Origin of the sequence: Mycobacterium sp., from assembly GCF_965230835.1 — a bacterium.
Lineage (GTDB): Bacteria > Actinomycetota > Actinomycetes > Mycobacteriales > Mycobacteriaceae > Mycobacterium.
Genome location: NZ_CBDDLW010000002.1, coordinates 1,844,943 through 2,075,628 on the forward strand (window position 1 = coordinate 1,844,943; position 230,686 = coordinate 2,075,628).

Below are 230,686 nucleotides of genomic sequence, written 5' to 3' on the forward strand. Positions count from 1 at the left end.
CACGCCTCCCAAAGCACGTTCACCAGGCAACGCCCGAAAACAAGGTGCCGCGACTTATCCCCGTCATGGTTGTGGTTAATGAACCGAGCAATGGGATGCAGTCGTGCATCCCGGGACTGGACCCACTTGTACTGGCCAACGATCTCTTCGAATATCATCGCCTTGGCGAAGAAGAGAAAATCCTCGACGTCACGCGGTTGACAATCGCGATCTTCGGCGAGTCGCCGAGTCCGGTACACTTGTGCGTAACGAGTACAGAACTCACCAAAGTAGATACTGTGCTTGTTCTCCTCATCGAGGAAGTGGTGCAAGTAGCCAGCTACATCCATAAGGTCCTGGCGGTAAAGGCGGGCCGCCAATCCCTGCATGAGCGACTTTTCACTGTGGATGTTGACGCTGTAAAAATTCGCCGCCTCGTGAAAAGCGAGTAGTCGACGAGTAGGTTCGGCCAAATCATCCCAAACCGACGTGCCGTAGAGACTCAGGTACTCCGGTGTGCTGAACCAATCCCGCTCCGGATAAACAGCTTCGGGCCACCCTACCGCCGTGTACGGATTACGGTAGGAGTTCCGCGAGAGCCGGCTAAGTCGAGCCGAGACCCCACCCATGGCAATGAGGCCGTCGCGCAACCGTCGATGAGCGAAATCTGTGGAGCTGCCTGTCATCTGAAATCCCGGATGGCTCCGAGGCAGCAGCGGTACCTGACGGCCTGCAGATCCGCCGCACTCGAAAACAGCCAGTCCTTCGCCGCCAAATCGCGGACGCCGCACTTTCGCTCACCGAGAACATGGGCAAATGAATCGCCGCATGACTGCACCACCACGCTAATCCCCTTCTGCGAAATTCCGCCCAGTCGATTCCACCGAGACTTTCGCTGACCTTGACCGCGCTGATCATTCGGGCAGCCGAGCACCTGTGCCCACGGCTGCGCTTACCTTGTGACGCAACAAGCTACGGCGGAGTCAACTGGCCATCAACTCGACAACATGCCTCACTTAAATTGCCCGCGAAACGTTCTCGGTGCCTCAAAAAATCGGCCCGCGAAATGGCTACAGTCGCCGTGCATGGACAGTGAGTTGTCGACGTCAAGCGGAATTACCCCACTGACACAGCGGTCATTACCCGCTGGCGGGTGAACGGCTGATGCGCAACATGCTCAAGACTGGACTAGCCCTACACGCCGCAACTGCAGCGGGAAGATATCCCGCCCACCTAGAACCGGTTCAGACTGACTATTGCGCCTTGCCGCACACAGCCGCGCAACCAGACGGTTTCACACGACCGGGCGCAGTCCAGAATCTGCTGAGTATGCAGCAAACCAATGTTCTAGCTTCATCGAACGATAGTGTGTCGCGGCGCCGGCGCTGGCTACGCGGTCTTGGTGGTGTATCTCGGCTGCCTTCACAACGGCCTTGAGACACATCCTCAACCACCTAGTGACTCCTACTGGCTTCCTAACGATAGGACGCCCGATACCACTTCTAGTAGGCGGCTAGCGTTGCACCACAAGCAATCTTGAGTGGCGCGCACCACTTTCTCACTGTCCGCGTCTGGAAAGGCAGGGCCGAGCCGATGACGCGAATGGTTTACAGCCGTAAGAGCAAAGCGGACACATTTACCTCCGATGATGGTAAGCACTGCACCGAAATATTCCGATGATTTGCGTGACGCCGCTCAGGTTGGGATTGATCCACCACGCCGCCGCGGAATAGCGCGCCGGCGGTGAAATGCCGGTCGGGTCCGTCCGGATCGCGGATGAGCAATCGAACACAGAGCTAGCCGTTGATACTCCACTATGACAGTTGCCCCGGCCAGACCTTGGCTGCGGATGGCCACAGGCGGTCGGAACATCGCCGATGACGGGCGTTAGTTGAGATCGAGATCCGAAAATCAATGTCGTCCGGTTGAGCCCCTACCCAGATACCGGCGATCGCACCGACAAAGCACAGGGAGGCCCGCATGGCGTATGTGTCGTTCGGCAACTGCGTATCTAAAGCCGATGACACGAACCCAGGTGGCGACAGCGGGGCTGTCGTAGCCATCTCCGAAAGGCTGATGGTGATGAGTCGCACGACGGTCTTAGGCATCAAGTCAGATCGCGGTTGTCGTCACAGGTGTGGGATTTGTCCTTGGCCACCAACGCATTCCGAACGAGCTAAAGCTCGCGCTAGAGACTGCCGCTTGAGGTGCATGCAGCTCGCAAACGCCCGCACACAGAGCACACTCCGCGGCCGCACACAGCGGCCACCGACGAAACAGTCGGCCGAAGAGGCCAAATCGCCACCCTCAGCACACACTCGAACATTCGAGTACAGTATATGCTTTGCAAACACAAGTTGTCACTTGGCCTAGTCAAAAGCCATGACGGGCCTCGCTTGAAAGTACCTGCGAAACACGCTGAGCGCTTTAGCACGAATAGGCCTCAAAAATAGCGAGTCTCGCCATGGATGGAGAGTGGGTTGTCGATGTCGTCTCGAGTCGAAATCGCCGCGAACTTCGCTCAGGCGTACGCGCAGGCGTCCAAGAAGGACAAGGGCCGGATCCTCGATCAAGTCGTCACAATCACTGGATGGTCACGTGACAATGCCCGGCGCCGGCTCGGGGCCGCTGCTCGGCGGCCCCCGGGATGTGAGGGCCAGGCCGATAAGCCTGCACGCGAGCACCGGACAAGGAAGTATTCCCACGACGCGCTAGAAGTGCTGCAGAAGGTACAAGCGGTCTCGGGGGGCTATGCGGCAAGTACTTGGCGGCCTCAATGCGCACCCAGCTCGATGGACTCGAACGACACGGTGAGCTGGCTTTTGGGCACGACCATTACAGCTCGCAGGTGCGCGAGGAGTTACTGTCAATGTCGGCAGCAACAATTGACCGATATCTGGGACAAGTCAAGGCGAAGGACCGACTCGGTGGGATGCTAGCGCCGAAACCGCCTCCGCTGCTGCGTAATTCAATCGCTGTTCGTAATTCCACTGACGAGGCGGCGTACGAACCCGGCTTCTTCGAGGGCGAGACCTTTCCGCACTGCGGGCCGACGCTCAAAGGCGAGTTCGCACACACACTGAATCTGACCGACCTACATACCGGCTGGGTGTTCGCGCACACAATCCGCAACAATGCCCACGTCCACACCCTTGCGGGCCTGCGCGCCGCGGTGACTGAAATACCCTACGAAATAACGGGCATGGACTTCGACAACGACAGTGGATTCCTCGAAGAAAAGGCGACTATCGGCTGGACCGGGGATCATGGGCTCTACTTCACCGAATTGCGGCCTTACAAGGAGAACGCCCAGATCACAATCGAGTCGAAGAACAACCATTTGGTCCGCAAGTACGCCTTCTACTACCGCTATGACACTGAGGTCGAACGGCAAGTGCTCAACCGGCTGTGGAAGCTCGTCAACGATCGGCTGAACTATCTGACTCCTACCCAAAAGCCAATCGGCTATACCGCCACGCGTGACGGACGCCGCCGTCGGCTGTACGACAAACCTCAAACGCCGATGGAGCGGCTGCTGGCAGCCAAGGTTATTTCACCTGCTCAAGCGGTAGAGCTGATCACTTACCGCAACAATCTCAATCCCGCAGCGATACGCCGACAGATCGTTGATCTGCAACTGCGGCTCCTTGCACTTGCCAAGGACAAGACCGACCACCTCTGCCTCGACTCGATGCCCGAAGCCCTTCCTGACGTCCACAGCGGTATCCGCGTCGAGGCCGGCCGAGCCCACCACAAATTTTGTCGGCACCGCGGCGTGCGGCACGGATGCAATGTAGCGGACACTGACGTTTCATCGGTTCGAACTTCTGCAACCTAGCTCGTGGACGGGGCACCAAACCCCCAGCGACTTTGCCCGAAGCTTTGTGAATCACGTGCGCTGAACAGTGAGTGCAACGCGCCGCAACGCCGCGATGAGCAACATTGAGCGATGATGATGTAATACCGAGAAGCATCGAAAGTCTCGCGATGGTTCCCGGTTGCGGCTAAGGCCGGCGGCATATCTCGCGAATGGACGGTCGGATCGCGGGGAAAAGTAGCGTCGACAAGGACAGTGCTAGGGGTGGTTGTGGTGGTCGAATGCCGAAGGCAGCCGGTTTTGACGTACCCAGGCGTGGTGTAGCTTGCCTATCTCGGTCGTGGGTTCAGCGACACCGTCCATGTCGTCAGCGATCGACCGACCAGGCAGAGTCGCCTGCAGACCAACACACACGGCGGTGACGGCGAACTGAGCCCGACCTACAAACGCAAAATGCTCAGGTATCGTCATCCGATTGAGGGGATTGCGGTCAGACGGATCGAAAAACCGTCGAATCAACCTGGCCATATTGTCGGGGGTGTAGGTGACCGGCTGCGATGCGCCAATAATCTCCGCGAAGATATCGGCCCACCAATCCTGGAGCTCGTCAGCTGTGATAGCAGCATCAGCGTCGAAAAAGCCGACCTGAGACATCAAGTCGCGGGCATCCACACGCCGGTCATCCAAGAGGGCGCGGACCATCTCGACCCATCGCCGACGCTGCAACTCCGGAACAACCTTGACACACCCATAGTCGAGAAATCCCACCGTGCCATCAGCGTGGAAACAATAGTTGCCCGGATGCGGATCAGCATGCAACAGATTAGCGTGGCGTAGCCCACTGTAGAAGAAGCGCCGAACGACTTCAGCCCACACATTTTTCAAATCCTGATCCGCACGTCGCGCTTGAGCCCACCCCATCCCATCCAGATAGGTCATCGTCAAAACCCGATCCCCAGACAACTCCGGAACCACATCAGGAATACGAAAAAACGGATGACCCCGATAAAGCTCACTAAACGCCGTAATCATCGCCGCCTCACGGCGATAATCGACCTCCTCACGAATCCCCGCCGCCACCTCACGCGCCAACGCACGGATATCAATCTCAATATTAGAAGCCGCCGTGACAAACCGAACAAACGTCGCGATCAACTCGGTATTAGCCAAATCATCACGAATCGCCCGACCTACCCCGGGATACTGAATCTTGACCGCAACCTCACGACCATCACGCAACCTGGCACGATGCACCTGACCAATCGACGCCGCCGCCACCGGCTCACTCGCAAAATCAGCGAAACACCCAACAGCACCACCCAACTCAGCATCCAAAATCTCACCCACCAACCCCGCACCCATCGGCGGAGCCTCAACCTGCAACCGCGACAACGCTTTCTGATACGGCAAAAACCCACCACTGCCCACCGCGCCAGCATCAATCATCGACACCAACTGACCAGCCTTCATCAACGCACCACGAGAACGACCCAACACCTCCACATAACGATCAGCAGTACGCTGATGAAAACGCGCCGCCGAAGCGCCACCACCAGCCCGATCACACAACACATCAACCAGCCGACCCCCAGCCACCCGAGCGGTCAACCCCACCAACGGCAACATCCGCCGAATCCGCCCACACGGAACTGGCACATCCTGATACGGCATGGAAAGCTCCCCCGGAGCTATCAAAACAAGTAAAGTGGGCGGTTCTAAAACATAAGCGATCATTTTGGAGAGGTCAATGCCGGCAACCGCGCCGACCCGAGAACGCCTCGTCAACGAAGCAATGCGCCTATTCAGCGCCAAAGGATTCGACGCCACCAGCGTCTCCCAAATCGAAGCCGCCGCCGGACTAGCACCCGGATCAGGGGCACTGTATCACCACTTCAAATCCAAAGAAGCCCTGCTCGACGCCGGCATCGACCGCCAACTCGACCGCCGCCAAGCCATGCACCACATCCGCGACATGTTCGCCGGACTCTGCAACCTCGACGCCGAACTCACCGTCCTCGGCCGCTACCTACTCGCCGTCGTCGACCACGAAAACGAACTCCTACAAATCGCCGTACGCACCACAGCCGGACGATCACCACGACTCGACACCGCCTACGCAGCCCTCGTCGACGGACTCAACGCCGAACTAACCGACTGGATCAACGCCTGGGCACCCAACCTCACCCAACAACAATGCACCGTCCTAGCCGCACTCGGCATCAACAGCATCCTCGGCGCCCGCCTCGCAGCAAGCCTCTTCCACCAACCCAACACCCACATCCCAGACACCGAATACCTCACCGAATGGACCGCAATCCTCACCGCCCGCATCCAAGCCCTCTCAGAACCCGACGCACACCCCAGCAGCCCTTGCTAGGCGAGCAGGTCGTCGCGCAATTGCATACCCGGATCTAAGGTCTGGCTTCCCAGTTCGGGGTGGTTGAAAATGATCTGCGGACAAGCAGTTCCGATCGCCATCGGACTTCAATCGCGCCATCGACCATCATGAAGCAATACGGCGATCAGCAAGCATGGCCCAGGCCAACGCCACCGGATGCGCCGCGTGATAAACGGAATCTTGCTTCCGCGCGGCAGTAGCCGACGCAATCTTGCACCCAAGTAGCAACGCAACCGCACGCAACGAGCGTGGCCCCGTGGTCGACGGAGCGCTCACGAGCCGCCTTGGTCGTTTAGCGGTGGGTTTTGTGGTGGTGTCCCGTGCGGGATTCCCAGGATGTTCGGGTTCGGGGAAGCACCTTTGAACAGGTTTTGCAGGATAGCCACAACATCGGGTGCCACCTGCGGCTTACCCGCAGCCAAGATCGCCGGCGGCCCAGCCGAGCCAACACCAGACTGGTCATCAACCGACGGCGCCGGCCCCGACACCCCAGCTGACCCAGCCGGCGAAACATCCGACGAAAGACCATTAAGACTCGGAATAAACAACGGCTGCTCAGCAGCAGCCGCCACACCAGAGGAATCAGACGCACTCGCTGTCAACCGACGCTCACCAGACCCCGACGAGTCCACCGACGACGAACCAGCCACCGACTTATTACTAAAAGCCAACGTCGTCGACACCAGAAAACTCACCACCGCCCCGATCAACACCACCGACAACACATGCGCCGAAGTCACCGCCCGCCGACGCCGATCCGACCCCACCACCGAATCGGCCACCTCCACCGTCGACAACCCATCCAACATCGCCAACCGAGCCGTACGCGGAACAAACAACAACGGCAACGACGACCCATCACCACACACCGACTCAGCACCCAAGCTCCCAACACCGCCCTGCTGACTCAGCTCACCAACACAGCCCCCCGACACCGAACCCGCCGCAGCAATCACCGCACCACGCGCCAGCGCCAATCCCGCCTGCTCAACCGCACACACCGACACCCCAGAAACCTCACCAAGACACCCAACAACCTCGTCGAAATCACCAACCGCCCCCGCCACAAACACCACATCAGGCTGATCCGACAAATGCGCCAACATCGACACCACCAAACTCCGCAGCGCCTCACCCGACCCGAAGCAACCGCGATACACCTGGCTCTCGACATCTGACACCGACCCACCAGCACCAACAACAGTGGCCACCGCCGAATCCGACTCCACCACAAACACCGCCGTCGTAGCCACCCCACCAGACTCAGCAACCCGACACGCAACAGCCTCAGCCGCATCCAACATCGGCACCGCCACCACCGTGTCGATCCCCAAACAGCTCAACGACTCCACAACCAACGACGCCTCAGTACCCACATCCTCAGTCCAGGTAATCGCCACCCTGGCCAACACATGACCACGCGCCGCAGCCACCGCCTGAGTACCCAAAACAACAGAAACCACATGCTCAGAAATACTCGGCGCCGACACCCCCCCCTCCCCCCCAGCCCGACTCACCTCAAACTCATCACACTCCACCAACCCACCACACCCATCCGACCCCTCCACCAGCAGAAACCGGACCCACGTCGACGACATCGCCAAACCCAATGCGAAACCCAAAACGACTCCGTCCACCTTCTACGTTCGGAGACTGCGGCCCGGCCCCGCCAGAAACGCGTCAGCAGCCGTGGCAACGCACACGTATCTGACATTCCTTGCGGAAGCTGGCGCATAGCCGGTGTTCAGCGCCCCAAGAATGGCGAGCATGGCGATCGTTGCCGTCTTGGATACCTCGTTGCCCAACTCCAGCCAGCACGCAAGCCCCGTTGGCTTACAAGCCGAACGGCGCGCGAATGGCCTGCTCCGGGCCTGCCAGAACGGATGGAGACTAGTCGGTGGCGCCTCTTGTCCAATCGCTGCGACATCCAGATGCGAAGCAGAATCTGGCTGCCACCGAAAATGCCCGCCAAACAGAGAATTCCCACCCACCGCCTTGACAACGTGCACAGGAATATGAGTATGGCGACGCCTGGCGGATGCATGGCATGGACGCAACGCATCCACGCGCCCGCGCCCACCTGACGGCGAGCGAGCGGCCAAACGTGGCCGTTGAGCAAGGGCAGCTGCGATGTCTTCATATCGCACCGGACGCTGAGAGGGCTTGGATGCGGGTGATGAGGATCGCGGTCCATTCGGTCAGGTATTCGGTATCGGAGATACGGGTGTTGGGCTGGTGAAAGCGGCTGGCCGCCAGGCGAGCGCCGAGGATGCTGTTGATGCCGAGTGCGGCCAGCACGGTGCACTGTTGTTGGGTCAGATCGGGCGCCCAGGAGTTGATCCAGTCCGCCAGTTCGGCGTTGAGCCCATCGACGAGGGCTGCGTAGGCAGTATCGAGCAGTGGTGAGCGCTCCGCCGTGGCGCGAACGGCAACGTGTAGCAGTTCAGTCTCGTGATCGACGACGTCGAGCAAATGGCGACCAAGGGCTAGCAATTCGGCCCTTGAACCGGGGTCGACGTGTTCCGGCATTGATCCCTCGCAGTGTTTCCTTATTTCAGATAAGTATTCACTTTACAGTCGGGGCGGAGACGACGCCGGAAGACCCCTGGGGATCTGCCCCTCGGCAAACCATCCCATCGCGGGACGCATTGCTGTTGCCGTCCAGGCCAGCGTGTCACGGAAGCAAAGCGATCGAAACGATGGTCGACGCGGCGGCGCATTGCTTCCTCTTCTGAGCCGTCGCCGTGGGCTAGCCAAGCAGATCAGAGTGAGCGAGTGGTTAACTGACGGTGCCAGCGCGGACTTGGCGCAAAGATCGGCGACCCGCCGCCTCCCCCCGGTCAGGCGGACGAGGCAGCAGTAAGTCAGGAGCGCACATGACCGACGACCGGCTCGCGACGTCCGCACCGGCCCCCGACTCACCAACACCGATGAGTCGCGTAGCACTGGCGAGTTTTGCCGGAACCGCGATCGAGTACTACGACTTCTTCATTTACGGCACCGCTGCCGCGCTTGTCTTCCCCGAGGTGTTCTTCCCCGATCTAGGGCCCACCGTCGCAACAGTCGCCTCACTCGCCTCTTTCGCCGTCGCCTTTCTGTCCCGCCCGCTGGGCGCCGCACTGTTCGGTCACTTCGGTGACCAGATCGGCCGGAAGAAGACCCTTGTTGTCATTTTGGTCATCATGGGGTTGTCAACCGTCGCTGTCGGGCTGGTTCCTTCAACCGCGTCAATCGGGCTAGCCGCGCCCCTCATCTTGGTCACTTTGCGACTGTTGCAGGGATTCGCGGTGGGCGGCGAATGGGCCGGCGCAGCGCTATTGAGCGCCGAATACGCTCCCCACGGCAAGCGTGGAACGTATGGAATGTTCACCCAGCTCGGCGTCGGCACCGGCCTCGTACTGGCCAACGGTACTTTCTTTTTGGTCAACTCCACCATCGGCGAACAGAGCCAGAAGTTTATGACCTGGGGCTGGCGGCTGCCGTTTCTGCTCAGCGCCGCGTTGGTCGGCGTAGCCCTATACGTGCGACTCAACATCGACGAAACGCCAGTATTCGTCGCCGAGAACACACGCAACACCACTCCGAAGGCCCCGCTGCGCGAGCTATTCGGTAGTCAGCTCCGCCAAGTCACCCTGGCAGCCGGAGTCATGCTCGCTCCCTTCACATTCGGCTTCATGGGCGGGACCTACCTGATGGGCTACGCCAATACTGAGATCGGGCATCCGCACGGCCTCGTGCTCGGGGTCGGCATACTCGGCGGGCTGGCAGTAATCGCATTCACCGCCTTATCGGCCAGCCTGTGCGACACCCTGGGACGTCGGCGCATCATCTTGTTCGGATTCACGCTGGCTCTGCCATGGGCTTTCGCCGTTGTTCCGCTACTCGATACGGGTTCCCCAGTCCTGTTCGCAGTCGATATCGCGGTGACCTATGCGATCCTCGGCGTCTCCTTCGGTCCGCTGGCCGCATTTATCCCGGAAATCTTCGCCACCCGCTACCGGTATACCGGCGCGGGACTGGCACTCAACCTTGGCGGGATCGTCGGTGGTGCCGTCCCACCTGTGATCTCCGGCGCTCTGCTGGCCATGTTTGGCAGCTGGGCGATCGGGCTCATGATGGCGACAACGGCAGCGGTCAGCATTGTCTGTACGTACTTCCTACCCGAAACCATCACCTCGACACTCCACCTAGACCAATGGTCCGCACCAACAAGCTGACCGCTCGGCTCAACCTGGTCGGCGTCACCCCAGCCGATTCTGACCGCCCCGTTTCAAGCAGCCGGTGCCGCCCTGAACGTCAGTTCCCGCCTCGACCAGGCCGGCTTCACCGACACCCGGCGGGTCCTGGTCAGGTTTGCCCTGTTGACGAACGTTGGTGCCCCGATCCCTCGATTCCGCCCCACGAAGGTGACGCTGGCGGCGGTCCTGGCATCACCATCGGAGCCGACGATTCCGCCCACGAAGGTGACGCCGGCGGCGGTCCTGGCACCACCATCGGAGCGGACGAAACCGCCGCCGGCGGATCGATCAGCACACCCTTACCCGCCAGCGGAGGAGGCGGGCCAGCGGCCGCCACCGGAACAGGCAGGGGAACCCCCACGATCGGTGCCCCTGCCGGCAAAGGCGGGATAGGCACGACCGGCGGAGCTGCTGGCGGAGGGCCCCCGACCGGGGCCCCAGCTCCCCCTACGGGCGGACCGGGAATCGGCGGAGGGCCGCCCATAGGCAGCGGTGCCGCCGCCACGTCCGGGCTGAACATCAAAGCGACCCAACACAGCCCGGCGCCGGCCGCCAGTGCTATGTCGAGTCGACCAAACGCCTTCACAGACAAGCTCTCCTTTGTTCATCGTCAGGCACTCCCGCGAATCGCCCTCGGGAACCGTATTGCCGTGCCGACACCGCGAACAGACACACGGCTGAATTGACAGCAGAAGCACCGTCGATTGACAGCGGAACCACCGTGGAACGTAAGCGCGACGTGACCGCTCGTTCTCCACGGGGTGACCTACCAGCTGGTCTGGTGTTCTAGGTAACACCCTGATCCATTGCGGCACAGACAGCGGCGGCGCGAACGGTCGAAACCGCCGACCGTTGCGCCGCCGCTGAACTGCCCGATCTCAGTGCGGGATGCTCATCCGAAGGATGTCATTGATGATCTGCTTGATGCCCTGCGCGGGTTTCGACCACAGCGCAATTGGCAGGCCTGAAGCTGAACCGCACTTAGGCCATGCCTCCAGCCCCTGCTCACGGAGGACCCGGTTGGCCACCGTGATTTGTTGCTCCCGCGAGTTGGCTGCCGGGTTGCCGACGCCACCGAATGCCGCCCACGTCGCGGGCTTGAATTGCAGCCCACCGTACAAACCGTTGCCGGTGTTCGCTGCCCAGTTGCCACCGGATTCACACTGGGCGACCGCGTCCCAATTTGGGCCCGGGGCGGCATAAGCAACGCCGGTAGACAAGGACATCGAGGCCGCGACGAGGCCCGCCACTATAACTGGCTTGATCGAGTTCGCGATGTTGGTCACCACGGTATTTCGCAGGGAGTATCCGAAACGTTACAGACGAGCCCTCCCCACAACGACAACCTGGATATACCAGCCCGAAGATTCCTCTTCCGGCGGCGAAGAACAACCTCGGCGCAGGTTGTCGGGAATTGGCGTGATCTGCAAAAACACTTGTCGTAGGTCAGTCGTATGTTCATGGACAAGCATCCCGACGTCGACCAGGACTACGCGGTCGACCATGATCCAGGAACTGAGGAACAGCCATGAGCTGGTCGATCAAGGACATACCCGACCTGCATGACAAGGTGGCCATAGTCACCGGAGCGAATGGCGGGCTAGGACTCGCATCCGCCAAGGCACTCGCCGGCCACGGCGCCCACGTCGTGATGGCGGCACGCAATCAGGCCAAGGCAGCAGATGCGCGTGCCGAGATCCTCGCCGCCCACCCGGACGCATCCTTAGAGGTCACAGAACTCGACCTCGGCCGGCTCTCCTCGGTTAAAGCTGCCGCCAACCAAATCGCCGCCAAACACGACCAGATCGACATCCTCATGTGCAACGCCGGCGTGATGGCAATGCCAAAAGGCACCACCGAAGACGGCTTCGACACCCAGATGGGCATCAACGTCCTCGGCCACTGGGCCCTCATCTCCCACCTGCTACCCGTCCTGCTCGCCACCCCCGGTACCCGGGTGGTAACACTGTCGAGCACCGCACAACACACCGGCCGTGCTATCGACCCCACCGACCCGCACATGCACAAGAACTTCGACGCGTGGCGAATGTACGGGCAAACTAAGCTGGCCATGCGCCACCTCGCCGTCGGACTCCAAGCACAATTCGACCGCGCCCGTCTCGACGCGAAAGCACTGTCCGCCCAGCCGGGGCTCACAAACTCCGATCTACAGACAACGACAGCCGCCCACGGCGGCGCCGGCCCACTTGGCGCTTTCTTCGCGTGGCAGGTCAAGACCATGGGAATGTCGACCGATCGCGGCGCACTTAGCCAGCTGCGAGCGGCCGTCGATCCCAAAGCTCCCGGTGGCGGGTTCTACGGCCCGTTGTTCGCAACCAACGGTCCGCCGGTTCGCAAGCCATTGATCCGGCCCGGCAGCGATGCAGCTATCAAGGCATTGTGGCAAGTCGCCGAAACTGAGACCGGCATGCGGATCGACGTCAGCGCCGCCCTCGGCAAGCCATGAACATGCCACTCACGGGTTGTGGTTGGCAGTGTCAATTCCTCGGCGCCCGGCAGTGTTCCCCATCCCCGCAAGCGGGGCGGCTGCCCTATTGAATGCCAACCCGGTCCCAGGTCGGTAGAGCCGCCTACACCGGCGCGTCTGGGCCCTTTACCCTCAAGTGTTCACGCAGCGTATCGCCGGTGTACTCGGCGCGGAACGCACCACGTTCCTGCAAGATCGGCACCACGCGGTCAACGAATTGATCAAGGCCGTGCGGGGCCAGGTGCGGCACGATGATGAACCCGTCGCAAGCATCGGCCTGAACGTAGCGGTCGATCTCCTCAGCGATGTGGGCGGCGGTGCCAACGAATTGCTGCCGGGCCCTGAGTGCGATAACCAGCTCGCGGATCGACAAGTCCTCGGCCTGAGAAAGTTCCCGATAGCGGCGGGCCAACACCAACCGATCAGCGTGCCGGACACGTCCCTGAGTGCTGCTGGTGTCGGGAATCGGGTCAACATCGGGCAACCGGCCGTCCGGATCGTATCCCGACAGGTCGCGACCCCATACCCGCTCCAGCGTCGCGATCGCAGCCGCACCACTGACCTGCTGATGGCGGATCTGCCGTGCCTGATCTGCCGCATCGTCGTCGGTATCTCCGATAACGAACGTCGTCGCTGGAAAAACCTTGAGTTGGCCTGCATCTCGACCACAAGAGCGCGCCTGGCCGTGGACGTCGGCATAATAGCGCTGACAGTCCCGCAGGGACGCGTGCAAGGTGAACAACGCATTGGCATGCTGGGCGCCGAATGCCCGGCCCTCGGCGGAGTCACCCGCCTGCAACAGCACCGGATATCCTTGAGGCCCCGCTGGAAGCGTCGAGACGCCACGCACGTCGAAGTGCGAACCGGAGTATTCGATGCTGCGGATCCGCTCCGGATCGACGTAAACGCCGCTGCGAATATCAGCCAGCACTGCGTCGGGTGCCCAGCTGTTCCAGAATTGGCGGGCTGCGGTAAGGAACTCCTCGGCCCGCAAATATCGGTCGGTGTGGTCCAGGAAACCGCCCCGCGGCAAGTTGGCACCGGTCAACGTGTCCGAAGGCGTGACCATGTTCCATCCTGCACGGCCGCCAGACAGATGATCGAGAGACGCAAATTGCCTCGCCGCCTCGAACGGTTCGCTGATCGCGGTGTTGACGGCCCCAATCAGCCCGATGCGATCGGTGACCGCCGCAAGGGCCGCAAGCGCCGTGAAACTATCCAGCGGACCCCGCACGCCTAGGTCATAGATCTGGCCACGGTGCTCGGGCGAAGGCACACCTTCTGTCAGGAAGATAAAGTCGAGCAATCCGCGTTCAGCAGCGCGGGCTAGGCACACGAACGAGTCGAAGTCGATCTGGCGGCCAGCAGTCGGGTCAGTCCACACCGTGGTGTTGTTGACCCCTGAAAAATGAGCCGCCAGATGGATCGGTTTGCGGTGCTTTCCTTCCCGCACTTGGCCAAATCTCATAGGCCCAAACCCCACCGCTGCGCAAGGAGTTCGTGTGAGCGCAGCCGATCAGAGTGCCGGTGGGTAATCGATGTAACGACAAGTTCGTCCGCATCGGTCGCGTCTCATCGCTGGTGTAAATGGTCACGGGCGTAGGTTCCGTCGCAACCGACGAAAGCTATGAAGGAGGGGCTACGCCCGTGACCAAGCGAGTATCGCCGATTGAGCGTGTGCGTGTTGAGATGGATCAGTTGTTCGCCGCGACCGAGCGGCCGTTGACCGAGATTTTGGAGGAGGTCGGGCGGTTATCGGTGCGTCTGGTGTTTCAGGTCGCCGTGGAGGCCGAGGTAGAAGCAGTGTTGGGCCGAGCCCGTCACCAGCGTCGGGTTCAGGACGGCCCGGGCGGGTACCGCAATGGGTATCAACCGCCGGCGACGGTGAAGACCACGATGGGCTCGGTCGAATTATGCCGCCCGAAACTACGCGACACCGACGAGCGGTTCTGTTCGCGGCTATTCGGTGCCGGGGTGACGCGCACCCACGCTCTGGAGGCGTTGGTGATTTCGGGATGGGTGCGCGGTTTGTCGGATCGCGACATCGAGGCCGCGTTGGCCGAGGTGCTGGGCTCGCAGGCGGCGTTGTCGCGCTCGACGGTGAGCCGGATTTGTGCGGCCATCAAAGACGAGTTCGCTGCGTGGTCGTCTCGACGCCTTGATGAGCTGGTGTTGGACTACCTGTTCTTGGATGCCTCGAACTTTCGGATGCATCCCAACGCCCCGGCCGAGCCGGTGCTGGCCGCCTGGGGCATCTGCACCGACGGCAAGCCCCTGTTTATTGGGCTGGCCCCAGCCGCAGCGGAGTCGGCTGATGCGTGGGCCGACTTCTTGGCTGACCTGAGGAACCGGGGACTACGCCCGCCGCTACTGGGCATCTCCGACGGGGCGCCGGGCCTGATCGCCGCATGGGAGACCACGTTTCCGGCAAGCCTGCGTCAGCGGTGTCTGATCCATCGCTGCCGTAACGTCATCGCCAAGACACCTGTCGCGGTCCAGGACGAGATCAAAGCCGCGTTCTGGTCGATCTTCGATGACATTGACCAGCCACCCGGCCAGCAGGCCGTGGATGAAGCCACCCGCCGCGCCGAGGAGTTCACCACCACATACCGCGGGCTCTACCCAGCCGCGGTCGCTTGCCTGGCCAACGACTTCGCCTCGCTGAGCGTGCATTTGCGCTTCCCCCGCCAACACTGGACACGCATCCGCCATTCCAACCTCATCGAACGCACCTTCGGAGAATCCCGTCGCCGGGTCAAGGTCATCGGCCGCCTACCCGGCGAAACCAGCTGTCTGTCGCTGGTATGGGCCGTCCTCGACCGCGCCAGCCGCGGCTGGCGCGGAGTCACCCAAACATCAGCGACCAGCCGCCACCTCCAAGAACTACGCCACCAACTGCTCGAGCCACCCCGCCCACTGCATCCCCCCACCACAACAACCACGACCGACACCACCGCCGCGTAACATGACCACCAGGAACATGCGCCCAGCGTTTTTACACCAGTCCTAAGACGCCACCCCCGCATCAGTAGCCCGTTGTAGGGCCTGCAGTCGATCCGCGACTTCGTCCGGGTCGCCCACGAATTGCGTTGCCAGTCGGTCAATTACCACAGCCAACTGCTCATCAGTAAGCGGAGCGCAGTCATCAGGGTCGGGATAACACATTGCTCCGCCACCCGCACGAATGGAATACACCCAATGGCCATAGCTGGATGCAAGGCGCCGGGCGGTGGCGGTGTCATCACCAACGACGACGTCGGCCGAAGCGATAACGTAGGGCCGCTGCAGTATTGATGACGGGACGAATGACTCACGGTAGGCGTCGATGGCGTCGAGGGCAGTGGCCGGGGTGATGTGATAGCTGGCAACGAACGGCAGACCCATCTGACCTGCCAGCCGCGCGCTGGGTCCGTTGCTGCTGCCGAAGATCCACGGTGTCAGGTTGGCGCCTTCTCCCGGCACCGCATGCACATCGAAACCGTTTACCTGATAGCTGCCGGCCAGCATGGCCACGATGTCACCGACCTGCTCGGCGAAATCGGGGGGAACCGCCTCGGGCTGATGCAGGATCGAATACGTCGCCGTCAACCGGTCACGGTCGAGCAATGCCCGGCCAGCCGGGGGCGGCGGGATCACCACACCGTCGACCTCACGCCATTCGCGCAGAGGTTGCGATTTTCTGGTCGCTCTAGTGCGATCTCTGGGCTTCGCCGCCCGTCGCTGGGCTGATCGCCCCAGGCCAAGGTCTATTCGCCCAGGATGAAGGGCATCCAGCATACCGAAACTCTCGACCACCGCGGCCGCAGTGGTGTATCCGAGCTGAACGGCACCCGACCCCACCCGAATCCGGTTGGTGCCAGCGGCGATCTGCCCAATCAGCACCGCTGGTGACGCACTGGCGACACCGACGAAATGATGTTCAGCGATCCAGAACCGACGATAGCCCCACTGCTCGGCGCACTGGGCCAGCTCAATGGTGTTTCGCAAGGCCGTCGCAGCATCGCTACCTGAGCTGATCGGCGACAGGTCCAGGATCGACAGCGGCACAGTCATTGTCGGACCTCAGTGTCGCGGTTGACTGCCACCGGAAGGCCGAGCCGCTCGCGCAGTGTTTCGGCATCTTGGTACCCGCTACGGAACCGCCCCGCACGCTGTAGCAGCGGCACTACCTCGTCGACGATAAGCCGAAGATCGGTGAAATTTGCAGCCGGCCGCAGCCGCGCACCATCTATGCCAAGGAGCTGCCACTCCAATAGCATGTCCACCAACTCAGCTGGGGTACCTGCGAAGACGACTGCATCGGACCTGAAGTCGCCGTCGCCACCGAACGAAACCACGACGTCGGCGAGGACTTTCAGCTGCGCACCACCTGCCGCTCGAACCTCATCGAGGATACTGCGCAGTGCGGCGGCGTCGGTGGGCGTAACGAACACAAGGTCGGCGCACGCGGCGGCGAATTCATAGATTGGCGCACCGTGCGCCAGCGCGGCCACCACGGGCTGTCCCTGCGGCACAAGGGGTTTGAGAGACGGCCCCTGGACCGAGAAGGACTTTCCGGCAAAGTCGATGTGGTGCGGTTTGTCCCGGTCGGCGTGGTGACCGTCAGCCACGTCGCGGGTCACCGCGTCATCCTCTGGGGTTTCCCACAGCCGACGCACCACCTCGACGTGCTCCACGGCCTCCTCGATCAGTTCGTCGGACTTCAACGAACCGTTCCGGCGCCCGAACAGAGCCGCCTCATGCGCGGTCGCACTAATCCGGGCTTGCCAGCCAGCGCGCCCGTGCGAAATATAGTCAAGGGTGGCAATGGACTTCGAAACATGGAATGGCTCGGCGTGGGTAACCGTGGCCACGGGAATCAGCCCGATGTGACGCGTCGCCGGGGCAATCCGGGCAGCGACCAGGACTGCGTCGGCCCGACCCGCCAGGCGCCGGGGATCGATCCGCTCGCGGCGACCCGGTTGGGGCATCAAAGTATCGTCGATGCTGAGAAAGTCGAGCATCCCGCGCTCCGCGGTGCGCGCAAGGTCACTCCAGTAGCGACCGCTGAGCACCGACCCGATGTCGGGGCTGGACCCCAGCGTGGCCCGCCATGCTTGCGGGTTCCAGCCATAGCCGTCGAGCGCTACCCCCAGATGCAACTGTTTGGTCATGCCGATCCTCGGGCGCAAGTGCGATCTTGTCTGGCTTTATGCCGATCGTTTGACGTGTCCGGCGCGCGGGAAGCGCGCGCGTCGCAGCCGATCTCGCCGCTGTGAACAACACACGTTGCCGCGACATACCCGGAGAAGTGCGCTACATCACGAGCAGTGAGGCGTCGGCTTCTCGTAAGCCCTGCGGCGCGGCGCAACCCGGCAACGTCCCGGTCGACCATGTCCCAGTAGTGAGCCGACGGAGCCAGGGCAACATAGGGGCATTGGCCTAGGTATGTCAGTCCGACCAAACCACCGAACTTCGCCGGAACTGAAACACCGGTGGCTAGCCCCTGCGAACGCCTCGTAGCAGCGTCTTTCCGTACCATCTCGCCGCGCCTGTCAGCCGCCCGAGCGGCCCCGCGCTACCCGCGTCACAACCAACCGCCAACCCAGCAACAGCACTGCAGTGGCCGCTGAAGCCACCACCACGAAACTCGCTGCCACGCCAGCCGAACTGACTTTGCGCAACAACATGCCAATCCCCACAGTGCACAGCCACACAATAGTGCCGGTGGGAACCACCGCGGTAGGACGCCGCCAGCCGCGCGATACGAACCATCCAATGAGTGTCCCGGCAAGAAAAGGCCCTGCCGTCGCCGTGACTCCGCTGATCGTGAGCCCTTCATCGTGGCTGCGGCGGCCAATAGCACAGAACACCAGCACACCGATGACGTCTGTAGCCAGCCAGCCCAACCACGCCAATCCGCGCCGCGCCTGCATCCAGCGAGACTACCGGCCCCGGGTTCGCCGGCTCACCGCCACGTACCAGGATCGCGTCATTAGTGGCGTAACGGCACCGGCCAGGCGCGACTGAAAGCTGTCGTCATCCGGCTAACCGCGGCCGGAGGCCGGCGTTAGCGCCGCTAGCACCGTCTCGATGACAGACCTGCTGGCCAGCACCGAGGTGGACTTCCGCGGAGGCGTCAAGCCATATTCTATGTGTCGACGTTTTTGGTCAAACTGGCCGACGAGAAGAAACTCGGCCTCGATAACAAATTGCCTAAGTGGCGGGCTGAATTTGCTCGCACCGAGTGCATCAACCCAGGGCAGCTCACGCAAACGACGCCAGATTATCGCGACCATACCCCATCCACAGCTGCGGTATTTTTTCCATACGGCACGACCAGGCGAATCGTACATGTCAATCCGCAGAGGTTTGTTGATTTATGACAGCTCCTGGACCTCCCGGAAGAGTTGAACCGGAGGCCGATCGCAACGTCGAGGTCGGTTCCGAATTTCCGCCACTCCTGCCCTTGGACGCGCCCGCTACCGGTGAAATTACAGCCGAGCAATACAAAAAAGAAATAAATGACATCATTGAAGTCACTGAACTGGGCGTTATTGATAAACAGCACGAGGTACAGCGCGGCGGCAGAAGGTTTTAAGCGGGTCGGGGATGGCTACGTTGAGCAGGAGCGGAAGTGGCAGACGTTAGCCGACGCACTTGAGCAACGGATCACGCAGGACGATACGACCGGTGAACAGTTACGAGCTCAGGCCAACGCAGCCGCTCAAAATGTGCGAGAACACGCGCAGCAATTAGAAGAAGCCCTAACGACGGAATCTAATCTGTCGGCTCGTGGTCGATCCTTTCAGTTGTTTAGTACGAATTTCACGACTCCGCCGCCACCGCCCATCGGATCAACACCAACTAGTCCGAGTTTGGTGGTCTATGACCATTCCGGTATTCGCGCCGCGGTTGCTGCCATGCGGCAGATCACCGCCAAAGCACGAGCGAATCTAGTGGAGATTTCTCAGGCCAAGCAGCGGTTGCTGGCCGGAGCCTACGGAGCCTCGGCTGCCGCTACGGAGGAGAGATTAGATCAGCTAGAGGGAGGCACGAGGCGATTGATCATTGCTGCTGAAGCAACGCTGCGTAACCTCGGAGACACCGACCACGCGGTGGAGCAACTCGACCGAAGGTTTGCCAACGAGTTTTCCCATAGCCAGACCCACCGAGACTGACCTGGACTTTCCTAAGCCGTGCGCAGACGCTGGTGTCTTCGCGCAAAAGGCGACCGCCGGCTCCGGCGATGCCGCCACCCACACTGCGTAGCAGGTAGTTGAGTAGCCCCTTGCTGCGTTGACTCGCGTTCAGCTCAGGGCCTGGTCGATATCGGCGATCAGATCGTCGGTGCCTTCCAGCCCAACCGAGATGCGGACCACACCATCACCGAGTCCGATCGCGGCGCGGCCCTCCGGCCCCATCGCCCGGTGAGTCGTGGTCGCCGGGTGGGTGACCAGTGACTTGGCGTCACCGAGGTTGTTGGATATGTCGATCAGCCGCAATTTGTCGAGTACCTCGAACGCCCGTTTTTTTGCCGCGGTTTCCGGCGAATCCAGCGCGAACGTGACCACCGTTCCGCCGCCGGACATCTGGCGCCTTGCCAAGTCGGATTGCGGGTGCGACGCCAGGTACGGGTAACGCACCCAACTCACCGCTGAATGACGTTCGAGAAACTCCGCAATCTGGTGCGCTGAGGAATTGCTGTGCTCAACCCGGATCGATAGTGTCTCAAGCCCTTTCAGCAGCACCCAGGCATTGAAGGCACTCATCGCCGGCCCGGTGTGCCGCATCAGTTTCTGAACCGGCCCCCCGATGTACTCCTGATCGCCGAGGATAGCCTCGCCCAGCACACGACCCTGGCCGTCGATGTGTTTGGTGCCCGAGTACACCACGACATCAACTCCGAGTCGAAACCCCTGTTGCAAAAGCGGGGTGGCAAAGACGTTATCCAGCACCACTTTGGCACCAGCCGCATGGGCCAGCTCGGTCACCGCAGCGATATCGACCAGCGACTGCATAGGGTTAGACGGAGTCTCGAAAAACACCGCAGTGGTAGGCACCGACAAGGCCTGCTCCCATTGCGTGAGGTCATCACCGTCGACGAACACGGTCTCCACGCCCCAACGCGGCAAGATCTCACCGCACACAACGAAACACGATCCGAACAAGCTACGCGCGGCGACCAACCGGTCGCCGGCGCCCAACAGTGCCCCTAGCGAGGTGAAGACTGCGGCCATACCGCTGGACGTCGCGAAAGCTGCTGGTGCTCCCTCAATCAGACGCAGCCGTTCCTCGAACATAGCCACGGTAGGGTTTCCGTAACGGGAATAGACAAAGTGGTCCAGTTCTCCCGTGAACGACTGCTCGGCAACCGCCGCCGACTCATAGACATAGCCGGACGTCATATACATCGCTTCGGCGGTCTCTTCGAATCCGGATCGCAACATGCCGCCGCGGACACCGATAGTGGCCGGACCGACACCGTCGGGCAGCTCCTTCGGCGTGCGGACTGAGGGTTTGCCGGTCACAGCTGCGTCATATCTGTTTCCACGGCAAGCCCACCGCCCGCCAGCCAGTTTCGCCGCGCTGACCATCAGCACCGACGTGCCCCTCGAAGCCGTCCAACACGTTGTAGGCCGCGGCGAAGCCCGCACCAGTGGCAGCCTGGGCTGCGCTGACCGAGCGGTTGCCCGAACGACACAGGAAAACCACCGGCCGCTCTTCCGAACCAGCGGTGGGTGTGACCCTGTCTTTCAGTTCGGACACGAAGTTCTGGTTGTGCTGCCCGTCAGACGTGTTCCACTCGATGTACACCACCTCGCGACCCAAGCTCGACAAGTCTGGAACACCGACCAAGCGCCATTCGGCATCGGTGCGTACGTCGACGAGCACGCTCTGGGGGTTGTCGCTGAGCAGCTTCCATGCCTCAAGCGGCGTGATGTCTCCTGCGTAACTCACCCGCGTGAGTCTTGCATATTCAGCCGATTGGAAACTTCCCGGGCGCGGTCACGCGCAACTTGGACGTCGGGTGCGGTAGCGAGAACGACCCCAAGCCTGCGCGGCGCGCCGGCTGACTCGGATCGCGCAGCCTGACCGAACACCTGAATATCGCTCTCCGGCACACCAAACGCATCGCTCAGCACACCGGCATCCAGAGCAGCCACCCGGCCCGTGTCGCACCGACCGATCACCCGGGCCGCAGCCGGCGAAATCAGCATCGTGTCTACCGGTACGCCCAGAATGACCCGAGCCTGCAGTTCGAAAACCGAAAGCCGCTGGCTACGCAACGTAACCCAGGCGCTCTCCGCTGGGAATGCGTCAACATTGACGAAATACACCTCATCGCCATTGAGCATCAGTTCGACACTGAAAACGCCACGACCGCCTAGCGCCCTGACAATCCGTGCAGCGATCGACCTGGTGGCATCCAGCGCGGCCGCGCTCATCTTCTGCGGCTGCCAGGATTCCAGCTCACCGGACTCCTCATCAAGACATCCGATAGGTGCGCAGAATTCCATTGCGGGCCCCGAGGTGGCCTCGCCACACACGACGAGCACGGTGAAATGAGACTCAACCTCGACCATCGTTTCGGCCAACACCCTGGGCTGCGCTCCCGGTGCATCATGCCCGTCCGCCCCCGCCACCGCATCGCGCCAAGCACGCTCGACGTCATCAGGCCCGGTGACCACCGAGTGCCCATGACCAGCGTTTCCTGCCACTGGCCGAACCAGCAACGGGAATCCGGCATGAGCCGCCACCGCCTCAAGCTCAGCAAGCGATCCAGCAAACCAGAATGGAGCGGTGGGCAGACCGAGCTCGTCGGCGGCCAGCCGGCGTAGGCCCTCCCGGTCCGCGGTCAGCCGGACGCTGCGGGCGCTGGGCACCAATTTGGCCCAACCGGCCTCGGAATCGTCGCCAAGGTCCGCGAGGGAGTCCAGCACATCACACGAGACCGCATCGGTTGCGGTCACGACGAAATCCGGTTGCATCCGTTTGATCAACGGCGCCAACGCGGCCGCGTCGGTCAACGAAGCCACCAGCGCCTGGTCGGCCACCCGGTGCGCAGGTGCATCGGGGTAGCTGTCAACGACGATTACCATCGCGCCTAACCGGTGCAGAGCGATCGCTAGCTCTCGGCTGAATTCACCCGATCCCAGCAACATCACCCGCGGGCCGACTCCAGATTCGGCGCGGGCAGGCTCGCCCGCTAGCGGCTGCATTACCAGTGTTGTCGTCATGTCCTCGGCAGGAGCGGCTGGCTGCCCATGCCTATGGGTGGGCTCGTGCTGTCCTTCGGTCACGCCATCAGTCACCGGCTCACCCTCTCGCTCGGTAGTTGTCCTGTAGCCGGACGCAATCATGCATGCCGCTCAAGGATAGGTGCGCACGGCGATGACGGCGTACAGGCTGATGGCCGACCTGACTCCATCACCAGGGCTATATGTGAAAATCCCGAGCGTCGGCTCATAATTTGCCTATTCGTATAACTCTGCCGACATCTCCCTGTGTACCTTTGCCAGGAGGAGGTGCCGGCAAATGGGTAAGGAGAAATGATCGAGCCATATGATTTTGGTGAACGTTTCGCCATCCCGACACGGCCCTAGCACCCGATTCGGGATGCGCCCTAGCCGCACCATACGCCCGCGCTCGTGCTGTGCTTGGGCGCGGTGTGCAGCGAGCGCACCGGCAATCCACGTGAGCAACAGCGTAGCCCCCTCTACGGACCGGACGGCTTCCTCAAGGAGAGGTCCATGCCTTTCGTGACCACACAGCCAGAGCTGACGGGCACCGCTGCCGTTTCGGGGGGAGCCTAGCCATGGATTTCGGGGCACTACCGCCGGAAATCAATTCCGCCAGAATCTATTCTGGTCCCGGCTCCCAGCCGCTGGTCGCAGCGGCGCGCGCCTGGCAGCGGCTGGCCGCCGAACTCCATTCGACGGCCACTTCCTACACCTCGGTAATTTCCGGGCTCGCCGGCCGGGAGTGGCTGGGGCCCTCGTCGGTGTCGATGACAACCGCGGTCGCCCCCTACGTAGCGTGGATGCAAGCTACCGCTGCTCAGGCCGAGCAGGCCGCCGCCCAGGCCCTTGCCGCAGCCAGCGCCTATGAGTCGGCGTACTCGATGACCGTGCCCCCGACCGCGATTGCGGCCAACCGCAGCACGACGACGACGCTGATCCAAACCAACATTTTCGGGCAGAACACGCCGGCGATCGCAAGCGCCGAAGCCGATTACGGAGAAATGTGGGCTCAGGACATCGTTGCCATGGAGAGCTATGCCGGCACGTCAGCAGCCGCGTCGGAGCTGACGCCGTTCACCGCACCACCGACGACGACAAGTGGATCAACACAAGCGGCCGAAGCCATCGAGGCGCCGACTGCCGCGGCAACAGGTGCAAGCGTTATGCCAACCCTGCAATCCGTCCTACCCGCGCTCTTCAACGCCATACCAAATCCCTTCGAGGATCTTGACATTCTGGTTGCCATTGGCCTCGTCGTAGCCAGCGGCAGCCTGGCCGTCTCCCTGGGGCAGTTGGGTGAAGACGTCCGCAACGACCAGGTCGAAGAACGCGAGCTCGACGAACAACGCCAGCTCGAAGAGAAGCTTGAGGAGTCTCGAGAAGCCGAACAGGCCGTTGCGGCGCCTCGGCTCGCGTCGACGCCGGGGAGTAGCGCAGCGGTCTCTGCGTTTACCGGTCGAGCGACGTCCGTCGGCGCGCTCTCCGCGCCACAAAGCTGGGCACTTCCGCCTGCGGTACGCCAGGTCGCCGCGCTGTTCCCCAGCACCACCCCGCCGATAATCGTGCAGGACAGCTCAAGCACCCCGTACACCGGCATGGCGGGGGCAGCTATGGCCGGAACCGCGATGGCCGGTGTTGCGGCCCGGGGCAGCTCGCCGGCCGCTCCCCCAACGGCTGCGCCGGCCGCGGGCGGTGGGGGTGGCGCGGCTGCCACCCGGCCCGCCGCCAACACACCCGAGCTCCCCGCGGCGGCAGCTGGCGCAAACATCCAGGGCTTGCCGCCCGGGTTGCCCCCGGGTGTGGTGGCCAACCTTGCGGCGACTCTGGCGGCGATCCCCGGCGCCACCATCATCGTGGTACCGCCGTCACCCGACGCCAGCCAGTAGGGCCGAGGGGGCTGCCTACGGCTGGCCTGGCAGCAACCGCACCATCAGGCCGTTGGCTTCGGCCAGCAGTGCCTCCTCGGCGTCGACCAATTCCGCGGACACGTACGCTTTGCGACCTTCAGTCGCGGTGACGCGGCCGCGCGCTACCAGCGGCACATCGATCGGCGTGACTTTGCGGTAATCGACGTGCAGAAAAGCGGTGCGACTGATCGGGCGTCCAGCGGCGTGCGAAATCGTACCGAACATGTGGTCAAACAGCAGCGGCAGAACACCGCCGTGCACCGCCGAGTTACCGCCTACATAAAACCTGCTGAAATGTCCGGTCATTGCGATGCCGTCTGGACCGTACTGCGTCAGTTTCCAGGGCGGCAGTAACAAACTGCCCATTCCGGGCAAATTCGGCGTCCGCCCTGCCGGCGCCACCCCCTCTCCGGCCGCGAACGGGTCCAACAGTTCGAGCAACGCCGCAGCGCGATCCGCCGCGTCGTCCCACACCTCATCGTCTGGGTCGGCGGACACGGCCAGATCCTGCAACCGGCGCATTACGGCCACGAACCGGCCGAAACCCGGGCCGGGGCTAGCCGGCCCGTATTCCGGAAAACCGCCGTGATGCTCGTACTCGGGATCGACTTCTGCCGGGTTCGGGGCAGCGTCGGTCACGAGCGGGCCGCCAGCACATCCCGGCGCACGATGGTCTGATCCCGCCCCGGACCGACGCCGATGCACGAGACCGGCGCTCCGGCAAGCTCTTCCAGCCGGGACACGTAGTCACGCGCTTTGGCTGGCAAGTCGTCGAAATCTCGAGCCGCGGAGATATCTTCCCACCAGCCTGGCAATTCTTCGTACACCGGCTCCGCACGGCAAAGATCGCTCTGCGTCATGGGCATGTCGCGAGTACGCACTCCGTCAATTTGATATCCGACGCAGACCGGCACAGTTTCCAAGCTGGAGAGCACATCGAGTTTCGTCAAGAAGTAGTCGGTGATGCCGTTCACACGAGTCGCGTAACGCGCGATGACGGCGTCAAACCAGCCACAGCGACGCCGCCGTCCGGTGGTCACACCGACCTCGCCGCCGGTCTTGGCCAGGTACTCACCGTGCTCATCCAACAGCTCGGTGGGAAACGGGCCAGAACCCACTCGAGTGGTGTAGGCCTTAAGGATCCCAAGCACCGTGCCGATCCGGGTGGGCCCGATGCCGGAACCGACGGCTGCGCCGCCGGCCGTCGGATTCGACGATGTCACATACGGGTAGGTGCCATGGTCGACATCGAGCAAGGTGCCCTGGGAACCTTCTAGGAGCACTGTTTCGCCATCCTCGAGCGCGGCATTGAGCAGCAGCCGAGTGTCAGCAATGCGGTGCCGAAAACCCTGGGCCAACTCCAGCAGCGAGTCGACGACCTGCGCCGGATCCAGCGCTTTTCGGTTGTAGATCTTGACCAGCACCTGGTTCTTGAACTCGCACGCCGCCTCGACCTTGTGGCCCAGTTCAACTGGGTCTAGGACGTCGGCAACCCGGATTCCCATGCGGGCGATTTTGTCCTGGTAGCAAGGCCCGATTCCACGACCAGTGGTACCGATCTTCTTGCTACCCATATAACGCTCAGTAACCTTGTCGATGGCGACGTGGTATGGCATCAGCAGGTGGGCGTCCGCAGAGATCAGCAGCCCGGAGGTGTCGACACCACGGTCTTGAAGACCTTGCAACTCGCTGAGCAGGACTCCGGGATCCACCACCACGCCGTTGCCGATGACGTTGGTGACGCCAGGCGTCAGCACGCCGGACGGGATGAGATGCAACGCGAAATTCTCCCCGCTGGGCAGCACGACGGTATGCCCGGCGTTGTTGCCACCCTGGTAGCGCACAACCCACTGCACGCGCCCACCGAGTAAATCGGTGGCTTTACCTTTGCCCTCGTCGCCCCACTGGGCGCCGATCAGGACGACTGCCGGCATGAGTTGCTCCCACCTGGTTTCGCGGGTCGTGCCCACTTATTGTGGTCCAGCCGGTGACCTACCCTACTAAGCAACCTGCGAGGAGCCTCGGAAAGGCCATGAAACAGTCCTGGAAACCGACGTGACTGCGGCCGAGGACTCCCCCGACGTGGCGGTTTTGCTATTCGCCGATCAGCCTGTTCCAGGCCCACTAGCCGGCTTTCTCACAGGCCTTGCCGGCTTGCCCACCCACCGAATCCAGAGCCGGACCGATGTGGCTGCCATTGACTCAGCCGTCGCGTCATACCGACGGGTGGTGGTGGTGGGAGCTGACGCCGACCTGGCCGCAGTGTTGACTCGGCTCCTACGCGCGGACCGGCTCGATGTCGAAGTGGGGTACGCACCGCGCCGGCGCACAGCCGCTACCCGGGCATACAACCTACCCTCCGGATACTGGGCGGCTCGGCGTGCACGGCGCGGGTCCGCTCGTCGGGTGACGCTGCTCCGTGACGAGACGGCGACCGCCCTCGTGGGCCGGGCAATGTGGCTTCCAGCCGACAAGCCCAGCAAGGAACAACAGATCCACGGCGAGGCAATTGTCGACGACAGCGTGCTATTCGACGGCGATGTCGCCGAAGTGCGCATCGAGCCAACGCTGGCCCCACCGGGCCTGCGAGCACGGGTGAAAATTGCGAGCAGGTGGCGCCGGTGGATAAGCGGCCGCGCGGCCCAGCTGGGGACCACCGGCGCTGCGGTGATGCGCGACGGTGTCGCGGCACCCCGCCCGGTGCGCCGATCGACTTTCTACCGCCACGTCGAGGGCTGGCTGCTAGTCCGGTAGCTTTCGGGCGGTGAGGTTCGGGTGAAAAGCAGATGAGAGACGTAGGCGTGCACGAGTCGGTGCGCCCTAGCCCCATCTTTCTGGGGCTGGTTGGATTGACGTTTGCCGGAGGGGCGCTGGCCTGGCTGGCCGGAGCCAACGTGCGGCCGCTGGCCTACGCCGGTGTGTTCATCTTCGTGATCGCTGGCTGGTTGGTGTCGCTGTGCCTGCACGAGTTCGGGCATGCGTTCACTGCGTGGCGCTTCGGCGACCACGATGTCGCGGTGCGCGGCTATCTGACACTAGATCCGCGGCGCTACAGCCACCCCATGCTTTCGCTCGGCCTGCCAATGTTGTTCATAGTGCTCGGCGGAATAGGCCTGCCGGGTGGCGCGGTGTATGTGCGGACCTGGTTCATGAGCACCACACGGCGCACCCTGGTCAGTTTGGCGGGACCGGCGACCAACTTGCTGCTAGCCGTGCTGCTTCTGACGACAACTCGGTTGTTCTTCGACACTTCCCACCTGGTGTTATGGGCCGGGATAGCTTTTCTGGGATTTCTTCAGCTCACCGCCGTAGTGCTGAATCTGCTACCAATCCCGGGCTTAGACGGCTATGACGCGCTGGAGCCACACTTGAGTGCCGAGACCCAGCGCGCGTTGGCACCGGCCAAGCAGTTCGGCTTGATCTTTCTGCTATTCCTTTTCCTGGCTCCGGCCCTGAATCAATGGTTTTTCGGAATGGTGTACTGGCTGTTCAACCTGTCCGGCGTGTCGCACTGGCTAGCCGCAGCGGGCAGCACGCTGACCCGTTTCTGGAGTGCCCGAGTCTGACGTACAGCCAGCATCAATAGATCGCCAGGGACCTCCTACAGCCCGAGTTCCGCGCGCGCGGCGGGGTCACAATCGTCGAGCAGATCCAAGCAGCGGCCAAGCTCGTCGGTCTCGCCGATAGCGTCAGCTGCTCGAGCCAGCGCGGCAACGCAACGCAGGAAGCCCCGATTAGGCTCGTGCGCATACGGCACCGGGCCGAAACCCTTCCAGCCGTTGCGTCGCAGCTGATCCAATCCACGGTGATAACCGGTGCGCGCATACGCGTAGGCGGTGATGGCCTTGTCGTCGGCGAGCGCTTCTTCGGCAAGTGCCGCCCAAGCCACCGAAGCCGACGGGTATGCGGCAGCGACGATGCCTGGGTTTTTGTTGGCGCGCAGTTCGGCTTCGGCTTCGCTGTCACCAGGCAGCTGGATCGGATCAGGTCCCAGAAGATCACCCATCAGCGTCATGAGTTCTATTCTGCCTAATCGGACCGGTCGCCTGTAAGCCCTAATCTTGGCGATAAAACCAACGGCACGCAGGGTCGCTAAGCTTCAGCTACTCAGTCGATCGCGGGAGGACTCAAGCACCCATGCCTAATGCATCCGAGCCCGAACGCGGCGAAACGGAGCCCACCGACGAGACAGCCGGCGAGCAGAGCGCAAATCCTGACGATGACGGTGATGAAGATACTGCGGGCAACCCCGCGATACCTAGCGACGCCGCCACCCAGGCGATTGCGATCACCCAACCCGGGCCCGATAGCGATCCCGAAGCCGCAAATCCGGAAGGGCAGCACGAACGCCGTTTCACAGCACCCGGCTTCGACGCACGAGAAACCCAGATCATCGCCGCCACACCGGCCGCTGCCACCGAAGCCTTTCCGACCCAGCCGGCCCTGGCCAGCCCACCGCCTTCAGCCGACATGCCCCCGAGAATCGCTTTTCCACAGGCGATTCCATCTCGCACCGGGGCGAAGCCGCAGACCTTTTCGCACCGCAACTGGGGCTGGGCGCTAGCGGTAGTTGTGATCGTGCTAGCCCTGGCTGCGATCGCGATCGTGGGCACCATGCTGCTTACTCGCAGCAAACCTCCCAGAGTCTCACAAGAAGACCAGGTGCGGCACACAATCCAGCACTTCGACATCGCGATCCAGACCGGCAATCTGACCGCGCTGCGCAGCATCACCTGCGGGACCACTCGCGACGGCTACGTCGAATACGACGAACGCGCGTGGGCAGAAACCTATCGTCAGGTATCTGCAGCGAGACAATATCCGGTGATTGCCAGCATCGACCAGATCGTCGTCAACGGCCGACATGCCGAGGCCAACATCACCACGTTTATGGCCTATGACCCGCAGGTTCGTTCGACACGCAGCCTCGACCTTCAATTCCGCGACGATCAGTGGAAAATCTGTCAATCACCAAGTAACTAGCCGAAATTCGCCGACATTTGGCCTAATCGTCATAACGACTACCGCTCCGCATCACCAGCCCGTCACGATGACACACTAAATACGCTCTGCGACGCAAAATAGATCGACTGGGGCCGGTATGCAGCCAGACCCGGCCTGTGGCAATGTATTGGCGAACTGCCTGTTTCCGCGCAGATATCGGCCCATCGGCTGTTATTTCACCATCGGTTGTCAGGTCCCGTTTGTCTTAGGAGAGGCAGGTGACCCTCACGTGAGCATTCGAAACCCAACCGTCGACCACTCGACAATCGATATCCGGCAGGTCATCGGCATCGGGACGCCAAAAGCCGTCGAGTTGTGGCTCGACGTGGTGGCCGACCCGCAAGACCGCACCCACGAAGTCGCCGGATTATCCAAGCAGGAATTGGAAAAACTCGGACATTTGCTTGACAACACCAGCGGTGTCGAGCTGCTCGAGTCCGTGGACAACAACCTGGCCGCACGGTTACTTCAGGCGATGGCTCCGGCCCTGGCAGCGCCTCTCATTGATGCCCTTGACTCTGACCACGCCGCTGACGTTCTGCGCGAGTTCAAAGAACAGAAGCGCGAAGCACTGCTGACGTTGCTGCCACTGCAACGGGCGATGATTCTGCGCGGACTGTTGAGTTGGCCCGAGGATTCCGCCGCAGCACACATGGTGCCCGAAACCCTGACCGTGCGCCCGGACATGACAGTCTTCGACGCCGTCGCCAGCGTGCGCGGATTCGCGTCGGAACTGCGTAGCGATTCACGAACCACCGCCTACGTCTACGTGACCGACTGTGATTCCCACTTGCTGGGAGTGGTGGCATTTCGCGCCCTGGTGCTGGCCGACCCCAGCCAGCAGGTGTCGGAGTTAACCAATGACGACCTGATCGCCATCTCCCCCCTGACCGACAAAGAGTTGGCCGCCCAGACACTTATGCGGCACAACTTGATGGCCGTTCCCGTCGTCGACGGCGACAACCGTCTGCTGGGCATCCTCGCGGAGGACGAAGCCGTCGGGATTACTCAGGAAGAAGCAACCGAGGACGCCGAACGCCAGGGCGGTTCAGCACCGCTGGAGATGCCCTACCTGCGGGCATCGCCGTGGCTGCTGTGGCGTAAGCGCGTCGTTTGGCTACTTGTACTTTTTGCCGCCGAGGCTTACACCGGAACCGTTTTGCGGGCGTTCGCGCAGGAAATGGAGGCGGTGATAGCGCTTGCCTTCTTCATCCCGCTCCTGATCGGCACTGGCGGCAATACCGGCACCCAGATCGCCACGACGCTCGTCCGTGCGATGGCCACCAGCCAAGTGCGTTTTCGAGATGTGCCTGCCGTGCTGGCAAAGGAGATGTCGACAGGTGCCCTGGTCGGCCTCACAATGGCAGCCGCTGCGGTCGTCCGCGCCTGGACGTTGAATGTGGGCCTACCGGTCACACTGACCGTCGCGGTGACAGTAGCCGCAATCGTGATGTGGTCATCAATGGTCGCCGCGATCCTTCCGCCACTGCTCGAGAAGTTGCGCGTGGACCCCGCGATCGTTTCAGGGCCGATGATCGCCACCATCGTCGACGGAACGGGTCTGATCATCTACTTCATGGTCGCGCACCTGATGCTGGCGCAACTTCAGGGCCTATAACGCTCAGCCGGCCGACGTTGAACCGCCGCCCTCGCTCGCCGGCCAACCAGCTCCGCTCAGCCGGCCGACGTTGAACCGCCGCCTTCGCTCGCCGGCCAACCAGCTCCGCTCAGCCGGCCGACGTTGAACCGCCGCCTTCGCTCGCCGGCCAACCAGCTCCGCTCAGCCGGCCGACGTTGAACCGCCGCCTTCGCTCGCCGGCCAACCAGCTCCGCTCAGCCGGCCGAAACCGACTTTCCGGCGCAGTGCAGGTCGTTGCACGCCTCTATCACCCGGGCGGTCATCCCCGCTTCCGCCTTCTTGAGATAACTACGCGGGTCGTACACCTTCTTGGTGCCCACGTCACCATCCACCTTGAGCACCCCGTCGTAGTTAGTGAACATGTGGCCGGCTACCGGGCGGGTGAACGCGTACTGCGTGTCTGTGTCGACGTTCATCTTCACCACGCCGTAACGCAGCGATTCTTCGATCTCCGATTTCAAGGAACCCGATCCGCCGTGGAACACAAAGTCGAACGGCTTCGCGTCAGCGGGCAGGCCGACCTTGGCCGCCGCAACTTTCTGACCCTCAGCCAGGATGTCGGGGCGCAGCTTGACATTGCCTGGCTTGTAGACACCGTGTACGTTGCCGAAGGTCGCGGCCAGCAGGTACTTGCCGTGCTCGCCGACACCCAGCGCGTCGACGGTCTTCTCGAAATCCGCAGGGCTGGTGTAGAGCTTCTCGTTGATCTCCGCCTCCACGCCGTCCTCTTCGCCCCCCACCACGCCGATCTCAATCTCAAGGATGATCTTGGCCGCCGCCGCCACCTTGAGCAGCTCCTGGGCGATATTGAGGTTCTCGTCGATCGGCACCGCCGAGCCATCCCACATGTGCGACTGGAACAAAGGATTGCCGCCCGTGCCCACCTTCTCCGCTGAAATCGCGAGCAACGGTCGCACATACGTGTCGAGCTTGTCCTTGGGGCAGTGGTCGGTATGCAGCGCGACGTTGATCGGATAATGGGCCGCAACGCTATGGGTAAATTCAGCCAGCGCCACCGCACCGGCCACCATGTTCTTGACCCCTAAGCCGGAGGCGAACTCTGCGCCGCCGGTAGAGAACTGGATAATGCCGTCGCTGCCCGCGTCGGCGAAACCTTTGATCGCAGCGTTGACCGTCTCCGAAGAGGTGCAGTTGATGGCCGGAAAAGCATACGCGTTCTCTTTGGCGCGCCCCAGCATCTCGGCATAGACCTCAGGTGTTGCTATGGGCATCGAACGTCCTCCTTTAGGGGCTGGGTTCACTAAGTATCGCAACACCACAATCACGCTCGGCAGCCAGTCTGGACGTCGTCTTTGCCCCTAGTTCTTTCCTAGCCCGTATCCGACGCCGGTATGTTGGGTCATCGTGAACACCGCCGTACTGGCTTTGCCGGACATCCTCGACCCGATGTACTGGTTGGGTTCCAACGGCGTTTTCGGGTCCGCGGTGCTGCCCGGCATCCTGATTATCGTCTTCATCGAGACCGGCCTGCTGTTTCCACTGTTACCAGGCGAGTCTCTGTTGTTCACCGGCGGTCTGCTAGCCGCTAGCCCAAACCCGCCGGTCACCATTGGAGTCCTGGCCCCGTGTGTCGCAGTGGTGGCTGTCCTCGGCGATCAAACCGCGTACTTCATCGGGCGCCGAATCGGGCCCGCCCTGTTCAAAAAGGAAGATTCCCGGTTCTTCAAGAAGCACTACGTGACCGAATCGCACGCGTTTTTTGAAAAGTACGGGCCGGTGACAATCATCTTGGCCCGCTTCGCTCCGATCCTACGAACCTTCGTTCCGGTAATCGCCGGCGTCTCCTACATGCGGTATCCGGTATTTCTGGGATTCGACATCGTCGGCGGTGTCAGCTGGGGCGCGGGTGTGACGGTGTTGGGCTACTTCCTGGGCAGTGTTTCGTTCGTACACCAGAACCTGCAACTGATCATCCTGGGTATCTTGTTTGTGTCGCTGCTGCCGGCCATGATCTCGGCAGCGCGGGTCTATCGGGTGCGGCGCCGAGCGGCTAAAAGTGATTCAGATCCGATCGTCCTACCCGAGTGACGCTATAGGCGGCCTCCATAAGCATCCAGCCCGACAGTTGCACCGAAAGATCGCGCTCAGCAATTTCGGATCCGGTTACCGCACCCTCAACGGTCTGCGCCACCTGGCCTCCCTTGGTAGGCAACTCCGCGTCGCGGTCCCAGAAGGGCCCGAAAACCGGCAACCCGTCGACTGCTTGCCGGTAGTCCCAGGCAGACTTCGCCGAGGACAGCACCACAGAACGGGCAGTGTCGCGGGCCGCGACGTCTGCGGGCGTGTCACCGGGCAGGGTGGTGGCGACCAGAGCGAGATATCGGGCGGTGATGCCCGAGAACAGGCCGCCGTCCCCGCCGCCGGCGCCCCGCAGCACGCCAGACGGCGCCATGTGCTCATTCACCGCCGCGACCAGACGATGGACCCGTCTCGCGTGTTTGGCCCTCTCCGTTGGGCCGGTGCGCGCCGCGAGTTCCGTTTCCAGACCGAGCACCACACCTTGGCAGTAGGTGTACTGCGCCCGGACCAGCGTACCCGCCTTGATGCCGTCGAACACCAAATGCGTCTCCGGGTCGATCAGCGTTTCGTCGATCCAGTCGGCCATCTGCTCGGCGCGCGGCAGCCAGCCGCCATAGCGGGCCAGAAAGATCGCCGCCGGACCATTCGCCGGAGCGTTGAAGAACTGATCCTGCTTTCGCCACGGTATGCCGCCGCCGTCCTCAGGCACCCACGCCTTAACGAACTGGTCGGCGAGCTTTGGAAGCGCACGCCGGCGCCGGACTCTGGCCACTCTGGCCGCGCGTTCGAGGGCGAGCGCCAACCACGCCATGTCGTCGTAGTAGCTGTTGACCCAAGATAGGTTGTTGCGCAACCGGTGCGAGCGGACTTGCCGGTCGATCTTGATGCGTCTTTCTGGCTGCGGATCCCGCAGTTGGGCGTCTACCAGGCAGTCGAGCAAATGCGCCTGCCACCAGTAGTGCCAGGTTCCAAACAACCGGTCCCGCCGCTCCGACGGCCAGGCCACCACGCCAAGTTGAGTTCCCGGCAACGCCCAGAGTCGGCTGAGGTGCCGCTGCGCGACGGCGATTTCGGAGGTCCCCGCCCGATTCGCCCATACTTGATCCATAGGCCTACATCCTGCTTTACCTCTGCGCCCACTGCCGAAACTCAGGAGATTTCCACGCACGAATGTCTAAATCCTTGTCCGCGAACGCATGCTCTGCCTGCCCACCCATTTTTGCAGCTAACGTGTTTCGGCGGCGCTATCGCCCGGCTATTGGGAACGCGTCTCGGTGCGGTACACGGCAAATCTGGGTGCACCCGCCCAGAGCATCGTGCGACTGATCGCTGAGCCCCGCTAACACGCACACCGCCCTGTCCCGCACACCTAGAAATCTGGGAGTGGTCTGCCTTTTGTTGCAGTCGGCGGGTGAAATCCCCACCTATGAGGCAGTAATGGCCTAGTGCACGTGCGCTATCAGCGTCGGCTGCTGCAATGAGCCGAGTTGCCCGAGGCGGTCGAACTGGTTGCTCGGCAGGTTTAACCATGTCACGCGGATTGACGCGGCCACAACGGTCGGCCCAACGGTCAACGGTGCTATTCGGCTGGCTTTCAAAGATTGCACCACTGTGGCACTGCCAGAAGACTCCGAAAACTGCAGGCGCACAATCAAGCTGTGGCCGGTCTACTTAGCAGAAAGTGGCCCCGACGAACGTGATCTTTCCGGCGAGTCCGCCCTAGCCGACATCCACTCGCGGCGAAGACGGTTGGACTAGCATAGGCGGACCGTTTGCCCTCGTCAGCGGTTTCTTGAACGCCCCGGATCTGCGCGCTGACACCACGAGTGCACCCCAATGAGTCCGCCACACCGCCTGCCCCAGCTACAGCTCAGATCTGGAGACCTCCGGCCACACTGAGAGTGGCCTCGCTACCCGTTCGACGAATTGTGGAGACCAATCGCCGAAAAGGATCACCTGACGCGAGAGACGAAATGTACTGAAACGCTGATTTCCTTGCCCCACTTGCCAATACGCGTTTCGGTGTATTCGCAGCGAGTCTCCCTTGGTCTGCAACGAACGGGTGATAGTGATGTATCCGCCACGTTCATAGCGATACAGATGGGTGGGGCTTGGATGATCGTTGATTCCGTTTCCGTAAGGTGCATACCAGATTTGGGTGCCAGTTCCCCTGGACCCCGACAAGCGGTGCGGTATCTGCAACAAGCGCGGGATGCCATCGCGCGCCTGCCATCCAAACCCTGCCTTGGGGCAACAGCGGCTTCCGAGGACGCCAAATGACCGCGGCGACAGGACATAGCAAGGTCCGTTTCGATGTTCCCACCGCCGCGAACGACCACCGCGCTTTCGTTGACGAAACGCGTTACATAGTTGCTAGCCAACAGTTTCCACCATGGCTGATGACAGAGCCGATCGAGTTTCCACCCCACCATTCGACCTACGGCTGGGCCTGCCGTGTCAAAGGCTGCGAAGCATTGTTGTCGCCGGTCTACACACAACTTCTTTGTTGTGAGCACTCCAAGCAGTACCTCAAAATCGCAGATTTGATCACGATCGACAAGTTCATTCGCGATGCCGAACCGACGGACGCCCAGCGCTTTGGTTGGGCACTGGTGCGCAAACCTCAATGCCGGATCGTGGGATGTTCTGCGGAAACTCGAGTACACGGATACTGCAAAGCGCACTATTCCTTGTGGAATCAAGACCGGAGCAAAGGCGTGTTTGAAAGCGATTGGAAGCGATCGCAGCGACCGCTACCGCATGTTGAGCGCTGCTCGATTCTCGGCTGCGTCCACGACGGCGACCATATCGCGGACATCGAGACGCACCGATACCGCTATTGCGAAGGCCACCGTGAAGCGTGGCGGACATGGCTGAAAACGGTCGGTGCCAAGCCAGACCGGGGCGCTTGGAAATGCTGGCTCAGCAATCCGGCAACCACCGCCTCCGTGACGCCGCCTGCCGTCCGTGGGCAACTGTCCCTGGTGAAGCTTCCCGTTCAACTGCAGCGCGAGATTCGATACGGGCTGCACCGACACGCGAACACCGCCCGACGGGCTCGCTGGCGCCCGACGGCTCTACAGGAAGTGATCGACGCGATGGCACGCGCTGGCGTTGATTCGCTTGCGTCGCCGCGCGTCGCGGAACTCGAAACCGCCAGCCCTGCAGGGTCTATGGAACGGCGGATTCTGCATAACCTTCCGATCGCTGCTGGGCTTGATGCTATCGCCCAAGACCGCAGAACAGCTAGACCAGTACTCGCAAGGCGACACAAACCGCCGCCACCTATGGGACCTGTCCGCGACCTCGCTGCGTCGCCTCGGACGGAACCCGAGCGAACTCCTCGCCGCACCGACTAACTGCCGGCTTTGACCGAAGTCGAGACAACCAGAGACGACCACATCTCGTATCAGCTGATCGGGCCGCTTTCAATCAGCCGCAATACCTGGTCTGGACGGCTACCGGGCCAAAAAGAATGCATAGCCCATGTCGCCCCAGCTGCCTGGAACGCGCCGAGGTCGGTATCGCGGCGAGCTACGACTGCAACATCGAACCCCTCAACGTCACCACGGATCTTTGCGACCGTCTCGAAAATGTGCTCGATGTCTTCGGGGTCGGCATTGAGCGGAAAGAGCCCGTCATACTTCGCGGCTCGGGCAACCGGTGGTCCACTGGGTCGCACACTGCCGAACCAGATCGGTATCCGAGGCTGCTGGACAGGGCCCAACGTCAGGCGTACGCCGTCTGCGACGACATCATCGGTGCTATTCACCGTGACGCCCGACCACAAATCAACCAACACTCTCGTCCCGATATCGAGCACGCGGCCACGCTGGCGGGCATCGGTGATCTCGCCGAACGCAGACAGTTCACGCCCTGCGTCGGTGCCAATACCAAGTCCTAGGGTCAGTCGACCATCGCTGAGGTGATCGAGCGTGACTGTTTCGCGCGCCAATTTGATGACTCTGCGGCGCGGAAGCGGAGTGACCATGGCGCCCAACCTGATACGACTGGTCACCGTGGCTGCTGCTGCCAAGGTAACCCAAGGGTCAGCGATGGCCCATTCGCCGGGCACCGGACTCAACACGTGGTCCCAGATATACAGCCCATCCCATCCGTGGCTTTCAGTCGCCAACGCGATATCAACCAGGGCACGCGGATCAGCAAGATCGCCAAACGGCGGCAGATAAATAGCGTGGCGCACAAAACCAAGGGTAACTGGCTCCGAAAGGTTCGAATCCGCGATTGTTGCGAGCCGCGAGCTAGGCCGAAGACCTGCGCCGCACGGCTGGCTGGGATCACGAACAACCCATCGCAGGAAGGCTGCTGAGCCATCGGCGCCGCCGACCCCTCCGGTCTGAGACAACTGACCGGTGGCTCGCTGCTGCCGCAACCGCTGGTGCAGTTGTCTTCTATCCGATCAGCCCCCCCCCCGGAAACGACAAGCCGGTTCATGAGTCGCTCCAATAACCGGCGCCCAGGCTAGGCGCTTGCTGGTTCCTGAGGATGCCAGTCAGTGCCATCCTGATTCAGGAACCGCTCCGCGATGCCACCGTCTCGGGTCAGGGTGACAGTTGCGAATCCGTTCATCGCCCGCCCGCGATGTTCTGCGACGTCATCGGGGTACGGGGTACAGGCGAATCCGGCAATGGGTTTGCCGGGTCCGGTATGTGACGCGAGCTCGATTGGCGGTGCCATCGGCAAGCTACCGTGGCCGACACAACGAGCGCGGACATCGGGACCACCGGCTGCGGCGGTCGAGTAGACGATGCCGTTGTGGGCATGTCCCCAGTACCAGACATCGGGCGCTCTGCCGAGCGCGTCATCGGCGATCACGTCGTCCCAAATGTTCGTAGTCGCGGTGCCATCGTGCGTATAGGCATTGTTGTGAGTCAGGAGAAAGATCTTCTGGCCCGTGCGCTCGGCCTGCTCTCGGATGGTCTCCCGCAGGAAAGTCTTCTGCGCAGTGTCGTTGATGGCGCCGGCAAGTTGCAGCGGGCTCATGTCGTGGTATGCGGTGTCCAGTCCCACGATCAGCCACTCACCGAAGTCGACGGAAAAGTAGCTCGTACCCTGTTGTGCAGCGAAAGTTGCGTGGCGCATCGCTTGGTCGAAGTAGCCGATCCCCCACCCGTACATGTCGTGATTTGAGTTGATGTTGAAGGATCCGCGCCGACCGGGCTTCCAAGTCAACAAGAAATTGTCATAGAACGGTCGGCTGCCGATCGGGTACACGTCGCCGAGATGGATGGTGTAATCGATCGGCAGCGCGTCGATCTGCTGCATGATGGCCTCAGCCGGGCACAGTTGACCGGGCCCGTCTGCGAACGACCCGCTACCCCAGTCACCGACGATAGCCAAGGACAACATGTCGGTGTCGGCGATCTCGATGCGGGCCGGGTTGGTCGCGAAGGGAGCCTTGATCGACGGGTCAAGGCAGAGCGCAATGTAGTACGGAACAACAAGCGTCCAGGCCGGATCATTGAGCGACCACGGATGATTGCTCAACAGGTTGCCGTTGGCGAGTGGGAGGCCTTCAGCGATGTGAGGCTGCCACTCGGCAAGCAAATCGTTGGTTAGCAGCGAATCCGGCATACCGAGCTCTTTGAAGCAGGCGACCCAGCGGTCCGGGAACAGAGCATGCACCTGCGACAAGATCAGGGCGCCATCGAGGCCGTGGCGAGGCTCAAACGGCGGTCCAGCCGACATCATCCGCACAATTTCTTGTTCGAGTAGGAGCAGAATCTGCCAGGCGAACTGCAGCACCGGCGGCGGCTCGGAATGACGCTTGCCAAACCAGGAATCATCTGAGGTCAGCCACTCCAAGTCGCGCAAAAAGAAGCTGAGCGCCTCCTTGGTAAAGCCATGTGGTTGTTGCAATACCTGACCAAACCTGATCGAGTCCATATCCACGGTGAGCCAGGCTATCGGCTGCTCATAAGTTGCGTCGGTGGCTCGATCACCCACACGCCATCGACGCCGCACAACCCGCCGCTCGTGACATCTGCTCCTGGATCATTCTGAGGCGTGCACCTTCAGCGCACAGAGAATAGCTGCGCCTCATGCCGGTACTGCTATGCCTCGCAAAACGTTGTCGATGCGGGTGGGGTCAATGTCGCCGGATTGATCGAGTCCGGCTAGCTGGCGCCATGAATGGATTGCGTGGCGGGTCAGATCTAGCACACGGGCGACTGGGGCATCTCCTGTTGCCAGGCCGTGGGTCCGCACGGCGCTGCCGGCTAGAGCTTCCAGAGCCGCCGGGTCGGCAGGATCAATGGGCGCCGTCGACTGGCATGCGGTCTGAATGGCGTAGTGCCCAACAGGGGTTGTGGCCCAGTTCATCGCGAGGTCGACGGCACGAGCATTCCGATCTGCAGCAGCCCAAACCGCCCGTGGGGCGTTGTCGCCCGCGGCGGCTTTGCGGTGTAGCTCGGCGATGTCTTGAATCGCTTTGATCGTGGTGAGTTTGGCGTAGCGAATAATTCCCCAGGTCGGGCTGGCCAGCAGTTCAGCCACCCACGCATGGATCACGCTATGGGTGACATCCGCGGTTCCGACCGTCTGCCAACCAAGTTCGAGTGCCAGCAAGCTGGGCTCTGGCGCTAGGTAACCGTCAGGGCCGGCCAGCAGGTCGTTGCAGGACTGAACCAATACAGCTAGCGGGCGCGCCGAGCACGCCGGGAAGTCGGTGATCTGAGCGTCGCCGTTGATGTAGGAAATGACGTTCATGGCGCATCCTTTGCCCGACCCTCGTTGGTGGGAGCCTTTGGCCAGTCTCAGTGGATTAGTGATGCGGTCCAGATCCATGTCGGTCCCCTTTCCTCTGATCGCACTGCATGTATCACGGTGAGCACCGGGGGTGGTGTTCAATGCGTCGGACCGTCGTCCTAACGGCCCTCGCCAATCGATACCGCCGGGTCGACGACTGTTGTGCGAGACTCCTCCACTGTCGTATCGACAAACGATAATTTCCAATAGGATTTTTGATGTGATCGATTCAGATTCTGATTGGTTTGAGGTGCTTGCGCCGCAACTCCGTATCGCGGTGGCGGTCTTGGAGGAACAACACATCACGCGGGCGGCCCACCGGCTGGGAGTTCCGCAGCCCACCGTGACCTCGGTCATGCGCCGTATCGGCGCGTCGATCGGCGCGCCGCTGGTGCAGCGATCGGGCCGCAGGGTGGTGCGGACCGCGGCTGGACGTGCGTTTCTACCCGCCGCCCAGAATGCGTTGCGCAGCTTAGCCGTTGCCCGCCAAGAAGTCGGCGACGTCGTCGACCCCGACCATGGTCGCGTGGCGCTCGGCTTTGTTCACAGCCGCGGGCTGCGTGATGTTCCCATGCTCATCGACGCGTTCTTGGCCGCACACCCCGACATCACGTTCGAACTCCACGAAGGCCCGACGGATGAACTCATCGACCACATGCACAACTGCGCCATTGATGTGGCAATCGTGGCACCCGTTCCAGCCGACCCGCGACTGGAATCGGTCACCCTCGGCGACGAGCGCCTGTACTTGGTTGTCGACATCAGACACCGGCTCGCCGGGCGCCACAGCGTCACGCTACGCGAGGCCGCCGGCGAGTCATTCATCGCGTTGACAGCACCGCACGGCCTACGACACGTGTTCGACCGCCTATGCGACCACGCAGGTTTTCGGCCGACTCTGGCATTCCAGGGACAAGAGATCGCCACCTTGCGTGGCCTCATCCGCGCCGGCCTCGGAGTTGGGCTGCTACCCCGCAGCCTTCATCCCGAGCCCGGAATCGCCGAGATCCCCATCAGCAGCCCGGACGCCCATCGCGAGGTGGGAGCAGTATGGATCAAAGACCGACAGGTACCCCCAGCGACGAAAAGCTTCATCACATTCCTCAAAGACTCAGGCGCACGCGTGCTCGCCGATTCCCATTGATTGTCAACGCTTCACTTCTCGATGGCCTGCCAGAAATGTGTCGGGTGTGCACTGGCCGGCCTTTGACGCCGACGAAGTCATCGAAGGTCCTCAAACCCGCGCGTGATGAACATCTCACCCTGCTAGAGCGAACCCGTACGTCACGGCATGCCGTGGCCGCTCAAGCCACGCTCAACTAAGCTAGCGTCGTTGACGGCAATGGAAGACGTTCCGTAGCAAGCCGATCAACCCCCTGACCACCATGGAGGACATCACCAGCGCGTGAGCAACTAGCACAACCAGCACCGGTGATGCACCGCATAAGCCGCCCGACCCCCCGCGTCGATCAAACAGCGGCAACCCCAGCATGTTTCTGTAGCCGATACCTTGGAGGACACGGCGTTGAGCCTAGGTAAAGTCGCGTTGGTAACTGGCGCATCAGCCGGTATTGGCGCAGCAACCGCATTGCGTTTGGCATCCGACGGATTCACCGTATACGGGGTCGCACGGCGCGCTGACCTCTTGAACGACTTAGCCGGTGTACGTCCGATCCAGGCCGACATCACCAATGATGCACAACGTCGGGATTGCGTGAATCGTGTCCTCGACGAGACCGGCCGCATTGATGTCCTCGTCAACAATGCAGGTTCCGGACTGTACGGCGCCCTAGAAGACATTCCCCTTGAGACGGCGCAAAAGCTGTTTGAAGTCAATCTCTTTGCACACGCCCGGCTAATTCAGCTATTTCTGCCGACGTTTCGAGAGCAAGGCAAGGGCACAATCATGAACGTATCGTCGATTGCCGGCAGGATTTATGCGCCGTTTGGATGTTGGTACCATGCATCGAAATTCGCACTCGAAGGCCTCAGCGACAGCCTACGAATCGAACTAAAACCGTACGGCGTGCGAGTTGTTCTCATCGAACCCGGCGCCATCGATACCGACGGACTACGAGGCGCCGGCGAGTCCTTGCGATCCAACTCAGGATCTACCTACTACTCCACCAGGGCCAACGCAGCAGCACGCTCAATGGGGGAACTAGAAAGCGTTCCCGCCACAGCTGTTGCAAACAAAATCGCTCTGATTGCCAACCGCCGCCGGATTCGGACCCGCTACATCATCGGTAAGGGCGCAAAAGCCGCGGTACTGATGTACCGGATCTTCCCGGACTGGTTGCTCGATCGCCTCATAGAAGTACGCCTTCGCCAGCATATGGAACCTGTTCCAGCTTGCGTCGACGGCGTAGGCATCTAACCGCACCGCATGCAGCCGCTGCCGCACCGCCCAATCGTGCTGAGCACGTTTAGCCCAACGCCATCGAACTGACGCGGGCGCCCCGAACTGCCACACCACCGTGGGCAAGTCGCGATCGCTCCCCGATGCGCCTACGGCAACACGATCACTGATACACGCACAGACGCGCACGCGGTATCCTTTGATGCAACTGTTGTCGGCTTGAACCCGACAACTCGCTGCATCTCCCCCGGATAGGAATTAGGTACTTGTGACATCTCCCGACCTCCCTCCAAACGGCGACAATTCCCCTCCGTCCGGCGCCGCGAGCAGGTGGTCCTAATCGTTTAGTAGGGATTGGTTACCGGTCCGGGTGTTGGTGACCGGGGCCTGTTTCTTGCGGGATCTGCCGTCAGGTGACGTCTGGTGTTCCCGTCGTTCGACGACTTGAGAAAGAGCGGCGCGTCTGGCGGCAGGTCTTGTCGGGTTGGTGGTGAGATTCCGTTGCCCGAGCCCGTCGCAGGGGTGACTTCCTGATGGTTGTTCTCGAGCCTTGAGCTCTTCGACAGAACGAAGTCCTGCGATGTGCTGGAGTCACGGACGGCTAGTGAGATGACGGACCTTGGAGTCCCGCGATTAGGGCGCCGCGTGAGTCCACCGGTAACGGCGCAACCATCCACCGACGAAAAAGTGAGGACGTCTTGGGCTTGTTTTGTGGAATCGACTGGGCTACTGAGCATCACGATGTTGCTGTGGTTGATGACGACGGGAGGGTGGTAGCCCGTGCACGGCTGGGCAATGATGCGGCCGGGTTCGCGCAGCTGTTGACGTTGCTGGCTGAGGCCGGTGACAGTGCCGCTGATCCGATACCAGTGGGGATGGAAACTGATCGTGGCCTGTGGGTGGCGGCGCTGCGAGAAACTGGCCGGGTGATTTATCCGATCAACCCGTTGGCGGCTTCGCGGTATCGGGCACGGTATGCGGTGTCGGGGGCCAAATCCGATGGTGCCGACGCGGTGCTGCTGGCCAATATTGTGCGCACCGACCCCGGCGCGCACCGCCCATTGCCCGCCGACACCGAGTTGGCCCAGGCGATCCGGGTGCTGGCCCGCGCTCAGCAAGACGCGGTATGGGCACGTCAACACATCGGCAACCAGATTCGCGATGTGCTCAAAGATTTCTACCCGGCGGCCATCACCGCGTTCGCCGACCTGCCCGAGGGCGGGCTGGCTCGTCGAGATGCGCGCACCATCTTGGCTGCTGCACCAACCCCCACCCAGGCGACCAAGCTGACCCCGGCCCGACTGCGCCGACTGCTGGCCAAGGCCGGCCGCCGCCGCCATCTCGACCGTGACATCGAACGGTTGCGGGAGGTGTTCACCGACACCTACCTGCACCAACCACCGGTCGTGGAGAACGCGATGGGTATCCAATTGGCAGGGCTGCTGGGTCAGTTCGAGGCTGCCTGCACCACTGCTGCTGATCTCGCCGAGGCGGCAACCGCCCATTTTGAGCAGCACCCGGACTCCACGATCATCACCAGCTTCCCCGGACTGGGGAACCTGGCCGGTGCCCGGGTACTCGCCGAGATCGGTGATGACCGCGCCCGCTTCACCGACGCCCGCGGACTGAAAGCATTCGCCGGAGCCGCGCCGATTGGCTGGTCCCCGATATCGGGTCCACCTGGAATTAGAGCCAGGTTGTTGTTGATCTGGATTTTAGTTGATGTCGCAGGCTATGGGGTGATGGGTGTGGCTGCATTGGGCAGCGTATTCGGCCGGAGTGCGATAACCCAGCGATGAGTGGCGGTGGCGGTGGTTGTGCTCGTGTTTGAAATCGCTGATCACCACCTTGGCTTCGAGCAGGTCAGTCCAGTAGTTGCGGTTCAGACACTCCTTTCGTAAGCGGCTGTTAAAGGATTCAATGTAGGGGTTTTTCCAGGGCTGACCTGGGGGGATATAGGTCAGCCCGACTTTTCCGTCGCAAAACTGCTGCAACGCTTGAGAAATCAGCTCCGGCCCGTTGTCCATGCGCAGCACCGTGGGCGGACCCCCGGCAGTGGTGAACACTCGCTCGAGCTCGTCGACCAGCGCCTCGGCGGTGATGGAGCGTGCGGTCATGTCCAGCAGCGACTCGCGAGTGTGCTCATCGAGCATCGAGGCGATCTTGACCGACCTGCCGTCGATAGTGGAGTCAAACTGAAAATCCAGCGCCCACACCACCTTGGGGGCATCGGCGATGATCGGCGGCACTGAGGGCACACCACCACGTTTGCGTGGGGAGCGGACGGCGACTTGCAGTCCCTCTTGGCGCCACAGCCGGTGGATCTTCTTCTTGTTGACCTGGTGATGCTCGTCGTAGCGCAACGCCGACCACGCACGGCGAAACCCGTGACAGGGGTGTTTGCGGGCGTAGGAACGCAGCCAGGCCCGCAGATCGGCATCCGGGTCCGCCGGGGTCTGGTCGATACGGACACGTCGGTAGGTTGAGCGGGCCAGCCCAACCGCTTGGCACGCCAACCGTTCTGAGATGCCCTTGACTTCTGTGAGCATGTCCACGGCGCGGCGTTTGGCGGCTGGGCTCAAAATTTTCCCTTGGCCACCTCACGTAGGGCGTCTTTGACGAGCTCGGCCTCGGCCAACAGCCGTTTGAGCCGCCCGTTTTGCTCGCGCAGTTCCTTGAGCTCGCGGGCCGCATCGAGATCCATTCCCCCGTAGGCTCGGCGCCAGTTGTACAGGGTGGCCGCCGATACCCCCAGCTCGGCAGCGATCTGCTCACCGGAGCTGCCGCCGGCGGCCAGCTCATCAGCTCGGCGCAGCTTGCGCACAATGTCTTCGGCGGCATACCTCTTACGACCAGCCATTTCCTTGTCCCTTCCAGCCCACGTTTAGGGCCACGAGACTCTAAAACAAGCTGGACTCATTCACGGGGAACACGCCACGATCACCCGCGCCAGCGGCAAGAAAACCCTCGTGTTGCACCGCCATATCAAGAACCGGCGCCTGGCCGCCGTGGGTCCCATCTGGGCTTTGGCATCGCTGCGCGCCTCGCCGGGCGCCCGTCGCCACTACGACACCCGCCGCGCCGCAGGAGACTGGAACCACCAAGCCCAACGACATCTGTTCAACAAATTCCTCGGCCAACTCCACCACTGCCTGCAAACCGGCCAGCACTACACCGAACATCTAGCCTTTCCACCTCCTCCCTCGCTCGTGGCTTGACTTTTAACTTCGTGAGATGTCTTTCTGCGTCGTCTCATTCGCTCAAATCCCGCCCCTCCCGCCACAGTTCCTACCCATCCGTCGTCGCCCGATGAATCCGACATCTACGAAAAGACTCCGGGTAGCCTCCTCGGCGACATACCCGATTCCCAAATCCCCCGGGCTTATGAGCCAGCTCCACCTCTTCCACCACCCAACCCCCCTAAAAGGAGCAGCCTTAATCCGGCACTCGTAACCCTGGACGATGAAGACCGAGAGGGTCCATACATCGCCAAAGACGATCCATGGCTGCAGGATGACCCCAACGCGCATGTATATGACGAGATTTCAACCAAGTTTGGCATCAGTCGCGCTTACGAAAGAACGCCATACGAACACCAATACGATGAAATTCCACCGCGCTCTACTTTCGCAACTCCGGCTAAATCTCCCGATCCCCCGCAATCATCCAAATCGTTAAAGTCGATTGAACCCCCGCAATCGCCGGACTCCCCAAATTCCCCCAGACCTTTTCAGAACGGCCTTCCCGGCGAAGAAGACCCCTACATGGAATTATTACAAGATTCCAGTTCAGGCACCTCCGACCAAGCCCCCAAACTAGACAGCGCTGCCGCGATCGATCCCGAAGGCGAAAATAAGGGGGCACGAAAGTTTACAAATAAGGATTCCGCCATCTCGCTCGGCAGCAACACTGACAGCTATTCGGGCGCGGCGAGTCCACAATCCGACACGTCACGGTCTACTGACGCTACTTTTGCCGCGAATACGATGGCCACATCCCCCTCTGGGGACGCCGTCATGGTGTACGACTATGACGATCTCGCACAGCGGGCGGCCAGTTTGCGACACGTTCTTTCAAAGTCCGAATCAACCTTGACTCAGATCCACAGCTCGCAGACATCTCTTGCAACCAGTTCTCAGGGAAACACCGCAGAAACCGCTCAAGAAGTGTTAACCGGGCTCACGAGCGCTAACCGCAGTATCATCGCCACCACCAGTAGGCTCATAGATGCCCTCGACCTAGCTGTCAGTCAAATGAGATCTACCGAACAGCAATGGGCGCGGCAGTTCAACGTATAAGAAGCCAGGGCCCCCTGAAAAATCGCAGCCGAGCCAACGGCGCAGCCTCAATTCGCTGAGAAATGCGGGCCAGCGTCCCCACTGTATGCGAGTACCGCCACAAGGAGTCGGACGAGGAGTGCGTAACGCGCGCTAGGCCGTGACAAGCCGCGTCCATTAAGCAATGGTCTGGCAACAACAGCGCGCCGACCTGGCGGACGCCTTAGCCTTCGACGCCAATGACGGTCTGGTCACCGCGACCAATAGCTCGCCCAAAGATTATTCACCAGCTAACACACGGGTGAACCCGGATCTGCCGCCCAGCACGAAAACATGTGACTATGAAGAGGACCTGAGAGGAATGCCATGCCCCAGGAAGCCTTCATCTTCGAGGCCATTCGCACGCCCCGCGGCAAGCACCGGAACGGTTCGCTGCACGAGGTCAAGCCGCTGAGCCTGATCGTCGGATTGCTCGACGAGACCCGCCGACGGTTTCCCGACCTCGATGAGAACTTGATCAGCGACGTCATCCTGGGTGTGGTGTCGCCAGTGGATGAGCAAGGCGGCAATATCGCCCGCGCCGCTGTGCTGGTGGCGGGTTTTCCTAACACCACCGGCGGCGTGCAACTCAACCGGTACTGCGCGTCAGGTTTGGAGGCCGTTAACACCGCTGCGCAGAAGATTCGATCTGGATGGGACGACCTGGTGCTAGCCGGCGGTGTCGAATCGATGTCTCGCGTACCGATGGGTTCTGGCGCCGGAGCCTGGTCGCACGACCCTGCAACCAATTACGACACCTCTTTCGTGCCCCAGGGCATCGGCGCCGATCTGATTGCCACCATGGAAGGCTTCTCTCGCGACGACGTCGATGCCTACGCCCTTCGCAGCCAGCGGCGCGCCGCCGCCGCTTGGTCTGGCGGCTACTTCGCCAAGTCAATCGTGCCAGTCCGAGACCCGAACGGCTTGGTGATCCTCGACCACGACGAACACATGCGACCCGACACCACAATGGCTGGATTGGCCAAGCTGAAGCCGGCGTTCGCCACGATCGGTGAGACAGGTGGCTACGATGAGGTCGCTTTGCAGAAGTACCACTGGGTCGAGAAGATCAACCACGTGCACACCGGCGGCAACAGCTCCGGCATTGTCGACGGGGCCGCGTTGGTTCTTGTTGGCAATGAAGCTGCCGGCAGGTCGCAGGGCCTGACACCGCGGGCGCGCATAGTCGCTACCGCTACCAGTGGGTCAGAACCAACGATCATGCTCACCGGCCCGGCACCGGCAACCCGCAAGGTACTCGACCGCGCCGGCCTGACCGTGGCCGACATCGACCTTTTCGAGCTGAACGAGGCGTTCGCGTCGGTGGTGCTGAAGTTCCAGCGGCAACTACGGATTCCTGACGAGAAGCTCAACGTCAACGGCGGCGCGATCGCGATGGGCCACCCGCTGGGCGCCACTGGCGCCATGATCACCGGAACGATGGTCGACGAACTGGAGCGGCGAAACGCCCGCCGGGCGCTCATCACGCTCTGTGTGGGCGGTGGCATGGGCGTGGCCACAATCATCGAGCGCGTCTGACCACAACCGCGCCAGCGGTGGCGCTCGCACTCACGACCGACCGACCGACCGACCGACCGACCAGCATCACCTCGATAGCCGGCCCGCTGGAACACCGCCGCACTGCAATCTCGCCAACTGCGCCAACACAAGCCCTTGCAAACCCAAACGCGATGTCCGCTCGATGCCCAATACGATTGCAGCCAACCCGGTCTGGCGTCAGCAATCGCGCACCCCTAGCGTGCTGGTGGCGGTCACCCGCCAACGCACCTACCAGGCACGCACCACGTCACCATGCTGCGTGATCCATGTGTGCATCGCGATCCCGGCGGCAACACCGGCATTGATGCTGCGGGTCGAGCCGAACTGCGCGATCGACACGGTAATCGCCGCACCCGCGCGGGCCTCCTCGGTGATACCAGGGCCCTCCTGACCGAACACCAGCAGACAATCCAACGGCAGCGTCGTCTGCTCCAGCCTGGCGGCCCCAGGGATGTTGTCCACCGCGACCACCGTCAAACCTGCTCCGACCGCGAAATCCAGCAGCGCGGCAGTGCTGTCATGATGACACAACCGCTGGTAGCGATCAGTGACCATGGCGCCGCGACGGTTCCACCGCCGACGACCGACGATGTGCACGGTGTCGACCGCGAAAGCGTTGGCGGTGCGCACCACCGAGCCGATGTTCGCATCATGGCCGAAGTTTTCGATCGCTACATGCAGCCGCTGACGGCGTGTATCGATGTCGGCGATAATCGCTTCGCGGGTCCAGTACCGGTAGGCGTCGACGACATTGCGCGTATCACCGTCCCGCAACAAGACTGGGTCATATCGGGGATCGCCAGGGAGCTCACCAAGCCAGGGCCCGACGCCACCGGCCGGTAGACCCCACTCGGTCGGACCGGGCTCAGCCTGATCACACTGCGGGTGATTCGCGCCCACGGAGTCAGGCAATCCAGGCTGCGTCATCGGGCAGTCCACACAGCGGCATGCGTGCCAACAAGCGCAACCGTTGCGTACAACAACGCCTGAGTGATATCACCCTGCGTGCACAACGATGCTTTCACGTGGACTGCGTCCAGCGACGCGTCAGGCAAAATCAGCACCGCCGATCCGTACGTCGCACATGCTGGACTCAGTCCCTTGCCAGGCAGAGTCGGCGCGGCCAACAGCATCATCGGGCCACCCCGCGCGGCAGAATCATCACGGTACCGCGCCGAGAGGGCATCGGCTTCCAGCCCCAACAGCATGAAGCCGTTGCCGGTGAACACTGTCGGATCACCGAGCTGCGCCTTAGTCAACGGGGTACCGTCGGCGCGCCAGGCCGACACGCTCGTGGTCCTGACCACCAGACCGGTGTCGTTGGCGTTCGTCGGCAACATTCCCACCGGAAATGCGGCCGCGTAAGCCGCCGCCGTATCCGGAATACGATCGCGCGGGGAGTAGACGTATACGCCGCGCACCGCGCTGCGGTCGGTCAAGGGGCCCAGACAGACCGTTCCGGTCAGCCGTTTGGGGGGCGCAGACAGCGGCGCATTGACATGCGGCCTGTCAGCAAGCGCGTCATCGCAGCTGCCCAGTCCGGCAGCCTCGATCGGGTGCGCCAGCGCACCATAGAGCCCATAGCGAATGTCCTCCGGTTTGGCATGCGGCGCAGGCGGGTCGGTCTGAGACGCCAAACTTGCCGAAACGTCGACCAGCACATAGTCACCGTCCCAGCGCAGATTGGACACACCCATATTCCAACCCAGCACTGCCAGCGACTCGCCCATTCTGGCGCCTTGAGCCCCGTAGGAACGATCGACATGGCTTGAACTCGAACAGCCCACCAGATACGCGGCGGAGGCTAGACAGACGAGCAACGCCATGAAAGTGCGCATCGTGATCCCGCCCAGCACCTAACGCAGCCCTAGCTCGTCAAGGCCCAACACGCTGCGGTACGGCACTCCCGCAGCTTCGATTGCCTCGGCTGCCCCGGTGGCTCGGTCCACAACGGTCGCCACACCGATCACCTGGCCACCCGCGTCTTGGACCGCGCTCACCGCTGTCAGCGCCGATGCGCCAGTCGTGCTGGTGTCCTCAACCACGAGCACCCGCTCACCGGAGACTTCCGAACCCTCGATCAGTCGTTGCATGCCATGGGTCTTCACCGACTTGCGAACCACGAACGCATCGATCGGACGACCCGGCGAGTGCATGATGGCAGTTGCCACCGGATCGGCACCCAGGGTGAGTCCACCGACGACCGAATAGTCCCAATCGTGGGTAAGTTCGCGCATCAGTCGGCCGATCAACGCCGATGCTCGGTGGTGGAGAGTGGCACGGCGCAGGTCAACGTAGTAGTCGGCCTCCTTGCCAGACGACAACGTGACGCGGCCGTACACCACGGACAACCGCCGCACCAGATCTGCTAGCTCGCCGCGCTCACGTTCGATCTGCTCAGGTCCGGCCACGGCCACCGCCAAATCGTCTCGTGGCCGCCCGCATCAGCCTTCTCGGCATCACCCGGCCGGCGCCAACCAGATACGTGTATTGCATACCGGGGACACTAATCACCTTGCCGCGCGCGATATCGGCGAGGCTTCCACGAACCACATCGTCAACCTCGAGCCACAAGAACGACGGCAGGCCGGCCATGTCGATACCTGCCCTACTGTGGAACTCAGTACGCACAAAGCCTGGACACACCGCGTGCACACCGACGCCGGTGCCGGTCAGCCCGTTGGCCAGGCCCTCGGTGAACGAGACCACCCATGACTTCGATGCCGAGTACGTCGAACCTCGCCCGGGCAACAAACCGGCCACACTGGCAACATTGATAACGGTGCCGGTGCCCGCGTCCAGCATGGCCGGCAGCGCTGCTCGGGTCAGCTGCATGACAGCCGTCACGTTGACGTCAAGTTGCTTCTGCAGCAACGCGGGATCAGCCGTCCAGAATTCTCCGGACGTTCCAAAACCGGCGTTGTTCACCAGAACTCGCACCCCCGCGGCCAGCCGGCTGGCGACCTCGTCGCGGGCCGCCGCATCGGCCAGGTCGGCGGGCAGAATTTCGACGTTGACCACCCCAGCCGCCAACTCGCCGGCTAACTGGTTCAGCCGGTCAAGGTCGCGTGCGACCAGAATCAGGTCGTAGCCATCACGCGCGAGGTGTCGCGCGTAGCCGGCTCCTATCCCCGAGGTGGGCCCCGTAATCAGGGCGACAGGACGCGGCATGAGCGACAGTGTAGTAACCGAGAACTATCTGCCGCGTCGCTCCCGGAGCGCTATCAGCGCTGGTAGTTGGTGGCCTGCCGACCGTTGCGCTCCGCCGCCAGCGGGCGCCGAGAACCTGCGGAACGTCCGTCATCACGGCGAAGAGGCTCAGCAGGGCCCCGGCGTGCTGCCTCCGGCAGCGCGGTGGCGGGGTCCGGCTGGACTCGTCGGGGCGGTAATTCCGCACGACCAGCCGGCGCCAGCGGACGACCCTGCGCCGCGCTGCGCAAGCTTGGTTGCGCGCCAACTTCCTGAGGCAGCGGCGGAAGCACCCGCAACAGGTCGTTGAATTGGCGCACCGTACGCAGGCCCTCATCCCACTGAGCGCGAGTGCTGGAAATCGGCATGCTCACCAACGTCCAGTTCTGCTCGTTCCACATGATCTCGGCGCAGTCCGGTGCGGTGTGCGCGAAGGTGACCATGCGCCGGTCGCAGGCGCGCCTGGCTGCATCCAGATTCGTGGAGTACACCATCCGCGGTCCGATCGCGCCCAGCAACCAAATATCGCTCTCCCGCGGCTCTTTGAGCCCTTTGAGCCGCAGGTCAACCGCAACGTTAGTACCGACCTTTCGGTGCAGCGCGATGACCGTTGCGACTTCTTCGAGGTCAAAGATGTACACCGCCTCGCCGCGTATCTGGCCCAGTACGACGTTGTAGGCTGGGACATCGCCAACCGTCGACATCACACCGCGCTTCCAGCGATCAAGTATCTGCGTTGATTCACGCTCGTAGTCGAATCCGTGTGACCGCGCCCAGGACTTTCGGCGTCGACTGCGCCCGCGACGCTTATCGATGTCTATGTACAGAAAAACCACCGCACTGACGAAACACAGCGCGGATAGCGTGAACCAAAGCGGGACCATCCCGAATAGCCTATCTGCTGTTCTCCAGAATGGAGGATGCGACCAGGTCACAACCGAATTAAGGATTGCTGGGCCCCGGGTAGCCCACTCCGCTAGCACTCACCTCTATTGCCTCTATTGCCGGCACCGGCCGGGTATTGGCCTGGTATTGCCTCCTGATGCACCTCGGCAATGCCGGAAGCGAAAACAGCCCCTGCCTGATCCAAGCGCCGACGATCGCGGCGACGGGACCGTGGCCGACCTTAGCCGGCCACGGTCACTTCTGGCTGAACAGCACCGAGCGCTGCCGCAAATAGCTGACAGCCGCGCCAGCACCGCAGCCACCGCCCCACTCAGCCCAGTATCAACGAGTCACCGTCTGGACTCACATTCACAGGCACCGTGTCGCCGTCGTGCACCTCACCAGAAAGCAGCATCTTGGCCAACTGATCGCCGATCGCCTGCTGCACCAGCCGACGCAACGGCCTCGCACCGTACACCGGGTCGAACCCACGCTGCGCCAGCCAGCGTTTCGCTGGAAGCGACACCTCCAACTGCAGACGCCGCTGCTCAAGTCGCTTACCCAGTTGCGCGAGCTGGATGTCGACGATCTGCACCAGTTCCTCAGGGTTAAGACCGTCAAAGACCAGCACGTCATCAAGCCGGTTGATGAACTCCGGCTTAAAAGCAGCACGGACCGCGGCCATCACTTGCTCCTCGGTACCGCCCGAGCCCAGATTCGAAGTCAGAATGAGAATGGTGTTGCGGAAGTCAACGGTGCGCCCCTGACCGTCGGTGAGCCTGCCCTCATCGAGCACCTGCAGCAGCACGTCAAACACATCCGGGTGGGCCTTTTCCACCTCGTCGAACAACACAACCGTGTAAGGACGTCGGCGCACCGCTTCGGTCAGTTGGCCGCCCTGGTCGTAACCGATGTAGCCCGGAGGGGCGCCTACCAGCCGGGCAACCGAGTGCTTTTCACCGTATTCGCTCATGTCGATGCGCACCATGGCCCGTTCGTCGTCGAAGAGAAAGTCGGCCAGCGCTTTGGCCAGTTCAGTCTTCCCTACACCGGTGGGCCCAAGGAACAAGAACGATCCGGTCGGGCGGTTAGGGTCGGCAACACCGGCCCGGGAACGCCGCACCGCATCGGATACGGCCTGGACAGCTTTCTTTTGCCCGACGACACGCTTGCCCAGCTCGTCTTCCATCCGCAACAGCTTGGCGGTCTCGCCTTCCAACAGCCGACCAGCCGGGATCCCCGTCCATGCCGATACCACGTCGGCAATGTCGTCAGGACCTACCTCCTCCTTGAGCATGACGTCTTCCTGCGCCTGGGCGGTGGGCACCGCCGCGTCGAGCTGCTTCTCAACCTCGGGGATGCGCCCGTAGCGAAGTTCAGCAGCTTTGGCCAGGTCCCCGTCGCGTTCAGCCCGCTCGGACTCCCCACGCAACGTCTCAAGCTGTTCTTTGAGTTCGCGGACAACGTCGATTGCGTTCTTCTCGTTCTGCCACTTCGACGTAAGGCTGGCGAGTTGCTCCTTCTTGTCAGCCAGCTCAGCGCGCAACTTGTCCAGCCGTTCCTTGGACGCGTCGTCTTCTTCCTTCGCAAGCGCCATCTCTTCGATCTCCAGCCGGCGCACCAGGCGTTCAACTTCGTCGATCTCCACCGGCCGCGAATCGATTTCCATCCGCAGTCGGCTCGCCGCCTCGTCGACCAGGTCGATGGCCTTGTCAGGCAGGAACCGGGCAGTGATGTAGCGGTCACTCAGTGAGGCCGCAGCCACCAACGCGGAATCAGTGATGCGCACGCCGTGGTGCACCTCGTAGCGGTCTTTGAGTCCACGGAGGATACCGACTGTGTCCTCCACCGACGGCTCGCCGACGAACACCTGCTGGAAGCGCCGCTCCAGGGCGGCGTCCTTTTCTATGTACTTGCGGTACTCATCAAGCGTGGTGGCGCCCACCAAGCGCAGCTCGCCGCGGGCAAGCATCGGCTTGATCATGTTGCCGGCGTCCATCGCCGACTCGCCGGTCGCACCGGCCCCGACGATGGTGTGCAGTTCATCAATGAATGTGATGATCTGTCCGGCCGAGTTCTTGATGTCGTCGAGCACGGCCTTGAGCCGTTCCTCGAACTCGCCGCGGTACTTGGCGCCGGCCACCATAGACCCGAGGTCCAAGGCGACCACGGTCTTGTCACGCAGGCTTTCGGGCACATCACCAGCGACGATTCGCTGGGCCAGACCTTCCACGATCGCGGTCTTGCCCACGCCCGGCTCGCCGATCAACACCGGGTTGTTCTTGGTCCGCCGCGAGAGCACTTGCACAACACGGCGAATCTCGTTGTCGCGCCCGATAACCGGGTCAAGTTTGCCCTCGCGGGACCGAGCGGTTAAGTCCGTGGAGTACTTCTCCAGCGCTTGGTAGGTGGCCTCGGGATCGGGGCTGGTAACCCGTGCGCTGCCGCGCACCTTGACGAACGCGTCCCGCAGCGCCTGCGGTGAGGCACCGTGGCCGGTCAACAACTTGGCGACGTCGGAGTCGCCCGTGGCCAACCCCACCATCAAATGCTCGGTGGAGACATATTCGTCGTCCATCTCGGTGGCTAGCTGCTGGGCGGTGGTGATAGCGGTCAGCGACTCACGAGACAGCTGCGGCTGTGAGCCGGCGCCGCTGGCCTGAGGCAGCCGGTCCAACAGGCGCTGCGTTTCGGCTCGGATGGCGGCAGGCTCGACTCCGACCGCCTCCAACAGCGGTGCTGCGATCCCATCGTTCTGCGTCAGCAGCGCCAAAAGCAGATGAGCGGGCCTGATCTCGGGATTGCCCGCAGCGGCAGCTGCCTGCAAAGCCGACGTCAGGGCCGCCTGCGTCTTAGTCGTCGGGTTGAAAGAGTCCACGACACCTCCGTTCGGTACATCTGGAAATGCTTGTCGCCATGTTCAACGTCGTCAATGTTGAGTCTGTTCCACTCAATTTTAGAGAACCGGCTCACACGACGACCGAACGGGGGCATCGCCTGAATCGCGCAGCCCCGGCACCCCAACCAACATTGCCGAACAGTCGCCGAGGCGATGCTCATCGCCTGGGCCGACTTTCGGCAGCGAGCTTAGAATCGGGGCCCGTGGGCCTCGACGACCAGGACGCGCTGCGTGTGCTACGCGATGCGTTCAAGCAGGAGAACCCAGGCTCCAACAACAAAGCCAACAAAACCGATGAGCTCGTCCGGCGGTTCTACAACCGGTGGTTCCTTCTCGACCCTCCAGTACGCGATCTCTTTCCACCCGAAATGGACGGCCAACGGGCCGCATTCGCCCAAGCGATGCACTGGGTTTACCAGGAACTCGTAAACCAGCGCGCCGAGCCACCGGTAGCCCTGCTCGCTCAACTCGGTCGAGACCACCGAAAATACGGGGTGCTGCCAGCCCACTACGAGACGTTGCGGCGAGCACTGTTTGCGACGCTGCAAAGCCACCTGGGTGACCGCTGGACCGACGCCGTCGCCGATGCCGCCAGCCAGTCGCTCAACCTGGTCACCGGAGTGATGAGCGGCGCGGCAGACGCAGACGAGGGACCGGCATGGTGGGACGGCACCGTCGTGGAGCACATGCGAGTGTCGCGCGATCTTGCTGTCGTTCGACTGATCCTGGACTGCCCCCTGGACTACCACCCCGGCCAGTACGTCAATGTTCTTGTTCCGCAATGCCCCCGCCGTTGGCGGTACCTTAGCCCCGCGATCCCTGCCGATCCGGAAGGCAGAATCGAGTTTCACGTCCGCGTGGTTCCCGGTGGCCTCGTCAGCACCGCCATCGTCTGCGAGACGCGACCCGGTGACCGGTGGCGATTGTCCAGTCCGCACGGCGCCCTACAAGTCGACCGCAACGGCAGTGACGTGTTGATGGTTGCCGGTAGCACCGGCCTAGCACCGCTTCGGTCACTCATCATGGACCTCAGCCGCTTCGGGGAGAATCCTCGGGTGCATTTGTTCTTCGGTGCGCGCTATCGCTGCGAGCTCTACGACCTGCGCACCCTGTGGCAAGTTGCCGCACACAATCCGTGGCTGTCGGTTTCGCCGGTGTCGGAGTACAACCGCGATCCGTCCTGGGGCGCCGACTATCCCGACCTATCGGCGCCGCGCGGTTTGCACGTCCACCAGACCGGCCAACTGCCCGAGGTCGTCACCAAGTACGGCGGCTGGGGCGACCGGCAGATACTGATCTGCGGTGGACCCGCCATGGTCCGCGCGACCAGCACCGCATTGATTGTCAAAGGCGCTCCACCGGAACACATTCAGCACGATCCCCTGTCCCGCTAGCCGGTCAGATTTGCTCAACGCCGATACACACGACACTCCCCCACTGCCAGGTGCACCGTTCGCCGGCCCGGGAATATCTGCCGATCCGAACTATGCTTGCCGTCGTGCATGTCGCAACGCTGCGCGACCCGCCGTGGTCAGTAATCGCACAGTTTGTCCCCGAGGCCGGAATGATTGGCACCTCGCTAACCGACTCGGGAGTGCAACTTCTGGGCCAACGGCACGGCCTCGATTCCTACATCACGGCAGGCAAGACAATGGGCATCCCCATTCTGCACCCCTGGGCAAATCGGCTGAGCGGGAACACCTACACCGCCGAGAACACCACTGTCGCACTGACGCCCGGCAAAAACGGCGTTCGCTGCGACCCCAACGGGCTGCCTATTCATGGCGTCCTGAGCGCGTATCCGGGTTGGCGGGTGAAGGCTGAGTCGGTCAACGAACTCAGCGCCGAACTGGATTTTGCCGCCGACCCATGTTTGCTTGCCAGCTTCCCGTATCCGCATGTGCTCACTATCGCCGTGCGACTAACCGAACGGACGCTGACGGTGCGCACCACGGTGACCGCCACCAGCGCCACCGCGGTGCCGCTCTGTTTCGGCTTCCACCCGTACCTGCGGCTGCCGGACGTCGCGCGCAGCGAATGGATTATCGAAACACCCCGGCTGCGCCAACTCACCCTGGACGAGCTAGGACTGCCTACCGGCGAGGCAACACAGCGACCCGCAGCATCAACGCTATTGGGCACCAAGCTTTTTGACGACGGCTACGATCATGTGGAAGACGGAGCGGTATTTGCGGTCTCCGGCGGCCGCCGGCGCTTGGAGGTTCATTTCGAGCACGGTTATCCAGCCGCGCAGATCTACGCGCCGCACGGCGAAGATGTGGTGTGCTTCGAGCCGATGACCGCGCCCACCGACGCGCTGCGCCGTGGCGGTTACCGATGTGCGCGCCTGGGCGAACCGGCATCAGCCCAGTTCTCGATCCGGGTCTAGGGACGCTCTTACTCCAATACAGCCGCCTACCGGTACACCGGCACCACGCTGGGGCCGCGATCACTACCGGTACGTTGTCGGAAATTTTGACCAATCACGACGATCCCCACATCGAACACCGCAATAGTCATTAGGCTGTCGCATTAACACCTAGGTCGGGACGTGATCGCAGTGGCTCCCATCTCGTTCTCGGCCTGTTCCAGTTAGGAACACCGAATGAACTTTGCTGCGCTGCCTCCAGAGATCAATTCGGCACGAATGTATGTCGGGGCGGGCATCGAGCCTATGCTGACGGCGGCGCAAGCCTGGGACGAACTCGCCGCCGAGCTGGGAGCGGCCGCAGCTTCATTTGGATCGGTCACCGCAGAACTGGCCGGTTCGGATTGGCAGGGCCCGGCGGCCGCGGCGATGACCAGATCCGCGGCACCCTATCTGACGTGGCTAAGTTCGACGGCGACCCAAGCCGAGCAGGCGGCCGCTCAGGCCCGAGTCGCTGCTGCTGCGTTTGAGGCGGCTCTGGTGGCGACAGTGAATCCAGGAGTCGTGGCCGCGAACCGCAATCAATTCGTTTCGCTTGTGCTCTCAAACCTATTGGGTCAGAACGCGCAAGCGATCGCGGCGACCGAAGCCGCCTACGAGCAGATGTGGGCCCAGGATGTGGCCGCGATGCTCGGCTATCACACCGGGGCTTCGACAGCCGCTGCAGCGTTGACCCCCTTTGCCCCGCTGCTGCAGAGTCTTGCCGGCATGAGCAGCCGGGCAGCCGGCGCGGTAACTGCGGCGGGTGCAGCGGTGGCCAGCTTGACCGGCCCAGCCTCAGCCAGCGCCGTGAACGCGGTCAATGCCGTCGGTGCCGCGGCCGCCAGTCTGGGCAGCCCGGCCGCAGCTCTGGCGGCCACGCCGGCGGCCGCTGTCGGAGCATTCCGCAACATTGGCATCGCAAACCTTGGCCTGGGCAATATCGGCAGCGGAAACACCGGAGATTTCAACGTCGGCTCCGGAAACATCGGCAGTGGAAACATCGGCAGTGGAAACATCGGCAACGGAAACTTCGGCTTTGGAAACGCTGCCGGGATCACCGCAGGGCTAAACAACATTGGTTTCGGCAACACCGGCAACAACAACATCGGAATCGGAAACACTGGCGACAACAACATCGGTTTCGGCAACACCGGCAACGGGAACCAAGGTATAGGGCTCACCGGCACCGGACTATCCGGTTTCGGCGGCTTCAACTCGGGCACCGGCAACATCGGCTTGTTCAACTCCGGCACCGGAAACGTCGGTATCGGAAACTCAGGCACCGGAAACTGGGGCATCGGCAACTCCGGCAACAGCTACAACACCGGTATCGGTAACTCCGGCGAAGCCAACACCGGCTTCTTCAACTCAGGTATAGCCAACACGGGAATCGCCAACTCGGGCAACTACAACACCGGCAGTTACAACGCGGGCAGCAGTAACACGGGCGGCTTCAACACGGGCCAGTACAACACCGGCTACTTCAACACCGGCAACTACAACACCGGCTTTGCAAATTCCGGCAACGTCAACACCGGTGCTTTCATCGGCGGCAACTTCAGCAACGGCATCTTATGGAGGGGTGATTTCCAGGGCGGGGGTCCGGGATACTTCAACTCGACCACCATCCCGTCTTCGGGTTTCTTCAACAGCGGCGAAGGTGGTGCATCCGGCTTCTTCAACTCCGGAGCCAACAACTCGGGCTTCTTCAACACTTCCGCAGGGGCCATCGGCAACTCCGGCCTGGGCAACAGTGGAGTACTTCAATCGGGGTTCATCAACTCGGGCAACACCATATCGGGCGTCTTGAACGCTAGCCTGGTCGCGATCGGAGTCCCGGCCCTTATCTCAGGCTTCGTCAACACCGGCAGCAATATGTCAGGCTTCTTCGGCGGCCCGCCCTTGAGCATCAACCTCGGCATCGCAAACGTCGGCGAGGCAAACACCGGAATCGCAAATATCGGCAGCTTGAACTTCCTCGCTAACGGAAACATAGGCGACCGGAACATCTTCAGCAGCGGCAACCACGGCGACTTCAACATCTTCAGCAGCGGGAACATCGGCAACGGAAACTTCCTCGGCGGCGGAAATATTGGCAACCAGAACCTTGGAAGCGCGAACATCGGCGACCTGAACATCGGCAACGCCAATATCGGCACATTTAACATTGGCTCCGGGAATTTCGGCATATTCAACTCCGGCATCGGAAACCTCGGCGACTACAACATCGGCTTCGGCAACGCAGGCAGCTACAACCTTGGCTTTGCCAACACCGGGGAATACAACCAGGGTTTTGCGAATACCGGGAACAACAACATTGGTATTGGGCTCGACGGCAACAACCAGATCGGTATCGGCGCCCTCAACTCAGGCATCGCAAACACGGGCCTCTTCAACTCGGGAACCGGAAATATCGGCCTATTCAACTCGGGGACCGGCAACGTCGGCATCGGGAACTCGGGCACCGACAACATCGGCTTGTTCAACTCTGGCACCGGCAACGTCGGCATCGAGAACCCGGGCACCGGCAACACCGGCATCGGCAACGCGGGCACCGGGAACACGGGCCTCTACAACGCCGGCACCATCAACACCGGCTTCTCCAACGCCGGCAATTACAACACCGGCAGCTACAACGCGGGTGACACCAACACCGGAAGCTACAACGCGGGTGACACCAACACCGGAAGCTACAACGCGGGCAACACCAACACCGGCTACTTCAACCCGGGCGACGTCAACACCGGAGCATTCAACACAGGCAGCTTCAACAACGGCTTCTTCGTGGCAGGCGATAACCAGGGCCAAATCGCCATCGACCTGTCGATCACCACTCCAAATATTCCGATCGATCTGTCGATGGATATACCGGTAAACGAGGTAATGACCCTCGGCGGCAACGTGATTCAGATGACCGAAGCCGGAGAGGTTTACCCAAAGACCTTTTTCCTGGACGGCTTGTTCTTCCTTGGCCCCATCACTATGGGCGAATCCACGATCACCGTTCCAACAGTGACGCTATCCATCGGCGGGCCATCGGTCACCGTACCCATCAGTGCTGTCGGCGAACTCGAGAGCCGTACAATCACATTCCTCAAGATTGATGCTGCCCCTGGCTTTGGCAATTCGACCACAAATCCCTCGTCTGGTTTCTTCAACGCCGGCACTGGTGGTTCATCTGGCTTTCAAAACTTCGGCAGCATCAGTTCCGGCATCTGGAACAGCGGGACGGCGGGCCTAGCGGGCGTAGGGAACTCCGGCTTCCAGAACTTCGGATCCCTGCAGTCGGGCTGGGCGAACCTCGGAAACACCATCTCGGGCGTCTACAACACCAGTACAGCAGGCCTGGCGTCAGCGGCCAACATCTCAGGCTGGGCGAACCTTGGCATCGACCTTTCCGGGGTGTTGCGGGACGCGAACGGGACGATCTTCAATGCGGGCCTGGCCAACTTCGGCCAACTGAACCTGGGCAGCGGCAACACCGGCGACTTCAACCTGGGCAGTGGCAACACCGGCAACTCCAACGTCGGCTTGGGAAACGTCGGCGACGTGAATTTCGGCAGCGGCAACATCGGCAGCGGCAACTTTGGGTTTGGAAACGCCGGTCCCGGGTTGACACCGGCGCTCGCCAATGTGGGCATCGGAAACACCGGCAGCGCCAACTTCGGCTTCGGTAACACCGGTAACGGCAACCTCGGCTTCGGCAACACCGGCGACGGGAACATCGGTATCGGGCTCACCGGCAACAACCAGGTGGGGTTCGGCGCCCTGAACTCGGGCACCGGCAATATCGGCTTGTTCAACTCTGGCACAGGCAACGTCGGCATCGGCAACTCGGGCACCGGCAATTGGGGCATCGGTAACAGCGGCAGCTTCAACACCGGCATCGGCAACACCGGAGGCACCAACACGGGCCTGTTCAACACCGGCAGTTTCAACACCGGCATCGCCAACGCCGGCACCTACAACACCGGCTGGTTCAACCAAGGCAGCACAAACACCGGCATCGCCAATCAAGGCAACTACAACACCGGCTTCTACAACACCGGGAGCTACAGCACAGGCTTTGCCAACGCCGGAGATATTGCCACCGGCGCTTTCATCACCGGCGATAGCGCCAACGGCTTCTTCTGGCGCGGCGACGAGCAGGGACAGTTCAGCGCCGGATACGCCATCCATGTTCCGGAAATTCCCGCCTACATTGACGTCGATATTCCGATCAATATCCCCATCACAGCCTCCATGACCACGATGGTCTTCAGCGGCATGAGCATGCAAGACATCGAATTCGGTACCACCATTGGCATTTTCGGCATCCCCCTGTTCAACGGCGAGATCAACTCCACCACAATCCCGTCAATAACGGTGAACGGTCCGGCGATATCATTCAATGTCGGCGACCCGACAGGCACTACTGCGGTACAGATACCTGCCACGGCCAGCGTGGGTCCGGTGGATATCACGTTCATCAACATCCCCGCGGCCACCGGCTTCTTCAATGCCACTGCCAGCCCCTCTTCGGGTTTCTTCAACAGCGGCACCGGAACGGTATCGGGCTTTGGAAACATCGGCGCCAATATTTCCGGCTTCCAGAACGTGGCGGCCTCGGGAACCTCGGGGTTCTACAACTTTGGATCGCTGCAATCGGGCCTGGCCAACCTCGGCAACACGATCTCGGGCGCACTCAACACCGGGTTCGGATCGCCGGCCAACGTTTCGGGGGCCTTCAACACCGGCAACGACCTGGCTGGCTTCTTCACCGACAACGTCACCGGTATGACGACCTTCAACGTGGGCCTAGCCAACGTCGGCCAATTCAACACAGGCTTCGGAAATTCAGGCGACTACAATATCGGCTTCGGAAACCTCGGCAATGGGAACATCGGCTTTGCCAACACCGGCAGCTTCAATGTGTTCGCAGGTAACCTGGGCATCTTCAATTTCGGTTCGGGAAACCTGGGCGACTACAACATTGGCTCGGCAAACTTGGGCAACTACAACTTCGGAATCGGGAACGCCGGAGATTTCAACCAAGGCTTGGCTAACGCCGGAAATTACAACATCGGCTTCGCCAACACCGGAAACAACAACATCGGCATCGGGCTCAACGGCGACGGTCAGGTCGGTATTGGCGCGCTGAACTCCGGCACCGGCAATACCGGACTATTCAACTCAGGCGCCAACAACATCGGCTTGTTCAACTCTGGAACCGGCAACATCGGCTTGTTCAACTCCGGAACCGGCAACTTCGGCATAGGAAATACCGGCAATACCAACACGGGAATTTTCAACTCCGGCGAAGTCAACACCGGTTTATTCAACTCCGGCCTGGTCAATACCGGTATAGGCAACGCGGGCAACTATAATTCCGGCAACTTCAACACCGGCCACGTTAACACCGGTGATGTCAATCCTGGCTCATACAACACCGGCTACCTAAATACCGGCGACTACAACACCGGATTCGCCAACTCAGGAAACACCAACACCGGCGCGTTCATCTCGGGTAACTTCAACAACGGCATCTTATGGCGAGGCGATTACCAGGGCTTGTTCGGCGCCAGCTACACCTATGTTGTTCCCGACACCGCTATCCCGGTGAACCTCAATGTGCCGATTAACCTATACGTCCCGATCACCGGCTCACTTGGCACCCTGACCATTCTCAGCTTCACTTTCCCCGCTGTCAGCGTCGACTTGAATTTCTTCGGCGTTATTCCCAGCAGGATCGTCGACGTCAGTTCAATCACTTTCCCGAACATGTCGATCGTTCTTCCCGATATCAGCCTCGATATCGGTGATGCCGGCATGCAACCGTTTATCGATATCGTTGGCACCGGCGGACTCCTCCCGATCTCCATCCCGATCATCGACATCCCGGCGGCTCCGGGCTTCGGGAATTCGACAGTCACCCCTTCGTCGGGGTTCTTTAACAGCGGCAGCGGCGCCGGGTCGGGTTTCGGAAACACCGGCGGCAACACGTCGGGCTTTTTCAATCTCGCCTCGGGCACCTCCGGCATCTCGGGCTACAAGAACTTCGGAGAGCTGATCTCGGGCATATCCAACATGGGCAACACCGTCTCGGGGTTCTTCAACATCAGCACGGCGGGCCTAGCCGCACCCGGCGATATCTCTGGCTTTGCGAACATCGGCGCCGGCATCGCAGGTATCGCCAACAACAACCCAGTACTCAACTTGGGGTTTGCCAACCTCGGCGGCTCAAACATCGGCAGCGGAAACACCGGCTTCGGCAACATCGGCTCTGGCAACATGGGCGATGTCAACTTCGGCTCCGGCAACATCGGCAACTTCAATGCGTTCTCCGGGAACCGGGGCATATTCAACTTCGGCCCGGCAAACCTGGGCAACTACAACATCGGCCTGGGCAACTTGGGCAACTACAACGCGGGCCTGGCGAACGTAGGCAACTACAACCTGGGCTTCGCCAACGACGGCAACAACAACATCGGCTTCGCCAACACCGGCAACAACAACATCGGCATCGGACTCACCGGCGACGGCCAGTCCGGGTTCGGCGCCTTGAACTCAGGCACCGGCAACGTCGGCCTATTCAACTCCGGCACGAACAACGTCGGCCTCTTTAACTCCGGTACCGGAAACATCGGCATCGGAAACGCCGGCGTCGCCAACATCGGCATGGGCAACCCCGGAGTCGCCAACATTGGCTTCGCGAACGCTGGCACCGGAAACTGGGGCCTGTTCAACACCGGCACCGGCAACACCGGTATCGCCAACGCGGGCGCCTACAACACCGGTGCCTACAACACCGGCGACACCAACACCGGAATCGCCAACCCGGGCGACTACAACACCGGCAGCTACAACATCGGCCATACCAATACCGGCGACTTCAATGCGGGCGAGTACAACACTGGCTGGTTCAACACTGGCGACTACAACACCGGTTTAGGCAACTCCGGTGATGTCAACACCGGGGCCTTCATTTCGGGAAACTACAGCAACGGATTCTTCTGGACAGCCGACTATCAGGGCCAATCAGGCGCCTACGCCGACATCGGAATTCCCGAGTTCCCGGCGCTGAACTTCGCGATCGACGTCCCCATCAACATCCCGATCTACGTCGACCTCGGCAGCCTATTGCTCAATGGCATGACCATCCCGACGATTACCATCGACGCCCTGCTGATCACCAATTTCAAAATCGGACCGATCGTTATCCCATCCATGAGCGGCACCCTGCCGATCATCGATGTCAACATCGGCAACCCGGACGGTTCCACGTCGATACCGATCACGATCTCGAGTGGCGTCGGCCCGATCAGAATCGTGCTCATTGACATCCCGTCTGGCCCCGGGATCGGAAACACGACCAGCAGCCCGTCGTCGGGCTTCTTCAACTCAGGCACCGGTACCTCATCGGGCATCGCGAACTTTGGCCCCAACAATTCGGGCTTCTGGAACAGCACGTTCGCGACCGTCGGAAATTCTGGCTTCCAGAACTTCGGCACGCTGCAGTCGGGCTTTGCGAACCTAGGTAACACCGTCTCGGGCTTCTACAACACCAGCACGGCAGGCTTTGCGACAGCTGGCAACATCTCAGGCTGGGCGAACGTCGGCACCGATCTGGCCGGCGTGTTCCGCGGCGCCGACGGGACAATCTTCAACGCGGGTCTCGCCGACCTCGGCCGACTGAACATCGGCTTCGGAAACATCGGCGACTTCAACCTCGGTAGCGGCAACATCGGCAGTGCGAACATCGGCTTCGGAAACACCGGCGACCTGAACTTCGGCAGCGGAAACATCGGCAGTGGAAACTTCGGGTTCGGAAACGCAGGTCCCGCAATGACCGCCGCCCTAGGCAACGTCGGCTTCGGGAACACCGGCAACACCAATATTGGCTTTGGCAACACCGGTAACGGAAACATTGGTTTCGGCAACACCGGCGACGGGAACATCGGGTTTGGGCTGACCGGCAACAATCAGGTGGGTTTCGCTCCGCTGAACTCCGGCATCGCGAATATCGGCCTATTCAACCTAGGAGACAACAACTTTGGCCTGGCGAACGCCGGTAACTTCAACCAAGGGATTGCCAACGCCGGCAACAACAATATCGGCTTGTTCAATACCGGCAACAACAACATCGGCATCGGACTCACCGGTGACGGCCAGGCCGGTTTCGGCTCACTGAGTTCAGGCGCCGGCAACACCGGCTTGTTCAACGCAGGCACCGCCAACGTCGGCTTTTTCAACTCGGGTACCGGCAATATCGGCGTGTTCAACTCTGGCACCGGAAATTTCGGCATCGGGAACATGGCCACCGGTGGAGTCGGTATTGGGCTCAGCGGCGACAACCAGTTCGGGATCGGCGGCCTCAACTCCGGCAGCTTCAACATCGGTTTGTTCAACTCAGGAACCGGCAACGTGGGTTTCGGGAACTCCGGCACCGGAAACTGGGGCATCGGCAACACCGGCACCGGCAACACCGGCATCGGGAACACCGGCAGCTACAACACCGGCCTGTTCAACAACGGAACCTTCAACACCGGCATCGCGAACCCGGGCGACTACAACACCGGCTGGTTCAACATCGGCAACTTCAATACCGGCGTCGCCAATCCGGGCGACTACAACACCGGCGCCTACAACATCGGGGACTACAACACCGGCCTGGCGAACACCGGCGACTTTAACACCGGCGCGTTTGTCACCGGCAATATGGCCAACGGCTTCTTCTGGCGCGCGGATGCGCAAGGCCAGCTCTCGGCGGGTTATGCCATCACCGTTGACGAAATCTCCGCTTTCCTGAATGTTGACATCCCCATCAATATTCCAATCACGGCGTCTATCACCGACATTGAAATGCCGGCCGTCACAATTCCCGCAGTCCCCGCCACAGGGACCGTCGACCTCGCCATCATCAGCGGAACGGTCATCGCCCCGATCGGTCCAATTACGATTCACGGCGGCGACAGCTCAGCCCCGACCAGCACACCCATCACGATCAGCTTTGGCACTCAGCCCGCCATCGACATCAACATTGGCAATCCTGACGGCTCGACCGTCATCGAGATCTTCGGCAACGCCGGAGTCGGTCCCGTCACCATCCCGATCATCGACCTTCCCGCGGCCCCAGGCTTTTTCAACACCACCACCGGCCCATCATCGGGGCTGCTCAACTGGGGCACGGGCAGCGCATCGGGATTCCAAAACTTGGGCACCAATTCGGGCTTCTACAACGTCAACACCGGGCTCCTGGGAAATTCAGGCTTCCAAAACTGGGGCGAGCTGCAGTCCGGCCTGGCAAATCTGGGCCACACCATCTCAGGTCTCACCAACACTGGCACCGCATCACCGGCCAATATCTCGGGCTTCCAAAACATCGGCACCGATTTGTCCGGGTTCTTCCAGAATGGCGCGACTGCGACGACCTTCAACTTCGGCCTCGCGAACACCGGCTTCTGGAACCTGGGTAGCGCGAACATCGGCGCCTACAACATCGGCAGCGGCAACATTGGCGGCTCAAACTTCGGCTTCGGGAACATCGGCAGCATCAACTTCGGCAGCGGCAACTTCGGCAGCGGCAACTTCGGCAGCGGCAATATCGGCAGCGGCAACATCGGTTTCGGGAATTCAGGTCCTGGATTGACCGCAGCCATCCAGAACATCGGGTTGGGTAACACCGGTAGCTTCAACATCGGTTTCGGCAACACGGGTGACAACAACATCGGCTTCGCCAACACCGGCGACGGAAACATCGGCATCGGACTTACCGGCGACACGATGACCGGATTCGGCGGCTTCAATTCAGGAACCGGCAACGTCGGCCTGTTCAACTCGGGCACCGGCAACGTCGGTTTCTTCAACTCAGGAACCGGCAACTGGGGCATCGGCAACACCGGCGAGTACAACACCGGCATTGGCAATACCGGCAGCACCAACACAGGCTTCTTCAACAGCGGGCTGGTCAACACCGGAATCGGCAACGCCGGTAACTACAACACCGGCTTCTACAATGCTGGTGACACCAATTCGGGCAGTTTCAACCCAGGCGACTACAACACCGGCAGCTTCAACACGGGCGACTACAACACCGGCTGGTTCAACACGGGCGCTTCCAACACCGGCATCGGGAACGCCGGCAATGTCAACACCGGCGCGTTCAATACCGGTAACTACAACAACGGCTTCCTGTGGCGAGGCGACTACCAGGGCCTCTACGGATTCACCTACTCGACGACCATTCCCGAATTCCCCTGGTTCTACGACGTGACTTCCGACATCGAAATACCTATTTCAGGAACTATCAACGAGATCACCCAGGACGCATTCACGATTGCCGAGTTTGATATACCCATTAGCTTGAGGGTCACAATCTGCATCATCTACATCCCGTTTGTCGGGTGCGTGCTCAGCGGCTCTGTGACGATCCCGATCACCACCGAGCATCTCGGCCCCTTCACTATCGATTCCAATGTGGTCAACCCGGAGACACCGATCGACCTGGTTGTGTCACAACCCATCAACTTCCCCGGCGGCGGTACCCTGGGCCCCTTCGACTTTGGCTTCACCGTGCAGCAGAGCCCAGGATTCTTCAATTCGACCTCCGCTCCCTCGTCGGGCTTCTTAAATTCCGGCTCCGGTGGCGCATCGGGTTTCCTCAACAACGCAGCCGGGGCTGTCTCGGGTATCGGAAACGTCTTCGCCGAAACGTCCGGCCTCTTCAACTCTGGCGGCGTAGGGAATTCAGGCTTGCAAAACGACGGCACATTGCTATCGGGCTGGGCGAACCTGGGCAACACTATCTCGGGCTTCTACAACAGCACCATGCTGAACCTCATGACAGCAGCCCTGATTTCCGGCGGCGGGAACTTCGGCAACCAACTGTCCGGCTTCTTCAACCAGGGCACCGGACCGTAACGGCGCTTCCAGCCGCCACCGACGACTAGGTGCGCGTATTCAGCGCTGCTTGCGCGGCTGCCACAAGACCAGCGCCGTACTCTTAGGCACCAGGGCCACCTCGCGGCGCTGGTTGGCGCGTAGCGCAATCAGCTCTTCGGCCATTTCCTGCACCCGATCCTGCAGCGCTTCAACCTGATTGGTTAACTCAATAATGCGTTTGATGCCGGCGAGGTTGACACCCTCGTCCTGTGAAAGGCGTTGAACCTGCCGTAGCAGGTCGACGTCGTGCTGCGAATAGCGGCGCCCGCCACCGGAAGTGCGTCGTGGGCTGACCAACCCGAGCCGGTCGTAGGTACGCAACGTTTGCGCGTGCATTCCCGACAACTCGGCAGCCACCGAGATCAAAAACGTACGGGACTCGCTTCTCCTAGAGTTCTTCGCCATCAGCGATTACCTACCCAACCAGCCCGCGGGTTGAAACCACTGGACCGCTCGGCTGCAGCGTAGACCTCCAGCGCCTCCTGGGCGGCACCTTCCAGATTCGGTGGGACAGCCACCTTCACAGTAACGAGCAAATCGCCGCTGCCCCCGCTGCGCTTGGGCACACCGCGCCCACGCACCCGAAGAATACGGCCGTCAGCGGTACCCTTAGGCACCCGGACGCCAACAGTGCCATCTAGCGTCGGCACCGAAAGCGTTGATCCTAAAGCCAATTCGGTGAAGCTGACCGGAACGGTTACGGTAAGGTCGTCACCGTCGCGACCAAAAGTCTTGTCCGGCCGCACATGCACTGTCACATACAGATCACCCGACGGCGCTCCGCGCAACCCGGCCTCGCCCTGTCCCGCCAGTCGGATCCGCTGCCCGTCTTCGACACCGGGCGGAATCCGCACATTGATAGTCCGGGTGCGAGTGGTGACCCCAGTGCCAGTGCACTGGTCACAGGGATTCTCGATGACAGAGCCACTACCCCGACAGTCGGTGCATGGCTCGGAGAAGCCGAATGCTCCTTGGTTGCGGTTAATTACGCCCGAGCCGTTGCAACTGGCGCACACTTTCGGGCTGGTCCCAGGCCGCGCACCACTGCCGTGACAGTTGGTACACGGTGCTGGGCTCGTCAACCGTAGCGGCATCGCCACGCCCTTGGCAGCCTCCAAGAAATCCAGCTCGGTCTCGGTCTCCAGGTCGTTGCCGCGTCGCGGCCTGCTGGGGCGGGCGCTGCCACCACGACCGAACAGACCGCCGAACAAGTCACCGATGTTGGTACCGCCAGATTTGCTGGCAGCGTCGAACAAATCGTTGAGGTTGAATTCAGCACCATCGGACCCATAGCCAGCTCCACTGAAGCCACCGAAGCCACCGCTGTCGAACCGCCGACCCCCCAAACCACCGCCAGCAAACAGCCGGCGGGTCTCGTCATACTCTTTGCGCCGGCCCGGGTCCCGCAGCACGTTGTACGCCTCGGAGACCGCCTTGAATCGTTCCTCGGCAGCCGGGTTTACGTCCGGATGCAGTTCCCGAGCCAACTTGTGGTGGGCTTTTCTGATTTCTTCGTCGCTGGCATCGGAGGAGACGCCTAGCTCCTTGTAGAAGTCTTTTTCGACCCATTCACGCTGGGCCATGTCGCGTCACCCCCTCGCACCTTCCCTGTTGATTCTGTGCCTATTCACACGAAGTGTGATCGTTATCGTCGATCTCGGTATTGTCAGTTTCAGCGCCGCTTTCAACTGTGCCGGCATCGTCAACGGAGTCCGTATCCGTGCTGTCGCCGGCGACGGTGTCAACGACACCCACCAGGGCGTGCCTCAAGACATGCTCGTCAAGCTGATAGCCCTGCCGCATAACGTTGCCGATCACCGGCCGAGAGCCCTCTCCGCCGTCACCCTCATGCTGCACAGCTTCATGCAACACCGGGTCGAAATCCTCGCCCTCAGCGCCAAACGCCTTCAGACCGAGCCCGGTCAACGCGCTTATCAACGTGTCAGCAACCGACTTCAGGGGGCCCGACTCCAAATCGCCATGCTTGCGTGCCCGATCGAGATCGTCCAGCACGCCAAGCAATTGGCTAACGACGCCGGCCTTGGCGCGGTCCGCCGCAGCCTGCTGGTCACGCAACGCTCGCTTTCGGTAGTTAGCGAAGTCGGCCTGCACCCGTTGCAGATCTGCGGTCAGTTCAGCCACGTTGCCCGCGGTCGGCGACACATCCTGAGCCGTCGCCCCTTCTGGGGTAGCTTCGGGAGGGGCATGCCGCACTTCGCCCGTCTCCGGATCGATCCGCCGTTTGTCGGTAACGGTAACCTGTTCGTGCGGATTGCTTTCGGTCACTTGGACCCCTGGTCGTCGTCGACCACCTCCGCGTCCACAACATCATCGGCACCAGGTTGGGGGCGCCCAGTCGGATCGCCGCCGGGTTGCGCAGCGCCCGCTTCCCCAGCTCCGGCCTGAGCTGCTTCATAGATCGCCTGCCCCAACGCCTGCGACTCCTGCCCCAGCTTCTCCATCGCAGTCTTGATCGCGGAGATGTCAGTGCCTTCCAGCGCCGTCTTTGCCTCAGCCACAGCGGCGTCAACCTTGTTCAGCGTGTCCTCCGGGACTGTCGAACCGCCGGTCTCAGAAGCATTGCTTCTCTGCTCGGCGATGAATTTCTCCGTCTGGTAGACCAGCGTTTCGGCCTGGTTACGTACATCGGCCTCCTCGCGACGCTTGTGGTCCTCGGCCGCATGCGCTTCAGCATCCTTGATCATCCGGTCGATCTCTTCCTGGGACAGGCCCGAGCCCTCCTGAATCCGGATGGTGTTCTCCTTACCGGTGCCTTTGTCCTTGGCGGTGACGTGCACGATGCCGTTGGCGTCGATGTCGAACGTAACCTCGATCTGCGGAACGCCCCGGGGCGCCGGAGGGATACCGGTCAGCTCGAAGGATCCGAGCAACTTGTTGTGCCCGGCGATCTCCCGCTCTCCCTGGAAAACCTGAATCTGCACCGACGGCTGATTGTCATCGGCGGTAGTGAAGGTCTCGGACCGTTTGGTCGGGATGGTGGTGTTGCGCTCGATGAGCTTCGTCATGACGCCCCCCTTAGTCTCGATCCCCAGGCTCAACGGCGTAACGTCAAGCAGCAGAACGTCTTTCACCTCACCCTTGAGGACACCAGCCTGCAGCGCCGCGCCAACGGCGACAACTTCGTCTGGGTTGACACCCTTGTTGGGCTCCTTGCCACCGGTGAGTTCCTTGACCAGCTCGGTCACCGCCGCATCCGGGTGGAACCACCCACCAAAACAACATGATCGATATCAGAAACCGAAATGCTGGCGTCCTTGATCACCTGCTGGAAGGGCTCTCGAGTCCGGTCGAGCAGATCCTGGGTGATCTTCTGGAACTCGGCGCGGGTTAGCTGCTCGTCAAGGAACAGCGGGTTCTTGTCCGCGTCGACAGTGATGTACGGCAGGTTGATCGAAGTGCTCTGACTCGAACTCAGTTCGATCTTGGCCTTTTCCGCGGCCTCACGAAGCCGCTGCATCGCCATTTTGTCCTTGGTCAAGTCGATGCCGCTGGATGCCTTGAACTTGTCGACCAACCAGTTGACGACGCGCTGGTCCCAATCGTCTCCACCGAGATGGTTGTCACCGGACGTGGCACGAACCTCGACAACACCCTCGCCGATCTCCAGCAAGGAGACGTCGAAGGTGCCGCCGCCCAAGTCGAAGACCAGGATCGTCTGTTCTTTCTCCCCTTTGTCCAGGCCGTAGGCCAGTGCCGCAGCGGTCGGCTCATTGACGATGCGCAAGACGTTGAGGCCGGCGATCTGACCGGCTTCCTTGGTGGCCTGACGCTGCGCGTCGTTGAAGTACGCGGGCGTGGTGATTACCGCATCGGTGATGTCCTCACCCAGATATGCCTCAGCGTCACGTTTCAGCTTCATCAGCACCCGGGCGCTAATCTCCTGGGCGGTGTAGTTCTTGCCGTCGATATCGATGGTCCAGTCGGTACCCATGTGCCGTTTGACCGAACGCACCGTGCGATCGACGTTGGTCACCGCCTGGTTCTTGGCGGGTTGGCCGACCAACACCTCGCCGTTACGTGCGAACGCGACGACCGACGGTGTGGTCCTGGAGCCCTCGGAGTTAGCGACGACCACAGGCTCGCCGCCTTCCAAAATCGAGACAACGGAGTTGGTGGTCCCGAGGTCGATCCCGACCGCACGAGCCATGGTGAATCCTCCTGAGTATGTAGAGCTTGTTCATTCCGCTATGCTGAGCGAACCGCGCTCAAGCCTGCCGCAGGTCCCGGTGGACTGTCAACTCAGCATTGAGTGTGGCTCGCTCAACTTAGTGAACATTCCAACGGTCTAGGATTACCGTTTGTTCCCAGTCGTCTAACAACCGCATGGCTGCGAGTCGTGCGCTAGCCTGATGTCCAGTCCGTTCCTCGGATGTGCCCGCGTCGTGGCGTTCCAGGAAGCCATGACCGCAGGAGTTTCATGCCACCGCCTGAAAACGCCGCCGCGCGACTCACCCGCGAGGACACGGGCTATCACAAAGCCCTGACGAACCGGCAAATCCAGATGATCGCCCTCGGCGGCGCCATTGGGACCGGCCTTTTCCTCGGCGCAGGTGGGCGACTCGCATCGGCGGGCCCGGCACTCTGTGTAGTCTTCGCGATCTGCGGCGTCTTCGTTTTCCTGATCCTGCGCGCGCTCGGCGAACTCGTGCTGCACCGCCCGTCCTCCGGGTCGTTCGTCTCCTACGCCCGCGAATTTTTCGGCGAGAAGATGGCTTTCGTGGCCGGCTGGATGTACTTCCTGAACTGGGCGATGACCACGATCGTGGATACCACCGCGATTGCGCACTATTGCCACTACTGGAATCTCTTCCAGATCATCCCTCAATGGACTCTGGCCTTGATCGCGCTGGACGACGGTGGCGTCTTAGGACTGGTGTAAAAACGCTGGGCGCATGTTCCTGGTGGTCATGTTACGCGGCGGTGGTGTCGGTCGTGGTTGTTGTGGTGGGGGGATGCAGTGGGCGGGGTGGCTCGAGCAGTTGGTGGCGTAGTTCTTGGAGGTGGCGGCTGGTCGCTGATGTTTGGGTGACTCCGCGCCAGCCGCGGCTGGCGCGGTCGAGGACGGCCCATACCAGCGACAGACAGCTGGTTTCGCCGGGTAGGCGGCCGATGACCTTGACCCGGCGACGGGATTCTCCGAAGGTGCGTTCGATGAGGTTGGAATGGCGGATGCGTGTCCAGTGTTGGCGGGGGAAGCGCAAATGCACGCTCAGCGAGGCGAAGTCGTTGGCCAGGCAAGCGACCGCGGCTGGGTAGAGCCCGCGGTATGTGGTGGTGAACTCCTCGGCGCGGCGGGTGGCTTCATCCACGGCCTGCTGGCCGGGTGGCTGGTCAATGTCATCGAAGATCGACCAGAACGCGGCTTTGATCTCGTCCTGGACCGCGACAGGTGTCTTGGCGATGACGTTACGGCAGCGATGGATCAGACACCGCTGACGCAGGCTTGCCGGAAACGTGGTCTCCCATGCGGCGATCAGGCCCGGCGCCCCGTCGGAGATGCCCAGTAGCGGCGGGCGTAGTCCCCGGTTCCTCAGGTCAGCCAAGAAGTCGGCCCACGCATCAGCCGACTCCGCTGCGGCTGGGGCCAGCCCAATAAACAGGGGCTTGCCGTCGGTGCAGATGCCCCAGGCGGCCAGCACCGGCTCGGCCGGGGCGTTGGGATGCATCCGAAAGTTCGAGGCATCCAAGAACAGGTAGTCCAACACCAGCTCATCAAGGCGTCGAGACGACCACGCAGCGAACTCGTCTTTGATGGCCGCACAAATCCGGCTCACCGTCGAGCGCGACAACGCCGCCTGCGAGCCCAGCACCTCGGCCAACGCGGCCTCGATGTCGCGATCCGACAAACCGCGCACCCATCCCGAAATCACCAACGCCTCCAGAGCGTGGGTGCGCGTCACCCCGGCACCGAATAGCCGCGAACAGAACCGCTCGTCGGTGTCGCGTAGTTTCGGGCGGCATAATTCGACCGAGCCCATCGTGGTCTTCACCGTCGCCGGCGGTTGATACCCATTGCGGTACCCGCCCGGGCCGTCCTGAACCCGACGCTGGTGACGGGCTCGGCCCAACACTGCTTCTACCTCGGCCTCCACGGCGACCTGAAACACCAGACGCACCGATAACCGCCCGACCTCCTCCAAAATCTCGGTCAACGGCCGCTCGGTCGCGGCGAACAACTGATCCATCTCAACACGCACACGCTCAATCGGCGATACTCGCTTGGTCACGGGCGTAGCCCCTCCTTCATAGCTTTCGTCGGTTGCGACGGAACCTACGCCCGTGACCATTTACACCAGCGATGAGACGCGACCCTGACGACCGTGCTGTTGACGAACCTCATCTCGGTCAAACTGTTCGGCAAGCTGGAGTTCTGGGCGTCGTTGATCAAGGTATTGGCCCTGGTGGCGTTCCTGATCGTCGGTACGGTCTTTCTGGCCGGGCGTTTCCCAATCGATGGCCATACCACCGGGATTTCTTTATGGCGTAGCCATGGGGGTCTACTGCCGACTGGCCTGCTGCCTGTGGTGCTAGTCACCTCGGGAGTGGTGTTTGCCTACGCCGCAATCGAACTGGTGGGCATCGCAGCCGGGGAAACAGCAGAACCTGAGCGGATCATGCCGCGCGCGATCAACTCGGTGGTATTCCGCATCGCCGTCTTTTATATCGGGTCAACGGTCCTACTGGCGCTGTTACTGCCCTATACCGCCTACCGAGAACATGAGAGCCCGTTCGTGACGTTCTTTTCCAAAGTCGGTTTCGGTGGGGCGGGCAGCGTCATGAACCTTGTGGTGCTCACCGCGGCGTTATCGAGCCTGAATGCTGGACTGTACTCGACGGGCCGGATACTTCGGTCGATGGCGATCAATGGCAGCGGCCCCAAGTTCACCGCGCCAATGTCGAAGAACGGTGTTCCGTACGGTGGAATACTGCTCACCGCCACAATCGGCCTGTTCGGCATCGTGCTCAACGCCATCAAACCCAGCCAGGCCTTCGAAATCGTGCTCCACATCGCGGCCACAGGCGTCATCGTGGCCTGGGGCACAATCGTCGCCTGCCACCTGCGGTTCCGGCGACTGGCGCAAACCGGGACCATCGAGCGGCCAAAGTTTCGGATGCCGCTATCCCCCTACAGCGGCTACGCCACACTAGCTTTCCTAGCAGGTGTGCTGTTGATGATGCTGTTCGACGAAGACTACGGTCTCTGGATGTTCGGCGCAGTGCTGATCGGCGTCCCAGCCCTCATTGGTGGCTGGTACCTGGTTCGCGATCGCGTCGCCGCCGCCCAGGACGTCATTGAGACGTCGTCACCGAGCTGATAGTCTGGGCGCCGCCACCACCCGACTGGTGTTACAGCGAGCGCAGGCGACGAATCCTGTCACCGAGCGCGCGCTGAGACACCTGCGCGTTCGGTGCCATCCACTCGAAGGCGTGCGGGCATCCTTGGTACAGGTGCAACTCGGTCGGTATTCCGGCGTCGACAAGACGACCAGCGAAAGCGATACTCTCGTCACGAAAAATGTCGATGTCGCCGACGTCGATGTATGTATCAGGAAGATTCGCCAGGTCCGCCGCCCTGGCCGGCGCAGCGTACGGTGAGGTTTCGCCCGTCCCGGCCTGTCCACCCAGCAGCGCCTGCCAGCCGGTGACGTTGTCGTCGTAGGTCCAAGTCGCAAACGGCAGCAATTTCGCATCGGGCGTCGCTGTCCGATCATCAAGCATGGGGTAGATCAATAGCTGCTGGGCAACCCGTGGACCACCGCGGTCCCGGGCAAGCAGACTCACGCCCGCGGCAAGTCCCCCGCCAGCACTGTCGCCCATCACCGCCAGTCGTTCTGAATCAACCCCCAACGAAGTCCCGTGCGAAGCCAGCCACACCAGTGCCGCGTAGCAGTCTTCTACGGGGACCGGGTGGGGAAACTCGGGGGCTACGCGGTAGTCGACAACCAGCATCGGCACTCCAGATGCGGCGACGTAACCGCGCACAGCCGCATCGTATAACCCGCCAAGCTCATCCATGCCAAAGATCATCCCGCCACCGTGCGCGTATAGGACCGCGCTGCCCGGGCCGGTGACGTCGGCGCGGTGATACCAACTCAGCGAAATTGTTGCGCCATCGTCAGCGATCGTCGAATATCGGTCCACCTCCACTCCCTCGACGGCCGGTAGCGCCGCCACCAACTGACCAGACAGCTGTCGACTGCGGGCGCGGCGCGTCATGACATCGCCGACAGTCGGCCGGTCCCCCTCGGCCACCAACAGTGCTAGCGCTGCTTGCACCTGCGGGTCGAAACGGAAAGCCATAGCGTCCTCTCGCGATCAGCGATTCAGTGGCCGGTTCAGAAAAACTGCACAGAATTCGCACATCGCCGCTACGTTTCGTCGCTCTCGAAATCGGCAACCAACGAATCGATAGTGACCTCCGAGACAACGTTCATGTCGCCGTCGTAGATCTCGTACAACAATGCGTCCGGCGCGTCCGGGCGTGCGCCGAAAAAGACCACTCCGCCGCTTTCTCCACCACGCTCGAGATGAGGCTTCGGGTCGTTGCCCGTTAGCGCATAGTCACCGGCGCGGCGGAAACGATGCCCAGAAATCGAACCATCTTTCTCCACGTCCCACAGATGTTGCTCGCCCTCCAGCACAATGATGCTGGTGGCGGCGGCATGGCGGTGGATCGGACAATGTCCGCCGTCGCCTTGCCACCGGACGATCATATCCAGGGTTGCCGCCTCGCGGTCATAGCCGAGGATCGTGTAGTCGTGGTGAACCTTGTGTTTCGACCCTGGCCTTCCGGTCACCTCCCGCCACTTGTAGCGCGACGGGTCGAATGTGCTGTTGATCATCGTGTGACCTCCGATCACCGAGTGAATCTTGAAGGCGTACTCGGCTGACCTGCCGGATACGTAAGTAGCTGCGCCGCTCGGCAACGACGGGGGACTCCACAAGCGGGCAAATTCACCATCAGCGCGCGCGTCAGCGTCGACAACGACTCGGCTAGCGGCTTTAGCACGGTTACCCCCGCTCGCGCGCTCAGCGCGCGGGATCTCTTGTTCACCGCCGTACGCGGAACCGCCACGACCGAATACTGAACCAACACCCAAGATTCCGCAAGACCGGGCCCGAAAATGGCGCCACAATATGTCCCACCGGCGGCCTGGCGCTGATGTGGTCAACCAGGCGGTCTCAACTTCTGCCATCTCGCTGATTCTGGCAGCCAAAGCAACGTGAGAGGATCGCAAATTACCTTAACAAGTGAGACGGCACGTAAAACCCTGCCGCGCATTTCGCGAGTAAGCTGGCCGCAGTTGCAATTTCGCGAATCCCCACCAAACTGCGCATACCAGGCGCGTCACTACGGTCACTGACCCCACGTCGTGCGTAGGCTGAGCTCTGTTATGTCTCTGCAAAGAGTGATCCCAGCAATCGCCGGCGGACTGCTGGCGGTCACTGTGCTGGCCAGCGGATGCAGCAATACGATCGACGGCAGGCCGACTTCCTCGTCAGGTTCAGGACCAACCGAACCCTCCTTTCCAAGTCCGAGATCGAAGACCTCACCGCCGACCGCCATCGCGCCGACACCCGCAAATCCGACCACACCGGCCGGCACCATCCCGCTCGAGCCGGACCACAACGGTTACGTCTTCATCGAAACCAAATCCGGCAAGACACGCTGCCAGATCAATAAAAACAGCGTCGGCTGCGAGGCACCCTTCACCAATTCCCCGATGCAGGACGGCGAACATGCCAACGGGGTTAGCATCACTGCTGGCGGCTCGGTGCAATGGGTCCTGGGCAACCTCGGCGCCATCCCTACCGTGACGATCGACTACAAGACCTACGATGCTCAAGGCTGGATCATCGCCGCCACCACGGACGGAACCCGCTTTACCAACAATCGCACCGGCCACGGCATGTACGTCAGCATCGACAAAGTCAACACATTCTGAGCACCCGGCCGGTAGCTACGTACCATCAAAGCCGTGGCACGCACCGGCCCACCGGACGACTGCAAATCCCAGCCGCCCCACGACGCCAGCCTCGGCAAAGAAGGATTTCCGCCGGCAGGTCCGATCCGTCCGTCTTCACCTCCTATTCCGTCCATCGCACCCAGTCAGCCCGTTTCACCAATTTCGCCCGTTGCGCCCTACAGTTTTGACCCCCTCGATCCTGATCACCTACTCGCCGAGTCCACTCCGTGGTACAAAAAACCCGCCTGGCTGATCAGCTGGACCCTCGTTGTATTAGGCCTAACCGCGCTGATCGTCTACGGCATCATCGAGCTGGCGGGTGACACCCAAGACGCCAACCAAACTCCGAGCCCCGAGACACCGATTCCCACCACAACCACAACAGTGCCGCCGACCAGCACCACGCCACCGCCTACCAGCACAACCACTACGGCATCACCACCCACCGCCAGCTCCAAAGTCGAGCCGCCTCCCCCGCAACCGCCGCAACACCGGCCACGGCTGCCGCATGTGCCGGGCCTCCCGCCGCTGCCGACAGTAATTACCATTCCGCGAGTGCCAACGGTGATTACACTGCCGCCCCACTTTCCATAAGACGCCACCGGCGCTATGTCTATGCCCACCGCGACGCCGCTGATTGTCGGGTTCCGAGAAAACATAGGACTCGCTAGCCGCCAGCGGCGCTAGGGTAGACACCGGCCAACCGCGAGCGAAATAAGGACACAGGGTTGTGATATGAGCGAGGCGCTCGGGTTGTCGATCGGGGTCGCCAACCTGGTTGCAGCCCGGGTGAGGGCAGCTCCCGTAGCTCGCAGCTCCGTTTTGACACTGTTCGACCAAAGGGCCGCCGAAGTCAGTGTGCCAGAAGAGAACCCCAACTTGACCGAGCCTGGCATAGTGTTGCGGGGGTTTGTCGATCGGGTCGGGAATCAGACCCCGCTGGTCTCGGCAGATGGGACAAAGTACCTCGGCAACGATCTGACCGCCCGAGCGCTCGACGCGCTCGCACGCACCGTGGGCTCCGGAGCGCCGGTGACCATCGCGGTGCCCGCGTATTGGTCGCAAGGCCAGGTTGCCGCACTGCGCAACGCACTAGCCAGCCATCCGCATATGACATCCAACGGCGCCCCTCCAGCGTTGGTCTCCGACACAACAGCCGCGGTCGCGACCCTGTCCAGCAATCCGAGGTTCCCGACGGACGGCGTCGTGGTCCTTGTTGACCTCGGAGACAGCGGCACCAGCATCACGTTGACCGACGCCAGCTCGAACTATCAGCCAATTCACCCCACCGTCCGTAGCCGCCAATTTTCCGGTGCAGCTATTGATCAGCTCATTCTCAAGCACGTTCTCTCCGCGGCTCCCCGCGTCGACGCCGCCAACCTTTCGGACACCGCGACCGGAATGGGGCCGATGACTCACCTCGTGGGTGGTTGTCGTCGCGCCAAAGAACAACTTTCTGCGGCGACGATCACCACCATCCCGACGGCAGTGACCAGGTCGCCGAGCTCCGACCTGGATCTTCGGCTGTCGCGCAGCGAATTCGACCAACTCATCACGGGACCGCTGGAACAGTTCATCGCCGAAATCGAAGAAGCATTACAGCGCAACAAGATTCAACAAAACCACCTGGCTGCTGTGGCAACCGTCGGCGGCGGCGCCAGTATCCCGTTGATCACCGCACGGTTGTCGGAACGCTTGCGGGTGCCTATCTTCACTACCGCGCAACCCATGCTCAGCGCCGCTATCGGCGCGGCGGTGCTCGGCCAGGAGGGTTGGGCAGCGGCGGCCGCGACAGGTGCGGGACAAGCCGTTGACGAACCGACAAATATCGTCGGTGCCGCCGTTCCTCCGACCGAAGTGTCTCCGTCTGCATGGGCGAATCAGGCTGCCAACGCAGCCGCTGGCGAATCCGGCTCCGAAAACGTCAAGTCGGCAACGTACCGCGCCCTGGCCTGGTCTCAAGAAACCGGAGGCGATGAACCGGTCCCCTACACCGGCGTCGATGGCACGGGCGACTACGGCCGCGACGCGACAACCAAAGGCTACGAGGCGGATGTCGACCCGCGTTACGACACGACCAACGAAGATCAGTCTCCCGAAAAGCCCGAACCGGTTCCGTGGTACAAGCCCTGGGCGGCGGCCGTCGGCCTGGTCGCCGCCGGCACAGGCGTGCTTATAGCCGTGGTCTTGGGCTTGAAGCTGGGTTCCAACGACAACGCCCCCACCGATACCACTTCGTCAACCCAATCGACACCCTCACCAACATCGGAAATCGCTACCGTGACCGAGCCGAGTAACAGTCAAACCCCAACGGTGCTCCCGCCGCCACCCATCACTTCCACCGCACAGCCGCCAGTCACTACGACAACCACCCAACTCCCCACCACGCCGTCGAGCACAACCACCACGACGGCGTCCCCTCCGACATCGACGACGACCCAGCCGACCACGAGCATGCCCACAACGTCCTCGCAGGTTACGACAACACCGCCGACGTCCAGTCCTACCGCGCCCACGACAACGACGGCACCTGTGACGCCCACCACCGCGGCGCCGGGGGCCTGACGGGCTTAGAATCGTGGCGATGCGGACACGGACAGTGCGCACCCGAAGCACAGCAAGCCAATAGCGCGCGAGCTGCGGACTTGACCGACCTCGACCCGGCCGCCCGACAACACCAGTCCGCATCGCCCACACCCGATGTCAATTCGGGGACGCCGCGCAACAGCCCAGGTAGCTCGAACGTATTGTGCTCGAAAGGGCGACCAACCTTGGACTGTTGAATCGGATCGGCTACCGGACATTCCGCGACAACTTAGGACAACCTCTCTCGCGGTTAAAACCGCGCAGATGTCACTATGAGCAGGTCAAGCGGGCGCCAAGGACACATCGCTCGCAACCGACAAGGGTACGGCGTAGCAACGCCGAAGCGACTATGCATTGGAGAGACCTGCCGTGACCACGCAGACGCTCATCAGACTGATACTGGGCCTGGGCATGACCGCGGTGGTGGGAGCATTAGCGCTGCGGCGCGTCCTATGGCTATACCGATTGACGATGTCCGGCCAGCCGGCAAGCGGGCGCACCAACGACATCGGAACCCGGATTTGGACTCAGGTTACCGAGGTATTCGGCCAGCGCCGGCTACTGAGGTGGTCGTTGCCCGGTGTGGCGCATTTCTTCACCATGTGGGGCTTCTTCATTCTGCTCACGGTCTACATTGAGGCCTACGGGGTGTTGTTTCAGCCCAACTTCCATCTGCCAATCATCGGTCGCTGGAATGCGCTGGGCGCCTTGCAGGACTTCTTCGCACTGGCTGTCCTGACCGGCATCGTCACGTTTGCCATCATCCGGCTGCGTAGTGAGCCCAAAGAGCACGGCCGCCAATCCCGCTTCTATGGTTCACACAATGGCGGGGCGTGGATGGTCCTGTTTATGATCTTCAACGTCATTTGGACGTATGCCGTATTCCGCGGTGCGTCGGTGAACGCACTTGGCGATGAATTCCCCTACCGCGGTGGCGCATTCTTCTCCCACGCTATGGGCTCACTACTGCAACCATTGGGCCAAAGCGCCAACGAGATCATCGAGACCGTCGCGCTGGTACTGCATATCGGCGTCATGCTCGCCTTTCTCGTGATCGTATTGCACTCCAAGCACCTGCATATCTTCCTGGCGCCCATCAATGTGACGTTCAAACGGCTGCCCGACGGGTTGGGCCCGCTGCTGCCGATGGAGTCTGGCGGCAGGCCGATCGACTTCGAGAATCCCAGCGACGACGCCATTTTCGGCCGCGGCAAGATCGAAGATTTCACCTGGAAGGGCAATCTCGACTTCGCCACCTGCACCGAGTGCGGACGCTGCCAATCGCAGTGCCCGGCTTGGAATACCGGAAAGCCCCTTTCCCCCAAGCTGGTCATCATGGACCTGCGTGACCACTGGATGGCCAAGGCGCCATACATCCTCGGTGAGAAAAGCCCGGAGCCGCTGGAGGGCCTTGATCTCGAGACCGTTGAGCACGAGGGTCACCACGTCCCAGAGTCGGGATTCGGTCGGGTACCCGGGCACGGACCCGAGCAGGCAGCTCGCCCCCTGGTTGGCACAGCCGAACAGGGCGGTGTGATCGATCCCGACGTGCTGTGGTCGTGCGTCGCTTGCGGCGCATGCGTGGAGCAATGCCCGGTCGATATTGAACACATTGATCACATCGTCGATATGCGGCGCTACCAGGTGATGATGGAGTCGGAGTTCCCGTCCGAGCTGTCGGTGCTGTTCAAAAACCTGGAGAACAAGGGCAACCCGTGGGGGCAGAACGCAGCGGATAGGACCAGCTGGATCGACGAGGTTGATTTCGACGTCCCGGTCTACGGCGCAGACGTCGACAGCTTCGACGGCTACGAGTATCTGTTCTGGGTCGGTTGCGCGGGCGCCTACGACGACAAGGCGAAGAAGACCACCAAAGCCGTCGCTGAGCTTCTCGCCGTCGCGGGAGTGAAGTACCTGGTGCTAGGCACCGGTGAAACCTGCAACGGCGACTCGGCGCGCCGGTCAGGCAACGAGTTCCTGTTCCAGCAGCTAGCCCAGCAAGCTATAGAGACACTGGACGGATTGTTCGAAGGCGTCGAGAGCGTCGACCGAAAGATCGTCGTCTCCTGCCCGCACTGCTTCAACACCATCGGGAAGGAATACCGACAGCTAGGCGCCAACTACACGGTGTTGCACCACACCCAGCTGCTCAATCGGCTCGTCAGAGACAAGAAGCTGGTTCCCGTTACCTCTGTGTCGCGAGAAATCACCTACCACGACCCGTGTTACCTGGGGCGCCACAACAAGGTGTACGAGGCGCCGCGTGAGTTGATCGGTGCAGCCGGCGCCAAGCTCACCGAGATGCCACGCCACGCCGAGCGTAGCTTCTGCTGCGGCGCGGGCGGCGCCCGTATGTGGATGGAAGAACACATTGGCAAGCGGATAAACCATGAGCGGGTCGATGAGGCACTAGCCACCGACGCTTCGGCAATCGCCACTGGCTGCCCGTTCTGCCGAGTGATGGTCACCGACGGTGTCAACGACCGGCAGGAGGAGGCCGGTCGCAGCGGCGTTGAAGTGCTTGACGTCGCACAGGTACTACTCGGGTCACTCGACCGCGATACGACGAAGCTGCCAGCGAAGGGTACGGCCGCGAAAGACGCCGCAGCGCGAGCCGCCAAGACCGCCCCCAAGGCTGCGGCACCGAGCGCCGAGGCGCCGGCTGCCGCACCGTCCGAATCGGCCCCGAAGCCGGCAGCCGACACACCCGCCGCACCCGCCGCGCCGGTGAAGGGCCTGGGTATCGCTGGTGGCGCCAAGCGACCCGGCGCCAAGAAAGCCGCACCCCAAGCCGCGAAGGCCACCGCACCCGAAGCACCCGCCGCACCCGCCGCGCCGGTGAAGGGCCTGGGTATCGCTGGTGGCGCCAAGCGACCCGGCGCCAAGAAAGCCGCACCCCAAGCCGCGAAGGCCACCGCACCCGAAGCACCCGCCGCACCCGCCGCACCAGCTAAAGGCCTGGGCATCGCCGCCGGCGCCAAACGACCCGGCGCCAAGAAGGGACCAGCACAATCCGAGGCCAAGACGGCTACGACTGCCTCACCAACGCCTGCCGATGCTGAAACCCAACCAAAGCCGGAGCCGCAGCCAGCTGACCAAGCCGACCGCGACCAGGCTGCCCCCGCGGCACCAGTAAAAGGGTTGGGCATCACGCGCGGAGCTCGCCCACCCGGCAAACGCTAAGCAAGTTTTGCCACCTGTCAGCAAATTTCATTGGACAGCGATGGCACCATTGGTGACGTGACTACTCACCAGCTGCCCTGGCACACCTCGGGTCATCAGCGTCAGCGCCGGTTCGCACAGTCGTCCAAACTTCAGGACGTCTTGTACGAAATCCGTGGCCCAATACACCAGCACGCCGCACGCTTGGAAGCTGAGGGGCACCGCATCCTCAAGCTCAACATCGGCAATCCGGCGCCTTTCGGCTTCGAAGCTCCCGACGTGATCATGCGCGACATCATTCAGGCGCTGCCCGACGCCCAGGGATACTCCGACTCGCAGGGCATCCTGTCGGCCCGGCGTGCAGTGGTCACCCGCTACGAACTCGTCGACGGATTCCCACGCTTCGACGTCGGCGACGTCTATCTTGGCAACGGTGTCTCGGAGTTGATCACGATGACACTACAAGCCCTGCTCGACAACGGCGACCAGGTGCTGATCCCGGCGCCCGACTACCCCCTGTGGACTGCGTCGACCTCCCTCGCCGGTGGTACTCCCGTGCACTATCTATGCGATGAGACCCAAAACTGGCAGCCCGATATCGCCGACCTGGAATCCAAGATCACCGAGCGCACCAAGGCACTAGTCGTGATCAACCCGAACAACCCAACCGGCTCGGTCTACGGCCGCGAAATCCTTACCCAAATGGTCGATCTGGCACGGAAGCATCAGCTGCTGCTGCTCGCCGACGAGATCTACGACAAAATCCTCTACGACGACGCGCAGCACATAAACGTAGCCTGCCTCGCGCCCGATCTGCTATGCCTGACATTCAACGGCCTATCGAAGGCCTACCGAGTCGCCGGGTACCGCGCCGGCTGGCTGGCAATCACCGGTCCCAAGGATCACGCTGAAAGCTTCATCGAAGGGATCAGCTTGCTGGCGAATATGCGGTTGTGCCCGAATGTTCCGGCGCAGCACGCAATCCAGGTCGCCCTCGGCGGCCACCAGAGCATCGAAGATCTGGTGCTTCCCGGCGGCCGACTGCTTGAGCAGCGCGACGTCGCCTGGACCAAACTCAACGAAATACCCGGGGTGTCGTGCGTCAAACCGGAGGGTGCGCTCTACGCGTTTCCGCGGATGGACCCCGAGGTCTACGACATAGCCGACGACGAGCAGCTCGTCCTCGACCTACTGCTGTCCGAGAAGATTTTGGTCACCCAGGGCACCGGTTTCAATTGGCCGGCGCCGGATCACCTGCGACTCGTCACGCTGCCTTGGTCCCGTGATCTGGCAGCTGCAATCGAGCGACTGGGCAATTTCCTGGCCAGCTACCAGCAGTAAGCTGGCCACAAAACCAGCCGAAATCAGCTGCGCTCCAACATCTCCAACAAGTAGGCGCCGTATCCCGACTTGGACAGCGAGCGGGCGCGCCGGGCCAGCTGCTCGCCGTCAATCCAGCCCATCCGCCACGCTACTTCCTCGGGAATGCTGACTTTCAAACCCTGGCGGCGTTCCAGCGTGCGGACGAAGTCTGCGGCATCCAGCAATGAATCGAACGTTCCCGTGTCCAGCCAGGCTGTTCCACGGGCCAGCACCTCGACCACCAACCGGCCCTGATCCAAGTAGACCTGATTCACCTCAGTGATCTCGTATTCGCCGCGTGCCGATTTACGCAATCCCTTAGCGATCTCGATCACGTCGTTGTCATAGAAATACAGTCCCGGCACCGCGTAGTTTGACTTTGGGGTAGCCGGCTTTTCCTCAAGCGACAGCGCCACACCATCAGCGCCGAACTCGACAACACCGTACGCCGTGGGATTCGCAACCCAGTAGGCGAAAACCGCACCACCACTAATGGATTGGAAGCGCCCCAAACTGGTCCCCAGCCCAGGGCCGTAGAAGATGTTGTCCCCCAAGACCAACGCTACCGAATCGTTCCCGATATGGTTGGCCCCGATGACGAATGCCTGTGCCAGACCATCAGGCTGGTCCTGAGTTGCGTAGCTGATATTCACGCCCAAATGAGATCCGTCGCCCATCAGTCGATGAAAGGCCGGGGCGTCGTGTGGCGTGGTGATCAACTGAATGTCGCGGATGCCGGCCATCATCAGCGTTGTTAGCGGGTAGTAGATCATCGGCTTGTCGTAGACCGGCAGCAGTTGCTTGCTAATGCCCATAGTGATGGGGTACAGCCGAGTGCCCGAGCCGCCGGCCAAGATGATCCCGCGCATGAGTGGCTCCTAACGCCTCAGTCGGCTTCAATCGACCCGGTCGGCCTCGGCCAGATCAGTAGCCGCCAACGCCGACGCCAAATCCTTGTGCCAAAACACCGAGGTGACGTGATCATGGACTACCCGAAATGCTGCCGCGGCGCTTGCGACGGCGCCGGGAGCATCCTGGCCACTGATCTTCTGCTCAACCACCACGACGCCTTCGTGCACGTACATGCGGCCGAGCTCCGCAGTCGTCGCGATCTCGGCTGCCCACTTGCGCAGCGCCTGATGCCCTTGTGCGGCGCCGTGCGCATCACCGATGTCGATGTCGTCGCTGGACAAGGCCACCAAGGTCTCGACGTCGGACGCACTGAGGGCATCGTGCCAAGCCAAAACGGTGGCGATCTCCGATGTGGTCATGGTTTGCAAGTTACCCCGTATGCACCCATCCTGGTCGCAGGATTAGAGAGGCGTCCGTTTTAGCCACGTTTGCCATACCGTCTCGTCGCCGAACATCTCGATCCCGGTGTCGACGATCGGGACTCGCCGTACTATCGCCAGCAGCAGCTCGGTGGCTCCGCCGCGTAGCGCCACGGTGGCCTTGCCGTGTTGGTGTGACCAGGTAATCCGACCACCTGAGGTGCCGATCATCCATTCGCCGGCCACGCCCAACCCGGAGTCGGTGGCGTGCAGATGCATCATCGTGCCGTCCTCGAGTGGCAATGCTGTGCCCTGGGCCCCCGCCTCGATCGCGACACGCTCCAGCCATTCGCTGATTGCATCAGCCGCCACGCCAGGGTCGAGCGCGAAGTCACACCCAAGCGCGATTGCGGCATCTGCTCGATGCATCGCCACCTCGTGCAACCGGCGTCGGATCCACCAGTTCGCCGGTCGCGGCCCGAGGAAAGTCCAAACCGGCGTTTCCGGTCCAGTCAGCTCAACAGCATCGAGGACAAGCTGTGCGCCGCCGCACAACCAGGAGACAGCGCCGTCACGATCAGCCGGCGGCTTGCCGCCTTCGACACTGCGGGGATCGAGGAAGTGATCTAAGCGATCGCGGACGATTTGCGCCGCCCAGCGATCCCCACGCCCGACATGGCGAATCAGTTGGCCGAAGCTCCAGCCCGGGCAAGTCGGCACCGGATTGGACTCCTCAACGCTGCGCATCAACTCAGAAAAAGCGCGGTTCTGCTCGAGAAATAGCGCCGCATAGTCCACGCCGTCAGGCTACCCGGCGCTGCGATGGTCGCTGACGCCTGTTTGAAGACGGGTTGCCGCGTGTCGGGCCCCGGCATGTGGCGGCACGAAGCCGCTGAAATCGCCGCCGAACTTTGCCTACGGTCGGCTTTGCCGCTGATTCGCAAACGTCAGCGTCATACCCAGCGGCTGCGCACCGGTGGTGCTTCGGGCGCGGCCCAGGCCTTTGCGTAGCGGCTGCCGGATGCTTTTTGCAGGTCGCGGCTACGGTAGACCAAGTCTGGGCGCACCAAGTATCCAACCGGCGCGCTGAACATGTGGACCAACCTCGTGTAGGGCCATACCCCAAGCAACACAACAATGATCAACGCATGCAACTGAAACGTCCACGGCGCCTCAGACATCAGCTGCACTTCCGGGCGCAGCGTAAACAGGCTGCGAAACCACGGCGATACAGTGTCGCGATAGTTGTATCGGACGAAAACGTTGGACAGGGTGTTGAGCATCCCAGTGGCTAGCGCGCCCACCAGCAGTAGATACATGAGCTTGTCGCTACGAGTCGTCGCCTTGCGCACCGCCGGCACGGTGATACGCCGGTACAACAAGATTCCGAGACCGGCTACGACTGCGAACCCGGTAAGGGAGCCCATCGATACCGCCATGAAGTGGTAGGCGGGTTCGGATATTCCAACTGCCGCCGTCCACGATTCCGGAATGAGCAGACCGAGCACGTGACCACCGAATACGCCGAGCAGGCCGAAATGAAACAGCGGGCTGCCCAGCCGCAGCAATCGGCTCTCATAAATCTGGGACGACCGCGTGGTCCAGCCGAACTGATCCGCCCGGTAGCGCCAGACATGGCCCAGGACAAACGATGTCAGAGCAACATACGGCGCGATCATCCACAGTAGGAATGTCATCGGCGCCCCTCAGCCATAAGCGGGTCCACGGCAAATGGCTCCAGCCCTACGTCTTCCTCCGGCGGCCCCTGGGCGGCCAGCTCAGCAATCCGACGGCGATCGGCAGTACTGATCGACGGCAATGTCGTGAGCACGGCGGCCACGACGTTGGCGTAGATCGAATCGGAGTCCAGCAGCGATAGCCGCAACAGTTCCAGGACCGGCACATGCTCAACCAGCAAGCGCTCACCCTGTAATTGGTCGATGGTCGCCGCGAATTCGAGCACCAGCGGCAGGTAATCCGGCAATTCGCGATCACCCAGCGCCATCCCGGCATGACGGTAGGCGTGCTTGAACCGCAGCAACGCCATGCCGCGCTTGCGGGTGTCGCCGTAGGCGTAGTACGTCAGGTGCAGACTGGCCCGGCGGCGCATATCGAACGTTTCGACGTACCGCGCGGCGAGCTCCAGCGGATCTCCGTCGCAGAAATCACCCATAACGGCGATCAGCGGCGCACCCACCGCTTCGGGCAGCTCCTTCGCCGCAGTGGTGAGTTGATCGGCCATCGCAAGGGTCTCAGCGCCGGGATAGTCCAGCAGCAAGGCGGCAAGGCGCCACACCAACCGTCGGTCACGCTCAGACAGCGCGACAGCGTCGCCGGCACGTCTGCGACCAAGCGTCAGCATCTTGATACTCATTGCGCACTCACTTTGAGGGCACCAGCCCATCGGGGTTCTTGCCGTCCCAGTTGAGCAGGTTGACCCGGACCGACCCATTTTCGCCAGCAACACCGTTGGTGTTGGTGAGATGGAATTTGTTGGCCACAGCGTCGAACGCCGTCATTCCCGGCCCGCCATCGCCATCTAAGCTGCATCCGGTGGCCAATGCGTCAAGGCGGTGCGCGTCGGAACCGGCACCGTTGGGTATCACGTAGCGGTCGGCGTACTTGGCAATCGCCAACAACCGGTACATCGATTCAATCTCTTCGCCGGTCAGCCGAACCGATGTCGGGATTGTTTCGTCGAAGTCCTCACCCAAGTTCGCGGCGCGCATATACGAGCGCATAGCCGCAAGCCGTTGCAACGCAAGGCGAACGGGCCCGACTTCACCGGCGGTGAACAGCTCTGCCAGGTACTCGATCGGGACTCGGAGCGCGTCGATAGCACCGAACAAGTTATTGGTGTTCTCACCGTCGTGACCGGTCTTGGCGAGAACATCGACCACCGGGGACAGCGGCGGGATGTACCAAACCATCGGCATTGTGCGGTATTCCGGGTGCAGCGGAAGCGCCAGCTGATAGTCGACGATGAGTCGGTACACCGGCGAGTTCTGCGCCGCGTCGATCCATTCACTCGATATCCCCGCGCGCTCTGCCTCCGCGACCACTCGGGGGTCGTGCGGGTTCAGAAACACTCCGAGTTGCGCCGGGTACAAATCCGCTTCGTTGGGCACCGAAGCTGCCGCCGCAACAGCGTCAGCGTCGTACAACAGCACCCCGATGTAGCGCAGCCGGCCAACGCACGTCTCCGAACACACCGTCGGGATACCCACTTCGACCCGCGGATAGCAGAACGTGCACTTCTCGGCTTTGCCGGTCTTGTGGTTGAAGTAAATCTTCTTGTAGGGGCAACCTGTAACGCACTGCCGCCAGCCACGACACCGGTCCTGATCGACCAGCACAATGCCGTCTTCGCTGCGTTTGTAGATCGCGCCGGACGGGCACGACGCTGCGCATGCCGGGTTGAGGCAATGTTCACAGATACGCGGCAGATAGAACATGAACGTTTGCTCGAATTCGAGCTTCACATCCTCAGAAACCTTAGCCAGCAGCGGATCACGACCGACCTGTTCTGGCCCACCACCCAGGTCATCATCCCAGTTCGCGCCCCAAGTCACCTTGGTGTCTTCGCCGGTAATCAATGACTTGGGACGAGCCACCGGCGTGGTGTCCATAGCCGGCGCAGCCAGCAGGCTCTCATAGTCGTAGGTCCACGGGTCGTAGTAATCCGAAACCGTGGGCAAGTCCGGATTGGCGAAGATATTGAGAAGTCTGCGCAGCTTCGACCCGGACTTGAGCGTCAACTTTCCGCGCTTGTTAAGCGTCCAACCGCCGCGCCATTTCTCCTGATCTTCATATCGGCGGGGATACCCTTGTCCAGGGCGGGTTTCCACATTGTTGAACCAGGCGTACTCCATGCCGCCACGATTCGTCCAGGCCTGCTTGCAGGTGACGCTGCAAGTATGGCACCCAATGCATTTGTCTAGGTTCATCACCATCGCGAGCTGAGCCATGACCTTCATAATCAGTACTCCACCTCTTGCGAACGTCGCCTGATCGTGGTGACCTCGTCACGCTGATTTCCGGTGGGCCCGTGGTAGTTCAGCGCGAAGGACTGCTGAGCATAGCCCCCGATCAGATGCGAAGGCTTGATCATGATCCGGGTCAGCGCATTGTGGATACCACCACGTTTCCCGGTCTTCTCGGTGCGCGGCACGTCCACCGCCTTATCTTGGGCGTGGTACATGAAGACCAGACCTTCAGGCATCCGGTGGCTGACGATCGCTCGCGCGTTGACCACACCGTTGCGATTCGTGCATTCGATCCAGTCGTTATCCTTAACGCCAATCTTTGCCGCATCCACGTCTGACATCCAAATTGACTGCCCCCCACGGGAAAGCGTGAGCATGTACAGATTGTCTTGATATGCCGAATGAATGGACCACTTGGAGTGCGGGGTCAAATATCGCACCGTGACCCCTGCGTTGTTGTCTCCGACGGCCGGCTCGTCGAACAACGCTGTCATGTCCAGCGGTGGACGGAAGATCGGCAACTGTTCCCCCAGCTCGCTCATCCAGTCGTGATCGAGGTACAGGTGCTGCCGCCCCGTCAGCGTATGCCACGGCTTGAGTCGTTCCGTGTTGATCGTGAAAGGCGCGTATCGACGCCCCCCGGTCTCCGACCCGGACCATTCTGGCGAGGTGTTCACCGCCACCGGCCGGGACTGCGTATCAGCGAAACTGATCCGCCGTCCTTCGTTCTCCTTGGCAAGGTCGGCGAGCTCAATCCCGGTGCGCCGCTGCAACGCCTCAAAACCCTCGACGGCAAGTCGGCCGTTCGTGGTGCCCGACAACGCAAGGATGGCCTCGGCGGCATGAATGTCCTTGGCTAGCGACGGGCGCCCGACTGCCAGACCACTCACCACCGCGCCGTTGACCCCGCGCAGATATTCGACCTCCGCGTCAGGATGGGTCGTCACACCTTTGGTCGTGAGGCCGACACTCTCCACCATCGGCCCAAGCGCTGCCATCTTTTCGGCGACCGCCGGATAGTCGCGCTCCGCGACAACAATCCGTGGCATCGTCTTTCCGGGAATGGGCTCGCAGTCGCCCGCTTTCCAGTCCAGCACCCGTCCGCCGGGCTGTGCGGTTGCGTCAGCACTGTCGTGCTGCAGCGGCACCGCGATGATGTCTCGACGCTTGCCGAGGTGTTTTTCGGCGAGCCAAGAGAATCCGCGTGCAATCCGGTGGAACGCCTCGAAGTCGGTCTTGGTCTCCCATGGAGGCGAGATAGCCGGCGAGAAGGCGTGTACGAACGGGTGCATGTCAGTACTGGACAGATCATGCTTTTCGTACCAGGTAGCGGCCGGCAGCACAATGTCGGAAAACAGCGTGGTGCTGGTATTCCGGAAGTCCAGCGACAACAGTAGGTCCAGTTTTCCAACCGGCGCCTCGTCACGCCAACGCACCTCCTGCGGGCGTACGGCATCCTCGTCGCGCGCGGCGACGTTGGAGTCGGTGCCTAGCAGGTGCTTGAGGAAGTATTCGTTGCCCTTCGCTGACGAGCCGAGCAGATTCGACCGCCACACCGTCAAGCAGCGCGGAAAATTCTCCGGCGCGTCTGGGTCCTCACAAGCGAACCCAAGATGCCCGGACTTCAATCCGTCCACGACGTGCGCCGAAGCATCCTTGCCGAGCCGCTCGGCCTCATCGGCCAGATCCAACGGATTGCGATTGAACGTTGGGTAACTCGGCATCCAGCCAAGCCGACTGGCCAACGCGATGTCGTCGGCCACCGTTCGGCCCGCAAACCGGCCCTGGGCCAACGGCGACGCCATGACGTCCGAGCTGAACCGGTCATAGCGCCACTGGTCGGTCGCCAGATACCAGAACACGGTGCCTTGCATCTGCCGCGGCGGCCGCTGCCAGTCCAGACCGAAAGCCAGCGTCGACCAGCCTGTGATCGGCCGACACTTCTCCTGGCCGACATAGTGCGCCCAGCCACCCCCGTTCACGCCCTGACACCCAGTCAGCATGAGCAGGGTGAGGAACGAGCGATAGATCTGATCGGAATGGAACCAGTGGTTGGTACCGGCCCCCATCAAAATCATCGACCGACCGCCCGATCGCTCTGCATTATCGGCAAATTCACGTGCGACTCGTGCGGCCGCGGCTGCCGGAACGCCAGTGATCGGCTCCTGCCAAGACGGCGTATACGGCTGTGTCGCGTCGTCATAGCCCGCAGGCCAATCGCCGGGAAGCCCTTCGCGGTACACACCGTATTGCGCAAGCAATAAGTCGAACACCGTCGTGACCCGCTGTCCAGCAACAATTTTGGTTGGCACGCCACGTGTCAGCACCCCGGGACTATCGCTGTCGAACCGGGGCAGCTTCACCGCAGTCACATCACAGTCGGTGCCATACAGCGTGAGCAGCGGGTCCGTGCCCTCCAGGTCTAGATTCCACTTGCCCTCACCGGATGCTGTGAACCGGTGCCCGAGAGACCCGTTGGGCACCACGGCGTTGCCGTCCGAATCGAGGAGCACCGTCTTCGACGAGCTGCCTTCACCGGTGTCGCCAAGATCGGCTGCGGTGATGAATTTTCCGGGCAGCCAGTCACCGTCCCGCTCCACCAGTGTCACCAGAAAAGGCAGGTCGGTAAACCGTTTCACATAGTCTGAGAAGTAGGGCGTGGCCCGCTCGACGAAGAACTCCCTGAGAATGACATGCCCCATGCACATCGCCAGCGCGCCGTCGGTTCCTGGCCGCGCGGGCAGCCATTCGTCAGCGAACTTGGTGTTGTCAGCGTAGTCGGGTGAGACCACGACCACTTTCTGGCCCCGATAGCGCGCCTCAGTCATGTAGTGGGCATCGGGCGTCCGAGTTACCGGCACATTGGAGCCCCACATGATCAAATACCCGGCATCGAACCAGTCGGCGGACTCTGGCACGTCGGTCTGGTCGCCGAACACCTGCGGCGAGGCCACCGGGAGATCGGCATACCAGTCGTAAAACGACAGCATTGACCCGCCGAGCAGAGAAATGAATCGGGCGCCAACAGCATGACTGACCATCGACATCGCTGGTATCGGTGAGAAACCGGCGACCCGATCAGGTCCGTAGCGCATAATTGTGTACACGTGCGCCGCGGCGGCGATCTCAGCAGCCTCCCACCACTCGGCGCGAACAAAACCGCCCTTTCCGCGTGCGGCCTTGTAGCGACGGGACTTCACCGGGTCATCAACGATGTCGGCCCAGGCCAGCACCGGATCGTTGAGTCGCTCTTTGGCGGCGCGGTAGTACTCCAGGAGAACTCCACGAATGTACGGATAACGCACCCGCGCGGGCGAATACGTGTACCACGAGAAGGAAGCACCGCGGGGGCAGCCGCGGGGTTCATACTCCGGTTTGTCGGCGCCGACGGACGGGTAGTCGGTCTGCTGGGACTCCCAGGTGATGACCCCGTCTTTGACGTAGATTTTCCACGAACATGATCCGGTGCAGTTAACGCCGTGCGTCGAGCGGACCACCTTGTCGTGCGCCCAGCGGTCCCGGTAGAAGCCGTCTGCCGACCGGCCACCGATCTTGTGCAGCGCATGGTGATCCGGGGAGAACTCGCCGCGATGAAAATATTTGCTCAATCCAAGGAGGGCGTCGGCAGCGCTTGGGCGATTCTGGTTCAGATCGACCATGGCGGCTCCTCTTGAATAATGGCCATCTCGCGGTAGTTCACCGAAGGGTAAGGGAGTTTTTTGGCTGATCAAAAAATACGCACGAGCCCCCACCGGCGGTTGTGCGCTCGCTTTAACACCATAGTCACATTGGCTGCGCATTCCGCCCGCTGTACGGCATCCATCGCCCCGAAACGCGCTGCTCGCAGGCGCCATTGGCCAGGCGTCGCGACCACGTACCGAACCAGCGTCACAGCCTCGAATTCAGCTTTTTTCTTGCCGTTAACACATGTTTGGCGCGTCGACACAAGCCCGCACTCACGGGCTCGGGAGTGCGGCCGCGCGTTGTTCAACAAGTAACCAACGAACCCGCGCTCAGCTATCGCCGCATGGTGTTGTCGACGATTTGCTAGGGCCGTCGCACGCCGAGCCGGAATACTTGCCACCCGGCCCGCTGCCAGCGCGCGACATCAAGACAGTTGCGCCCGTCGACAATGACGCGGGCCCGCACTCGGTCCGCTAAGCCGTCGGGATCGAGGTCGATGAACTCCTGCCACTCGGTAAGGACCAACACCGCGTCCGCACGCTCGCTGGCCTCGGCTACCGACACCGCGTAGTTCAGGGTTGGGAAAAGCCGATTGGCGTTGTCCAGGGCTTTCGGGTCATAGACGTTTACCGTGGCACCATTGAGCTGCAACTGGCCGGCGACATTCAGCGCAGGGGAATCGCGCACATCGTCGGATTCTGGCTTGAACGCCGCACCGAGCACGGCAATGTTGGCGCCCAATAACGAACCACCGCAAGCCGCGGTGGCCAATTCGACCATCTTGGTGCGTCGGCGCATGTTGATACTGTCCACTTCACGCAGGAACGTCAGAGCTTGATTGGCTCCTAGCTCCCCGGCCCGGGCCATGAAGGCGCGGATGTCTTTCGGCAGACAGCCACCGCCGAAACCCAAGCCTGCATTCAGACATTGACGTCCGATGCGTGGGTCGAATCCAAGCGCGTCGGCCAACAGGCTGACGTCGGCGCCAGCCGCCTCACACACCTCAGAGATTGCGTTTATGAACGAAATCTTGGTCGCCAGAAAGGCGTTCGCCGACACCTTGACCAACTCGGCAGTCTGCAAATCCGTAACCAGGAACGGCACGCCTTTGTCCACCAACGGACCGTAAAGTTCGCGAGTTGCCTGCTCGGCCCGCACTGATCCCTCTTGCACCCCAAGAACAATCCGATCTGGATTCAACGTGTCGTGCACGGCGAATCCCTCACGCAAGAACTCCGGATTCCACGCGATTTCGACGTCGACCCCCGGGGGGGCCAGCGCGGCGGCCCGCTGTCCCAGCTCGGCTGCGGTGCCCACCGGGACCGTGGACTTTCCAACGAGGACAGCCGCCCTTGTGAGCCTCGGCACCAGCGTGTCGATGACAGCATGGACATGGCGCAAATCGGCCCCGTACTCACCCTTCTTTTGCGGCGTGCCCACCCCCAGGAAATGCACGTCAGCGAATTCGGCCGCCATGTCGTAGTCAGTAGTGAAGCGCAGTCGTCCTGCGGCAAGGTTGGCAGTCAACAACTTTCGTAGGCCGGGCTCGTAGAAGGGAATGTCGCCACCGGCGAGCTTGGCGACCTTGCCCGGATCGATGTCGACCCCGATCACTTCGTGTCCCAACTCCGCCATTCCTACGGCGTGGGTGGCTCCCAGGTAACCAGTGCCGAAGACCGTACAACGCATAACACCGTGTGTAGGCTGCCGCGATGAGCGAACTGCATCGAAACACTGAGCAGCAAGCAAACGGCAAGTGACAGCTAACCGGCGAAAACCGTGCAACCACCGGCTGTATCGCACCATCGCCGGCCGCTGCCACCCCTGGCTGGGACGACGCCCCAGCCAACCGACAACAGCGCGAACCCAGCAGCAGCGAAGGACCTAGCGAACCCGCGCGCCTATACTACGTGGACCTCATGAAGTTCCGGTACGAACGCGACGGCGTCGGGCCTCGCTGACCCTGGTATTTCGACCCCACTCCCGAACTCCCGTATGGGTACTGCGACGGGCTGCTCAGTCGCAGGATGCACAGCTGACCTATTTTCATCCCCGGCCACAGCGCGATCGGCAGATTGGCGACATTGGACAGCTCCAGGGTTATGTGGCCGCTAAAACCGGGATCGATGAAACCTGCGGTGGAGTGGGTGAGCAATCCCAGCCGACCCAGAGATGACTTACCTTCCAGCCGTCCCGCAAGGTCGTCAGGCAGACTGAAGAGCTCCAGCGTCGAGCCGAGCGCAAACTCGCCTGGGTGCAACACAAACGGGTCCCCGGCTGCTGGCTCGACCAGGCTGGTTAGTTCATCCTGCTGCTGCGCGGGATCGATGTGCGTGTATCGGGTGTTGTTGAACACCCGGAACAAACCATCAAGACGGACGTCGACACTGGACGGTTGGACCAGGGAGTCGTCGAATGGATCGATGCCCACCCGCCCGGCAGCGATTTCGGCCCTGAGGTCGCGATCGGAGAGCAGCACCCATCGAGCGTATCTGCCGCAGACTGTCGGGCCGTCGGGGCAGCCGCCTTGATAGCCGCGAACGGCATCGGGTTTGTGTCACCGGCTGCGCGACCCGGGTAACTGCCCACTTAGCGCAGGTAGACTTCTCTGCCGGTGGGGTATCCGCCTCCGGTGGTTGTGACGTGGACGTGGTCGTAGTGACCGGCCCCCGATTGCCGAGCACTCGTCGGCGTGTAGTAGGTGCCACGCCAAATTGCATCTTGCATCCCGAATCGAGCCGCGTTCTTCAACACGAATGCGACAACCGCGTCTCCCAGCGCGATGCCGTGCGCAGTACCAGGGTTGGGAATCATCACATCGAGAGCCAAACCGTTGGGATGCCATCTCAGCGGATCGGCCCGAACACCGCCTATCTCGTGAATCTCCGGGAACCTTGCGCTGATGCTGCGAGCGGCCAAGATGGTTCGGACCTGCAATCCCCGCTCTGGTGCGACCCCGGCCGGCAGAAATCGAGATCGAGCGGCTACACGCCACCGCGACGCGGCGGCGAACCGGGCTGCCGAACTCCTAGCCGCGGCGTTCATGGACATGTCCGGGCGGAACGCGATCGGTGATGTCGCCACGAGCTCCACGCAGCAGGGGTCCATGTCACCAATAACGGAATCGGAATCGTCGCGGCCACTGAATGGTTGGATATCGCCACCTGCGGTGAACAATACGGCTGTGGCAGCGACGATGATGACCAGGAGAGGCGACCCTTTTCGACGCTTCCTGGTTAATGTATGCGCACCCACGGCAGGCATATTACGACATGATAACGAAATAATAAATGTGGAGTTCATAATTCGTGGTCATGTAGGTCGAAGTGAATGGATAAACGAGGTTAGGCATCACCCACGGCGACACTTGACCAGGCATACATCGATACCGGGTTCCATGCCGAGGAAACCCAGAGGACCGGCAAGTACGCGGCTTCGCCGCTGGTGAGAGGATGATCAGACGCTGCCGACACAGGGAGGGACACTGGGTTGCCCGTAAATGTCACGCAGTGGCTCGAACAGCGCCAGATCATGATCTATCTCGCCGGGCTGGCCGCCGGCGCAGCGGCAGGACTGGCCTGGCCCGCAGCCGGACCGACCTGGGCCGCCACCATCTACCCCGTGCTGGGCACGTTGCTCTACGCGGCTTTCCTGCAGGTGCCCTTCACCCGACTGACAGCTGTCGCCGGGGATACGAGATTCCTCGCAGCGGTGCTGTTGCTGAACTTCGCCGTTGTCCCCCTGGCGGTGGCAGCACTCACCGCTATGGTGTCGCTGCCACAAGCGGTTTTGCTGGGAGTGCTGCTGACCCTGCTTACCCCTTGCGTCGACTACGTCATTGTGTTCTGCGGCCTGGCCGGCGGCGATCAACAACGCCTGCTTGCCACCGCACCAGTGCTGATGCTGGCCCAGATGCTGGCACTACCCCTGCTGCTGTGGCTGTTCGTCGGATCCGAATTGGCGGATGTCGTGGAAGTGGGCCCGTTCGTGGAGGCATTCCTCGTCCTGATCGTGCTGCCGCTGGCGCTGGCGTGGGCTACCGAATCACTTGCTTCCCGCCGCCGCACCGGCCAGAAGATCGCCGCGGTGATGAACAGCGCGATGGTGCCCCTGATGACCGCCACCCTGTTTGTCGTGGTGGCCAGCGAATTCCCCAAGGTCCGCGAACAAACCGACCAGGTCGTGTGCGTCGTTCCGCTCTATGCGGCATTCCTACTCGTCATGGCGCTGCTGGGCCTCGCCACCGCCAAGCTATTCCGGCTGGACGCAGGCCGCGCCCGGGCGCTCATTTTCAGCGGCGCCACCCGAAACTCTCTGGTTGTGCTGCCTCTTGCGCTGGCTTTGCCCCAAACGTATGACATCACACCGGTTATCGTGGTCACCCAGACCCTCGTCGAGCTCGTCGGCATGGTCGCCTATGTGCACATCGTCCCCCGACTAACCCCCGGATAGCCGGCCGAAGCTCACGCAAAACAGCACAAATATGCGTCCGGCCTCAGCACCGGGGCCATTCGAAGAACCTGCCCACACATTCGTGGCAACCCGGTGACGAACCCAGTTCCGACGACCGTATCTCGGCACGGATGCTAGCCTTTCCGGGCAACCGCGCCGATGTAGTTCAATGGCAGAACATCAGCTTCCCAAGCTGAATACGCGGGTTCGATTCCCGTCATCGGCTCCACATCCGGCAGGGCGAAAATACTGTTCGAAGCATTCGAAAATCGGCCTCAACATCACGTGAGTGTCACAGCCAGTGCCAATCGGGAATATCGTCTTGACCTCGGCCACGGGGGTCGCCCATGCCGAAGGTCTCCCCGCTGGCGCGTTTAGGTGTGGCATCAGGCCCGCCATCGAGACCCGCCTGCGCGCCGTTCGGCGATATCCACCGCTGCAGGACGCTCACATAGTCATAGTCGGTGCCCCCGCCGACACAGGCTCTGCTGTGACTTTCTAATCTATCCAGAGGGCCAATTATGACCGCGCCCCGGTGAGCAAACCCGTAGCAAGCAATGCGGACTGTCCCAGCTCCGATCGTCGCCCTGCGGTTAGCGACGGAGGCATCGTGGATGTAGTAAGCGGCGGCGCTGCGCCTGTTCTCGTAGCGTTGAAGTCCAACCTGATGGCTGCAAAGCCCACCAAATGATGACTCATCCGACGCGGGTATGGGTCGGCGCGATCGGCGTAACCTCGGTCGTGGCAGTGGTCGCCGCATTACTAATCTTGTGGCGTTACAAGACACCCACAGGTCGCGTCTCATCGCTGGTGTAAATGGTCACGGGCGTAGGTTCCGTCGCAACCGACGAAAGCTATGAAGGAGGGGCTACGCCCGTGACCAAGCGAGTATCGCCGATTGAGCGTGTGCGTGTTGAGATGGATCAGTTGTTCGCCGCGACCGAGCGGCCGTTGACCGAGATTTTGGAGGAGGTCGGGCGGTTATCGGTGCGTCTGGTGTTTCAGGTCGCCGTGGAGGCCGAGGTAGAAGCAGTGTTGGGCCGAGCCCGTCACCAGCGTCGGGTTCAGGACGGCCCGGGCGGGTACCGCAATGGGTATCAACCGCCGGCGACGGTGAAGACCACGATGGGCTCGGTCGAATTATGCCGCCCGAAACTACGCGACACCGACGAGCGGTTCTGTTCGCGGCTATTCGGTGCCGGGGTGACGCGCACCCACGCTCTGGAGGCGTTGGTGATTTCGGGATGGGTGCGCGGTTTGTCGGATCGCGACATCGAGGCCGCGTTGGCCGAGGTGCTGGGCTCGCAGGCGGCGTTGTCGCGCTCGACGGTGAGCCGGATTTGTGCGGCCATCAAAGACGAGTTCGCTGCGTGGTCGTCTCGACGCCTTGATGAGCTGGTGTTGGACTACCTGTTCTTGGATGCCTCGAACTTTCGGATGCATCCCAACGCCCCGGCCGAGCCGGTGCTGGCCGCCTGGGGCATCTGCACCGACGGCAAGCCCCTGTTTATTGGGCTGGCCCCAGCCGCAGCGGAGTCGGCTGATGCGTGGGCCGACTTCTTGGCTGACCTGAGGAACCGGGGACTACGCCCGCCGCTACTGGGCATCTCCGACGGGGCGCCGGGCCTGATCGCCGCATGGGAGACCACGTTTCCGGCAAGCCTGCGTCAGCGGTGTCTGATCCATCGCTGCCGTAACGTCATCGCCAAGACACCTGTCGCGGTCCAGGACGAGATCAAAGCCGCGTTCTGGTCGATCTTCGATGACATTGACCAGCCACCCGGCCAGCAGGCCGTGGATGAAGCCACCCGCCGCGCCGAGGAGTTCACCACCACATACCGCGGGCTCTACCCAGCCGCGGTCGCTTGCCTGGCCAACGACTTCGCCTCGCTGAGCGTGCATTTGCGCTTCCCCCGCCAACACTGGACACGCATCCGCCATTCCAACCTCATCGAACGCACCTTCGGAGAATCCCGTCGCCGGGTCAAGGTCATCGGCCGCCTACCCGGCGAAACCAGCTGTCTGTCGCTGGTATGGGCCGTCCTCGACCGCGCCAGCCGCGGCTGGCGCGGAGTCACCCAAACATCAGCGACCAGCCGCCACCTCCAAGAACTACGCCACCAACTGCTCGAGCCACCCCGCCCACTGCATCCCCCCACCACAACAACCACGACCGACACCACCGCCGCGTAACATGACCACCAGGAACATGCGCCCAGCGTTTTTACACCAGTCCTAAGACGCCACCTCGTCGGCCGTCGCGTTGCAGGTACATGCGAGCCGGGACACGAGCAATCAGGTGATAGAACTGCGACCGCGGAACTTCACGCCCCAGCCACCGCAACAAACGCAGCATGTCGGCAGCCGACTTCGGTTCGTCGTCAACTCGATCCAACGCCGCCGCTGTAAATCCTCGGACAATGCTCATGCTCTTGCGACATGAGCACCTCGCCGCGCGCGATATACGGACCCACACCGCAAGCCCTACCCGCACGCGCACCGTCGACAACCACTTCGGGCACGGACCCACGTACGCAGATCCGCCGGAGGTCGATCGCCCGGTCCGCGCCAATGTGCAGGCAACGCTGCTCCCGCAGCGGTGGCCCCGCGCGCTCCCCCTGTCCGCCGACGCGCTGCGACATGCGCCCACCGTGGCCCCTCCGTACGCCGACTCCCCCCAGGCGATCGATGAGCCAAGGGAGATCGAGAAGTTGACGCCTGATCACTCTCGCCCGCGACCAGCACACCACCAACTCATATCCCTACGCCCCGCAGTTCGCGCACGCCTTACGCGCGTTCACGCGATGGCCTCGCGATACTGGCGCGGGGGCGCTCGTCGAGTTGTCAAGTGGAGCGATGCCGCACAATCGTGCGTTGGGCAACTCCGGTGCCAATTCGCGCTGGCCCCCGACACATTAGAAACCATACTGCGGCCCCTGTTGTTGGAACCGGACTTCCATGCGGAGTGGGAGCGGCAAGTTATTCCGGTTGATCCGGTGACGGAGGCCAACGTTGCCTGACTGATGTCCACAACGCAGTGTTGTCGTTGCATGCCCATCGATTGACCACCGGGGAGACCAGAGCCGGATTCGCCGACATCTATAGGGTTTGGAGTATCTAAAGGGGCGAGGGCCAACCGGATCACCGAGCGAGTCATAGGGAGATACACGGTCGGCGCACCCGGCCGCTGGACAGCATCTACGCCGCAGTGTTCATCGACGGTTTGGACGTCAAAATCCGCGACGGCTATGCCGGCCCCGCCGGGCGCATGGTCCTAACGGGGTGGATGTAGCTGGCCATCCTGACGCGCTGGGCACGTAAGCCAGGGAAGGCCACGGAGGATCAGCCAAATACCGATGTGGCGTGCGCGCGGCCATCTCCCGCTGAGCAAACCGCTTGAAACACTTGCGCTTTGGCCACCCAACCACTGGACCTAACCGAGACCGGACAAACGCGGCGGACGATCCGTTGAAAACCAGCACCTAAACGCCTTCACGATCACTTTCGTCGACCACTACCGAGAAGCCGAACCCAACCAATCAAAGAACCCGCTCACACCGGCAATCTGACGGATCACCGGGGAAAAATGCTGGACCTCTACCGAAGCTAGGGAGCACCTTTTACACCGAACCCCTGATAGACCCACAGAGTGCGGACACAAGCTGTATTTTCAACTGTATTTAACGACGGTTATCAATCTTCATCGCCGGCGATTGCCGGGACACGCCAACACTAAGCCGGCGTGCGCGGCCATGCAATTTTTACACACCGTCGCAACTCAACGAATAATCCGATCCGAAATCAACAGTAGTGATATAGGCAATTTGTCCGAAGCATTTATCTTTCGAGCGATTTCTTGCAGGCCATTTCCCGTAAATATCCATAAGAATTCGACGGATTCATAAACGCGGAAATACGCGCAAACCCCCCCCCGGAGCTATATTGAATTCACCAATCTTTCCGTCATTTGCCGTTCCGTAACCGCGAGGCCTTCTGATCCGTTACAGATATTGTCAATCGCAATTTCAAGTACATCTGAAAGGCGCCGACTTCGCGTGATGACGCCTTGCAAACGTTGCGAGAAGGCTGTGTTGGTTTCCCCAGACCCGTCTTCTTGGATCGCGCCTTGGAGGGCTTCAGCCTCCCGCTGACTATCGCGCAGGCTGCCGCTCACGCGGCGCATCTGCTGGGCCGCCTGCACAACCTCGTCAGGGTCGTTGACTATCACCCCCGACCCACCAGCACCTAGATCCCCGCTTGCAGCCGAATGTTCACAATGGACTTCTGCAAAAACTTCTATAGTTTTTGGCTGCGGCGGCACAGACGCGACTGTTGCTAGTTCTTGCTCAAGGTCGAGCACTGTTACGTTCGAGCGAGATTCCTCTTCAACTTCAACAGACAAAGACTCCTCTTCAAGCGGGTTAATTTCTTCGAGCCTGCCCGCTTGGTCACCCGAGCCCAAATCGCGCAGCCGCCGACGGCGCACTCCAGGACGGGACGATCCGGGTCGTTGTTCATCCGGTTTCAAGGTAGGCGATCCGGGTCGTTGTCCATCCGGTTTCGACGCAGATGCAGACTTGCGCTTGTTCGCCCTGGCGCCTAAATAAGATTCGATCCCTTTCCCCAATCCCGAACCAACACCGTAGCCAGCCAGGTCTCCTATCCTCTGAAAATGCTCACTGCCAGTTAAATAGCCAGTTCCCATTTCACCCAATATTTCACCCATATGGCCAAAGGTTCCCAAAACACCACGATATTGTCCCGTCAAGGCGATTGCGGCAATTCCAGCTGCCGTGCCTCCAATCATGGCACCCAACGACTCGCCGGTTTGCGCACCAGATTGCCCGTCGGCTTGATTTCCGATTTCGTAACCGATCAAACCGCCAGCCACGGTTCCCGCGGAGAAACTTACGCCACCCAACAATTCTTTTAAAGCTGAACTTTTAGCGCCCACAATAGAACCTGGCATCTCTTTCTATTCGACGTTGGCTTCGTCAAGCGTGAAGAGCTTCTTCCCCGCGCCTAAACAGAAAATGAATTCTCGATCGAATAGATCAGAAATATGCATGAAATGACCCCTGCTCGATGTGATGCAGTCCCGTTCCGGCCATCCCCTATCAGACATGCCACGCAGATACCTGAGCAGAACTTCACACACGCCACACCATCGAGACCGCTAGCGACCGAAGCCGGCGCCGAGCTCGTCCAGATTGCCGAAGCTTTTGCGAAGACAACAGGTCTGCATGACCGCGACGCCTCCATCGGCTACCACGATTTCGCGGTTCTGAATGAGCCAGGTTCACGCTTGCATCTGCCCCGACTCAGTGCGGCAACTTGGCGTGTCCTCAGCCGTGGCCCTGGCCTCAGCCCTGAACCGCATTGCGCGGGCTGTCCGTCGACCACGATCGAGATCACGATGCACACGACCAGCTATTGGGAAGTCCGCCAAGGGATGTCCGAAGCAACCCATTGCACTCGTGCGCCTCACACCGACGCGGAGAGGCTTCGTGACCTGGTGCAGGAACCCACGGGGGGTGTGGTAGACCCGTTTCGTCACGTGTGGCGAATCGCCCGAACCTGGCACCTGGCACAAGTAACTGTGATCCCCTGATCCGCTCGGCATGCGGGGCGTCCGGCAATAGGCAACACCGCCCTCAAGGACTGCCTTGCGTCTCTTGCACTTGTCAGGCGGTACGCCTCTGCAGCCAATCGTCGAGCGCGTCCGCCATGACCGTCGTCGTAGATGCCGCCCTGCTCTACAGAACATTCTTGGGCATTACCGAAGCCCCCCCCCCGAGATCTCACTGTCGAATCCGGGAACGCTAAGCGCAACGGGCACAACCAATTTCGCCGTTCCGAGCGCGCCGCGGTTCCAGCCACATTGGCGACATCCTCAGTGACGCCATGACCGTCGTCATCGACGCCAGGGACCAGCAGCATATCTCGCGTCTCTACCGCGACGTCCGGACTGGCCAATACATGCTGCCGTTCTCGCCCGCAGCGGGCTTCGAATACCTGGACAAATCCGCCGTCGGGACCCGCCTTCCCCGATGCATCACCAGGACATGACATGCCCCACACAAGACAGCCCGAGATCTCCGGGGACCTCGGTAAAGCCGAAGTTGATCGAGTCCGCCCGTCAGATCTTCGATGCCTACGAAGAACTCCCCCGTGCAGACGGTCGCGTTACAAATTCAGCAGCAGCTCTCGCGACATGCCGGCCTGCATAAGCGCCGCCGCGCTTGTCATGCGCGATGACGACATGATCCCAACACAGCCGATGACACCTGTCTACCAGCGGCTTCCCCGCGTAACAGCCGACCGCAGGAACGCCCCGCCGTGACGCCACCAACGCCGTCATTGCGACAACCCGAGTAGAGACCACAGAGCCCCCGGCGCGCCAAAAATCTCAGTACGCGACTCAGTTTTCGCATTGCGCTACGCACGAGCGGGCTTCAGACCGGGATAAGACCAGCTAGCCGCGTTGATGAGAGGAGATCTCAATGCATGATGAAAATCTATCCGGCGGCCAGATTCTCACGGAGCAGCGTAGCAACATTAGGGGGAAAATCTTGGCGACGCACTATTCCATTCGTATCACAGAAGGATTACAGTCTCCTCTATTGAAACGGCATCTAGTGTTTAACATTTAACTAGTCAGAGGCCGGGCGGGGCTTGACCTCGCGCGTTATACACGTTTGATTCTGAGAATTTCTCAGAAAAGGCGGGACGGGGTTTTGGCCCCATTACATGAGGTTAATGCCTCGCCGCATGTAATGCATGAGCAAAATCTCAAAGGAAGGATTTCTGCGTGCGCAAAATAGCATCTAAATTTCGGTTACTTCAACTTAGACGTTCTGCTTTATTGATGATTCTAGGACAAACCGCCGTTGCGGTCGCGGTTGCCCCTATGGCCCATGCCGACAGCAGAATAACCGCCAGTCAGATCTGCTCTGAAATGCATCCAAGATGGATTCCCATGAAGGCCGCTTTCCGTGACGAAGGTGTCTGCACGGTCTCCGGAACTCTTATCGCCGGATCAAAGATTCTTCAGACAGACCATCCAATTAACCAATGGATGCAGATCAGATACCCGGGTTCATACCAGGCCAATCCCCAGGACCCGCTGTCAGATTGGATCATTCCCCAGAGCACTTCTACCATCAACAAGTTCCCGAGCACAAACACCCCCACTATCACCACCGACACACTCCCCGATGACAATTTTTAGAGATCGCAGGCCCAAAACAAGACCAGCCTTATTCACAAGCCAATCGCATTGATCTGGGGAAGGTGATTCCAGAGTGAAAGACCCTGTCATATCTATCATCAGCGCAACCGCATTAGCCCCGTGCCTTTTCTTCGCGTTGCCGATGGCCAAGGCCAACGCACACGGCTATGTCTCGTCGCCGCCAAGTCGTCAGGCCCAGTGCGCACAACGCATCGTCGACTGCGGCGCCATCAAGTACGAACCGCAGAGTGTGGAGGGCCGTCAGGGCCAGCGCAACTGCAACGGCGGCCTGCCACAGTTCGCCGATCTCAACGACGACAGTAAGCCGTGGCGAGTAACGCCAGTTGGCAATAACGTTTCGTTCACCTGGACTAATACCGCACTGCACAGGACTGCTAATTGGGAATACTACATAGGCAATACGCGGGTTGCTGTCGTCAACGGCAATAACCAAATCCCCAGTTCGACACTCACTCATCAGGTGAATCTGAGCGGATTCAGTGGTCGACAGAAACTCCTGGCCATTTGGAATATCGGCGATACCCCCAATGCGTTCTACTCATGCGTTGACCTGCAGATTGGCGGGGGCACCCCTCCGACCACCACAACAAACCCACCACCCACCACAACAAACCCACCACCCACCACAACAAACCCACCACCCACTACAACAAATCCACCGCCCACCACAACAAATCCACCGCCCACCACAACAAACCCACCGCCCACCACACCCGGCGGGGTAAGGCCGTGGGCTCTCGGCGCAACCTATGCGATCGGCGACCGGGTCACCTACAAAGGCAGGACGTACGAATGCCGGCAGGCCCACACAGTCCACGCTCCGAACTGGACCCCACCCAATACACCCGCACTCTGGAAATTGGTCCGGTCCTGACCGCAGCGAATTGACCTAGCCGCGGCGGGGATGTCATGGGCAAAGCCACATCAATATAGATAGTCGTCGGTGTTGCGACAGGCACCACCGCGAGGGTGCGAAATTGCGTCCGCATTTACAAAAACACCCCAAAGGAGAAAAGATGAAAATGTCAACAATTCGGCGCGCCGTCGGCCCAGCCGCGTTCACATCGCTAACAGCGACCGGGCTGATGCTACTCAGTAATTCGGTTGCCGCCGCTGAGACAACGAGCTACAACAATGCGTGCGTGGCCGGCAGTGTGATCGGCGCCATATACAAACCCGTATCGGCATCGGTCATCGTCACCGGTCCAGCGAGCGTCACCCCGGGACAACAGTTCACCTACCGCATCCAACCCGGACCCGCGAGCTACCCCGACACCGATTCTGGCGCAACCACCGTTCAGGTTTCCCGGCTGAAGTTCGACTTCGAAATCCCCGCTAACACAACCTTTGACGAGGCCACCGTTGTCGCCGGCACCGGAGCGGGACTTTCGGGCGTCGCACCAAACGTCTTGCGGATCAACACCGCCGGCAACGTCGATCCTCAAGGCACCATTCTGCGCCTGTCGGGCAACAATGAAGTGATCGCCAACAGCCCCACATCGTCAAAGAACTCCGACGGTGGAATCGTCGTACCGAAAACCAAAAATGGTGATAACGGCGCCACGACCTTCCAGCTCCCCGCCGTCGATGTCAAGGTGACAGCAGGCGATAGCGGCGTGATCGAGCCACACGTCCGTGTCGCCGGCGACGCCGCCCTGACCGACAACGCCCAGAACTACTACACCTCTTTGGCCAGCGCCAAGTTCTTCGGAATCAAACAATGGGCACCAACGCAGTGCGTCCCGAAGGACGGCACCAGCAAGCCGGCCAATAACGCCCCGCTCAACGCCGGCGGCGGCCCGCTGGCCAGCATCCAGATCAGCGGCTCAACCGCCTGATCGAACCTATCGCTGCGGGGCCCACACGCCATTCCGAGCTGGTGGGTCGCTCGTGGGCCGGGTATTTTGCGCAATCTCGCGCTACCCGGCCCACGACGGCGGCGATAGGGCCGAAATTCGTTGGCTGCTAGGCAACTATCGGACAACAGTGGTAGCGACGTCGCAACGTGGCCGCGCCGCCGATTGGAACTCCAACAACCGTCAGACAAGACCACTTCTTACTCACACAAGTAATTCGGCCAGCAGACGCTAACCAGATCGACCAAGGCCAGCTGGCCAAAACCGATCACCTCCAAGATTCTCCACACCTCACAAATCTTCAAAGGAACTCAAAAATGTCCAGCTGCTACCACTACAAGACCAGGAGCGCCCACAAGATCAGGGGCTCGTCGGCTTGCTTTGCGTCCCAAGGCGCTACCGGCAGCCGCCGACCCTGGCGCCCCTCGGCTTCCGAAACCAAACCCACCACCGAGCCTGCGCGCCGTCGCGATCGGGGTAAGCAACCTCCGCACCGACCATGACGCATTCCGCCACCCATGCTTTCGCCTCAACTCAGGCATACACCGATGTCGGCCGCGAGCATCTGTGGCTATTTGGTGCCGGCGACATAGGGCAACAACCCGTCGATACCCGGCGCGCCGAGGTCACAGCAATGGCTGCTGTGCTCAACACATGGTGGCGGAAAGCCTTTGACTCGCACTTCACTTTGCTTTCCGGTGAACGGCACCAGGATTTAGATTGGTCTTACCACTTGACGTCTGTCCGGAAGATTGACATTCTCAAGCTATGGCCCTGCAACCGGTGAACCGCAGATCAGTACCCGAAGATGTTTTTGACCAGATCCTCTCCGAGGTAATCAGCGGGGACATGCAACCCGGCCAGACACTGCCAAGCGAGCGCCGGCTTGCCGAGGTGCTCGGGGTGTCACGTCCGGCGGTGCGCGAAGCACTCAAGCGGGTTTCGGCCGCCGGTCTTGTCGAAGTTCGCCAGGGTGACGCCACCACCGTGCGCGACTTCCGCCGGCACGCCGGGCTCGATCTGCTCCCTCACCTGCTGCTGCAGGCCGGAGAACTCGACATCGATGTGGCGCGAAGCATCCTCGAAGCACGTCTACACAATGGACCAAAGGTCGCCGAACTGGCTGCGCAGCGACGCGGGCCAGACTTGCCCGCGTTGCTCAGCAAAGCGGTGCAGCTGCTGGAATCCGAACAAGACCCGGTCAAGCGGCAGCTTCACGCGCTGACCTTCTGGGACCATGTCGTCGACGGTGCGGATTCGATCGCATTCCGGCTGATGTACAACACCCTTCGCGCCACCTATGACCCCGCGATCCCCGCACTCGCGGCCGTCATGGCCGCGGAAGTCGGTCGCCCGGAGGCGTACCGAAAGGTCGCGGACGCGATCTCGGCCGGCGACACCCACGGCGCAAAACGGGCCGCGTTGGACCTACTCGAACCCGCGACTGCGGCGCTAAACGCCGCACTCGATTCCTTGGAGGATGCCCAATGAACGGCCCGACGACTCGTACCACGCGAAAGGCCTTTGACCTGTCGGATGCATGGCGTGACTTCTGGAAGTACCCTTCGCCATGGCTGATCGCCGTCACATTCGTCGGCTCAGTAGCCGCGCGAGTCGCGGAGGGCGACTGGCAATACACCGACGCGCTGGTGCCTGTGGCGATGATTGCCGTTTTCCCGTTTTTTGAATGGATGATCCACGTTTTCATCCTGCACTGGCGCCCACGGCACCTCGGGCGGCTAACCATCGACTCGCTCCTGGCTCGAAAGCACCGCGAACACCACATCGCTCCCCGCAGCGTGCCGCAAATATTCATTCCGTGGCAGGCGCTGTTATGGGTGCTGGCGGGAGCCATAGCGGTTGCACTGGTCGGGTTCCCACGGCTCGGTCTCGGTCTCACCTTCCTCGTATTCCTCACCTTCCTCGGCTTGGTCTACGAGTGGAGTCACTACCTCATCCACACCGACTACAAGCCAAAAACCCGCGCTTACCGGGCGATCTACCGCAACCACCGGCTGCACCATTTCAAAAACGAGCACTACTGGTTCACCGTCACCAGCTCCGGAACGGCCGACCGAGCGCTGTGCACGTATCCCGACCCTGCGACCGTGCCTACTTCACCAACCGCGAAACACCTTCACACCGCCCAAGTGTGAACAGCCGACCGACAAAGATCGGGCCGAATTAGATCTGTAGCCGCGACAGCACCGGTTCGCGGGTATCGGAGGGCTGGCTAATGGCAGCTTCGATACCCGCGGTCACCCCGGCGACCGCGGTGTCGACCGACATGCTCGGGGCACCAAGGTTGTGCTCCAACGCCGCCACACTTGGCAGGCATGGCAGATGAATCCAGCCGGCGCGGATGGGCAGGCCTTTCTGGGCGAGGTGGTGCAGTACCCCATACATGAGGTGATTGCACACGAACGTGCCCGCAGCATCCGAGACATCAGCCGGCACACCGGCTTTGCGCATCGCCAGCACCATCGTGTGAACCGGAACCGTTGCGTGGTAGGCAACCGGTCCAACCGGATCCGTTGGCTCACCGACCAATACCTTGCCCGCGGTGTCAGCGAGACCGTAGCGTCCGCAATCGTTAATGTTCTGCGCTATCCGCTCAACGGTAAGCATGCTGCGACCCGGGTATTCCCCCAGCATGATCACCAAATCCGGACAAACCTCGGCAATCGCCTGTCGCGCCGCGGCAATTGACTCGAAGTACGCTCCTGGGACGATTCGTGACACCACCGTTGCGCCGGCTATCGTCGAGCCATCCAACGCCTCAGCAGTGAGCTGCGCCGGGTTGGTGGGTGTCACGCCGTATGGACCGAACCCAGTAACCAGCACGTCAGACATGTCGATCCTCCCAATCTGTGCGCTCGTTCTTTCATCACATCGCGACAGGCCCGCACCACGTTCCGAATTCAGCCGGCCGGAGCTGTATCGGTACTCACCTTCTGGGCCTCAGCCGTGAGCTCGACCAGATTGGTGCCAATCGGCCCGTGAGTTTTCAGCATGTTGGCCATCCACACGGTGCCACTGGCAAGGAAGCGAGCCGTGCGGTTGGTGTACAGGTGTCCCCGACCGGCTTCGATGTAACTGGGCCCTGGTCCAGCATCGCCGACCCAGTAGCAGTCAGCGTTAGGCGGGACGGTACAACCGTAGTGCGTGAAGTTATATAGCGTGTTGGCGCAACAGTTGTGTGCACCATCCTCGTTTCCTGTCACGATCACCCCGACGACCTTGCCGTAGAGCGGGTATTGCCCGGTCTCGGGATCCAGGTCGCGATAGGAACCGTCAAGTCGTTCGCACATCACTTGGCACGGCGAGCTCCGCACCCCCATCCATATCGGCATTGAGGGGACGAGAATGTCAGCATCTTTTATCTTCGAGTAGATCGCCGGCCATTCGTCGCCATCGCCCATGTCGGACTCGATTCCGTATGCGATGTTGTAGTCAACCAGGCGGACCGTCTCGCATTCCACACCCATCGGCTTCATGAGGCCAGCAACTACGTCGATGAGAGCCTGTGTGTTGGAGACAGCGGGTGATTTCTTCAACGTGCAGTTAAGAAAAAGCGCTTTGAGGGACAATCGTTTTTCTCCGCTCAGTTTTTGTACCAAAACCAATCTGGCGCCGGCCGCATCTTTGAAGCATTGCCGCTGGATGCCCGGATTCGAGCGTAGTGTGCGGGCGCGCGTTAGTTAGGCGAAACGATTCGGTTCGCGCGGTCGCTTTCTCATGTCAGCCAACCTTGGCGTCCGCGCCGGTCGACAAGCCGCGCGCAACCGAATGACCACCGTGCCCGCACTGGGTCCGGTACCCGCGAAGCGGGCCACACCGACTCTGGGACGTTCACCCGACAGCGGATTGCACTGCGGCGAAGCCGATCACCCGGGACCCTGCCCAAGTGATGCCAGGCGCATCAGTTCGCGACACCTGTCAATCGATCCGGCCTGGGCGTGGCACGGAGTGCGACAACCACGAGAGCCGACATCAACATTACGGCGCCAACTACCCACATGCCTGCCCTGTCGGCTCCTGTGGCTTGTTCGAGCGCGCCGGTGACGTAGGGAGCGACGAAGCCGCCGAGGTTACCGATCGAGTTGATCAACGCGATAGCTCCCGCTGCCGCGGTGCCGGTGAGGAAGCGTGACGGCAACGCCCAGAAGCTGGGGATCGCACTGAACACAGATACCGCGGTAACTACCACCGGTACCATCACCAGCGCCGGACTGCTGAAGTACAGCGCGGCAGGAATAGCCAACCCGCCAATGAACGTCGGGATCGCCACGTGCCAAACATGCTCACCCGTACGGTCAGCGTGACGCGACCAGAAGTACATCCCCACCGCCGCACAGCTGTAGGGGATCGCGGTGATCAGTCCTACCTGCACGATCGACAGCTCAACCCGGAAAGTCTTGTTGAATCCGGAAATGATCGACGGCAGGAAGAACGTTAGCGCGTAAAGGCCGTAGACGAGCCCAAAGTACACGAGCGCCAGCGCCCAAATCCGTGAGCTGGACAACGCCCGGCGCAGCGGGAAATGGGCACCACCGCGGACCTGGCGCTCCTCTGCTGCCAACACATCGACGAGCCACTGCCGTTGCTCGGGCTGCAGCCATCTAGCCTCGCCTGGCGTATCGCTCAGATAGAACCAGCAGATCACACCGAGCAGCACTGCGGGAGCCCCGACACAGATCATCATGAACTGCCAGCCCGCTAGCCCGCCCACTCCGTCACCAATGTGAATCAACCACGCTGACACGGGCGTGCCGGCCGCTGCCGCGACAGGGCTGGCCATCATAAGCAGCGCGATGACGCGGGCCTGATAGGCACGCGGCAACCAACGGCCGAGGTAGAAGATGACCCCTGGGAACAGGCCTGCCTCGGCCACACCGAGAAGAAACCGCAGTACCAACAACGTCGCCGCGTTCGTCGCAAAACCAACGGCTACGGCCACAATGCCCCACGAAACCGCGATGCGTGCCAGCCAGCGGCGAGCGCCATAGCGGTCCAGAGCAAGATTGGACGGAATCTCGACCAGCACGTAACCAATGAAGAAGATGCCCGACGCCAAACCGAACATCGTCGAGGACAGCTGCAAATGCTCGCTGATGCCGTTCTTGGCGATGCCCAGGTTGGTGCGGTCCAAGTAATTGACAAAATACAACGCCATCAGCAACGGAATGATCCGGGCAATGACCCTGCCGATAGTGCCCTTCTCAAGCGATCGGTCAACGGTGTCCGCCACAGGCAGCGTTCCTGCTGACAGGTAGCGCCGCATCAGGTCCACCCTGCCGCATGAAAAGCTGCGCCGCGATCGGACGTCAACACCCGCCACGTCGCGGCTTTTGACCAGCAGAGCCCGAGTACTTTAGAGCACGTCATCTGAGCGGGACGATCTGATCGAAGCCGGAGGTGCACATCAGCCTCGTGACGACGGCGGCCTCATTGGCCGCCTTCCCTGTTCTCGCCGGGATTATCGGCGGCGCGTTCATCGTCATACGTACGCCATCACCGGCGCTTGTCAGCGGCGTGCAACATTTCGCCGCAGGCGTCGTTATGGCTGCCGTGGCGGGCGAGGTGCTGCCGGAGCTGAGCGGCAGGGGGCCGCTTTGGTTGATTGTCGTCGGATTCTGCGCGGGCGTCGCTCTGCTCGTCGGTCTGCGGCGGCTTGAACACGCTGAAAGTCGCCACCCCGGTGCGATGCCCATCGGGTTCCTCACTGTCGTCGCGATTGACCTCTTCATCGACGGACTGCTTGTCGCGACTGGCGCCGCCATCGCAACCCGCACCGCGGTAATCATCACTATCGCACTCACCGTCGAGGTGTTTTTCCTGGGTCTGGCGGTGGCCCTGGCTACGGTGAGCTCCGGTGTTGGCAAACTCCGGGCCGCGTTGACCACCGGTGCCATAAGCCTGGTCACCGCAGCGGGAGCGGTACTGGGCGCAATTGTCCTCGCTGGGGCGGGAAATACCACTCTCGTTCTGGTACTCGCGTTCGCGGCGGCGGCGCTCCTTTGGCTCGTCGTCGAAGAACTTCTCGTCGAAGCACACGAGATCCCGGAACAACCTTGGATGGCCGTGATGTTCTTTGTGGGCTTTCTGCTGTTGTACTGCTTGCAAGCACTCGAGTAGCCGCACAGCCCAAACAACTTTCGCGACTCGTCTGGGCCGCCTGCCCCACCCCTAGCAGGGCCGGTTGCGGCGGGCGCAGATGTGCGCGTGCCACGTCTGCCCTAGAAGACGCGCACCCAATCGACGAGCATCTCCTGCGGGTAGGAACCGGACGCCGGATCGCCGCCGCCGGAACCACCGACCGCAAGATTTAGGACCGGAAACACCGTGTAGCCAGGACTGTTGAACGGCCACTCGCGAATCGGTGCATTCAAGTCCTCGATACCGGTCGCAGGAACGTTGAAGTAGGGCTGCATGCCGTCCTCGTAGTCAAGCCAGAAGTACATGCCGTCCGGATTCCACGTGACCCGCCAACGGTGCCAGGCGTTGTCCACGCCAATGGGATGAGTCTCGAATGCTGTGCCGTCCGGATTCGCATGGACGGTCGTCCCCGACGGCCAACTGCCGTTGCCATACCACTCGATCAAGTCGATTTCACCACTGCGACCGGGATCATCGTTAGACAACCACCATGCGGGCCACATACCCGGTGCGAGGCAGTTGAACTTAATCCGCGCCTCCCAGGTGGTCCCGACGCCACCCCGCCATAGCCCATGGACCAAGCCGCCGAAGTAGTTGCCGCCCTCCCGGGTAGCCCGCAGAACCAGGTTGGAGTTGCCGTCAACAAACACATTCTTGCGACTGTCGCGGTATTCCCCGAAGAACTGAGGTCGATCGAAACCCACTGGGTTCTTGATTGGCGTCCGGTGCGAAGAAACCTGCCACTTAGACGGGTCGGGGGCCGAGCCGGCCGAACCGTCGAACTCGTCGCTGAACAGGAACCCCCCGGTTGCCGCCACTGGCGCGACGGGCGCCGGTGGCGGGTCCGCCGGCGCGGCTGGCGCGGAGGGGCTGGCGATAGCTTTCGGGGCGGGAATCGCGGCCGCCAATGCGCCGAATCCCGCCATCATCATCATTCGGCGACGATCCATCTGAGGCATAAGCAAGGGACGATAGCAGCCCAAGCATCGCCACGTTGCATTCAACGCCAAAGCGGCCAAAGGTCGCCCGGCTTCGGGCCACAACCGGACGTCGATACCCTCGATTCCACGCGCGTTCCCGATTACCCACCCAAAACCCGCCGAAGTTCGGCGTTATAGGCGGTGCACGCCGGGGTCGCTGATCTTGACCAGCGTCTTGCCGATGTTTACCCCGGTGAACAGCCCGTTGAGGGCCTCGACGCACGAATCGAGGCCCTCGAACACCGTCTGGCGGTGCACCAGCCGCCCCTCGGCCTCCCATCGACGGAGGGCCGCAAAGGCCTCGTCGAAGCGGCCCCATTGGTCCAGCGAGTTGAATCCCTGCATCAACGCGGTTTTTGCCAGCAGGTTCACATAGTTGGCCGGCCCCGGGTGCTCGCCAGTCAGGTAGCTGGAGATGACACCGCAAAGCACTACTCGTGCCCTCGCGGCCAGCCGACCCAGTACCGCGTCCAGAATTGGTCCACCGACATTGTCGAAGTACACGTCAACCCGGCGAGGGCAGTGCTCTTTGAGTGCCGCCGGCAAGTCGGCCGTCTTGTAGTCGATACACGAGTCGAAACCGAATTCCTCGACCACTGCACGGCACTTCGCCGGCCCGCCCGCTATACCTACCACCCGGGCTCCAGCGATCTTGGCGATCTGCCCAGCTATCGATCCGGTGGCGCCTGCCGCCGCCGAGACCACCACGGTTTCCCCGGGTTGCGGCCGGCCGATGTCAGTCATCCCGAAGTAGGCGGTGGCACCTGTCGGGCCGTACACCGACATTATCGCCAGCTGATCGTCCTCACCCGGGATCGGCGTGCTGAACACGTCGTCCCGGATGATCACGTACTCCTGGAATCCGGTCAGGGTGGTGATCACGTCTCCGACGGCGTACGCGTTACAGCGCGACGCGACCACGCGGCCGATCCCGGCCGCCCGGATGACCTCACCCAGTTGCACTGGCGGAAGGTAGCCGGGTTGGTCGTCTAGCCAGGTCCGGGCGGCGGCATCAATGCCGACGTAAGTGGTGCGGACTAGTGCCTCACCCTCGGCCGGCTCCGGCGCCGGGCAGCTGACCAGTTCAGTGTCGCCCGGAGCAAGGAGTCCGGTTGGACGGCGACGCAACACAATCTGGCGGTTCGACACGGCAGTCACGATCCTGAAACTACCCAATCAATTGCCCCACCCGGCCCGATCCTGGTGTGGGAGCATCTGTGCATGAGCCCAGAGGACGACCCAGAAGCCCGGATCCGGGAGCTGGAGCGCCCACTTGCCGAGACGGCGCGCGCATCCGAACTGGACGTGACACAGCGCTCCGGCGCTCACCCCTACTCGACGTTCCAACCCAGCCAGGTGCCGCCACCGTCTTTCGGCTACGACACGTCATTTCCCGGGGCATCTTCAGGAAAATCCTCGGGCAACCGCGGGTGGCTGATCGTGGCCATGCTGTTCACCGTAGGCACACTCGCCATCGTCGGGGGGATCGCAGCCTTCGCTGCCAATAGACTTTCAAACAGCGGCGTTGTTGTCGTGTCACCCAGCCCCCGTACTTCCCCGGTGGCCGAACCGCCCCAAGTTGGTCAACGCAACCTTGCCCCCACCGAGATTCAAAAGCCCGGGGCCGAATCGATGCCGCCTAACCAGACGCCAGGCAACAACCTCAGCGTCGTCGGGATCAACGAGAATAGGACAATCGCCTGCACCGGCGGCACCGTCACCGTCAGCGGGGTGTCAACACGGTCGTGATCACCGGCCACTGCGCCAGCCTCATCGTGTCCGGTTTTGAGAACACGGTCACCGTCCATGCCGCCGATGCCATTGAAGCCTCAGGCCTCAACAACAACGTCACGTATCAATCGGGGTCGCCCAAAATCACTAAATCCGGAGTTTCGAACAGCGTCGAGCCAAGCTGAGCGCGATTGGCCGCAGCCACCCGGACGCTATGTGGTCTCCTCTGCCGGGTCATCCAGGACGCTGACCGCGATGCCATACGGCAGAAAACGAACCTTGCGCTTCGGGTCAATATTATTTCTGTTCGCGCGCAGGGCCTCGAGTTCAGTCGCATACACCTCTTCGACGTGAGCACTGCCACCACCGTCCACCGTGTAGATGGCCCACACCCCGTCGCCTGCCTCGCCGGCGGTCTCCGGATCAGGTCGCGTCCGCCGAGCCAGATCTTCGAGAATCGCCGACCACCCTGGTCGGCCTTCAGGACCGGCGAGGAAACCGCTGACCCGTTCGAACGCGTCTCGGAGCCCTTCGCTTCCCTCCCTGATCCGTCGATCAAATTCATCGGGATCAAAGCCGAACCCACCGTAGTCGCCCACAGTTACCTCCTCGCAGCCCATACCGATACTGCCCAGTGTGCGCGCAGCTACGAAGATCCGCCACGTGCGGTAGCCGGGAAGCGGCTATCATCGCTGGCGCCTACGTCGAGGTAGACGAGGCAAAAGGCGCCGAGGTTCACCTCGCCCGCGCCGCCGACGCCAAATGAGCCGCATTGATATTTTTTTGCCGTGTTGCGGGCGCAGCAAATCCATCAGGATCACTCGACCTCGTTGGACTTTTTGCCAGTTCAGCCTTTAGTCACGCGCGCACCACGACGCCGATGAATTCTGGCCAAACGCGGGTGGGACGGTTGCGCACTCCGCCAATCACCCAGGGCCAGGCCTGCTGAACGGGTTTTGCGAGTCCGAGCCACCCTGATGGTGCGGGGCTTGCTGCGCAGGGGCAGGCGGCTCAGGAGCCTCCTGCTGCGGAACCGGAACCGGAATCGGAATCGGAAGAAACGGGACGTGCAACCATTCGGTTTTGATCCGCACCGTCGTCGTGGGAGCCGTTGTGGTCGGCGGGTTGGTTGCGACCGGTGGGTTGGTTGTCGTCGGTGGCGGCTCAGGTGTCGTTGTCGTTGTTATGGGAGGCGTTGTCGTCGCGGACCACGGGCGTGGCGTCGTGGTAGCCACAGGCGGCGCCTTGGTCGTGGGCGCCACCGGTGCAGGAGGAGGCGGCGCAACACTGGTTGGGGCCGGTGCTGCGCTGGGAGCCGGCACGTCGCTGGGAGCCGGCACGTCGGCGGTGGGCGGCGGGATCGGACTAGGCGCCATAGAACTCGGCGCCGTTGGGCTCGGCGGCGGCACCGGCAAGGGCGCGAGGCTGGGCACCGCAGGCAGCTGACGCCGTTCGACGGCCGTAAGCGTGAACACCACACCACCGATTGCGGTAACTGCCACTAGCGCACACACTCCGATAAGCAGCTGGGATACCCGGAATCGGCGCCACGGAGGTTCTTGAGGCGCCTCGATCGCGTTCAGCTGCATCGACCAACTGGGGCCGTCTTCGTTGTAGGAGTCACCGTCGAACCGCACGGGCACATCGCCGGGGAACTCGGTCTGCGACCAAGCCAACTCGCGTTCTGTCAATGCATCCGGGTCGACCACCATCACGTCGCTGGCTGGCATTTCGAGGACGTCGGTGCTGGCGTGCGCAATCGCTGCGACGGCCAGGGTTGTCCGAGTCCGATAGCTGACTTCCTTGCCACGGGCGGCCAGCAGGAGAGCACCCGCCGCTGCCGCGTACGCAGGCTGTGAGACAGTCCGAACCGGTAGCTGGGTGTGGAACGAAAGACTTTGAGTGACAAGCGGAATACTGGCACCGCCGCCGACCGCGACTATCGCCGAAAGATCGGCCCAGCAAGCATTGTTGCGCGCCAGCATGTCATCAAAAGCACGGATGAAGCCGTTTAGCCGATCCTGTATCAAGTCTTCCACGTCTTGTTGTGTCACCTGGATACGGCAGCTACGACCGCGAAGCTGGCCGACTAATTCCGTTGTGGTGTCGGTGGACAAGCGCTCCTTGGCCGCTCGACATTGGTCCCGGAGCGGTCCGAGCTCACCGGAAGCGGCAGCGTCGTCCGGGTCGATGTCGCTGTAGCCGAGTTCTTCGAGGGCGCAGAGCAACAACGCGTGGTCGATCTGATCACCGGAGAAACCCTCGTAGCGCAGTGTGGGGCTGACCGACTCGAAATCCGACTTGGTGTCCACCAGCGTGACCGACGTGCCAGAACCGCCAAAATCGATTAGCCCCACCACGCCGCCGGCGGGCAGACACAGCTCGGAATTCACCGCAGTCAATGCCGCGATTGCGTCTGGAACCAACCGCGGCGCCATTCCGCTGCGTACGAAGCCGACATGAGTCCGCAGCCCACTGCGGAGTGCTTGCAACGTTTTTAGTTTCCAGTGCGCTGGTACGGCGATCACGATCTCCGACAAGCTCGCATCGGCACCTGCGGTACCCACCATCGCGTCCAACGCCTCGACGAGCAGTAGATCCGGATCGTGCGCTGACCCGTCCGTAGAAGCCAAGGTCACCGAGTCACCGATGCACTCCACGAAACCACTCATCAGAACGCCAGAATCAGTAACGCCCGGATTCTCGTCACGTGCACCGATTTTCGGAGCGCAATGCGGATATAGCGTCAACACGGCCCGACGCGAAATCGGCGAAAGCCCGTGATGCGCCGCGACCAGATTCGTGGTCCCGATCGACAACCCCAGCGGGTCGTACATAGAACAAATACCTTCATTGATAGGGTCAATGGCCAGCGCTAACCATAGCCGCGCACGACACCCACAATTTGTTCTCAACTTCATTGGTATACGGTCGATATGGTGTCGTCACCGAAGCGGTATGACCTCCGCCTTGACAAATTCCGCCGACTTAAACCGCGGTGAGCGGCAACGAACGCCTCGACTCACACTGGAATGTCGACCCGCCACTGACCTTGGTCACCAAAACTTCTGGCAACTCAGCCGCGGCAGTCTCGGTGCGGACCAGTTCAGCGGTCCAGTTGTCGTTCGTCCCGCTCACCCGAACGCTGACATATGGGTCTACAGCGGTGACGATCGCCTGGAGCGGCTGCACCGATTCGGGCGTGCAGAGCGAAATCCAGGAACCATCATCGTGGGCTGGCGAACGACGCACCATCACGCGGTCCCCGGCCGTTACCGCTGCGACATAGCCGGCGGGATTGAGCAGCGGGTGCAACTCGAGCGTCCTTAACACACCGTCAATTCCGCCGGGGAGCCCCAGCGCGCGGTGAATTCGCTCAGCACCAAGCCCGGCTATTCCAATCAGCTGGCGTGTACCCACCGAGACAGCCAGTTCGGGATCAGCAGTTGCTCGTTCGGCCACCGCGATGGTGAACGACAGGTTCAGCAAGTGCATCTGCAAACACACTTCGTCGGCAATCCGCACCAGCGCAGAGTGCGAGAATGCTCCGAAGTCAAGGTCGGCTAGCACTGCCCCCGAATAGTCGAACCGCCCTTCTTCGGACTGGTCGATCTCGTCCAGTTCCCAAGTAGCAGCCTTCTTTTCACGAACTAGGCACAACGCGGGAATACCCTCCACTTCAGGGTAGGACTCGTCGATGGTCACGGCCCAGGCACAGTGTGGATGCCTATCGGACGGAACCCGGGGCGGCCGGTGGATGGGCCGCACCTGTGCACGCGGGTTGGTCGCAATCGCTGTGGCGTCGAATGTCGGATCTTCGATGGTGTGGCACATACCGATGACGTAGTCCTCGCCCATCGGCTCCACATCGAGCAGAGCGCCGCAATGATCGAGATAGAACTCGCCGTGCCAACGATCGTGAAGGATGTAACGAAAATCCATAAACTGCGGCGGAGCACCGATATCGAGCTGTAGACCCTTGAAAATGGTCGGTACGTCGATACCCTCGAAGTTCAGCGCACGCTGCATACGCTTGGCGTAAATCGGGCTAGCCCCCGCCCATTCTTCAATAGCAATCTGTAGCATCGCCTCGCGGCCGAATTCCTGGATGCACCACGCCATGCCCGAACGATCGATCATCTGCCCGATCAGGAGCAGCTCCGGCACCAGAATTGCCAGCTCGCGGCGAGACAAGGCCGCGTAACGACTGCGGTACGGAGTCGTCGTCATAGTCCAAAAGTAGTCATGCGCGCCGCATATAGCAGCATGTGCTGCAATGGCCAGATGAGTCTTGGTGATGATAGACACGTTGCCCCCCACGACCCGACAGCTGATGCCGAAGCGATCAAGCAGGTCAAATACCGGTACCTACGAGCTCTGGACACCAAGCATTGGGACGATTTCGCAAACACACTCACCGAAGATGTCCGCGGCGACTATGGGTCATCCGTCGGTGAGGAGCTGCACTTCACCAACCGCTCGGACTTGGTCGGCTACATGCGCTCTGCGCTTGGCCCGGCCATAATTACTGAGCACCGGGTCGCCCACCCAGAAATCACGGTAAGCGGCGACACAGCAACGGGTACCTGGTATCTGCAAGACCGGGTAATCGTCGCCGAGGCCAATTTCATGCTGATCGGAGCGGCCTTCTACCGCGACCAATACCGGCGTACCCCGGATGGTTGGCGGATCAGCGCCACCGGCTACGACCGCACATACGAGGCGACGATGTCGGTAGCAAACATCGACTTCAAGGTGAAAACCGGCCGCGCTATAACCGATCCTAAAGCTGAATGAGAGACCCGGTTACTTCGCGATCGCGATCACCGCACCTGGCCTCAGCCAACGGATAATCTGCACCAGCGTGGCATCGTCGATTGCGACGCAGCCCGCCGTGGGGCCGCCGTCGGTGGTGTGAAAGAAAAACGCGGAGCCACCACCGGGGATCTTGGCTTTGTTGACACCCATCACGACCGAGTGTTTGTACTGCGGGATTTGCAGATTCTCACTCGCGGACGTATTGAACGGGCACTGCGACTTCTCGCACACCTGCATGGAGTTGAAGGTGGGGCTCTTGTCATCACCGCTCCACCAGTGGTTGGCCCCGACTCGGGTGTAAGGCAACCCGCCGCCAGGATTCGCCGCGGTCCCAAAGGCGGAGTCCAAGGTGTAGACGCCCATCGGGGTGGCCGGATACCCGCTCTTGGCCTTGGGCGCCATACCGGCTGAACCGATATGCGTGGGGATACCAGCTTTGAGCGGCTGCCAGCCTGCGGCAGTGCGCTGGTAGATATCCATCTTGGCGTTCGAGCCACCGGTTCCCACCACCGAGACCACCTGCACAGCATTGCCAACCGACTTCGCGAACCACGGTTTGACCACAGCCAAGCTCGTTGGGGCGAGCGCTATCGCTGCGCAACCTGTACATACCGCAGCACACACCACGGCTACCAATCGGCGCATCGTTTCATCGTCGAATCGACCCAGCCTCAGGGTCAAGTAAATGTTGTGACGCAGTTAGGTCTCTGCGGCGTGACAATGCGAGCACCCAAACGCAGTGGGCCTTCAGCGCATGGCACCCAGATCTGGTTCGGGTTGCTTGGGCGGCTCCATCAAAGCCTGAGCGCCGCGTTGGCCAGCGGAAAATATCAGTGGCGGCCGAAACACCCACAGGGATGCGAGGTAGTACACGTATCCGAGCGCCCAGCCAGCAATGACGTCGGACGGGTGATGAACGTTCAACGCAACCCTGGCCACACCCACTGTGACGATACTCAGCACACTCGCCGCAATCACGACAAGGCGCGTCTGTCAACGGCAAGTGAAAACTGATCAGGTTTCGGCAATCGAAAATTGACCAGCTTGGTTTCATTGGTCCTCGGCTGTGGTGGTGTGGCCGAGGTCTCGGTCTTTGATGCGGTAGCTGTCTCCTTTGAGGGCGATGACTTCGGCGTGATGGACGAGTCGGTCGATCATGGCGGCGGCGACTACGTCGTCGCCGAACACTTCGCCCCACCGCCCGAAGGGCTTATTCGAGGTGACGATGAGACTGGCCCGTTCGTAACGCGACGACACGAGTTGGAAGAACAGATTGGCGGCTTCGGGTTCAAACGGGATGTAGCCGACTTCATCGACAACCAGCAGGGGGTAGCGGGCCAGCCGCGCCAATTCGGCTTGCAGGGTGCTGTTGTGATGGGCGCGAGCAAGACGATCAACCCATTGCGAAGCGGTCGCGAACGCAACGCGGTGACCTGCTTGACAAGCGCGCATCGCAATCCCGATCGCCAGGTGGGTCTTGCCGGTCCCTGGTGGGCCGAGGAACACCACGTTGTCTTTAGCGGTGACGAAGTCCAGGGTGCCCAGATGGGCGATGATGTCGCGTTTGAGACCGCGGGCATGATCGAAGTCGAACTCTTCCAACGATTTACGTGATGGGAAGCGGGCAGCGCGGATGCGCCCTTCGCCGCCGTGAGATTCCCGAGCCGACACCTCACGCTGCAGACACGCCGCGAGGAATTCTTCATAGCTCCACGCTTCGGTTCGGGCGCGCTCAGCGAGACGTTCGATGGCCTCACGCAGCGTCGGGGCTTTCAACACCCGGGTCAGATACGCCAGCTCGGCGGTGACATCACGGCTGCTGGTCGCGGTCTTGGCAGCCATCACGCCACCGGCCCGTCAAGGCCCAACAAGGCGTCGTAATCAGCGAGACGGCGTTGTTCGACCTCCACGTGATGCGGTGGACCAACAACCTCGAGCCGTTTGCGCCGCAGCAGTTTCGCGGCCTGGACATGTTCGGGATCGCTGATCGTTTGATGTTTGGCCCAGATCCGGTCGTGGTCGGCGACCAGCGTGCCGTCACACCAGACCCGCACCCGGTTTAGATCTGCGATGATCTCGATACGGCGGCCGATCGCGGCCGGATGCACCGAGTAATCGTTGCTGTCGAGGCGCACGTAATGATCGCGAGGCAACCGCGTTGAGCGTCGCCATCCGATGCTGGGCCCAACCGGCGGCAATGCCAGCATCGCTGCGGTATCGGCGGCGATGCGATCTGCTGGCCGGCATCCCAGCACCCGATGCTGGCGGTGGTTGGCCCCCACCAGCCAGGCCTGCAACTGGATGTTGAAATCGGCTGGGGAGCCAAACACCCGCCCCGGCAAAAACGCCCGCTCCAAATAGTCATGGAACCGTTCAACCAGACCCTTGGCCTCAGGATCAGCGGGTTTACAGATCCCTACCGTGGTGGCCAAGGTCCCGCGGAAAGCCTGACATGCCGGGGTCAACTCTGGTCGGCGTGCCCGCCACCGCCCGACCGCGCCCTCACCATCCCACACCAACACCCGTGGAACCGCACCCAACGTCGAAAGATGCTGCCACCAACCGGCATACAAGTCTTCGGCAGCGCGTGTCGGAATCAACAGCGCCGAAGCCCACCGTGAATACCCACACACCATGGTCAACACCGGTAACGTCGCCGCCCTACGAACCTGGCCATACCCCACCGGCACCACAACATCGGGAAACCAGAAGTCACACTGCCCGACCTCACCGGCCACATACGTCGTCCGTGACACCGGATCCGGCGCCAAATACAGTGGCCGTAACTCACGCACCCGCCCACTCAGTGTGCGGATCGAATACGACCAACCGATCCGCTCAGCAATCACCGTCGCCGGCATCCGCGGATAGGCCGCCAACAACTCCCGAATCCGCGGCTCGGCCTCATCAGCAACAGAACCCCTCACCGCACGCCGATACTTCGGCGGCCCATCAGAAGCCAACGCCGACTTCACCGTATTCCGCGAAATACCCATCACCCGCGCAATCTCGGCAATCGGCAACTGCTCCGACCGGCGCAACCGGCGAATCTCAGCCCAATCCTCCACGTTCAACACCTGCCTCCTCCTTGACACATAGCCAAGGCACTCTAGGAAGCTGGTCAATTTTCAATTGCCGCCCACTGGTCAGTATTCAGTTGCCGCCGACAGCGTCGACCGGCTGGCCACCATGGGCAGCAAGAAGGTCAGCAGCGCGAACGCACAGGTCACCGCCTCCAGCGCATGTCCGGACGGGAAAGAGGTGGATGGTGCGGCGACCAGCGCGGTGGCCGGCCGCGGGCGGTCAGCCAGACCCTTGGCCACCATCGTCACCAGTCCGATGAGCGGGCCGCACACTAGCAACAGCAGCGCCATCCGCACCTTGCGTTGCACAAGTGCGATCACCGCCACCAGCAAACACAACGGCCGCAATACGAACGGGCCCAGGACAAAGCACACGACACTCCAGAACCACACCCAGGCCGGGTGCTTGATGCCTATGTCATGCGCCGCGTTGAGCAACGACCAGTCAAAGCTGCTCAACCAACGCCAATGCTCGGCCTCGCCCACCCACAAGACGGCATAGCTCCCGATAGCGACTAGCGCGACGAGGATGGCAACGACGGTGCGGGTGCGGATCATGCCTCAACCAATTCCCGTGTTGGGGCAACGACGACCCCGCGGTCGCATACTGGGTTCATGGCCGTGATTGTTCGCAGGTTGTTCGGCATCGGCAAGCTGCCCACCGACCTGCGAACCCAGGTGGAGGCAGAAGGAATCATCTACCTGGTCGAATACGTCCCGGTCACCAGGCGGTTTACCGGTGCGATTCCGGGCCTGCGGGCATCGCACAGTATCGCCAGCTACGGCGGCTCGCTGGCGTTCACCGCACAGCGGGTGCTGGCGACACTGTCGGTGGTGCCCAAGCTGGCCGGCCGCGAAGTCGATGTGCGTTGGCAGGAGGCGACTGCGGGTGCCGCGACCGTCGAGATCTCGTCAACCGGTCTGCGCCTCGAAGTCGACACCGCCGACGTTGACCCGAAGTTCAGCGGCCACCTCGGATTGCACTACAAGGCCGCCATCCCCGGCGACATCCTCGCCCGCTTGCCACGGCGATCGCTGGCCTTCGACGTCCCGCCCGAATACGTCTACCGCGCGGTCGGCGTGACCTACAGCCCTTAATCTAAGTCGACCGCAGCCACCTCTGGACAATTGGTCGAGTATGTCGATAGCCCCCCTCGGAAGGCTGCGTAATTCTGGCGAAGCTGGGGTTCCGGCGGGGCTCCGCACAGCTACCGCTGATGGACATCATTCACGCTAGCCGCAATTTTCTACCATTGCTCTGTGAAGGATCACGCGTTTAGCCCGCAGGAGCGCCAGGCTGTGTATCGCGTGATCTCCGAACGGCGTGACATGCGCCGGTTCACCCCCGGCGGTGTGGTACCCGAGAGCGTGTTGGCGCGCCTGTTGCAAGCAGCGCATGCCGCGCCCAGTGTCGGTCTGATGCAGCCGTGGCGATTCATCCGGATCACCGACGAGCAGCTCCGGCGACGTATCCATGCACTCGTCGACGAGGAGCGCGGGCTCACCGCCCGCGGTCTGGGGCAGCGGGCCGAAGAATTTCTAGCGCTGAAGGTCGAAGGCATACGCGATTGCGCCGAGCTGATGGTGGTGGCACTGCGCGACGACCGCGACGGACACATCTTCGGCCGCCGCACGTTACCGCAAATGGATCTGGCCTCGGTGTCGTGTGCAATTCAGAACCTGTGGCTGGCGGCCAGGTCCGAGGGGCTGGGTATGGGCTGGGTGTCGTTGTTCGATCCACGGCGTTTGGCGGCCTTGCTGACAATGCCCGCCGGTGCCGAGCCGGTGGCCATCCTTTGTCTGGGACCGGTGCCGGAATTTCCGGATCAGCCGGCGCTGGAATTAGACGGCTGGGCATTTGCACGGCCACTGGCGGAGTTTGTCTCGGAGAACCAATGGGATCCACCAACGCCAGATCGGACCGATTTTTCCGACTAGTCCGCTCACGGCGCCCGCTCGGCTGTCGGCTCGGGTATCGTCGCCGCTCGCCGGACGTAATTGGCGAAGTTGGAGAGGTGACGGAAATGGCGGGCGCAGGTGCGGCAGGCGACTCCGAACTCAACAACCAAAAAGACAATGTGCTCATCGTGCACTGGCACGACCTGGGCCGGCATCTAGGCGCTTACGGTCACCAGGATGTTTCCAGTCCGCGACTGGATCAACTCGCCGCCGAGGGCATCCTTTTGACCAGAGCCCATGCCACCGCGCCCCTGTGCTCGCCGTCGCGCGGATCACTATTTACCGGCCGCTACCCGCAGAGCAACGGGCTGGTGGGTCTGGCCCACCACGGCTGGGAATACCGTGCCGGAGTACGGACCCTTCCGCAGTTGTTGGCCGAATCGGGCTGGCATTCGTCTCTTTTCGGCATGCAACACGAGACCTCCTCCCCCAAACGGCTGGGTTTTGATGAGTTCGACGTGTCGAACTCATACTGCGAGTACGTCGTAGCGAGGGTCGAGGATTGGCTTCGGGCCGCAGCCACGACTGCATCTCGAAAACCGTTTTTGTTGACGGCGGGGTTCTTCGAGACGCATCGCCCGTACCCGCGCGAACGCTACGAGCCATCCGATAGCGCAACCGTCGATCCTCCCGACTACCTGCCCGACACCCCCGAGGTACGCCAAGACCTCGCCGAGTTCTATGGGTCTATCGCCACCGCCGACGCGGCCGTCGGCCAGATGTTGGACACACTGGCGGACACGGGATTGGATGAAGACACCTGGGTGGTGTTCCTCACCGATCACGGCGCGGCATTTCCCCGCGCGAAATCCACCCTCTACGAGGCCGGAACCGGCATTGCCATGATTATCCGCCCACCCACCCGGCAGGCGACGGAGGCCCGCGTCTACGAGGAACTATTCAGTGGTGTCGACCTAGTCCCGACCCTGCTTGAGCTGTTAGGGCTCGAGGTCCCCGCTGACATCGAGGGTGTGTCGCACGCGCAAACTCTGCTCACACCGAGCGCGCACCCTGAACCGGTGCGCGACCACGTGTGCACGATGAAGACCTATCACGATTCGTTCGACCCAATTCGGGCTATCCGGACTAAGGAATACAGCTACATCGAGAACTACGCGCCTCGACCACTGTTGGACCTGCCGTGGGACATTGAGGAAAGCCCGTCCGGGTTGGCCGTCGCACCGTTGGTCCAGGATCCTCGCCCCGATCGGGAGCTCTACGATCTGTGCGCCGACCCCACTGAAACCAACAATTTGTTGGCCGGTGACAACCCTGCAGCGGCGGATGCGATCGCAGCTGATCTTGCTGTCCGACTTCATGATTGGCGCCAGCGAACCAACGACGTCATACCTTCTGAGTTCGCCGGTTCCCGCATCGCGCAGCGATACACGGACACGTATCTGAAGATCCATCGCACGGCGCCTACCAGCCGGTCGGGGATCGCTGTCGACCGCGGGATCGAGGAGCAAATCTCACCCGCCGACCCATAGCCTTACTGACCTGCCGCTAAGCTCATCCGGTGCCTCGCCCCGCGACAGCGTATCTAGTACTCGCGACGCAACGAAGCGGCAGCACCCTTCTGGTCGAATCGCTGCGGGCAACCGGATGCGCGGGCGAACCACAAGAGTTCTTCCAGTACCTGCCCACCACCGGCATGGCGCCCCAGCCGCGGGAATGGTTCGCCGAGGTCGACGACGAGACGATCTTGCAGCTGCTCGACCCCGTGCAGCCTGGAACCCCAGACACCGCAACGCCGATTGCCTGGCGAGAACACATCCGAAGTTCGGGCCGCACGCCCAATGGCATTTGGGGCGGCAAACTGATGTGGAACCAGACCGAACTGCTGCAAAAGCGCGCGTCCCAGCTTCCCGACCGCAGCGGTGACGGCCTGCGCGCCGCTCTTCGCGACGTGATTGGCCGCGAACCTGTTTTCGTGCACGTCTATCGGCCAGATGTGGTCTCACAGGCGGTGTCGTTCTGGCGTGCCGCGCAGACACAGGTCTGGCGGGGCCGGCCCCACCCGGAACGCGACCTGCAGGCCGTCTACCACGCCGGCGCCATCGCGCACATCATCAAAAACCTACGTGATCAAGAAGCCGGCTGGCGCGCCTGGTTCAGTGCGGAAGCCATCACGCCGATCGATATTGCCTACCCGGTGCTGTGGCGCAACCTGACCACGATTGTCGCCGGTGTGCTGGAGGCAATCGGGCAGGATCCCAAGCTGGCGCCGCCACCGATGTTGGAACGGCAAGCCAACCAACGCTCCGATGAGTGGGTCGACCGCTATCGAAAAGAAGCGCCGCTTCTGGGGCTACCGAGTTAACCGACTTGCACCGCCCACCTGGGCCACCATGAACAGCCGCCGGAACGGGAAGATCGTCGTCCCATCAGGGCGAGCGGGGTATGCGTCGTTCAACAGCGGGACCAGTTCCTGGCGAAACTGCTCCCACACTTCGTCGCTGAGTCGCTCGCGCACCGGAACAAGCGCCGTGCCGGTAATCCATTCCAGCACCGGGTTCTCACCCGTCAACTGGTGCAAATATGTTGTCTCCCACACATCAACCTTGCACCCGGCGTCCATCAATAGGTCGGCGTAGTGCGCCGGTGAATGAACAACCGCTCCTACGCGAAACGGTATGTCTCGCATGACCTTTGCGTAAGGCTCACGGCGAGCCAACGCCCGCACCACCGCATGCGAGGGTGTTTCGAAATTGCCGGGGATCTGGATTCCGATCCACGTTCCGGCCGCCAACTCGCCAATCCACCGGACCAGCAGCTCAGAATGCTCGGGGACCCAATGCAGGGCCGCGTTGCTGAGCACCACGTCTGTGTCAGGCCTAGGCTTCCAGGTCCGCACATCGCCGACGGTGGCGTCTATCCCGCGCTCACGGGCCGCGGCGACCATCTCTGGTGAGCTGTCCACAGCCTCGACCACAGCGCCGGGCCAGCGCCGGGCAAGGTATCGGGTCAGGTTGCCCGGGCCGCAGCCGAGATCGACCACCCGGCGTGGCCGTTCGGCAGCGACCCGAGACAGCAATTCGTGGAACGGACGCCCACGATGATCAGCAAAAGCCAAATAAACGTTGGGATCCCACATGTCGGTCCTCCTGCTAGAAACCGTCGCTGCTCGAAGCTATACCAACAAACCGTATTACCGGACACCCTAGGAATGCGCGTCGAAGCTGCCGAAAATTGCCAACGCGGCCAAATGAGTCTGCGACCGGCGTGATTGGCGGGATACGATCGGCGGAATGCCCGAGATTTCCGGGGCGCGGAAAAATGTCGACGCCAGCCCGAGCGCCTCACTGGCGGCCATTCCCGACGCACCTGCCACAGCCGCGACGGCTGGTTTGCCCCAACGCTCCGCATTGTCGCTGCGCCAACGTATGACCGTCGACGCATCCTCAATCGCCGATGTCGCATTGCGGACCGCTACTGCCTCAGTGCTCGCCGCAACGGTGGCGCCGGCCGTACTCTTCCGAGCCATACGCGGCGTCAATTCCAGCAGTGAACGCAGCAACCTGGCTTTCTACGCAGACCTCGCGAACGAACGCGACCCGACAAAATCGTTTCCAGCGCCGACCGAGCTCCCCAGGATCTCTTCGCGGAGAGCCAACCCGTTCACCGAGCGGATCGCGCAGGGCAGGGTCAACAACATCACGTTCACCAGTCGATTCCAGGCAATAAACCCCACCATGCGCGCGCAATGGAGCGCATTGACCGCCAACAACATCGTGCGAGCACAGCATTGGTGTCACGAAGACGGACCGCGGCCGACGTTGTGCGTCATCCACGGCTTCATGGGATCGTCCTACTTAATCAACGGGTTGTTTTTCGCCCTGCCCTGGTATTACCGATCCGGCTATGACGTTGTGTTGTATACCTTGCCGTTTCACGGCCAACGGGCCGAAAAGTTATCGCCGTTCAGCGGTTTCGGCTATTTCGCCAGCGGCTTGAGTGGTTTCGCTGAAGCGATGGCCCAGGCAGTCTGCGACTTTCGCTCCATTGTCGACTATCTGCGCTACACCGGTGTTGAGCGCATTGCGCTCACCGGTATTTCGCTGGGCGGCTACACGGCCGCGTTGCTGGCTTCCGTCGAAGACCGCCTCGAGGCCGTAATCCCTAACTGCCCTGTTGTGACGCCAGCGGCGACGTTCAGCGAATGGTTCCCGGCCAACAAAATCTTCCGAATGGGACGGCGGCTCAGCAAAATCAGCGACGAAGAGCTAGCCGCGGGGCTCTCCTACCATGGCCCGATGAACTACCAACCACTGCTTTCCCCTAGCCGTCGGATGATCATCACCGGACTCGGCGACCGGATGGCGCCACCTGATCAGGCCGTCATGCTGTGGGAACATTGGGATCGCTGTACGCTGCACTGGTTCCCCGGCGGCCATGTACTGCACGTAAGTCAGTTGGACTATCTGCAGCGGATGACGCGGTTCCTGCGTGACATCATGTTCGACTAGGGGCCTCGTGGTTCAGGACCTGGTGTGTCCCAGTCCCAGCGGTAGGCCAGTCGATTCCGGCCAGCAGGCCCGGCGCTGCGGTGTGCCCATCGAGCCGCTGAGTGGACGACGGGTCCAATGCCGCAAGCGCCGGCAGCTGATCTCCGCGTTGCGGGGTCAGTCCGGAAACTGGCGCGGCGCTCCCCGGCAATGCCTCCGTCCGGAAGGAACATGCGACCGCCACTGTGTAGTCGCTCGGATGACCCGCGATTTCCAGCGCCACCCAAGTCTCACGCGCCGGATACGACCTGATCGCGGTCAATGTCTCGGGCAAACCCTCATCCACACTGACCCGATATGCCGCAACGTAATCCGAGTCACCTTGACACACACCGCGCCAAACTTCTTTGGCGTCGCGAGCCAGCACCTGCGGAAGGTCGTTGGCAACGACCGTACTTGCTTCCCAACCGATCTCACGAAGGTGGTCAGCAAGCCGGCGAGCCGCAACCTGAGCCGTCTCGTGCACCGGCACCCGCGATGAACGCGCTAGCAACGCATCGAGATTGTCAGCAGCCGACACCGTCAGCCCAATCCATGTCTCGTAGGCGCCGGATGTGCTGCCGCGGCTGGTGATTCGGATGGTATCGGCACGCAGGCCGTAGCAGTCAAGGTACTGGGCTATCCGCAGCAGAGGGAGCGCATCTCCGTCGAAGGCCGGCGAACCGACCCGCAACAGCGCTGTGGTCGTTGTGCCGCAATCGGATACGAACCGCAGTCGACGGCGGAGCAGGATCGCCAACCGACGCCGCAGCAAGGTCGTGAGATGCAGGCCGCGCCACCAGCTGAACAACACAATGACGACGGCCGCGCCGACACCGACTATCCAATAGTCGCGTGCTGACCGCCACGGGTAGGCCATCACGGCGGGCACTATTGCCAGTAGCGCCAACGTGATACGGCCGCTTCCCGGCCAGACGATCGATCGGTGCAGAGTCACCGGGTGGCCTCCTTTCGCCGACGCGCGGCTATAGCGACAGTGGTCGCGGTGGCCGCGACCAACAAGATCAGCACTGCGCTTCCAGCGAGTGCAATGTTCCGCGGCGTGTTGTCTTTTGGCGCTGGCGCCGGCGGAATGGCAACCGGCTTTGTCGCCGCCATATCAGGTGCTTCGCCAAATCGGGAGCCAGACTCATCTCGGGTTCCTACACCAGCGGGCAGTTCCCAGGTCAAAGCGGCCACCGCGTCAAGATCGCCAGCGCCCACGACATTCGAGGGTGCACGGGCGCCGTCACGCGCCGTGGCTGTGATGCGACGCACCACCTCGGTAGCAGTCAACTCGGGGTACCTGCTGCGGATCAACGCTGCAACTCCCGAGACGTAGCCGGCCGCGTAGCTGGTACCACTGAGACCCACAATTTTCCGGTGGTCGCCCGGCAGACCGTTAGCCAGACCACCACCATCGTCGTTGCTGACCGACACAATGTTCTCGCCCGGGGCCGCGATACCCACCCAGGGTCCAGCCATAGTGAAGTTCGACGGTTTCCCGTGCGAAGTGAGCGAGGCAACCGACAGCACATAGGGCTGCCACAACGACGGAACGGAGACAGAAGTGACACCCGCCCAGTTCCGTGGATCGTCCGGACGGCTGAGGTCAGTGAGTGGATTGGACTCGCACGACATACCAGCACCAACTAAGCCGGTCGCGCCGCTGTTGCCTGCGGCGGCCACAATCACAGCGTCCTTTTCGACGGCCGCATACCTTATCGCCGCTCCGAGCTCAGCTTGGTCAACCACCCGATCGACAGGCAGGCAGGTTATCGCGGAGATATTGATAACACGCGCACCAAGGTCCGCCGCACGCACGATAGCCCGGGCCAGCGTCGCGATCTGCAGCGCTGCGCGAGCCATCAGCGGATCCTCACCAGGTCTCTGCGGTGAGAACTTCGCGGACGTCACTCTGATGGATAGCACCCTCGCCGCGGGCGCCACCCCGGAGAAGCCATCCCCACTACGCGGGTCCGGTTGGCCGGCTATGACTCCGGCAACCAGAGTGCCATGCCCGTCACAGTCGGTTAGCCCGTCGGTCGACGCCAGGAAGTCGCCGCCGGGATTGACGTTGGGTAGTCGCCGGCCCGGCCGAACCCCGGTATCGATGACCGCCACAAGCTGACCTTCACCCCGAGAGAACTGCCACGCCGCAGGAAGATTCAGCATCGTTTGACTAGCTGCGGCGACGGCGGGATCGGTACCCGGAATAACACCGGAGACAGTGCACTTGCCCCGCTGCTTCATCGGCTGCAGTGGTTTCGGAGTTCCACTTGGAGGCCGCACGTCGGAGTCAACCACTGGCGGGGTAATCGCCATTGCAGACGAGCAGGTCGCCAGCGCCCCTGTTGATAGAACTGCTAGCGCCGCTGCGAAGCAGGCTGAGCCGGCCCGTTTCATCGATTGAGAACCCAGGTGAACAGACCAACCAGGTATGCCATGACGGGAATCAGCGAAGCATCCAGGCCGACAGTGACAAAACCCAGCAGCCGGCGAACCGGCAGCGCATAGCTGTCCGGCGAGGCGATTTGCGGGTTCAATGCAACAACCACCCAGGCCAACGTGAGGACCGTGAGAATCAGCACCGCACTGAACGCCGCGACGTATTGCCCCGTCGCGGCGTAGAGCACCAGCAGGATTCCGGCCACCAGGTAAGGCTGAGCGAGCAACCAGGTTTTACATGCAGCCGAATCCCACACTCGAGCACGCAACATGGCCGCGGCCGCAGTTGCCGCCACCACGTACCAGCCCAAACCGCTGACCACCTCGGGGCGCAATGCGATTGCCACCGATCCCAGCACGCTGAGCAATACGGCCGCGGCAATAAAACCGTTTTGATGAGCGTCGCCGACCCGTACCCGCCGCGGTAAATCCTGAAGGACCCGAGCTGACGGCGCCGACGGAGTCGGGTCGCCCGGCGCTGGGATGACCGGCAGCGGCAGTCGTGCCCACAATGCCGAGAGCTGAGGCGTTTGTATGGTGAGTAGCAGTGCAGCCACGATCAACCCGCAGCCGACAGTCAGGATCGGCAGCTGCCACAGCAATTCCGCGCCCGCTGCTAGCAAGACCCCGAACCCGACCACCGCGGTCGCGGTGAAGACAGAGACGACACGTTCGCGTTCTACACTGGGAACAATCAAGGTGATCAGCGACCAAGCCGTGACGCCCGCTGCAGCAAGCATCAGCTGGGCCGGCCCGAATCTTCCGGGCACCACCAAAGCCAGCGCAGCGCCGATAGGCAACAGCGCAACCATCGCCAGCAGGATCGCGGTGCGCGCCCAGCGAGACACCAGCAGAAGAGCAGCCAACCCGGTAAAGGCCGCGATCCCGCTGACTGCAAGCAGCGGGGCCAACTCTGCGGTGACCGCCCGGTAGGTAGCCGACAAACCGGTTCCCAACATGACGACAGCGATCACCGCAGCCAGTGCGTAACGTTGGATATGCGCTGTGGCCCAGGGGTTACGCCGGGACGTCGAGAAGATCATGGCCGCGTCCGCTATGTCCTCGACAATGCCGGGTGCGGCCGGACCGACGGGCACCGACTGCAGCGCAAGCAAGTCACCGTCAACGACTCCGACGGTGTCCAAGCTGGCATCCAGGCTGAACGGCGCGCCACCAATGGGTGCCAGACTCTGCAACGCAGCATCGGACGCGGGGTCCGAAGGGGCGCTGTTTTGCTCTGCGGGAACCACCAAACGCTGCACCGCGGGCAGGATTTCACGCAGCGGCAACTCGGCGGGCAAAGCCATCTCCGTTAACCTGCTGTCCGCGAGAACCGCAACGCGGACGATCGGCATAGTGGCGCCGGCCATTACCGGGCCCTCGACCCGTGACTGCAGGACGATTCCTGGGACATCGTGCTCTCTTCTCTGTATTGGTTTCTGCTATGGGGTTTGAGCGGCAAGATCCCGGGCAAGCCGTTGGCCCGGGAACCATTGCCCGTCCGGCAAGCCGGCGGTTAGCTGCTCGATCGCGACCGCGATCGCGAACGTTGTTCCGGGGCGAAAAGTCGAGATCCACTCGCCGTCGAATGCCCGAGACGGACTAACCAGCACCCGTCCGGCGATGGTGTCCACAATGCTGACACCGACCTCCGTGGTGCTGTGTTCACCATCGCGGCGGCACCCGGCGACGATCTCGACGTAGCTGCGCGGACCGGCGAATACCGCCTCCACCACCGGTCGGGCGGATGCCGGGATACCCAAGTAGTCGACGACATCTCGGAGGGCTGCGCCGGACCGCAGCTGCTCGTCCGCTCGAGCGCCGACGCGCATCGGAAGGCTGAACTCGTCGAACCGCGCTGGGGGCCGCTGCGCCAGCCCAGCACCGAGCACGGGAACCAACGCCCGCGGGTCGTCGATATCCATCGCCGTCAAGGTGATCAGCTGCGCGCTGCGCAGCGCGACTACGGTTCTGGCGGCCCCGGGGGCTTTGCCGGTGCCGCCGGCTTGTTGCGCGACAATGCCGCGCAACAATTCGCTGTCGCCGTCGGCACTGGCGGGCCCAACGTAACGCAGGTCAAGCCAACGATCGGGGAAGCACACAGTTTTGATCCAGTCCCCGACCGCCGGGTTGACAACTCCATTTTGAGAACCGTCGTCCGACAACAGGCCCATCCGGTTCAGTTCGTCCCGCTGACTGTCGAAGAACGCGTTCCGTTGGGCGGCATCACTGTATGGCGTGGTGATTGCCAGCACCCACGGAAAACTGCCCGCTCCCACCGTTTCGGCAATGAACCAGGCGTTGTCGACCGTCAGCTCGACGGCGTTGGGTTTTGCGTTCATCAAAATCTAGCTAGCCGGCTGCTAGCCGCCCCATTTGGCGGCTTCGGCCTGGTCGCGAGCCATCATGGACATGGTGTTGGCTTCGTGGGTGCCGGCCATCGACTGATATGCCCGCACCAGGTCCTCCATCGCCTGGTTCCACTGAGCCTGCCAAGCCTGATAGGTCAGACCGGTATCACCCTGCCAGGCATTCGACAAAGCAGCCTGCTCGCTGGCGATGTCGGCACCCAGCGCCTGCATCGTGCCGGCATAGCCGGACATCTCACCGGCGTGACTCAACATCGCCGGGTAGTTGTACATGATCTGCGACATGACAAATCCTTTCGAAGTTGGTGGCTGTTAGGTCAGAAGCCGGTATAGGCCGACGCCGCGGCGGCATCAGCGGCGACATACGTGCCCGCCGCATCACCAAGGTTCACCTGAGCGACATCCAGCAAGGTATTGACCCTGGCAGCCACCTCCAAGAACCGGGCGTGCGAAGCCTGAAACGCCGCCGCCGACTCCCCCATATGAAAGGCCTGCGCCGACAGCGCCGCTTGCTCCGCTTGACCGATGGTGTGGCGCATCAGCCCGGCTTTGGCACCAAACGCCGACTGCGACGCCACCAACTGTGGAATGTGCGCATCTAAAAGACTCATCGCGTATCCTCTCGACCCTCGTGTTTTCGACTTCGGTTACTGAAGATTCGACTGTGAACTGTCTTCCCCCCTTCTGTCTGGATCAGCAGGCACACCCAGGACCGCCGAACTTTCAACGCCCTGCTCCCAGGTACCCGGAACCATCGGCGCCCGCGGACCGCCGCCAAATTGATCACCGGCCAAAATCGCGAGACCGGCCGCCTCCACCTCGGCGCCCAGGTAGGCATCCCGAGTCGCAGTCCCAGCAAAACCGAGCCTGCCCGCTCCCTGATCTGAGGCAGCCGCGTTGCCGTCGCTTGCTTCAGGACTGACGCCGCTATCGGAGTTCATGTCCAAAAACTCGTCGCCGTAGTCGCGCGATACGGCACGCCGACGGCGCCGTGCCCGTGACTGCGCCCGACTAGTCGCTGCAGAACCCGCCGCCGGAATAGTGGCCGCCGGCGCCTTCAGACCACCGCGACCACTGACTGTCGGCCCGAATCCGGCGCCCCAATCGTCGCTGCCGCCAACCACGTAAGGAAAACTCAATGACGCCGGAGCAGGTGAAGCCGCTGCCGCGCCCGCAGTCGCTGTCGGCGCCGGCGCCGCAGAGCCGGCGGGAGGCGCCCCGGTTGAGGAAAAACCGGCCACGGACCATCCAGTCTGCCCAACGGTGGCGGCCACGATGGGTGCCGCACCGGCGACCGGTAGCGCAAGCGGCGCAAGCTGAGCTGGCAGTAGGGTCACTGCGCTAAGACCCAGGCTAAGACCAAGCGGCACCAGGAACGGCGAGCTCAATAGCAGGGCCCAGGTCGGCCAGCCAACCAGGTTGAAGAACACCTGATAGCCGATCACGAACAACAGCGGACCGTAAGTAATCAGTGCCGCAACCGGATTCGTCAGAAACGCCTCGATGATCTGTATCGAGTTGCGGATGGGATGCTGCAGGAAGGTGAGGATCTCTTCATACATCCAGGTGGTGAACTTCACGTACGCCTGGAACAACTGCCAAAGCAGTTGCCATGGATCGAACCCCGTTTGCGCCGGTGCGGCGGTCGTTACGGCATCGGCGACGGCACTGGCACCGGGATTCACTACAGGCGGTGCCGGTGTGGTGCGCGGCGCCGACGCGAGCGCTGTCCCCGAAGCTACCTGATAAACACCCATCGTGGTCGCGGCCTGAACCCACATCCGAGCATAGTCGGCTTCATTGACCGCAATCGGAATTGTATTGAGCCCAAAGAAATTTGTTGCTACTAGCACCCCGTGAACCACATGATTGGTGGCCAACTCCAGCAATGAGGGCATGGCCGACAAGGCGGCAGTATAGGCGGCCGCTGCAGCCTCGTGTTCAGCCGCAACTCCTGCGCTATCGGCACTGGCCTGCATCAACCATGCCAGATAGGGGGCATGCGCGGCCACATACCGTTCAGCACTCGAACCGTGCCATACCCCCGCTTGAACTTGCCCCAGGAGCCCACTGAGTTCTGCTGCCGCCGTAGCATATTCAGCACTAAGCGAGTTCCACGCTCCGGCCGCCGCCAGCAGCGGCCCTGGCCCCGGTCCGCCGCTTAGCAACGCCGAATGAACCTCCGGCGGCGAAGCCATCCAAACCGGTCCCAAGGGCGGAGCTAACACGGAGGTTGTCATTAGCCGCCGGTGATCCCATATGTCGCAGCGGCCGCCGCGTCACCGGCTAGATAGCCAGCACCCGATGCGCCTACACCCACACCGGCACGCCCCAGCTCGATAACGCCTTGGGCCGCCACAACGGCATGTTCTACCCCCTGGGCACTGAACCCGGAGGCGGTCTGCAACGACACCGGATCCACTGCCGGCGGCACCACCGCGGTGATCATCGGGGCCGCACCCGCATGCGCCGCCGCCAGTCTCGCGGTCAACGCCTCTACCGCAGCGCTGGTCGCGGCCAAACCCTCGGGCACTACGCGCAACGCCATGACACACACTCCTTCTGTTGCGATTGATCTACCATCAGTGGGACGTATCCCTTCGAGAAACTTCCCCGACAGCCTCTCCGACCAGCGGGTTGACCAGCTGGACATACGACGGGCTGTCACTGTCACCCAAGAACATCGCCCGTCCCGGCGGCATCCGCATGAATCGTTGGCCTCGAATCTTGCCGCTGTCCTGGGGGTTCCCCGACAACATGAGCGTCGTCGCCTGCAAGTCGTTCAAGCGGCGCAGCAGCGGGCTGGTCATTAACGCATGTCCAGACCCGGTGGCACGGGCCGTCACAATCACCCGTAGCCCCAAATCGCCAGCCTGCGAAAGCAGGCCGATCAAATTGGTCCACGGCCGCTGTCCGATAAACGGACCGGACGTCGCCGGCGAGTCCGGCAGCTGGTCGACGTCGTCGATAATCAGGTAGTGGGTGTGGCCGGCATAGGTCCAGTGCGCCAGTTCCGCCGGCGACAGACCCGCCGGCGGCCGCCGCGCTTCGATGAGGTTGGACAGCCCGAGCATTGCCGGGATGATCCGGTCGATGTTGGGAGTGTATTCGTTGTCCGGGAACAACGGCTCGTCGACGAGGTGTAACCGGCGGTCGAGGACGGTGAACGCCACCTGATCGGCTGTGGAGTGCTCCCGGACGGTACGGATAATGTGCCGTAGCAACGTCGTTTTCCCGGACTTGCCGTCACCGAACACCATCACCAACGGGTTCGCGGCAAGGTCAAGCACCACCGGAGCGAGGTCTTCCTCGCGCTGGCCGATCACCACTTGCCCAGTTCCCGGATAGAGTGCGCCGACCGCTTCGGGTTCAAGGTTGGTAGGCAGCAACCGCACCGGCGGCGCAACGACCCCGGGGTGACGGGCGTTGATCACGTCCACTTGGTCCAGCTCCGGAGCCGCGAACAGGAAGTGCTGTGCGGCCATTGTCAACCCGCGACCCGGTTGGTCGTGTGGAACGGCGTCGGCCGGGCGGCGCAGCGCACCAACCACCCGCACATTGCTGTCGCGCGCGTCGTGCAGCTTCAGCTCCAGCCGCAAACCGAGTCCGTCTCGCATCGCGAGCGGCACTTCCAGCCAACTTCCGGTGCTGATAATCACGTGAATGCCATACGCCAATCCGAGGTTCACGAGCTCAGTTACGTTGTTCAACAACGGATTACGAGTATTGAACTGATCGGTATTGTCGCGTCCGAAAGCATAGAGGTTGTCGATAACCAGGAAAACTTCTCCAAAACCATCGTCTACGTGCGAGCTGCCGTTCGAACCGTTACTCCCCCGATCCCGGAACGCCTCCCGCTGCTGTCGGGACAGCAGCAGCTGCTCCAGCTCACCAAAGGTGCGGCGGATGCGCTCGGGTTCCAAGGCAGATGCCACACTCCCGACGTGCGCCAAGTCCTCGAGCGAGCGCAACTGTCCACCGCCGTAGTCCAGGCAGTAGAACGTGACATCGCGCGGCGAGTGCAGACTCGCGGCTGAGAGGATGAACGTTTGTAGCGCAGTCGACTTGCCGGATTTCGGACCGCCGTGAATCAACAGGTTGCCAGCTGACGAAGTGGCGTCGAACACCAATGGGTCGCGGCGCATCTCGAACGGCTTGTCGATCTCACCGAGCGGCCAACGCCGCTGGCGCTCCGGCACCCCGGCCCGTGCCAGCACCGCACCTAGCGGGATCGGCTCGTCGAGTGGAGGCAGCCACAACTGCGGCGCCTTCGGGCCGCAACGCGATAGCTGCTCGCCGATGGTCGCTATCAGCTTCCGCGGTGGGCCGGTCGGTTCGTCGTCTTGCTCTCCACCGGAGATCACCGTGTCCTGGTCCGGTTCCACCACACCCGCGGCGAACAGTTTGGGTTCTGGAATTGATTGCACCACTAAAGCTTTAGTCGCATGTGGCGGATCATAAATGCCGTCCACATAGGTGCTGCGGAACTTTATCGGCGCCGCGCCAGGCGCAGGCACCAGAAAACCGACGCCCTTGTGCTCTTTGCCTGACTCAACGTGATACGCGTCCTCCACACCGATGATCTGCCGAGAAACACCGGGACTGGCCACTTTCAACCCGATCCGGTAGGAGGTGTTCTTGTCGATATCCTTGATCTTGCCGACATCCAGCGTCTGGGAAGCGAACAGAATATGGATGCGGAACGAGCGACCCTTACGCGCTACATAGTCGAACAGCTCCGCGTACTCTGGGTGGTCCGCCAGCATCAGAGTGAACTCGTCAGCGACCACAAACAACGTTGGAATCGGCGGCAAGTCGTGTCCGGACGCTTGAGCTTGCTCACGAGCGTTTTCGTATTCCAGCACCGAGTTGAAAGCGCTGCCCTGGACTCGACGACCCGCTTCCCGTAGCAGCGTCTCACGACGGGCCACCTCGCCGCGCAGCGTGTCGGCGAAGCGTTCAGCCAGCGACTTCTTTTCGGCCATATTCGAGATCACCGCGACAACCTGCGGGAAGTTCCGGAAGCTGTCGGCGCCGGCCTCACCCTTGAAGTCGGCGTAGATGACGATCAGCCGATCAGCCGAATGAGTGGTCAACAGCGACAACAAAATCGACATCAGAGTCTGCGACTTCCCCGAGCCGGTCATGCCGATCATCAGCCCGTGCGGACCCATCCCGCCCTCGGCTTCATCTTTGAGATCGAACATCAGCGGCTCGCCGGTTCCGGTGACTCCGATCGGGACGCGCAATTCGTCGTCGCGGCGCCGCGGCGCCCACAATGTGGGCACATCCAGACGCGACGCATCGGGGATTCCAAGCAGAGTGGTAAAGGTAGCGCCACGAGTGGCCGCCGAGCGCAGCCCTGTGTGCGTCGGGTTCGAGTCCCACCGCGACAGCTGGCGGGCAAGGTGGGAGGCCTCGTCGACGCTGAGCTGGTCGGCTGTCTCGACATAGGGTTGCCAACCACCGGTCTGCCAGCGCTCGATAGCCCCCTGCACGAAACGCAGGATCGGTCTTTCGGGATCCGAATACTGTTCTCGGTGGGGCGGCGTGGCGGAGACGTAAACAACGGTAACCCCAGCTTTGCCCGCCGCCAGCGCAGAGACGTTCAGGTCGTAGTCCGGGTGGTCGACGACGATCAGCAGGTGCCGCTGCGCGTCTGCCGGTTGACCGACGAACACCGGACGGTCGGCGAGTGTTGGCCCCAACATTTCGGCCAACTCATCGGGGTCGGTGGAAAGGTAGCGAGCCGGACCGACGCCGTCGAGCTGACCGGGAATATCCACATGCGGCAACCACTTCAACCAGGACCAGTCTGGGCCCTCTAGATCGCGGGCGGCTAGCGCCACCCCGAGCACCGTGGGATCGTGCCAGGTCACTGCCTGAGCCAGCCACGCCCGCAACGCAGCGCGCGCGTCCGCTGTCTCCCCCAGCACGGTGATCCGCGAAACCTTGGTCAGGTCGATTCCGGTCGGCACGTCGCGAACAGTGCGCTGAGTCTCGAGCAGACTGTGTAATGCGCTGTGCGACACAGGCTCCAGGTCGATCTCTTCGGCAATGTCGTTGACCCGCACCGCTGTGGCCAAGGGCGCCGAGTGCCGACCGGCTCGGACTATGAGGAAGTCGGGGTCCTGAGGGTCACGCTCCCATTGGCGGCGAGACCCAGAAACGGCAGCCAATGCTGTCGGGTCGGGGTGGGACCACTGAGCGGCCTCACGCTGTTCGGCCGCTTGCGCTCGAATGTTGTCGCGGACCACCGACAAATAGCGCAAGTAGTCGGCCCGTTCGGCGTCGACCTCCACCGTACGCATCTTGTTGCCGCTACCGCGGAACAGCGCGGTACCGGCCAGCAACATCACGAACGGGAAGAACAACATCTGCGGGGAGATCAGCCGCATCCCGGTAGCGACCATTGCGATGATCATGCCCACGATAAGCACCACGATCACCACCGGCAGCGCCCGCTGCAGGAAAGGCGGCGGAGTCACCCGCGGCAGCTCAGGAGGTGCCTCGATAGTGATGGTGCCCTTACGGGTTTTCGGCGGCGCCAATCGGCGGCGCGCCTCGAAAATCAGCCGACTCATTGGGGCTCCTCCCGATCCGAAACCACACGGCCAGGTCGCCTATCGGGCGGCAAACCATCATGCGCCAGCAACGCGTCCGCCCGCGACAGCGTCGGCCCGGGCGCCAACAGCGACAGCATCGACCACGGCATGGCGATCGGCGGAGCTTTCAGGCCAAGGGATTGAACAGTTTTTCCGTTCCCAGCGGTTCCGGATCCGGTATCGCCCGCAGTGTCGATGCCATAGCGCACTCCGGTGTCGGAGATCCAGAACAACGATCCCGAGGCCGGCGCAGCCGAACCACCGCCCGCGCTTCGCACGAAATAACCGGTTCCTGGCGCCAGCGCGACACGAGAGGCCATACGCTGGGAGCCGGCACCGACCAGTTCGACGGTCCGTACCCCATCCGGCACCGGCAGCGCCGAACCGGACAATAGGCTCAGGGTGCTGGTCGCCGCCCCCACCGGCTTGCTCCAGTACGCGCAGGTAACAGGGTCGCGCGTCAGCCCAACAAGGCCAACTGGCTGGTCCGGGTAGCCGGTGGTATCCAGGGTCTGCGACACGGGCAGCTTGGCGATCTCGTCAGCATCCAGCCGCGGTGGCCGCTGCAGACCATAGGAGTCGGTGTTGCGCAGAATTGCGGCTAGCACCGGCGAAATCGGCTGCAAGCCGTCTGGAAGCACGGCGTAGTACGTCACAACGTCGGATCCAGTCTTGTCGATGGAATAGTCCTCGACGACCGCACCGACCGGCGCGGACAACGAGAAGTCCGGCTGGTTGCCAGCGTTCGGAATACGGGGCGCTGCCAACGGTGGCGCTTCGGGTATCGCGTTGAACAAACCCAGCGCAATGGGCCGCGGCGTGGGCAGTTCTGCGCCCAGGCCCAAGGCATTGGTGACAGCGTGATCGGCTAAGTCGATCTTGCTGCGCCGGCCGTTCCAGAGCAGCCAGGTGCCAGCGGCCTCCCCTGCCGGGACGTCAACCAGCACCGCCTGCGTGGGGCCGAGTGCGGCCGCTCGGGCCCCGCGGCTGTCGGGCGGGCCAGCTATCACTGTGACGCCAGGACTACCTTCGGTTTGCGCGGACCCAACTGCGTCGCACACAGTCCAGTCCGCGTCACCAGATGCGTTCTGTACCATTCGCTCCGGCGCACCCGGAATCCCGATGAGGTTGCCACGCGGAAACTGATCCAGCTCGCTGCTTTTCACCATCGCGGGGTTGACCGGGCGACCGGCGATCAGCCGGGCCGACGTCAGGTTGAGCACCGGGTGCAGATCTTCACCAACCCGGACGTACATCGCAGCGGTTGACCGATCGGCAAGCACAGGGTTACTGCCTGCCGACTTGTTCGGCCGGATCAGAGAGAACACAAAACAGCCGGCCAGTCCGGTAACCAGGACAAGCACGCCCATCAGGACCGCACGCGACTGGGTCCGTAGCGGGTCGACAAGCATCCTGGTGTCGTGCAGAGCGATTCCGGAGGCGATCCGTCGCATAACGAACCGCCAGCCGCTCACCTGGTGGCGGGTGACGAAGCCGCGACGGTAGACCACTTTGTCCGGGTGTTCGTTGACTGGCGTGCGCGAGGAGAAAGAGCGCCGGCCGTTGTCGTCGTCCCAATCATGGTCAGGTTCCTGGTTGGTCATGCTGGCACCGAGAGACCAAGACCGCGCAGCAGCGGGGTCGCCGTGTTGCCAACATCGTCGGTGGTAATTGTCATCAGATCCTCATCGGTGAATTCACCCGTTCCGGCCTGCTCAGAATGGTCCAGCCTGAATTCGCGCTCTTCCTCAGACCGCTCCACGATATTTCGAACGAACCGGCCGTTGCCGGCGATGTCGAGGCAGCGCCGGGCAATTCCGTTGGCGTCCGGCGATGACGACTCGGCCAGGTGAGTGAACAAGCTCTGCATGTTGTCGAGCGCGGGCTGTTCGAAAACGCTGTCACGTTGCTCTGCCATCAGTCGCGCAATTTCCACCAACTCCGCTGGCGCATACGACGGGAAGTCGATACTGCGCGTGAACCGGGACCGCAAACCTTCGTTGGTGTCGAGGAACTTGTCCAGATCGGCCCGGTAGCCGGCGATGATGACCACCAGCCGGTCGCGGTCGTTCTCCATCCGGGCCAATAAAGTGTCGATAGCGACCAACCCGAAGTCATTCTTGGCTCCGGTGGCCACTAAGGCGTACGCCTCGTCAAGGAACAGCACCCCGTCTAGTGCACTGTCGATGATCGCATTGGTTTTCGCCTCAGTCTCACCGATGTGCTGACCGATGAGATCAGCGCGGTGTACCTCTCGAATGTTCTCCCGCTTCAAAAGACCAAGGCCACAATAGATTTTCGCGACAACCCTGGCAATCGTGGTCTTACCCGTCCCGGGCGGGCCCGCGAACACGAGATGATGAGTTCGCTGGGCTACGGTCAACCCGCGCTGCTGTCGCAGGAGCGCCATAGATACCGAACTCTTCAGCCGGGCCACCTGATCCTTGACTTCGTCTAGACCGATGAATTCGCCGAGCTGCTGCTCCGCCTCTTCCAGCAGGGCGGCCTTGCGCTCGCGGGCCCCCGGGTCGACAAAATCGGCATCGCTGGGCTCGGTGTCAGCGTCCCAAGGGTCGCTTCGGGCATCGATGCGGCCGGCCGTGGTGGTGACGATCCCAAAGCTTGGGTCCGATAGCGCCTGCTCAATCTGCTCGTTTTCCGGGTTGGCCGCGTACAGTTCGTGCAGAACCTCGCTGGCCGCTTCTTCATCAACATGCGCGCGCAAGGCAAGGGCTTTGGCAAGTGCACCGTCGACCGCTGCGACCGCGATGGGCCCTTCGGGCTCCTCCAGGTAAGACAATGCCGGGGCGAACATGCCCAGGCGGGCTAGCGCGGTACCCAAGGTGATCTTGGCAGCGTGCAAATACGCCTCGTCGAGATCGGAGTCATTAACGATCGGGGTCAGTAGCTTGACGACATCCGACCAGCGCTCGGCTCGATAATTGACAACGACCGAAACCCAACGGGCTTCACGGCAGCTCGGGCGCCGCTCGGTGATGGCGGAAACCATCTGGTCGGCCTTGGCGAATTCGGACGCCCCACCTGTTGATACCAGTGCCGAGGCATAGGCGAGCTGGAAGTCGTCGGAATCAGTGGCACGAAAGCGTAAATACAGCCCGGTGTCGTACACAAAGCCCAACGACCCGGGCGTCAACTCAACCTGCCGTTGCAACACGCCGGCGGTGGCCGCGGTGCGCGAAACCGCTTCCAGCACGCGAGTAGACACGTCCCCAGCCGCGGCCAACCCGACCCAGGCGTCGCATTGGTCATGGGCTACGCGACTCAGCGCGGTGAAACCCGATCGAGCGGCGTCCAAGTCGGCCGGCCGTTTGCGGTCATAGATCGCAATGCCCAACGCTCGACAACAGGTGGCAAATCGGCTAACCACGTCACCGTCTACCCGAGAAGCGGCCAACCGATCCGCAAGCATGCCAGTTTCACCCCGTTCCACGGACGCGTCGTCTCCTACAGCTGATTTCACCTAACTCAACCGCCTGAAGTTAGCATTGCATAAGCTATACTGTCGAGGCGGGCGGCCTTAGCTGGCCCATGCCTGCGCACCCGTCACGTGACCGCTGACCTCGGTACTACGACTGACCTCGGTACTACGACCACCAACCGCGGTGTCTAGACATGACCAATAACACAATGACCGGAACTTCTCCGTCTGCAGCTTCGGCACGTAGCGAGCTTACTGAACATGATTTTCATTAGCAACGCCGGGTCCGACTCAATCTTCCGGCAACGCAGCTCGTCATCGCGGCATGAGCAGCGCAAGCCGTTTTTTGGTAGTCAACGGACAGCTTGATCAGTACCAATGAGGCCACGGGGCACTACGACACCGCCTTGACCGCACTGACCAAGGTGTTGCGAACCAATATCGGCGCGACTTCGGAATTCGGTCCCGACACCGGCCGGCCAACCTCGCGCAGGTACTCGGTCAACGGGGTACCGACCGCCGTCCAACCCCGCTGACCGAACCACTCGGTGGCTGGGGCGCACTGCTCGTTGTAGATCAACTCGAAAAATGCATTCCGGCGACCTTCGCTGACCTCGACCCGCTCCTTTTCGAGTTCGACCACCAGGTCGTCGGGAGGCAGCGGGGAAAAGTCCTCGATCGCAAGATGACTACCGGGGCAAGCCAGCCCGTCGATGCCGGCAAAAAGTTGCTCCTGCGCCGCGGCCGGGAGGTAGACCAACAAGCCTTCGACAATCCATGCCGACGGCGCAGCGGAATCAAATCCATTGGCCTGCAACGCTTGTGACCAATCACCCCGTAGGTCAACCGCGACCTCGGCGCGCTTAACCCGCGGCTCCGCGCCGCAGCCATTGAGTACCTCGCGCTTAAAATCGAGGACCTCAGGGCGGTCCAGCTCAAATAGCGTAGTCCCGTCAGGCCACGGTAGCCGGTAAGCACGGGAGTCCAGGCCCGCGGCCACAATGACGACCTGCCGCACACCCGCGTCCGCAGCACGGCGAAAATACGCGTCGAAATACTTGGTACGGGCGCCCTGGAAGTTGACGAAATCCGTACCGAAGTCATCGGTCTTCAGCTGGTGGTCAGGTCGCTTTCCGTCAAGAACGTCGACCCAGGAACCACCCACAGCCCGGCAGAACACCTCCGCATAGGCGTCGACTACCAGCGGCTCCGGTTTTTGCGCCTCCAACGCCCGAGCAGTCGCCACGAATAACGCGGTCGACCCCACACTCGTCGTGATGTCCCAGCTGTCGTTGTCGCTACGCACCACACAAACACTACGCGGTTCGCCAGGTGCGCATCCTGTTCAGGATCGATCCCAGGTCCTCGGCACCATCGGCACCGTTGGACCACTACCAAACTCATCACTGGCCAGCGCGGTCAAACCTGCCGCCTCGCCAACCGAATCGTTGCGCACCGCGTCGGTAAAACCCTGGATTCCAGCATTCCTTTCCGAGATCCCCGCCACCACCGAATCCTCAGTTCTCGGCGGCCCCCAGTCTGGATCAACATCGATATTCATATCCGCGTACTCGTCACCATATTCACGCAGTCCCGCACGCCGCCGCCGACGCCGACGCGCCTGTTCACGCGAGCTTGCCGCTGCCGCCGAACTGGCCGAATCGGGCTCGGGGGCCTTCTTCTTGGCGCTAGCGCTGGCGATCATGCCGGAGCCAAACCCGATTCCGGGGGGAGCGATGGCATAGGGGAATCCGAATCCGCCGCCGCCGGCGCCCGGTGGAGCTGGACCGACGCTGGCGACGGTGCTTGCCGCGGGCGCCGAAGCGGGCGCCGCCCCCGCCAACGCAGGCACCGCACCCGCTGTCGACACGGTCGGGGTCAACCCGGCGACCGGCAGAACTGGCAGGGCCGCTATGGCTGGTGCGACCACAGCGTCGGCGACGGGCTGGATGCCAGCCAAGCCGGACAGCCCGGCAAAACCGGTCACCACCCCCAAATTGGATATGACAGCCCCCATTGCGACCGCAAGCAACTGCGGCGACTGAGCGAGCGCTTGGCCAAGCTGGGCGACGTGGGTCGGCCAGTCGAAGAGGACAAGTTCGGCAACAAACTCGAAAGCACCCACTGGATTAGTGAACAGTTCTTGGACAAAGGTTTGGAATTGCTGACTAAGCTCCAGGGACCGAGCAAGCCACCAGATCGGTTGGGTCGCATCGGTAATGTCGTGCAGGTGGATACCGTTTAAGGTCTCCTCTGCGGGGTCCCAGATAATTCTTCCTCCGCTGATCAGACGCAACAGCTCTGCGACGACGTAGTCGATAGCGGTGGGATCACCATGGTCGTGGTCATCCTCATCCTCGTGGTCGTGGTCGTGGTCGGCGGCGACTTCGGATGTGACGATTTGCGGAGCGGGAGCCATCTGTGGTGTCGCGGCCACCGCAGCCCCCGAAACCGTTTGGTAGGTCGCCATCGTGGCAGCCGCCTGAACCCACATCCGCACGTAGTCGGCCTCATTGAGGGTGATCGGGATGGTGTTGAGCCCGAAGAAATTCGTCGCTAGCAACACACCATGAACAGTGTGGTTGGCGGCCAGCTCAGCCAGCGTCGGCATCGCCGCCAGGGCCGACAGATAGGCGGTAGCCACGGTCTCATGCTGAGCCGCCGCATCCGCGCTGTTCGCCGCGACCTGAAGCAACCAGGTCAGATACGGCGCGTGAGCGGCGACATACCGCTCAGCGGTTGGCCCCAGCCACGCCCCGGCCTGAACAGCCCCCAACAAGGCGGTGAGTTCGTCCGCCGCAGCGGTGTATTCGGCGCTCAGCGACGACCACGCCGCGGCGGCCGACAGCAGCGGCCCGGGCCCGGGGCCGCTGCTGAGCAAGGCGGAATGTACCTCGGGCGGCAACGCCATCCACACTGGGGCGGTCATCGTTGCCGTCCCGCTCGGGGTACGGGGTACAACCTCATTGAAGCACTCCTCTGCCGGCCATCACCGACTTCGGAGATTACTGATTTTGATAATCATTTTCAATACTGCGACACGGGGCTCTGGGAGCAATCGCGAACCCAGCTCAGACCAGGGGCCGACCAGTCCTGATCCGCCGATCCAGGTCCCAGAGCATCAGATTGAACGGGAACTCCCTAACAATCCTCGGCATCCGGCGATTCACCTCGCGCAATACGGCCATCACTCGGTCGAAGCGCCGTTGCCTGGCAGCGTCCCACGACAACCGCATCTCGTCGCGAAACCGCTGCGGCAGGAACCCAGTGGTTATCAACAATGCCGCGTTCTCGGAGAGCTGCCGCAGCGGGCGCGGCACGGAAAGCCCCCGGATTCTGGCCACGGCGATCGGATACAAGAAATCGCGGACCGGATCGCCAATATGAACGTCGCGGAGTGACTCCTGCCAATACCGGTCGAACGCCGCCCGGTCGGCCGGCCACATTTCCGGCGGCACTTGCAATGTGGTGGCCAGCGTCATGCCTTCGCGGTAATGGCGGTCGGCTTCCTTCTCGCCCATCTCACCGACCAGGATGCGTCGGACATCGACACTTCCCTTATACAGACACGCCGCTACCCAAAGCTGCAGCGCAGGGTCGAACGCGTTGTAGCGCACCGGGCTGTGGGCTGTGGAATACACCTGGGCATGCGCACGGTTCACCGCACGCCGGAAGGCTGCTTTCTGCTCGTCGGTGCCCGCGCTGGCGACCGCCAGATAGGTGAATGTGGTGCGCGCTCGCTTGATCGGATGACGATCAATTCGGCCGCTTTCGACCCGGCTTTCGAGGACCCCGTAACCCACACCAGGTCGCGCCAACTGCATGATGACATTCGCCGGGCCAGCCAGTAGCGCCGCGCCGATCAGGCTGTCGTCATTACCCGCCAGCGGCCGATGCCCCCAGGGAGTGTCCGCGATTGGGCGCTCAACATGGGGAAGCCGCTGATGACCCGATTGTCGAATAGCCATCGCTCGACCCACCGCACCTGTCCGCCATTGTGAAAACGCCCGTTTCCTGACATTGCCGCTTTCTCGGCTCGACTGTCAAGATGTGTCTATGCCGTCAAGGCCTCGCACTTCTCCGGGATCCGAGTCAGCCCCGAACGCACTTGCTCGGCCCTACCGTGGCGTCGAGGCCGTTGAACGTCGAGCCGTGCGACGTCGGCGCCTGCTAGAAGCCGGTTTGGACCTGCTCGGGTCTGATCAACCGGAAATACCCGAGCTAACCGTGCGCAGCGTTTGTCAGCGGGCGGGCCTCACTTCCCGCTACTTCTACGAAAGCTTCACCGACAAGGACGAATTCGTCGGTGGCGTCTTCGATGCGGTGGTGGCCGATATCGCTGCTACCAGCCAGGCCGCAGTGGCCGCCGCGCCGGCACGTGAACAGAACCGCGCCGGGATCGCCAACATCGTCCGGACCATCGCCGGTGATGCCCGCATCGGGCGTCTGCTGTTCAATACGCAGCTGGCCAACTCCGTGATCGTACGCAAACGCGCTGAGTCCAATGGTGTATTCGCGATGCTGTCCAGCCAGCATGCGGCCAACTTTCTGCGGGAGCCACCAGACGATCGCGTCAAAGCGGCGGCACACTTCGCAGTCGGTGGCGTTGGCCAAACCATCAGCGCATGGCTCGCCGGCGATGTGCGGCTCACCCCAGATCAGCTCGTAGACCAGCTCACAGTGCTCATCGACGAGATTGCTGATCCAAACCTCTACCAGTGCCACAACGCGCCTACCAGTGCAAGCAGCGGCACTGCTGGGCAATTCAAGCAGCGGTTCGTTGATGGCCACCTGCCCGCCTCAGACCGTTGAGCCGAGAATGACGCCATCGGAACAGACCCGGCCGGCGGTCGGAATCATCGAGTTGGTCGCCAGCGACTGGTATATCGAAGCGGCTATCAACACGAAAAGGAACGCGAAACGGCCCACGACGAGAGTAGCCAAGCAGTGGCACTGAGAGTCCTCGCCCACTTCACTCCCGGCAGGAAAGTACTTGATTTCCTTGCCGCCGAGACTGATTGGCTCGACATCCGCTGGTGCTCCGATGATGACTCCGCAGAATCGCAGGCCGAGTTCTATCGTGAGTTGGCCGAAGCGGAGGTCATTTGGCACGTTCTTCGCCCGCTCTCGCGCGCTGACCTGCAGCGCGGACCGCGACTGCGGCTGGTACACAAACTTGGCGCGGGCGTGAACACTATCGACATCGAGACGGCGACAGAACGCGGCATAGCAGTCGCCAATATGCCCGGCGCCAACGCGCCATCGGTAGCCGAAGGCACGGTCAGCCTGATGCTGGCGGCGCTGCGGCGGCTACCAGCACTCGACCGCGCCATCCGGCAGGGGCGCGGCTGGCCCGCCGACTCGGAACTAGGCGAGACAGTCCGCGATATCGCCGGTTGCACTGTCGGCCTGGTCGGCAACGGCAACATCGCCAAACGAGTCGGCGGCATCGTCGCCGCGATGGGAGCCACGGTGCTATACACCAGCACCGGCGACGATGGGCGGCCCGGCTGGAGGCAGCTGCCCGACCTGCTGGCCACCAGCGACATCATCTCGCTGCACATACCGTTGACCCCGGACACCCACCATCTGCTCGACCGAGACACCTTGGCCCACATAAAACCGAGCGCAGTGCTGGTCAATACCTCGCGCGGTGCCGTCATCGACGAAACCGCGCTTGTGGATGCGCTGGCTAGCGGCCGAATAGCGGCCGCGGGTTTAGATGTTTTCGCGGTCGAGCCGGTGACTCCCGACAACCCGCTACTCGGCCTGGACAATGTGGTGCTGACCCCCCACGTCAGCTGGTATACGGCCGACACTATGCGGCGCTATCTGACCGAGGCCGTTGCCAACTGCCGTCGATTGCGCGACGGGCAGCCGCTGACCAACCTGGTCAACCAACCGACCGGTTGTTAGGTTGGTTTAGCGCTTGACATGGGCGGCCTGCACTAACAGCCCCAGATAGCAAGGGAAGGCAAGTAATGCCGATCGCGATCACTAGTGAGCATCAAGCCCTGGCCGAATCGGTGCGGTCCCTGGTAGCGCGGGCAGTGCCGTCCGAGGTTCTCCATGCAGCCATGGAAACCCCGATAGAAAACCCGCCCCCGTACTGGCGCGGAGCAGTCGAACAAGGCCTGACGAGTGTGCACCTGGCCGAATCTGTCGGCGGACAAGGTTTCGGCATCCTTGAGCTCGCCGTGGTACTGGCTGAGTTCGGCTACGGGGCAGTGCCCGGGCCATTCGTGCCTTCGGCGATCGCCAGCGCACTGATCTCGGCGCACGACCCCGATGCAAAGATGCTCGCCACGTTGGCAACCGGCGCGACTATTGCCGCCTATGCGCTGGACTCTGGGCTCACCGCCACCCGGCAGGGCGACACGCTGGTGATCCGGGGCGAAGTGCGGGCGGTTCCGGCAGCGGCCCAGGCGTCGGTTCTGGTGCTCCCCGTAGCGATCGACAGTAGCGAGGAGTGGGTCGTACTGCATGTTGAGCAACTTGAGATCGAACCGGTCAAGAGCCTGGATCCGCTCCGGCCTATCGCGCATGTTCGAGCCAATGCTGTCAACGTCGGCGACGAAGCCGTACTAAGCAATCTGAGTAGGACCGCGGCCCACGCGTTGATTGCCACGCTGCTATCCGCTGAGGCCGTGGGGGTGGCGCGCTGGGCAACCGACACCGCGTCGGAATACGCGAAGATCCGAGAACAGTTCGGCAGGCCGATCGGGCAATTTCAGGCGATAAAGCACAAGTGCGCGGAAATGGTGGCCCACACCGAGCGAGCCACAGCTGCCGTCTGGGACGCCGCACGTGCAATTGACGAGGCGCGCCAAAGCGGTGGGAGTGCCACTGCGTCCGAGGCAACTGCGGTGGAGTTCGCCACCGCGGTAGCAGCAACGCTGGCACCCACCGCCGCCCAGCGGTGTACGCAGGACTGTATTCAGGTGCACGGCGGCATCGGGTTTACCTGGGAGCACGATACGAACGTGTATTACCGACGCGCCCTAATGCTGGCTGCGTGTTTCGGCCGCGGCTCGGAATACCCGCAGCGAGTGGTGGACACCGCGACGAGCAGCGGCATGCGGACGGTAGACATTGACTTGGACTCCGACACTGAACAACTGCGGGCCAACATCCGGGCCGAAGTGACCGCCCTGAAAGAAATGGCACGCGACCCACGCAACGTGGCGATCGCCGAAGCCGGTTGGGTGCTGCCGTATCTGCCAAAACCGTGGGGGCGCGCGGCCGGCCCCGCCGAACAGGTGATCATCGCTCAGGAGTTCGCCTCCGGGCGGGTCAAGCGGCCGCAGGTCGGCATCGCAGCGTGGATCATCCCGTCGATCGTCGCCTTCGGAACAGAGGAACAGAAACAACGGTTCCTACCGGCGACGTTCCGCGGGGAAACAATCTGGTGCCAGCTGTTTTCCGAGCCGGGCGCCGGGTCAGATCTGGCTGGGCTAACCACGAAGGCGGTCCGAGTCGACGGCGGCTGGCGCATCACAGGCCAGAAGATTTGGACCACAGCCGCGCAATACTCCCATTGGGGTGCACTATTGGCGCGAACCGATCCAAAAGCCCCAAAACATAACGGCATCACCTACTTCCTCCTCGACATGAAGAGCGCTGGCGTCGAGGTCAAGCCGCTGCGCGAGCTCACCGGCAGCGCGATGTTCAATACGGTCTACATCGACGACGTGTTCGTGCCCGACGAGCTTGTCCTAGGCGAGGTGAACCGCGGCTGGGAGGTCAGCCGCAACACTCTGACTGCCGAGCGGGTGTCGCTCGGCAGTAGCGACACGAATTTCCTGGCGAGCCTGGATCAATTCGTCGAGTTCGTTCGCGACGGGCAATTCGATCAGGTCGCACAACATCGGGCTGGCCAATTGATCGCTGAAGGGCACGCCGCAAAGCTGCTCAACTTGCGTTCCACGCTGTTGACCCTGGCCGGTGGTGACGCCATGCCGTCAGCAGCGATATCCAAGCTGCTATCGATGCGCACCGGCCAGGGCTACGCCGAATTCGCGGTCGCCTCGTTTGGCACTGATGCCGCGATCGGTAGCACCGATCGGCTGCCCGGCAAGTGGGCCGAGTACCTGCTGGCCAGCCGGGCCACCACGATCTACGGCGGTACCTCTGAGGTGCAGCTGAACATCATTGCCGAACGACTGCTCGGCTTGCCGCGCGACCCCTAGCACCACAACCGTGGATCGCGCCGATCGGCATTGGTGCCCGCGGCCCTGGCGGTTTGGCCGCACCGACGCCCCTCGACGTGGACAAACTGGCGATCCTGAGGGTTCCGATCGACGGCAGTTTATTGCCAGACGCTTCCCAGGCGAGAGCCGTAAGGTCGCAGATAGACGTATTCGCGGCATCATTCCTTTTGACGATGTTGGATTTGTGACCGAGGGGAATCGACCATGACATTGCACCCCACCGAGAGCACCGGATTCAACTGGCACAACTTGATCGATCTACCCAATATTAGCGACGACTGGAAAAAGGGACGGCAGGTCCTTAATTTTTTCCCCAAAGACAAAGACTATCGCGATTTACCAGAGGCGCGCGCGATGGTGACGAAGCACTTTGGCAACGCGAAAGCCCTCGACACAGACGCGGCAGTGCTCAAATATGGCTCCGACCACGTTGCGATTGCCGGCGCGTTCCTGGAAATGGGCGTGTGCACAGGAAGAACTATCAATTTCATTGCCGCACTCAATCCAGAGCAACGCATATGGGGTTTCGATTCTTTCGACGGCCTTCCGGAGCGATGGATTCGCCCGGATATCAACGTTCCCCGCGGTAGCTTCGGGATAAAAGTCGACGACTGGATGCCCCCAGTGCTTCACAATGTGAAGCTCATAAAAGGCTTGTTCCATGAAACGTTGCCAAAATTTAAAGAACACATTCTCAAGGCCGGACCAATCGCCTTCCTGCATATCGATTGTGATATCTATTCATCCACCAAGGAAATATTTGACCAGCTAGGCGATAACATTACGACCGGCACGGTCATCGTATTTGACGAACTATACAACTACCCCGCCGCAGAAGAACACGAATTCAAAGCTTTTCAGGAATTCTTAGACCGAACCGGAAAAGGTGTGACCTACCTCGCCTACAATCAATATTTTGAACAGGCAGTTGTCCAGATAACGTAGCGAGACGACCAGCATCTAATTCGTAGAGTTGCTATTCCACCTCGATATTCCGCAACTCCCGCTTGAGGATTTTACCGGTCGGGTTGCGCGGCAACTCTTCGAGAAAGATCACTTCGCGCGGCACTTTGTAGCGAGCTAGGTGCTCGCGCACGTATGTCTTGATGGAGTCTTCGTCGACGCCGGAGCCCTGCTTCTTGACCACGAACGCTCGTAGCCTAGCGCCGAAATCCCTGTCGTCGACACCGATCGCCGTGGCCTCTACAACATCAGGGTGCCCGCTGATCAGGTCCTCGACCTCGGCTGGGAAGACATTCTCACCGCCCGAGACGATCATCTCGTCGTCGCGGCCGCTGACATAAAGAAGGCCGTGCTCATCGAAGTAGCCAACGTCACCTGAAGACAACATCCCATCGATGATCTGCTTGCCACCGCCTCCGGTGTAGCCCTCAAACGGGAAAGCGTTTCCGACGAAGATCCGGCCCACATCACCCGGCGGCACCTCCTCGCCGTTGTCATCCAGGATCTTGACCTTCACCCCCTTGACCACAGGCCCCACTGTGCTCGGGTTGAACTCAAGGTCCCTCGGCCCGGCGATGGTAGCGAACGCGACTTCGGTCGAGCCGTACATGTTATAGGGGACCGGACCCAGGTCCTTGAGCGCGCGATTGGCCAGCTCGGCGCCCAACTGAGATCCGGATATGAACACGATCCTCAAGCTGGAAAGATCGGGCCTCGTGGTCATGTTCTCCAGCGCATCCAGTACCCGCGACAACATGACCGGCACCACCACCATCGAATTCACCTGGTGTTTCTCGATATCATCTAATACTGACAGCGGCTTGAACCGGCGCCGCAGCACCATTGTCGAACCCAAGAACATGGCTAACGTCGCCGCGGCATAGCCCAACGCATGGAACATCGGCGACGGCAACGACATCACTTCACCGGCCTTGAACGGAACATGGGACAGAATGCCGCCGACCGGAGCCAGCGTCGGCGGGGTCGTGCGGTTGGCCCCCTTTGGCGTCCCAGTGGTGCCGCTGGTCAAAATAATGATTGACGCACGTTTGCCCGCCTTTGGGGCTGGCGCCCTGCTACTACGCGCGATCAGTTCCGCAAGCGTTTCATCAATGCTTCCCGACGGCTCGTCTGCATCAGGATTCACGCCGAGCGCCCGCAGCTTGCCCAGTGGCGGCTTGGCCTTGCTGACCGCCTTGGTGTATTCGTCGTCATAGATGATCACTTTGGCGCCTTCGCGCTCCGACACCTCTTTGATTTGCGGGCCAGAAAACTCGCTATTGAGCAAGATCAGGCGGGCGCCGACGCGGGCGGCGCCGTAGTTGGCGATAACAAACCAGCGGTGGTTACGCGCCAGGATCGCGACGCCATCGCCGCCGCGGACCCCTTTCGCAATCAACCCATTTGCTAATGCGTGAGCGGCTTCGTCCAGCTCTTTGTAGGTGAGCTCGCCCTCTTCGTCGATCACCGCGGTGCGGTTGGGGGCGCGTCTGGCATTGTGCGCGGGCAACATGCCGATCTCGCCCCATTTGCGAATATCCACTGCCATCGCCGCGTAGTTCAGCGGCGGCTCCAATCCGATTGCTCCAGATTCGAAGATTTTACGCAGGTAATAGAACTCGGCGGACCCGCGTTCGACGTACTCCTGGATTTTGGCGCCGATTTTTGCTGGGGTCTGCCCGGCCAGATCGCTGAGGTTTGGCATTACCTCACAATATGTGACACAGGTCGCAACGCGGCCAGAAAATATCCGCAGAACTACTATGAACCCCCATGACCGATCCGGTGTCGCTGCAGATCGCTGGACACCACGTCACCATCACCCACCCAGACAAAGTGGTATTCCCCGCAGACCACGAACGCCCCGGTTTGAACCCCCGCACCAAGCTGGACCTGATCAACTATTACCTGTCGGTAGCCGGCGGAGCGCTCCGCGGCGTTGCCGACCGGCCAATGATTCTCAAGCGTTTTGTCAAAGGCATCGCAGCAGAGGCCGTGTTCCAGAAGCGCGCTCCTGCGAACAGACCGGACTGGGTCGACGTTGTCGAGCTGCGCTATGCGTCAGGCAGGTCCGCGGCAGAGGCCGTCATTCACGACGCAGCCGGATTGGCCTGGGCAATCAACCTGGGCTGTGTCGACCTCAATCCGCATCCGGTGCGACGCACAGACATCGATCACCCCGACGAACTGCGAGTCGACCTGGATCCGATGCCTGGGGTTGCGTGGCAGCAGATCGTTGATGTCGCGTTGGTGACTCGCGAGGTGCTCGAAGATCACGGCCTGGTCGCGTGGCCAAAGACGTCGGGATCTCGCGGCTTCCACGTCTACGCCCGTATTGCCCCGCATTGGCCGTTCAACCAGGTACGCATGGCTGCTCAGACGGTTGCTCGTGAAGTCGAACGGCGCATACCCGAAGCGGCAACCAGCCGCTGGTGGAAGGAAGAACGCGAGGGCGTATTCGTCGACTTCAATCAGAACGCTAAAGACCGCACGGTAGCCTCTGCCTACTCGGTTCGAGCCGGCCCAGATGCCCGCGTGTCGACTCCCCTGTACTGGTACGAGGTCGACGACTGCGACCCTGCGGCGTTCACTATGGCAACCGTGCCCGCGCGGTTCGCTGAGATGGGTGATCCCTGGGCAGCAATGGATGCCGCCGTGGGCCGGCTTGACCAGCTCCTGATGTTGGCTGAAGAACTAGGCCCACCGCAACCCGCTCCAACAAGTCGCGCCAGGGCCGGCGAAACGCGCAACCGGCGCCAGTCAACGATGCCACTGATCGAGATTGCCCGCGCCAAAACCCGGGCTGAGGCAATGGCCGCCCTCGACACCTGGCGCGGTCGGTATCCGGCGGCGGCCGACTGCTTGCGGCCAGCCGACGTCCTCGTCGACAGCATGCGCGGGCCGAGTTCGATTTGGTACCGGATCCGGATCAACCTGCGGCATGTGCCGGTCGATCAGCGCCCGCCCCAGGAGGAACTGATCGCCGACTACAGCCCTTGGATCAAACCCGAAAGCCGGTGACTACACCCCAACCTGCGCCATGTGGGTGCTCTTGCGCAGGTAGAAGTACCAAGTCACCACCGACAAGACGATGAAGAACACCACGTAGAAGCGCAACGCCGGCTCGATGCTGCCAAACTGCGCTTTGGACCAAGCGTAGGCCAACGGCACCACAAACCCGCCAAAAGCCCCGAACGCCGAGATGATGCCCAGCGCACCGGCAGCCTGGCGACGCATATAGACCATCGTTTCAGGGTCACCGCCGGCAACTTCGGCCTTAATCCGGAAGATCCTGGAAATCATGCGGTAGCTCGACCCGTTGCCGATACCGGTAGCGACGAACAAGAACATGAAGCTAACGAAGAACATCGGCAGATTGACCGCTTTCACCGACCACAGCGCCGCGGCAGCCCCTGCTGCGAGCATGGCGAAACTTACAACGGTGATCCGTGCCCCGCCGATCCGGTCAGCCAGCTTGCCGCCCATAGGACGGATGACCGAACCGATCGCCGCGCCAATAAAAGCCCAGCCCAGTGCGATGTCGCCCCGGCCGAACACGGTCTTCAGAAGCGTCGGGAAGGCCGCCGAATACCCAATGAACGACCCGAAGGTACCAACGTACAGCAACGACATGATCCACGTGTCTGGGTGCCGCATCGACTGCCACACGGGCCTCACATCGGCCTTGGCCTCCGCCAGGTTATTCATGAACAGAAATGCACACACTGCAGCCGCCACAGCCATCGGCACGAAGAACAATCCGGCGCGCGACAGAGCTACCCCGCCACCGGCGACCACGATCGGCGGAATGACCTTCTGCACGACCGCTACACCGATATTGCCTCCTGCCGCATTCAGCCCCAGCGCCCAGCCCTTGTCCTTCTCCGGAAAGAAAAACGAGATGTTGGCCATGGACGACGCAAAGTTGCCACCACCGAAACCAGCGGTTGCCGCGATCGCTACCAACAACGCAAACGGCAGCCCCGGATGGCTCACCGCCCAGGCCAGCAAAAGGCACGGGATGAGCAGCAAAGCGGCCGAGATGGTTGTCCAGTTGCGGCCGCCGAAGATTGGGACCGCGAAGGTGTACGGCAGCCGCAGGAATGCCCCGACACCGCTGGGGACGGCGACCAAGCACAAAGCCTGACTAGGAGTCAGCGCCCAGCCGGACGCCGCGGGGACACCAGGCGTGCTAGCGGTCATCTGGACAACCACAATGCTCCACAACATCCAGACGGTGAAGCCGACGTGCTCGGCGAAGATGGAGAAAAGCAGGTTCCGGCGCGCGATCGGTTTTCCTGTTGTCTCCCAGAACTCAGGGTCTTCCGGGCGCCAGTCGTCGATCCAATGCCGTCCACGATGGCGCCCGCGCGGCGGTGTGTATTCGATTGCCCGGTCGGTCTCCGGGGCGACGGTGAGCGCCATCTGTGAATCTCCTGTCTCCGGGCTTGCAAATAGCTGGCCGATATCGCGTAATGTATGGACGCCCTGTTACCAGCCCGGATGCGTGCCGTTACGGTGGCGATACGCTTAGATCGCTTGGAGCTGTCCGCGGTTGTGAGAACGAGGCCTCGGCAGCCGGGCGCCAGGCACTAGCAGCTGGACCAGCGGACATGCCGTTCCCTCCGGCGAGTGCCGGCATGTCGCAGGACCAGCCACGGTCTCGCCCGGCACTGGGTGCACTAGTCGACCACGCGCTACCCTCACGCTGTGCAACGCGGATGGAGCCGACGGGGATTCTTGCAGGTCGCCGGGGCTGCCGGGCTGCTGTCGGTGGGGGCCGCGGGGTCCCTGGCCGGGTGCGCGACACCCAGGCCGGAGCCAGACGCAGACAGCGACGGGTCGGTGACCATCACCCACCTGTTCGGCCAGACCGTTATCAAGGAGCCGCCCAAGCGGGTGGTCAGTGCCGGTTACACAGAGCAAGACGACTTGCTTGCAGTGGGCGTAATACCCATCGCGGTAACCAAATGGTTCGGCGACCAGCCGTTTGCGGTGTGGCCGTGGGCCCAGCCCCAACTCGGCACGGCGCGGCCGGTGGTGTTAGACCTCGACAATGGCATTCCGATCGACCAGATCGCCGAACTAAAACCTGACCTCATCGTGGCAATCAATGCCGGCGTCGACCTCGATACATATCGGAAGTTGTCGGCGATCGCCCCCACCGTCCCGCAGTCGAACGGCGACGCGTTCTTCGAGCCATGGAAGACTCAGGCCACCACGATTGGCCAGGCAGTATTCCAAGCCGAGCGGATGAAGTCGCTGATCGACGCTGTCGATGAGAGGTTCGCCGCGGTCGCCCGGAGGAACCCGCAATGGCAGGGCAAGAAAGCGCTCCTGCTGCAGGGCAGGCTGTGGCAGGGCAACGTCACCGCCACAATGGCCGGCTGGCGGACGGATTTCCTGAACGATATGGGACTCGTCATCGCGGACAGCATCAGGGCCTTTGGCGACGACCGACGCGCCATCATTCCGCGCGATCACATTAAAGCTGTGCTGGACTCAGCGGATGTGCTGATCTGGTTGACCGAAAGTCCGGAGGACAAAAAGGCTCTGTTGGCCGACCCGGCGATCGCCGCGTCGCAGGCGACTGCACAGAACCGCAACATCTTCACGTCCAAACTTGAGGCGGGAGCGATCGCTTTCTCGTCGCCGCTTAGCTATCCCGTGGTCGCCGACCGACTGCCCCCGCAGATCAGCCAGATCCTGGGCTAACGACAGCGCAGCGCTGATTCCAATGAGCGTTTGCTAAGGCACTTCTGGCAGTGCTCGAAATTGCTAGCCGAGCGTCCGATTCCAGCGCTAACGTCGAAGAATGAGCGTGACTGATCTCACGATGGACCCGATATTGGCCTGTACCGTTCTCAACTACGGCGACCAAGCCTTGCTGCTGCAATGTGACAGCACCGCGAGCGTCCTGGCATGGACAGCGGCTGTACGTGCCGCGGCGCTGCCCGGCGTGCTCGACGTTGTGCCAGCCTCTCGTACCGTATTGGTGAAGCTCGACGGACCCCGCCGCCAAGGAGTCACCCGTCAGCGGCTGCGCAAGTTGCGGCCCACCGCACACGAGACCGCTCTCACGGATCACCAAACCGATGTGGTGATCGACGTCGTCTACGACGGGCCCGACCTCGCCGAGGTCGCCGACCGTACCGGTCTGACCACCGCGCAGGTGATCAACGCCCATCTAGCCACCAAGTGGCGAGTGGGATTTAGCGGGTTTGCGCCCGGTTTCGCGTACTTGATCGACGGAGACCCACGACTGCGTGTCCCCCGCCGGCCCGAACCACGAACCTCGGTGCCAGCGGGTTCGGTGGCACTCGCCGGCGAATTCAGCGCAATATATCCACGCGAATCGCCCGGCGGTTGGCAAATTATCGGCCACACCGATGCGGTCTTGTGGGATATCGACCGGCCAAATCCCGCACTGCTCACCCAAGGCATGTGGGTACAGTTCCGGGCCGCCTAGGACCCACCCGAAGGAGGAGCCGTGACAACCTTGGAAGTCCTGCGCAGCGGACCACTGGCCGTTGTCCAAGACCTTGGCCGGACCGGCCTAGCGCACCTCGGTGTCGGCCGCTCGGGGGCCGCCGACCGACGCTCACACACACTGGCCAACCGGCTTGTTGCCAACCCTGACGACCGAGCTACTGTCGAAGTGACGTTCGGCGGGTTCTCGGCCCGGGTCCGCGGCGGAGACCTCGACATCGCGGTCACAGGCGCCGATACCGATCCAACGGTAAATGGAATCATGTTCGGTACGAACAGCATTCACCATGTGCGTGACGGCCAGGTGATCTCTCTAGGGACCCCCCATGCGGGACTGCGGACATATCTAGCGGTGCGCGGCGGCATTTGCGTCGATCCAGTGCTGGGATCGCGCAGCTATGACGTGATGTCAGCGATAGGTCCGTCGCCACTGCGCACCGGCGACACGCTACCGGTCGGCGAACGCACCGATGACTACCCCGAACTCGATCAAGCCCCGGTGGCCGCTATCGCCGAGCACATGGTGGACCTGCTGGTCCTGCCGGGGCCGCGCGACGATTGGTTGACCGATCCAGACGCCTTGGTGCACACCATCTGGATGGCCTCCAACCGCAGCGACCGGGTGGGAATGCGACTGGAGGGCCGCCCGCTGCAGCACCGCTGGCCTGATCGGCAACTGCCCAGCGAAGGCGCCACCCGCGGCGCGGTTCAAGTGCCGCCCAACGGGTTACCGGTGATTCTCGGTCCCGACCATCCAATAACTGGCGGCTACCCCGTCGTCGGCGTAGTCACCGATGAAGACATCGACAAGGTTGCCCAGGTACGCCCCGGCCAGTACGTCCGACTGCACTGGGCGCGACCCCGATCTCCGCTCGGAGCCCGAACGTAAGCCCCACCTGGTAGACAAGATGTGTGCATACCCAGGTACACACCGCCCGCCTGGTCCACACAGCCGATCTCGACAGCGACGCCCTCCAACGGGTCTGCCAGATGGTCACCGATGCGTTCGCCGGTGATTTCACCCAGAGCGACTGGGAACATGCTCTGGGTGGCATGCACGCGTTGATCTGGTACCACGGCGCCATCATCGCGCACGCCGCGGTGGTGCAGCGCCGGCTCTTTTACCGCGGCAGCGCGCTGCGTTGCGGTTACCTCGAAGGCGTTGCGGTACGGGAAGACTGGCGCGGCCAAGGACTGGTGAGCGCGCTACTGGACGCCGTCGAGCAAGTGATGCGCGGCGCCTACCGGCTCGGCGCACTCAGCGCCTCTGCACGGGCTCGGCGCCTCTATGCGTCGCGTGGTTGGTTGCCCTGGCAGGGCCCAACATCGGTCCTGGCACCCACCGGGCCGGTCCGCACACCCGAGGACGACGCCACAGTGTTCATCCTGCCCGTCGACGTCAGCCTGGACACTTCCGCGGAGCTGATGTGCGATTGGCGCGAAGGAGACGTTTGGTAGTCGGTGCGGTACCTCGACCGACGACGTAGTTTGACAACCGCGGCCCTCGCCGGATACCAGCAACCTGCAGCGCCGCCGTTGGTCACGCGCCAAGTCGAGATCAAGGTCGCGCCCAAACCTACGCTGGTGTGATCTAACCCCAGCAGCGGGCAATCCGTCAGCAATTGCCTGGTAACGCAGCGGAAACCTCGAGGGCATACACACTTCCTATGAGCCAGCCAGACGCTGCGCCACTGACCGGCTACCGGGTTGCAGTAACGTCGGCGAACCGCGCCGAAGAGTTGTGCGCTCTGCTCCGTCGCCACGGCGCCGAGGTCTGCAGCGCCGCCGCGATCAACATGATCGCGTTACCCGACGACGATGAACTACACAGCAACACAGAAGCGTTGATCGCCGATCCACCCGGCATCTTGGTAGCGCACACCGGTGTCGGCTTTCGCGGCTGGGTCGCAGCGGCCGACGGTTGGGGACTTGCCAACCAGCTGACCGCCGCGTTGTCCACGGCTCGAATCGTGTCCCGTGGGCCGAAAGCGACCGGCGCGCTGCGCGCCGCCGGCCTGCACGAGGAGTGGTCACCGAAATCCGAATCTTCCGACGAAGTGCTCGACTACCTGCTCGCTTCCGGGGTAGCCGGAAGCCGTATCGCCGTCCAACTGCACGGCGCCGCCAACAGCTGGGACCCTTTCCCCGAATTTCTTGGCGGGTTGCGTTCCGCGGGCGCCGACGTGGTGCCGATCCGAGTTTATCGGTGGCGACCGGCACCAGCGGGCGGGGAATTCGACCAGCTGGTCAGCGCGATCGCACGACGCCAGTTCGATGCGGTCAGCTTCACCTCAGCGCCTGCGGCGGCAGCGGTCCTGGAACGTAGCCGCGACTTGGCTATCGAAGATCAACTATTGGAAGCGTTGCGCACCGACGTGCACGCGATGTGCGTCGGCCCAGTGACCGCCCAGCCACTAGTCCGGAAGGGTGTCCCAACATCGTCCCCCGAACGAATGCGGTTGGGCGCCCTAGCGCGTCATATCACTCAAAAATTGCCGTCACTTCGATCCCGCACTCTCAAGGCGGCCGGCCATCTGATCGACATCCGTGGAAACTGTGTCTTGGTCGATGGTTCGGTCAAGTCGCCATCAGGGTCAGGAATGGCAATACTGCGGGCATTGGCTCAGCATCCCGGCGATGTCGTCGCGCGCGACGAACTGCTCCGCGTGCTGCCCGGCAATGGCGACGATACCCACGCAGTAGACACAGCCGTGCTGCGACTGCGAACCACTCTGGGCGACAAAAACATTGTCGCGACAGTGGTCAAACGCGGTTACCGGCTCGCCGTTGATACTCAACACGGTGTCGTATGAGCCTAGTTTTGGTAGCGCACGGCACCCGTAGACCATCCGGGCTCGCAATGGTCGGGGATCTTGCCGAGCACGTGAGCGCACTGGTCGGCCAAGCAGTGCAAGTTGCATTCGTTGATGTCCTAGGGCCCGCACCCAGCGAAGTTCTTGCCAACCTGTCGGCACGCCACCCAGTCTCCGGGGACCACGAGCCTGTAATTGTGCTGCCGGCATTCTTGTCACGCGGATACCATGTGCGCGTTGATCTGCCCGCTCACATAGCGGCCAGCGGACATCCAAATGTCACCGTTATTCCCGCTCTGGGACCCGATGCTGAGGTTGCCCGAATAGTCGGGCACCAGCTGGTGGAATCCGGTTGGCGTCCCGGCGATTCGGTTATTCTCGCTGCGGCAGGCACGTCAGATCACAACGCCCGCACCGACCTGCACACCACGGCGGTGCTGTTATCAGCACTGACCGGATCACGGGTCCGCTTGGGGTTCGCAGCCACTGGCGATCCCGATGTCGGCGAAGCGGTCGCCGACGCACGTCGCCATACCGCACGCCGGGTCGTCGTGGCCTCTTATCTGCTCGCCGACGGCTTGTTTCAAGAGCGTCTGCACACCTGCGGCGCCGATCTAGTAACCCAGCCGCTGAGCACCCACCCCAGGTTGGCGCGGCTCATCGCTCACCGATTCCTTCGGGCTCTGCCGCGTGGATCTGTCAGGCACCGCCCCTACCCGCTGCCGAACTCCGCAGCCCGCAGGGCTTGCCGGCAAGGGACATCCGCCGAGCGGCGCAGGCCGCTGCCGCCCGCGCAGGAACGGGCGAAATGAACTAAGCCACCACCCGCGCGATCTGAATTCGGCCCTCGGGGGTAACGCGCGCCGGGTAGACCGGCACCGATACGCGCGCGTCATCGAGGCAGGAACCGTCGTCAAGCGCGAAAGCCTGCTTGAGTATCGGCGATTGGACCGCGGCGCGACCCCCTCGATCGCCAACGATCCCCCGCGACAGCACTGCCGCACCGGAGAAGGGATCGACGTTGCTGACCGCGTGCACCGACCCGTCGTCCAGCCGGAACAATGCCGCCTGAGTACCGTCATCGAGCAGCACACCCACCCCGCGCCCCGGAATGAGATGATCGTAGTCACAGGCGGTCGTCCATACCTGGATGTCGTTCAGAAGCGTCACATTGACTGCTCCCCCGCATAAATGCGGGGGATTCCGCAGCTCGGGTTGCCTAGCGCAGCTACGCCGCGTCGGGTCTTACACCGTCTACGCCGCCGGGGTTCAGCCCTGCCCGGTTTAAAACCACCTGCGCCGCGTTTCGATCCCTGTCCGCGACTGTGCCGCACGTGGCACAGGTGTAGATGCGTTGCGACAGCGGCAGGCGGTGCGTGGCTCTTGCCCCGCACTGTCCGCAGTCGGTGCTGGTGTACTTCGGGTCCACCATCACAACACAACGGCCATGCTTGCCCGCCATGTTCACAAGTTCTGTTTTCGCGATACGGATACCCGCATCGGCGGCCTTACGCGCCATCGTCGACTTCGCCAAAAACTTTGGCTTGAAGTCCTCGACTGCTACCGCATCGAAATCATTGACCAGGTTTTTCGCCCACATTCGTGCGTCCTGCTGGCGTTGACGCGCAACCTTCTTGTGCGCCTTGGCCGCCAACCTTTTAGCCGCCCGGTAGCGCCGACTACCTGGCTTCCCTTTTCCGGGGCGCCGTCGCGCCATGGCCCGCTGATAGCGGGCCAGCTTGTCGGATCCGGTTTTACCGTGCTGCGGGTGCGCCAAATCATGCTCAGCGCTGGTGGTGGTAGCTATAGCCTTCACACCCCAGTCGATACCAACTACCCGGCCCGTGACTGGTAGCGGCTCGGCTTGGGCTTTCACCACAAACGAGGCATACCAGTGCCCCAGACTGTCGCGGTAGACGCGCACACTCGACGGCGCAGTAGGCAGCTCCCGCGACCACACCGGCCGCACCACAACACCTTTCGCCAAAAACAGCACCCGGTCTACGAGCCGGAAGGCGTTGCGGTTGTAGTTGAGGGTGGGCGCGGCGAGTTGCTTCTTCTTGAATGTGGGGAATCCAGCACGGGCTCGCATCGGCAGCCGGTTCCGGATGTCCTTGAGCGCTTTTGCCCGCGATTTCGCGAAGTCACGCACGGTTTGTTGATGCGGTACCGCCGATCCAGCGGCCAGCCAATCCTGCTGTTGGCGCCAGCCAGTTAGTTGCTTGTCGAGTTCCGCGTATCCGCAGGTCTGGCCTGCCTGATGCGCTTTTTTCGATTCTGCGACACACTGGTTCCACACCCAGCGGCAGCGATCCCACTCGACCAGGAGAGCCTTTTCGGCGACGCCCGACATGCGCAGCCGGTAGGTGTAGCGGGCTTTGCCGCTACCCGCATCCTCACCAGCCCCGGCACTCATACCAGTCACGATAGTGCCGGGCACCGACATTTAGGGTTTGTGTGTGCTCGTGGGCGGCCGAGGCCACCGACTGGAACGCCCTCGGGTGATTTCTGAGTGTTGAGTGGTCGTCTGCGGGCACGGTCTTAAGACCGGCTGGTGTCTCTGTTCGGGAACTTGAAGCCGCTCGATAGCGGACTTCTGCTTAAGGAATGTTTGGGCTATGCCGTCTGTCTTGGACCGGAGTCCCCTGGTATCAGCTGAAAGGACGTGTATGGAACTGGTTTTGGGTGTCGATTTGGCGTGTCGGGCTGCGCACCAGGCATCGCTGGCCCGTCCGGATGGGACGTTTGTGTGGACCGGCAAGAGGTTCTTTACCCGGCCCGGCGAACTCGACAAACTCTGGAAGGAGATCACCCTGGGCGAGCACGACATGGTGCGTGTGGTGATGGAGCCGACCCGTAACGCGTGGGCGCCGGTCGCGTCCTGGTTTCGCCACCATGGAGCCCGTGTCTCGATGGTTCCCACCACCCAGTCCGCGGATTTGCGCGCTTACTATGCCAAACACACCAAAAACGACCACCTAGACTCCAAACTGCTAGCCCGGCTGCCGCTGCTGCACCCCGAAGGGCTCCGCGACCACACCAGCGACGGCCCCGCCGAACCGCTGCGGCGAATCGTCAAGATCCGTTCCTCGATCGTTAAGCGCCGCACCGCGGTCTTTCAGCGCCTTGATGCCCTGCTCGAGTTGTTGGGCCCGGCCTGGTACGACGCTTTGGGTTCCACCTACGGCAAGGCCACACTGGCGCTGTTGGCCCGCTACGGCGACCCACATAGTTTGATCCGTCTCGGACACGGGCGGCTGACCCGGTTTTTGATCCGCCACTCCCGCGGCGCTTGGCGCGACCACCAGGCCAGCTTGCTGTTGACCGCAGCCCGCGAATCGTTGCAGTTGTGGGGATGCGGCGCCGAAGCCCGCATCGATTTCGCCGAGCTGGCCGCTGATATCGCGGTGGAGGCCGAACAAGCCCAAATCCTGACCGAGCAGATCGACGATCTCGACGAGCGCTGCGCCAATCTCTACGCCGAGGCCGACCCCACCGGACTTATCGCCTCGGCCCCCGGTGTCGGGCCGGTCACCAGTGCAGTGATCGCCGGGCGTATCGGGGACCCACACCGCTTCCACTCCCTGGCCGCGATCCGCGCCTACTCCGGGCTGGTCCCCAAGCTCAGCCAGTCCGGACAAACCCATCACCAACACGGGCTGACCAAAGCCGGCGACCCGCTGCTGCGTGAAGCCCTGTTCACCGCTGCTGACCAGGCCCGTAAAACCGACCCCCACCTCGCTGCGAAATACAAACGACTCATGGCCACCGAACGCCACCACGACTCCGCGATCTGCCACATCGCCACTACCTTGCTGACCCGCATCGCCACCTGCTGGCGCACCGGCCAGCACTACACGCTTTGCGACACCAACGGCCAACCCATCACCGCCGAACAAGGACGCCGCATCGTGCGCACCCACCACACCGTCGACAAACACACCCGCATCAAAGCCGCCAACACCCGCCAATCCCAACACCGAAAAAACACAACAGGCCGACAGCAAGAGTCGCCGAGCGCCCCAATCTCAACACCACAAGACCCGATCGGCCGAAAACCGCTAAAATCACAGGTCAAGACACAATCACGGAAGCCCCGCCCGAAAGCGATGGTAGGAGCCTAGGAAGCGTGTGCCGGTGAGGGGCAGAAGGTGACCGCGCCAGATGCTGGGCCTTCTGGGCTCTGGGGTGGCGGCGATGAACACTTCGATGACCCCCCACCGCCATACTCGCCGCCACCGCAAGGATTTTGGGATACTCAACCGTGGCGGCCTGCCGAACCTGGCCCACCGTCCGAACCGGGCCCCCCACCCTATGAACCACCACCGCACGGCCTCGGCCCCGAATATCACGATCTGCAAGCCCAACGCTACAACAACCAAGCCCGTGTTCATGAAGCCATGGCCTGGCAACAGCAGGCCCCAGCGCGCGATCCCCGAGAAGCCCTCGACTCCGCCCAAGAAACCTTCGCAGACAATCCCACCGACATCCCAATCGAACGGCTTTTAACCGATCCGGCCGATAAGGCCGGCATCGAGCGTGACCTCTTCGACCTGGATAGACCCTCACCATTTGATCCACCCGACCGCATCGATTTTGAGCCCCCAAGTCAACGGTTGGGCTCGATTCGCGGCCTAGAACACCAACAACAAACCGCCGATCACCTGCGCCAACAACACTGGGCGCAAGCTCAAGCCCAACAACACCATGACCGCGCCGAAGGGCTCCGGGGCTGGGCCCAAGAACAGCAATTCGAGCATGCCGACCAACTACCACCACCTGCTGAGCGTCCGGTGGCACAACTGTCGCACGATGACGCCGCCCGATCCGCACAAGCACTTCGTGACTACGCCGAATATCACCAGGAACGGGTAGTCCACCACCAATCGGTGGTGGAGAACTCGGAACGGCAGGCGTCCTCTCATCGACAAAGCGCACAAGACAACCAACAACGTGCTCAGCGATTTCGGCAGGCACAACAGCGCCAACATGATTTAGAACAAGAGCACCGGGACGATGCGCTACAGGACCAACAGAGCGTAGAACACTTTGAACGGGCAGTTCACGAGGATGAGGAGCAGGCACAGTACCACCGGCAGCAAACCGAGAGTCACAAAACGCAAGCCCAGGAATTGGAGCAGCAAGCTCAACACAACAGCCAAGAGGCAGAACACCACCGCCTGAAGGCGCAGCGTGCCCACGAACAAGCCCAGGAATTGGAGCAGCAAGCTCAACACAACAGCCAAGAGGCAGAACACCACCGCTTGAAGGCGCAGCGTGCCCACGAACAAGCCCAGGACTTCGAACGGCAAGCCCAGGATGCCGAAGAGGATGTGCAGTGGCGGCATCAGCAGCAAGCCGAGGATGCCGAAGAGGACGCGCAATGGCACCGGCAACAAGCCCAGGATGCCGAGTCGAGTGCGCAATGGCATCGGCAAGAAGCCGAGGATGCCGAAGAGGACGCGCAATGGCACCGGAAACAAGCCCAGGATTTAGAGCGGCAAGTTCACGAGGATGAAGGGCAGGCACAGTACCACCGGCAGCAAACCGAGAGTCACAAAACGCAAGCCCAGGAATTGGAGCAGCAAGCTCAACACAACAGCCAAGAGGCAGAACAACACCGCCTAGACGCGCAGGCGAACGAGGAGCAGGCACGAGAGCACCAACAGCGGGCCGAGACTTTTGCCGGGCATGCACGTAGGCAGGAGTTGTATGCGGCGACAAACCGGCAGGCCGCTGACGAACTCGAGAACCGATCTCGTGGATTTCGCCAGCAAGTGTCGGATTTGCGGGAGCGCGGCCAGCAGTATCGAAGTCTAGCCGATCAGTACGAGGCTGCTGCGCACCCACCCGAGGCGGCCGGTGTAGTGGTCTATGACCATGTTGGTATCGCCGATGGCGTGGGTAGTTTACGGCAGATCGTTTCAAAATCGGAGTCAGCGCTAGATCTCATTGGTCAGGAACAAGATCGGCTAGCGGCGAACGCGGCGGGGCAGACCGCGGCAGCTTCCCAGGAAACGCTGACCCAGCTGAGGAAGATTCATCGCCGCATGATCGACGCAGCCATACGAGCCCTGGACTATCTCGACCTCGCCGATACCCAAATAGGTCACCTCGATGACAACCTCGCACAACGATTCTTCAACACCACACACCCCTAAAAGTCTCCGCACACCCAAAAGTCGTCATCCCAGAACAGCCACGACCCGAATAGGACCGCTCGACGGCAATCCACTGCGCTGTTGGCTGGTCCACGATATCGGGTCCAGCAGGTCTAGACCACCAAACGGGCCCCTCTCACACCCGCCAACACCCCAAACCGGCCAACAACATGCCCAGCCCCCAAGCCTTGACTCCTGTTAGGAACTCAAGCGGCGGCCACGCCGCGACCCCAGGCAGTGGCCACCCCGGAAACAAAATTGATGCGCTCCATCCCCGCACTAAAGATGCGGGGCTTTCCCGCGCTACGAATTTTCGGGTAATTCCCCGTTCTACGAGCGGACTCGCGGGATACCAATAGGCACAGGCACTTTGCGCCCGCCTCGGTGGGTGAATGCCACCGTCGAATCGACGGTTTCGGGGGCGTTGACGAAGGAGACGAACCGCGACATCTTGTCCGGATCCTCCAACACTCCCTTCCATTCGCACGTGTAGTTCTCTACATGCCGCTTCATTGCGGCTTCGAATTCCTCAGCAAGGCCCAGCGAGTCGTCACAGACGACCTCACGCACGTGATCGAGCCCACCCTCCAGCGATTCGACCCACGGGGCAGTACGTTGCAGCCGGTCAGCGGTGCGGATGTAGTACATCAGGAACCGATCGATATAGCGAGTCAACGTCTCGGTATCCAGATCGCTGGCCAGTAGCTGTGCGTGCCGTGGCGTCATACCGCCATTGCCGCCGACGTAGAGGTTCCAGCCTTTCTCGGTCGCGATGACGCCGACGTCCTTGCTGCGGGCCTCCGCGCACTCCCGCGCGCAGCCCGAGACGCCTAGTTTGATCTTGTGCGGTGCACGCAAACCGCGATAGCGCAGCTCCAAGTCGATGGCCAGCTGCACCGAATCCTGCTGGCCATAGCGGCACCAGTCGCTGCCCACACAGCTCTTGACCGTACGCAATGCCTTGCCGTAGGCGTGGCCAGATTCCATACCTCCGTCAATCAGCCGCCGCCAGATCAGGGGCAGCTGGTCCACACGCGCGCCGAATAGGTCGATCCGCTGGCCGCCGGTGATCTTGGTGTAAAGCCCAAAGTCCTGTGCGATCTGACCGATCAGAATCAAATGCTCCGGCTTGATATCGCCTCCCGGCACCCGGGGCACCACCGAGTAACTACCGTTCTTCTGGATATTCGCCAGGAAATGATCGTTGGAATCCTGCAGCGAGGCTTGCTCGCCTTCGAGAATGTGGTCGTAGCCGGTAGACGCCAGGATAGAGGCGACCACGGGCTTGCAAATGTCACAACCCTTTCCGCTGCCGAAGCGTTCCAGCAGCCTAGAGAAGGTCCGAATTTCGGTGGCGGAGATGATTTCAAAAAGCTCGGCCCGAGACTGGCTGAAATGTTCACACAGCGCCTTGGACTGGACTACCCCCTCAGCTTCAAGTAGCTGCTTGAGCAAAGGTACGCATGAGCCGCACGAGGTACCGGCCGCGGTGCGTGCCTTAAGTGCGGGAACGTCGCAGCAACCATCATTAATCGCGCACTTGAGGTCGCCCTTGGTGACGCTGTTGCATGAACAGATCTGGGCTGCGTCCGGCAGAGCCCCGATGCCCAAGGCCCCAGAACCCTCGCCGGATCCAACCGGTGCGATCAGTGCCAGCGGGTCCCCGGGCAGCTCGCTACCGACCATGGGCCGCAACACCCCGTAGGCGGAGGCATCGCCTACCAACACTCCGCCCAGCAGTGTCCTAGCATCGTCGGAGAGGACCAGTTTCGCGTAGGTGCGATTCACGGCGTCGTTGATCGCGACCTCAAGGCAATTTTCGGTCGCCCCCATCGCGTCTCCGAAACTGGCGACATCAACACCAAGCAGCTTGAGCTTGGTCGACAAGTCCGCTTCGGGGAACTCCGCATCACCGTCCAAGAGCCGATCCGCCACCACCTCGGCGCTGGTGTATCCAGGCCCCACCAGTCCGTAGCAGCGCCCCTCGATCGCAGCAACCTCACCGACGGCGTAAATGTCGGGGTCGCTTGTTCTACAGGACACGTCGGTGAGCACACCACCCCGGTCGGCGATCTCCAACCCAGCCGACCTGGCTAACTCGTCACGCGGGCGGATGCCAGCAGCGAAGATCACCACGCCGGCATCAATCACGTCGCCATCACTGAGGCGCACCCGCACCGATGTTGAACCGTCTGAGTGCGCAACGGAATCAATCGATTCGGTACCCGTCCCTACGTGTATCGCTATTCCTAGTTCACTGACCATCCGCGCCAGCAGCGCGCCCCCGGCCTCGTCGATTTGTTGAGCCATCAATCGCGGCATCATCTCAACCACATGCGTCTGCAACCCGAACTGCCGCAGCGCATTGGCGGCTTCAAGCCCCAGCAGGCCGCCGCCTATGACAACACCAGCATTGGTGTGCCCAGCGTCTAGCGTGCGCTGGACACTGGCCCGAATGGCGTCGAGGTCGTCAAGCGTGCGGTAAACGTGACACAGCGGCAGATCGTGACCGGGCACCGGCGGGACAAATGCGTAAGACCCGGTCGCCAGTACCAGGGTGTCGTAGCTGTGACGTTCGCCATCGATGGTGACCACCGACTTTTGCCCACGATCGATCTCGACAACCCGCGTGTTCAGCTGCAACCGGACCCGCTCGGCGTCGGCGTAGTCGCTGCCCGGCAAAGCCAGCAGTTCACGGTCCCAGCTTTCGGTGTACGACGTGAGGCCAACTCGGTCGTAGGCCGCATCTGCCTCCTCAGCCAGAACCGTGATCCGCCACGAACCGCAGGCATCACGGGCGCGGACGGCATCGACCAGTCGGTGCCCCACCATCCCGTGCCCAACCACGACGATGCGCCGTGCTTCGCCGTCTATGCGCGTCGTTTGGGCTGGACACATAGCAAGAGGTTAGAAAGGCGATATTGCCGAAATGTCGCGGCATGTGACACCTCTATGACGTCGTTCTCACACCTGGTGACAACTTGTGTGACAGCGTTCGCTGCCAGCGAACGCCCAGGTGGAACTTAAGTGCATGAGACTCAAGTTCTTCTTAGTAGCCGGCCGGCAAGGAGCCGGACACAGCTAGCCCACGATCAAGCATAAGGAGATATCCATGAGCAACCTCGCACTGTGGTCGCGACCGGCATGGGAGACCGACACCTGGCTCCGCGACTTTTTCGGCCCGGCCGCGACAGCCGACTGGTACCAGCCCGCGAACGGGGACTTCAGTCCGCGCGCGGAGATCGTCAAGGATGGAGACGACGCCCTTGTCCGGCTAGAACTGCCAGGGGTTGATGTCGACAACGACGTCAACGTCGAACTCGAACGTGGCCGGTTGGTGATACACGGCGAAACCCGGGATCAGCACACCGAGAAACGAGACGACCGCACGTTGCGGGAGATCCGCTACGGATCATTCCGCCGCTCATTCCAGCTGCCCCCGCACATCACCAGCGAAGCGATTGCCGCCTCCTACGATGCCGGCGTGCTAACCGTTCGGGTTACCGGCGCCTACTCAGGAACTCAGGCGCAACGTATCGCAGTCACCAAATAGTTCGAGACGCCGGTTGGTCCGGCGGAGTTACTGACTCCGCCGGACCAACCCGACTGCGACGATGCTAAACGCTGCCGGCAAGAAACTTCTGCGTCGAGCGGCCAAGACGCTGCATACATAAATAGCGCGAAACCGATCCGGTCAACACTCGGCGATACGCACCACGCGAGACCAAGCGGGTCCGGAATACTCAGATTCGGAATGCGATCGCGTTGACCGGCAACAGCAATCCACTAGTCCAGCGTCATCGACCTGCGAGCCGCACCAGCCACCACATATGACTTCCGTCACTCCTCGCCTATCCGGCGGTTAGTATTGACTGACGTATCGTGATCCATAGCACCTTCCGTCGAAGGAGATCCGTTGTCCACCGCTCCGGAATTGGCCGAACTGCACGACCTCATGGGCGATTTGCGGCGGACTGTGACGTCACTTAAGGCGAGATTCGGAGATAGCCCAGCGCTGCATCGGATCGTCATCGACGCCGATCGGATCCTCACTGACGTCCAATTACTCGAGACCGACGTCTCGGAATTGGACTTGATACGCGCCCCGGTGCAGCAGCCCGTCGAGATGATCGCCATCCCCGATACCGACTACGACCGCGACTTCTGGCGTGATGTCGACGATGAGGGTGTCGGGGGTCACAGCCGACACTGACAGCCAAGCCCCCCAGAAATGGGGGCTTTCTATCTGTGTACTCTTCGACGAGATAACACGCGAAGAGGATCACATAGATGAGCGCACCTACGGCTAACCGTCCCGCGACCGGCGTTTTCTCACCGACCAGGGCGCAATTGCCACAACGGACACTCCGCACCGACCTCTGGTGGCGGGCACCGCTGTTGACCAATATTGGGCTTCTCGCGTTCATTCTCTACGCGACCACCCGGGCGTTTTGGGGCAGTGCCTACTGGGTAGATAAATACCACTACCTCACGCCGTTCTACTCGCCATGCGTCAGCTCGTCTTGTGCACCCGGCGCCAGCCACCTAGGTGTTTGGCTGGGGCACTTTCCCTGGTGGATCCCGCTGGGAGCGCTGGCATTACCGTTTCTGCTTGGATTCCGGCTGACCTGCTATTACTACCGCAAGGCCTACTACCGGTCGGTGTGGCAGTCACCCACTAGCTGCGCGGTCGCCGAACCACGCGCCCACTACACCGGCGAGACTCGGCTACCGCTGATCATCCAGAACAGTCACCGGTACTTCTTCTATTTCGCGTTGGTCGTCTCTCTAGTAAATACTTACGACACGATAATGGCTTTTCACTCCCCTTCCGGCTTTGGCTTAGGATTGGGGAATGTCATCCTGACAATCAACGTGTTATTACTGTGGTGCTACACCGTTTCGTGCCATTCATGCAGGCATGCTACCGGCGGCAGGCTCAAGCATTTCTCCAAGCACCCAGTGCGATACTGGATCTGGACACAAGTCAGCAGACTGAATACCCGGCACATGCAGTTCGCGTGGACCACATTAGCGACCCTGTCATTCACCGACTTCTACATAATGCTGGTGTCCAGCGGCACAATCACCGACTTTAGATTTATTGGCTGAGAAGCCATTCGGAATTATCGGAAACAGTTATAAGCTGAGCGAGGTTTCATGGTTGAGGTCGAGCGGCACTCCTACGACGTCGTCGTGATCGGTGCCGGCGGCGCAGGTTTGCGCGCCGTCATCGAAGCGCGTGAACGCGGCCTCAAAGTCGCGGTGGTGTGCAAGTCCCTATTCGGTAAAGCCCACACGGTGATGGCCGAGGGTGGCTGCGCGGCCGCGATGGGCAATACCAACTCGAAAGACAACTGGAAGACCCACTTCGGCGACACGATGCGCGGTGGGAAGTTTCTGAACAACTGGCGAATGGCCGAACTGCACGCCAAAGAAGCGCCCGATCGAGTCTGGGAGCTAGAAACCTACGGCGCCTTGTTCGACCGCACCAAGGACGGCCGGATCAGTCAGCGCAACTTTGGTGGCCACACCTATCCGCGGCTGGCTCACGTCGGCGACCGCACCGGGCTGGAATTGATCCGCACAATGCAGCAAAAGATCGTTTCGCTGCAACAGGACGACCACGCTGAACTTGGCGACTACGAGGCCCGGATCAAGGTATTCGCCGAATGCACGATCACTGAGCTGCTCAAGGATCAGGGCGCGATCTCCGGGGCATTCGGGTACTGGCGCGAAAGCGGTCGGTTCGTCGTGTTCGAGGCTCCCGCAGTCGTGCTAGCGACCGGCGGAATCGGCAAGTCATTCAAAGTGACCTCCAACTCCTGGGAATACACCGGCGACGGCCACTCCTTGGCCCTTCGCGCCGGCGCGAAGCTGATCAACATGGAGTTCGTCCAGTTCCATCCGACCGGCATGGTATGGCCGCCTAGCGTGAAAGGAATCCTGGTCACCGAAGGTGTTCGGGGCGACGGCGGCGTGCTGAAGAACTCCGAGGGAACTCGGTTCATGTTCGACTACATCCCGCCGGTGTTCAAAGGTCAGTACGCCGAGACAGAACAAGAAGCCGACCAGTGGCTCAAAGACAATGACTCGGCCCGCCGCACTCCCGACCTGCTCCCCCGAGATGAGGTCGCCCGAGCGATCAACTCGGAAGTCAAAGCCGGCCGCGGAACTCCGCATGGCGGGGTTTACCTCGACATCGCATCGCGCCTGACAGCCGACGACATCAAACGACGTTTGCCGTCGATGTATCACCAGTTCAAGGAACTGGCCGAAGTCGATATCACCGCGCAGGCAATGGAAGTGGGGCCCACTTGTCACTATGTGATGGGTGGTATCGAGGTTGAGGCAGACACCGGCGCGGCCACCGTTTCCGGGCTGTTTGCCGCCGGCGAGTGCGCCGGCGGCATGCACGGCTCCAACCGGCTAGGTGGCAACTCGTTGTCCGATCTGCTGGTCTTCGGCCGACGGGCCGGGCTGGGAGCTGCCGACTATGTCCGTGCGTTGACCAAGCGCCCGGCGGCCCCGCAGGAGGCTATCGACGCCGCCGCTTCGAAGGCGCTGAGCCACTTCGAAGGCCCGAAAGACGGTTCGGCACCAGAGAATCCGTATGCGCTGCACATGGACTTGCAGTACTTGATGAACGATATGGTCGGCATCATCCGCAATGCCGACGAGATCTCTCGGGCGTTGACCCTCTTGGACGAGCTATGGACACGGTACGACCGCGTACAAGTCGAAGGACATCGTCAATACAACCCTGGATGGAACCTGGCGATCGACCTGCGAAACATGCTGTTGGTCAGTGAGTGCGTGGCCAGGGCTGCGCTGGAGCGCACCGAGAGTCGTGGTGGACACACGCGTGATGACTGTCCCGGCATGGACCCCAACTGGCGCAACACCTTGCTGGTGTGCCGCACCACCGAGGCCGCCGGAGGCGGAGCAAGCGGTGACGCCCCCGCTTCTCACATCAGTGTCACGCGCGAGCGACAGGTGCCGATGCGCCCCGACTTGCTGGAGCTCTTCGAGATCTCAGAACTGGAGAAGTACTACACCGAAGAAGAGCTGGCCGACCATCCAGGACGGAGAGGTAAATGACCTACAACGCGAGCATGCGGGTCTGGCGCGGCGACGACAGCAACGGCGAGCTCCAGGACTTCACCGTCGAGGTCAACGAGGGCGAGGTCGTCCTTGACATCATCCTTCGGCTTCAACAGACACAAACACCGGATCTTGCGGTGCGCTGGAACTGCAAAGCAGGCAAATGCGGCTCCTGCTCGGCGGAGATCAACGGTAAGCCGCGGCTGATGTGTATGACCCGGATGTCGACCTTCAAAGAAGACGAAGTCGTCACCGTCACCCCGATGCGCACCTTCCCGGTAATTCGAGATTTGGTCACTGATGTCTCGTTCAATTACCAAAAAGCACGCGAGATACCGTCGTTCGCACCCCCCAAGGACCTGCAACCGGGTGACTACCGGATGGCGCAGGTCGATGTTGCACGCGCACAGGAGTTCCGCAAATGCATCGAATGCTTCCTGTGCCAAAACGTATGCCACGTCGTCCGTGATCACGAGGAAAATAAAGAGGCCTTCGCTGGGCCACGCTTCCTGATGCGGATCGCGGAGCTCGAAATGCATCCGCTTGACACGCGGGACCGGCGCGACGAGGCACAGGAAGAGCACGGCCTGGGCTACTGCAACATCACCAAGTGCTGCACCGAGGTGTGTCCGGAGAACATCACAATCACCGACAACGCACTAATCCCGATGAAAGAGCGGGTCGCCGACCGCAAATACGATCCAGTCGTGTGGCTGGGAAGCAAGTTGTTCCGCCGCTAGCTTGAACGTTGGCAACGCTGTTGTCGCGATTGGTTGACGACCAGCCGATAATACGCGTCGGCGGGCATCCGCAGCTCTGGGCTAGCGGCGGGCGTCTGCAGATTCCCGCTCAGTGCAGTTCATGGATCATTGATATTATCCATGAACTGGCCAAGCCCGCTAGAAACTCCCCCTGGTAACACTCAGTGGTGCCTGAACCTCAAGCCGCATCGGCTTATCCTGGAAGAACTTTACCGAAGCTGGTGTCCCGAGTGACCGAGCTGCAGAAGGCCAAGTGCCGGGTCAAGGCCGTGCGCGCGATCCGCCGCAACACCGAACTAGAAGGTTCCCGCAGCACCAATGCAACGCGCGCTGTTCAGGTCGCCTACGCCCGCGGAATCATCACCGCCGCCGAGCTGCGCGGTCGCGTCCGGCGCCGTTACAGCCTGAAGTAGCCGAGTCTGGAAGTGCCGCATCCCTGGGATACCGGCGAACTCGAACAAAACTGGCAAGGGTATTTCATACCAGCGCAACGCTACCGCTGTAGCCGCCTTCGTTCGTGCTGACCTATTTTGTCGCCTTGACGAACTCGGGCTGGAAGTAACAGGTCAACGCGTGAACCGTGACTGTGCGGTGTTGGCCCGCCGGGTCGTCTGCGAGGATGTGGTCGCCAGTGTGTGAATTCTGGTTCCGTTCAGACTTCGGTCCGTCAGCCGGATAGACGCGTGCGTGTGGGTTGGGTTCGGCTGAGTGCGATGCCGGCGATGACCACGACTGCGCCTAGGGGTTGATTCCAGGTGATGTGTTCAGCGAGCAGAATGATGCCGAGCGTGACGCCGATGACGGGTGTGAGGTAGGTGACCGCTGAGGCGGTGGTTGCGCCCCAGGCGTTGACGACGTTGGTGTTCAAAACGTAGGCCAGCCCGGTTCCCAGTACGCCTAAGAACAGCATGCCGGCGACGACTCTGGTGCTCAGGTGTACCGGCTGGGTGGCGATCAAGGGGGTGAGCACAAGCATGAGTGCTGCTCCGATGCCGACCTGCACAGTAGCGACGGTGAGTGCAGGAAATTGACGGGGCACGATAAATCGGCGGAGATAGACAAACGCGATGCCGTAGCTGGCGGTGGCCATCAGGCATGCGATTTGAGCGATGCCGCTACCACCGGTGACGCCGTGCCACGGGCCTAGGACGACGATCACGCCGATTAGGCCGGTGAGCAGTCCTGCTAGCCGGGTCAGCCCGGGCCTTTCCTCGGGGAGCGCGACAATAGCAACGAGCATGGTCATCAGCGGGGTGGTGGCGTTGTAGATCGCGGCCAGCCCGGATGAGATGTGTTCTTCGGCCCAGGCAAACAGCAGAAACGGCAGCACGCACAACAGGACTGCGACGACACCTAGATGGGCCCAGACGGCGCCGATCGGCGGGATGCGGGTTCGGCTGATGGTGACCATCAGAACCAGCGCTGCGGCGCCGCCGACGAGACGGGCCACGACGACCTGGGCCGGTGAGAGGCCCTCCAAGCCGATCTTGATGCACAAAAAGCTTGATCCCCAGGCGGCGGCGAGCAGCAGGAATTGGACCAGTACACCGGGACGTCGGTTCCTAGACGCAGCACCTGATGATCTAGCAGCGCCCGACCGGATTGCTGGCAGAAATCCGACGTCACAATGTTCTTTCGAAGGCTGCATACGCAGTAACCTTTCTGCTTGGGGTATGGCCGGAATCCGCTGTTCTTCGCCCACACCCCGGATTCAACTCGGATCAGATTTCGACGGCGCGGTCTGTTTTGTCGACGACCTTCGATGAGTTGCGTTTAGCGGCGGCCAGCAACAGGCCTGTCACGATGGGATGCGGTTGTTCGATGGTCGACCGATTCTGCGGCACGAACAACGTCGCCACGTAGAACGGATGGCTTGGCAACTCGAAGATGCGGGCCTCATCGTCATCGTCGGTCCCGGTGACGATCAAGCCGCCTTCTTCGATCTGCTGTCGGTAGACCGGGTTGAGCCCGAAATTGCAGTAGTACTGCTCGGCGGTCCGACTTGCTCCGCAGCACTGGACGGCCAAAGACCCTGGCCGCAGATTCACTGGCATGGTTTGGCCAGCCAGCGAGCACGTCAGCGACGAGATGAACAGCACAGAACTATACGGATCGTATTCGGCGTGCTGTGCGTCATCGAACCCGAGAACGTTGCGGGCGTATTCGAGAATGATGTGTTGACATCCCCCGCATGTGCCCAGTGTCGGCACGGCGTTTTCGCGTCCGAAGCGCAGTGCGGCAAGCGCCCCGAGCAGGCTGCGGTAGGGGCTTCCCGGGGCGCACCACAGCGCGTCAGCAGTTACGATCGAGCCAAGATCGGAGACCAGCGGTTCGGTAGGTAGCCAGTCCACCGAGACCCTGAGTCCGAGCGCCGCCGCGGAATGGGCAATTGCCGCATTGGTAGCCACGTGCGGGGCGTAGGAGTCGTCGAAATCGCCAATGACGGCCACGATTAGCGGATCAGTCAACATGGTGCACACCGTAGCGTAGCGGCGGAACAACCACCAGCCCACTGATTTTTCGGAGGTCTGCGCCCTTCTATGCGCCCGACAAGCCACGGAAGCTGACCACTGGGCGTCGAGAACCAACCAACAGATAGACGCACAAGACCCGACCCGGCCCGATCCAACCACTCACCAGCTACCTACCTGCATTAACTCGGAGCACGCCGCACACGATCGATCCGCAAAGAGAAACCGAACAGACTTGGCACCGCACAGCTGAGTGGCTATGCGATGCGGCCGACCCCCTGTCGGCCGACCAGGAGTCCGACAGATCAGCGGCGATGCCACCCGTATGATTGACTTATATCAAAAAGGTGGGCATGGTCGTGGTGACTAATTGGTTTGATATGCGTGCCGTCCACAGGTGCACCCGACTTTGGGTGCTGGTGTCTACGTTTGTTGGCGTCATGATGGTTGGCGGCGGGTGTGAATCTTCTGGCGGACCTTCGTCAGGCGCATCCCTGGAGGATCCGGAGAGTTCTGGTGACGTTGTCGCTATGGAGGGAGCGCTCAACACCCGTGCTGTCGCGGGTTTCCGGATTGCGGATGGTCGCGCCATCAGCCCCGGAATCCTTTACCGTAGTTCCGCATTGACGTATCTGACGGATACAGATCTCGCTATGTTGGATCGTCTGAACATCCAGACAGTAATCGATTTCCGAGGTCCGCAAGAGCAGGCTAAGCACCCAGATCGCCTACCCGTGGAGGTGAACAGGGTCAGTTCGCCGGTCAACCAGGACGAAATCGACTTCAATAGGATCGACGAACTACTTGATCAGCATCGATTCTCCCCACAGATGTACGACCGTAGGAAGGTCGACAGCTTCGGGCCGTTCTACCGGATGTTCGCATTGGTCAATAGCTACGGCGATCCAGCCTTCATTCCCAAGCTGACGGCATACAAGGCCATGTTCGACCAACTGCTCGACCCAACTCGAACAGGTGCACTGCTGATGCACTGCACCGGTGGGCGCGATCGAACTGGCATCGCTACCGCGATCTTGCTGCGAACACTTGGAGTTTCCGAAAAGACGATCGAAGCGAACTATCTCGCATCAAATATTCTGCTGCAACCTGAACACGACAATCCTAAAAGCACCTTGTTTTACCGATTCTCATTCTCCAGCGTCTTCCTGCAACCCACCAACAACCGGCAGTTCCATAGGGTCGCAGCCGAACTAGGGGAAACTCCGCAACACATATACGATGCGGTCAAACTTAGACCCGAGTACCTAACGGCACTGTGGGCAACGATCGATCAGAAGTTCGGCTCCTTCGATGAGTTCCTAATCGTTTAGTAGGGATTGGTTACCGGTCCGGGTGTTGGTGACCGGGGCCTGTTTCTTGCGGGATCTGCCGTCAGGTGACGTCTGGTGTTCCCGTCGTTCGACGACTTGAGAAAGAGCGGCGCGTCTGGCGGCAGGTCTTGTCGGGTTGGTGGTGAGATTCCGTTGCCCGAGCCCGTCGCAGGGGTGACTTCCTGATGGTTGTTCTCGAGCCTTGAGCTCTTCGACAGAACGAAGTCCTGCGATGTGCTGGAGTCACGGACGGCTAGTGAGATGACGGACCTTGGAGTCCCGCGATTAGGGCGCCGCGTGAGTCCACCGGTAACGGCGCAACCATCCACCGACGAAAAAGTGAGGACGTCTTGGGCTTGTTTTGTGGAATCGACTGGGCTACTGAGCATCACGATGTTGCTGTGGTTGATGACGACGGGAGGGTGGTAGCCCGTGCACGGCTGGGCAATGATGCGGCCGGGTTCGCGCAGCTGTTGACGTTGCTGGCTGAGGCCGGTGACAGTGCCGCTGATCCGATACCAGTGGGGATGGAAACTGATCGTGGCCTGTGGGTGGCGGCGCTGCGAGAAACTGGCCGGGTGATTTATCCGATCAACCCGTTGGCGGCTTCGCGGTATCGGGCACGGTATGCGGTGTCGGGGGCCAAATCCGATGGTGCCGACGCGGTGCTGCTGGCCAATATTGTGCGCACCGACCCCGGCGCGCACCGCCCATTGCCCGCCGACACCGAGTTGGCCCAGGCGATCCGGGTGCTGGCCCGCGCTCAGCAAGACGCGGTATGGGCACGTCAACACATCGGCAACCAGATTCGCGATGTGCTCAAAGATTTCTACCCGGCGGCCATCACCGCGTTCGCCGACCTGCCCGAGGGCGGGCTGGCTCGTCGAGATGCGCGCACCATCTTGGCTGCTGCACCAACCCCCACCCAGGCGACCAAGCTGACCCCGGCCCGACTGCGCCGACTGCTGGCCAAGGCCGGCCGCCGCCGCCATCTCGACCGTGACATCGAACGGTTGCGGGAGGTGTTCACCGACACCTACCTGCACCAACCACCGGTCGTGGAGAACGCGATGGGTATCCAATTGGCAGGGCTGCTGGGTCAGTTCGAGGCTGCCTGCACCACTGCTGCTGATCTCGCCGAGGCGGCAACCGCCCATTTTGAGCAGCACCCGGACTCCACGATCATCACCAGCTTCCCCGGACTGGGGAACCTGGCCGGTGCCCGGGTACTCGCCGAGATCGGTGATGACCGCGCCCGCTTCACCGACGCCCGCGGACTGAAAGCATTCGCCGGAGCCGCGCCGATCACCCGCGCCAGCGGCAAGAAAACCCTCGTGTTGCACCGCCATATCAAGAACCGGCGCCTGGCCGCCGTGGGTCCCATCTGGGCTTTGGCATCGCTGCGCGCCTCGCCGGGCGCCCGTCGCCACTACGACACCCGCCGCGCCGCAGGAGACTGGAACCACCAAGCCCAACGACATCTGTTCAACAAATTCCTCGGCCAACTCCACCACTGCCTGCAAACCGGCCAGCACTACACCGAACATCTAGCCTTTCCACCTCCTCCCTCGCTCGTGGCTTGACTTTTAACTTCGTGAGATGTCTTTCCCTACAACTCGGCATGACGCCCGAACGCGTCACAGCGCTGCGAAACCAAATGACCGCATAGCGCAACCTCACGAACTGTCGCAGCTCTCAAAATGATCACCCAAGACCAAATGCCTTGTCTCGTTGTCGCCGACTAGATACGTATCAGGTGGCCGCGCTCATCGCATTCCGCTCGGACAGCGCCTGCTCTGTGCCAAAACAGGCAAATCACTATCACCGGCGGCCGCCAGCGGTGGCAACCGCGCATCGAGCACGACCACTAGACATTTCCCGCGCGGCATGCCCATCAACGCCACACCTGCCGCAACCGCACGCGGCATCGCTGAAGTGTCGTGCCCACAGCCTGCGCCCATAGACCTGCTTGACCGGATCAGGCAGTATCGGACCAATCAACATCCACCGCGCCGTTGAGCGACCCACCCCAAGCCACACACTCAAAGATAGATTCGGCCCTCCTCCCGCGACTGAAGATCGCAGGATTCCCCTATGCGGCTTGGGCGTTATCGGATCTTCTCGCTTGCGCGAGCACACCCGCAGGTGCGGGTGTTGCCTCCGGCCCAGATGTGAGCGCGGGCCTGGGTTCTGCGGAGGCATTCCGCGCAACCGCCGGGTTGAACAAGGCAGCTGTTCATACCCATGTCACCGTGTTAGGCGACGCGTTGCGTGGTTGCCTAGACATGCCGCCCGCGCACTCGGCGATCATTGCTGCGCGCCGCTACGGCGCCGCCCACTGACGGGGACCCGTTCGGATCTGCCCAATTCGATCTCCCGCCTGGCAATACCTTCGCTCACGCCCTGGGCCAGGGTCTCATTCGTAGAGACATCACATCTAGTCGAATTGTGGTGGCTCGGTGCGCGTCCGTTTAAGCTCAAAGAAGTGCGGATATGCCGCAAGCGTCACCACGGCATCCCAGAGCTTGCCGGCCTCTTCGCCGCGTGGAATTTTCGACAGCACCGGACCGAAGAACGCCACACCGTCAAAGTGTATGGTCGGCGCGCCGGCGTCCGCGCCAACGGCATCCATTCCAGCATGGTGACTCTTGCGGAGGGCGTCGTCGTAAGCCTGGCTAGTCGCGGCTGCTGCCAGCTCCGGCGGCAGGCCAGTCTCGGCCAAGGACTCCTCAACGACCTGGCCTAGGTCCAAGCTAGCCGGGTTGTATATGAGGTTCGCCTGGTTGTGAATGATAGTGCCCATCGCTGTGTAAAGGGGTTTGAGAATGGCGGCCCCGTGGGCCTGCTCAGCAGCGATCGCCACCCGCACGGGCCCCCAGCTTTGCGCCATCAGCTCCTGATATCCATCACAGACGTCGCCGCCTTCAGTGAGCACCGCCAGGCTCATGACGTGAAAGTGGACGTCGATATCTCGCACCTTTTCTACCTCTAGAATCCAGCGCGACGTGATCCAACACCACGGGCACAGCGGATCGAACCAGAAATCAGCGATAGACCGCCTTGGCATAGTGCCGTCCTCTCGTCAAATCCCTGAATACCGTTCAGCATCAAGGCCATGTGACATATATCGAAATCATCAACTGGGTCGATCATGCACACCTTTTCGATATAAGTCAAGATAATGGACAGGATTGCACCGCCGATCTGTCGAACTACGCCGCCAGCGCGTTGAACTCGCCGATTGTCAATCGGCGCACGTCAGAGACGATGCGCGCCGGCAAGTACGCCGGACAGCGCCTCAAGCACGGCGGGCACCAACCGGTAGTAAGCCCACTTTCCGCGCTGCGTCCGCGCAAGCAGGCCAACGTTTACCAGAATCTTGAGGTGGTGCGACACCGTCGGCTGGGATAATCCAATTGGCGCGGTCAGATCACACACGCATGCCTCGGCTCCCTCATGGGCCGCAATCAACGACACCAGCCGCAGCCTGGTCGGTTCACCCAGCGCCTTGAGCACGGCGGCCAGCCGCTCGACGGCCGCGGCATCCAGCACCGCATCCGCAATCAAGCTGCAGCATGCAACGGGGTCGGCTGCAAGCGATGAGCCATCGCGTTTCGTTGACGACACAGTTGCGCCGAGCACAGCAACAGTATGCCACATACATATTGACAGTTATCAATGGTTGGTGCACTATCCATCGTATAGATGATTATCGATATGAGAGGTGCGAGATGACCGACACACACAATGAGCTACGCGATCAAGTCCGGACGCAATACGCCGCGGCCGCCAACGCAGTAGCCGCTGGCGACACCAACAGCGATGTGTTGACGGCGGGAAGTAGCTGTGGAACAGCCGGTTCGAACAAACTGGATGCCTCTTTTGGTGCCGGCCTCTACGGCACCGAGGAGCAATCCGAGATCCCCGCCGAAGCACTAGCGGCCAGCCTGGGCTGCGGCAACCCAATCGCAGTCGCCGAGCTACATCCCGGTGAACGCGTGCTCGATTTGGGCTCGGGTGGCGGAATCGACGTGTTGTTATCGGCGCGACGGGTTGGTCCGACCGGGTTTGCCTACGGCGTAGACATGACCGACGAAATGCTGACCCTCGCCGAGCAGAACAAAGCCAGATCCGGCGCCACCAACGTCGAGTTCCGCAAAGGCACCATTGAGGACATACCGTTGCCCGACAACGCAGTTGACGTGGTGATCTCCAACTGCGTGATCAACCTGTCCGTCGATAAACCGGCCGTGCTCGCCGAGATGTTCCGCGCCCTAGTTCCCGGCGGACGGATCGGGATCACCGACGTCGTTGCCGAAGATTGCCTCAGCGCTCCCGAACGCGCCGAACGCGGCTCCTACGTCGGCTGCATCGCTGGAGCGTTATCCAAGCAGGAATACCTCAACGGGTTGACAGCAGCAGGATTCGCTGATGCATCAATCACGTTCACTCATAAGGTAGCCGAAGCAATGCACGGCGCGATCATCCGCGCGGCCAAGCCAGCCACATAACGGAAACCCCACCTGCGTGGTTCCCGCAACAGGAGGCGGGTCCTCTTCGATGCTGGCGGTCTCTGACCACGCACCAGCTGACCGAAGGGGACCCCCTCACACAGGAGAACGACGTGGACATCCATGCACTACGAAAGCGGGGCTGGTCGATCTCGTCGATCGCCCGGCACGTGGGCCGGGACCGTAAGACGGTTCGGGCCTATCTCAACGGGGACCCCGGCAGGTCGGCCAGCGTGCCCCCGCCGGGCAGGACTCGTTCGCCCGGTTCGTCGACTACTGCACGGCCAGACTGAGCGAGGATCCGCACTTGTGGGCCACCGCCCTGTTCGACGAGGTCGGCAAACTCGGGCACGACCGCTCCTACCCATCGTTCACCCGGGCGTTGCGGCAGCGCGGTCTGCGCCCGGCGTGCGAGCGGTGCCGACCGGCGAAGGGTCCGCCCGGTCGCGGTCATCGACCACCCGCCCAGTGAGGAAACGCAGTGGGACTGGGTCGAGCTGCCCGACCCACCGGCCAGCTGGGACGGCCACGGCAAACGGGCCTACCTGCTGGTCGGGGCACTGGCACATTCGTCTAAGTGGCGCGGCAGGCTGTGCGAATCGATGGACCAGCCGCACCGGGCGCAGTCGCAACATCAGATCGCGATGAAACTCGATGGCCTCACGAAGGATTGGCGGTTCGACCGGATGGCCACCGTTGTCCACCCCGGCACGGGGGCGGTGACCGCCCGTTACGCGGCCATCGCAAAGGCGTGGTCGAAAAAGCCAACCACAGCGCCGCGCAACGCTGGACGCAGCCTGCCCGAGGACATCACCGCAGCCACCGCGCAGGCATCGCTGGACGAGTTCTGCGAGCAGATTACCGACCAACGCCCCCGGATCGCCCCGGACGGGAACCGGTGCACCGTAACCGATCTCGCCGCCGCCGAGCCGTTTCGCCCGGTCCCGCCTCATCTGCCGGTCGCGGTGACCCGCAAAGCATCCGCGCAAGCCCTGTTGTCCTACCGCGGCAACACCTACTCCGTGCCACCGGCCCACGCCACGGGTAAGTACCTCCTGGATTACTGGATGGGGGCAATTCGGGTTGTTCTCACCTACGTTGCCAACCGATTCAAAAGGCCGGCAGACGCGTCTTTTTAGACGCCGAGCCGGCGGAACTCACTGCGATGGAACACGATCGGAGCCACGTCGGAATCAACCGTGACGTGGCTGACTCGCAGCACCACGATCGTATGGTCACCAGCCGGGATCAGTTGCTCGATTGCACTCTCCAGCCACAGGCCGGTGCCCTTGATGAACACCGCACCGGCCCCATTGGACACTGTCTCCAAGCCGGCGAACCTGTCCCCGGTTTTCGCCGCCAGTGTGCGTGCGGCCTCGTCATGCGCCTCGCCGAGCACGCTGATACCAAGCATCGGGACGCCTTTGAGTTTGGGCCATGTCGCCGAGACGTTCTGCACACAAAACGACACCAGCGGCGGATCCAGCGAGACGGGAACGAATGTACTGGCTGCCAGGCCTTCTCGAACTCCGTCGACTTCAGCGGCGATAGCTACGACACCAGACGGGAAGTGACCGAATGCCTCCCGGAGAGAGGACGCTGTCAGCTTATGCGTGGCGTTCACTGAACTTCATTCGCCCCTTGAGTCGAAAAGGATTTCCGGTGTCCGACCCTACTCGCCGAATATCAGTGTGCGATCGCCATATCCCGGTTCGCGAGCGGTGACGAACCGAGAGTACCGTCGCCGGCACTCGCAATGACCTCATACCCGCCACCGGCTCGGTGAAATGTAGCTCACACTGACTTGCGCCGAGCCGTCTGGACGATATATTTTGGCAGTGTTACCGGTGGGTAACTTACTATCGAGTACCCAACCGACAGGTGGCACTCTCAACGAGGAGGAACTCAGTGAGCCACTACAAGAGCAACGTCCGCGACCAGGCATTCAACCTGTTCGAGGTATTGGGCGTGGACAAGGTTTTAGGCGACGGAGAGTTCAGCGATCTGGACACCGATACCGCCCGGGAAATGCTGCAAGAGGTCGCCCGACTGGCCGAGGGGCCGGTCGCCGAATCATTCGTCGAAGGCGACCGCAATCCTCCGGTTTTCGACCCGGAAACCCATTCGGTGACCCTGCCGAAAGAATTCAAGAAGTCGGTCCAAGCAGTTCTGGAAGCCGGCTGGGACAGGGCCGGACTCGAGCACGACCTCGACGGTATCCCAATGCCAAAAGCGTTGATGTGGGCACTGCACGAGCATCTTCTGGGCGCCAACCCGGCTGTGTGGATGTATGCCGGCGGCGCCGGTTTCGCGCAGATCTTCTATCACCTCGGCACCGAGGAGCAAAAGAAGTGGGCGGTGCTGGCCGCCCAGCGCCAGTGGGGATCAACGATGGTGCTCACCGAGCCGGACGCCGGTTCCGATGTGGGCGCTGCCCGCACCAAAGCCATAAAACAGGAGGACGGCTCCTGGCATATCGACGGCGTCAAACGCTTCATCACCTCAGGCGATTCCGGCGACTTGTTTGAGAACCTCTTTCACCTGGTGCTGGCCCGTCCCGAGGGCGCCGGTCCAGGTACTAAAGGGCTTTCGCTGTTCTTTGTCCCCAAATTCCTGTTCGACTTCGAGACCGGCGAGCCGCGTGAACGCAACGGCGTCTTCGTGACCAATGTCGAGCACAAAATGGGCTTGAAGGTCTCCGCGACCTGTGAACTGTCGTTCGGCCAGCACGGCCTACCCGCGCAAGGCTGGCTGGTGGGCGAGGTGCACGATGGTATCGCGCAAATGTTTGAGGTCATTGAACAGGCCCGGATGATGGTCGGTACCAAGGCGATCGCGACGCTGTCGACCGGGTACTTGAATGCGCTGGAATACGCCAAATCCCGGGTACAGGGCGCCGACCTTACCCAGATGACCGACAAGACCGCGCCACGGGTGACCATCACGCATCACCCCGATGTACGTCGCTCGCTGATGACCCAGAAAGCCTATGCGGAGGGTCTGCGCGCGCTGTACCTCTACACCGCAACGTTCCAGGACGCCGCGGTCGCCCAGGCCGTACACGGCGTGGACGCCAAGCTGGCCGTCAAGATCAACGACCTGATGCTGCCGTTGGTCAAGGGCGTGGGCTCCGAACAAGCGTATGCAAAGCTCACCGAGAGCCTACAAACCCTCGGCGGCTCGGGCTTCCTGCAGGACTACCCGATCGAGCAGTACATTCGGGACGCCAAGATCGACTCGCTCTACGAAGGCACCACCGCCATCCAGGCGCAAGACTTCTTCTTCCGCAAGATTGTCCGCGACAAGGGGGTCGCCCTGGCCCACGTGTCGGGCGAGATCCAGAACTATATCGACAACGAATCCGGCAACGGCCGACTGAAGACAGAACGCGAGCTGCTTGCCAAGGCGCTGGCCGATGTTCAGGCGATGGCGGCCTCGCTGACCGGGTATCTCATGGCGGCCCAGCAGGACATCACCAGCCTGTACAAAGTCGGCCTCGGTTCGGTGCGCTTCCTGATGAGCGTCGGCGACCTGGTTATCGGCTGGTTGCTACAGCGTCAGGCAGTAGTGGCGTTGCAGGCGCTCGATTCGGGCGCCAGCGGCACCGAAAGGTCCTTCTACGAGGGCAAAGTCGCGGCTGCATCATTTTTCGCGAAAAACTTCCTGCCGTTGCTGACCAGTACTCGCGAGATCATCGAGACACTGGATAACGACATCATGGAACTAGACGAAGCCGCCTTCTAGAGATAACCGCCGACCATCCAGCCGGGGCGCGACTGCGAAAGTCGGCTGGAAGCACCAATTGCACTGAAACACAAGGTCCCCCTTGATCACCGTGAAACGGAGGACCTTGTGTTTCAGATGTTTGCCAACCTGCTGCCCGAAGGGAATGCCGCCAGCGATTCAGGCCTCGAGAATCGCCGCGACGCCCTGGCCACCGGCAGCACAAATCGAAATCAATCCTCGAACGGGTTTGCTGCCCTTTTGTTCTGCCTTCTTCTGAGCGATTTGTTTAGCGGTCTGCGCGAGAATCCGTCCGCCAGTGGCCGCAAACGGGTGGCCGGCAGCCAAGGATGAACCGTTGACATTGAGCTTCGACCGATCGATCGGCCCAAGGGCGGCATCAAGGCCCAGTCGCTGCTTGCAATACTCCTCAGACTCCCAGGCTTGCAGATGAGCCAGCACCACCGAAGCGAATGCCTCGTGGATTTCGTAGAAGTCGAAATCCTGCAAACTCAGCGCATTTCGCGCCAGCAGGCGAGGCACCGCGTACGTCGGCGCCATCAGCAGGCCGTCGCTCCCGTTCACGTAGTCCACCGCGGCGGTTTCGGCATCCACAAGATAGGCCAGCGGAGCCAGTGAATGTTCGGTCGCCCACTGCTCGGTTGCCAACAACGCGACCGATGCACCGTCGGTCAGCGGAGTCGAATTGCCAGCGGTCATCGTCGCGTCGCCTGCCTTCGCCCCAAAAACCGGGCGCAGCGTGGCCAGTTTCTCCACACTGGAGTTGGGGCGCAGATTGTCGTCTCGGTACAACCCCAAAAATGGGGTGACCAAGTCGTCAAAAAAGCCACGATCGTAGGCGGCCGCCATATTGCGGTGGCTGGCGACAGCCAACTCGTCCTGGTGGACGCGTTTGATCCCCAACTGCTTGGCGGTGACGGCAGCGTGCTCCCCCATCGACAACCCGGTTCGAGGCTCACTATTGGCCGGGATCTCGACTCCAAGACTGGCCGGCAACGAGCCCACCAGCTTCAACCTCTGGACATTGGACTTGGATCGGCGCAACTTCAGCAGGGTCCGCCGCAGATCGTCGCCCAGTCCGATCGGCGGGTCCGAGGTGGTGTCCACACCACCTGCGGCGGCCACCTCATAGCGGCCAGCCGCGATGCCGTCAGCCGCCGCGATCGCCGCCTGCAGACCGGTGCCACACGCTTGCTGCAGGTCATACGCTGGCGTATACGCCGACAGCTCGGAACCCAAAACACATTCGCGCATCAGGTTGAAGTCGCGGCTGTGTTTGAGCACAGCACCGCCGACTACCAGGCCCAGTCGTTCGCCGGCGAGACCGAATCGGTTTACCAGGCCAGTCAGCGCCGCGGTGAACATATCCTGGTTGGACGCATCGGCATACGCGCCGTCCGACCTCGCAAACGGGATGCGACTGCCGCCCAGCACAGCGACGCGTCGCCGCCCGTTTGAACTGCCCTGAGCAGCCTGGTTACTTGTCTTAGAAGTTGCAGGGGCCACCATTTTCTCCGTGGGTCTCCGGGCCAATCAGTTTGGGTGATCGGCCGTCGGGGGCCATACTACTCACTGTTCTTACTCTGAAGTAAGTTCGTTCCCGATACGGTTGCCGTAGTACGGCACGCCCGACACGGAAGGCAGCTCAGTGGCCCCCAAAGTTTCATCAGATCTGTTCTCACAGGTTGTCAGCTCCGGCCCCGGATCATTTGTGGCCAAACAACTTGGCGTCCCGCAACCCGAAACGCTGCGCCGCTATCGACCCGGTGATTCGCCACTGGCCGGATCGTTGCTGATCGGGGGCGACGGCAGGGTGGCCGAACCACTCCGCGTGGCGCTTGGCGATGACTACGACCTGGTGGGCGACAACATGGGCGGCCGCTGGGCCGACTCCTTCGGCGGGCTAGTGTTTGACGCCACTGGCATCACGACGCCGTCGGCGCTTAAAGCGCTACACGACTTCTTCACACCAGTGCTGCGCAACCTCGGTCGCTGCGGTCGCGTCGTGGTGGTTGGCACTACGCCTGAAGCCACCAGCAAGGCCGACGAACAGATCGCGCAGCGCGCCCTGGAGGGCTTTACCCGCTCACTGGCCAAGGAGTTACGCCGCGGCGCAACCGCCACGTTGGTATACCTGTCGCCGAAAGCCAAGCCCGCCGCCACTGGCCTGGAGTCCACCATGCGGTTCGTCTTGTCGGCCAAGTCCGCCTACGTTGACGGCCAGGTTTTTCGCGTCGGAGCCGACGATTCGACGCCGCCGGCCGACTGGGACCGGCCCCTCGACGGCAAGGTTGCCATCGTGACCGGAGCCGCCCGCGGCATCGGAGCAACGATTGCCGAGGTGTTCGCCCGCGACGGAGCCCAAGTCGTCGCGATCGACGTGGAGTCGTCAGAGGAGGCCCTGGCTGCGACCGCAAGCCATGTCGGTGGCACCCCGCTGTGGCTCGACGTCACCGCCGACGAAGCGGTTGAAAAAATCACCGAGCACCTGAACGACCACTACGGCGGGCACGCCAGCATCCTCGTCAACAACGCGGGTATCACTCGAGACAAGCTGATGGCCAACATGGACGACGCCCGGTGGGATTCGGTCTTGGCTGTCAATCTCCTCGCGCCTCAGCGGCTCATCGAAGGGCTGGTCGGCAACGGCAGTATCGGCGAAGGCGGTCGAGTGATCGGGCTGTCGTCGATTGCTGGAATCGCGGGTAACCGCGGACAGACCAACTACGGAACCACGAAGGCCGGGATGATCGGCATCACGGAGGCGCTCGCACCCGGACTTGCCAAAAAAGGCATCACGATCAACGCCGTCGCACCGGGATTTATTGAAACCCAGATGACCGCGGCTATCCCGCTGGCCACCCGCGAAGTGGGCCGCCGCCTGAACTCGCTGTTGCAGGGCGGTCAACCCATTGATGTCGCTGAGACCATCGCATACTTCGCTAGCCCGGCTTCAAACGCAGTGACCGGCAATGTTATTCGCGTCTGCGGTCAAGCCATGCTTGGCGCGTGACTTAGTTCGGCGACGATGAGGTCCACAACGGCCCGAGAAGGAGCCGGACAATTTGGACAGAGTTCAAGGAGAACCCAATGAACCAACCAAGCGGCCTACAGTACCTGCTGCGGGCGGCGGCCGGGGCACTACCCGTGGTGCCGCGGGGAGACCAGCTGCCCAACCGCACGGTCACCATCGAGGAACTACCCATCGACCGCACCAAAGTCGCCGCCTATGCCGCAGTCACCGGTCTGCGTTACGGCACTAATGTGCCGTTGACATACCCGTTCGCGTTGACTTTCCCCGCAGTGATGTCGCTGGTAACCGGGTTCGATTTCCCTTTCGCCGCAATGGGATCGGTACACACCGAGAACCACATCACCCAATACCGGCCCATAGCGGTAACCGACACGGTCGGCGTGCAGGTTCATGCCGAGAACTTGCGCGAACACCGAAAGGGCCTGCTGGTCGACTTGGTGACAGACGTCAACGTGGGCACGGAGACAGCTTGGCACCAGGTGACCACGTTCTTACACCAACAACGCACCAGCTTGTCCGGCGAGCCAAAGCAACCGCCGATGAAGCAGCCGAGGCTGCCTCCGCCCAGCAGTGTGCTGCGGATCAGCCCAAGCCGGATCCGCCGCTATGCCTCTGTCGGCGGCGATCACAACCCGATTCACACGATCCCGATCGTCGCGAAATTGTTCGGTTTCCCCAATGTCATTGCACACGGGATGTTCAGCGCCGCAGCGGTATTAGCGAACATCGAAGCACGATTTCCGGACGCCGTGCGCTACTCGGTGCGATTCGGCAAGCCGGTGGTGTTGCCTGCTACCACTGGCTTGTACGTCGATGAAGCCACAACCGGCTCCGATGGTTGGGATCTCGCGCTGCGCAACATCTCCAAGCGGTACCCGTACTTGACCGGGACGGTCCGGGCGCTGTAACTCTTAACCGCTTCGTTGCTCACCCAACGAAGCCGCTACAACAAATCGCCTCAGGAGCACTCTCAGCCCATACGCGCCGACCGAGGTCACGATAAAGACCGCAAAAAGCCAGATCGGGGGCCGCGCGAGCTCCCAGACGAAGATCGCGGCCCAAATCGGTGAACCTTGCGTGATCGCGAGTACCCCAGCGGCGCTGGCCAGCGAAACCGTCGGCGCGTCCAGGTGAGTCCATGCCGTCGAATTGATCGCCAGCACCACGAGCGATCCCGCCGCGGCCCCGGTGGCCAACGACGGTGTGAGCATACCGCCGGCTCCTCCAGCACGTAGGTACAAGGCGGTCAACATGGGCTTTAACAGCAGAATCACTGCGGCTGCCGACAACGTCATCCCGCTGGCGAGGCTGACCGTCAGGATGCTCTTGCCGTTGCCGGGTAGCTCCGGCCACCAGTGCGAACAGATGCCGGTAAGCAGCCCGGCTGCAGCCAGCGCGGGCAACAGCACCCAAGACTGCATCAGCCTGGCCGGACGAGCTCGCGCCATGAGTCGGTTGAATGCCATTCCCACCACCAGGGCCAGCGGCGCCAACGCCAGTCCGTGCGCGCTCAACAGATACGTCGAATCTGCGCTGGGCCAGTCCAGCTCCGGGCGGTCATGCGTGATCGCCGAACCAATTGCGACGGCCAGGCTCGAGGTGATCAGCGCCGCACCTAACGCACGCGGATGCCAGGTGTTCAACATGATCCGCACAGCGAAAAGCGCACCGGCGAGTGGGACAGCGTATACCGCGCCCAGTCCGGCTCCGGCCGCGCACGCCAGCAAGATCTCGCGATCGCGAGGGGACAACCGTGTCAGCCACCCAGTAGCGAAATCACTCAGAGCTACCGCGAACTGGCGCGGAGCTCCTTCCCTACCCAGCGATGCGCCGGAGCCAACCAGCACCACCTGCAACGCCGCATCGATGCTCCAAGACAACCGCGGTATCCGCTCGTGGCGGCCTATGGTCGTAGCCAGCGGCGGGACGCGGAATCTCCGCCGCAACATCCACCATCCAGCTGCCGCGAGCATGCCGCCAACCATTGGCCCCAGCGCTCGGCGGGCCGGGCTGCTACCGGTGATCCCATCGAGCAGCGGTCCGAAGGTGTAGTGGTACGTAAGGTGTTCGACACAACGCAACAGCACCGTCGTCAACAACCCTGCAAACCCCGCCAACAGTCCGACGATAACCACTGCGCAAAAGAAGTGGAGGGTACTGCGGCCGAACACCGCAGCCCGCCCGCCGACAATGCGGGCCGCGAAACGGTCCGAGGAGGAGTCGGGCAGATCAGCCACTGCGCGAATTTAGCCGGTCAAGAAGTTGGGCTCGATATCGTGATCAGCTGGTGCACCCTTAAGCCCAAGCCAGAACAGATTGATCATCAACTCCGCGGCCTCTTCAACGCCGGTCTGACCGGTGCTGAGCCTTGTGGCCACTGCCTCACCGGCACCCACCAACGCCGCAGCCACCGTTTCGATTTCAGCGTCCGGCCGGGGACTGCGGGTGCCAGCCCGCACTAGCCCGGCCACCAGCTCGATAATCTGCTCGCGACCTTCGCGTATGGTCCGGGCGAAGGCTTGCGAGCTCGTGGCCTGGGTATACATCACGATCCATGATGCTCGGTTAGCGTCGATGTAGCGAAGAAACGAGACGATGGTGTTGCGTAGCATGTCCTTCGCGCTCTGCTCGTAGTCGACATCGGCTCGCAACGCATCGATGAATCGGCTCATTTCGCGGTTCAGACATGCGTCGAACAGCTCTTCTTTGGACCCGTAGTACAGGTAAAGCATCGGTTTGGAGATCTGCGCCTTGGCCGCAATGGTGTCCATTGAGGTCTCGTGGTAGCCGTTCTCCGAAAACATCTGCACGGCGGCGTCGAGCATCTGCTGCTCACGGACAGCACGCGGTAGCCGTTTGGTACCACCTGCCATTGTCGCGCCCCTCTAGCCCAGCTACCTGACTCTAGAGTAAGCACTGTGGCGCGTCAGCACACGCCCTAGCGTCCACACACCCGGTTGTGCCCCTTCATAGCCGCAACCCGAACCACCGCAGTATCGACCGCCGGACCAGACAACTCGCCGGCGGCCACCGCCTTTTCCAACCGATCGAGGACCGCAGGTACTTCGTCGGTGCTGACCCACAACGCTATGTCGGTGCCAGCCTGCAACGTACGTAACACCGCGTCGGCCACGCCGTACCGGTCGGAGATGGCGGCCATGCTGGAAAGATCGTCACTGAACACCGGGCCGTCAAACGGCGGGCCGCCGTATCCGGTGCCGGTACGCAGCAGGTCGACGGCGGCCTTACTCAGACTCGCCGGATCATCGCCAGTCAACCCGGGAACCTGCAAGTGACCGAGCATCACTGCCACCCGATCCGCGGTCAACAACGTTCGGTAGGGCACCAGGTCACTGACCTGCAACTCGGCCAGCGGCGGGGTGATGACTCCGCCCTTGTGGGAATCTCCGGAGGCGTGTCCATGGCCGGGAAAATGCTTGAGTACGGGCAACAACCCGGCCTCGCGCAGACCCTGCGCGTACGCCCCGGCATACGCGGTGACGACATTCGGTTCCGCACCGAACGACCGGTCCCCGATGGCAGTGTCGTCTGGCGCGCCGGTGACGTCGACCACGGGGGCAAGATCGATGGTGATGCCTAGTTCCTTCATCCGGCGGCCCCGCTCCAACGCCACGTCGTGAACCTGCTCAGCGGTTTGGTGCCGAGCCAGCTCCCGAGCCGACGGCGACTTGCCGATCAGCGACTTCAGTCGTGAAACTCGACCGCCCTCCTCGTCGACGCTGACAGCAAGCGGCAACGGGCCAGCGTTGCCAGCGAGATCGGCCAACGCGCCGTCGGTCAACATCGACAAATCGGTGTCGCTGCCGATGATGATTCCGCCGACGTGGTAGCTAGCAACAACCGCCCGGGCATCATCGGCGTCGCGAACCCCGACCATCAACAGCTGAGCCAGCTTGTCGCGGACGGACAACATCGCCGGGACGGCGGCCGGTTCAGCGCACACTGGCGGCGCGGGAACGGCCGCTGGGATGCTGGCACCCGGCGAACCGCTGGCCGCATCGGACGAGGATGCGGGTGGTGCCGCGTCGCGGCCACACGCTGCCACCAGCGCCGATGCTGCGACAACAACAGCCAATGTGCGGGCAAAAGCCATCCGCATATGTTTTCACGCCGACGGCCCGCCACCGGACCCGGGGCGCGCCGAGTGCGGCTACATCACCAAGTTTGGGCTGAACCCCCTGCTACGTTGACGACCGACGCTGTTTGAGGAGCAGGGACCACGCGAATGCCCGGTTTCACACTAGCGGCGGCAGCCAGCATGATTGCCGGTTTGTCGATCGGGGCCGCCGCGACCATCGGTGCGACGGTTGTCGCGCACGACACAAACGTGGTCCCTAGTCACGAAGCGCCGAGCCCGGTGGCGTCCACCGCCGTGCAGTACGGCGACCGGTGCGATCGTGACCTATATCTACCTCGCACCAGCACAGCATCGCGCGGGTATTCCGACGTCGACGACGAGGATCGCTCTTTCCAGCCATGAATACAACTCTGCTAAGTTGTCGATAATCAGTAGTGTCATGCCCGCGGACCCGGAGGAGCCCCCGATGAATCGGATCGTCGCGCCCGCCGCTGCGAGCGTGGTGGTCGGTCTGCTCCTGGGCGCCGCGGCAATTTTCGGCATCACCTTGATGGTGCAGCAAGACACGAAGCCCCAACTCCCTGGCGGCGATCCGTCGTCGTCCGTGCTCAACCGGGTCGAGTACGGCAACCGTAGCTAGCCCGGCGGCAGGCATGACGCAGGCCGCGCCTGCAGAAGCGACCTCAGGCTGGGCAACACCGCGGCTCTCCCGACGGTGGCTACTGCTGGTCGCAGCGGTATCACTGGCTCTGACGTTCGCGCAGTCACCAGGCAAGATTGCGTCTGACACCAAACTCGACCTCACCACCAACCCGCTACGTTTCCTGGCCCGCGCGACCAACCTATGGAACAGCGAGCTGCCGTTTGGTCAGGTGCAGAACCAGGCTTATGGCTATCTTTTTCCACACGGCACCTTCTTCCTGATCGGCCACTTGTTGGGAGTGCCCGGGTGGATCACCCAGCGGTTTTGGTGGGCTTTGCTGCTTGCAGCTGGCTTTTGGGGGCTGCTGAGGGTGGCCGAGGCCTTGGGCATCGGCAGCCCGACCTCACGCGTGATTGGCGCGGCAGCGTTCGCGCTCTCGCCGCGAGTGCTGACCACACTCGGCTCCATCTCATCCGAAACCCTGCCGATGATGCTGGCGCCCTGGGTACTGCTGCCCACCATCGTGGCGTTGCGAGGAACTTTGCCTGGTCAGGAACCAACCCGCTCTGTGCGGGCACTTGCCGCGCAGGCCGGAATGGCAGTGGCGTTGATGGGCGCGGTCAACGCCATCGCCACGCTGGCCGGCTGCCTGCCCGCGGTGTTGTGGTGGGCTTGTCACCGGCCGAATCGCTTGTGGTGGCGCTACACCGGGTGGTCGCTTTTGGCCCTATCGGTGGCGATGCTGTGGTGGGTGGTGGCGCTGGGGCTGCTACGCGCCGTCAGCCCACCGTTCCTGGACTTCATCGAATCATCAGGCGTGACGACGCAATGGTCGTCGCTGGTGGAGATGCTGCGCGGCACCGACAGCTGGACACCGTTCGTAGCACCCACTGCGACCGCAGGCGCCCCGCTGGTCACCAGGTCTGTGGCCGTCCTAGCTACCTGCCTGGTCGCAGCGGCTGGCCTAGCCGGGCTAGCCAGCCGGCGGATGCCGGCGCGAGGTCGGTTGGTCGCAATGCTGCTCGTCGGGGTGGTCTTGCTGGCAGTCGGCTACAGCGGCGGTCTAGGCTCGCCGCTCGCCCATCAGGTGCAGACTTTCCTCGACGCCGGCGGCGCTCCGCTGCGCAACGTACACAAGCTGGAGTCGGTGATCCGAATCCCGCTTGTGCTCGGCTTCGCCCAGATGCTGGGCCGGATACCGCTTCCTGGCAGTCCACCAACATCGGTGTGGTTGAGTTCGTTCGCGCATCCCGAACGTGACAAACGAGTCGCGGCCGGAATTGTGGCCCTGACTGCGCTGATGGTTAGTACCTCGCTGGCCTGGACGGGCCGGCTCGCCCCGCCCGGCGCATTTAGGGCGATACCCGACTACTGGCATGACGCCGCCAACTGGCTCAGCGAACACAACTCTGGGCATCAGGCTGGGCAGCGGATCGCGGAATCGGTTCCCGGGCGGGTGTTGGTAGTTCCGGGCGCTCCGTTCGCTACCCAGGTGTGGGGCACCAGCCACGACGAACCGCTGCAAGTGCTTGGCGATAGCCCGTGGGGGGTGCGCGACTCCATCCCACTGACCCCGCCGCAGACCATCCGAGCGCTGGACTCTGTGCAACGCTTGTTCGCGGCTGGGCGACCATCGGTGGCACTCGCAGACACCTTGGCCAGCCAAGGTATTTCCTACGTCGTGCTGCGCAACGACCTCGATCCCGAGACGTCGCGCTCAGCGCGCCCGATCCTGGTGCACCGAGCCATTTCTGGGTCGCCTCGGCTGGAAAAAGTCGCTGAATTCGGCACAGTGGCGGGTCCGGATGCACTGTCGGGATTCGTCACCGACAGCGACCTGCGCCCGCACTATCCCGCCCTGGAAATATACCGAGTGACCGGCCGCGGAGCTGTTGCGGGAAATCCCGCCGCCCCCTACTTCGCCGACATCGATCAGCTGCCGCGGGTCAGCGGCGGGCCTGAGGTGTTGCTGCGTCTCGACGAGCGGCGGCGCCAGCTGGGCCAGCCAGCGCTCGGCCCGGTCCTGCTGACCGCAGACGCTCAAGCTGCGCACCTCCCGGTACCGTTCGTGACAGTCACCGACACACCATTGGCACGTGAGACTGACTACGGTCGGGTAGACCAACACTCGTCGGCGATTCGCACGGAAGGCGACACCCGGCACACTTACAACCGGATGCCCGACTACCCGGTGCCGGGCGCCGCGACGGTCTTCGGAGAGTGGACCGGAGGACGAATCACGGCGTCGAGTTCCTCATCCGACTCCACCGCGATGCCTGATGTGGCTCCGGCGACATCGCCTGCAGCAGCGATCGATGGCGACCCGGCGACCGCGTGGGTATCCAACGCATTGCAGGCCGCCGTCGGGCAATGGCTGCAGGTGAACTTGGACCACCCGCTGTCCAACGCCGTCATCACCGTGACGCCGAGTCCAACGGCTGTCGGTGCCCAGATCCGCCGCATCCAAATCGAGACCGCCACCGGCAGTACGACACTTCGATTCGACGAGGCTGGAAAGCCGCTCACCGCCGCGCTGCCCTATGGCGAAACTCCGTGGGTGCGGATCACCGCAGCCGCTACCGACGATGGATCAGCAGGGGCGCAGTTCGGGATCACCAATCTGGCGATCACTCAATACGACGCTTCAGGATTCGCCCACCCGGTCAATCTGCGGCACTCCGTACTGGTTCCTGGGCCGCCGGCGGATACGCCGGTCGCACGATGGGACCTGGGGGCAGAGTTGCTCGGCAGACCAGGGTGCGCCCAAGCGCCTGACAGTGTCCGATGCGCCGCATCGATGGCGCTTGCGCCCGAAGAGCCGGTCAATTTCAGCCGGACCCTGACCGTGCCAAGCCCCGTGGCAGTGACTCCGATGCTGTGGGTGCGACCACGGCAGGGCCCCAAGCTGGCCGATCTGATCGCTGAACCGGAGACCACACGAGCCCGGGGTGATTCTGATGTCGTCGATGTCTTGGGCTCGGCGTACGCTGCCACCGACGGCGATCCGACTACGGCGTGGACGGCGCCACAGCAAGTGGCCCAGTACAAAACGGCACCAACGCTCACCCTCACTCTGCCCCGACCAAGCAAGGTGTCCGGGCTAAGCCTGGTCCCCAGCCGGTCAACATTGCCGGCTCACCCGACGATGGTGGCCATCAACCTGGGTGACGGCCCACAGGTCCGCGCGTTGACGTCGAGCGATGGCCAGACAGCCTCGCCGCAAACCTTGTCCTTGCACCCCCAGATCACCGACACCGTCAAACTCAGCCTGCTCGATTGGCCCGACGTGATCGACCGCAACGCACTGGGCTTCGACCAGCTGAAGCCACCCGGCCTGGCTGAAGTAGCGGTGCTGGGTGCCGACGGAAGACCGATCGCGGCCGCCGACGCGACCCGCAACCGAGCGCGGCCTATCATTGTCGACTGCGAGCACGGTCCGGTGATCGCGGTCGCGGGCCGGTTCGTGCACACATCGATTCGGACTACGGCGGGCGCGCTGATCAGGGGCAAGCCAGTTCCGGCGCTACCGTGTGAACACAAACCGATCAAGCTACCGGCCGGGCAGCAGGAGCTGTTGATCAACCCCGGGGTGCGGTTCGTTGTGGACGGCGTCCGGCTGTCGACTCCACTCGCGACCAACTTACCCAGCCCCACAAGAGGTTTGGCCGAGACGGCGGAAGCAGGACAGTGGGGTCCCGGCCACCGGGAGGTGCGCGCCCCGGCGGCGGCTAAGTCCCGGGTGTTGGTCGTGCCCGAAAGCATCAATCCCGGCTGGGTGGCACGCACCAGCACCGGCCTCCGGCTCACGCCGGTGGCCGTCAACGGGTGGCAGCAAGGCTGGGTAGTGCCCGCCGGAGACCCCGGCACCATCACGCTTACATTTGTCTCCAACGTTTGGTATCGAGCAGGCCTGGCGATGGGGCTAGCTTTGTTGCCGTTGCTGGCGTTGCTCGCCCTTTGGCGGACTCGGCGGCGACCTCCAGACGACCCGCCCGCACAGCCGTGGAAACCTGCGGCATGGGGTACGGTCGCGGTGATAGGCGCCGGCGCGCTAATCGCGGGTCTCATCGGGGCAGCCGTGGTCAGCGCCGCTGTTGTTCTCCGCTATGTGCTACGCGGCCGAGAGCTGTTGTGCGACAGCGTCACTGTCGCGCTGAGCGCAGGCGGTTTGATCCTCGCTGGGGCGGCACTATCCCGGCATCCGTGGCGATCGGTCGACGGCTACGCCGGGCATTCGGCAAGTGTGCAGCTGCTGGCACTCGTTTCGGTTGCGGCGGTTGCGGCATCGGCGGTGTCCGGAGGTCTCGTACGCCCAAACCGGGGGAAATGACATCTCGGCAGTGACCGCCTTGAGCGCTCATGCCATTTTCCTGTATCGGATCGTCCATGGCCATCAACGTCACTCACGGCCTCTTACGTCGCGCCTTGGTCGCACAATTGGCGTGGGGCGACTTCCGACGGGAGCGGGCCGCCGCGGCGAGACGTTCGGTGTCCCCGGCATGAATTTGCGGCAAGACAGCACCTACATCACCCCGTATTGCGCCACGACCGCCATCTCGGCTGCCGAAGTCGCTTCGTTGATCACGTACCCCACACTGCTGACAGCGCTTCGGTCAACAACGCGGTAAGTGAAGCCAAGGCCAACAAAAACCGCACTGGCACAACGACTCTGCACGCCAATCGCCAGCAGACAGCAAGGCCCGAATAGCCGCCCACCCAACTCTGCGTTGGGTACGGGCGACGCATGTCGGTCCAGTCTTTTACTTCGTCACATCTGAGACACCGCCAGAATTTGCGGCCGCAGACATGCCGCCTGCTTTGCTCTGGATTTACCGGCTGTTTGACTGGACGCACAGGGGCGAGCACGGGCGCCCGAAGGAGTTGCGACCATGGAGTGGTTTTTAGCACCTGAATATTGGCTGAGCCGGTTGGCTCTCGAACGGGGCACTGCGGCCATCTATCTGATCGCGTTCGTCGCGGCAGCTCGACAATTCCAGGCGCTGATCGGCGAGCAGGGAATTCTTCCGGTACCGAGGTATTTAGCTGGACGATCTTTCTGGAGCGCACCAAGTGTCTTTCATTTGCATTATTCCGATCGGCTGTTTGCCGCCGTCTCCTGGGTCGGTGCGGTGGTGTCGGCGGCGATCATCGCTGGTGCAGCCGATCTCGTGCCCTTGTGGGCAGCAATGCTGATGTGGTTGACACTTTGGGTGCTCTATCTGTCGATCGTCAACGTCGGCCAGGTGTGGTACTCGTTCGGCTGGGAATCGTTGTTGCTCGAGACAGGATTCCTGGTGATCTTCCTCGGAAACGACAGCACGTCGCCGCCGCTGCTAACAATCTGGTTGGCGCGCTGGTTACTGTTTCGGGTCGAGTTCGGCGCAGGTCTGATCAAGATGCGCGGCGACCCGTGCTGGCGCAATCTGACGTGTCTTTACTACCACCACGAAACACAACCGATGCCGGGACCACTCAGCTGGCTTTTTCATCACCTGCCCAAACCGCTGCATCGAATTGAAGCCGCCGGCAACCATTTTGCTCAGCTCATCGTGCCGTTCGGGTTGTTCGCTCCCCAACCGGTTGCCTCCACCGCCGCTGCACTCATCATCATCACCCAGCTGTGGCTGGTGGCGTCGGGTAACTTCGCCTGGCTCAACTGGCTCACGATCCTGCTTGCGTGCAGCGCAATCGACCCGTCGTGGATAACGTGGTGGCCGGCAGCACTACCGCCGATCACCAGGGCGCCGGAACCGTCGGGGCCGCCAACGTGGTTCGCCGGCCTGGTGCTGGCATTCGCGGCCGTGGCGGTGTTCCTGAGTTATTGGCCGGCGCGCAACATGGTGTCCCGGCGACAACGAATGAACGCGTCGTTCAATCCGTTTCACTTCGTCAACAGCTACGGCGCCTTCGGCAGCATCGGCCGCGTCCGCCGGGAAGTGGTGATCGAAGGAACCAACGAGTCAGCGATCTCGGCGCGGACAGTCTGGAAAGAATATGAATTCAAAGGCAAGCCCGGCGCGGCGCGGCGCATGCCGCGACAGTGGGCTCCTTACCATCTTCGCCTGGACTGGCTGATGTGGTTCGCCGCAATTTCTCCGGGCTACGCGCGACCGTGGCTGAGGCCGCTTCTACACCGGCTGCTGTGCAACGATGCGGCGGCGTTGCGGCTGCTGCGTCACAACCCCTTTCCGGATTCACCACCGCGTTATGTCCGCGCGCAGCTCTACCAATACCGCTTTACCACCCCGCACGAGTTGCGACATGAACGCGCTTGGTGGCGCCGCACGCTGATTAGGGGCTATGTCCCACCGATGTCGTACACCGGGTTCACCCCGCCACCCGCCGCTTAGACAGTCAACCAACGGCCACGTCATCACGATGGTCCGGCATCCCCGGATGGACACAATGGTGGCAGGCTGGCCAACGAACGTGTCCCACCGGAAGCATCAACCCAACGAAGGATGTCAACGTGCCCATCGCCACTATCAACCCGACGACTGGCGAGACAGTCAAAACCTTCGCACCGGCAACCAGCGATGAAGTCGAAGCGGCGATCGCCCGCGCATCCGAGCGCTTCGCCGACTACCGCCATACCAGCTTCGCCCAACGCGCCCAGTGGGCCAACGCAACCGCCGATTTGCTCGAGGCCGAGGCAGACCGTACCGCCGCCATGGTAACCCTTGAGATGGGTAAGACGCTGGCCTCAGCCAAAAGTGAAGCACTGAAGTGCGCCAAGGGTTTTCGCTACTATGCGCAGAACGCCGAAGCGTTACTCGCCGACGAGGCGGTTGAAGCGGAAAAGGTAGGCGCATCCAAAGCCTATAGCCGATACCAACCGCTCGGCGTGGTGCTGGCCATCATGCCGTGGAACTTTCCACTTTGGCAGGTCGCTCGGTTCGCCGCGCCGGCTCTGATGGCTGGCAATGTCGGCATTCTCAAGCACGCGTCGAATGTTCCGCAGTGCGCGTTGTACCTGGCCGACGTTATTGCCCGCGGCGGTTTCCCGCAAGGCTGCTTTCAGACCCTGCTCATTCCGGGAAGTGGCGTCGAAACCGTTCTGCGCGATCATCGAGTCGCCGCGGCGACCCTCACGGGAAGCGAATCGGCCGGCCAGTCAGTCGGGGCCATCGCCGGCGACGAGATCAAGCCCACTGTGCTTGAACTCGGGGGCAGCGATCCATTCATCGTGATGCCATCCGCGGATCTGGACGCTGCGGTAAAGACAGCGGTCACTGGCCGGGTACAGAACAACGGCCAGTCCTGCATCGCGGCCAAACGGTTTATCGCCCACGCCGACATCTACGACCAATTCGTCAACAAGTTCGTCGAGCGAATGGCAGCACTGCGGGTCGGAGATCCGACCGACCCCGAGACTGACGTGGGTCCGCTCGCCACCGAACAGGGCCGCGCAGAGGTCGAACAGCAGGTTGACGCCGCGGCCGCAGCGGGTGCGGTAATCCACTGCGGCGGCATGCGTCCCGACCGACCTGGATGGTTCTACCCGCCCACGGTAATCACCGACATCTCAAAGGACATTGCGCTGTACACCGAAGAGGTCTTCGGCCCTGTCGCGTCGGTGTTCCGCGCCGAGAACATCGACGAAGCGATCGAGATCGCTAACGCCACGACATTCGGCCTCGGGTCGAACGCATGGACACAAGACACGATCGAGCAACAACGATTTGTCGATGATGTCGTAGCCGGTCAGGTCTTTATCAATGGGATGACCGTGTCCTATCCCGAACTTCCGTTCGGGGGTGTTAAACGGTCGGGCTACGGCAGAGAGCTAGCCGCTCATGGAATCCGCGAATTCTGCAACGTCAAGACAGTCTGGATCGCCTAAAGCCAAGACGGAGTACCGAGACCACCCCGCCCTAGCCGCTCGGCTACGGGCGCATCTGGTAGGCACCGCTCATCGGCAGAACGTGGCCCTTCCAGATCTGTTCGTAGCGCGCCGGATCATGCACCGGACGGCGGATCATCCGCATCGCCAGACGCGCCTGTTCATCGGTGGTAGCCGGCTTACCGCCCAGCTCAATCGCATAGCTGTTGACGTCCCTGACTAACAACGCGAAAATCTCGTCGAGCAGCGCCTCACCGACACCAGACAACGGAGCCTCCTCCAAGAGGAGCTGGGCATAAGGCACCGTCGCGAACAACTGGCCCACCCCGAAGACAAAGTCGATGTCTTTCTGCTGCCCGGCGTCAGGACTGGCGCTGGCCAGCATCTCGGCCAGCATGTCGATCTGTTCACGCAGCAACGCGACGTTAGGCAAGTGAGCAAAGCTGGCAAAAGACGTATGCCAATCGTGAAAACGAACCCTGCCCAGGCCCCCGGTAGGCCCCTGGTCGAACAAGAACACGTCGTCGGCGGCGTCGTCGCGGCGGGGAATCAACGGCAGCGCGGCATCGGGGGCGAACAGGAAGTTGGGCATGAACTTGCCCAGTAATCCGATGTTGATGTGCACTGTGCCTTCCAAGCGGGGCAGCAGACCGATCTCTCGGGCCACCGTTTCGAAGAACATGTCCTTTTCCACGCCCTTGGCTGCAATGACATCCCATAACGCGGTGACAACTCGCTCCCCTTCGCTGGTGACCTTCGCCTTGGTGAGCGGGCTGTACAGCAGATAGCGACGGTCTTCGGCGGAAGCACTACGCATGTAGTCGGATGCACGGGCTGCGACCATCTTCATTGCGACCAACCGCACATAGGCATCGATGAGCAGCCGCCGCACGTGACTGAAGTCGGTGACCACCGTCCCGTACAGATAGCGGTTGGAGGCGTGCGTGATTGCCTCGTACATCGCGTGCGTGCACATCCCGATCGAGCCCCACCCCAGGTTGTACTTACACACATTGACGGTGTTGAGAGCCGCGTGGAAAGCCTCCGGGCCACGGTGCAGAATATCGGCCTCGACGACCGGATAATCGCGCAGCGCGTAATTGGCGACGTAATTCTGCGAGTTCACCACATTCTTGATCAGGTCGTATCGCTCATGCGCAGAGTCGGCGGCGAAGAAGACGTACTCGTCCGTCCCGGCGATCTTGCCGAAGGTGGATACCATCCGGGCGACGTTGGCGTTGCCGATGTAGTACTTCTCCCCATTGGCGACCCAGGAAGACCCACCACCATCTGTCGGGGTAAGGATCAAGTCGGTCTGATATACGTCGGCGCCGTGAGCCTGCTCCGACAGCCCGAACGCGAACACTTCACCGGCTTCAAGCTGATCGGCAGCTTTGCGCTTGGCGTCCTCATTGCCACTCATCCAGATCGGGCCCAAACCCAGTGCTGTCACCTGGAAGGGGTACCAATAGTTCAGTCCATAGAAACCTACGATCTCGGCGAACTCGCTAATTCGGTAAGTGTCCCAGCGGCAGTCTTCAGTGCCGTATTTGGCGGGTGTCAGTAGGGAAGCAAAAATACGTTCCCGGCCAACATGGTCTAAGAAATCCGAGTACCACGTCCGTTCGTGGTCGTCGTGTTTGAGCCGAGCCTTTCCCCTGGACTCGAAAAAATCGACCGTCGCAGCCATGATCTCCCCGGAGCGACGGTCTGGGTATTGGCGTTCTAAGCGGTTGGGATTTAGCAGCATGACGGGTGGCTCCCGGACGGGTTGGGAACTGACGAGGCTGACGGTACTGCAATCGGGCCGCCAACGGGCCAATAGCTCGCACCGCGAGCACTATTGACCTCCCCCTAGAGCGACCTAGCATCGTTGATGTGTCGGAGTTAGCTACCGCCAGGGGACCCATCGATACTGCTGAACTGGGCGTCACACTCATGCACGAGCACGTGTTCATCATGACCACCGAAATCGCGCAGAACTATCCAGAAGCCTGGGGCGACGAGGAAAAGCGGGTCGCAGACGCCATCGCCCGACTCAACGAACTCAAGGCTCGCGGCGTGGACACCATCGTCGACCTCACCGTGATCGGGCTGGGCCGCTATCTGCCGCGTATCGCACGGGTCGCGGCGGCCACCGAACTCAACATCGTCGTCGCTACCGGTCTGTACACCTACAACGACGTGCCATACTGCTTCCACTACCTAGGTCCGGGCGCCCCACTGGGCGGTCCTGAGCCGATGACCGACATGTTCGTCCGCGATATCGAGCAGGGTATCGCCGACACCGGTATCAAGGCCGGCATCCTCAAATGCGCCACCGACGAGCCCGGTATCACCCCCGGGGTCGAACGGGTACTGCGTGCTGTGGCTCAAGCGCATCGGCGCACCGGAGCGCCGATATCCACGCATACTCACGCCGGACTGCGGCGCGGGCTCGATCAGCAACGCATCTTCGCGCAGGAGGGCGTCGACCTTAGCCGAGTGGTCATCGGCCACTCGGGCGACAGCACCGACGTCGGCTATCTGGAAGAACTTGTCGCCAACGGCTCCTACCTCGGGATGGACCGGTTTGGCGTCGATGTGATCCTGCCTTTCCAGGAGCGAGTGAACATCGTGGCCCGGATGTGCGAGCGCGGGCACGCGGACAAGATGGTGCTGTCGCACGACGCCAACTGCTACTTCGATGCGCTGCCTGAGGCGCTGCTACCGGCAGCTGCCCCCAACTGGCATTACCTGCACATCCACAACGACGTGATTCCAGCACTAAAGGAACGTGGCGTCACCGATGAGCAGTTGCAGACCATGCTCGTGGACAACCCGCGCCGCATTTTCGAACGACAGGGCGCCTACTAGCGGCCCGGTCCGACTCGCGATGCCGAGGTCAGGGCGCGATTGCGTCTGCTTGACGATCACCGGCCAGATTCCGCGGCGGGTTTGATCTCGACTGTGTTCCGCCCCGCTCCCAGCGGCGCAGCGCCTCCCGGCAGGGCGACTCGACAAGCGCGTAGCTGACCGCGGCAATCGCGATTCCGAAGATCAGCGTCAACACCAAAACGGTGGGCATCCGGCCGGTAAAAGCAAACGTGCCGATCACCGGGAACACCATGGCCAGGGCAGCCAAATGCCAGATGAACAGGCCATAAGACCAACGCCCCAGAGTAACCATCGCCGTGCTCCCGAGCATCCGGTGCGCCGTGTCTGGCCGGTCCAGCACTAAAGGCGCCACCAGAGCGAACGCGACGACCGAACCCATTGCCGTCTTCACAGCGAATTGTGCGGCGGTGCCCGGGACCAGTCCTTCCGGACCGGCCAGCGGGGAAGCCGCCACCAGGTAGGCCAACACCGCCACGAAGCCCACGAGCACACGGCGGCGCGCCAACCGGTGCGGCAACCCGATCGGACTGTAGGCCCATTCCGCCAGCAACATTCCCGCAGCGAACCAGGAGAAGAACGCCGGCGGCCAATTCAATTGGTTTACTCCTGAGGGCAGATCCAGCGGCACCCAGCCCCAAGCCCAGCTGAGGACGCCAAGGGCGGCGATCGCCGGCACCCGCGCACGGACTGCAAGGCGACGGGCCAGCAACGCGAGTACGGGTAATACGAGGTAGAAGGTGACTTCGACAGACAGGCTCCACATCTGAGTCAAGCCGCCGGTCAGGGTAAGCGGCACATAGATCTGGGTGAGCGTCAGGTTCGCCAACCAGAGCGTAGGGCTGGCGTGGCCCGCGTCGGGCAGCAGGGAAAGAATAATGACAACCGCAACCACATACGCGGGCATGATCCGGACGACCCGCGATCGCAGGTAGTGGCTAGTCCGCGGGCGCGGCTTCAAATCTCGTGCCGCCGCGGAGTGCCCGCGCCACAACAGGAATCCGGACAACGCGAAGAAAACCGCCACAGCCAGATCGAAGCGGCCGAACAACCGGCCCGCGACACCGCTCGAGTGTCCCGTCTGGAAGGCGACGTGAGTGACGACCACACCAATCGCTGCGCATGCGCGCATTCCCTCGACAGCGGGCAAAAAGCTGCGGGTCCCGCCCACCTGCTGGCCATCGGTCACAATCACAGTCTGCCGGCAACGGGTCATCCGGCGAATCGGGTATGCCGTAGCCACCCAGCTCGATTACCCGCCGGGACCCATCTTCGCGTGAGAATAGGTTTGTCCGCACGGACGACCCCGCATTCTGCTGTTAGGGTCAAACGGGTTTTGACTCGCTGCATGGCCGGGTCGGAGCGGGTCACGACTGACCAGTCAGTGGACCAAGACGAATCCGTGGACCAAGAGGAGGTCACAGCGAGGTGAACCGTGCAGTCATGTTGCGGATCGCCGCATGCGGGACTATTGGCCTCGGTGCCGCCCTGCTGATCGCCGCGTTGCTGCTGTCGACGTACACCAGCAGCAAGATCACCAGGATTCCGCTAGATATCGACGCAACGTTGATAAGCGACGGCACCGGCACCGCAATCGACTCAGCGTCTCTGTCCGCGCAGCGGATGGTGGTCAACAAAGATATCCCGGTGGTGTCCCAACAACAGGTCAGCGTCGAGTCGCCGGCCAACGCCTACGTGGTCACCCTCCAGGTCGGGAACTCACTTCGACGCACCGATAAACAGAAGGACCATGGCCTGCTGCTGGCGATCGTCGATACGGTCACCCTCAACCGAAAGACGGCGATGGCCGTTTCGGACGATACGCATACCGGCGGCGCTGTCCAGAAACCGCGTGGTTTCAAGGACGACAACCCGCCGACCGCGATCCCACTGCGACACGACGGTTTATCGCACCGCTTCCCGTTCCACACCGAGAAGAAGACTTATCCCTACTTTGACCCGATCGCGCAGAAGGCGTTTGACGTCAACTACGAGAGCGAAGACGACGTCAACGGCTTGACGACTTACCGCTTCACCCAGAACATCGGCTACAACACCGACGGGAAGCTGGTGGCGCCCATCAAGTACCCATCGCTGTACGCGGGCAACGAGGACGGCAAGGTCACCGCACCGGCCACGATGTGGGGGGTTCCTGGCGAACCCGACGAGCAGATAACGATGACTCGCTACTACGCCGCGCAGCGGACCTTCTGGGTCGACCCGGTTTCCGGCACTATCGTCAAAGAAACCGAACACGCCAACCACTACTTCGCGCGCGACGCCCTAAAGCCCGAGTTGACGATGGCCGATTACAAGGTCACGTCGACAGAAGAGACTGTCGAATCCCAAGTGAATGCGGCTCGCGACGAGCGTGACCGACTGGCTCTATGGTCGCGGGTGCTACCGATCATGTTTACCGCAGCCGGTTTAGTCGCTCTGGTGGGCGGAAGCCTACTCGCCTCGTTCAGCCTTCGAGCCGAGAGCACGTTGGCCGATCCCGGCCAGGACCGCGACGACCACGACTTCTTCAGCGGCAGCGGGCAGGAAGAACCGGTGCCCGGCGCCGAAGCCGAGACCGAGAAGCTGCCCTCACAGCGCCCCGAACTTGAGCGCGACCCGGGCCCGACCGGCTCGGGTCCGCCGGAGTCCGCCCCGCCGCCCAATCCTCGCACCCGCGACCAGGGCTCGTCCCCGGCGGACCCACCCAGCCCCGGCCCGCCGGAACGGATTTAGCCGGGCAGCGCGCCGCGCGTGCACGCGGTATGCCGCGAGGCTCTGCGCTGGTCCCGGCCGGGCTACGCGTTGGTTCTCGCACTGTTGGTAACTGCCCCGCTGGCCCGGCCCGGCTATCTTTTGCTGCGCGACGCCGTGTCGACTCCGCGGTCGTATCTGACCGACAACGCGCTGGGTTTGGCAACCGCGCCGCGCGCCACTCCGCAAGATTTCGCGGTTGCTCTGGCGTCGCATCTGGTCGACGGCGGGCTGGTGGTGAAGGCGCTGCTGCTCATCGGGTTGTGGCTGGCGGGTTGGGGTGCAGCGCACCTTGTCGCGGCGACACTGCCCGAGGCGGGAACGGGCGGCGAGTTGATCGCGACCACGCTCGCGATCTGGAATCCCTACGTCGCCGAACGGCTCCTGCAAGGGCATTGGAGCCTGCTGGTCGGGTACGGCTGCCTACCGTGGGTTGCCAAGACGATGCTGGCGTTGCGTTCATCCGGCGGAACAGGCCGTCGACAGTGGTTGGATTTCTTCGGGTTGACCTTCTGGATCGCGCTGGCCGGCCTGACCCCAACTGGGCTGCTGCTCGCCACAGTCGTCGCGCTGGCCTGCGTGGCCGCACCTGGTGGAGGTCAGCCGCGTTGGCTGTGCGCCGTTGTCGCATCAACCAGCGCGCTGACAGGCGCCTTGCCCTGGCTGACGGCGTCGGCGCTGGGACCCGCGTTGACCGCCCACACCGCGGCTAACGCGCTAGGAGTTGACGCGTTCGCGCCACGTGCCGAGCCGGGTCTGGGCACCGTCGGTAGCCTCGCCAGTCTCGGTGGGATCTGGAATGGCGAGGCCGTACCCGACTCCCGGACAACGTTTTTCGTGGTGATGGCGGCTGTCGTCATGTTGGCGATAGTGATGGCGGGATTACCCCAGGCGGCGCGTCGCCCCGCAGCGGTGCCGCTGTTGCTGCTGGCTGCGGTGTCAGTGTTGGCGCCCGCTGCCCTGGCAACCGGGCCTGGCCTGCAGGTGTTGCGTGCGGTTGTCGATGCCGCACCGGGATTTGGTGTGCTGCGCGACGGACAGAAGTGGGTGGCGCTGGCGGTTCCTGGGTACGCTCTAGCGGGTGCGGGCACGGTAGTGACGCTGCGTCGCCGGCTGCGGCCCGCCGCAACAGCATCGATCTGCTGCCTGGCCCTGGTTCTGACGCTGCCCGATCTGGCCTGGGGTGCGTGGGGCAAGGTCACACCGGTGCAGTATCCGCCCGGATGGGCCACGGTGGCGGCAACGATCAACGATCAACCCGGGTCCCCGGGGCTGATAGCTGTGTTGCCGGCTGGCACTATGCGGCGCTTTCCCTGGGCTGGGCCGGCGCCGGTCCTGGATCCGCTGCCCCGCTGGGTGCGCGCCGATGTGTTGAGCACCGGTGATCTCGTCATTTCCGGGGTGAAGATCACTGGGGAGGGTGCCCGCGCCCAAGCGGTACAGAAGGTGCTTTTGGCGGGGCCAGATCCGATGGAGTTGGCCGCTGCCGGAGTGGCGTGGCTGGTCGTCGAATCCGACAGCGTCGGCGAAATGGGCGCGGCCGAACACACCCTGGACAAGATGTCACCGACCTACCGGGACCGTGGGATCGCTCTCTATCGGATCGGCGGCAGAACCGACCATGCCTCTGGCACTCGCTTCCGATTGAGTGTGATGGCGCATCTGGTGTGGCTGGCTATGCTGATCGCCGGCGGTATCGGCGCGATGGTCACTCGGCCGAGGCACCGCCGTTACCTACGCCGACGCAGACACCACGGGGACAGCGCACCAATTGGTGAGGCGCGGAAGTAGATCTCGCGGCGCGCGATCAGCCAGAGCTAGACCACACCGCTGATCCGGCGGCCCACGCGTACCGCATCCAAGACCGTGTACACCGCATCCGCACTTTGCTTCCACGAGAATTCCCCGCTGCGGGCCTGTGCCTTGGCGCCGAGTTGGTTACGCAGCACCGAATCGGACAGCAGTTGCTCAAGCCGATCCACCAACTCAGCCCGGTCGCGGACTAATACGCCAGTCACCCCATCAATAATCGAGTCCGACAGGCCACCAGAAGACCGGTACCCGATCGTCGGCACACTGTGCTGGGCCGCCTCGACAACCGCAAGACCCCATCCCTCCTTGCGGGACGGCAGCAAGTGCACCCACGAACGTTGGAGCACCTGGTGTTTGTGCACATCGCCGACGTGGCCATGAAAGGTCACCGCGTCGGAAATGCCAAGTCGGTGCACGTGGTCGACAAGACGTTGTCGCCACCAACCTCCACCGACGATGTCGAGGTGCAACCCGGCTAGCCGCGGTCTCAACTCCGCGACTGCTTCCAACGCGTCCTCGATTTGTTTGTGCGGAACCAGCCGGGACAGCACAACCACTCGAGGCGCGTCCGCGCGCGGGCCACAAAGGGATTGCGTCGGCGCCGCGTCGAGCCCGTTGCGTACTACCGCGATTCGCTCGTTGCCCACACCAAGCGCGACAAGGTCGCGGGCCGACGGAAGCGACACGGTCAGATATTGGTTGTCGCGGTGTAACCGCGGCGACAACCTCGACTCGACATACCAACCAATCCGGCCAATCACTGGACCCGCAACCGGCCATTGCTCGTGGTGGCAGTGGTGCACGAGTATCACTGCCTTTCGGCCATACAACAGCCGGGCGACAAAAGGCAAGCCATTCTGGGTATCGACGACGACATCGGGGCGCACTCGGCGTAGCGGCCCGAACCCCAGTCTGGCTGCCGCCATCGCCAGCAACGCCCAGACGTATACCGAATAACGTCCACCAGCACGGCTTATCTGTACGCCGTCAACCACTTCATGTCGTCGCGCACCCGGGTACCGGGCCGTGCGCAACGTGACAGCAATACCCGATAACGCCAACTGCGCCCCGATACGTTGCAGATAGGTTTCGCTGCCGCCGCCCTGTGGGTGCCCGGTATCGCGCCAACACAACAGCAATACCGACCGCAGGCCACCCGAGCCTGGGGTGCGGCGGCCCGCGACCTCACAACGCGCGGCAGACATCGCGCAACAGCCTAGCCCCACGAACGTGTTGGTCGACGATGCGACCCAAAACGGGCCGCCAACCCGGGTACCCCAACAGCGGCCGGTAGCCGCCAACCGTAGGGTGTGACAGGTGGCGGGCGCCCCCAAGGTCACTGACATCTTCGCGCGACGGGCAACCATGACCCGCTTGCTTCGTTTGCTGCGCGAATTCCGCCACGAACAAGCCGAGCCGGCGCGCTTCTACGGCGCACTGGCCGCCGATACCGCGGCAATGGTCGGCGATCTGTGGCTGGCCACGCACGGCGAGTCTTCAGCTGGCCGCACGCTGATCGACGTTGGCTCCGGACCAGGGTATTTCGCGTCCGCCTTTGCCGACATTGGTGTCAACTATATTGGCGTCGAGCCCGACCCGAGCGAGATGCGAGCAGGTGAAACGGCTTTAACTATCGGACAGGATAGAACGGTCCGGGCATCGGGCACGGCGCTGCCATTCGCCGACGACTCTGCCGACATCTGCCTGTCCTCCAATGTTGCCGAGCACGTGCCACGCCCCTGGCAGCTCGGCGCCGAGATGTTGCGGGTGACTAAGCCTGGCGGCCTTGCTGTGCTTTCCTATACCGTCTGGCTGGGTCCGTTCGGCGGGCACGAAATGGGACTGACCCACTATCTCGGCGGCGCTCGCGCCGCGGCGCTATACGCCCGCAAACACGGCCGCCCGGCAAAAAACAATTTTGGGTCATCGTTGTTCGCGGTGTCGGCTGCTGAGGGTCTGACTTGGGCCTCGAGCACGGGCGCCGCGATCGCCGCATTTCCTCGTTACCACCCCAGGTGGGCATGGTGGCTGACATCGGTGCCGGTGCTGCGCGAGTTCCTGGTAAGCAATCTGGTGCTGGTGCTGCAGCCGTCATAACGCCGCGAAATGGTCCGTCTGCTGCCGGACTGTAACAGGTTCTCGTTCTATCTTCGGCTTGGGTAGGGTGGCGGCCATGAGCGACAACCCCAAGACCGAATACGACAAACTTTTTATCGGCGGCAAGTGGACAGCACCGTCGACCTCCGAAATTATCGAGGTGCGCAGTCCCGCCACCGGAGATTACGTCGGCAAGGTGCCGATGGCAGCTGCAGCCGACGTCGACGCCGCGGTCGCCGCAGCCCGCGCGGCCTTCGACCATGGCCCCTGGCCCGCCGCTTCGCCAAAGGAGCGCGCTGCGGTCATCGCCGCTGCGGTGGCGTTGATGGACGAGCGCAAGGACCTGTTCACCGCCCTGCTGACCGCTGAGACCGGCCAACCTCCAACCATCGTCGAAACGATGCACTGGATGGGCTCTATGGGGGCGATGAACTTCTTTGCCAACGATGCCGCGGAACAGGTCCGATGGACCGAGACACGCAATGGTTCCTACGGGCAGACCATCGTCCACCGCGAGCCGGTCGGAGTTGTCGGTGCGATCGTCGCGTGGAATGTGCCCCTTTTCCTTGCAGTCAACAAGCTCGGCCCGGCCCTGCTGGCCGGATGCACGGTGGTCCTCAAGCCAGCCGCGGAAACACCACTGACCGCAAATGCTTTGGCGGAGGTGTTCGCGGAGGCGGGTCTGCCTGAGGGCGTGCTGTCTGTCGTGCCGGGCGGGATCGAAACCGGACAGGCACTTACATCCAACCCCGATATCGACATGTTTACCTTTACCGGCAGCTCCGCAGTAGGCAAGGAGATCGGCCGGCGGGCGGCCGATCTCCTCAAGCCGTGCACGCTGGAGCTCGGCGGCAAATCAGCCGCCATCCTCCTTGAGGATGTTGATGTGGCCGCCGCAATTCCAATGCTGGTGTTTTCCGGTGTGATGAACACCGGGCAGGGCTGCGTGAATCAGACCCGCATACTGGCTCCACGTTCTAGGTACGACGAAATCGTGGACGCGGTAAGCGCTTTCGTGCAAGCACTCCCGGTGGGCAGTCCGTCGGATCCGGCTGTCCAGGTGGGTCCGTTGATCTCGGAGAAGCAACGGACCCGCGTTGAGGGCTACATCGCCAAGGGCATCGAGGAGGGCGCGCGGCTGGTGTGCGGCGGCGGCCGCCCCGAAGGCCTGGACGAAGGTTTCTTCGTGCAACCTACCGTGTTCGCTGACGTCGACAACAAGATGACGATCGCCCAGGAGGAGATTTTCGGTCCTGTCTTGTCCATCATTGCGTATGACACCGAAGAGGACGCGATAGCGATTGCCAACGATTCGGTATACGGGCTGGCCGGCAGCGTCTGGACCACCGACGTGCCCAAAGGCATCGAGGTCTCAAAGCGGATCCGCACCGGGACCTACGGAATCAACTGGTACGCCTTTGACCCCGGCTGCCCGTTCGGCGGATATAAGAACTCCGGCATCGGCCGCGAGAACGGGCCGGAGGGTGTCGAGCACTTCACCCAGCAAAAGAGCGTACTGCTACCGATGGGTTACACGATCACCAGTTAGCGGCCCACGAATCGAGCCTGTCGGCGCTCGACGAACGATTGCACGCCCTCGGCAGCGTCTTCGCTGCCGAACAGGGCGGTGACGTCCGAGCGTAATCGCTCGATCGCGGCGGCTTGTCCGTGCTCGTGCGCCAGATGCGCCGATTTCAGCGTGGCCCGTACACCCAACGGCGCCGCGCGTTCGGCAATCGTATGTGCGATCTCGCGCGCCCGGGCCAAGGCTGCCTCCCCATCGTCGGCCACCTCTTGAACCAGACCGATTCGGTGCGCCTCGGCCGCGTCAAACTCGTCGCCGGTAAGCAGCCAGCGCATGGCGTTTCCCCACCCCGCGTCTCGCGGTAAACGGATCGTCGCGCCACCGAACGGATAGATCCCGCGCTGCACTTCAAGCTGCGCAAAGCGTGTTCCGACAGCGGCGACACGAATGTCAGCGGCCAGCAGGAGTTCTATGCCCAACGTCATGCACCAACCGTGCACGACAGCGACAACAGGTGTGCTCCACGGACCGTCCAGCCGCCAGGGATCGCGACCGCCGTCAGGAAGGGCTATCTGCCCAGCCGCGATGTTGGGGCCGACGTCCACGAGATCCAGACCGCCGGTGAAGTGGTCGCCATGCGCGAACAACACACCGGCGCGCACCGAGGTATCGGATTCCAACAGCGCATAGGCGCGGGCTAAGTCGACCAGCATCGTCCGGTTGAACGAATTGCGTTTGTGCGGCCGGTTCAGGCCGATCATCAGAACAGCCCCATCACGTTCGATTGACACGGTCTCCAAAACGGGCAGCTCAGTCAGGGCGCTATCGGAAGTGCTAGTCATCCACAAAGTGAACCGCACATATCAGTAATATGCAATAGACCATATAAGGAAGACTGCGGGCGCCGCAGGATTGACCAGGAAGTCCCTTGCCAAGCGGTATTCGCTATCGATACCTTGCCGACGCCCAGTCGAATAAATATGCTTTATTGCCTAAACAGCGGGTCCGCATCTCCGATGCGTCAACGCTGCCCACAGCAGGAGAAAACATGCGGATCATCGAGTTCAGCGTCGCTGGATGCCGCTTCCCTCATCAGATACCCCTCGTTCAGCGCAACCCGTTCAGGTTCAGCCCACGTGATATCCACGGGCCAATACAGCATCGGCGTACCGCATGACCCCTGCTGGTGCCGCAGCGAACAGGCGAGGCGGCACCCGCCACAAGATGCTGGTCAGCGCGGCCACGTTAATGCGTGAACGCGGAGCCGCGGGAGTGACCATCGACGCGGTGCTAGCGCGCAGCGGCGCACCGCGCGGCTCGGTCTACTACCACTTTCCGAACGGGCGCAATCAGATTCTCAGCGAGGCTCTGCGCTACGCCGGCGATTCCATCACCGGCGTCATCGATGGCACCGCCGACCGGGGAGCCAAGGTCCTGCTGCGAGAGTTCGTCACATTCTGGGAACGCCTGCTAGCCGACGGAGACTTCACTGCCGGCTGCCCCGTGGTGGCAGCGGTGGTCGGCTCAGCCGACGACGAACCCGAATTGTCCACCGCGGCAGGCGCCATCTTGGACCGTTGGTGCGCGGCATTGACCAGGGCGTTCGTCGCTGACGGCTTCGATGAGGCTAATTCGGCTTCGCTGGCCACGACCTCGATCGCCGCCCTGGAGGGCGCAATTGTGCTGTGTCGTTCCACTCGCAACGCGGGCCCGTTGCGCGAGGTTGGCGAACAGCTGGAGTTCCTGGTCAATGCACGCGAATTCGTCGCCCGCGGTAAAACGCAACCCGAGTGACGACACGACACAACAGCCGCGAATTCATTTGCCCGACGGCGTTAAGACTCCTCGTTCAATCAAGTCCGAGAACATGTCCTCCATCGACTCCCGCAGAGGCCGGTAGGTGATGCCCAGCTCACGTTGACTCTTCGAGTTGTCAGCACGCCACGCGCGGCCAACGCTGTTGTTGACGAAATCACGGCTAAGCCCTACGAACGGTGCTGCCAGCCAGACGAGGAACTTAGGTAACGCCCATCTCGGTAACGGAAAGCTCCGCCCGAAACGCGGCTGCAGCGCCTGCGCCAACTCCAGCATGTCGGTGTCGTGGCCAGAAACGATGTGCCGCCCGTGAGCGTCCGGTAGGTAGGCAGCCGCGATATGCGCCCGCGCGACCTCGCGAACATCCACCATGCCCATCCCAATCCGAGGCGCGCCCTGTCTCATCGTGCCGTCCGCGATCTGCTTGACGATGGTGAAACTCTCCGATGTCGGATCGGGCCCGGTCGCGGGCCCGGTAACCAGCGAGGGGTTGACGACCACAAGCCGCCAACGATCCTGACTCTCGGCGAGCCGCCAAGCTTCCTGCTCGGCGAGCCGCTTGGAGTAGCTGTACGGCTCATAGTCGAGCGAGGCCGTCGTGTTCCAAATCGCTTCGGTGATCACGCCGCCAGGTGCATTTTCACAATCGCGTCCATCGCTACAGATCGCCACAACCGAACTCGTCAGGACTACGCGCGACACCGAACCCACAAGGTTGGCGCTCGACAAGACGTTGGCCGTTCCTAATACGGCCGGGTCGACCAAATCGCGCTGCGGATCGCCCACCGCGCGCACGAACGGCGAGGCCGTATGGAAAACAATGCGGCAACCCTCCATCGCTTCGGTATACGAACCTTCGGTGAGCAGGTCGGCGCCGAAGAACCGAACCTCACCGGGTGACCTCTCGGCCATGTCAACCAGATGCGCGATCTTCGCCTTGTTCTTGGGGTCCCGGACGGCCGCGTGGACGGTCACGCCCGCATTCAGTAAACCCTTGACGATCCACCCCGCTACATATCCGGTGGCACCGGTTACCAGGACCGGCGCGCTGAGGTCAACGTCGATCCCCGACAAATCTGGCTCGTCCGTCACCGCAAACTCCTTTCAACCGTACGGATCTCCACATTGCCCACGATCTAGCTGTCGCCGGCTAGCCGGAACCCGTCGGGTTTGTTGGTATTTTCTTCCCCTGTGCGTACTACCGCGGTCACCCGGGCCGCATTCATGCGCTAATCGCTAGCCGGTAGCGGCTTGACCTCTTTAAGCTGAAGCTTCGTCGCGCCGATGCTAAGTGTTCCCGTGCCTGGCTTGGTGACCAACACCTCGGCACCGGAGTCGTCGACGTAGCGCTTACCCAGCACGCTGCCATCCGCGAACGCAGGGTCAAGTTCACCCGAACGCTCTGCGCCAATAGCCACCATCGAAGCGCCGCCACACCGCAGATCGTCCAGACTATCTGCGGTTCTGACGACGATGACCTGGGTGTCGCACACCTGGCTGGCGAGACGAGTTCCGTTCTTGATCATGGTTTGGTGCCTCCATCGCTTACCGTCCGGCCGGCGCGCAGTTCTGCCAACCACTCAATGATCTCGCGGCGAAGCACTTTGCCGGTGGCCGTGGTTGGCAGTTCGTCGCGAAACACTACCTGGTCGGGGGTACGCGATCCGCGCAAGCTGGTGCGGACATAATCGCGCAGTTCCTCCGGGTTCGGTTCGACGCCAGGGTATGGCGCCACCACAGCGACGATCGCTTGGCCCCATTGCGAATCGTCGACACCAACCACGGCGACGTCCCGCACCTGGGGGTGCTCGATCAACACCTCTTCCAACTCGGCAGGCGCGATATTCTCACCACCGCGAATGATGGTGTCATCGCTGCGGCCGCTGATAAACAAGTACCCGCCTTCGTCGAGCGAGGCGATGTCTTTGGTGGGAAACCAGCCGTGCTCGTCGAGCACCGAACCGATCCCGGCGTAGCGCCCGGATACCTGCTCGCCCCGCACAAACAGCTCCCCGCAACGACCCGGACCCAAGACAGTTCCTTCGTCGTCGCGAATCTGCAACTCAATGCCCGGCACCGGCCGCCCCACAGAACCCAATCGCTTGGCGACAGCGGCTACTGGCGCGGCCTGCGCCGCGCGGTGATCCTCAGGTGTCAATACCGAGATCGTCGAACTTGTTTCGGTCAGGCCGTAGGCGTTGACGAAGCCGACCTCAGGCAACAGCTCAAGCGCCCGGCGGACAAGTGGCAAACCCACTTTCGAGCCCCCATAAGCTAGGTTGCGCAACGCCGGCAAACGATAGCCGCCCTGCTCAAGTACGGCGACGATACGATCGAGCATGGTGGGAACCACCGTCGCCGTTGTGACCTGCTCGGCGATAGCGAGCCGCACCCACTCCCGGGCATCAAAGTTCAGCAAGTACACCATTGTGCGGCCCGCGTACACGTTCGACAGTGCAGCGCCGACTCCGGCAATGTGGTACGGCGGCACGCATATCAGCGCGGCGTCGCCGGGGCCTGCCGAGTTGAATTCGACCGTCCCGGTGACATAGCTGTTGAGATTGTTGTGCGAGAGTTCGACGGCCTTAGGCGTAGATGTGGTGCCCGAGGTAAACAGCACCACAGCGACCGAGTCGGGATCGGGGAACTCCTGGACAGGCAGGGCATTGCGAGCGGCCATCAGGAATTCGTCGGTGCTCATCAGCCGTGCTGACGTACTGCCGGGGATCTCCCGGTACGCATCGTCGGTGATCACCCAAGGCTTTGGCAACCGCTCGATCAGAGCCTGGATAGCATCAGTCGACAGCCGGTAGTTGATCGGGGTGAACGCCAACCCAGCGCGCGCCGCAGCGAATATGAGCAGAGGCACCATGGCTCCCCCAGTGCCCACATACGCGACGTGCTGAGCGTGCGATCGCGCGATCACCCCCGCGGCGCCGTCGGCAAGGTCGCTGAGCTCCTGAGTCGTCAACCGCAGATCTCCGCAGACAACGGCCGTGCGATCGGGGTTGTCCGACGTGGCCATCTCGAGCAGCAACGAAACGCTCATCCTCGATCCTTGCCGGATGCAGCCCTTGCCAAGTTCAGGCCGAGTGTAATCGATCCGATCGCACGGTCGGCGCTAGCGCCGGTGCACTCGTCCGCTGCGCTTCGGACGCGGATAACGAACCGCACAGCACCACCGAGCCGATTAAGTCCCGGTCCATCGCGGCGGGCGCTTCTCGGCGAACGCGATCGCGCCTTCCTTAGCGTCGTTTGAGCCAAAGATTGGGGCCAGCACTTTCATCTGATCGGCAAACCTGGTAGCCCGGCTCCAGCCGGGAGATTCGGTGATGATCCGCTTGGTGGCGGCCACGGCCAACGGACCGTTCGCAGTAATCCGCTCCGCGAGGGCGATCGCGGCGTCGAGTGCCGCTCCGGGCTCGGTCAAGACATTCACCAGCCCCAGCTCATGAGCTCGTTGCGCGGGCAAACTGTCACCAGTGAGCGCCAGTTCCATAGCGATCGCATAGGGGATTCTCTCTGGCAGACGAAGCAATCCCCCAGCACCGGCAACCAAACCACGCTTGACTTCGGGAATACCGAAAGCCGAGTCATTGGCCGCCACAATCAGATCGGTGGCCAGCGCCAACTCTGTCCCACCGGCCAGCGCGTATCCTTCCACCGCTGCTATGAGCGGCTTGTCGGGTGGACGCTCAGTAAAGCCCAGGCCGCGGCCCGCAACCACGACATTCTCACCCCGGGCAAAGGCCTTCAGGTCCATGCCCGCGCAAAAGGAACCGCCCGCGCCGGTCAAGATCGCAACCGACAAGCCTGCGTCTTCATCCAGGCGATCCATCGCTTGGGCCAACGCTTGGCTGACTGCGGCGTTGATCGCATTCTTGGCTTTCGGACGATTGATCGTGATGATCAGAATCCGCTCGCGTTGATCGACCAGGACTTCAGACTCGTTGTTGCTTGATCCCTCGCTCACAGTGCCGATGGTAGCGGTCGCGGATCACGCCTGCGCCATGGCGGCCTCGATAACCGTCAGATCTTTTGAAAGCCCTGCTGCCCTGCGAATTTCGACGAAGTCAACCAACATGGCCTCAGTGACCTCATGCGGGTCTTTGACTGTAGCGCCATCGGCCAGCACCGAGATATTCAGCTGATCGACATAACTCCATACGGTGATGTTCAAACCACTGCCCGCGGTCAACGGTCCTACCGAGTAGATCTCGGTAACCTGCGCGCCGCCGACCCTGCCGCGCTCGCGGGGGCCGGGAACATTGGAGATATTCAGGTTGAGAACCTTGTTTTGCCCATCCCGGTTCGATGCCCAACGAAAAGCAGCTTCGGTAGCCGCAGGCGGCCAGTACGCCGCCCACCGGCTGATCAGCTCCGGCCCCATCAGGTGGTGGCTCTCCTTCGCAGACAATGCGTTGGCGTGGCAGGCACGCACCCGCTCCAAGGGGTCGTCGGAGTCGGCCGGCAGCGCGACCATCATTCCGCTGAAATGGTTTCCAGAAATGCGTTCGGGTGAGAAATCGTAACTTACCGGTACCGAAGCCAGCAGCGGTTCCGCTTTGCCGTCGTATCGCAGGAGCAGACTGCGCAGGGCTCCGGTCGACATGGACAGCACCATGTCGTTGATCGTTACCCCGAGCTTCTTGCTGGTCTCCCGCACATCGGCGAACGCGAGGGTGGCGGTGGCGAACCTTCGTTCCGCGGTAATCATATGGTTCATGAATGTTGCCGGCGGGGTGAAGGGCCGCGTCAGTTCCGGTGACAGCTTCCGCGAGCTTCGTCGCACCCGTCCCAGACCTTGCGCGGTGTAACGGATCGTCGCGGGGATCCTGCCGAGGTGGCGAATGTGATCCGCGAAAGCCGTAGTCATCAATTGCCGTTTGGTGGGAGCTGGGTCGGTGACGTACGGACCATCTTTCGATTCTGGCAGCAGATCCATGCCGCGAGCCATCAGGTTCGCCGACGCGATCCCGTCGGCAAGCGCATGATGAATCTTGGCGACCACGGCCACCCGGTTGTCCGCAAGGCCCTCAACGAAGTACATCTCCCACAAGGGATGGTCCCGATCCAGCGGAGTGCTGGCGATCTGTCCGATGGCCTGGTCCAGTTCGCGTCGGCCGCCTGGTGCACTCAGCTGCCAGGGCCGGACATGGTATTCGAGATCAACGTCGCAATGTTCACGCCACATCGGGTGATGGAATTTGAACGGGATATCGACGAGCTGGTAACCCAACGGCTCGAGCTTGTGCAACCGGCCACCGATCACCGCGCGAAACGCTTCGACATCGAAGCCGCGGCGGTCCGGATCCAATTCGATCACCGCAACTTTGACGGTGTGCATGTGCACATTCGGAGTCTCGCTGTAGAGCAGGACCGCGTCCCAGCCGCTCAGTCGCTTCATGCCAGCCCCCAACCCATAGGCTGACCCTACAGCCGGCCGGCGGTCAGATGACCTCTTTCGCGAACTGTGTTCGAATGCGGTGCACCTGATTGAGGAACAGCGATACCGCGTGCACCGTCGGGCCAGTACGGGCGCCGTCGAGAAGGTCGAAGCCGTGCCCGGCACCGGGCAGTTCTACGTAGCCGACCAGCGAGCGCGAAACCCCGCGTAGCCGTTCGACAAAGCTTCGCGCCTGCTCGACCGGGATGACACTATCGCGGCTGCCGTGAATCACCAGGAACGGTGGCGCGTTGCCGTGCACTCGGGCAATCGGCGACGCGTCCCGGAATACGTCTGGATTGCGGTCGATCCTCCGTCCCACCACGACTCGCTCCAGAAAGTCGACGAATCGGACGCGCTCGGGGGTGGAGCGATCCTCCCAGTCGTACCGGCCGTAGATGCCGACCACAGCGTCAACCGAGGTGTCCGACCCATCCGGCAGCTCGGCTTGGAATTTGGGATCGTTTGCGGTGAGCCCAGCCAGCGATGACAAGTGTCCACCGGCCGAACACCCGGCCACCGCGACGAAGTTGCGGTCGCCGCCGAACTTGTCGACGTTGGCCCGGGCCCACGCGATGGCCGTCTTGACATCGTGGATATGACGCGGCCAGCGATGGTGCGGCGCGACGCGGTAATCAATCGACAAGCACACCCACCCCAGCTCGGCCAGGCGTGACATCAGGGCATGCCCCTGGATGGTGCGGTTGCCATGTATCCAGGCGCCGCCGGGGACGAAAATAAGCACCGGCGCGGGTTCGGAAGGCAGATCTTTGGGCCGCCAGACGTCGAGCAACTGCGCCGGGTGGTCTCCATAGTGAACGCCGCGGCGGTAAAGGTATCGACGGTGACGCATGGCTCCCAGCACTGGCGCCGCACCCTCCGGGACCGGCCAGTCGGCATCCAGATCGCCGGCTGACACGATGCCACGCAGGGCGGCCAGGGACACCTCACTGGTATTTTCCCGATCTCGGCGACGAACCTCGTTGCTCCCCGGCGTCAGCCAATCCTTCGCCGTCGCGGAGAGGAATCCCGGCGCGTGCCGGGCACCCCAGACTCCCATCGCAGTGACGCTGCCCAGCGGTTCGAGGTGCTTACCAACCATAGGGAGCGAAGCGCCGGCGACGCTTAACGCCATCATGTAATCCCCAGGACGGGCACGTAGCAGCCATCTGAAACACGGTGTCATGCGTGGGGCCCCGTCGCCGTCATGAGGTGAGCCTACTACTTGTCGTCCCACGTTTGCGCCAACCGTATGGCTATTGATCCCAGCGGCGCAGAATCAAAGCCGCGAATAATTCGCAGAAATCTATGTTCTTAATGCTCAAACGCTATTGCTAATTTTGCTCAAAATGCCGCCGACGCGCGCCGACGAGTCGGCCAACGTACAGAATGGCGCTGATGGCGAACATCGCCGCGGTGAGCAGCAGCCACCTACCGAGAAATGGCTGTTGAGTTTGTCCTGTCGCCGCCTCATAGGTCGGTGCGCCCTGCTGAATAATGCCAGGCAGGAATATCAGCAATGTCATTCCGGCCCCCAGCGCAGGAACCCGAATGTAGTTGCGAGCTCGGACTATCGGGGGTTCCGGTGCGGGCCGGCCCGCACGCTGCACCCAACGCCTCGACAGCGCACGGTCAACCGACGCGTAGAGAGGGTAGAGAACGAGGTCATGGCCGATCACAGCTGCGGCGAACCAGACGGCAATCGACTGCCACCAGGTGTCCGGGTTCCACAGCGCGGTAAGCCTGAAGGTGGCGAGGATGTAGCCCAGCAGCGCAAAGCCGGACACCATAGTCAGCAGGTGCAGCGGATGAGCTCCATAGTAACGAGCGAATCGCTCCGGAGACCTCAGGAAGCCAAGAAAACGCGGCATCTCAGCTCGGCTCGAAGTCGATGGATGCGACCCATTTCGTGTTGTGCACACCGGGCAGGGCAGGCACGATTATCCGGGCCGGATAGCCGTGATCGAGTGTGAGGTCTTCGCCATTGACCTGCAGTGCGAGCAGCGCATCAGGGTCACTGACCTGATTGCCTTGAAGGGTCGCCGAGCCGAAGGCACCGCCTCTCTGCAGCGAAACCACTCGAGCCGACCGGGGTACCGGCACACCTGCCATCCGAGCCAACTCGGCCAGCGGCACCCCACTCCACGTCTGAACGGTCGACCATCCTTCGACGCAAGCGATCGGCAGTCGAGCGGTACGTTGCGGCAGGCGGGCCAACGCCGCGCGGTCCAGCGCCACCGCGGCGGGCCCACCGCGCAGGATCAACCGCCAGCTCGCGCCGACAGCCTCAGGTGCGATCCTGGCCGCGGCGGCGGTCTTGTTGACCGGGAAGTCGCGGCCGTCCGATCCAGTCCGGCCCCGCGGCAGCAATAAAGCCAACCTACGCACGGGACCCCCCAGCGTCTGACCGACAGTCAACACGGCGATCAGCAGCACGCCGGAGCCGACCAAGGCCAGCGCGCCTCGTCTACTCATCGTCGGCTCAGCCGGATCGGCAGCTACCAGCCCGGTCGGATCAAGGGCCTCCGGGCGGGTATCAGTCACGTTGGTGCGCAACACTTCCCGCATTGACAACGACCGCAATCCAGTGATCATGTGTGGAATCTTGAGTGCGATGTGCATCAAGAATCCGGCAATGAAAACCCACGCCCCTATGTAGTGCCCGGTGTAGAAGCTGAACCCGAAAATGTAGTCGTACTGGATGTTGAGCACACCGGTTACGATCTCGAACAGCAGCCCGCCGACCAGCATCAACAGTGACACCCGTTCCAGCAGATGGGCGATCGAGCGCACCGGCGGCCACACGAACAGCTTTGGGATCACCGACCACAGCTTCGCCAACACCACCGGGATGATGACCAGACCCAGCCCCACATGGACGCCCTGGTTCAACCGATACAACCACGATGGACGGGTGGGCCAGGTGAAGGCGGGCAACCGTAGCCAGCCAACATCGTCAGGAATAGCCTGGCCGAATTGCGGCGCATAGGCGATATAGGACGTCAATCCGGTGATAACGATGATTGGCAGTGCTACTAACAGCACCAGCCCGAACACCGACGTGAGCCACGGGCCGCGCAACGGGCTACGAAACCGTGACAGCCGTTGCACACCAGGTGGCCGATACCGGTCCAGCGCGCGCCACAAACTCGCGGGATAACCGTAGTCGTCCGAGTGCTCCGGGGGACGTTCTGGCTTTCTAGCCGGATGGTTCACGAAGCCGCCAGACTCGCGATTACCCGACCACCGATCATCTGCAGGCTAGTCAACGTAAGGCCAACGTGGGCGGCTAACGTCGCGGCGCTATCCACGCCGACCGACGCCCAACGAAACCACGGCCCGACATCACAAGCTGACTCCAACCGAACCCAACGAACCCGAATACCGATGGCCGTCGCGTCGAATTCAGCCACGCAACGACCGCCGCCAACCAACAACTCAGCCGCCCGACCCAGAATTCGCCGCGGATCTCCCCCGAGGCCGATATTCCCGTCGACGAGCAAAACCGTTTGCCAACGGCCCATGCCGGGCAACGGCTCGAACACATCACCCAGCAGGGCCGGCGCACCGCTGCGTCCTGCCAGGTCGATCGCCGTCGCTGACCGATCGACGCCTAGTGCCGGTGTCCCCCGCCGAGCCAATCGGGCCACCAAGCGCCCAGGCCCACACCCCGGCTCGATGGTCGGCCCGCTACACATGCGGGTCACGCCCTCATCGAACGCCTCGTCCGCCGAGTCCGGTCCATCTGGGGCCGCACGAGCACCCAACCAGCGGTGAGTTGGCAGCGGACGCACCTGACCGTCTTCATGGCGGATCCAACATCGCTCGCCACCGAGCGCCCGATCATAGAGTTGCCCCAGCATTCAAGCCCCTGGCATAGCGCTCGACCACATCGCCCGCACGGACGCCGACACGCTAACGACAAGCGCCGACACCAGCATCATTCCCTTCGGTACCTGGATCCTCGCATCGACTACTACCAATACCTGTCAATAACAACGTTGGGAAGAGGTAAAACGGTTCGCTTACGCGCCCAGCATGCCATGCCAGGCCGACGCGCCCTTGGGCGCCGACGCCGCTTCGACCAGATTTTGTCGAAAGCGCGGGTGGCACAGAATCTTTCTGCGCGCATGCGCGACTATCTGCGCACAGCACTTCCACCAGCGGCCTGAGCACCCGCCCGCTATGCGACATAGGCGATCTCACCGCCGATGATCGTCGCTGCCACCATGCTGGAATCCAGCTCCGCCAGTACCGTCTTGGGCGGCTCCGATAGTAGGCAGAGGTCCCCGGGCTGTCCGGTCGCGACCGCGCGGGCTCGGCCTGGCTGATCGGGCCATCCCAGAAACATCGTCAAAGCCTCTCGGGCCGCAACACATTCGCCAGAATTGAGGACGGCCCCACCTGGCGTGGTGCGATGTACGGCAGCGCGCATCGCCGCCCACGGGTCACCGCCGCCGAATGGCAGGTCGGTAGACAGCGCCACGGGCACATTCAGCTTCAGCAAGGACGCGACCCGCCACAGTTGGCCATGCTCAGTCACAGATACCTCGGCCAAGTAATGATCACCCCGCTCGGCGACGAAGTTGGGCTGGGTCACCACGGTCAACCCACGGCCGGCCAAAACGGCGAGATCGGTCAGGCAATCGTCGGGCACAACCGCAGCATGCTCAATGCGATCAAGTGGATGGCTACCAGCCGAATGCAAAGCAGCGATAGTGACCACCAATTGCGCCGCGGTCACACAATGCACAGCCACTGGCCGGCCAGCACCGTGCCGTTCGGCGATCCACGCCGCCAGCGCATCCAAGTCCAGATGGTCATCTTGCAGGATCTTCTTTCCCGGCGCCAAGAATTGCAGCTGCGGCCGGAACTCGCCACGACGGTGCGCCACCATCAGCGAAATCATGTCATCGGCGCCCAGGTCAGGCGTGGCGTCTGTGACGCCGGTGACGCCAAGCGCGGTGAACACCCGGCTCAGTCCTGCGAGGTGGGTTTCGCGTCGCTGCAACGCGTCGGACCAGCCATGTTCGGCACTGCGCAGGCGCCCGTCTTGGTGTTCGGCCAGGCCAACCTGGCTCAAAGCTGTGGAGTTGAGCATCCACAGCACACCACTGCGGTGCTGAATTCGCACTGGAATATCGCGCACCATCGCGTCGATAGCGTTCCGGTCCAAGCGCCCGGCAACGGACTCGTGATAGCTGACCGCACGGATCCAACCATCGGCGCCCGGCTTGGCGTTCGACAAAACCTGCTCTAGTTGATCTTTGGTGCGAACTGCGGGAGGTCCGACGATCAACGAATCCAGCGCGGCCGCCGCCGCACGCACGTGCACATGGTGGTCGTGCAATCCGGGTATCAGAGTCCCACCATGAGCCTCGAACACGGTCTCCCCCGGCTTGGCGGCCAAGCCGTCGCCGATGTCCTCGATCCATGCGCCCAACCGGACGTCGGCCATCACTCCGTCTAATA

The 230,686-nt window shown here is 62.1% G+C and carries 180 protein-coding genes, 1 tRNA gene and 8 pseudogenes (2 of these 189 only partly in view); 83 read left to right on the forward strand and 106 right to left on the reverse strand.

From position 1 onward, the window contains the following. A protein-coding gene (locus ACO07W_RS09015) for a diiron oxygenase (RefSeq protein WP_421842512.1) crosses the window boundary here: on the reverse strand, positions 1–665 show its 5' portion. Its footprint begins 253 nt before the window's first position; 665 of the gene's 918 nt are visible here — the first part of the coding sequence; its start codon is at positions 663–665; its stop codon lies beyond the left edge, outside the window. Between the two features lie 2,090 nt (positions 666–2,755). On the opposite strand from ACO07W_RS09015, the gene ACO07W_RS09020 reads away from it, so the two are divergent. Beyond that, positions 2,756–3,817 (forward strand): integrase, encoded by a 1,062-nt coding sequence (locus ACO07W_RS09020; protein ID WP_421842514.1) that lies wholly within the window; start codon positions 2,756–2,758, stop codon positions 3,815–3,817. 237 nt (positions 3,818–4,054) lie between these two features. On the opposite strand, the gene ACO07W_RS09025 is transcribed toward ACO07W_RS09020, so the two are convergent. Next, the gene (locus ACO07W_RS09025; RefSeq protein WP_421842516.1) at positions 4,055–5,467 is read right to left on the reverse strand and encodes an ABC1 kinase family protein; all 1,413 of its coding nucleotides are present in this window, start codon (positions 5,465–5,467) and stop codon (positions 4,055–4,057) included. Between the two features lie 76 nt (positions 5,468–5,543). On the opposite strand from ACO07W_RS09025, the gene ACO07W_RS09030 reads away from it, so the two are divergent. After that, positions 5,544–6,173 carry a TetR/AcrR family transcriptional regulator gene (locus ACO07W_RS09030; protein WP_421842518.1) on the forward strand — a complete coding sequence of 210 codons (630 nt, stop codon included), beginning with the start codon at positions 5,544–5,546 and terminating at the stop codon, positions 6,171–6,173. Positions 6,174–6,466: 293 nt separating this feature from the next. Here the strand turns inward: ACO07W_RS09030 and ACO07W_RS09035 are convergent, their stop codons facing one another. After that, positions 6,467–7,831 carry a DUF7159 family protein gene (locus ACO07W_RS09035; RefSeq protein ID WP_421842520.1) on the reverse strand — a complete coding sequence of 455 codons (1,365 nt, stop codon included), beginning with the start codon at positions 7,829–7,831 and terminating at the stop codon, positions 6,467–6,469. A 499-nt stretch (positions 7,832–8,330) separates the two neighbouring features. Next, positions 8,331–8,723: a hypothetical protein gene (locus ACO07W_RS09040; protein ID WP_421842522.1), complete on the reverse strand. Its 393-nt coding sequence runs from the start codon at positions 8,721–8,723 to the stop codon at positions 8,331–8,333. Positions 8,724–9,070: 347 nt separating this feature from the next. Between ACO07W_RS09040 and ACO07W_RS09045 the strand changes: the two genes are divergently transcribed. Next, positions 9,071–10,411 (forward strand): MFS transporter, encoded by a 1,341-nt coding sequence (locus tag ACO07W_RS09045; protein WP_421842524.1) that lies wholly within the window; start codon positions 9,071–9,073, stop codon positions 10,409–10,411. 899 nt (positions 10,412–11,310) lie between these two features. Here ACO07W_RS09045 and rpfC read toward each other — a convergent pair. Both rpfC and ACO07W_RS09055 read right to left on the reverse strand, forming a co-directional pair. Continuing rightward, positions 11,311–11,733 carry a resuscitation-promoting factor RpfC gene (gene rpfC, locus ACO07W_RS09050; RefSeq protein WP_421845894.1) on the reverse strand — a complete coding sequence of 141 codons (423 nt, stop codon included), beginning with the start codon at positions 11,731–11,733 and terminating at the stop codon, positions 11,311–11,313. A 15-nt stretch (positions 11,734–11,748) separates the two neighbouring features. Next, positions 11,749–11,937 (reverse strand): hypothetical protein, encoded by a 189-nt coding sequence (locus ACO07W_RS09055; protein ID WP_421842526.1) that lies wholly within the window; start codon positions 11,935–11,937, stop codon positions 11,749–11,751. A gap of 23 nt (positions 11,938–11,960) precedes the next feature. Between ACO07W_RS09055 and ACO07W_RS09060 the strand changes: the two genes are divergently transcribed. Further along, on the forward strand, positions 11,961–12,899 hold the full coding sequence (locus ACO07W_RS09060) for an SDR family NAD(P)-dependent oxidoreductase (protein WP_421842528.1): 939 nt from the start codon (positions 11,961–11,963) through the stop codon (positions 12,897–12,899). A gap of 124 nt (positions 12,900–13,023) precedes the next feature. Here ACO07W_RS09060 and ACO07W_RS09065 read toward each other — a convergent pair whose 3' ends face one another. After that, complete coding sequence (locus ACO07W_RS09065) at positions 13,024–14,388, reverse strand: NtaA/DmoA family FMN-dependent monooxygenase (protein ID WP_421842530.1); 1,365 nt, start codon at positions 14,386–14,388, stop codon at positions 13,024–13,026. A gap of 221 nt (positions 14,389–14,609) precedes the next feature. On the opposite strand from ACO07W_RS09065, the gene ACO07W_RS09070 reads away from it, so the two are divergent. Further along, positions 14,610–15,884 (forward strand): IS256 family transposase, encoded by a 1,275-nt coding sequence (locus ACO07W_RS09070; protein WP_421840071.1) that lies wholly within the window; start codon positions 14,610–14,612, stop codon positions 15,882–15,884. 42 nt (positions 15,885–15,926) lie between these two features. On the opposite strand, the gene ACO07W_RS09075 is transcribed toward ACO07W_RS09070, so the two are convergent. From ACO07W_RS09075 to ACO07W_RS09085, 3 genes are all read right to left on the reverse strand, one after another. Continuing rightward, complete coding sequence (locus ACO07W_RS09075; protein ID WP_421842532.1) at positions 15,927–16,973, reverse strand: LLM class flavin-dependent oxidoreductase; 1,047 nt, start codon at positions 16,971–16,973, stop codon at positions 15,927–15,929. Continuing rightward, positions 16,970–18,073 (reverse strand): LLM class flavin-dependent oxidoreductase, encoded by a 1,104-nt coding sequence (locus tag ACO07W_RS09080; RefSeq protein WP_421842534.1) that lies wholly within the window; start codon positions 18,071–18,073, stop codon positions 16,970–16,972. The genes ACO07W_RS09075 and ACO07W_RS09080 overlap by 4 nt, the downstream gene beginning before the upstream one ends. Before the next feature lie 381 nt (positions 18,074–18,454). Further along, complete coding sequence (locus tag ACO07W_RS09085; protein ID WP_421842536.1) at positions 18,455–18,835, reverse strand: DUF3054 domain-containing protein; 381 nt, start codon at positions 18,833–18,835, stop codon at positions 18,455–18,457. Between the two features lie 219 nt (positions 18,836–19,054). Here ACO07W_RS09085 and ACO07W_RS09090 point away from each other — a divergent pair, with 219 nt between their 5' ends. Next, positions 19,055–19,285: a hypothetical protein gene (locus ACO07W_RS09090; RefSeq protein WP_421842538.1), complete on the forward strand. Its 231-nt coding sequence runs from the start codon at positions 19,055–19,057 to the stop codon at positions 19,283–19,285. A gap of 138 nt (positions 19,286–19,423) precedes the next feature. After that, positions 19,424–20,080, forward strand: coding sequence for a hypothetical protein (locus ACO07W_RS09095; RefSeq protein ID WP_421842540.1), 657 nt, complete (start codon positions 19,424–19,426; stop codon positions 20,078–20,080). A gap of 129 nt (positions 20,081–20,209) precedes the next feature. Here ACO07W_RS09095 and ACO07W_RS09100 read toward each other — a convergent pair whose 3' ends face one another. From ACO07W_RS09100 to purT, 3 genes are read right to left on the reverse strand one after another with little or no spacing between them, the layout of a single operon-like run. Continuing rightward, complete coding sequence (locus tag ACO07W_RS09100) at positions 20,210–21,430, reverse strand: O-succinylhomoserine sulfhydrylase (protein WP_421842542.1); 1,221 nt, start codon at positions 21,428–21,430, stop codon at positions 20,210–20,212. A 7-nt stretch (positions 21,431–21,437) separates the two neighbouring features. Then, complete coding sequence (locus tag ACO07W_RS09105; RefSeq protein WP_421842544.1) at positions 21,438–21,860, reverse strand: rhodanese-like domain-containing protein; 423 nt, start codon at positions 21,858–21,860, stop codon at positions 21,438–21,440. Next, a complete protein-coding gene (gene purT, locus ACO07W_RS09110) occupies positions 21,857–23,215 on the reverse strand; it encodes a formate-dependent phosphoribosylglycinamide formyltransferase (protein ID WP_421842546.1) in 1,359 nt (452 codons plus the stop codon). The genes ACO07W_RS09105 and purT overlap by 4 nt, the downstream gene beginning before the upstream one ends. A 503-nt stretch (positions 23,216–23,718) precedes the next feature. On the opposite strand from purT, the gene ACO07W_RS09115 reads away from it, so the two are divergent. After that, on the forward strand, positions 23,719–25,029 hold the full coding sequence (locus tag ACO07W_RS09115) for a PPE family protein (protein WP_421842548.1): 1,311 nt from the start codon (positions 23,719–23,721) through the stop codon (positions 25,027–25,029). Between the two features lie 15 nt (positions 25,030–25,044). Here ACO07W_RS09115 and ACO07W_RS09120 read toward each other — a convergent pair whose 3' ends face one another. Both ACO07W_RS09120 and ACO07W_RS09125 read right to left on the reverse strand, forming a co-directional pair. Beyond that, positions 25,045–25,689, reverse strand: a complete 645-nt coding sequence (locus ACO07W_RS09120; RefSeq protein WP_421842550.1) for a PaaI family thioesterase — start codon at positions 25,687–25,689, stop codon at positions 25,045–25,047. Continuing rightward, on the reverse strand, positions 25,686–26,984 hold the full coding sequence (locus ACO07W_RS09125) for an adenylosuccinate synthase (protein WP_421842552.1): 1,299 nt from the start codon (positions 26,982–26,984) through the stop codon (positions 25,686–25,688). The genes ACO07W_RS09120 and ACO07W_RS09125 overlap by 4 nt, the downstream gene beginning before the upstream one ends. Positions 26,985–27,105: 121 nt before the next feature. Here ACO07W_RS09125 and ACO07W_RS09130 point away from each other — a divergent pair, with 121 nt between their 5' ends. Both ACO07W_RS09130 and ACO07W_RS09135 read left to right on the forward strand, forming a co-directional pair. Further along, positions 27,106–27,804: a peptidase M50 gene (locus ACO07W_RS09130; RefSeq protein ID WP_421842554.1), complete on the forward strand. Its 699-nt coding sequence runs from the start codon at positions 27,106–27,108 to the stop codon at positions 27,802–27,804. Between the two features lie 32 nt (positions 27,805–27,836). Continuing rightward, the gene (locus tag ACO07W_RS09135; RefSeq protein WP_421842556.1) at positions 27,837–28,616 is read left to right on the forward strand and encodes a site-2 protease family protein; all 780 of its coding nucleotides are present in this window, start codon (positions 27,837–27,839) and stop codon (positions 28,614–28,616) included. Between the two features lie 35 nt (positions 28,617–28,651). On the opposite strand, the gene ACO07W_RS09140 is transcribed toward ACO07W_RS09135, so the two are convergent. After that, complete coding sequence (locus ACO07W_RS09140) at positions 28,652–29,065, reverse strand: DUF3151 domain-containing protein (RefSeq protein WP_421842558.1); 414 nt, start codon at positions 29,063–29,065, stop codon at positions 28,652–28,654. 122 nt (positions 29,066–29,187) lie between these two features. Between ACO07W_RS09140 and ACO07W_RS09145 the strand changes: the two genes are divergently transcribed. Both ACO07W_RS09145 and mgtE read left to right on the forward strand, forming a co-directional pair. After that, entirely contained in the window at positions 29,188–30,033 is an 846-nt protein-coding gene (locus ACO07W_RS09145) for a hypothetical protein (protein WP_421842560.1), read from the forward strand. Between the two features lie 256 nt (positions 30,034–30,289). Beyond that, on the forward strand, positions 30,290–31,672 hold the full coding sequence (mgtE, locus tag ACO07W_RS09150) for a magnesium transporter (RefSeq protein WP_421845895.1): 1,383 nt from the start codon (positions 30,290–30,292) through the stop codon (positions 31,670–31,672). Between the two features lie 215 nt (positions 31,673–31,887). Here the strand turns inward: mgtE and fbaA are convergent, their stop codons facing one another. Beyond that, positions 31,888–32,925 (reverse strand): class II fructose-bisphosphate aldolase, encoded by a 1,038-nt coding sequence (gene fbaA / locus ACO07W_RS09155; protein ID WP_421842562.1) that lies wholly within the window; start codon positions 32,923–32,925, stop codon positions 31,888–31,890. A gap of 133 nt (positions 32,926–33,058) precedes the next feature. On the opposite strand from fbaA, the gene ACO07W_RS09160 reads away from it, so the two are divergent. Continuing rightward, on the forward strand, positions 33,059–33,742 hold the full coding sequence (locus tag ACO07W_RS09160; protein WP_421842564.1) for a VTT domain-containing protein: 684 nt from the start codon (positions 33,059–33,061) through the stop codon (positions 33,740–33,742). On the opposite strand, the gene ACO07W_RS09165 is transcribed toward ACO07W_RS09160, so the two are convergent. From ACO07W_RS09165 to ACO07W_RS09180, 4 genes are all read right to left on the reverse strand, one after another. Further along, positions 33,705–34,841 carry a glycoside hydrolase family 76 protein gene (locus tag ACO07W_RS09165; RefSeq protein ID WP_421842566.1) on the reverse strand — a complete coding sequence of 379 codons (1,137 nt, stop codon included), beginning with the start codon at positions 34,839–34,841 and terminating at the stop codon, positions 33,705–33,707. The genes ACO07W_RS09160 and ACO07W_RS09165 overlap by 38 nt on opposite strands. Before the next feature lie 2,301 nt (positions 34,842–37,142). Then, a complete protein-coding gene (locus ACO07W_RS09170) occupies positions 37,143–37,937 on the reverse strand; it encodes an LLM class flavin-dependent oxidoreductase (RefSeq protein WP_421842568.1) in 795 nt (264 codons plus the stop codon). A gap of 278 nt (positions 37,938–38,215) precedes the next feature. Continuing rightward, the gene (locus ACO07W_RS09175) at positions 38,216–39,700 is read right to left on the reverse strand and encodes a metallophosphoesterase family protein (protein WP_421842570.1); all 1,485 of its coding nucleotides are present in this window, start codon (positions 39,698–39,700) and stop codon (positions 38,216–38,218) included. A 93-nt stretch (positions 39,701–39,793) separates the two neighbouring features. Next, positions 39,794–40,462, reverse strand: coding sequence for a hypothetical protein (locus ACO07W_RS09180; RefSeq protein WP_421842572.1), 669 nt, complete (start codon positions 40,460–40,462; stop codon positions 39,794–39,796). 259 nt (positions 40,463–40,721) lie between these two features. Between ACO07W_RS09180 and ACO07W_RS09185 the strand changes: the two genes are divergently transcribed. The 3 genes and pseudogenes from ACO07W_RS09185 to ACO07W_RS09195 all read left to right on the forward strand — a co-directional run. Further along, a complete protein-coding gene (locus ACO07W_RS09185; protein WP_421842574.1) occupies positions 40,722–41,645 on the forward strand; it encodes a LysR family transcriptional regulator in 924 nt (307 codons plus the stop codon). 402 nt (positions 41,646–42,047) lie between these two features. Next, positions 42,048–42,878, forward strand: a complete 831-nt coding sequence (locus tag ACO07W_RS09190) for an SDR family NAD(P)-dependent oxidoreductase (protein ID WP_421845896.1) — start codon at positions 42,048–42,050, stop codon at positions 42,876–42,878. Between the two features lie 686 nt (positions 42,879–43,564). Further along, positions 43,565–44,515 (forward strand): annotated as a pseudogene (locus ACO07W_RS09195) (IS110 family transposase); the annotation flags it as partial. A gap of 60 nt (positions 44,516–44,575) precedes the next feature. Here ACO07W_RS09195 and ACO07W_RS09200 read toward each other — a convergent pair. Beyond that, a protein-coding gene (locus tag ACO07W_RS09200; protein ID WP_421840069.1) for an IS3 family transposase occupies positions 44,576–45,720 on the reverse strand; the annotation gives its coding sequence in 2 pieces (ribosomal slippage) (positions 44,576–45,453 and positions 45,453–45,720; 1,146 coding nt in all). 73 nt (positions 45,721–45,793) lie between these two features. Here ACO07W_RS09200 and ACO07W_RS09205 point away from each other — a divergent pair. The 3 genes and pseudogenes from ACO07W_RS09205 to ACO07W_RS09215 all read left to right on the forward strand — a co-directional run. Next, a pseudogene (locus ACO07W_RS09205) lies at positions 45,794–46,078 on the forward strand (IS110 family transposase); the annotation flags it as partial. Positions 46,079–46,624: 546 nt separating this feature from the next. Continuing rightward, the gene (locus ACO07W_RS09210; protein WP_421842576.1) at positions 46,625–47,158 is read left to right on the forward strand and encodes a WXG100 family type VII secretion target; all 534 of its coding nucleotides are present in this window, start codon (positions 46,625–46,627) and stop codon (positions 47,156–47,158) included. A gap of 345 nt (positions 47,159–47,503) precedes the next feature. Next, positions 47,504–48,715 carry an acetyl-CoA C-acetyltransferase gene (locus ACO07W_RS09215; protein ID WP_421842578.1) on the forward strand — a complete coding sequence of 404 codons (1,212 nt, stop codon included), beginning with the start codon at positions 47,504–47,506 and terminating at the stop codon, positions 48,713–48,715. A 249-nt stretch (positions 48,716–48,964) separates the two neighbouring features. Here the strand turns inward: ACO07W_RS09215 and ACO07W_RS09220 are convergent, their stop codons facing one another. From ACO07W_RS09220 to clpB, 6 genes are all read right to left on the reverse strand, one after another. Continuing rightward, positions 48,965–49,663: a TrmH family RNA methyltransferase gene (locus ACO07W_RS09220; protein ID WP_421842580.1), complete on the reverse strand. Its 699-nt coding sequence runs from the start codon at positions 49,661–49,663 to the stop codon at positions 48,965–48,967. Then, positions 49,660–50,574, reverse strand: a complete 915-nt coding sequence (locus ACO07W_RS09225; RefSeq protein WP_421842582.1) for a hypothetical protein — start codon at positions 50,572–50,574, stop codon at positions 49,660–49,662. Before ACO07W_RS09225 ends, ACO07W_RS09220 begins: the two co-directional genes overlap by 4 nt. 18 nt (positions 50,575–50,592) lie before the next feature. Then, positions 50,593–51,129, reverse strand: a complete 537-nt coding sequence (gene pyrE, locus ACO07W_RS09230; protein ID WP_421845897.1) for an orotate phosphoribosyltransferase — start codon at positions 51,127–51,129, stop codon at positions 50,593–50,595. A gap of 4 nt (positions 51,130–51,133) precedes the next feature. Beyond that, positions 51,134–51,907, reverse strand: coding sequence for an SDR family NAD(P)-dependent oxidoreductase (locus tag ACO07W_RS09235; RefSeq protein ID WP_421842584.1), 774 nt, complete (start codon positions 51,905–51,907; stop codon positions 51,134–51,136). Between the two features lie 53 nt (positions 51,908–51,960). Next, complete coding sequence (gene ttfA / locus ACO07W_RS09240; protein WP_421842586.1) at positions 51,961–52,809, reverse strand: trehalose monomycolate transport factor TtfA; 849 nt, start codon at positions 52,807–52,809, stop codon at positions 51,961–51,963. 332 nt (positions 52,810–53,141) lie between these two features. After that, positions 53,142–55,688, reverse strand: coding sequence for an ATP-dependent chaperone ClpB (clpB, locus tag ACO07W_RS09245; protein ID WP_421842588.1), 2,547 nt, complete (start codon positions 55,686–55,688; stop codon positions 53,142–53,144). 224 nt (positions 55,689–55,912) lie between these two features. Here clpB and ACO07W_RS09250 point away from each other — a divergent pair, with 224 nt between their 5' ends. From ACO07W_RS09250 to ACO07W_RS09260, 3 genes are all read left to right on the forward strand, one after another. Then, positions 55,913–57,103, forward strand: a complete 1,191-nt coding sequence (locus ACO07W_RS09250; RefSeq protein ID WP_421842590.1) for an FAD-binding oxidoreductase — start codon at positions 55,913–55,915, stop codon at positions 57,101–57,103. A 104-nt stretch (positions 57,104–57,207) separates the two neighbouring features. Further along, complete coding sequence (locus ACO07W_RS09255) at positions 57,208–58,098, forward strand: aldose 1-epimerase (protein WP_421842592.1); 891 nt, start codon at positions 57,208–57,210, stop codon at positions 58,096–58,098. Between the two features lie 216 nt (positions 58,099–58,314). Then, positions 58,315–69,018: a PPE domain-containing protein gene (locus ACO07W_RS09260; RefSeq protein WP_421842594.1), complete on the forward strand. Its 10,704-nt coding sequence runs from the start codon at positions 58,315–58,317 to the stop codon at positions 69,016–69,018. A 39-nt stretch (positions 69,019–69,057) separates the two neighbouring features. Here the strand turns inward: ACO07W_RS09260 and ACO07W_RS09265 are convergent, their stop codons facing one another. The 4 genes and pseudogenes from ACO07W_RS09265 to dnaK all read right to left on the reverse strand — a co-directional run bounded on the left by ACO07W_RS09265 (position 69,058) and on the right by dnaK (position 73,207). Then, entirely contained in the window at positions 69,058–69,444 is a 387-nt protein-coding gene (locus tag ACO07W_RS09265; RefSeq protein WP_421842596.1) for a heat shock protein transcriptional repressor HspR, read from the reverse strand. Next, the gene (gene dnaJ / locus ACO07W_RS09270; protein WP_421842598.1) at positions 69,444–70,622 is read right to left on the reverse strand and encodes a molecular chaperone DnaJ; all 1,179 of its coding nucleotides are present in this window, start codon (positions 70,620–70,622) and stop codon (positions 69,444–69,446) included. Before dnaJ ends, ACO07W_RS09265 begins: the two co-directional genes overlap by 1 nt. Positions 70,623–70,662: 40 nt before the next feature. Beyond that, positions 70,663–71,325, reverse strand: coding sequence for a nucleotide exchange factor GrpE (grpE, locus tag ACO07W_RS09275; protein WP_421842599.1), 663 nt, complete (start codon positions 71,323–71,325; stop codon positions 70,663–70,665). After that, a pseudogene (dnaK, locus tag ACO07W_RS09280) lies at positions 71,322–73,207 on the reverse strand (molecular chaperone DnaK). Before dnaK ends, grpE begins: the two are co-directional and overlap by 4 nt. Before the next feature lie 270 nt (positions 73,208–73,477). Between dnaK and ACO07W_RS09285 the strand changes: the two are divergent. Then, positions 73,478–73,909: pseudogene (locus ACO07W_RS09285) on the forward strand (amino acid permease); the annotation flags it as partial. Between the two features lie 61 nt (positions 73,910–73,970). Here the strand turns inward: ACO07W_RS09285 and ACO07W_RS09290 are convergent. Continuing rightward, entirely contained in the window at positions 73,971–75,245 is a 1,275-nt protein-coding gene (locus tag ACO07W_RS09290) for an IS256 family transposase (protein WP_421840071.1), read from the reverse strand. A 126-nt stretch (positions 75,246–75,371) separates the two neighbouring features. On the opposite strand from ACO07W_RS09290, the pseudogene ACO07W_RS09295 reads away from it, so the two are divergent. Next, a pseudogene (locus ACO07W_RS09295) lies at positions 75,372–76,376 on the forward strand (L-asparagine permease); the annotation flags it as partial. A 31-nt stretch (positions 76,377–76,407) separates the two neighbouring features. Here the strand turns inward: ACO07W_RS09295 and ACO07W_RS09300 are convergent. Both ACO07W_RS09300 and ACO07W_RS09305 read right to left on the reverse strand, forming a co-directional pair. Next, complete coding sequence (locus tag ACO07W_RS09300; protein WP_421842600.1) at positions 76,408–77,361, reverse strand: alpha/beta hydrolase; 954 nt, start codon at positions 77,359–77,361, stop codon at positions 76,408–76,410. A gap of 68 nt (positions 77,362–77,429) precedes the next feature. Continuing rightward, entirely contained in the window at positions 77,430–77,903 is a 474-nt protein-coding gene (locus tag ACO07W_RS09305) for a hypothetical protein (protein ID WP_421842601.1), read from the reverse strand. Between the two features lie 552 nt (positions 77,904–78,455). Between ACO07W_RS09305 and ACO07W_RS09310 the strand changes: the two genes are divergently transcribed. From ACO07W_RS09310 to ACO07W_RS09330, 5 genes are all read left to right on the forward strand, one after another. Next, positions 78,456–79,007 (forward strand): hypothetical protein, encoded by a 552-nt coding sequence (locus ACO07W_RS09310; protein ID WP_421842602.1) that lies wholly within the window; start codon positions 78,456–78,458, stop codon positions 79,005–79,007. A gap of 33 nt (positions 79,008–79,040) precedes the next feature. Further along, on the forward strand, positions 79,041–79,622 hold the full coding sequence (locus ACO07W_RS09315) for a hypothetical protein (RefSeq protein ID WP_421842604.1): 582 nt from the start codon (positions 79,041–79,043) through the stop codon (positions 79,620–79,622). A 141-nt stretch (positions 79,623–79,763) separates the two neighbouring features. Then, positions 79,764–81,593 carry an Hsp70 family protein gene (locus ACO07W_RS09320; protein ID WP_421842606.1) on the forward strand — a complete coding sequence of 610 codons (1,830 nt, stop codon included), beginning with the start codon at positions 79,764–79,766 and terminating at the stop codon, positions 81,591–81,593. A gap of 390 nt (positions 81,594–81,983) precedes the next feature. Further along, positions 81,984–84,797 (forward strand): heterodisulfide reductase-related iron-sulfur binding cluster, encoded by a 2,814-nt coding sequence (locus ACO07W_RS09325; protein ID WP_421842608.1) that lies wholly within the window; start codon positions 81,984–81,986, stop codon positions 84,795–84,797. Positions 84,798–84,827: 30 nt separating this feature from the next. Then, a complete protein-coding gene (locus ACO07W_RS09330) occupies positions 84,828–86,117 on the forward strand; it encodes a pyridoxal phosphate-dependent aminotransferase (RefSeq protein ID WP_421842610.1) in 1,290 nt (429 codons plus the stop codon). Positions 86,118–86,140: 23 nt separating this feature from the next. Here the strand turns inward: ACO07W_RS09330 and rfbA are convergent, their stop codons facing one another. The 10 genes from rfbA to ACO07W_RS09380 all read right to left on the reverse strand — a co-directional run bounded on the left by rfbA (position 86,141) and on the right by ACO07W_RS09380 (position 98,334). Then, on the reverse strand, positions 86,141–87,007 hold the full coding sequence (gene rfbA, locus ACO07W_RS09335; RefSeq protein WP_421842612.1) for a glucose-1-phosphate thymidylyltransferase RfbA: 867 nt from the start codon (positions 87,005–87,007) through the stop codon (positions 86,141–86,143). Positions 87,008–87,034: 27 nt separating this feature from the next. After that, positions 87,035–87,409 carry a nuclear transport factor 2 family protein gene (locus ACO07W_RS09340; protein ID WP_421842614.1) on the reverse strand — a complete coding sequence of 125 codons (375 nt, stop codon included), beginning with the start codon at positions 87,407–87,409 and terminating at the stop codon, positions 87,035–87,037. A gap of 42 nt (positions 87,410–87,451) precedes the next feature. Next, positions 87,452–88,207 carry a maleylpyruvate isomerase family mycothiol-dependent enzyme gene (locus tag ACO07W_RS09345; protein WP_421842616.1) on the reverse strand — a complete coding sequence of 252 codons (756 nt, stop codon included), beginning with the start codon at positions 88,205–88,207 and terminating at the stop codon, positions 87,452–87,454. 155 nt (positions 88,208–88,362) lie between these two features. Next, positions 88,363–89,106 (reverse strand): respiratory nitrate reductase subunit gamma, encoded by a 744-nt coding sequence (narI, locus tag ACO07W_RS09350; protein ID WP_421842618.1) that lies wholly within the window; start codon positions 89,104–89,106, stop codon positions 88,363–88,365. Continuing rightward, a complete protein-coding gene (narJ, locus tag ACO07W_RS09355) occupies positions 89,103–89,783 on the reverse strand; it encodes a nitrate reductase molybdenum cofactor assembly chaperone (protein WP_421842620.1) in 681 nt (226 codons plus the stop codon). Before narJ ends, narI begins: the two co-directional genes overlap by 4 nt. A 7-nt stretch (positions 89,784–89,790) precedes the next feature. Then, positions 89,791–91,386, reverse strand: coding sequence for a nitrate reductase subunit beta (gene narH, locus ACO07W_RS09360; RefSeq protein ID WP_421842622.1), 1,596 nt, complete (start codon positions 91,384–91,386; stop codon positions 89,791–89,793). A gap of 2 nt (positions 91,387–91,388) precedes the next feature. Beyond that, on the reverse strand, positions 91,389–95,054 hold the full coding sequence (locus tag ACO07W_RS09365) for a nitrate reductase subunit alpha (RefSeq protein ID WP_421842624.1): 3,666 nt from the start codon (positions 95,052–95,054) through the stop codon (positions 91,389–91,391). Positions 95,055–95,442: 388 nt separating this feature from the next. Next, positions 95,443–96,768 carry a UDP-glucose dehydrogenase family protein gene (locus ACO07W_RS09370; protein ID WP_421842626.1) on the reverse strand — a complete coding sequence of 442 codons (1,326 nt, stop codon included), beginning with the start codon at positions 96,766–96,768 and terminating at the stop codon, positions 95,443–95,445. A 217-nt stretch (positions 96,769–96,985) separates the two neighbouring features. After that, positions 96,986–97,558: a dCTP deaminase gene (gene dcd, locus ACO07W_RS09375; protein WP_421842628.1), complete on the reverse strand. Its 573-nt coding sequence runs from the start codon at positions 97,556–97,558 to the stop codon at positions 96,986–96,988. Between the two features lie 110 nt (positions 97,559–97,668). Further along, positions 97,669–98,334, reverse strand: coding sequence for a hypothetical protein (locus ACO07W_RS09380; RefSeq protein WP_421845898.1), 666 nt, complete (start codon positions 98,332–98,334; stop codon positions 97,669–97,671). A gap of 276 nt (positions 98,335–98,610) precedes the next feature. On the opposite strand from ACO07W_RS09380, the gene ACO07W_RS09385 reads away from it, so the two are divergent. After that, positions 98,611–99,531 (forward strand): arsenic resistance protein, encoded by a 921-nt coding sequence (locus tag ACO07W_RS09385; protein WP_421845899.1) that lies wholly within the window; start codon positions 98,611–98,613, stop codon positions 99,529–99,531. Positions 99,532–99,686: 155 nt separating this feature from the next. Beyond that, positions 99,687–99,760, forward strand: a tRNA-Gly gene (locus ACO07W_RS09390). Positions 99,761–99,823: 63 nt separating this feature from the next. Here ACO07W_RS09390 and ACO07W_RS09395 read toward each other — a convergent pair. Continuing rightward, a complete protein-coding gene (locus ACO07W_RS09395; protein ID WP_421842630.1) occupies positions 99,824–99,982 on the reverse strand; it encodes a hypothetical protein in 159 nt (52 codons plus the stop codon). Positions 99,983–100,449: 467 nt separating this feature from the next. Here ACO07W_RS09395 and ACO07W_RS09400 point away from each other — a divergent pair, with 467 nt between their 5' ends. Beyond that, on the forward strand, positions 100,450–101,724 hold the full coding sequence (locus ACO07W_RS09400) for an IS256 family transposase (protein WP_421840071.1): 1,275 nt from the start codon (positions 100,450–100,452) through the stop codon (positions 101,722–101,724). A gap of 31 nt (positions 101,725–101,755) precedes the next feature. Here ACO07W_RS09400 and ACO07W_RS09405 read toward each other — a convergent pair whose 3' ends face one another. After that, positions 101,756–101,959: a hypothetical protein gene (locus tag ACO07W_RS09405; RefSeq protein ID WP_421842632.1), complete on the reverse strand. Its 204-nt coding sequence runs from the start codon at positions 101,957–101,959 to the stop codon at positions 101,756–101,758. Here ACO07W_RS09405 and ACO07W_RS09410 point away from each other — a divergent pair. Next, a complete protein-coding gene (locus ACO07W_RS09410) occupies positions 101,952–102,551 on the forward strand; it encodes a hypothetical protein (protein WP_421842634.1) in 600 nt (199 codons plus the stop codon). The two genes, ACO07W_RS09405 and ACO07W_RS09410, sit on opposite strands and share 8 nt — an antisense overlap. A 917-nt stretch (positions 102,552–103,468) precedes the next feature. On the opposite strand, the gene ACO07W_RS09415 is transcribed toward ACO07W_RS09410, so the two are convergent. Beyond that, positions 103,469–104,485: a WXG100 family type VII secretion target gene (locus ACO07W_RS09415; RefSeq protein ID WP_421842636.1), complete on the reverse strand. Its 1,017-nt coding sequence runs from the start codon at positions 104,483–104,485 to the stop codon at positions 103,469–103,471. Positions 104,486–106,835: 2,350 nt separating this feature from the next. Here ACO07W_RS09415 and ACO07W_RS09420 point away from each other — a divergent pair. From ACO07W_RS09420 to ACO07W_RS09435, 4 genes are all read left to right on the forward strand, one after another. After that, positions 106,836–107,657, forward strand: coding sequence for a lytic polysaccharide monooxygenase (locus ACO07W_RS09420; protein ID WP_421842638.1), 822 nt, complete (start codon positions 106,836–106,838; stop codon positions 107,655–107,657). Between the two features lie 142 nt (positions 107,658–107,799). Next, positions 107,800–108,621 (forward strand): hypothetical protein, encoded by an 822-nt coding sequence (locus ACO07W_RS09425; protein WP_421842640.1) that lies wholly within the window; start codon positions 107,800–107,802, stop codon positions 108,619–108,621. Positions 108,622–109,407: 786 nt separating this feature from the next. Beyond that, positions 109,408–110,130 carry a FadR/GntR family transcriptional regulator gene (locus ACO07W_RS09430; protein ID WP_421842642.1) on the forward strand — a complete coding sequence of 241 codons (723 nt, stop codon included), beginning with the start codon at positions 109,408–109,410 and terminating at the stop codon, positions 110,128–110,130. Continuing rightward, complete coding sequence (locus tag ACO07W_RS09435; protein WP_421842644.1) at positions 110,127–110,795, forward strand: sterol desaturase family protein; 669 nt, start codon at positions 110,127–110,129, stop codon at positions 110,793–110,795. The genes ACO07W_RS09430 and ACO07W_RS09435 overlap by 4 nt, the downstream gene beginning before the upstream one ends. Before the next feature lie 28 nt (positions 110,796–110,823). Here the strand turns inward: ACO07W_RS09435 and pcp are convergent, their stop codons facing one another. The 3 genes from pcp to ACO07W_RS09450 all read right to left on the reverse strand — a co-directional run bounded on the left by pcp (position 110,824) and on the right by ACO07W_RS09450 (position 113,896). Further along, positions 110,824–111,492: a pyroglutamyl-peptidase I gene (pcp, locus tag ACO07W_RS09440; RefSeq protein WP_421842646.1), complete on the reverse strand. Its 669-nt coding sequence runs from the start codon at positions 111,490–111,492 to the stop codon at positions 110,824–110,826. 68 nt (positions 111,493–111,560) lie between these two features. Beyond that, on the reverse strand, positions 111,561–112,229 hold the full coding sequence (locus tag ACO07W_RS09445; RefSeq protein WP_421842648.1) for a flavodoxin family protein: 669 nt from the start codon (positions 112,227–112,229) through the stop codon (positions 111,561–111,563). A gap of 332 nt (positions 112,230–112,561) precedes the next feature. Then, complete coding sequence (locus ACO07W_RS09450; RefSeq protein WP_421845900.1) at positions 112,562–113,896, reverse strand: MFS transporter; 1,335 nt, start codon at positions 113,894–113,896, stop codon at positions 112,562–112,564. 167 nt (positions 113,897–114,063) lie between these two features. Between ACO07W_RS09450 and ACO07W_RS09455 the strand changes: the two genes are divergently transcribed. Beyond that, entirely contained in the window at positions 114,064–114,777 is a 714-nt protein-coding gene (locus tag ACO07W_RS09455; RefSeq protein WP_421845901.1) for a ZIP family metal transporter, read from the forward strand. Positions 114,778–114,878: 101 nt separating this feature from the next. On the opposite strand, the gene ACO07W_RS09460 is transcribed toward ACO07W_RS09455, so the two are convergent. After that, positions 114,879–115,763 carry a glycoside hydrolase family 16 protein gene (locus ACO07W_RS09460; protein ID WP_421842650.1) on the reverse strand — a complete coding sequence of 295 codons (885 nt, stop codon included), beginning with the start codon at positions 115,761–115,763 and terminating at the stop codon, positions 114,879–114,881. Positions 115,764–115,910: 147 nt separating this feature from the next. After that, positions 115,911–116,936: an NADP-dependent oxidoreductase gene (locus ACO07W_RS09465; RefSeq protein WP_421842652.1), complete on the reverse strand. Its 1,026-nt coding sequence runs from the start codon at positions 116,934–116,936 to the stop codon at positions 115,911–115,913. Between the two features lie 63 nt (positions 116,937–116,999). On the opposite strand from ACO07W_RS09465, the pseudogene ACO07W_RS09470 reads away from it, so the two are divergent. Next, positions 117,000–117,694: pseudogene (locus ACO07W_RS09470) on the forward strand (DUF3060 domain-containing protein). Positions 117,695–117,721: 27 nt separating this feature from the next. On the opposite strand, the gene ACO07W_RS09475 reads toward ACO07W_RS09470, so the two are convergent. The 3 genes from ACO07W_RS09475 to ACO07W_RS09485 all read right to left on the reverse strand — a co-directional run bounded on the left by ACO07W_RS09475 (position 117,722) and on the right by ACO07W_RS09485 (position 121,739). After that, a complete protein-coding gene (locus ACO07W_RS09475) occupies positions 117,722–118,108 on the reverse strand; it encodes a hypothetical protein (RefSeq protein WP_421842654.1) in 387 nt (128 codons plus the stop codon). A gap of 327 nt (positions 118,109–118,435) precedes the next feature. Further along, a complete protein-coding gene (locus tag ACO07W_RS09480; protein ID WP_421842656.1) occupies positions 118,436–120,346 on the reverse strand; it encodes an Hsp70 family protein in 1,911 nt (636 codons plus the stop codon). A gap of 151 nt (positions 120,347–120,497) precedes the next feature. Continuing rightward, the gene (locus tag ACO07W_RS09485) at positions 120,498–121,739 is read right to left on the reverse strand and encodes a hypothetical protein (RefSeq protein ID WP_421842658.1); all 1,242 of its coding nucleotides are present in this window, start codon (positions 121,737–121,739) and stop codon (positions 120,498–120,500) included. 36 nt (positions 121,740–121,775) lie between these two features. On the opposite strand from ACO07W_RS09485, the gene ACO07W_RS09490 reads away from it, so the two are divergent. Further along, positions 121,776–122,306, forward strand: coding sequence for a nuclear transport factor 2 family protein (locus ACO07W_RS09490; protein ID WP_421845902.1), 531 nt, complete (start codon positions 121,776–121,778; stop codon positions 122,304–122,306). A 9-nt stretch (positions 122,307–122,315) separates the two neighbouring features. On the opposite strand, the gene ACO07W_RS09495 is transcribed toward ACO07W_RS09490, so the two are convergent. The 5 genes and pseudogenes from ACO07W_RS09495 to ACO07W_RS09515 all read right to left on the reverse strand — a co-directional run. Further along, on the reverse strand, positions 122,316–122,972 hold the full coding sequence (locus tag ACO07W_RS09495; RefSeq protein ID WP_421842660.1) for a L,D-transpeptidase family protein: 657 nt from the start codon (positions 122,970–122,972) through the stop codon (positions 122,316–122,318). Between the two features lie 102 nt (positions 122,973–123,074). Beyond that, a pseudogene (locus ACO07W_RS09500) lies at positions 123,075–123,317 on the reverse strand (phosphatase PAP2 family protein); the annotation flags it as partial. A 60-nt stretch (positions 123,318–123,377) separates the two neighbouring features. Then, entirely contained in the window at positions 123,378–124,169 is a 792-nt protein-coding gene (istB, locus tag ACO07W_RS09505) for an IS21-like element helper ATPase IstB (protein ID WP_421839995.1), read from the reverse strand. After that, positions 124,169–125,404: an IS21 family transposase gene (gene istA / locus ACO07W_RS09510; protein ID WP_421839994.1), complete on the reverse strand. Its 1,236-nt coding sequence runs from the start codon at positions 125,402–125,404 to the stop codon at positions 124,169–124,171. The genes istB and istA overlap by 1 nt, the downstream gene beginning before the upstream one ends. A gap of 93 nt (positions 125,405–125,497) precedes the next feature. Then, a pseudogene (locus ACO07W_RS09515) lies at positions 125,498–125,968 on the reverse strand (phosphatase PAP2 family protein); the annotation flags it as partial. Between the two features lie 57 nt (positions 125,969–126,025). Between ACO07W_RS09515 and ACO07W_RS09520 the strand changes: the two are divergent. The 4 genes from ACO07W_RS09520 (at position 126,026) to stf0 (ending at position 129,692) form a co-directional block, all read left to right on the forward strand. Further along, the gene (locus tag ACO07W_RS09520) at positions 126,026–126,508 is read left to right on the forward strand and encodes a hypothetical protein (protein ID WP_421842662.1); all 483 of its coding nucleotides are present in this window, start codon (positions 126,026–126,028) and stop codon (positions 126,506–126,508) included. 162 nt (positions 126,509–126,670) lie between these two features. Further along, on the forward strand, positions 126,671–127,348 hold the full coding sequence (bluB, locus tag ACO07W_RS09525) for a 5,6-dimethylbenzimidazole synthase (RefSeq protein WP_421842664.1): 678 nt from the start codon (positions 126,671–126,673) through the stop codon (positions 127,346–127,348). 86 nt (positions 127,349–127,434) lie between these two features. Beyond that, positions 127,435–128,859 (forward strand): sulfatase, encoded by a 1,425-nt coding sequence (locus ACO07W_RS09530; protein WP_421842666.1) that lies wholly within the window; start codon positions 127,435–127,437, stop codon positions 128,857–128,859. Between the two features lie 29 nt (positions 128,860–128,888). Beyond that, on the forward strand, positions 128,889–129,692 hold the full coding sequence (gene stf0, locus ACO07W_RS09535; RefSeq protein WP_421842668.1) for a trehalose 2-sulfotransferase: 804 nt from the start codon (positions 128,889–128,891) through the stop codon (positions 129,690–129,692). On the opposite strand, the gene ACO07W_RS09540 is transcribed toward stf0, so the two are convergent. Next, entirely contained in the window at positions 129,681–130,466 is a 786-nt protein-coding gene (locus tag ACO07W_RS09540; RefSeq protein ID WP_421842670.1) for a trans-aconitate 2-methyltransferase, read from the reverse strand. The two genes, stf0 and ACO07W_RS09540, sit on opposite strands and share 12 nt — an antisense overlap. Before the next feature lie 154 nt (positions 130,467–130,620). Between ACO07W_RS09540 and ACO07W_RS09545 the strand changes: the two genes are divergently transcribed. Beyond that, positions 130,621–131,838, forward strand: a complete 1,218-nt coding sequence (locus ACO07W_RS09545; RefSeq protein ID WP_421842672.1) for an alpha/beta hydrolase family protein — start codon at positions 130,621–130,623, stop codon at positions 131,836–131,838. On the opposite strand, the gene eccE is transcribed toward ACO07W_RS09545, so the two are convergent. From eccE to ACO07W_RS09615, 14 genes are all read right to left on the reverse strand, one after another. Further along, complete coding sequence (gene eccE / locus ACO07W_RS09550) at positions 131,825–132,814, reverse strand: type VII secretion protein EccE (protein ID WP_421842674.1); 990 nt, start codon at positions 132,812–132,814, stop codon at positions 131,825–131,827. The two genes, ACO07W_RS09545 and eccE, sit on opposite strands and share 14 nt — an antisense overlap. After that, positions 132,811–134,262 carry a type VII secretion-associated serine protease mycosin gene (gene mycP, locus ACO07W_RS09555; protein ID WP_421842676.1) on the reverse strand — a complete coding sequence of 484 codons (1,452 nt, stop codon included), beginning with the start codon at positions 134,260–134,262 and terminating at the stop codon, positions 132,811–132,813. The genes eccE and mycP overlap by 4 nt, the downstream gene beginning before the upstream one ends. Further along, positions 134,259–135,674 (reverse strand): type VII secretion integral membrane protein EccD, encoded by a 1,416-nt coding sequence (gene eccD / locus ACO07W_RS09560; RefSeq protein ID WP_421842678.1) that lies wholly within the window; start codon positions 135,672–135,674, stop codon positions 134,259–134,261. Before eccD ends, mycP begins: the two co-directional genes overlap by 4 nt. A gap of 72 nt (positions 135,675–135,746) precedes the next feature. Continuing rightward, positions 135,747–136,646 (reverse strand): ESX secretion-associated protein EspG, encoded by a 900-nt coding sequence (locus ACO07W_RS09565; protein WP_421842680.1) that lies wholly within the window; start codon positions 136,644–136,646, stop codon positions 135,747–135,749. A 21-nt stretch (positions 136,647–136,667) separates the two neighbouring features. Then, positions 136,668–136,958: a WXG100 family type VII secretion target gene (locus ACO07W_RS09570; protein ID WP_421842682.1), complete on the reverse strand. Its 291-nt coding sequence runs from the start codon at positions 136,956–136,958 to the stop codon at positions 136,668–136,670. 32 nt (positions 136,959–136,990) lie between these two features. Beyond that, positions 136,991–137,284 carry a type VII secretion system protein EsxG gene (gene esxG, locus ACO07W_RS09575; RefSeq protein ID WP_421842684.1) on the reverse strand — a complete coding sequence of 98 codons (294 nt, stop codon included), beginning with the start codon at positions 137,282–137,284 and terminating at the stop codon, positions 136,991–136,993. Positions 137,285–137,320: 36 nt separating this feature from the next. Continuing rightward, positions 137,321–138,871, reverse strand: a complete 1,551-nt coding sequence (locus tag ACO07W_RS09580; protein ID WP_421842686.1) for a PPE family protein — start codon at positions 138,869–138,871, stop codon at positions 137,321–137,323. A gap of 41 nt (positions 138,872–138,912) precedes the next feature. Beyond that, positions 138,913–139,221 (reverse strand): PE family protein, encoded by a 309-nt coding sequence (locus ACO07W_RS09585; RefSeq protein WP_421842688.1) that lies wholly within the window; start codon positions 139,219–139,221, stop codon positions 138,913–138,915. Between the two features lie 34 nt (positions 139,222–139,255). Beyond that, positions 139,256–143,257 carry a type VII secretion protein EccCa gene (eccCa, locus tag ACO07W_RS09590; RefSeq protein WP_421842690.1) on the reverse strand — a complete coding sequence of 1,334 codons (4,002 nt, stop codon included), beginning with the start codon at positions 143,255–143,257 and terminating at the stop codon, positions 139,256–139,258. After that, entirely contained in the window at positions 143,254–144,882 is a 1,629-nt protein-coding gene (gene eccB / locus ACO07W_RS09595) for a type VII secretion protein EccB (protein ID WP_421842692.1), read from the reverse strand. Before eccB ends, eccCa begins: the two co-directional genes overlap by 4 nt. After that, positions 144,879–146,729, reverse strand: a complete 1,851-nt coding sequence (gene eccA, locus ACO07W_RS09600; protein ID WP_421845903.1) for a type VII secretion AAA-ATPase EccA — start codon at positions 146,727–146,729, stop codon at positions 144,879–144,881. The genes eccB and eccA overlap by 4 nt, the downstream gene beginning before the upstream one ends. Positions 146,730–147,111: 382 nt before the next feature. Then, positions 147,112–148,023: a class I SAM-dependent methyltransferase gene (locus tag ACO07W_RS09605; protein ID WP_421842694.1), complete on the reverse strand. Its 912-nt coding sequence runs from the start codon at positions 148,021–148,023 to the stop codon at positions 147,112–147,114. Positions 148,024–148,062: 39 nt separating this feature from the next. Further along, complete coding sequence (locus ACO07W_RS09610) at positions 148,063–149,646, reverse strand: PPE family protein (protein WP_421842696.1); 1,584 nt, start codon at positions 149,644–149,646, stop codon at positions 148,063–148,065. A 142-nt stretch (positions 149,647–149,788) separates the two neighbouring features. Next, positions 149,789–150,685, reverse strand: a complete 897-nt coding sequence (locus ACO07W_RS09615; RefSeq protein WP_421842698.1) for an oxygenase MpaB family protein — start codon at positions 150,683–150,685, stop codon at positions 149,789–149,791. An 88-nt stretch (positions 150,686–150,773) separates the two neighbouring features. On the opposite strand from ACO07W_RS09615, the gene ACO07W_RS09620 reads away from it, so the two are divergent. The 4 genes from ACO07W_RS09620 to ACO07W_RS09635 all read left to right on the forward strand — a co-directional run bounded on the left by ACO07W_RS09620 (position 150,774) and on the right by ACO07W_RS09635 (position 155,872). Continuing rightward, a complete protein-coding gene (locus tag ACO07W_RS09620; RefSeq protein WP_421842700.1) occupies positions 150,774–151,529 on the forward strand; it encodes a TetR/AcrR family transcriptional regulator in 756 nt (251 codons plus the stop codon). Positions 151,530–151,664: 135 nt separating this feature from the next. Continuing rightward, entirely contained in the window at positions 151,665–152,633 is a 969-nt protein-coding gene (locus ACO07W_RS09625; RefSeq protein WP_421842702.1) for a 2-hydroxyacid dehydrogenase, read from the forward strand. A 65-nt stretch (positions 152,634–152,698) separates the two neighbouring features. After that, positions 152,699–154,906: an acyl-CoA dehydrogenase gene (locus tag ACO07W_RS09630; protein WP_421842704.1), complete on the forward strand. Its 2,208-nt coding sequence runs from the start codon at positions 152,699–152,701 to the stop codon at positions 154,904–154,906. Between the two features lie 225 nt (positions 154,907–155,131). Continuing rightward, the gene (locus tag ACO07W_RS09635; protein WP_421842706.1) at positions 155,132–155,872 is read left to right on the forward strand and encodes a TylF/MycF/NovP-related O-methyltransferase; all 741 of its coding nucleotides are present in this window, start codon (positions 155,132–155,134) and stop codon (positions 155,870–155,872) included. Positions 155,873–155,903: 31 nt separating this feature from the next. Here the strand turns inward: ACO07W_RS09635 and fadD2 are convergent, their stop codons facing one another. Beyond that, a complete protein-coding gene (gene fadD2, locus ACO07W_RS09640; protein WP_421842708.1) occupies positions 155,904–157,595 on the reverse strand; it encodes a long-chain-fatty-acid--CoA ligase FadD2 in 1,692 nt (563 codons plus the stop codon). 68 nt (positions 157,596–157,663) lie between these two features. Between fadD2 and ACO07W_RS09645 the strand changes: the two genes are divergently transcribed. After that, on the forward strand, positions 157,664–158,911 hold the full coding sequence (locus ACO07W_RS09645) for a DNA polymerase domain-containing protein (RefSeq protein ID WP_421842710.1): 1,248 nt from the start codon (positions 157,664–157,666) through the stop codon (positions 158,909–158,911). Here the strand turns inward: ACO07W_RS09645 and ACO07W_RS09650 are convergent, their stop codons facing one another. Beyond that, positions 158,912–160,315 carry a NarK family nitrate/nitrite MFS transporter gene (locus ACO07W_RS09650; protein ID WP_421842712.1) on the reverse strand — a complete coding sequence of 468 codons (1,404 nt, stop codon included), beginning with the start codon at positions 160,313–160,315 and terminating at the stop codon, positions 158,912–158,914. Between the two features lie 285 nt (positions 160,316–160,600). On the opposite strand from ACO07W_RS09650, the gene ACO07W_RS09655 reads away from it, so the two are divergent. The 6 genes from ACO07W_RS09655 (at position 160,601) to ACO07W_RS09680 (ending at position 166,004) form a co-directional block, all read left to right on the forward strand. After that, positions 160,601–161,605 (forward strand): ABC transporter substrate-binding protein, encoded by a 1,005-nt coding sequence (locus tag ACO07W_RS09655; protein ID WP_421842714.1) that lies wholly within the window; start codon positions 160,601–160,603, stop codon positions 161,603–161,605. A 121-nt stretch (positions 161,606–161,726) separates the two neighbouring features. Continuing rightward, positions 161,727–162,359, forward strand: a complete 633-nt coding sequence (locus ACO07W_RS09660; RefSeq protein WP_421845904.1) for a 5-oxoprolinase subunit B family protein — start codon at positions 161,727–161,729, stop codon at positions 162,357–162,359. A gap of 21 nt (positions 162,360–162,380) precedes the next feature. Beyond that, complete coding sequence (locus ACO07W_RS09665) at positions 162,381–163,268, forward strand: 5-oxoprolinase/urea amidolyase family protein (protein WP_421842716.1); 888 nt, start codon at positions 162,381–162,383, stop codon at positions 163,266–163,268. A 23-nt stretch (positions 163,269–163,291) separates the two neighbouring features. Further along, positions 163,292–163,837, forward strand: coding sequence for a GNAT family N-acetyltransferase (locus ACO07W_RS09670; protein ID WP_421842718.1), 546 nt, complete (start codon positions 163,292–163,294; stop codon positions 163,835–163,837). A 209-nt stretch (positions 163,838–164,046) separates the two neighbouring features. Beyond that, entirely contained in the window at positions 164,047–165,192 is a 1,146-nt protein-coding gene (locus tag ACO07W_RS09675) for a uroporphyrinogen-III synthase (RefSeq protein WP_421842720.1), read from the forward strand. Further along, entirely contained in the window at positions 165,189–166,004 is an 816-nt protein-coding gene (locus ACO07W_RS09680) for a sirohydrochlorin chelatase (RefSeq protein WP_421842722.1), read from the forward strand. The genes ACO07W_RS09675 and ACO07W_RS09680 overlap by 4 nt, the downstream gene beginning before the upstream one ends. A 1-nt stretch (position 166,005) precedes the next feature. Here ACO07W_RS09680 and nirD read toward each other — a convergent pair whose 3' ends face one another. Next, positions 166,006–166,362 (reverse strand): nitrite reductase small subunit NirD, encoded by a 357-nt coding sequence (nirD, locus tag ACO07W_RS09685; RefSeq protein ID WP_421842724.1) that lies wholly within the window; start codon positions 166,360–166,362, stop codon positions 166,006–166,008. Between the two features lie 58 nt (positions 166,363–166,420). Beyond that, the gene (locus ACO07W_RS09690; RefSeq protein WP_421841682.1) at positions 166,421–167,608 is read right to left on the reverse strand and encodes an RNA-guided endonuclease InsQ/TnpB family protein; all 1,188 of its coding nucleotides are present in this window, start codon (positions 167,606–167,608) and stop codon (positions 166,421–166,423) included. A 253-nt stretch (positions 167,609–167,861) separates the two neighbouring features. Here ACO07W_RS09690 and ACO07W_RS09695 point away from each other — a divergent pair, with 253 nt between their 5' ends. Further along, positions 167,862–169,316 (forward strand): IS110 family transposase, encoded by a 1,455-nt coding sequence (locus ACO07W_RS09695; RefSeq protein ID WP_421842726.1) that lies wholly within the window; start codon positions 167,862–167,864, stop codon positions 169,314–169,316. A gap of 27 nt (positions 169,317–169,343) precedes the next feature. Further along, positions 169,344–171,353 (forward strand): hypothetical protein, encoded by a 2,010-nt coding sequence (locus tag ACO07W_RS09700; RefSeq protein ID WP_421842728.1) that lies wholly within the window; start codon positions 169,344–169,346, stop codon positions 171,351–171,353. A 330-nt stretch (positions 171,354–171,683) separates the two neighbouring features. Here ACO07W_RS09700 and nirB read toward each other — a convergent pair whose 3' ends face one another. Then, positions 171,684–174,251, reverse strand: coding sequence for a nitrite reductase large subunit NirB (gene nirB / locus ACO07W_RS09705; protein WP_421842730.1), 2,568 nt, complete (start codon positions 174,249–174,251; stop codon positions 171,684–171,686). A gap of 214 nt (positions 174,252–174,465) precedes the next feature. Between nirB and ACO07W_RS09710 the strand changes: the two genes are divergently transcribed. The 6 genes from ACO07W_RS09710 (at position 174,466) to ACO07W_RS09735 (ending at position 179,631) form a co-directional block, all read left to right on the forward strand. Next, positions 174,466–174,906 carry an Hsp20/alpha crystallin family protein gene (locus ACO07W_RS09710; protein ID WP_421842732.1) on the forward strand — a complete coding sequence of 147 codons (441 nt, stop codon included), beginning with the start codon at positions 174,466–174,468 and terminating at the stop codon, positions 174,904–174,906. 363 nt (positions 174,907–175,269) lie between these two features. Next, the gene (locus ACO07W_RS09715) at positions 175,270–175,566 is read left to right on the forward strand and encodes a hypothetical protein (protein WP_421842734.1); all 297 of its coding nucleotides are present in this window, start codon (positions 175,270–175,272) and stop codon (positions 175,564–175,566) included. A gap of 77 nt (positions 175,567–175,643) precedes the next feature. Continuing rightward, positions 175,644–176,465: a hypothetical protein gene (locus ACO07W_RS09720; protein WP_421842736.1), complete on the forward strand. Its 822-nt coding sequence runs from the start codon at positions 175,644–175,646 to the stop codon at positions 176,463–176,465. A gap of 48 nt (positions 176,466–176,513) precedes the next feature. Continuing rightward, complete coding sequence (locus ACO07W_RS09725; RefSeq protein ID WP_421842738.1) at positions 176,514–178,454, forward strand: fumarate reductase/succinate dehydrogenase flavoprotein subunit; 1,941 nt, start codon at positions 176,514–176,516, stop codon at positions 178,452–178,454. Further along, positions 178,451–179,197, forward strand: a complete 747-nt coding sequence (locus ACO07W_RS09730; RefSeq protein WP_421842740.1) for a succinate dehydrogenase/fumarate reductase iron-sulfur subunit — start codon at positions 178,451–178,453, stop codon at positions 179,195–179,197. Before ACO07W_RS09725 ends, ACO07W_RS09730 begins: the two co-directional genes overlap by 4 nt. 251 nt (positions 179,198–179,448) lie before the next feature. Continuing rightward, on the forward strand, positions 179,449–179,631 hold the full coding sequence (locus tag ACO07W_RS09735; RefSeq protein WP_421842742.1) for a hypothetical protein: 183 nt from the start codon (positions 179,449–179,451) through the stop codon (positions 179,629–179,631). A gap of 254 nt (positions 179,632–179,885) precedes the next feature. Here the strand turns inward: ACO07W_RS09735 and ACO07W_RS09740 are convergent, their stop codons facing one another. After that, the gene (locus ACO07W_RS09740) at positions 179,886–180,761 is read right to left on the reverse strand and encodes a DMT family transporter (protein WP_421845905.1); all 876 of its coding nucleotides are present in this window, start codon (positions 180,759–180,761) and stop codon (positions 179,886–179,888) included. Positions 180,762–180,939: 178 nt separating this feature from the next. Then, positions 180,940–181,689, reverse strand: coding sequence for a CTP synthase C-terminal region-related (seleno)protein (locus ACO07W_RS09745; protein ID WP_421842744.1), 750 nt, complete (start codon positions 181,687–181,689; stop codon positions 180,940–180,942). Positions 181,690–182,042: 353 nt separating this feature from the next. Between ACO07W_RS09745 and ACO07W_RS09750 the strand changes: the two genes are divergently transcribed. From ACO07W_RS09750 to ACO07W_RS09760, 3 genes are all read left to right on the forward strand, one after another. Then, the gene (locus ACO07W_RS09750) at positions 182,043–183,020 is read left to right on the forward strand and encodes a tyrosine-protein phosphatase (RefSeq protein WP_421845906.1); all 978 of its coding nucleotides are present in this window, start codon (positions 182,043–182,045) and stop codon (positions 183,018–183,020) included. 356 nt (positions 183,021–183,376) lie between these two features. Then, the gene (locus ACO07W_RS09755) at positions 183,377–184,603 is read left to right on the forward strand and encodes an IS110 family transposase (protein ID WP_421845748.1); all 1,227 of its coding nucleotides are present in this window, start codon (positions 183,377–183,379) and stop codon (positions 184,601–184,603) included. Positions 184,604–185,191: 588 nt separating this feature from the next. Then, complete coding sequence (locus tag ACO07W_RS09760) at positions 185,192–185,362, forward strand: hypothetical protein (RefSeq protein ID WP_421842746.1); 171 nt, start codon at positions 185,192–185,194, stop codon at positions 185,360–185,362. A 95-nt stretch (positions 185,363–185,457) separates the two neighbouring features. On the opposite strand, the gene ACO07W_RS09765 is transcribed toward ACO07W_RS09760, so the two are convergent. Further along, complete coding sequence (locus tag ACO07W_RS09765) at positions 185,458–186,087, reverse strand: DsbA family protein (protein WP_421842748.1); 630 nt, start codon at positions 186,085–186,087, stop codon at positions 185,458–185,460. 191 nt (positions 186,088–186,278) lie between these two features. After that, positions 186,279–186,587, reverse strand: a complete 309-nt coding sequence (locus ACO07W_RS09770; protein ID WP_421842750.1) for an ArsR/SmtB family transcription factor — start codon at positions 186,585–186,587, stop codon at positions 186,279–186,281. Between the two features lie 164 nt (positions 186,588–186,751). On the opposite strand from ACO07W_RS09770, the gene arsM reads away from it, so the two are divergent. After that, positions 186,752–187,531, forward strand: a complete 780-nt coding sequence (arsM, locus tag ACO07W_RS09775) for an arsenite methyltransferase (RefSeq protein WP_421842752.1) — start codon at positions 186,752–186,754, stop codon at positions 187,529–187,531. A 199-nt stretch (positions 187,532–187,730) separates the two neighbouring features. Here arsM and ACO07W_RS09780 read toward each other — a convergent pair whose 3' ends face one another. Further along, positions 187,731–187,883 (reverse strand): hypothetical protein, encoded by a 153-nt coding sequence (locus tag ACO07W_RS09780; protein WP_421842754.1) that lies wholly within the window; start codon positions 187,881–187,883, stop codon positions 187,731–187,733. Between the two features lie 292 nt (positions 187,884–188,175). Here ACO07W_RS09780 and ACO07W_RS09785 point away from each other — a divergent pair, with 292 nt between their 5' ends. Beyond that, positions 188,176–188,670 carry a hypothetical protein gene (locus tag ACO07W_RS09785; protein WP_421842756.1) on the forward strand — a complete coding sequence of 165 codons (495 nt, stop codon included), beginning with the start codon at positions 188,176–188,178 and terminating at the stop codon, positions 188,668–188,670. Here the strand turns inward: ACO07W_RS09785 and ACO07W_RS09790 are convergent. Further along, on the reverse strand, positions 188,667–189,155 hold the full coding sequence (locus tag ACO07W_RS09790) for a flavin reductase family protein (RefSeq protein ID WP_421842758.1): 489 nt from the start codon (positions 189,153–189,155) through the stop codon (positions 188,667–188,669). The two genes, ACO07W_RS09785 and ACO07W_RS09790, sit on opposite strands and share 4 nt — an antisense overlap. Before the next feature lie 284 nt (positions 189,156–189,439). Between ACO07W_RS09790 and ACO07W_RS09795 the strand changes: the two genes are divergently transcribed. After that, positions 189,440–191,275 carry an acyl-CoA dehydrogenase gene (locus ACO07W_RS09795; protein WP_421842760.1) on the forward strand — a complete coding sequence of 612 codons (1,836 nt, stop codon included), beginning with the start codon at positions 189,440–189,442 and terminating at the stop codon, positions 191,273–191,275. Between the two features lie 159 nt (positions 191,276–191,434). Here ACO07W_RS09795 and ACO07W_RS09800 read toward each other — a convergent pair whose 3' ends face one another. Then, positions 191,435–192,784: an acetyl-CoA C-acetyltransferase gene (locus ACO07W_RS09800; protein WP_421842762.1), complete on the reverse strand. Its 1,350-nt coding sequence runs from the start codon at positions 192,782–192,784 to the stop codon at positions 191,435–191,437. Between the two features lie 139 nt (positions 192,785–192,923). On the opposite strand from ACO07W_RS09800, the gene ACO07W_RS09805 reads away from it, so the two are divergent. Both ACO07W_RS09805 and ACO07W_RS09810 read left to right on the forward strand, forming a co-directional pair. Then, entirely contained in the window at positions 192,924–194,288 is a 1,365-nt protein-coding gene (locus tag ACO07W_RS09805) for a 3-oxoacyl-ACP reductase (RefSeq protein WP_421842764.1), read from the forward strand. A gap of 77 nt (positions 194,289–194,365) precedes the next feature. After that, on the forward strand, positions 194,366–195,217 hold the full coding sequence (locus ACO07W_RS09810) for a MaoC/PaaZ C-terminal domain-containing protein (protein WP_421842766.1): 852 nt from the start codon (positions 194,366–194,368) through the stop codon (positions 195,215–195,217). A gap of 3 nt (positions 195,218–195,220) precedes the next feature. On the opposite strand, the gene ACO07W_RS09815 is transcribed toward ACO07W_RS09810, so the two are convergent. From ACO07W_RS09815 to ACO07W_RS09825, 3 genes are all read right to left on the reverse strand, one after another. Further along, a complete protein-coding gene (locus ACO07W_RS09815) occupies positions 195,221–196,480 on the reverse strand; it encodes a chloride channel protein (protein WP_421845907.1) in 1,260 nt (419 codons plus the stop codon). Between the two features lie 75 nt (positions 196,481–196,555). Then, complete coding sequence (locus ACO07W_RS09820; protein ID WP_421842768.1) at positions 196,556–197,182, reverse strand: TetR/AcrR family transcriptional regulator; 627 nt, start codon at positions 197,180–197,182, stop codon at positions 196,556–196,558. A gap of 65 nt (positions 197,183–197,247) precedes the next feature. Beyond that, positions 197,248–198,423 (reverse strand): glycoside hydrolase family 3 N-terminal domain-containing protein, encoded by a 1,176-nt coding sequence (locus ACO07W_RS09825; RefSeq protein ID WP_421842770.1) that lies wholly within the window; start codon positions 198,421–198,423, stop codon positions 197,248–197,250. 132 nt (positions 198,424–198,555) lie between these two features. On the opposite strand from ACO07W_RS09825, the gene ACO07W_RS09830 reads away from it, so the two are divergent. The 3 genes from ACO07W_RS09830 (at position 198,556) to ACO07W_RS09840 (ending at position 203,381) form a co-directional block, all read left to right on the forward strand. After that, on the forward strand, positions 198,556–198,810 hold the full coding sequence (locus tag ACO07W_RS09830) for a DUF2613 domain-containing protein (RefSeq protein WP_421842772.1): 255 nt from the start codon (positions 198,556–198,558) through the stop codon (positions 198,808–198,810). A gap of 64 nt (positions 198,811–198,874) precedes the next feature. After that, on the forward strand, positions 198,875–199,048 hold the full coding sequence (locus tag ACO07W_RS09835; protein ID WP_421842774.1) for a DUF2613 domain-containing protein: 174 nt from the start codon (positions 198,875–198,877) through the stop codon (positions 199,046–199,048). Between the two features lie 13 nt (positions 199,049–199,061). Next, positions 199,062–203,381: an alpha-(1->3)-arabinofuranosyltransferase domain-containing protein gene (locus ACO07W_RS09840; RefSeq protein WP_421842776.1), complete on the forward strand. Its 4,320-nt coding sequence runs from the start codon at positions 199,062–199,064 to the stop codon at positions 203,379–203,381. A gap of 192 nt (positions 203,382–203,573) precedes the next feature. Here the strand turns inward: ACO07W_RS09840 and ACO07W_RS09845 are convergent, their stop codons facing one another. Next, complete coding sequence (locus tag ACO07W_RS09845) at positions 203,574–203,726, reverse strand: hypothetical protein (RefSeq protein WP_421842778.1); 153 nt, start codon at positions 203,724–203,726, stop codon at positions 203,574–203,576. 214 nt (positions 203,727–203,940) lie between these two features. On the opposite strand from ACO07W_RS09845, the gene ACO07W_RS09850 reads away from it, so the two are divergent. Beyond that, on the forward strand, positions 203,941–205,401 hold the full coding sequence (locus tag ACO07W_RS09850; RefSeq protein WP_421842780.1) for a lipase maturation factor family protein: 1,461 nt from the start codon (positions 203,941–203,943) through the stop codon (positions 205,399–205,401). Positions 205,402–205,520: 119 nt separating this feature from the next. After that, the gene (locus tag ACO07W_RS09855; RefSeq protein ID WP_421842782.1) at positions 205,521–206,894 is read left to right on the forward strand and encodes an NADP-dependent succinic semialdehyde dehydrogenase; all 1,374 of its coding nucleotides are present in this window, start codon (positions 205,521–205,523) and stop codon (positions 206,892–206,894) included. 43 nt (positions 206,895–206,937) lie between these two features. Here ACO07W_RS09855 and ACO07W_RS09860 read toward each other — a convergent pair whose 3' ends face one another. Then, on the reverse strand, positions 206,938–208,644 hold the full coding sequence (locus ACO07W_RS09860; protein WP_421842784.1) for an acyl-CoA dehydrogenase family protein: 1,707 nt from the start codon (positions 208,642–208,644) through the stop codon (positions 206,938–206,940). 128 nt (positions 208,645–208,772) lie between these two features. Here ACO07W_RS09860 and ACO07W_RS09865 point away from each other — a divergent pair, with 128 nt between their 5' ends. Beyond that, entirely contained in the window at positions 208,773–209,750 is a 978-nt protein-coding gene (locus ACO07W_RS09865; RefSeq protein WP_421842786.1) for a phosphotriesterase-related protein, read from the forward strand. Positions 209,751–209,778: 28 nt separating this feature from the next. Here ACO07W_RS09865 and ACO07W_RS09870 read toward each other — a convergent pair whose 3' ends face one another. Continuing rightward, positions 209,779–210,984: an acyltransferase family protein gene (locus ACO07W_RS09870; RefSeq protein WP_421845908.1), complete on the reverse strand. Its 1,206-nt coding sequence runs from the start codon at positions 210,982–210,984 to the stop codon at positions 209,779–209,781. 212 nt (positions 210,985–211,196) lie between these two features. Here ACO07W_RS09870 and ACO07W_RS09875 point away from each other — a divergent pair, with 212 nt between their 5' ends. Next, positions 211,197–212,501, forward strand: coding sequence for a DUF3068 domain-containing protein (locus ACO07W_RS09875; protein ID WP_421842788.1), 1,305 nt, complete (start codon positions 211,197–211,199; stop codon positions 212,499–212,501). 42 nt (positions 212,502–212,543) lie between these two features. Beyond that, a complete protein-coding gene (locus tag ACO07W_RS09880; RefSeq protein WP_421845909.1) occupies positions 212,544–214,310 on the forward strand; it encodes a hypothetical protein in 1,767 nt (588 codons plus the stop codon). 26 nt (positions 214,311–214,336) lie between these two features. Here ACO07W_RS09880 and ACO07W_RS09885 read toward each other — a convergent pair whose 3' ends face one another. Further along, the gene (locus tag ACO07W_RS09885) at positions 214,337–215,536 is read right to left on the reverse strand and encodes a glycosyltransferase family 4 protein (protein ID WP_421842790.1); all 1,200 of its coding nucleotides are present in this window, start codon (positions 215,534–215,536) and stop codon (positions 214,337–214,339) included. Between the two features lie 160 nt (positions 215,537–215,696). Here ACO07W_RS09885 and ACO07W_RS09890 point away from each other — a divergent pair, with 160 nt between their 5' ends. Both ACO07W_RS09890 and ACO07W_RS09895 read left to right on the forward strand, forming a co-directional pair. After that, a complete protein-coding gene (locus tag ACO07W_RS09890) occupies positions 215,697–216,428 on the forward strand; it encodes a class I SAM-dependent methyltransferase (protein ID WP_421845910.1) in 732 nt (243 codons plus the stop codon). Positions 216,429–216,504: 76 nt separating this feature from the next. Beyond that, positions 216,505–217,977, forward strand: coding sequence for an aldehyde dehydrogenase (locus ACO07W_RS09895; RefSeq protein ID WP_421842792.1), 1,473 nt, complete (start codon positions 216,505–216,507; stop codon positions 217,975–217,977). On the opposite strand, the gene ACO07W_RS09900 is transcribed toward ACO07W_RS09895, so the two are convergent. After that, a complete protein-coding gene (locus ACO07W_RS09900) occupies positions 217,974–218,795 on the reverse strand; it encodes a crotonase/enoyl-CoA hydratase family protein (RefSeq protein ID WP_421842794.1) in 822 nt (273 codons plus the stop codon). The two genes, ACO07W_RS09895 and ACO07W_RS09900, sit on opposite strands and share 4 nt — an antisense overlap. A gap of 331 nt (positions 218,796–219,126) precedes the next feature. On the opposite strand from ACO07W_RS09900, the gene ACO07W_RS09905 reads away from it, so the two are divergent. Continuing rightward, the gene (locus tag ACO07W_RS09905) at positions 219,127–219,747 is read left to right on the forward strand and encodes a TetR/AcrR family transcriptional regulator (RefSeq protein WP_421842796.1); all 621 of its coding nucleotides are present in this window, start codon (positions 219,127–219,129) and stop codon (positions 219,745–219,747) included. 24 nt (positions 219,748–219,771) lie between these two features. Here the strand turns inward: ACO07W_RS09905 and ACO07W_RS09910 are convergent, their stop codons facing one another. The 10 genes from ACO07W_RS09910 to ACO07W_RS09955 all read right to left on the reverse strand — a co-directional run. Next, the gene (locus tag ACO07W_RS09910; protein ID WP_421842798.1) at positions 219,772–220,860 is read right to left on the reverse strand and encodes an NAD-dependent epimerase/dehydratase family protein; all 1,089 of its coding nucleotides are present in this window, start codon (positions 220,858–220,860) and stop codon (positions 219,772–219,774) included. 137 nt (positions 220,861–220,997) lie between these two features. Then, positions 220,998–221,294 carry a hypothetical protein gene (locus ACO07W_RS09915; RefSeq protein WP_421842800.1) on the reverse strand — a complete coding sequence of 99 codons (297 nt, stop codon included), beginning with the start codon at positions 221,292–221,294 and terminating at the stop codon, positions 220,998–221,000. Further along, on the reverse strand, positions 221,291–222,817 hold the full coding sequence (locus ACO07W_RS09920) for a class I adenylate-forming enzyme family protein (RefSeq protein WP_421842802.1): 1,527 nt from the start codon (positions 222,815–222,817) through the stop codon (positions 221,291–221,293). The genes ACO07W_RS09915 and ACO07W_RS09920 overlap by 4 nt, the downstream gene beginning before the upstream one ends. 141 nt (positions 222,818–222,958) lie before the next feature. Further along, positions 222,959–223,750: a crotonase/enoyl-CoA hydratase family protein gene (locus ACO07W_RS09925; RefSeq protein WP_421845911.1), complete on the reverse strand. Its 792-nt coding sequence runs from the start codon at positions 223,748–223,750 to the stop codon at positions 222,959–222,961. 15 nt (positions 223,751–223,765) lie between these two features. After that, positions 223,766–225,175: a WS/DGAT/MGAT family O-acyltransferase gene (locus tag ACO07W_RS09930; protein WP_421842804.1), complete on the reverse strand. Its 1,410-nt coding sequence runs from the start codon at positions 225,173–225,175 to the stop codon at positions 223,766–223,768. Positions 225,176–225,218: 43 nt separating this feature from the next. Next, complete coding sequence (locus ACO07W_RS09935; protein WP_421842806.1) at positions 225,219–226,400, reverse strand: alpha/beta hydrolase fold domain-containing protein; 1,182 nt, start codon at positions 226,398–226,400, stop codon at positions 225,219–225,221. Between the two features lie 148 nt (positions 226,401–226,548). Further along, the gene (locus ACO07W_RS09940) at positions 226,549–227,085 is read right to left on the reverse strand and encodes a hypothetical protein (RefSeq protein WP_421842808.1); all 537 of its coding nucleotides are present in this window, start codon (positions 227,083–227,085) and stop codon (positions 226,549–226,551) included. A 1-nt stretch (position 227,086) separates the two neighbouring features. Continuing rightward, positions 227,087–228,430 carry a molybdopterin-dependent oxidoreductase gene (locus tag ACO07W_RS09945; protein ID WP_421842810.1) on the reverse strand — a complete coding sequence of 448 codons (1,344 nt, stop codon included), beginning with the start codon at positions 228,428–228,430 and terminating at the stop codon, positions 227,087–227,089. Beyond that, complete coding sequence (locus tag ACO07W_RS09950) at positions 228,427–229,077, reverse strand: SAM-dependent methyltransferase (RefSeq protein ID WP_421842812.1); 651 nt, start codon at positions 229,075–229,077, stop codon at positions 228,427–228,429. Before ACO07W_RS09950 ends, ACO07W_RS09945 begins: the two co-directional genes overlap by 4 nt. 320 nt (positions 229,078–229,397) lie before the next feature. Beyond that, positions 229,398–230,686, reverse strand: the 3' portion of a protein-coding gene (locus ACO07W_RS09955) for an amidohydrolase family protein (protein WP_421842814.1). 22 nt of this gene lie beyond the right edge of the window; the window shows 1,289 of its 1,311 coding nt (coding positions 23–1,311); its start codon lies beyond the right edge, outside the window; the stop codon is at positions 229,398–229,400.

Bases quoted from the DNA above. Each gene is read 5' to 3' on its own strand.
- ACO07W_RS09020 (WP_421842514.1), top strand. From the start codon at position 2,756: ATGCGCACCCAGCTCGATGGACTCGAACGACACGGTGAGCTGGCTTTT.
- ACO07W_RS09025 (WP_421842516.1), bottom strand. From the start codon at position 5,467: ATGCCGTATCAGGATGTGCCAGTTCCGTGTGGGCGGATTCGGCGGATG.
- ACO07W_RS09030 (WP_421842518.1), top strand. From the start codon at position 5,544: ATGCCGGCAACCGCGCCGACCCGAGAACGCCTCGTCAACGAAGCAATG.
- ACO07W_RS09040 (WP_421842522.1), bottom strand. From the start codon at position 8,723: ATGCCGGAACACGTCGACCCCGGTTCAAGGGCCGAATTGCTAGCCCTT.
- ACO07W_RS09045 (WP_421842524.1), top strand. From the start codon at position 9,071: ATGACCGACGACCGGCTCGCGACGTCCGCACCGGCCCCCGACTCACCA.
- ACO07W_RS09055 (WP_421842526.1), bottom strand. From the start codon at position 11,937: ATGGTCGACCGCGTAGTCCTGGTCGACGTCGGGATGCTTGTCCATGAA.
- ACO07W_RS09060 (WP_421842528.1), top strand. From the start codon at position 11,961: ATGAGCTGGTCGATCAAGGACATACCCGACCTGCATGACAAGGTGGCC.
- ACO07W_RS09065 (WP_421842530.1), bottom strand. From the start codon at position 14,388: ATGAGATTTGGCCAAGTGCGGGAAGGAAAGCACCGCAAACCGATCCAT.
- ACO07W_RS09070 (WP_421840071.1), top strand. From the start codon at position 14,610: ATGGATCAGTTGTTCGCCGCGACCGAGCGGCCGTTGACCGAGATTTTG.
- ACO07W_RS09075 (WP_421842532.1), bottom strand. From the start codon at position 16,973: ATGACTGTGCCGCTGTCGATCCTGGACCTGTCGCCGATCAGCTCAGGT.
- ACO07W_RS09080 (WP_421842534.1), bottom strand. From the start codon at position 18,073: ATGACCAAACAGTTGCATCTGGGGGTAGCGCTCGACGGCTATGGCTGG.
- ACO07W_RS09085 (WP_421842536.1), bottom strand. From the start codon at position 18,835: ATGCAGGCGCGGCGCGGATTGGCGTGGTTGGGCTGGCTGGCTACAGAC.
- ACO07W_RS09095 (WP_421842540.1), top strand. From the start codon at position 19,424: ATGACATCATTGAAGTCACTGAACTGGGCGTTATTGATAAACAGCACG.
- ACO07W_RS09115 (WP_421842548.1), top strand. From the start codon at position 23,719: ATGGATTTCGGGGCACTACCGCCGGAAATCAATTCCGCCAGAATCTAT.
- ACO07W_RS09125 (WP_421842552.1), bottom strand. From the start codon at position 26,984: ATGCCGGCAGTCGTCCTGATCGGCGCCCAGTGGGGCGACGAGGGCAAA.
- ACO07W_RS09135 (WP_421842556.1), top strand. From the start codon at position 27,837: ATGAGAGACGTAGGCGTGCACGAGTCGGTGCGCCCTAGCCCCATCTTT.
- ACO07W_RS09140 (WP_421842558.1), bottom strand. From the start codon at position 29,065: ATGACGCTGATGGGTGATCTTCTGGGACCTGATCCGATCCAGCTGCCT.
- ACO07W_RS09145 (WP_421842560.1), top strand. From the start codon at position 29,188: ATGCCTAATGCATCCGAGCCCGAACGCGGCGAAACGGAGCCCACCGAC.
- fbaA (WP_421842562.1), bottom strand. From the start codon at position 32,925: ATGCCCATAGCAACACCTGAGGTCTATGCCGAGATGCTGGGGCGCGCC.
- ACO07W_RS09165 (WP_421842566.1), bottom strand. From the start codon at position 34,841: ATGGATCAAGTATGGGCGAATCGGGCGGGGACCTCCGAAATCGCCGTC.
- ACO07W_RS09180 (WP_421842572.1), bottom strand. From the start codon at position 40,462: ATGAACGTCATTTCCTACATCAACGGCGACGCTCAGATCACCGACTTC.
- ACO07W_RS09210 (WP_421842576.1), top strand. From the start codon at position 46,625: ATGGAATTATTACAAGATTCCAGTTCAGGCACCTCCGACCAAGCCCCC.
- ACO07W_RS09215 (WP_421842578.1), top strand. From the start codon at position 47,504: ATGCCCCAGGAAGCCTTCATCTTCGAGGCCATTCGCACGCCCCGCGGC.
- ACO07W_RS09220 (WP_421842580.1), bottom strand. From the start codon at position 49,663: ATGACGCAGCCTGGATTGCCTGACTCCGTGGGCGCGAATCACCCGCAG.
- ACO07W_RS09225 (WP_421842582.1), bottom strand. From the start codon at position 50,574: ATGCGCACTTTCATGGCGTTGCTCGTCTGTCTAGCCTCCGCCGCGTAT.
- ACO07W_RS09235 (WP_421842584.1), bottom strand. From the start codon at position 51,907: ATGCCGCGTCCTGTCGCCCTGATTACGGGGCCCACCTCGGGGATAGGA.
- ttfA (WP_421842586.1), bottom strand. From the start codon at position 52,809: ATGGTCCCGCTTTGGTTCACGCTATCCGCGCTGTGTTTCGTCAGTGCG.
- ACO07W_RS09260 (WP_421842594.1), top strand. From the start codon at position 58,315: ATGAACTTTGCTGCGCTGCCTCCAGAGATCAATTCGGCACGAATGTAT.
- ACO07W_RS09265 (WP_421842596.1), bottom strand. From the start codon at position 69,444: ATGGCGAAGAACTCTAGGAGAAGCGAGTCCCGTACGTTTTTGATCTCG.
- dnaJ (WP_421842598.1), bottom strand. From the start codon at position 70,622: ATGGCCCAGCGTGAATGGGTCGAAAAAGACTTCTACAAGGAGCTAGGC.
- ACO07W_RS09290 (WP_421840071.1), bottom strand. From the start codon at position 75,245: ATGGATCAGTTGTTCGCCGCGACCGAGCGGCCGTTGACCGAGATTTTG.
- ACO07W_RS09300 (WP_421842600.1), bottom strand. From the start codon at position 77,361: ATGGCTTTCCGTTTCGACCCGCAGGTGCAAGCAGCGCTAGCACTGTTG.
- ACO07W_RS09305 (WP_421842601.1), bottom strand. From the start codon at position 77,903: ATGATCAACAGCACATTCGACCCGTCGCGCTACAAGTGGCGGGAGGTG.
- ACO07W_RS09310 (WP_421842602.1), top strand. From the start codon at position 78,456: ATGTCTCTGCAAAGAGTGATCCCAGCAATCGCCGGCGGACTGCTGGCG.
- ACO07W_RS09320 (WP_421842606.1), top strand. From the start codon at position 79,764: ATGAGCGAGGCGCTCGGGTTGTCGATCGGGGTCGCCAACCTGGTTGCA.
- rfbA (WP_421842612.1), bottom strand. From the start codon at position 87,007: ATGCGCGGGATCATCTTGGCCGGCGGCTCGGGCACTCGGCTGTACCCC.
- ACO07W_RS09340 (WP_421842614.1), bottom strand. From the start codon at position 87,409: ATGACCACATCGGAGATCGCCACCGTTTTGGCTTGGCACGATGCCCTC.
- narI (WP_421842618.1), bottom strand. From the start codon at position 89,106: ATGACATTCCTACTGTGGATGATCGCGCCGTATGTTGCTCTGACATCG.
- narJ (WP_421842620.1), bottom strand. From the start codon at position 89,783: ATGAGTATCAAGATGCTGACGCTTGGTCGCAGACGTGCCGGCGACGCT.
- narH (WP_421842622.1), bottom strand. From the start codon at position 91,386: ATGAAGGTCATGGCTCAGCTCGCGATGGTGATGAACCTAGACAAATGC.
- ACO07W_RS09365 (WP_421842624.1), bottom strand. From the start codon at position 95,054: ATGGTCGATCTGAACCAGAATCGCCCAAGCGCTGCCGACGCCCTCCTT.
- ACO07W_RS09370 (WP_421842626.1), bottom strand. From the start codon at position 96,768: ATGCGTTGTACGGTCTTCGGCACTGGTTACCTGGGAGCCACCCACGCC.
- ACO07W_RS09385 (WP_421845899.1), top strand. From the start codon at position 98,611: ATGATCTATCTCGCCGGGCTGGCCGCCGGCGCAGCGGCAGGACTGGCC.
- ACO07W_RS09400 (WP_421840071.1), top strand. From the start codon at position 100,450: ATGGATCAGTTGTTCGCCGCGACCGAGCGGCCGTTGACCGAGATTTTG.
- ACO07W_RS09410 (WP_421842634.1), top strand. From the start codon at position 101,952: ATGCTCATGCTCTTGCGACATGAGCACCTCGCCGCGCGCGATATACGG.
- ACO07W_RS09405 (WP_421842632.1), bottom strand. From the start codon at position 101,959: ATGAGCATTGTCCGAGGATTTACAGCGGCGGCGTTGGATCGAGTTGAC.
- ACO07W_RS09425 (WP_421842640.1), top strand. From the start codon at position 107,800: ATGAAAATGTCAACAATTCGGCGCGCCGTCGGCCCAGCCGCGTTCACA.
- ACO07W_RS09430 (WP_421842642.1), top strand. From the start codon at position 109,408: ATGGCCCTGCAACCGGTGAACCGCAGATCAGTACCCGAAGATGTTTTT.
- ACO07W_RS09435 (WP_421842644.1), top strand. From the start codon at position 110,127: ATGAACGGCCCGACGACTCGTACCACGCGAAAGGCCTTTGACCTGTCG.
- pcp (WP_421842646.1), bottom strand. From the start codon at position 111,492: ATGTCTGACGTGCTGGTTACTGGGTTCGGTCCATACGGCGTGACACCC.
- ACO07W_RS09480 (WP_421842656.1), bottom strand. From the start codon at position 120,346: ATGTACGACCCGCTGGGGTTGTCGATCGGGACCACGAATCTGGTCGCG.
- ACO07W_RS09485 (WP_421842658.1), bottom strand. From the start codon at position 121,739: ATGACGACGACTCCGTACCGCAGTCGTTACGCGGCCTTGTCTCGCCGC.
- ACO07W_RS09490 (WP_421845902.1), top strand. From the start codon at position 121,776: ATGTGCTGCAATGGCCAGATGAGTCTTGGTGATGATAGACACGTTGCC.
- ACO07W_RS09495 (WP_421842660.1), bottom strand. From the start codon at position 122,972: ATGCGCCGATTGGTAGCCGTGGTGTGTGCTGCGGTATGTACAGGTTGC.
- istB (WP_421839995.1), bottom strand. From the start codon at position 124,169: ATGGCTGCCAAGACCGCGACCAGCAGCCGTGATGTCACCGCCGAGCTG.
- ACO07W_RS09520 (WP_421842662.1), top strand. From the start codon at position 126,026: ATGGCCGTGATTGTTCGCAGGTTGTTCGGCATCGGCAAGCTGCCCACC.
- ACO07W_RS09530 (WP_421842666.1), top strand. From the start codon at position 127,435: ATGGCGGGCGCAGGTGCGGCAGGCGACTCCGAACTCAACAACCAAAAA.
- ACO07W_RS09540 (WP_421842670.1), bottom strand. From the start codon at position 130,466: ATGTGGGATCCCAACGTTTATTTGGCTTTTGCTGATCATCGTGGGCGT.
- ACO07W_RS09545 (WP_421842672.1), top strand. From the start codon at position 130,621: ATGCCCGAGATTTCCGGGGCGCGGAAAAATGTCGACGCCAGCCCGAGC.
- mycP (WP_421842676.1), bottom strand. From the start codon at position 134,262: ATGAAACGGGCCGGCTCAGCCTGCTTCGCAGCGGCGCTAGCAGTTCTA.
- eccD (WP_421842678.1), bottom strand. From the start codon at position 135,674: ATGGCCGGCGCCACTATGCCGATCGTCCGCGTTGCGGTTCTCGCGGAC.
- ACO07W_RS09565 (WP_421842680.1), bottom strand. From the start codon at position 136,646: ATGAACGCAAAACCCAACGCCGTCGAGCTGACGGTCGACAACGCCTGG.
- ACO07W_RS09570 (WP_421842682.1), bottom strand. From the start codon at position 136,958: ATGTCGCAGATCATGTACAACTACCCGGCGATGTTGAGTCACGCCGGT.
- esxG (WP_421842684.1), bottom strand. From the start codon at position 137,284: ATGAGTCTTTTAGATGCGCACATTCCACAGTTGGTGGCGTCGCAGTCG.
- ACO07W_RS09580 (WP_421842686.1), bottom strand. From the start codon at position 138,871: ATGGCTTCGCCGCCGGAGGTTCATTCGGCGTTGCTAAGCGGCGGACCG.
- ACO07W_RS09585 (WP_421842688.1), bottom strand. From the start codon at position 139,221: ATGGCGTTGCGCGTAGTGCCCGAGGGTTTGGCCGCGACCAGCGCTGCG.
- eccCa (WP_421842690.1), bottom strand. From the start codon at position 143,257: ATGAGTCGGCTGATTTTCGAGGCGCGCCGCCGATTGGCGCCGCCGAAA.
- eccB (WP_421842692.1), bottom strand. From the start codon at position 144,882: ATGACCAACCAGGAACCTGACCATGATTGGGACGACGACAACGGCCGG.
- ACO07W_RS09610 (WP_421842696.1), bottom strand. From the start codon at position 149,646: ATGACCGCCCCAGTGTGGATGGCGTTGCCGCCCGAGGTACATTCCGCC.
- ACO07W_RS09615 (WP_421842698.1), bottom strand. From the start codon at position 150,685: ATGGCTATTCGACAATCGGGTCATCAGCGGCTTCCCCATGTTGAGCGC.
- ACO07W_RS09620 (WP_421842700.1), top strand. From the start codon at position 150,774: ATGCCGTCAAGGCCTCGCACTTCTCCGGGATCCGAGTCAGCCCCGAAC.
- ACO07W_RS09630 (WP_421842704.1), top strand. From the start codon at position 152,699: ATGCCGATCGCGATCACTAGTGAGCATCAAGCCCTGGCCGAATCGGTG.
- ACO07W_RS09635 (WP_421842706.1), top strand. From the start codon at position 155,132: ATGACATTGCACCCCACCGAGAGCACCGGATTCAACTGGCACAACTTG.
- fadD2 (WP_421842708.1), bottom strand. From the start codon at position 157,595: ATGCCAAACCTCAGCGATCTGGCCGGGCAGACCCCAGCAAAAATCGGC.
- ACO07W_RS09645 (WP_421842710.1), top strand. From the start codon at position 157,664: ATGACCGATCCGGTGTCGCTGCAGATCGCTGGACACCACGTCACCATC.
- ACO07W_RS09650 (WP_421842712.1), bottom strand. From the start codon at position 160,315: ATGGCGCTCACCGTCGCCCCGGAGACCGACCGGGCAATCGAATACACA.
- ACO07W_RS09660 (WP_421845904.1), top strand. From the start codon at position 161,727: ATGGACCCGATATTGGCCTGTACCGTTCTCAACTACGGCGACCAAGCC.
- ACO07W_RS09675 (WP_421842720.1), top strand. From the start codon at position 164,047: ATGAGCCAGCCAGACGCTGCGCCACTGACCGGCTACCGGGTTGCAGTA.
- ACO07W_RS09680 (WP_421842722.1), top strand. From the start codon at position 165,189: ATGAGCCTAGTTTTGGTAGCGCACGGCACCCGTAGACCATCCGGGCTC.
- ACO07W_RS09690 (WP_421841682.1), bottom strand. From the start codon at position 167,608: ATGAGTGCCGGGGCTGGTGAGGATGCGGGTAGCGGCAAAGCCCGCTAC.
- ACO07W_RS09695 (WP_421842726.1), top strand. From the start codon at position 167,862: ATGGAACTGGTTTTGGGTGTCGATTTGGCGTGTCGGGCTGCGCACCAG.
- nirB (WP_421842730.1), bottom strand. From the start codon at position 174,251: ATGTGTCCAGCCCAAACGACGCGCATAGACGGCGAAGCACGGCGCATC.
- ACO07W_RS09710 (WP_421842732.1), top strand. From the start codon at position 174,466: ATGAGCAACCTCGCACTGTGGTCGCGACCGGCATGGGAGACCGACACC.
- ACO07W_RS09720 (WP_421842736.1), top strand. From the start codon at position 175,644: ATGAGCGCACCTACGGCTAACCGTCCCGCGACCGGCGTTTTCTCACCG.
- ACO07W_RS09725 (WP_421842738.1), top strand. From the start codon at position 176,514: ATGGTTGAGGTCGAGCGGCACTCCTACGACGTCGTCGTGATCGGTGCC.
- ACO07W_RS09730 (WP_421842740.1), top strand. From the start codon at position 178,451: ATGACCTACAACGCGAGCATGCGGGTCTGGCGCGGCGACGACAGCAAC.
- ACO07W_RS09745 (WP_421842744.1), bottom strand. From the start codon at position 181,689: ATGTTGACTGATCCGCTAATCGTGGCCGTCATTGGCGATTTCGACGAC.
- ACO07W_RS09750 (WP_421845906.1), top strand. From the start codon at position 182,043: ATGGTCGTGGTGACTAATTGGTTTGATATGCGTGCCGTCCACAGGTGC.
- ACO07W_RS09765 (WP_421842748.1), bottom strand. From the start codon at position 186,087: ATGCCAAGGCGGTCTATCGCTGATTTCTGGTTCGATCCGCTGTGCCCG.
- arsM (WP_421842752.1), top strand. From the start codon at position 186,752: ATGACCGACACACACAATGAGCTACGCGATCAAGTCCGGACGCAATAC.
- ACO07W_RS09785 (WP_421842756.1), top strand. From the start codon at position 188,176: ATGAAACTCGATGGCCTCACGAAGGATTGGCGGTTCGACCGGATGGCC.
- ACO07W_RS09800 (WP_421842762.1), bottom strand. From the start codon at position 192,784: ATGGTGGCCCCTGCAACTTCTAAGACAAGTAACCAGGCTGCTCAGGGC.
- ACO07W_RS09810 (WP_421842766.1), top strand. From the start codon at position 194,366: ATGAACCAACCAAGCGGCCTACAGTACCTGCTGCGGGCGGCGGCCGGG.
- ACO07W_RS09820 (WP_421842768.1), bottom strand. From the start codon at position 197,182: ATGGCAGGTGGTACCAAACGGCTACCGCGTGCTGTCCGTGAGCAGCAG.
- ACO07W_RS09825 (WP_421842770.1), bottom strand. From the start codon at position 198,423: ATGGCTTTTGCCCGCACATTGGCTGTTGTTGTCGCAGCATCGGCGCTG.
- ACO07W_RS09830 (WP_421842772.1), top strand. From the start codon at position 198,556: ATGCCCGGTTTCACACTAGCGGCGGCAGCCAGCATGATTGCCGGTTTG.
- ACO07W_RS09835 (WP_421842774.1), top strand. From the start codon at position 198,875: ATGAATCGGATCGTCGCGCCCGCCGCTGCGAGCGTGGTGGTCGGTCTG.
- ACO07W_RS09840 (WP_421842776.1), top strand. From the start codon at position 199,062: ATGACGCAGGCCGCGCCTGCAGAAGCGACCTCAGGCTGGGCAACACCG.
- ACO07W_RS09850 (WP_421842780.1), top strand. From the start codon at position 203,941: ATGGAGTGGTTTTTAGCACCTGAATATTGGCTGAGCCGGTTGGCTCTC.
- ACO07W_RS09860 (WP_421842784.1), bottom strand. From the start codon at position 208,644: ATGCTGCTAAATCCCAACCGCTTAGAACGCCAATACCCAGACCGTCGC.
- ACO07W_RS09870 (WP_421845908.1), bottom strand. From the start codon at position 210,984: ATGACCCGTTGCCGGCAGACTGTGATTGTGACCGATGGCCAGCAGGTG.
- ACO07W_RS09885 (WP_421842790.1), bottom strand. From the start codon at position 215,536: ATGTCTGCCGCGCGTTGTGAGGTCGCGGGCCGCCGCACCCCAGGCTCG.
- ACO07W_RS09890 (WP_421845910.1), top strand. From the start codon at position 215,697: ATGACCCGCTTGCTTCGTTTGCTGCGCGAATTCCGCCACGAACAAGCC.
- ACO07W_RS09895 (WP_421842792.1), top strand. From the start codon at position 216,505: ATGAGCGACAACCCCAAGACCGAATACGACAAACTTTTTATCGGCGGC.
- ACO07W_RS09900 (WP_421842794.1), bottom strand. From the start codon at position 218,795: ATGACTAGCACTTCCGATAGCGCCCTGACTGAGCTGCCCGTTTTGGAG.
- ACO07W_RS09905 (WP_421842796.1), top strand. From the start codon at position 219,127: ATGACCCCTGCTGGTGCCGCAGCGAACAGGCGAGGCGGCACCCGCCAC.
- ACO07W_RS09915 (WP_421842800.1), bottom strand. From the start codon at position 221,294: ATGATCAAGAACGGAACTCGTCTCGCCAGCCAGGTGTGCGACACCCAG.
- ACO07W_RS09920 (WP_421842802.1), bottom strand. From the start codon at position 222,817: ATGAGCGTTTCGTTGCTGCTCGAGATGGCCACGTCGGACAACCCCGAT.
- ACO07W_RS09930 (WP_421842804.1), bottom strand. From the start codon at position 225,175: ATGAAGCGACTGAGCGGCTGGGACGCGGTCCTGCTCTACAGCGAGACT.
- ACO07W_RS09935 (WP_421842806.1), bottom strand. From the start codon at position 226,400: ATGACACCGTGTTTCAGATGGCTGCTACGTGCCCGTCCTGGGGATTAC.
- ACO07W_RS09940 (WP_421842808.1), bottom strand. From the start codon at position 227,085: ATGCCGCGTTTTCTTGGCTTCCTGAGGTCTCCGGAGCGATTCGCTCGT.
- ACO07W_RS09950 (WP_421842812.1), bottom strand. From the start codon at position 229,077: ATGCTGGGGCAACTCTATGATCGGGCGCTCGGTGGCGAGCGATGTTGG.